Genomic DNA, 230,686 nt, shown 5'->3' with positions numbered 1-230,686 from the left:
ATGGTGCAAGGCCAAACGTGTCGAGCTGCAGTTCATCCAGCCCGGCAAGCCCATGCAGAACGGATATATGGAACGCCTGAACAGGTTTTACAGGGAGGATGTGCTCGATGCCTATTGGTTCAACGACCTCCACCAAGTAAGGGCACTGACCCAAAAATGGATGGAGGATTACAATACAAGGCATCCCCATTCATCCATCGGGGATATGCCGCCCAGGGAATACAAGAAACGTTTCGGGGAAGAATTCTTCCCCGAAACAGACAACATTAATGATAATTTTATGAATTTAGCGATGTCCTAAAAGGGGTAAGGCTACAATCCAACTCCTAAAAACTTAACAACAACAAAGGCATAAGGAATTGCAAAAAATATCGCAGTCAATCCAAATGAAACCATAAGTATGTGAAATAAAAACCCACACATTACACCAAGAAGCGAGATGATTCCAGCATTTTTTCCTTGTGATAGAGACCTTGAAATCAGATAAATCATATTGGGACCTGGTGAAAGCACCATTATTAATGCTGCTAATCCAAATAAAAGTAAGTCGTTAACTGGTATCATATTTTCTGTTTTATTTTCCTAATGTTGCACAACGGCCCTGGGTATGCCTCCGTTCCGACTGCTTGTTTTGCGCCTCTGGGGGTGCCGACCCGACGGCGGTATGAGTAAGGAGGCACCGCTTAGGCCGGCGAGCAAAACAAGCCTGGAGAGAGGGGTTTCCAGGTGTTAATTAGGGATTAATTTAGGAAAATTCTTTCAGTTGGGGATGGGGCCGGAATGGGGCATACCCGATGTTGTGCAACGTTTTAATTGAAAACAGCATCATAATCTACACCATAGTAATAGCCTCCTATTTCTTCGCATTTCTTAAGATAGTTATTCAATATTTCTTCTTGCTCATCAAGGTAACCTGAGCCACCATAAAAGGTAATATTTGGTAAGTCTTTATGAACCAAAATTATAGCTGGTTGCCCTTCTAATGCTATAAATGGGTTATCTTCTTCATACCCAATATCGGGAACCTCTTTATCAAGATTATAAATGTAGGTCACGTCGATTTTCCGCGACTGATAAGCGAATTCCTGCTCAACTCTAATTACAATGCCTTGTACTTCTGTGAAGTCCTTCTCATTGTAATCTTCATATTGCTTTTTTGATTGTTCTTGGCAACCTATTGTGCTTACAATAACCAATATAATGGGTATGAAGATTTTATTCATCGAATGTTGCACAACGGTCTCGGCTATGGTTTCGTTGTGGAATTTCACGCAGTGAACATTCCGCCCGAAATCCGGCCTTGGCTTAAAGGTAAGGATTTCCCGTTTGGGAAATCCGACCACAATGAATTATAGCCAATGTTACCTGCAGATGTTTTTCTCCGCAGTTTTATATTCCGTACTGTTATATATTTTATTCAGTTCAGTATTCAATTCCGTTTTCACTTTTATCCAACTTCGAGTCGCTTTTTTTGATTTCCGCTTACCCTTTCCGATTTTCAGTTCAATTGTGTTGTCAGTCGGTTTTATTTCACGAAATATTTGGTCAAAACAGAATGGTAATTCGATAAAAACGGTTTTGTCTTGTGGAATTGTCAAACAAAAATTCCCGTCAAAATCTGTTGTTGTTCCTATTTCAGTTCCTTTAATCATTACGATTTGTCCAGGAAATGGTTGTCCGTTTTCTTCTACTAAATTTCCAGTCAGTTTGCGAAATTCAAATTCCGATTCCGCACTTTGTGAAAAAGTCAGATTAAAAGTCAGAATTAGTAATATGAGTGTCGTTTTTTGCATTTGCAGGTAACGGTTGTTTATCTAAAATAGTGGTTTTTAGTATTTATAATAATAAAATAACAAAGTTATTGCCCACTTTTTATTGTAAATTAACATACCCCAAATTTATCCAGTTATTTTCTACTTAATTATTTTGTTATGGAACCGCTGAACCAATTCAAGGCCATAATGGAACTTAAAAGATATAGTTCCAATACCATAGCCAAGTATATAGGCCTACTAAGGGCATTTTTCAAATCCAGCCATTTAAGCGGCCAAAGATTGGAAAGTGCATCCAACAAAGAAATGATTACCACAATGATCTCCCATATAAACAATCGCAACTATGGGTATACCTCACAAAAACAATTTATTTCCGCCTTACGATTGTTCTACAAGGAAGTCTTTAGAAAAGAGATGGATTTTCAATCCATTTACCCCACCCAAAAACCACATGCCCTACCCAATATACTGTCAAAACCCGAAGTTAGGGCATTACTGCAAAGCATATCCAACCTAAAACACCGAGCCATGCTCACCACCATTTATGGACTGGGACTGCGGTCTGGCGAACTCATAAGGCTAAAAATAGCGGATATGGACAGTGAAAGAATGCTCGTCTCCATAAAGGCGTCCAAAGGAAAGAAAGATCGTGTGGTTATGTTGTCTCCAAAATTGGTACAATTGCTCAGGGACTATTTTAGAAAATACCATCCTAAGGAATATTTGTTCGAAGGGCGAGACGGTAAACCCTATTCCAGTGCAAGTTTAAACAAGGTATTTGTTACCGCAAAATGCAAGGCCGGCATTAAAAAACAGGCAACCCTTCATACCTTAAGACATAGTTTTGCTACGCATCTGTTGGAGAACGGAACGGATATTCGGGTTATTCAAAAGCTATTGGGGCATAACAATATAAGTACCACCCTGCTCTACACCAAGGTCTCTTCCAATGTGATCGGAAAGGTAAGGAGTCCTCTTGATGATTTATAGGGATGAGCTTCCCTCTTCAGTTTTTACCCTTGCCCATAAACCCCTATCTTTGCAGCCTTAAAAATGGGATGTTGAATAATTGATCCATCCAATTAATCCAAAAAAGATGCAAGACGGAATCTACGCTAAATTCAATACCACCAAAGGTGAGATATTGGTAAAACTTACCCACGATAAAACACCGGGAACGGTCGGGAACTTTGTGGCCCTGGCCGAAGGCAATATGGAAAACTCCGTAAAACCACAGGGCAAGCCCTATTATGATGGGCTTAAATTTCATAGGGTCATTGCCGATTTTATGATTCAGGGAGGATGCCCCCAAGGAACCGGAACCGGAGACCCCGGCTATAAGTTTGATGATGAATTTCATCCAGACCTTACCCACGCGGGTCCTGGAGTACTTTCCATGGCCAATGCAGGACCTGGCACCAATGGAAGTCAATTTTTTATAACCCATGTGGCCACGCCTTGGTTGGACAATAAGCATACGGTTTTTGGGCACGTGGAACACGGGCAGGAAGTGGTGGATGCCATTGCCCAGGGTGATGCCATTGAAAGTTTGGAAATTGTACGCGTTGGCGATGAAGCAGAAAATTGGAATGCCATTGAAGCTTTCCGAACCTTTGAGGGTGCCCGTGAAAGACGAATCGCTGAGGCCCAGGCCCAGGCAGAGGCTGAAATGGAGGAACTTGCTGCGGGTTTTGAAAAGACCACTAGTGGGCTTCGCTACAAAATCATTCAAAAAGGAAGCGGTGCCAAGGCCGAAAAAGGAAAAACGGTTTCGGTGCATTACGAGGGAAGCTTGTCCAACGGACAGGTTTTCGACTCTTCCTATAAAAGAAACCAGCCCATTGACTTTACCATTGGTGTGGGGCAAGTGATTCCTGGATGGGATGAAGGGATTGGAATGCTACAAGTAGGGGACAAGGCCCGATTGGTGATTCCATCGCACTTGGCCTATGGCAGTGCTGGAGCCGGAGGGGTTATTCCACCAAATGCCACCTTAATTTTTGATGTGGAACTGATGGATGTGAAATAGCATCGTTTAAAGTTAAAAAGAAAAGAGGCGGTCCAAAATGTTGCTGTTCGTCAACCTGAAGTAAATTCAGAATGACATAGCTTCATGTTTTTTAGACAGCCTCTTTTTATTTAGTGCGATTCACACTTACCAAAAGCAAACAAAGATTTACAGCAAGTAAAAAGAATAAAACACTCAAAAAGGTATTCATGGGTATAGGTCTTTGTGTTGATAACAATTCAACGAAGAAAAACCCTACCTATTGCCCCAAAGGTAAAATGATGGGTTTCAGTTTTTCTCAAAAAAACTGCCCAAAAAGCTCTTTTTGGAACCGTTAACGCTTAAAACGAGCAATAGTACATTAATGATCAAAAGCAAAAGAAGAACTCCAAAGAAAGTGTTCATACTGTGGTTTGTTTAATGGTTATGGGGAACAGTTGTCTATGGGATAGATATTAAAAATGGGTAGTGGTTGCGTTGCGGCGAAAAAAAAATTACAAATAAAAAAACCCGGGCAATTGCCCGGGCCTGATCTATAAAAAAGTATACTGTTACCTTAATCTATAACTTGTACGTTTACGGCGTTCAATCCTTTTTTACCTTGCTGTAGTTCAAATTCTACGGCATCACCTTCCCTAATTTCATCGATTAAACCTGAAACGTGTACAAAGTGATCTGTTTGTGAACCTTCTTCTGTGATAAAGCCGTAGCCTTTAGAATCGTTGAAGAATTTTACTGTTCCTTTACTCATAATAAATATTAAAAAATTAAATAAAGGGCAAAGGTACATTTAATTTATTGGGAATTAGGGTTTTTACACTTTTTTCTCAAAAATAATTAAGCCGTTGGGTCTGGGGTCAAACGCAAATACGGTTTTACCTCTTCAACACCCTTGGTAAAGATTTTCTTGGCCTCTTCCGTAGGAATGGCTGGACTTACCACAACTTTTTCCCCATTTTTCCAATTGGCAGGTGTGGCCACTTTGTGGTTGGCCGTTAATTGTAGGGAGTCCACAACACGCAAAAGTTCATAAAAATTACGCCCCGTGGAAGCAGGATAGGTCAAAATCAGCTTAACCTTTTTGTCTGGACCAATGATAAACACCGAACGAACAGTAAGGGTATCATCCGCATTGGGGTGGATCATATCATACAAATCGGAAACCTTTCTGTCTTCATCCGCAATAATGGGGAAGTTAACGTTGGTCCCTTGCGTCTCGTTGATGTCTTTGATCCATTCCTTGTGCGATTCGGCACCGTCAACACTCAATGCCATCATTTTAACATTGCGCTTGGCAAACTCGTCCTTGAATTTGGCTGCAGTGCCCAATTCGGTGGTACAAACGGGTGTAAAGTCGGCAGGGTGTGAGAAAAGAATGCCCCATCCATCACCCAAATAGTCATAAAAATTCAGTGTTCCTTCTGAGGTGACCGCTGTAAAATCTGGAGCGGTATCGCCTAATCTAAGTGTAGCCATATATATTGTTTTTTTGGATTATAGAATGAATATCCTACAAAGTTAGTAGATAAATTAATCCCGCGATTTTATCACAGTTAAAAGTGTATTAAAATTACCTTCGCTTTCATGAATTTTGATGGAGGACAAACACAATTCAGCCTGAAGTTCATTACCTTTAAAAAATGGAAAAGGAAACTCTAGATCAACTTAAATACCCCATTGGCCATTACCAAATACCGGAGACCATTACAGAGAAACAGTTGGAGGAATGGATCTCTGTTTTGGAAGAATTACCCCATCGGTTGGAGACCATGGTAAGTCCACTTTCAGCAAAACAATTGGAAACCCCATACCGACCTGGCGGGTGGACGGTACGGCAATTGGTGCATCATATTTCAGATAGCCATCACCACAGCTATATCCGTTTTAAATGGGGTTTAACGGAGGATAATCCTCTAATAAAGCCATATGACGAAAAGGCATGGTCCGAACTTTTTGACGCCAAAACAGCACCCATTCAAATATCCCTAGATCATCTAAAAGTGGTGCATACCAAGTTGGTGTATCTGTTACGTGGATTAACAAAGGCACAATTACAGCGTAGGTTCACCCATCCCGAAGGAAATATTGAAACCACATTGGAGGAAAATATAGGGCGCTATGCTTGGCACGGAAGCCATCACTATGCCCATATCAAAAATCTTATACGGCGCGAAGGTTGGTGACCTAAAGCTGTTTGGTCAAAATCCACATGGCCTTTTCTGATGATTTTGCACCGGGCAGGACAAGTTCGCTCTCCCGTTTGATCACAAATCCATTTTTTTGGTAAAACTGAATGGGATTTCCTTTTTGCATGGTATCCAACCAAAGCACTTTCTTTTTTAGGCTTCTGGCATAATTTTCAATCCATTCGAGTACCTTTTTGCCCAGACCTTGCCCAGCGTAGGCTTTTAAAAGATAAATTTTCTCAGCCTTTAGGGATTCCTCCGGAGAAAGTTCGTCCACGCCACAATCCTTCACCAGTTTAACAATGCCCACAATGGCATTTCCCATTTTTACCAAATAATTTAGGCTATTGGGTTCCGATAGCTCCCGTTCCACGACGGATGCAGAGAGCCCATTGGAAATATAGGGCGTAGGGTCCTCATTTTCCCAAAGATGCAGGTAGTGCTCCCGATACGATTTTTGTCCTATGGAAACATAAGTGTCCAAAGTTGAGCGTTGCACTTCTTCCAGAATGATCTCTTGGCTCATGGATTGTTTTCACCTCCTTCCGGCCCGTAGAAAAATACCCAAGTGGCAAAATCCTCGGTAAAGTTTTCAAACCGATGCTCCACTCCTGCAGGAACAAACAGAAAATCCCCTTGGGAAAAAGTGGTGCGCTTGCCACCGTTCAAAAATTCGCCACTTCCCGAGACCACCACATAAATCTCATCTCTTGTATGGGGTTGCTGAAGGTCAACTTTTTCGGGTCGATAGATTTCAACCGCCAAAGAGCCATGTTCAAAAAGGGTCAAAAATGGGGAATCCACTTCCGAGAGTTTCCCCAGTGCTTCTTTTGGACATATTTTCATAGCCCCAGTATTAAATTAGTTCTCCTTCCATTTGATGTTGCAACCAATACTCGGTTTTTGATCGGGATCGATGGCCTTTCCTTCCAAAAGGGCATCCATGGCCTTTCTAAGGTCCAAACCCGTAAGAGGTAGCCCATTTCCAGGTCTAGAATCGTCCAATTGACCGCGGTACACCAATTTTGAGTCCCCATCAAAAAGGTAAAAATCAGGGGTGCAGGCGGCATCGTACGCCTTGGCCACTTCTTGGGTCTCATCGTACAAATAAGGGAAGGTATAGTCCATTTCTTGGGCTTTTTCCTTCATCAAGTGCGGGGCATCCTGCGGGTAATTTTCCACATCGTTGCTGGAAATGGCCACAAAGTTGATACCCTTGGCCTGATATTCCTTGCCCAATTTGGAAATCTCTGGATTTACATGGATCACAAAAGGGCAGTGGTTGCAAATAAATAGGACCACCGTTCCTTTTTCACCCTTTAATTTTTGAAAGGAAAGGGTTTCATCCGTAACGGTGTCCATTAGTTCAAAATCTGGGGCCTTGGTGCCCAGAGGTAGCATGTTGCTTGGGGTTCTGGCCATAGTTCTTATTTTTTGATTAAAACATTCTTAACAAAATTAGTGGATGCAAGTCAGAATCCCTTACATCATCTGTCCAAAGAAAATGGCGTTCATCAACAGTTTATTGGTACCGTACCAAAACGCCCTAAAATTGGTGTTATCGGTAAAGAGAATAGCTCTTCCCTTTCCCAACCGTTGCACCTTAAAGGGCACACTGTTTTTGATGAGCTCTGCATTTTCTTCAGAAATATACCCGCTCAGTAACGGATTGTTGGTATACTGAATGGGATTGTCATAGCTGTTTTTTTCCGGTTCCAAATAAATGTTGGTGTTTCGGAAAAGGGCCAGCTTATCATTTTTATAACCATAATTAATGGGGTGTGAGCGGTCCAGATTGGCCTCAAAAATGGCACCACCGGTTACTTGGGCCCCTTCAAAATCTTCTTTTTGGTCAAAGGCAATGTTTTTGGCAACCAACGTATCTTTTCGCATTTTCAAATCCATGAGTTCATTGCTTAAAAACCAATTGGCCGTTGTCCTATATCCAATAACGGAACCGCCATTCTTTACCCATTCCTTGATTTTTTCAGCCCCTTTTTTGTCGAGCATGGTGCCACCGCCCCAACCTGTTCCGGGCAAAATCAAATCGGTATACGAATCCAGATCCACACTATTGAAATACTTAGTGTCGATTTTGGTGATTTTTATGTCATAGCGCGTGTCAAATAGGTGCCAGATTTCCCCCGCATCGTAGGAGCGGGTGCCATCACCCACTAAAATGGCCACCTTCTGTTTTTTGAGCGGTTCAAAATCACCACTTCCTAGATCAATACCCTCGGTGAGGCCAGTGGAAACCCCATGGACGGTCACCCCACTTTCTTGGGCAATGCCATTTAAAAAATTGTAGAGTTCAGAGGCGTCCAATTTTTGATTTTGTACAGGAACCATAATGGAGCCATAATCATAACGAATACTTTCCAAAGTAAATGGGGTTCGTGCAGTTTTGGCGCGAAGACCTTTTTCCAAAATGGCATTCAATACTTTCGGCGTGTAGTATTCATGCCATTCAAACACATAGGCATAATTACTTTTTTTATCCACTCCACCAGTTGGACGTTGAAAATCTATCACCTCGGATCCGGCATTGGACAAGGAGGGGAGTTCAGCGTAATCCACATTAAAGGCCAACGGAAAGGTCCAGGCAGAAATATCATAAAAAAGGCTGTCGGCAAAAGTGGTCCGCTTCTCGAACATGGCATTGATCAGCCTAGGATTTTTTTGGTCCATGGGTACCACATAGCTGTATCCTTTTTTATAACTTTTACCACCAATGGTGGCGTCGGAAGCCAATTCATGAAACTTTATTTTATGCCTTTTCAGGATTTCGGCCAAATGCCAAGTCTTGGAAGCATCCTTGCTATCACCAAAAATTAGGGCTTTGGTCTTGCTCCGAGAACCTTCATTCCGTAAATCGGCGTAATAGTTTTTTTGATGATCCAACAGCTTTGTTCGCATATTCTTGGCTGCCTCTATGGTGGATAATGCTGTGGTCAACTGATTTCGGATGGTAAAAGGAAAGGTCAGTAATCCATTTTCACTTTCTTGGATGTGCCCTCGTGAGCTGGCCTGTTCAAACAAAATCCCAATGCTGCCGTTCACATCTGGAAAAGTGGACCCCTTTCCATAATAGTAGTCATCATAATTTTCTTCTGAAAAGTACAGCGACCCAATTTTGTCCAAGGCCTTTACGTGATAGGTGCCAATTTCCTTGGTAAGCTCTTGATTGCTTTTGGGGGTGAGCGGATGTACCCGTTTAGGTTCTCCGGGCTGAAAGAAAAAAGTGGAATTGGTACCCATTTCATGATGATCCGTTACAATGTTGGGCAACCACTTATGGAAGGATTCAACGCGGGCCCTACTTGCGGGCAATTGGGCAGGCAACCAGTCGCGATTAAGGTCAAACCAATAATGATTGGTGCGCCCTCCCGGCCAAACTTCATGGTATTCGCGCTCGTTGTTGTCAGGATTTAGGTTTTGACTTTTGTTGACATTGGCCCAGTAGGCAAAACGCTGCAAACCATCTGGATTGAAACTGGGATCCATAAGAATGACCATATTGTCCAACATAGCTTCAATTTCCGGACCTTGGGCAGCAGCCAGATAATAGGCATAGGCCAATCCGGCATTGGCACCACTGGGCTCATTCCCATGAATGGAAAAGCCTTGGTACACAATAACGGGCATTTCCGAAGTGCTCAGATTTGAATTTCCTTCGGAAAGTGCAATGTGCTGTTGCCGTATGGTCTCTAAATTTTGATGGCTTTCGGGCGTGGTTACCGTAAGTAGGAGTATGGGTCTACCCTCAAAAGTAGTTCCTCTATTTTCAATGGTGATCCTGTCACTGGACTCGGCCAGTTGGTACATGTAGGATACAAGCTTATCATGGGTAACATGCCATTCCCCAACCTCATGTCCGATCACATCTGCTGGTTTTGGAATATTGGGATCGTAGGAGATGTCATCCGGCAAATAATAATCCAAGGTCACTTGTTGTGCCGAGAGACCTAGGCCGATGAATAGGGCAAAGAATAGAAGGTTGTATTTTTTCATGGGTTGAATTGAGTTAGTTCGTAGGGGTAAAAATAAAAAACGACCCGCTGAATGCAGGTCGTTTTTCACTATTTTTTAAGGGAATCTTACTTAAATGTCATCAAAGTCAACATCGGTAAAACTGCCAGATGCGGTTCCGTTTTCACTGAAGCTTTCATTTTCTTCTTTTTTGAAATCCTTCTGGTGTCTTTCAGAGATTACTTCAACCCCTTTTTCATCAATGATGTAGTCCATCATTTCCTCCATAATCTCCCTAAAAGCTGCAAAATCTTCCTTGTAGAGGTAGATTTTATGCTTTTTGTAGTGAAAGGAGCCATCGTCGTGGGTAAACTTCTTGCTTTCTGTGATAGTAAGGTAGTAATCACCGGCCTTGGTGCTTCTTACGTCAAAAAAGTAAGTTCTTCTTCCTGCTCGTAAGACTTTCGAATAAATCTCTTCCTGATCCATTATATCTTTCTCGCCCATTTGGTCTAGTGTGTTTTAAACTTTGGTTGTATGTTCTCCCAAAAATGGAAAAAAAAAGCTAATCAAGCAACTTTTTTATCATTCTTTACCTGAGAGCTGGTTGAGATAGAGTTCTTTATAGTACCCATCAATGTTGTTCAACTGCTCATGGGTGCCCTCTTGGAGTATGGTTCCATTTTCCAATACAATGATCTTATCCGCGTTTTTGGCAGAAGAGACTCGATGGCTAACGATCAAGGTGGTTCTGTTTTGCGATTCGCGTTTTAAATTGTTTAGGATTTCTTCTTCGGTTTCGGTATCCACAGCGGACAAACAATCATCAAAAAGATATATTTTTGGGTCTTTGAGCAGGGCACGCGCAATGGATACCCGTTGCTTTTGACCGCCACTCAGCGTAATGCCACGTTCACCCAATATGGTATTGTACTTTTTGGCAAAACCTTGAATGTTCTTGTGGACCACCGCCTTTTTAGCTACGTCAACAATCTCGTCAAAGGAGGCGTTTTCATTACCAAATCTAATATTGTTCTCAATCGTATCAGAAAATAAGAAAGCATCTTGGGGTACGGCACCAATGGAACTCCGTAAACTGTTCAGGTTCAATTTTTTAAGGGGAACGCCATCAATCAATATTTCTCCGGAACTTACGTCGTAAAGTCGTGCCACCAAATCCAGGATGGTGGATTTTCCCGACCCTGTTTTCCCCAAAAAGGCCACTGTTTCCCCGGCCTTAATGGTAAAGGATACATCCCGTAGCGCTGTAATATTGGTGTCCTCATAGGTAAAGGTCACATTTTTAAATTCAATCTCTCCTTTTATGGGGGTCTCCTGCGCTACTTCATTTTTAATGGAAGGTTCTTCCTTTAAAAACTCATTGATTCGCTTTTGGGAAGCCTCGGCCCTTTGAATGATGGATGTGAGCCATCCAACAATGGCAACGGGCCACGTAAGCATATTTACATAAAGGATAAACTCCGCAATGATTCCGATGGATTCAATTTGACCGTTGATGTACTGTCTTCCCCCAATATAAATCACAAAAATGTTACTGATGCCAATTAGCAAAATCATCAATGGAAAAAACCAGGCATTTACCTTCGCCAGTGCCATACTGGTATCCTTTCCATCTTGCGCCAAACCCTGTAATTCTGAATTGATCTTGGGTTCAAGACTATAAGCTTTGATCACGGCCACGCCCGAAAATGATTCTTGGGTAAAGGTGGAGAGGGTGGACAAAAACTCCTGCACCTTGGTACTTCTTTTATGGATGACCTTACTGATCTGGTAGATCAAAACCGATAAAATGGGCAAGGGCAACAAGGTATACGCGGCTAGGGTGGGGGCTTTTATGAACATCAGCGGAATTAAACAGGCAAAAAGCGTGAGCGTCTGAATACCATACATAATGGCGGGACCAGCGTACAACCGTACTTGGTTGATATCCTCACTGATCCGGTTCATGAGGTCCCCGATCCTGTTTTTTTTGTAAAAATTTAGGCTGAGCAATTGGTAATGATCAAAGACCTCGTTTTTTAGGTCATATTCAATGTATCTGGACACATTAATGATGGTCTGTCGCATTAAAAAGGTAAAAAGACCCGACAATAGCGCAGCACCAATGATGATGAGAATATATTGGAACAGCATTCCTTTGGCTTCGGGCAGGGTAATGGTGTTTGACATAAAATCCTCCACGGCCTGTATGGATTTGTTCACATACGAAGGCATTATCAAGGAAAAAATACGGGCAACGATGGTGATCAAGACCCCCATCAACAGCTTAAACCAGTATTTTTTAAAGTATTTATTTAGGTGTTTTAGTTCCTTCATAAAAGGGAAAGGTGGTTTTTTGAGCGTCATTTTTTAATGACAATCCAGCAAATATATGCCATAGAATACAAAGTAAATGTTATAAAACTGATAAGAAAACAACTTTGGTAGGTAAGATTGAAATATAAGATTACTTTTGCGGAGTGAAAGCCAATCAATGACTTTAAAAGTTCTTTAAAAAATGCTTACCCGCAGGCATATCAGAGTAAAAGTGATGCAATGTATTTATGCATTGATCCAATCCAAGGACGATTCCCTGGAGAAACAGGAAAAGTTCCTAAAAGTGAGTATAGAGAACATGTATGTGCTTTATTTGCTCGTTTTAAGCCTTTTGGCCGAACTGCACCAAATGGCCAATAGGCATGTGAACCGTACTTCAAAAAAATACCTCGCCACTGAGGAAGACAACTATCCCGATCCTGAAAAGTTTGTAAAGAACAGATTGTTGTTGCAAATAGCCAACAATGAATCCCTAAAGGCTGCCTTGTCCAAACGAAAATTGAACAATTGGTACTTGAACGAGGAGTATGTGAAGATTATTTATAAAGAGGTGATTGGTAGCGATATTTACAAAACGTACATGACCAATGGTAAGGACAATTACGAAGATGATCGTGATGTAGTATTGCAACTTTTCAAGGAAATTGTAGCTCCAAACGACAAAATTTACGAGTATTTTGAGGATGATAAACTCACTTGGGTAGATGATATTCCCATTGTAAACACCTATTTGATGAAACGTTTGCGAAAGGCCAATGAAAACTCCAATGAGAAGTTTTTTCTCCCGACCCTGCTCAAGGACCAACAGGACATGGATTATGCCAATGACCTGCTGACGAAAACCTTGCTCAACGATGCCAAATGGGAAGAGGAAATAGAGGGAAAGACGCCCAATTGGGACAATGACCGTATTGCCGAGATTGATTCCATCATCCTTAAAATGGCCATTTGTGAGCTCCTCAACTTTCCATCCATCCCCGAAAAAGTGACCCTGAATGAGTATTTGGAGATAGCAAAGGAATACTCCACGCCCAAGAGCAGTATCTTTATCAACGGGGTTTTGGACAAGTTGGCCAAGGAATATAAATCTACCGGAAGACTGCAAAAAATAGGTAGAGGGTTACAATAAACAATATTTGCTTAATTTTGGGAAAACAAATTTTTATCATGAAAAGAATAACAACAATTTTAACTTTATTCCTAGCAGTGGGATTAGTGAGTGTTTCCTGCAAGGACAAAGCCTCAAAAAAAATAGTTGCTGACAATGTTGAAAGTGCTACCAGTAGAGATGAAGCACAAAAGCAACTTCCTGTGATGACCTTTGAAAAGGCAGAGCATGATTTTGGAACTATTGCTCAAGGAACCCCCCAAGAGACTTCCTTTAAATTTACCAACACCGGAGATGCTCCGCTGATTATTACTGATGCAAAAAGTAGCTGTGGATGTACCGTTCCTCAATATCCAAAAAACACACCTATTGCTCCAGGGGAGTCTGGTGAGTTGTTGGTGAAGTTCAACGGTTCTGGACAAAACCAGGTGACCAAGACCATCACCGTTACGGCCAATACCGAAAAAGGAACAGAAATGTTAAGGATCAAAGCTTTTGTCAACCCTGCGGGTGCGGCTCCAGCTGGTCCTGTTAAATAGATTTACAGCCTGAATGGAAAACATAGGACAGTTTTTACCGCTGATATTGATTTTTGCCGTGGCGTATTTTTTTATGATTCGTCCTCAAATGAAACGTCAGAAGGATGAGAAAAAATTTACTTCGGAGTTAAAAAAAGGGGATAAGATTATCACCAAAAGCGGACTTCACGGCAAGATTGTGGAATTGAACGACAAGGACTTCTCCTGTGTCATTGAAACCATGGCTGGTCGATTGAAATTTGACCGCTCTGCCATTTCCATGGAAATGAGCAAAAAGTTGAACACACCTTCCGAGAAAAAGTAAAGTAGATAGATATATCAATTTGTACGAACGTCCCTCGCAGATTCAATTGTGAGGGACGTTTTTTTGTATCTTACTCAAAATTTAAAAAAGATATGGATACCAGAAGACAGTTTGTAAAAAAAGGATCCTTGTTTATGGCCGGGATGGGGGCCACCGTGGTTTTTCCGATGGAATTATTGGGCGCTATTCGAAAGAATGTCAGCCCCAATGACAAAATCCAAGTGGGTCTTATTGGTTGTAAAGGAATGGGTTTTTCAGATTTGTCTTCCATGCTCAAGAATAGCGAAGTGGAAGTTGTGGCGCTTTGTGATGTGGATGAAAATGTGCTTCAGCAACGCACCGCCGATTTAGAAAAAGCGGGTATCAAGAAACCCAAATGGTATTCAGATTATAGAAAACTCTTGGAAGATAAGGATATAGATATTGCAATCATTGGCACACCAGACCATTGGCATTGTTTATTGCTGACAGATACCATTGATGCCGGAAAGGATGTCTATTGCGAAAAACCCATTGCCAACTCCATTGCAGAATGCGATATCATGCTGAGCAAAGTAGATGCTAGTGACCGCATGGTGCAAATTGGACAATGGCAGCGTAGTCAGCCCCATTTTGTGGATGCCATTAACTATGTGCATTCCGGAAAGTTGGGACAGATACGTTTGGCCAAGGCTTGGGCCTACCAAGGGTGGATGAAATCCATTCCCCCAGTTCCCGATAGTCCAGTACCAGCTGGTGTGGATTACAAAATGTGGTTGGGTCCTGCGCCAGATAGGCCCTTCAACAAAAACCGGTTCCATTTTGATTTTAGATGGTTTTGGGACTACGCTGGCGGATTGATGATCGATTGGGGTGTACACCTTATTGATTATGCCCTTTATGGAATGAAAGCCTCCACACCAAAGTCGGTTATGGCCATGGGTGGAAAGTTCGCCTATCCCGATGATGCCGCGGAAACCCCGGATACCCTACAAACGGTATATGAATTTGATGGTTTTTCCCTTTTATGGGAACACGCCACTGGAATTGACGGCGGCAACTATGGCCGAAACCATGGAATTGCCTTTATCGGAAACAATGGAACCTTGGTGTTGGATCGCGGCGGATGGGAAGTGATTCCGGAAAATGACCGCCCAAATTGGAGCCAAGACAATGGCCCTAAAATAGAGCCGGTTCCCTTACAACAAGTTGATGCCAATGGATTGGATTTGCACACTACAAACTTTTTGGATGCCGTTAAATCACGGGATAAAACTATGCTCAATGCGCCGATTAAAGTGGGGTATGATGCCGCCGTGGTAAGCCACATGGGCAATATTGCCTATAAAACGGGCGAGCGTTTGTTCTGGAATACCGACCAAAACCAATTTACAAATACGGAAGCCAATGCGCAATTAGCAAAGGCATACCATAATGGTTGGGAGTTGCCGAAGGTGGGATAGGATGTACAACCTATAAGAATCTTAGAATCTGCTTTAGGAATACTTTTTTTAAGATTGTCGCAGTTATTCTTTCTGGATGGATTTTCGCAGATTGCTAATATTAGCCATCATTGTAGAGTTCAAGTAAGGGCATTTCAATTTTTATTTAGGAGTTCAATTTCTATAATAGCTATTCTGTTGTTTCGTTTTTTTGAAATTGTTTAGCCAGTTTTACAATTGGTTCAATACTTGACTTGTTCATGTAGTCAAAGCCCAATCGTTCATCTTTGCTGGCTTCGGGATTTGAATTAATAAGAGACCCTATCCAGAGCATTAATCGTACTCCCCAGCTAACTTTGGAGTGATCCAATCTTCCGTGAAGGGCTATGTGCTCCATTTGCGATAATAATTCAGGTGGGAATGAATTGGAGACCCAACCTTCGAGTTTGTCGCTAGGCCCAGCTCCAGAAACAGAGAACAATACCTTTGACCTGTGTTTAAGAGTGGCTAGGTTCTTTTTTGCCCATTTTCTCATGGTCAACTTAAAATAGATTATTGAGCTGCCCAATATCAGAAAATCGTATTTGGACGGGTTGGCTTGGGAGTCTTTGATATCGAATACGGGTAGCCCTGTGGCTTCACTTATCCAGTTGGCGTACTGCTCTGTACTGCCATATTTGCCAGAGAAAAAAATTGCTCCTTTCATGATTTATTCCTTTTACTTTTTGTAGAAACTTTTTAACCCATAGGTCCCATTACCAAGGCTTCCTCTCCAATTTCGAGTCGTTTACAGTTCTTTGAAAAACCGTCATTTTCTTTGGGAATATGGAAAGTTATATTTGACTCATCTGCCGCGGATTGAATGGGCAACCAACGATAGGGCAAGTCCAACTCAAGAGCCTTTGGGTTACGTAGTTTAAAAATGACATGGTCTCCTTTCTGATGTTCAAAATTTGCTGACTTCGCAAATTTCAATTCAATCGTCTGGTCATTTATCGTATTCTTCGCTATGAGTTTTACAACTCTGTTGTCTAAATACATCTCTCCATCAGTTTCAGCCCAGATTTTATCCTTGCTCATTTGTAAGGCAGCTAAAAAACCTCCTGTAATGCTTCCCTCAAAACCGCCTCCTGGAAACGCCCATGCTGATGCAAAATACAAGTTTGGAATCAAGAAGTTGTTTCTCAATCGCTTGGTGCCAGATTGTTCCAAGGTTTGGGCGAAACCATAAACCGACCCACTTGGATTCGAGGTGTATTGTTGAACCGTTTTGGGTGTTGCCACTTCGTGGTATTCAATAAGATCACGGATTCCCGGAAATTGTTTTTCTAAACGCTGCAATAATACTTGGGCTACCTCTTCCTTTTTTGCCTTGTAATCTTCTTTATTTAAATTTTCCCAGTCTTTCAGATAGTCCACTGCACAGATGACACCTGCAGATTTGTTTGGTGGCGCCAGTTGGGCATCAATCTGACCATAATCCACAAAAATAAAGCTGCGTTTTGACCAATCACCCACGTGATTGGGTTTCACATCTTTTAAGGACTTCACGCCCTCGCCCGGAATATAATTTGAATAGTGTTTTACACCCAAGCTACCCAATTCTGCTTTAAAGCCAAGATATATGCACAGTAGGGAGCAAGAATGGGTTTTACTCTTTATTTTTTGTTGAAGGACAGTTGCATGGGGTTCATCCAACATTGATGGCACCAAAGGGATGGCGCAATTTGCCACGACATTATCGCATGTAATGGTTACAGGTTCCAAACTTTTATTAAAACTATCGCGGAAAGTAACCCCCGTTACCCGGCCATTTTGTGTAACGATTTTCTCTACTTTTTTCCCTAATAAAACTTGACCACCATTCTTCTCTATAAATGTGGCAAAATGGTTGGAAAGCTGTTGAGAACCACCTTTTACAAAGTGCCCACCATTTCCCACAAAGCCCGAGAGTGGTAAGCCAAAATAGAACATAGATAATGTATATGGATCATCGCCCCAGTAGACAATATGCGCTACGAGGTCCAGTTTGGCTTTTTCGTTGGTGATATACTTGTCCAGCCAAGTTCCAACTGTATGTTTCGAAGCCTCCACCAAATTTGGGTAAAGCAATGGTATCAAGGGGTAAATTAGCTTTCGTTTTAAAGGCGAACGGGGCAGACTGAGGGCGTCCTTTCGTATGCCGGCTATCAATTTCATAAACCGCTTGATACCTTTTTCCTCATCTGGATATTTGTTGATGAGTGCTTTAGTGGCTGTATCAAAACCATGCGGAAATACAAACGTATCTTTGTTTGAATGCACTGCATAGAATTCAGGTACTTTCAAAAACTGAACCTCTTTGTTAACATCCAGCATGTCAAATATTCGAAACATTGAACCATTTTCTACCAAGCCACTCATTTCATGCAGTCCGACTTCAATCATTAAGTCACCCCGTTTAAATGAGGTGGCACAGCCCCCCGGTTTGTAGTGTTGTTCCACCAAAAGGACTTTTTTACCGAATTTTGATAGGGTGGCTCCAGCGGTCAATCCAGCTAAGCCACCTCCAATAATAACCGTATTGTATCTCATTGTCAAAGAGTATATTGTATTGATAATTAAGTGATTAAAAATTGAAATTATCGAATTACAGTCAATTGTGCCATGATGATTATCATGATACGGGACTAATTTTGGAAAGCAGGAGTGTTGCGAAAAGAAAATCTAAGGGTAAAGAATAATTTATCTTAAACCAAAACTTGAAATAAAATTTCATTTTTCAGCTTTAAAGACTAAAATTATAGGTCTTGTATTAAGTACAATCAAAAAGGATATGAATCACTTCGGTTCTGCACCGTAAAAAGTGATTTATATTCAACAATATCTACTTGCGGGTAGACATTGGTGAAGTTAACCGTTTTTGGCTGAAAAATCCAGATAGCATTGATGGGATACTATCATTGTAAGCATATGGTGAGCGCCTATTCTGGGATGCCGGCCAAAATCAATTTACAAATACCGAAGCCAATGCGCATTTAGGGAATGAATACCATAATGGATGGGAGTTGCCGCAGGTGCGTTAAGCTTCGCATAGGTATTGCCAAAGTCATTTTTGCATAATAGCATCCACTTCTATCTCTATTAACCAATCCGGATTAATAAAGCGGGACACCTGCATAACGGTATCCACTGGTTTAATCGTCCTAAAATAGCGCGCTTTGACGTCCGCAGCAATTTTCCAATCCTCAATATTGGTCAGAAGCATACGGGTTCTTACCACGTCGTTTAAGCTGGAGCCCGCTTTTTCCAAAGCTATTTTAATGGTTTTCAGACATTGCTCTGTTTGCAAAGCTATATCGCCTACCCCAACAGTATTTCCATTAGTATCCAATGGAGCTGTACCCCCTATGGAAATATACGGACCAACCCGTACTGCACGACTAAACCCTATAATATCCTCATAGGGACTTCCACTGGATATCAATACTCTTTCCATAATTATACATTGTTAGAGAACTAAAGCTATTCACTTTTTATCTTTCGCATTTGTTCATTGGCTTTCTTGAAGATACCACGTATTACATTGCCATTGGAGGATTCTTCTTCAAGAGTTTCTGGGTTCCATTGACTTCGTTCTGTGGCAAAGAAATCCCCACCATAAATATGAAGTCCACCAGTAAATCTCTGAAGGGGGTTGGTAACGGAGTGAATGGCATTTGTATGAAGGGTGGCAACATCGCCTGCAAACAAACATCGTACATCATCGGCTTCCAGTTCATTGTTTTGACGTTCCCATAAAATATTGTCTTCCCGCCCTGTATAGATGCCTATGTTGGCCCACATTTTATGATTATGGGGCATAAGATTCATTTGAGGTGTCCATGTTGCGGCAAAAATGGTAAGTTCCTCGGAACGTAAGAACACCTTTAAACCCGCTTCTTTTGGTTCACCGATGGCTTTGAGCATGGCCGTAGGGTTGGAAACCCCTTTTTTTAAAACCTCCTTGACAGCTTCTTGTGGGTTGGAGTCTTTATTGGCTTCCACACAATCTTCAATGAATTTTTGCATTTCCGATAGCTCCTTTTCCTTGACCGGAATTATTCGCTCGCCATGATCTAGAGCATCTTGAGGCACTTCTGTAATGGCAGCGGACATAAAAGAAGGGAGTGTGGTAAAACTAAGACCCAACCCTATGGTCCTAATCATTCCGCGTCTTGATAACTCCAAAGCATTTGGTTTTTTATTGAGGCTTTTTTCATTTTTAATGTTGGACATAGTGGTAGTTTTTTACGGTTTGGTGTATTCATTATAAAAGCGTTCATTCAAAGGAATTTCCTTTAATGCTGTTTCAATGGCATCAAGATGGTTAAGTATTGAAAGATCTCCATTTAGCAGCTGGTGAATGGCATGTTCGCAGCTGGCCCATATTCGTTCCAATTCTGGGATAAGTTCCAAGGATTTTTGGGTGAGCTTAATGTTTTGTTTCCTTTTATCACTCGGGTCCTTTTCAGAAACCAGATATCCTTTTGCTGTCATCTTTTTGAGCATAACCACTGTGGATGGATGTGTATAGCCCAACTGTTCGGCTATTTCAACCATTGTTTGAGCTTGGTTCGTTCTCAACAGTTTAAAGACCAAATGCCAACTTGGTTCAAGGTCCATATCAATTTGTTTGAAAAATTTTCTTGTATCATGATGCATTCGTTCACTAATGCGTTTAAATCTGTTGTCCAGTGCTTTATAGCCAAGTTCTTTGATGAAATCTCTTGCCATTCTTTATAGTTTATGGTAAAAATATAAATAATAATTAGATAACTACATAGTTGACTACATAATTAAATGAAATTTTTCAAAATCTAGGACAAATTGATGCATATTCCCAAAGAGTTAATGGATGGGATTGCCCTATCGATACGCATCATTCAACCCCACACCTTTCTTGATCATGGGGAGGATTTTTTCCAATCGTCGTAGTTTGGTGGCCTCTTGTTTGGCTTCGGCAATATATTCGCAGAATTCTTTTTGTTTGTAGGGGGTAAAGGTTGCAAAAGCGGTTTTTAGCGCGGTGTTCTTTGCCAATTCAGCTCGCAATAATTCAGGAATGGCAACTTTTTTAGTTTTTTCAGCCTTTACTTCCAGCCCTCTTTTTTGGTTGTCCAAGGCTTCGTTCATGTAGGCCAACACCGCTTTGTCATCTATTTCTTCCAGCGATTGGAATTTCCAGTGACGCATGCCCTTAGTTTTGCCCTCCTGTGCATTTTCCAGCACTTTTTTGGGGTCTTTCAAAAACACGCCATTAAAAAACCACACGCCAAAATGATGTTTGAACTTACAAATCCCGAAAACATTCTTGCCATTTAGGGTGTACACGGGAATACTCCATTTAAAATCCTCTGCAGCTTCGGTTTTTAGGGCAATTTCTCGCAGATGGGCAATGCCTTCTTTAAAGGGATGTTGCTTTTGGTAGTAGGCCGCTAATTTTTCGGATTTTTCCACAACTACTTGATTTGACTGGCTGTAAGTTCGCAAATTTTAACGATTACCTTTACCGCTTTCTCCATACTTTCCAAAGGAACATATTCATATTTCCCATGAAAATTGTGGCCTCCCGCAAAAATATTGGGGCAGGGCAATCCCATAAAACTCAATTGGGAGCCATCCGTCCCTCCACGGATGGGTTTAATAATAGGTTCAATCCCGAGTCGTTTCATGGCCTCCTCCGCAATTTCAACTATATGGAAAACAGGTTCCACTTTTTCACGCATGTTCCGGTACTGATCTTCAATGTCAAGGGTAATGTGGTCCCCGTATTTTTTAATGAGTTTTTCCGTGATGTCTTCCAGCATTTCTTTTCGGGCCTTAAAATGAATGGCATCATGATCCCGGATAATGAGCTCAATTTCCGCTTTTTCAATTTCACCCTTGAGTTTGTGCACATGGAAAAAGCCTTCCATTCCAGAAGTGTGTTCCGGAACTTCCCTTGGTGGCATAAGGCTTAAAAATTCGTTGGCAATGCCAATGGCATTCACCATTTTGTTTTTGGCATAACCCGGGTGTACACTCTTGCCGGTAATGATAATTTTGGCCTTGGCGGCATTGAAATTCTCGAATTCCAGTTCGCCCACTTGGCTTCCGTCCATGGTGTAAGCCCAATCGGCCCCAAACTTTTTTACATCAAACTTATGTGCACCTCTTCCAATTTCTTCATCTGGGGTAAAGGCAATCCGAATTTTACCATGTTTGATCTCTGGGTGTTGCACCAAATATTCCATGGCCGTAACAATCTCGGCAACCCCTGCTTTATCATCGGCACCCAGTAGTGTATTGCCATCTGTGGTGATCAGGGTTTGCCCTTCATATTGGCGCAAATCCTCAAAATAATCCGGGGAAAGCACAATGTTCTTGTTCTTGTTCAGCACAATGTCCTTACCATCATAATTTTTTACAATCTGGGGTTTCACATTTCTTCCGCTGAAATCTGGCGACGTATCTATATGCGAAATAAAACCAATGGTGGGCACTTTTTTGTCCACCTTACTGGGCAAGGTGGCCATGATGTAGGCATTTTCATCAATGGAAACTTCCTGCATACCGATTTGGTGCAGTTCCATTACTAATTTTTTGGCAAGGTCCCATTGCTTTTCCGTACTCGGCGTGGTTTTGGAATACGGGTCGCTCTGGGTATCGGTGGTTACATAGTCTAGAAATCGGGGTAGTAGTTGCTCCATGTTAGATGTGCATTTTGTCAAAAATAATGCTTATTCAATAGCGATTTTAATGAAGAAAACACTTTTACTATTATCTTTCGTTGTTTTTGTAAACCCCATACGACTTGAAAGCGGCTGTTTTTTGTCTTTTTTTGATATTGAATTTTTCGATTTTTGCTCAACAGGAGTGCCTTCTTGGTGTTGGGGGAAGGGATGACGGAACCATTGCTGAAGTTTTTCAACTTAACGAAGAACAGTTGGAAAGCTTGAGAAATTGGAGTGCCGAGCTCAAAATCAGAAATGAGATTTTACAGAACCAAGCTGAATATCTACTAAAAAAGCATGAAGAAAGCTCTCCAGAGGAGCTTATGAGAGTCTCTATGGAGTATAAGGGTATTTTGGACAGCATGAAGCAAAACGTTCGGATGATGGACAAAAGATTGTTGTCCATCCTAAATCCCAAACAATACGAGTTCTATGTGGAATTGTGCAATAAGCTTACCTTGCGTCCTATCCATATAAACAGGTCTGTTGACGAAAAATGAATCTTTTCCCGAAAACTGTTTTAAGAGTTTTTATTTTTGTCCAAAATCTGTTGAATGTATAAAATTCTCATTCGTCCAATCCTTTTTTTATTAGACGCTGAAGCAGCACATCATTTTTCTTTTTGGGCCATTGGGGTGCTTTCAAAACTGGGGTTTGGTCCCTTGTTCCGAAAGGCATTTGAAGTAAAGGACCCCAAGTTGGAACGGGAGGTTTTTGGGTTGAAATTCAAAAATCCGGTTGGACTTGCCGCTGGATTTGACAAGGACGCCAAGCTGTACAACGAATTTTCAAATTTTGGTTTTGGTTTTGTTGAAATTGGAACATTAACCCCTAAACCACAAGCGGGGAATCCCAAAAAACGCTTGTTCCGATTGCGGGCAGATAAGGCCATCATCAACCGAATGGGATTCAACAACAAAGGTGTTTTTGAAGCTGTGGAGCAGTTGAAAAAGGAGCACCGGGTGATTATTGGGGGAAACATCGGAAAAAACAAGGTAACACCCAATGAGGAAGCCATAAAGGATTATCTTATTTGTTTTGAGGCGCTTTACGAGCATGTGGACTATTTTGTGGTAAATGTGAGCTCGCCCAACACGCCGGGACTTCGGGAGCTTCAGGACAGGAAACCATTGACCAATCTGCTCAAAAAGTTAAAACGACAGAATAGTAAACAGTCCAAAACACTTAAACTCAAGGAAAAACCTATTCTTTTAAAAATTGCTCCCGATCTTACCGATGCCCAACTCATGGATATTATTGGTATTGTAAAGGAGACTGAAATTGACGGGGTTATTGCAACCAACACCACCATATCCAGAACTGATCTAAAGACGCCGCTTTTTAAAACGGAGGAAAGGGGAGGTCTCAGCGGTAAACCTTTGGCAAAAAGAAGCACAGAGGTCATTCGGTTTTTGGCCGAAAAGAGCAACAAGGCATTTCCCATCATTGGAGTGGGGGGCATACATTCACCGGAAGATGCTTTGGAGAAATTGGAGGCGGGCGCGGATTTGGTCCAACTCTACACCGGGTTTATCTATGAAGGTCCAGGTCTCATTAAAAAAATCAACAAAGCCCTTTTGGAAGGTAAACCATAACTGCTATCAAAGTACTGGTCCAAGGGTAATTTTAGCTATTGCCATCAGATAAATAATGGTAATTTTACGGTCGGCCTATGTCAAAGATCAAACTCATAGAATGTCCACGGGATGCCATGCAAGGCATAAAAACCTTTATTCCCACTGCCGAAAAGGCGAGGTACATCCAATCGCTTTTGGGCTGTGGTTTTGATACCATCGATTTTGGCAGTTTTGTGTCTCCCAAGGCTATTCCACAAATGCAGGATACTGCAGAAGTTTTGGACCGGTTGGACCTTTCCAAGACCAAGAGCAAACTTTTGGCGATTGTGGCCAACATTAGGGGCGCTCAAGATGCCTGCCAGCATAAAGCTATTGACTATCTGGGGTTTCCTTTTTCCATTTCCGAGAACTTTCAGATGCGGAATACCCATAAGACCATTGCACAATCCGTGGAAACTTTGGAAGGAATATTGGAATTGGCCAATACCCACAACAAGGAAGTGGTTACCTATATTTCCATGGGATTTGGCAATCCGTATGGAGACCCTTGGGATGTTGAAATTGTAGGGGAGTGGACCGAAAAGTTGGCGGCCATGGGCACCACGATTTTATCGCTCTCAGACACCATTGGGAGCTCCACGCCAGAGGTTATTGATTATTTGTTCTCCAATCTTATTCCAAAATATCCAGAGATTGAATTTGGGGCCCATTTGCACACCACGCCCAGTAAATGGCATGAAAAAGTGGATGCCGCCTACAAGGCAGGATGCCGTCGGTTTGATGGGGCTGTACAGGGATTTGGCGGATGCCCCATGGCCAAGGATGAACTTACGGGCAACATGCCCACCGAGAAAATGTTGTCATACTTCACAACAACAAAAACCGATACGGGTGTAAACTGGATGGTTTTTGAAGCAGCTTACAACAAGGCCACTGAACTTTTTTCAGTGTATCACTAGTTTTTTATAAAAAGCAGGGGTATAAATGTTAAATATTAAAATTTATTTAAACTAAGTCTAAATAAATTTGGATGGTTTGGGAGGTGAAAATATATTTGCCGCACAATTACTCAAACAATCATGAAACAACTTACTATTCTATTGGCACTTTTGTGCTCCACTTTTGCCTTTGCACAGACAAAAACAGATTCCATTCAACTCGATCCTCAGAAACAAATCAACGCCGCACAGCGTTTACTTTCGGGTAATTATGCTTCGGCAGTGACCGTTGGGGCCTATGGCGAAATGCTGTACAATCAGCCAGAAGCTCAAAATGGGGAACTGGATGTACAGCGATTGGTTTTACTTTTTGGATACAGATTTGATGACCGTACCCAGTTTGTAACGGAAGTTGAATTTGAACACGTGGAGGAAGTCTTTGTGGAACAAGCTTTTGTAAACTATAATGCCGCTCCTAATTTAAACATACGAGGTGGTTTAATGTTGGTTCCCATGGGTATCATCAATGAATTCCACGAACCGACAACCTTTAATGGTACCGAGCGTCCAGCAATGGACAATGCCATTGTGCCCACTACCTGGCGGGAGCTTGGAGTAGGGGTAACGGGAAGATTCAACTCCATTTCTTTGGGCTATCAGGCCTATTTGTTCAACGGATTTAAATCCACAGAAGCTGATGGTGAAGGTGGTGTTGCCGGAAAATTGAGCGGTTCCAGTGGACTGCGGGGTGGTAGACAGAAAGGGATTCAATCTACGATTGACAGCCCAAACCTATCCACAAAATTGGATTATTATGGCATTCCAGGTCTTCGATTGGGCTTTTCAACCTACTTTGGTCGTACCCAAGCTGAGGACGATGTGGAACAGTTTGATGGTGCTGATATTGGTATCGCCATGTTTGGTTTGGATGCGCGTTATGCGTACCAAAAGTTTACTGCCCGTGGACAATTTATCCACGCTTCACTTTCAGATACGGATGACTACAACAATTTAACCGGAAGCAATCTTGGAAGTGCCTTGCAAGGCTGGTACCTGGAAGGGGCCTATAACGTACTTCCCGTAGGGAACCGCCAAAAATTGTTTGCCTTTTGTAGATATGAAACCTTTAACACTCATGCCGATACTGATGGCATCTTAACCGCAAACGAAGCCTATGATAGAACCGATGTCACTACCGGTTTAACCTACCATATTGCACCTGGGGTAGTTGTGAAGGGTGATTATCAGTTTAGAAGCAATGCAGCGGACGATGCTGATGTGGCAGACCGCCTAAATTTTGGTATAGGGGTTTGGTTCTAAAACCTTATAGCTAGGTCTCAATAGGATAAATCCCTCGGTTTTTATTCCTATTGAGTCTAAATTAATATATTTGGCGTATGAAACTGGGAAAATCAATATCTCTGGTACTTGGCTTGTTTGTGCTGTTTGCGTTTTCACTTCCGAAAGAGGTAAACAAAAGGGTCTTGAAAGAGGTTGAAAAAACCTTTGAAGTATCGGATTTTACCTTAGAGCCCATTACAGTTTCAAAAGAATTGAATGCCGAGCTCCCGGCTAAGGTTTCTGGGGAAAATTTATTCCGCATTCAGGCTGGTCAATCCGTTTTGGGCTATGCGTTTGCGGATCAGGCACCCAGCAAGACAGCCGTATTTGATTATTTGGTGTTGTTCAATGAGAATGTAGAGGTCATCCATACTAAAGTATTGATTTACCGCGAAGAATATGGCGGTGAGATTGGCAGCAAGCGCTGGTTAAAGCAATTTTTAGGAAAAACTGGAGGAGATCGTGTTGACAGCGACACCAATATCGACGTCATTTCCGGAGCCACCATTTCAGTAAACTCAATGACCAAGGCTATGGATAACCTTTTTCAGACTATCGGGGTACTTCAGCAAAACGGAAAACTGTAATGGAGTATAATGGACTGCTACCCCGTTTTCCTAGCGAAATCCGACTTTTTATCGCAACGTTTGTGATTATTCTTTCAGTTGGATTTTTTACTGGACTGCTGTTCATTAAAGAAACCGAATCCACCACCCCGGCAGGAATAGAGGAGAATTATTTGGGGAATGAAGAGGATGAGGAAGCGGAAGTGATGAAGTTCAAAAAGGGTGACCGGGAAATGCTTACCATTGTGCACACCCACATACTTTCCATGTCCCTAATTTTCTTTTTGTTGGGTGGATTGGTCTGGATGACCCACTGCTCCAAAAAATGGAAGCTTTTCTTGTCGATAGAACCTTTTCTGTCCGTTATTTTGACTTTTGGAGGAATTTACCTGATGTGGAAGGGCATTTCATGGTTCAAGTATATCGTCATCTTTTCCGGGGTTTTAATGACGCTCACATTTACAGGCTCTGCCGCTTTGGTAGTATGGCAGTGTCTGAAACCGATCAGAAAATAATAGCTTTAATTTTCTATAAATCGGTAATCGATATCCTGATATTCCAAAAATTTAATATGTGGTTTTTTGAAGGATAATAACTGCAGTATTTCATGGACTTCTTCCTTGTTCACCAAGATAATAAAGTGCTTTTTCCCAACTGAAATTGGAATTTTCCGTTGTTGTGTCCAATGTTTCAGTTGATTTTCCCAATAGGGGATATCAATTTCACCCACGTATTCTTTAAAAGCTTCCAACTCCCACTCATACAATTCAAAACAAAGATTGTTGAAGATCAGTTGAAAGAGTTTGGTTTTGTCACAAAAGGTCAATAAACCGTTCTTGGATTGACTCAAAATATGTAAGGAACTGCACATTAAATCAGAATTTGGAACAAATATATTAATTATTTATAATAAGTCTAAATAAAAATAAATTGATTGTGTTTCAATCGAAACAAAGGAAGGAATAGAAATCAATTAAAATAGTGGTATATTTGCACGCAATTAATCCGTAATTGCAATGGAAGCCCACCTAAATAAAATTGTTGGCGAAGGACTTACTTACGATGATGTCCTACTTGTGCCAGCGTATTCCGAAGTACTCCCAAGAGAAGTCAACATTCAGTCCAAATTTACACGGAACATTACCATTAATGTGCCCATCGTTTCAGCGGCCATGGACACGGTAACCGAATCGCGTATGGCCATAGCCATGGCGCGTGAAGGGGGTATTGGTGTACTGCACAAGAACATGACCATTGAGCAACAGGCCATGAAAGTACGTAAGGTAAAGCGAGCGGAAAGCGGTATGATCATGGACCCTGTGACCCTTCCATTGGAATCTGTGGTGGGCGATGCCAAGGCCAACATGCGTGAGCATAGTATTGGTGGGATTCCCATTATTGACAAAAACAAGAAGTTGTTGGGCATTGTCACCAATCGTGACCTTCGCTTTGAGAAAAATGATAGCCGACCTATTGCAGAGGTGATGACCTCAGAAAATTTGGTCACCGTTGCTGAAGGCACCTCATTACAACAAGCTGAAGTGATCCTTCAAAAAAATAAGATTGAAAAGCTTCCCGTGGTTAATGACAAAGATGAGTTGATCGGACTAATTACCTTTAGGGACATCACCAAATTGACCCAAAAGCCCATAGCCAACAAAGACCAATATGGACGTTTGCGGGTTGCTGCCGCAGTGGGCGTAACGGCGGATGCAGTGGATAGGGCAGGAGCTTTGGTAGCCGCTGGTGTGGATGCCGTTATCATTGACACGGCGCATGGGCACACCAAAGGTGTGATCAGTATTTTAAAGGAAGTCAAAAAGAATTATCCTGAGTTGGAAGTGGTTGTCGGTAACATTGCTACCGCCGAAGCTGCCAAGTATTTAGTGGAGGCCGGTGCAGATGCCGTCAAGGTGGGAATTGGACCAGGCTCCATTTGTACCACCCGTGTGGTTGCGGGAGTGGGTTTCCCACAGTTCTCCGCAGTGTTGGAAGTGGCCGCAGCCATAAAAGGTTCAGGAGTTCCCGTGATTGCCGATGGCGGAATACGATATACCGGGGATATCCCCAAAGCGCTAGCAGCCGGAGCCGATACCGTTATGCTGGGTTCATTGTTGGCCGGTACCAAGGAATCTCCCGGAGAGACCATCATTTATGAAGGGCGAAAGTTCAAATCCTATCGTGGAATGGGTTCAGTGGAAGCCATGAAGCAGGGAAGCAAGGACCGTTATTTCCAAGATGTGGAGGATGATATCAAAAAATTAGTACCTGAAGGGATTGTGGGGCGTGTGCCTTACAAAGGTGACCTTTACGAAAGTATGCACCAGTTTATTGGTGGACTCCGTGCCGGAATGGGTTATTGTGGCGCCAAAGATATTGAGGCCTTAAAGGAAAACGGTCGTTTTGTGAAGATTACCTCCAGCGGTATCCATGAAAGTCATCCGCACGATGTGACCATCACCAAAGAAAGCCCAAATTATAGTAGGTAAGTAAAGGGGAAATTATTTTCCAGCATACGTCTGCCAGTCCTTATCCTTGTAGATATTGTCTCCAAAATAACGGGCAATTTGTAGAAATGGTTCCACTTTTTGATACCCGGGAACAGGAGAGAGCATATTCAATTGTTCATCCAAGAAGACCACAGTAGGGTAGCTCATTTTACCCTGCAAAAGGGCAGCGGCCAGTTCATGATAGCCCCTTCTTCCAGAAGGTACAAACTTGAAGGTCTTTCCTTGGTATTCTATAGGGTCTTTGCCTTCGGCATCCAACTTCACCATATAGAAATTGTCCTGCATGTATTTGGAAACATCAGGATGTTGAAACGTATCCTTATCCATTTTTTTGCACCAGCCACACCAATCCGTGTATACATCAATGAACATTTTCTTGGGTTGAGCATCGGTTTGGGAAAGTTCCACGGCTTCTTCCCAAGAAATCCAAGTAATATCTTGGGCCTGGGATTGAAATCCTACGAGAAGTAGAAAAAATAAACTGATTTGGGTAAAAATTGCGCGCATAGTTCCTGTTTTTAGGACATTGGTCGTCCTATCCATACAAAAATAACGAAAATTGTGCCAGAAAAGTATCTATCCCAAAAACTCCAAAATAAAGATGACTGCTCCTAAAAGTAGACATAGCGGCGAATAATAACGCGTGTCCAGAGCCGAAAATTTACTGTTCTTGGCAGTTTTGAAAAAACCAATGTATTTAAAATCCCCAAAAGCCCGCAAAATAAAAATGATTCCGATGGCCAGAGGGACATAGCTTAGCCAAGGCCTGTCCACATAAAAAAGAATTTTGTTGATAAAGATAAACGCAAAAAACAGCAGTATGATACCTACCAAAACCGCCATTAGTTTTCCTGGGGATTTCACTTTACCACTGTCCGTTTTCGTAGGTAGTACCGCTTCTGGTTCCTTAATCCCAAAAATGGCCCAATAGAAATGAAGTCCGGCCAAAAAAATAAAAACAATGGAAAGTAATAGGGAAATGATTTCCATCCTATTTTACCGCCTCTTTTTGGGGCACCTCAAACAGTTCTTTTACATCAACTTGATTCCTCAAGATATCATCAAAAGTTTCCCGCTCGCGAATCAAATGGGCCTTACCATTGTACCAAAGTACCTCTGCTGGTCGGAATCTGGAGTTGTAATTGCTGGCCATGGTGAAGCAGTAAGCACCCGCATTTCGGAAACAAAGAATATCACCTTCCGAAATTTCATTGATCCTACGGTTACTACCAAACGTATCGGTTTCACAGATATACCCTACTACCGAGTAGTACCGCTCCCTTCCTTTAGGATTGGAGATATTGATGATCTCATGGTTGGAACCGTAGAGCATAGGGCGAATCAAATGGTTGAATCCGGAATCTATGCTGGCAAACACCGTGGAGGTGGTTTGTTTAACCACATTTACCTTGGCCAAAAAGTACCCTGCTTCACTCACCAAAAACTTACCGGGTTCAAATGCCAAGGTCAGGCTTTTGCCATATTCCTCACAGAATTGGTTGAAACGGGTGGTCAATTTTTTGCCCAGTTCTTCAATGTTGGTCTGAATATCGCCAGCTTTATAGGGAACCTTGAAGCCACTTCCAAAATCAATGAATTCCAAATCCTTGAAGTTTTTGGCGGTTTCAAACAATATTTCAGAAGCGTACAGGAACACATCAATGTCCAGAATATCGCTTCCAGTGTGCATGTGGATGCCATTGATGTTCATGTTGGTCAATTCCACAATACGCAACAAATGTGGAATTTGATGGATGCTGATTCCAAATTTAGAGTCAATATGCCCCACAGAAATTTTGGAATTCCCTCCAGCCATTACATGCGGATTAATGCGAATGCAAACAGGAATATCAGGATGCTTGCTGCCAAACTGTTCCAAAATGGAGAGGTTGTCAATATTAACCTGAACGCCAAGAGCTGCAGCTTCCTCTATCTCTTCCAAAGAAACTCCATTGGGCGTGTAAATGATGGACTCCGGTTTAAATCCGGCCATGAGCCCCAGTTTTACTTCTTGAATGGAAACCGTGTCCAGACCGCTGCCCAAATGGTTCATCAGCCTAAGAATGCTTATGTTTGACAGTGCTTTGGCGGCATAATTCAAGCGTAGTTGGGGTACACCTTCAAAAGCTTTCGTCAATCTTTGGTATTGCGAAGCGATTTTGTCGGCATCATATACGTAGAGCGGAGCACCAAACTGCTCCGTTAATTTTATCAGGTCTTTGGAGTTCATTGCGTTTAGTCTTTCGCGCAAATCTACTGGAAGTACGTGGGTTCTACAAGAATAAAAAACAAAATCATTTATTTGTAACAAATTGTTTTAAAACCAACAATCCAAAATAATGGTACTTGCTCCTTTGCATTTGGGATTGTACATTTAGGGAAACTTCAACAATGAAATTACCTCTATTTCCCTTGCAGTCGGTTTTTTATCCGGGAGAAACGGTCCCTCTTCATATTTTTGAGGAGCGCTATAAACAGTTGATCAATGACTGTAGAAGGGAGGCCATTACCTTCGGGATTCCAGTTTTTATCAACAATACCATGACCTATGGAACTGAAGTGCAGTTGGTTGAAGTGGTCAATACATACAAGAACGGTGAAATGGATGTCGTATGCGTGGGGAGACAAGTCTTTAAAGTGCTTTCCTTTGAACAACAGATGAACGGTAAATTGTATTCTGGTGGAGAAGTGGAGTTTATGGATGTTGAAAACGATGCAGACGAAGACCTTCGGGAAGAAGTGTTACAGAAAGTTGAGGTATTATACGACCTTATGGATGTGCCCTTTACCAAAACTTCACCAAAACAGTTCAACAGCTACGCCTTGGCCCACAAAATGGGACTTTCCTTTGAGCAGGAATACGAGTTGCTCCAGATTCCCAAGGAGAAAGACCGGTTATTGTACATCAAGGAACATTTAGATTCCACAACATCGTTGCTAAGCCAGGTGAACCGTACCAAGGCTGTCATTGAAATGAACGGTCACTTCAAAAATTTTGACCCTCTGGACTTTGAGGATTTTAAAATATAGCAGAAGATTTGTTGCGAAATAAGCCCTCGTTGCATAAGGTGGGTGTGTTGGGAGCAATTATTCCTTTTTCACCTTCTATTTGTCGATGGGGTTTTCTATTTTTGTCGGCAAACAAAAGTTAATTCACAGATGAATCTTCACGAATATCAAGGAAAAGAAATTTTGGCCAGCTTTGGGGTTAGGATCCAACGAGGAATCGTGGCCCGAAACGCAAAGGAAGCGGTAGATGCCGCTAAACAATTGACGCAGGAAACCGGAACCGGTTGGCATGTTATAAAAGCTCAGGTGCATGCCGGAGGCCGTGGTAAAGGTGGAGGTGTTAAGTTGGCCAAAAACTTGAAAGAAGTGGAAGAGTTGGCAGGGAACATCATAGGAATGAACCTGATTACGCCGCAAACATCTGCTGAAGGAAAAAAAGTACATCAAGTGTTGGTGGCCGAAGATGTCTACTATCCTGGAGATAGCGAAACCAATGAATTTTATATGTCCGTGTTGTTGAACAGGGGCACTGGAAGAAATATGGTGATGTACTCCACTGAAGGAGGGATGGACATTGAGGAAGTTGCCGAAAAGACCCCACATTTGATTTTTACCGAAGAAATTGACCCTGCGACTGGACTCTTACCGTTCCAAGCGAGACGAATCGCTTTTAATTTAGGACTGTCTGGCACCGCATTTAAGGAGATGGTGAAGTTTGTTTCAGCCTTGTACAAAGCTTATGAACAAAGTGATGCCAGTCTTTTTGAAATTAATCCAGTATTGAAGACATCAGACGATAAAATCATGGCTGTGGATGCCAAGGTTTCCATTGACGATAATGCCCTTTACCGCAGAAAGACCTATGCCGAAATGCGGGACCTTCGCGAGGAAAACCCCATTGAGGTTGAAGCCCGTGAGGTGGGATTGAACTATGTGGATTTGGACGGAAACGTAGGTTGCATGGTAAACGGAGCCGGATTGGCCATGGCCACCATGGATTTGATCAAGATGGCTGGAGGCGAACCTGCAAACTTCTTGGATGTAGGAGGTACCGCAGATGCCAAAAGGGTTGAAGAAGCGTTCCGCATTATTTTAAAAGATCCAAATGTGAAAGCGATATTGATTAATATATTCGGAGGTATTGTGCGTTGCGATCGTGTGGCGCAGGGTGTTGTGGATGCCTATAAGAATATGGGTGATGCCATTAAAGTACCAATTATTGTCCGACTTCAAGGTACCAATGCCGAATTGGCCAAAGAGATTATCGATAACTCTGGATTGGCAGTACACTCCGCAGTACAGTTCCAAGAAGCTGCAGATAAAGTAAAAGAGGTTTTGAGTTGATAATCAATTCCCTTGCCTCATAAAAAGGCAACGTTACTGTAACGTTGCCTTTTTTTATTCCAATACTTATGCGTAAAGACCTTATTTGGATGGGCCACACAAAAAATCAGGGTTCCTTAATGTACTAAAATGGGATGTTTTGGAGTTATCTATACTAAAGTTGCACCAAAACCAAACCTATGGGCACCTACGAGGAAAAATTGAGTATCCTTTCCGAAATGATTGCTTTTGCAAGGGTAGACCATTCCCTAAAGGATTCGGAATATGGTTTTTTACTCAAGGTAGCCTCAAATTTAGGTATAGATAGAGCAACTTTTGAGGGCCTTTTAAAGGAAAAGTCCCCCAAAGTAATTTTAAAATCCCAAGCCGAACGCATCGTTCAGTTTCATAGATTGTTATTGTTGATGAATGTGGACCAGCATCAACATAAAAAAGAAGTGGATACCTTGTATAATATTGGCCTTAGAATGGGGCTCCCACCCGCCGCGATAAGTCAGGTCTTGCAGGTCATGCACAACTATCCCGATAACGTCATTCCGCCAAATGTGCTGATTAACATCTTCAAGGCACATTACAATTAATGTCATTTTGACATAATATTTTGTTAAAAACATGTCATATCGACATGATTTTTGTATTGGTATATGATTTGCCCATACCATGGTGATTTAGAAGTTTAACCATATAAAAAATAAAAGCCATGAGTTTAGTAAAAAGAAACAACATGTTTTTTCCGTCCTTGATGAACGATTTTATGGGACCCGATTGGTTTGGTGGATCAGAAAAGTGGAATACTTCTGTTCCCGCCGTAAATATTAAGGATAATGAAAAGAATTTTGAATTGGAATTAGCTGTTCCTGGTGTAAAGAAAGATGATTTTTCCGTTGAAGTGGACAATGATGTTTTGACCATTTCCAGCGAGATGAAATCAGAAAACGAAGAAACAAAGGAAAACTATACCAGAAAGGAATTTTCGTATTCTTCCTTCAAAAGGGCCTTTACATTGCCGGACACCGTAGACGGTTCTAAAATCGATGCGAAGTACGAAGATGGAATATTGAAATTGACCTTGCCCAAAAAGCAAGAAGCATTGCCAAAACCAAAACGATTGATCTCAATCGGATAACACGAAATAAAGAAGACACCAACTTAGGTGTTTCATGATGGTTGATTAGTTGGTTAGTTTGATTGCGCGCTCCCGCAGTAATGCAGGAGCGCGCTTTCGTTTTGTTTAGTCCATAGGTTCTGTCAATACTGCCAAACAGGACATAATACCTTCCAAATAATTACCAATCCGTAGATTTTCATTTGGCGAATGAATACTGTTATCGGGATTGGGAATGCGCAAGGCGACTCCAGGGACCCCAAGCGTATTGATAAAAGGAGCAATGGGCTGGGACCCACCAGTAGTTCGCATGTTCACAAATTTATCATTAAAGAGACGGGTCATGGCACGGTTCAACATGCTGCCCATGGAAGAATCAAAGTCGGTACGGAAAGGTTTGGACCCCAGTTTGTAGGTGAACGATGCCAATTTAGGATATGTTGCACGCTCCTCATCCGTGGGAATGGAATCCACCAAGTGAAATCCGTAATCCACGATGTATTGTTTTAACGATTCCATTAACCGTTTTCCATCAGATTCAGGAACCAGTCGCATATCAATCTCCGCAACAACTTCTGATGGAATTATGGTCCGAACTTCTTTCTTCACCCACGCAGCTTTTAGGCCTCTAACATTCAAAGTGGGGTATTGCAAAGCTTCTTGGTAAGTCTCTCCGACTTTGTCGGGTTGAAAAATACCAAGTTCCATTTTTATATCGTCTAGGTCTTCTGGAACTTGATTGAGTTTTTCCTTTTCGCTTTCAGTAAGGTTGATACCCTCATAAAATCCTGGAATCTGCACAAGACCATGTTCATTTTTAAGGGAACCCAGCAATCGGGAGGCCTCAAAAACCGGATTGGGGGCGAAATTTCCATATTGCCCACTGTGTAGGGGGGTTTTTGCACCAAAAACAGTCAGAGTTGCTGTTGCAATACCGCGGGCCCCGTAGGTCAGTGTGGGCCAGTTGGAGAGATGACGTGTTCCGTCCATAATTAGGATACCATCGGCGGAAAGAAGGTCTCGAAATTTTTCAACTACTTCGGGAAGGTCCGGAGAACCCAATTCCTCCTGAAAATCCATAATGACTTTAAGGTTGTGTTCTGGGGTTTTGCCTAGATTTTCCAATATGCGCAATGCAGAAATAAAGGCCATGGCAGGTCCTTTAGAGTCTGAGGCTGATCGAGCAAAAATCCGCCAATCCATATTCAATGGTATTTTGTTGGGGGCATACGAAATGATTTCCCATTCGCCATCCGTGGTTTGTTGCTTCACGACGGGAAGGTAAGGGCTAGGTTGATGCCATTCCGTGGAATCCACAGGTTGGCCATCAATCTGCATGTAAAACAGTAGGGTCTTTGTATTCTTTGGATACTTCTTTTCAGCAAGGAGTAGGGGAGCTCCATTGGTCTCCAAACGCTGGGTTTCAAAACCGATTTCCGAAAAAATGGTGATGCAGCGTTCTAAATTGGCCTCAATTTGTTCAGGATAATTTCCATCATTCGGAATTTTTAGAAAATCCATTAGATTTTCTAAGGCATTGGGCAATGCTTTTTTTGAAGCAGTTTCAATCTGTTCCTTAGTTAGCTTTTGGGCATGTATGCCCATGACCAACAACAGATTGAACAAGGTGGTCAGAAAGAAGGTACGTTTTATGGCTGTCATGATTCTTGGAGTGATTTTATTTCATCACGTAATTTAGCAGCTTCCATAAAGTTGAGTTCCTTGGCTGCTTTTTCCATCGCCTTCCGTTTTTCCCGAATCAACTTTTCCCGTTGGTCTTCGGTAATATATGCTAAATCGGGTTCCGCAGCTCTAAGCTCTTCTTTTTGAAAGTGGTAAGTAGAAACCGAATTTTTGGCCAAGGCACTATCCAGACTTTTGTTCAATGCAGTTGGTGTAATATTATTTTCTTGGTTGTAGGCCAATTGCTTTTCCCGTCGATAATTGGTTTCATCAATGGTCTTTTGCATACTCTCCGTGATGGTATCGGCATACATAATCGCCTTTCCGTTCAAGTTTCGAGCTGCACGACCCACGGTTTGGGTCAAGGAACGGTTGCTTCGTAAAAACCCTTCTTTATCAGCATCCAAAATGGCAACTAGCGAAACTTCGGGCAAATCCAGTCCTTCCCGCAATAGGTTTACACCAATCAAGACATCAAATAATCCTTTTCGTAAATCTTGCATGATTTCCACCCGCTCCAAGGTATCCACATCACTGTGAATGTAACGGCATCGTACATCGATTCGGGCCAAATACTTTGCAAGTTCCTCTGCCATACGTTTGGTCAAGGTGGTCACCAATGTACGTTCATCCAGTTCCACTCGCTGTTGGATTTCCTCCACCAAATCATCAATTTGGTTGGCACTTGGCCGCACTTCAATAATAGGGTCCAAAAGACCAGTTGGTCGAATCACCTGCTCCACATAAACGCCTTGGCTCAATTCCAATTCGTAATCAGCTGGAGTGGCACTTACATAAATCACTTGATTTTGGAGCGTCTCAAACTCTTCAAACTTGAGCGGTCGGTTGTCCATGGCGGCTGGCAGTCGGAAACCATATTCCACCAAATTTTCTTTTCGCGAGCGGTCACCTCCGTACATAGCATGAACTTGGGGGATGGTTACGTGACTTTCATCAATGATCATCAAGTAATCATCTGGGAAATAATCCAGCAAACAGAAGGGTCTTGTTCCTGGCTCACGACCATCCAGATAACGGGAGTAGTTTTCAATCCCTGAGCAATAGCCCAATTCTCGAATCATCTCCAAATCAAAATTGGTACGTTCTTCCAGTCTTTTGGCTTCCAAGGGTCGACCTATCTCCTTAAAGTAGTCTATTTGTTTGACCAAATCATCCTGAATTTGATGAATGGCGTTTTGAAGTACATCTGGTGAGGTCACGAACATATTGGCAGGGTAAATGTTCAGCGAATCATAGATTTCGATGACTTTGTTGTTGAAGGGATCCAAGGCCTCTATTTCCTCAATCTCATCCCCAAAAAAGTGGATACGGAAGGCGTGATCTGCATAACCTGGAAACACATCCACCACATCTCCCTTTACCCTAAAATTTCCATTTCTGAAATCTGCTGTGGTTCTGGAATACAAACTTTGAACAAGTTGTTTCAGGAATTTTGTTCGAGAGATAACCTGATCTCTATGGATTGAAATCACATTCTTTTGAAACTCCACCGGGTTTCCTATACCATACAAGCAAGATACTGAAGCAACCACCAAGACATCCCTTCTGCCGGAAAGGAGAGAGGAGGTGGCACTCAACCGCAATTTTTCAATATCCTCATTGATGGAAAGGTCTTTTTCAATATATAATCCGCTGGAGGGAATATAGGCTTCAGGTTGGTAGTAATCGTAATAAGACACAAAGTATTCCACCGCATTTTTTGGAAAAAACTGCTTGAACTCGGAATACAACTGGGCAGCCAAGGTTTTGTTGTGGGCCAATACCAAAGTGGGTCGTTGTACAGATTCCATCACATTGGCCACGGTAAATGTTTTTCCTGAACCTGTGACTCCCAGAAGGGTTTGATGCCGGTCGCCCGCTTCTATACCTTCCACCAATTGTTTGATGGCCTGCGGCTGGTCGCCAGTCGGTTTGAACTCTGATACTACCTGAAATTTCATTTGATAAAAATAGTAAAGGCAAGCACCAAATTAAAGCAAAGCTTAAAGATTATCGTTTTAGGGTGAAATGCCCTTTTATTTCCCTGCCGTCCGGAAGAATGGTCCTAAACCAATAATCTGAAGCAGGCATTTTTTGTGAATTGAACATACCATTCCATCCGCTACTATCCAACCTAATATTGGAAACTAACTTTCCGTACTTGTCAAATATGGACACGGTACTGTTCAAATCGAGTTCTGCTTCGAGCCCTTGGATTTGCCAATAGTCGTTAACGTTGTCCCCATTGGGCGTAAAGAATTTGGGATAACCTATCACAGCTATCTTGCCGTGTGTGGTTCCACATCCTTTTTTATCCCTGATATAGATGTCTAAAAATCCTGGCGGCACATTTTCAAAAGTATTTGAATCTTGATATGGACCCATCGGGTCTTGCAAGGCGTACTCATACACTCCATCCCCCGTGACCGAGATTTGTACAGTGTTATTATCAGAAACATCGCTGACCATGGCCTCTTCTACAACTGCAAGGTTGGAAGGTTCTACCTGAAAATCAGTACGGCCATAACATACCCAATTATTGGCGACATCGTGTATTCTTCCCACTTCCAAAATGTAGTCACCTGGTGTTTGGAAATTGGCAATTGGTCCCGAAGCATGGAAGGTTTCATTTCCATTGACCGCTACGGAATACCAAGTGTAAACATCAAATACACTGGGGGCGGTTATGGATAAATTCGGATTGTCCGTACACACAACATAACCGTTTTCCAAGGAAACCATAGGACTTTCTTGAATTATCATGGTTATCTCACGAATCCCTTGACAGGCGTTGCTGTTCTCCAATCTTGCATAGATAGGGGCTCCATCAGAAATATAGCTTGCCTCTTCAATTTGGTTCTCTTCCACCAGGGCGTCCTCTGGACTGTTGAAGAAGGTGGTTTCAAAACTTGGAAAATGTGTTGCTCTTAGATAATCAAAATCTACTAAGCCATTGAGTTCACCATCATTTGGAGAGTCGTCGCAAGCAAAAAAAGAAATGGGATCATTGTCCGCATCCATTGGTGATGCCAAAAGTTGTATAGTCCCCGTATTTTCACAATGTCCGTCGGTTACTTTGTAATGAACAGTTTGATTGAATGGCATTGTATTTTGGAAACGGGTTGGGTTTTGGATGGAGATTTCATTTTGAAGATCCGTGCCGCTCAAATAAAAATAATATTGTAAATACGCAGTTGGGCTGTCACTTGTTGAAACTTCTGTTAGATTAAACAGAGCCAGTCCATCAGAGGTATCCCCATGGTAATCGCATTGAATTAGCTGAATGTCGCCAGCTTCAGGAATGGGATTAACATAAATCATGGCCTCTCCAATAGTGGGGCACAAACCAGGATCCAGCGGAATGACCTCTACACTGTAAGCACCTTCATCTTCCTCACTGGCATTGGTGATATCAAGCGTTGCCGTATTGTTGGAAATAGGAACACCATCTTTCTGCCAAAAGTACGTTGCATCGGCAATGTCGTCTGCCTGCAACGTAATAGTACCGGCTTCACAGAGTGTCATTTCACTGGATGTTGAACCATCTGGGTTTCTAATCAGGTCAATTTTGTTGAAGTAAGACTGTATAAAAGGAGGGAGTCCTTGGCGTGCCAGTCCACTGAGTTGAATGGCATTGTGTTGATAGTTGGCTGCGGTACCTTTGCGATTGGGATTATGAATAACCCCCAAATAGGGCGAGCCTATTTGGTATGTTTCGGAAATAGTCCTGTAGATTTTTCCGTTTAGACCCAATTGAAGGGCTCCGCGAAAGATGTCACTTTCATCCAAAACGACCACTGAACTGGTAATATTAGGGGCATCCAAATCGTATTGTAGTAAAGCGGCATGATTATCTTCCTCGAATTGTGCCCCATCATCATTATAGGTGTGTGCATAGAGGAACCGGTTGTTGCTGGAAAACTCTATTCCGTATGCGTAGGGGCTTTGAACTGTGGGAACATACAACCGTTGTTGATTGGACAAGCTTCCAGTGGTGGTGTCAAAATCGTACAGGAACAACCCGTTAAATACATTGGCATTGGCCATTTTAGTGCCATCAGGCGAAAATTTGAGGTAACCACGCCTGTCCGTAAAATTAGAATTGTTAAAAGTGGATTTTACCGAGTTAGTCATTAATCCGCTTGAGTTTATCTCAAAGGCGTGATAGGTATCAAAATAATCTCCTTCGTTACCATTTTTTGTTGAGAGGGTCACAACCCAAGCAGAGCGGTCGTTGCAATCCTTCAATACGGCGGTAATTTTTTCACTACAAAAGGACAATAACCGAATATTCTTTTGGACCACATCCCCCAAACCGTCATTTAGGGCCATATCCACAACAGAATAGTTAAAACCATGGTAAAGGTCATCTGGTCGGATTTTGGTATCTACGGTGAAGATATAAAATATGTCATCGTTCTCTGGCATGGGCACCACCAATGCCGACTGTGAACTAGAGGTGTCCCCATATAGGCCAAAGCCATTGGGCATTCGTGAATGGGTGCTGTTATATACATTAATACCATCGGTATAAAAAAGCAATTGACCCTCTTCATCTGAAATGGAAGCGCAGCCCTCAATGGTGTTAAGGTTGCCATCGTCCAATGGGGTCACCGAGCCATCATCATTAAAGGTCAATCCAGCCCTGCTCCCAAAATACCAATTGGAAGTTTGCTTTTGGGCGGAAGCCACGCAACATATGCCCAAAACAAATATGATTATAGTGTGCCTCAAAAGAAAATTCTAGACTACAATGTATCAAAAAATACAATCTTTCAAGGTAAATTTTGTTGAATCGTATATTTAAGCGGTTGGAAATCAAACTTTTTTTATTTCCGTTGTCTCGGTTATAAATCGCGCTTTTTCAATAATGCATAGGACAAGTAGATAAAAAGTGCGGTCCAAAAGATAACGATCAAAAACTCATACCAATAGGTGTGATAGTCAAACCGGAAGTTCTCCCCAATCTGATCACCGATATTTTGAACTGCAGATAGTCTGGAACCAGGTTCCTTAATCAAATTCATCATGGATTCCAATGGGAAGAAATCTTTCACTTTTTTTGCAGCGGGCCAACTCATGACCTTCCAGCCCAATAATCCAAATATGACCTGCTCTAGAATCGTCCATAAGATTAAAAAGCCCAATGCAAAGGCTGATCGCTTTACAAGAATGCCCAAAAAGAGACAGAAGGAGAAAAAACCGACCAGTTTTACAAAAAAGGCCAGTAAAAACTCTAAATCAGAAAGGATAATGGACAACTCGTTGTAATCAGAGTATACTAGCCCCAAAACCATGGAAACCACAAAGACAAATACCGTTGAAATCAGTGCAAATGAAATGACTGTCAGTACTTTGGAAAGAATGAATTCCTTTTTCGAGAGACCATCGATCAAATTTTGTTTAATCGTCTTGTTGCTGTATTCATTGGACATCATGGAGACAATAACAATAGCTAGGAACAATTTAAAAATTGCGGCGACCCAGGTATTGAAATGCCAGATGTACGGAAAGTTGAATATTCCTTGATCGGCCAAATGAAATTGAACTGGACCAATGTCGAACTTTATGGCGGCGATCAATGCAATTGAGGTCAACAGGGCAAAATAGGATATGATCAATATCTTGCTGGCCCTATTGTTCCAAAGTTTTATGAATTCTATTTGTAGTAGACGTACCATGCGTTGTTTGATTAGTTGTTTTTGGTCAGGGTTAAAAATTGCTCTTCCAGACTTTCCTTACGTTTGACCAAATGAGAGAGGACGATGCCTTTTTCAAATAGCATTTTGTTCAACGCTTCGGCATCCATTTCTTCCTTCAAATAAGCGGTGAGCGTTCCATTGAAGTTCTCAATCTTTCCAAAACGGGCGCTTTTTTCCAAAAGGGATTTAAGTTGTTCCATGTCAGCGGCGCGAAGTTCAAAAAAGCCATGACTGGCCATCATACTGTCCACAGGACCGGAATAGAGTTTTTCACCCTTTCGAAGAATGACCACATGGGAACATACTTTCTCAACTTCGTCCAATAAGTGCGAAGCCAACAAAATGGTAGTACCTTGATTTGCAATTTTCTTGATGATTTCCCTGATTTGATGGATACCCTGTGGGTCCAATCCATTGGTGGGCTCGTCCAGAATCAGAATTTCTGGGTCGTTGAGTAGGGCAGAGGCAATGGCCAAGCGTTGTTTCATACCCAGGGAATACGTCTTGAACTTACTGTTTCTGCGGTCCCACAACCCTACCAATTCCAACTTTTCCTGAATACGGGTATTGGGAACTTCCTTGATTTTACAGACCAACTTCAAGTTTTGAATGGCGGTCATGTAGGGGTAAAAATTGGGACGTTCTATGATGGCTCCTACTTTTTTCAAAGCCTCATGGGTTGAGGTGTTGCCATCAAACCAGCTAAAATCACCGGAAGTACGATTAACGACGTTCAAAATAATGCCCAACGTGGTCGATTTTCCACTGCCGTTAGGTCCCAAAATGCCATACACATTGCCCTTTTCTATGGTAAAGGACAAATCTTTAACGGCAGTGAGGTACCCAAACTTTTTGGTCAGATGGTTAACGGTAAGTATAGTTTCCAAGACGGAATCGTTTTTTGATTTGTTTATATTAACTTGACGAGGTATTATGCAATTTGTTACAAAATAGGGAAAGAATGGCTGAGGAAAAATTGATGTCCAAGAAAAAACCGGCGTATCCAGTACAAAAAAAATTGGATGCGTATTTGGACCGGTACAATCGAAAAATAGAGATTCCCATTTTCTATGAGGATTTGCTCCGTTTTGCCGGGTCTGTTGTGGTTTATGACAACGATGGGGAGGATACCCTATGGGTTAGGGTCTATTATTCGGATGCTGATCGTAAGGAAATCGACATGAGCCTCAAGCAGGTCTATTCCATCTTACATTCAGATGGGAGCAATCGTATTTTGGAATATTTAAATGTAGATGCGGTTGATTTTTGCACTTTTGGTAACTCCAAACCCTTTCGCATTAAAGTGCGGAACATCCTGAATGACAACTACACCTATTTCTATGTAAAAAAGACCGATGCCTCCCGTATCTACGGATTGGAACTGGAACACATGCTCTCACCTTACAATCTTAACTTTTTGGTGTACAAGGATACCCTCATTGAGGAGCATATCGCCGGTATTCCCGGGGATATGTTCATCAAGGATATATTGCCCAAATGTTCGGAATCCGAAAAAGCCCAGTTGGCCAAGGAATTTGTAAAGTTCAATGAGCGATGCATGATACGTCTGTTGGGCGATATGCGATCGTATAACTACGTTATTGTTCCCGTCCACGATTTTGATCATGTGGTGTACCGCATCCGGGCCATAGACTTTGACCAGCAATGTTATGAAGGCAAGTTCAAGGTGTATTTGCCGCAGTTCTTTAAGGAAAACATAAAAATGGTGGAGTTGGTCACCAACAAGCTTCAGGAATATTCGGTAGATCAATATAAGATTGAGGAACGTTCCATAGTGGCCAAACGAATCATCAGTTCAGGAAACCGGATAAAGCGATTGATAAATAGTGTGAAAATCGATGAAATCTCGGTCCCCGAAAATGTGGAACGCCTGAAAACAGAGCTACAGGAGTTTACCCATGACATGGAGTTCAAGAAATGCGAAAACATGGGCCAAGTGTTGGCCACTGCCCTTGACTTTGTGAAACGAAATTACGAGGATGTGAGTATGAAACAGATTATTGAGAAGAAATTCTAACTCTTCTGTTCCTTGTTGAAATACACCAAATAATAGTACATCTGGCGCTCCTCGTCCCAGCCCTTTTCCACAAATTTTTGTGCAGAATCGGGGTTGATGAAATCCAATTTTATCTGGATGTTGGTGTCTAGGTTAATGACATTCTTGATTTTTTTTCGGGCATCGGAAACCGCCTTATTGGCGATGTCAAAATTGGAAACGTCCTCAATACTGTATTTGGGCCCTTTTTCAACCTTGTAGTGCTTAAACTCGGGAATCAATTCAGGGTTTTCCATCACCTCATTCAAAAAAGAGGTTTCTTCAAAATTGTCGTTTTTCGCAAAATGGTTCACCGCGCGGTTCATAAATAGCACCTCTTGTTGTTTGTCCTCAGCAGGTAAAACGACATCCTTAGCGAAATTTTGACAGAATTTCAGGTAGTTTTTGGTGTAGAAGTTCTCATCGGTCAATGGAATGAGACCCAAAAAGTTCTCCAACCAGTATTTGGCATCGTATCTATTACTATCCACCGACAACACTTTATACCCTTCCTCTTTCTGCGTATTGAAAACGATACAGCCCTTATCCAATTTGTTGATGTTGATCCCTTGCCGAATCAAAATCTCCAAGTTTTGTTCTTTTTCCTTGAACTGAAGGAAATCGTGCTTCAACTCACTTTTAAAAATCCCAACGGCATCCAATTTTTGATTATCGATGACCATATCGGAAAAATGCACCACGTACACCTCCCCACTTTTAATGTGCGGGTGGTTGGATTGTTCAAAAAGGTGCGAAGTTATTTTTTTGGAAACCTCGTGGGTTTTGGAGCTGTCCCCGAAAATCTCGGTAACGGCGTTGTAGATTTCATTGAACTCCAAATCCACATCATTGTAAAACTTGTAATAGTTTTCTTCCTTCTCCCGAAAAGGCTTAAAGAAATACTCCTTGAGCAATCCCGCCATTTCATCATTTAGTGTGAAGGGCTCCGCGGACAAAAATGCACTCTCGTTCTTGCTCTTGTTGCCTACACGATGAAGCGAAATACTTTCAATCTGGGCGTGATATAGATTTAGCATAAAGGTGAAGGGTTTTGGGTGAAAGGTAAAGGGTTTATGGGTGAAAGGTTAGGTTTTTAATTCCAGTTTTCGTCAAAATCCATGTCGTCATAACTGTCCAGATAGTCATCGTCAAACTCGGTTGAAGGTTTGGATTCGAAATTTTTCTCAGGCGGGGCATCAGGCAATTCGCCAAAACTGAACAACACATTTGGATAACTTCTTCCATCTTCTTTGTCCACAATGTCGGCCAATTCCACAAAAAAGGTCCACATGCTGAAAAAATCATACACATAGATCATTTTTGGGGTTTTCTCCGTGAGGACATCATCAAGAACGGTTTCGTTCATCAAACGAATATCAGAACCATTTTCGCTCATATCAAACAGCGCAATTTCTTCATCTTGGTTCCATTCTTCATCACACGTATAAAAGGAAGCCATTTCAGAACCTTCAAAGCCAAAGGCTTGGGTAATGGCATTGTGAAATTCTTCCAAAGTATTGTTATCCTCAATCTCAACATCCCTAAAGATATCTTCTTCAGCATCAAGTATTATCCTGATTTTATAAATCATCCAACAATTTTTAGAGTGGGCACAAATTTACGACAATTCAATCTTATTTGGAGAATCGATGCAGGGTAAACGTCATGGCGGCCAACAAGAAAAATGCCCCAATTTGGTGGGCAACACCCAACCATAGAGGTACGGCATAAATCAGGGTCAAAACGCCCAACACAAATTGCACAAAGACCAAAACGACCAAGGATTGCAGTCCTTTTTCCTGTAATGAGGTTCTTTTAATTTTTCGGGTACGGACCCAAATTAAGGCAATCAAACCTACCACAATATAGGCGATATAGCGATGTATAAACTGAACGCCGCTTTTTCCTTCAAAAAAGTTTTTTAGTACCGGCTGTTGTTCAATGTACACGGTTTCATGAATCAATTTTCCCTCGCTCATCAAGGGCCAGTGGTTGTGAATAAAGCCTGCATCCAGTCCAGCCACAAAAGCGCCCCAGATTATTTGGATCAATAAAACAGCGTAGGTAAACCGAATTAGGTTTCGAACGGGTTTTATATTTTCCTTTTTGGATGGATAAATCAGGTCCAATGCCACCCAAAGACTGTAGGCGAAGGTGATGAATGCGGTGGTCAAATGTGCAGCCAATCTAAAATGCGACACATCGGGACGGTCCACCAAGCCGCTTTTTACCATATACCAGCCCAAAAAGCCTTGAAATCCACCCAGCAAAAGCAATACGAGACATTTTTTTACGGTGGGTCTGTCCAATTTCTTGGTAAACAGGAAGTAGAGGAAGGGCAGAATGAAAACGATTCCAATGAAACGACCAATGAACCGATGTAGCCATTCCCAAAAATAAATTTCCTTAAAATCCTCTAAATCAAAATGGGAGTTGAGTTTTTGGTATTCTGGGTATTGTTTATAGAGCTCAAAGGCTTCTTCCCAGGCTTGCTCATTCATGGGAGGAAGGGTTCCATGAATCAACTTATAATCCGATATGGAAAGCCCAGAATGCGTGAGTCGGGTAATTCCTCCGACCAACACCATGATAAAAATGAGGGCACAGCCGGTCAACAGCCAATACACTACATATTTGTTCTTTTTCATTATGAATGGACTTTTAGGTTCATTTGTTTGCCTTTTTCCAACATAAACTGATAAGCAGCTTTGTATTCATTTGGAATTTCACCCTCCAAAATGGCTTCTTTAATGGCATCTTTAATGATTCCAATTTCCTTGGAAGGTTTTAAGTTGAAGGTCTGCATGATTTCCTCACCGGAAACTGGGGGCTGAAAGTTGCGGATGTGGTCCCGTTCCTCAACTTCCACTATTTTTTGACGCACCATTTGAAAGTTGTTCTTGTACTTTCGCTGTTTTTTCGGGTTTTTGGTGGTAATGTCGGCTTCGCACAAGGTCATGAGGTCATCCACATAATCTCCTGCATCAAAAACCAACCGTCGTACCGCGGAATCGGTCACATGGTCTTCGGCCAAGATGATGGGCCGGGAGCTCATCAGGACCATTTTTTGAACGAACTTCATCTTGTCGTTCAAAGGCATCCGCAAGCGTTTAAACAGCTTGTATACCATTTTGGAGCCCACAAATTCATGTCCATGAAAGGTCCAACCAATTCTTTTGTGGAATTTCTTGGTAGGGGCCTTGCCAATATCATGTAACAAAGCCGCCCAACGCAACCAAAGGTTATCCGTGGCCTCCGAAATATTATCGACCACCTCCAGGGTATGCCAAAAATTGTCCTTATGGCGTTGCCCTTCAATTTCCTCGATGCCTTGAAGTGCCGTTAACTCTGGCAGAATTAGGGACAATAATCCCGTTTGATGCATTAATTTGAAACCCAACGAAGGCTTGGGACTCATCAATATTTTGTGAAGTTCGTCCACAATGCGTTCTTTGGAAATGATCTTGATACGGTCCTTATTTTCTGTAATGGCCTGAAGCGACTTCAGTTCGATGTTAAAATGCAATTGCGTGGCAAAACGGATGGCACGCATCATCCGCAAAGGATCATCGGAATAGGTGATGCCCGGTTCCAAAGGGGTTCGGATGATTTTTTTGTCCAAGTCGGTCAGTCCATCAAAAGGGTCCAAAAGCTGACCAAAATTGGATTGGTTCAGGGCCAAGGCCATGGCATTGATGGTAAAATCGCGTCGATTTTGGTCGTCTTCCAAGGTGCCATCTTCTACAACCGGTTTTCGGCTGTCATGGTGGTAACTTTCTTTTCGGGCACCCACAAATTCCAATTCCAGACCGTTGTGTTTGATCATAGCCGTTCCAAAATTCTTGAAAATTGAAACCTCTGGTTTTCCCTTCAGTTTGGAAGCTACTTTTTTGGCCAATTGAATGCCACTGCCTACGGCTACCACATCAATATCTTTTGGTGTGCCCCTTTTTAAAAAATAATCCCGTACAAATCCTCCTATGACATAGGCATCCACCCCCAATTCATCGGCCGTTTCTCCGATAAGTTGAAAAACAGGATGTTGAATGGCTTTTTTATGGAATTCCTCCGTCATTATTCCCGAATTACCTTCACCTGTCCGTCATTGGCCAATTTAATGATGGACGATGGGGAAGGAGCTTTGTTTACATCCGGCAAATTTACCACATAGTCCACTCCTTTTAAAATTTCAGGCTGGATATCCTTAAAGTGTTTTGGGGTGGGCTGTCCAGAGATGTTTGCCGAAGTGGATACGATGGGTTTTCCAAACTTATTGATGAGGTACTGGCAGAATTTATCCGAAGCCACCCGAATGGCCAATGTATTGTCGTCAGCGATGAGGTTTTTGGCCACTCCCACAGGTTCATCAAAAACAATGGTGGTGGGCTTGGTAGCCAAATCCATAATGTCGTAGGCTACTTCTGGCACCTCCTTCACGTGACGTTCCAACATGGCTTGGTTAGCCACAAGGCATATGAGTGCTTTGGAATCCTCCCTTTTTTTTAGGGCATACACTTTTTTTACGGCATCTGGATTGGTGGCATCGCAGCCAATGCCCCAAACGGTGTCAGTGGGGTAGAGAATAAGATTCCCGGCCTTAAGTTCTTTGATGCAATTGTTGATTTGTTCGGTCAAGGGCTAAAATTTAAGTTTAAAATAATCGGTAAGAGCTTGCCATTGGATTCTATTTTTGTCCCCTTCAATATTGGATTTCTTCAGGGAAACTTTTTGTGAACCCCAGATAGGTATCGGTTCTTTTGTTGGGTAGGTTGATTTAACCGACATGGTTCCTTGTAACAAACTCATGGCCTTAAACCAAAGATCATCTGCTTTTGGAGCTAATTTTGAAAAAAGTTCTTGATTTAAGACCCTGTTGTCCAACGAATTTGGTGGATAAAGGGTACCACCTGCGCCTATGGGAAGGACGGTCTTGGGATTTGGGCATGATTCAACCCCTGAACTCCAATTTTTGTAAGGAAGTAATTCGTTCTTTTCATCATAGCTGATACACCGGGTTTGGTTGCCGATTATACAATTAGGCTTTTCTAAATGAGCTTTGTATAAATTGAATAGCCAATTTTGCCGGTACATCATATCATCATCGCAGGTAATAATGACCTTGTTGGGATACACTTGAAGTGGCTCAACAAGTTTCCTGTGGGAACTGGAATGACTGGTAAACCGGATGGAAAAGTGTTCTCCGGTTAATTCTGACAGTTTTTTTGGAATGCTTTCTTTTAAATTCTCGTGAAGCCATAGGACTATATGTTCGGGAAGCACACTTTGGTCAAAAATGCTTCTTATAGTGATATGAACAATTCCCAATCTAGATGGGATTGAAGCCAAAGAGACCACAACAGGAATAATTTCTTTACCCATCTCCATCTTTTTTGGAGATTGCCACGTAAGTCGAGCCTGATTGAATATGGAAACTGGGATTTCTTTGACTTTCATTCTAGGATTTTGGATAAGCTAAAGTAAGGATATGTGATAACATTTAATATTTCTATTTTTGCCAAGATGAACCAGAATGAAGGGGAGGCCCCCAAGATATCCGTAATTGTAAGTACCTATAATGCCGAGGAATGGCTAAAAAAGGTGCTTTGGGGATTTAATTGTCAGATTTTCAAGGATTTTGAGGTCATTGTAGCTGATGATGGCTCCGGCCCCAAAACCAAGGCACTCTTGGAAGAACTATCCAGCCAAGTGTTCTATCCCATTATCCATATATGGCAGGAGGATGATGGTTTTCAAAAATCACGGATTCTTAATAAAGCCGTTGAAGCCTGCAATGCAGAGTATATTATCATGACCGATGGCGATTGCATTCCCCGTGAAGATTTTGTAGAAGTTCATTATATCAACAAGGAAAATGGGTATTTCATTTCTGGAGGATATTATATGCTTCCCATGAACATTTCCAAAATGATAACCTTAGAGGATATTGAAAACCAAAACTGTTTCAATATCCACTGGCTCAAAGAAAAGGGGATTCCAAAAACGTTTAAGAACAATAAGCTTACCGCCAGTGGGGTCATATCCAAACTGCTGAATACATTTACGCCCACCAACGCCAGTTGGAACGGACATAATTCTTCAGGGTGGAAAAAGGACATTTTAAATGTTAACGGGTTTGATGAACGGATGCAATATGGGGGTCAGGATCGTGAGTTGGGCGAGCGATTGTTTAACTTTGGGATTAAGTCCAAGCAATTGCGCTACAGTGCTGTTTGTGTGCATTTAGATCATAAAAGAGGGTATAAGACTCCTGAATCAATTGCTAAAAATCAATCGATACGTAAAGAGACACGATCCAACAAAGTGGTTTGGACCCACTACGGCATCACCAAATAATAAGCAAGTTCATTTTTCTTCTCCAGTCGCTTTAGTTCCCTATATCGTTCCAAAACACCTAAAGCGTTAAGATAACAAATGGTAATTCCTTTTTTGCCATCTAAAAAACCGAGCCGCAGTACAAAGTGGTTAAAGAATTTCCAAGCTGGCTTGACCAACATCAGTAGGTAATTGAAGTGCTTTTCTTTGTAGAAATCCTCTTTTGCCTTTAACTGACCGTAGCGGAGCATTTTTCCTTTGTAATCCTCGTAATTTTTGTAGCAGTAGTGGGTAAGCTTTTCCTTTAAAATGCAAGATGTACCATCTACCTCCAAGGTTTCGTGAACAATCTTTTTATCGGTGAAATACGCTTTGCTTTTTCGGAACAGTCTATGGTTTTTATCGGTTTGCCATCCACTATAATTCAACGGACTGTTTTGAAACATGAACTTACGGTAAAACCAGTATGCCTCACAGGCATTGGGATTGTTCACTGTATCCAGAATTTCCTTTTGAAGTTCTTTACTGACCACTTCATCCGCATCCAAAAAAAGTATCCAATCATTGGAAGCTTGTTTCAGCGTAAAGGATTTTTGGGCGGTAAAATTATCAAAGGGATTTTGGATTGCCTTTACTTTTGGATGGTTTACCAGATATTCATAGGTGCCATCCGTACTAAAGGAATCAACTACAATAATCTCATCGGCAAATGAAACGGAATCGATACATCTTTCAATATATCCTATTTCGTTGTAGGTGATGATGAGTGCTGATATTTTTTGCTTTGGGGTGCTCAATCCAGCCATAATATTATTTTGGTACGAGGTTTGGTTCTACAAAACTATAACAAAAAAACAGGGCAAAAATTGTTCGGCTGTTTATTTTTCTTACAACAACTAAAAATCTGAAAACCCTACTTTTTACCTCCTAAAATTGATCTGTTATTGTTATTTCTAAGAGATAGATAAGAAAAAGGAGGATGGTTGCTTTATATTTGAAAAATTTTGAAAAAGCATCAATGAAGATAGCAATCACCATACTTCTCTTGGGAATAGCCAGTTTTTTAATAGGAAAATGGGTCAAACATAAATCCCTTTACCCGTTTATGCCCTTTAGATACGATTTTAGAAAACGAAGAAACACCTTTTTAAAAATGATGGAGTTGATGAAAAGGACCAAGGCCAAAACCATTGTGGAAACAGGGACGTCTCGCGAAGGTCTTCGGGGGGCCAAGAGCAATGGGGCGGCCACTATCGTATTTGGGAAATGGGCAAAGGAAAATGCAGCATTTGTACATTCCGTGGACATTAGTGAAGATTCCGTAAAAAACGCGCAGGCAGAAGTAGACAGACAGAACCTTCAGGATTTTGTCAAAATCTATCATTCCGATTCACTGGCTTTTTTGGAGAATTTTGATAAAACTGTAGATGTACTATATCTGGACAGCTATGATTATAGCAATGATCCAGAGGTTCAGAAAAAAAGCCAGCAACACCACTTGGAAGAGTTTCAAAGAATTGAAGACCAACTCCACGACAACTCAATTGTTTTGATTGACGATTGCGATCTGCCCAACGGTGGCAAAGGCAAACTTGTCATTGCCTATATGCTGGATCGTGGATGGAAAATCTTGGAAGAATCCTACCAAGTGTTATTGGTCAGGGAAAACTTCACGCTCGATGAAGCGATCTAACTGTTCCTTAAAAAACTTAGGTTTAAAAGTTTTATATAATTGTTCAGCGCTCTTTTTGCGTTCTTTTTTGGGTAGATTGAGAATTGCCGGTTTAAAATCTGCCAGATGCACTGCTTGGTTCTTGCTATTCTCATTGAAGGTAAGCCATGCGGTCTTGGAAATCCAAGGAGAAAAAATGGAAAAATTGGGAATGCCAAGTGCTTTGGATATATTGCTGCAACCACCTTCATTTCCATAATATACATTACATTGCCCCATGAGCCCAATAAACGAGCGCAAAGAAGTACAGAAAACATCCTCTCGAATATAACCTCTGGTTTTTGGAGTGCAGTGCGAAAGAAATTCAGCTACCTTGTCTTTCTGGTTGGGTATATAGTTCAGCAAAAACGTGACCTGATGTTTTTTCGATATAACTTCCAGGGTTTCGGCCAAATAGTGCAAAGGATAACTTTTACAGTGTTCACTGCCCAATAATCCCACCATAATAATAGGATTGGAAGTATCAACATCGTATTCTTGGAGGACTTGTCTCGCTTCCTCGTTTTCAGACTCTGACAAATGGATTTTTGGTGCTAAATCCGGTTTTTCCAATTCTTGAATTAGAGAAGAAAGTAACAAAAGGCGATTTTCAATGGCATGGCCCAGTTTGGTTTTCTCATTGTGGGAATAGGAGAACAAATGGGTGTAAATGAACTTGGAATACCATTTTTTATAGGAAATCTTTAAATCTGCCCTTGAAAAATAGCTGATGAGATTACTTTCCAATTTGCAGTACACATCTATGGTGGCAAAATAGTGTTCCTTTTTTATCGATTTTAGAAATCTATAAAAAGCAAGCTTGTTTTCCCGATAGTCGTTCTTAAAAAGAATGATTTTGTCCACAAATGGATTTCCCTCAACAACAGCCAAAGTGGATTCATTGATCACATAATGGACCTCCGAACCGGGAAAATGGATTTTGAGATGTTCACAAAGAATGGTGCTGGCGAGTACATCGCCGACCATCTTTTGTTGTATGACCAAGAATTTCTTCAAACTAAATGCTTAGACCGCTACATCATGTTCCCGTAAGGCATTGTTCAACGAGGTCTTTTTGTCCGTGCTTTCCTTTCGTTTTCCAATAATCAATGCACAAGGCACTTGGTACTCCCCTGCGGGGAACTTTTTGGTATAGCTTCCGGGAATCACAACCGATCTTGCGGGAACCCTGCCTTTGAGCTCAACAGGCTCATCACCTGTAACATCAATTATTTTGGTAGAACCGGTAAGCACCACATTGGCCCCAAGAACCGCTTCTTTTTCAACCCGAACCCCTTCAACAACAATACAACGGGAACCGATAAAGGCATTGTCTTCAATAATGACAGGTGCAGCCTGCAAGGGCTCCAAAACACCGCCAATGCCCACACCACCACTTAAATGAACGTTTTTTCCAATTTGTGCACAGCTTCCCACCGTGGCCCAAGTGTCTACCATGGAGCCTTCATCCACATAGGCCCCGATATTTACGTAACTGGGCATAAGAATGGTTCCTTTGGAAATATAGGCGCCGTGTCTTGCTACAGCATGAGGAACTACGCGAACCCCTTTTTCTTTATATCCTTTTTTCAATGGAATTTTATCATGGTATTCAAAAATGCCAGCTTCAAGCACCTCCATTTTTTGGATGGGGAAATATAATACCACCGCTTTTTTGACCCATTCATTGATTTGCCAACCATCGGCAGTGGGTTGTGCGCAGCGCAATTCCCCCATATCAATTAAATCAATTACTTCCCTGATGGCAATTTGGGTTTTCTCTTCCTTCAACAATTCCCGGTTGTCCCAGGCTTCTTCAATAAGTCCCCTTAAGTCTGTCATTTTTCTTAAAATTTTGACAAAGATAGTACCCTCATCAGAATAATGGGGCTTATTTTAAGGGCATAACATTTTTAAGGTTATTTTTGCCAAAAATTTTGGTTTGGCTAGAATCTTGGCGTTGGATTATGGAAAGGTGAGAACAGGGATTGCGGTTACCGATGAGCTTCAGTTGATTGCTTCCGGATTGACCACGGTTGAAACCAAGGATTTGATTCCCTTTCTTGCAGATTATATTGAAAAGGAATCCGTGGAACGATTTGTGGTAGGATTGCCCAAACAAATGGACAATTCACCCTCTGAATCGGAAGCACTGATCCAACCCTTTTTGAAAAAACTGACAGGAAGGTTTCCAAAAATTCCTGTGGAGCGCCAAGACGAAAGGTTTACCTCCAAAATGGCATTCCAGTCCATGTTGGACAGTGGAATGAAAAAGAAAAAACGCCGAGACAAAGGCTTGGTGGATGAAATAAGTGCCACGCTGATTTTGCAGGCATATCTTAACAGAATTTAATTTATGATTTTACCCATTATTGCATACGGAGACCCCGTTTTACGTAAAATGGCCAAGGATATCACTTCAAAATATCCAAAACTTGATGAACTGATCACTAACATGTGGGAAACCATGTATAATGCCCACGGGGTTGGATTGGCGGCCCCACAAGTTGGATTGCCCATTCGTCTGTTTGTGGTGGATACTACCCCTTTTGCGGATGATGAAGAATTGAGCAAGGAGGACCAAGAAGCTTTAAATGGCTTCAAAAAAGTCTTTATCAACGCAAAAATTGAAGAGGAAGTGGGGAAGGAATGGGATTTCAATGAAGGTTGTTTGAGTATTCCCGATATCCGTGAGGATGTCAAAAGAAAGCCTGAAATTACCATCAGCTACTTGGATGAAAATTTTAAACCCCACACCGAAACCTATGACGGACTGTTGGCAAGGGTGATTCAACATGAATACGACCATATTCAAGGGGTTTTGTTCACCGACAAGCTCTCTTCTTTGAAGAAACGCCTCCTAAAAAGTAGGTTGGAGAAAATTTCAAAAGGAAAAATCGCTGTAGACTACAAAATGCGGTTCCCCAATATCAAAAAAGGACGTTAAAAAAATTGACGTTTCAGAGAATACTATATTTTTGCGCGCATAAATCTATTTTGAATGGCATTGGACAAAATTTTATCGATTGGCGGTAAGCCCGGACTTTACAAATTATTGACCCAGACACGAAGTGGTTTTGTTGGGGAATCCCTTTTGGATGGAAAACGAGTTACCGTTGGGATGAGAAGTAATGTCAGTGTCCTTTCTGAAATAGCGATTTATACCTTGGAGGAAGAAGTGCCCCTTCGTGAAGTTTTCCAAAAAATCAAGGAAAAGGAAGACGGTAAAAAAACCGGAATCAGCCACAAGGCCGAGAAAATTGAGTTGGAAGAATACTTCTTCGAAATTCTTCCCAATTATGACGAGGACCGCGTGTATGCCAGTGATATCAAAAAAATTATCCAGTGGTACAACATCCTCATCGATAACAACATTTCAGATTTTGTTACAGAGGAGGATGCTGAGGAAGAGCCAACTTCCGTAGCTTCTAGCGAAGAGGAATAATCAGTCTTTCTTCCAGTCCACCAACGGACTTGGATAATAATTGACTTCCATTTGATTCAAATAGGGAACCTGTTGGGCCAAGCGCTCCTTGTAATCTTCCCAATTACAATGTTCTGCTGGGGACCAACCCAATTCGGCAATCCCAATGACCCTTGGAAAAGCCAGATATTCCAATTCGGCACTATTGCTGATGGTTTCGGACCATAAGGGTGCCTCAATACCCAGAATGCTTTTTCGCGGAAGGCCCTCCACATACGTTTCTGGGTTCCAGTTGTAGGCCACATCAACAGGAATATACCCAGCCCAAGTAAGACCATATTCGGAAATGGAATCATATTTCATGTCCACATAGGTTCGTTCCGATGGAGAAAGAATAACCTTTAAGCCATTCTCAGCGGCTTTTATGGCACTATGCGATTCATTCCAAAGTTGGGCAACAGAAGATTGGTCAAGATTGGCTTGGGCAATCTCGTTCCATCCTATCATTTGTTTTCCGTGCTTTTGAACCAGTTTTTCCACTTTTTCCACAAAATGGATGTAATCGCTCTTTTTGGTCGCATGACTTTCATCCCCACCTGCATGAAAATATGGACCAGGCGTAATGGCAGCGATTTCACCAATGACATCATCCAAAAAGCTATAAACCGTATCTTTTCTGGTATCAAAAGTGCTAAAACCAACTCGGGTGCCTGTGTAAGGCTTTAGTGGTTTTCCATTCCCGTTAAGGAACGGGTAGCTCAACGAAGCCGCATTGCTATGCCCTGGCATATCAATTTCAGGAATTAAGGTCATGTGTCTATCCGTAGCATATTGCACTAGATCTTTGTATTCTTCTTGGGTGTAGAATCCGCCTTCACCGCCGCCTACTTCGGTTTTGGAACCAACCTCGGTGAGTTTGGGCCACGATTTGATTTCAATACGCCAGCCTTGGTCATCGGAAAGGTGCAAATGAATGGTATTGTACTTGTAGTATGCCAGGATATCGATGTATTTTTTCACCTCTTCCACGGTGAAGAAATGTCGCGCTACATCCAACATCGCACCGCGATATTCAAACTTGGGGGCATCCACAATTTTTCCTGATGGAATCAACCAAATGGGATGATCGGTGAGGGTATCATTACTTTTCTCAGGAATCAATTGTCGTAAGGTCTGGATTCCCCTAAAAGCACCCGCGGCCGTTTTGGCGTTGACTAAAATGGAGTCCTTTTTAATGTACAACTGATAGGATTCAGGAGTTTCCAAATCCGTACTATCCGATTGATTAATGTAAATCAACCGCTCTAGTTTTTCTGAATGGGCATCATTTACTGCTATGTTCAGCCCAATCTTCCCCTTTATCTTTTCCGAAAGAAATTGCCCCACTTTTTCAAATGCTGGGTCTTGTGTTGTGGTATAGATGACCGTATTGGAGTCCAAGCCAAAAGCACTGTGGGTTGCTATGGTTTTAACGGGTTTTGGAATTAGTGGAACAGCTGCTAGGTCAGTTTTGGGATAAAGGATTTCTTTTTTTTCAGATTGGCAAGCCGCTAAACAAATAATAGCGGAAAAGAGCAGTAATGACTTTTTTATCACAGTAGTTTGATTAGTTAATTAACATGGTTTTTCAATACCTCGTACCAGATATCATAGCCCTTGGTATTCATATGGAGGCCATCTTCAATGAAAATGTCCTGTTTTACTTTTCGTTTGTCAAGCATGGGGTACCACACATCCACAAAATCAACCCCATCGGTTTTTTCGGCCAGCCTGCTCAGTTTTCGGTTCAATCGCCTGTACTTTCTTCGTAATTTCCATCTGGAAATACTGGGTTTTGGGGAGATTAAGATAATTTCCATTCCCTGTTTTCTTTGCTGAAGTGTGTTTAAAATCCGTGCTGAGGTGTTCACGATATCCTTGAGCCTTTTTTTGGCACTTACATCATTATCTCCCTCATAAATAAAGATTTTTGTTGGGTTGTAGTTGAGAATCAATTCGTCCAAATAGAGTTCCAAATCCGAGAATTGCGAGCCGCCAAATCCGGTATTTAGCACTTGCTGCTCTGGAAACCTGTCTTGAAGGTCTTTCCACATTCTAATACTGGAACTCCCCGTAAAAACGAGCGTAGGTTTTGAAGCGTCCCAAAGCGAATCGTTCTTTTTTTGGATTTCCATGACCTCGTTATCAAAACGATTGGGTGCTTGTGGGTATGCAAAAATTGGAAGTAACAGTAGAAGAATCAAGAATTTTTTCATGTCGAAGGTTTTTGTGTGATAGAAATTAATTTTCATTGACTAATTTCTGGGTTTTACTCCAATCATAAAAACGTTCTATCCACGTATCTGAAGGTAATCCTTGTTTGCGCATTCCAAAACCGTGTCCGCCCTTACTGTACATTTGTAATGCCACACTTTTTCCGGCTTCCAGCCATGAAGAATATAATTCGATGGTTCCCGGTGCAAGACCCAAGGGGTCATCCGAGGCACATACCAAGAACATGGGAGGTGCATCTTCCTTAGGTTTTTCCAACGGGACCACGCTGGACCAATAGTAAACCGGAACCAAAAAATTGGGTTTGCTTTCCTCGGTGTAGTTGTAGGCTACGCCTACCGTCACGGCTCCTCCTGCAGAGAAGCCCATAAAGCCTATCTTATTTGGGTCTATACCATACGTATCTGCATTTTCACGAACGTGTTTTACCGCATTGAGTCCGTCTTTGATGGAATAGGGGAGCACAGTATTGACGCGTTCCATAAATTTTTCGGGTTCCTTGGGAGCATCATTTTCAATTTCAGCAACACCATCTTTTCCCGTTGGGACCAATCGATATTTAAGAACAAAGGCGGTAATGCCCTTTTCGTTCAGCCATTTGGCCACATCATTGCCCTCACTGTTGATGCTCAGGGCAAACAATCCACCCCCGGGAGCAACAATTACGGAAGTGCCGGTGTTGAGTTCTTCTTTCGGCCGAAAAACTTGCATGCTGGGTTCGGATACATTGGTGACCACTTGCGTGTTCCAAATATTTGAGAAATATTCATTTCCCGGGGTTTCCCACGTTATGGGTGGGCCTTCGGTGTTAGGCAGTTTCACAATTTCTTGAGCATTCAAGAAAAGCCCACAGCATAAAATTGCCAAGGATAATAGCGCTTTCATATTATTGGTGTTTTCTCAAATGTACAATTTTCAATAGAGCACTAAGACCAAATGCCGTGACCCCTCATTTCTTCCTTTTACCAATCCATGGTCTTTATAACTATGGATAAAAAATCAACTTATGCTATTTACGGTCTTTGTACTTTTAAATAAAATTTTATAGATGAACGCAAGATCTGAGCAGCTGAAGGCAGTGGAACGACTTCTAAACATCATGGACGAATTACGGGAGCAATGCCCCTGGGACAAAAAACAGACCATGCAGACGCTCCGCCATTTGACCATCGAAGAAACCTACGAACTGGGTGATGCTATTTTAGATAATGATTTGGAGGAAGTGAAAAAGGAATTGGGGGATTTGCTCCTGCATATTGTCTTCTACGCAAAAATAGGTTCGGAGACCCAAGATTTTGATATTGCCGATGTTGCCCATGGCATCTGTGAGAAATTAATCAATAGACACCCTCATATTTATGGTGACGTCAAGGTACAGGACGAGAACGAAGTGAAGCAAAACTGGGAAAACATCAAGCTCAAGGAAGGCAAAAAAAGTGTTTTGGAAGGCGTTCCCAACAGTTTGCCCGCCTTGGTCAAGGCCAATCGAATCCAGGAAAAAGTAGCAGGTGTGGGGTTCGATTGGGAACATCCAGAGCAGGTTTTTGAAAAATTAAAGGAAGAATTGGGAGAGCTGCAGGTCGAAGTCGAATCCAACAATGCCGATAAAATTGAATCGGAATTTGGCGATGTGCTCTTTTCCATGGTCAATTATGCCCGATTTTTAAATGTAAATCCAGAAAATGCGCTGGAACGCACCAACAAAAAGTTCATAAAACGGTTTCAATATTTGGAAGGAAAAGCCAAGGAATCTGGTAAAACCCTCAAGGAAATGACGTTGGCCGAAATGGACATTTTTTGGGAAGAGGCCAAGAAATTGCCTTCAGCATAATTGCCTATGTATGTGGTTTTCAGATTACTTTGGTGTTGCCACTTTCTCCTCTGATTTCCACAGATTTAAAAGTAAAGAAGAACGTATCTTTTTTCGCTTGGACAATATGAATTTCCTTGACCATTGCTCCATATTTGCTCTGCAGCCAGGTATCGTAAAACAGTTCAATGGTCTGCGTGGTGTCTTTTGGATTTCGCGATTCAATCTTTGAAATCAATTTTTCAGCAGAACTGTATAAAAGTCGAACAGGATTTCCTAACCTATCTTCGCCCGTATACAGTTCATGGTCTTTTTCTTGGTGGATAACCTTGCTTTTGAATTGAAGTTTTGAATAAAAATGGTTGGGATCAATACTCATTTTATGGATTTCATGACCACGGATCATTTCCACATCCTCTTGTGATAAGGTATCAATGACACTGTTGTTTTCACTTATTAAATAACCTTGGTGAGTAGAATCCACTCTAACCCTAAAAGCAGTCTCAGCTTCATTGAATTTTTGAATGAAATAGCAGCTTCCATCCGAAAGCGAATGAACCTCTGTGGTATAGGTACCAAATGGACTGTTGCAATCTGCGATTGAAATAATGTCCTGAATTTGCCCATAGTTTTCATGAAGCGTTAGAATCCCTTTTTTGGTTTCCTGCTCTGCGCAAGACCCCATGATTAGAACAGCAAACATCAAAAAAAAGTGTGGAGCTGAAATTTTCATTCTCTAATTGAGATTGGCACTCAAAATTTACGCATTCTAAGCATATGCTCCAAGGAATTAACTGGCTTAAAGTCTGTTACTTATAATTTTAACATGATATCAAAAAATTAACAGGATAAGGTTGGTTAAAAAACTGCGACTCTGTACTGAATAGGATTAGGTCCAAAGGTTCTATATTTGTTTGCTTCTAAGATGCATTATAATGCTTCAACAATACACCAAAGAATTTTCATATAATCTTAGATTGGCCTACCCCGTAATTTTGGGGATGTTGGGGCACACTTTTGTAGCTTTTGCTGATAACATTATGGTGGGGCAATTGGGTACTGCGGAACTGGCCGCAGTCTCACTGGGGAACAGTTTTGTGTTCATAGCCATGTCGCTTGGTATTGGATTTTCCACAGCAATCACCCCTTTAGTGGCTGAGGCCGATGGAGCAAGAAACCCCGCTGACGCAAAAAAGGCCCTAAAACATGGACTGGTACTCTGTACCCTTTTGGGGCTTTCTCTGTTTGGGGCAATAATGTTATGCAAGCCGTTGCTGTACCACATGGAGCAACCCCCTGAAGTGGTGGAATTGGCCATTCCCTATTTGGAACTCGTTGCTTTTTCATTGGTGCCCTTGGTCATGTTTCAGGCTTTTAAGCAGTTCTCAGAAGGATTGTCCCAGACCAAATATCCCATGTATGCCACTATTTTGGCCAATGTAGTGAACATTTCCATCAATTATTTGCTCATTTTTGGTTCCTTCGGATTTCCTAAGTTGGGCATTGTAGGTGCAGCCATTGGTACGTTGGCCTCACGTTTCATCATGGTAGGCTATATCTGGTTTTTGTTGAAGCGCAAAGAGAAATTTAAAACCTACGTAACCCATTTCAATTTTAGGGAAATCGAGAAAAAAGTGATGAAAAAGATCATTAGCTTAGGTTTCCCTTCCGCAATGCAGATGTTTTTTGAAGTAGCCATTTTTACGGCGGCCATTTGGTTGAGTGGGGTACTGGGAAAAAATGCACAAGCTGCAAATCAAATAGCGTTAAACCTGAGCAGTATGACCTTTATGGTAGGTATGGGGCTCAGTGTTGCGGCCATGGTACGTGTTGGTAATCAAAAAGGGTTGCAAAATTTTAGAGAGTTACGACGGATTGCGGAGTCCATTTTCTTCCTGACATTTATTTTGGAAGTGGCCTTTGCCATACTGTTCCTTTTGGGAAGACATTGGTTCCCCACAATTTATTTGGATGTGGATGACATTGCCAATCAGGCAGATAATACCGAAGTGATTATTATTGCAGCCAAATTACTATTGGTTGCTGCATTTTTTCAAATCTCCGATGGTTTGCAGGTAGTGGTCCTAGGAGCACTCCGGGGATTACAGGATGTAAAAATCCCTACGTTTATCACCTTTGTGGCTTATTGGCTCATTGGGTTTCCGGTATGTTTTTATCTTGGCTTGTATACCAGCTTTTCAAGCACTGGAATTTGGATAGGATTGCTGTTGGGATTGACAGCATCAGCCGTAATGTTGTATATTCGATTCAATTATTTGACCAAAAAACTGATTCGAACTAAACATGATTCCAAACTATTGGAGTCCAACGCATAATTTATGGAACTACCCAAATTTCTATTGGCTGATAATACCGATTATCCAGATGCTATTTTTATTGTCCATACCGAATATCCACGATTCATCATCAATCTGGAAAATGATGATGTGGAATGGATGGAGGAGTTTTCCAAAGAAGATGAGGCGGATTTAATGGAGGAAGCGGAGAGTTTGATTGAGGCCGCAAACGCATTTTATGATAGGGAAGTTTCAAGATATGATTCGTAATGCTTGAACAGCTCCTACAATACGATCAAGACCTCTTTTTGTTTCTCAACGGACTGGGAACCCCAACCTGGGACGGCTTCTGGATGTTCATGACCAACACAAAAAGCTCGTTTCCCTTATACGTGCTATTACTCTACCTCTCCTACAAGAACTTCGGGTGGAAAAAAACGGGAATCATTTTGGTGGCTGTTGCTCTCTTGATTACCTGCACTGACCAGCTCTCCAACTTTTTTAAATATGGGGTAGGTCGACTCCGACCCTGCCACGACCCGGAAATCAGTGGCATGATGCGTTTGGTCAAGAGCTATTGCGGTGGGCAGTACGGGTATTTTTCGGCGCATGCCGCCAATTCTTTTGGTCCCGCTATCTTTTTTTTGATTTTATTTAGAGGGAAAGTGAAGTTTATCGGAGTGGCTTTGATTCTTTGGGCCTGTGTGGTGGCCTATAGCCGGATTTATATCGGAGTTCATTATCCTTTGGATGTACTGACGGGTGCCTTGGTGGGTACTTTGTTCGGATGGTTGTTTGCCAAGTTGGCTATATTTGCATTCCAAAAACTGGGTACATGATTTCACCGGCCAGATACTGGTTTTTACTCTCCTTGATTGTTCTGGTATACATCGCTGGAATGTTTGTGACCCTTTTTGAAAACGACTCTGCACAGTTTGCGGTGATGGCCATGCGGATGGTCCAAGAGAACGATTGGCTCACGTTGATCAAGGGAACCGAAGAATATCTGGACAAACCCCACATGCATTATTGGTTGGCCGCCCTGTCATACAAGATTTTTGGTATCCACGATTGGGCCTACCGGATTCCCGGCATTTTGGCGACCCTGTTAGGTGCCTATAGCTGTTATGGACTTGGAAAATTGCTCTACAACCAAGAAGTTGGACGTTTGGCATCCTTGATTTTTATGACTGCCCAGACCATTGTATTGGCCAATATCGACGTCCGTACCGATGCCGTTTTAACCGGATTTACCATTTTTTCCATTTGGCAATTGGCAACCTACGTTGAGAAAAGTACCCTGAAAAGTATTGCCCTGGGAGCTTTTGGTGCCGGAATGGCCTTTTCCACCAAAGGTCAGATTGCCTTGGTGGTCATTGGTGTTTCCTTGCTCTGCCATTTGGCCTATACCCGAAAATGGATGCGATTGCTCAGTTGGAAGGTGTTGGTGGCCCTTTTGGTCTTTGCTATTACCATTTCGCCGATGTTGTATGCCTATTACCACCAATTTGATTTGCATCCGGAGAAAGTAATTCGGGGTAAAGACCATAGAAGTGGCATCTTTTTTATTTTCTGGGAGCAGAGTTTTGAACGAATGAGTGGTGAGGGCATAGGAAAGAACAGCAGCGATTTCTTCTTCTTTTTCCACACCTTTTTATGGGTCTTCTTGCCGTGGACCGTTTTGGCATTGATTGCCTATTGGACAAGACTAAAGACTTTTTGGCAACAGAAATTTGTGTATAATCCGAAAATGGAGTTTCTGACTTTGGGAGGGATTACCATTCTATTTGGCTTAATCAGCTTTGCCCAATTCAAGCTACCCCATTACATGAATATTCTAATTCCGTTGTACGCCCTACTTTCCGCCTCTTACTTATATACTTTAAGGGAAAAGGAAAAGCTGGGAGTAACCAAGGTAATTTTGGTTTTTCAATATTTCATATTGAGTCTGGTCTTTATTTTTACCGTCCTGGTATGCTTTTATGTGTTCAAGTTCAAGTATTACCATGGCTATTTTGTGTTACTGCCCATATTGGGGATAATTACCTATTTCTGCTTAAAACGAGAATCATCCTATTTGAGAATTATTACCATTTCAGTTTGTGGTTCCTTATTGTTGAATGGATTGTTGAACACCCATTTTTATCCAAGATTACTTCGATACCAAGCGGGGTCTACCATGGCTGAAAAAGTAGCGGAACATCAAATTCCCGTGGATAAAATCTTCAAAATTTCCAAAAGACTTACTTGGGGGCTGGATTTTTATAACAAGAAACCTGTAGAAATTGTTTCAATTTCGGATGTGGAAGAAAAGACGGACATTTGGATATATGCCACCGACCAAGAGTTGGAAAAATTATTGAATGAGGGGTATCACTGGCATGAACAAATCACCGTAGATCAATTTAGGATAACCCGATTGCAGCTCAAATTTTTAAACCCCAACACCCGTCAGAAGCAATTGGAACAAATGCATTTGGTGCATTTGGATTAGGAAACCGTTTCCAGTTTGGGTTTCTTAAAGTGATAGATAATTCCCAAAAGCGAAATTAAGGCCGTAATCAAGAAGAAGGTAAAACTGATTCCCACGGAGGTGCTGGCATCCAACCCCAACCATTGGGCCCCATATAAAAAGGTGACTTCCCTGCTACCAATCCCACCAATGGTTAAGGGAATAACTGACACAATTGAGGAAACCAAAAACACAAAGAGGTATTCAATTACATCTAAGCTAATGGAAAGTGATTGCAGTATGAATAGCACACATATCAGCTGCGCCAATTGAACCAAAGCTGAATATCCAATGGATTTCCAAAAAATGGGCAAAGTATAGGAAAAGAATTTCCAGTTCATCCACCAGAAAACCACAATACTCAATGGAATTAAGGCAATGGTCACCCCCATGAATCCATTGAAGAATACATTATCGGATACCAAGGCCAAAAAACAGGCATAAAGAAAGAGCAATAGCATGCCACTTAATCGGTCCAAAAGCAAAACGGAGACCACTTTTTTGGTCCCGGTTTCGTATTTTTTTTGGATGACATATCCTTTGTACGCGTCACCCCCGATTCCTCCTGGGAGAAAAAGATTGTAAAACATGCCCTGTAAGTACAGCTTCAAGTTGCTCTTTTGGGTGATTTTGGCCCCAATTTGATGCAAATACAGATTCAATCGAAGCGCGGCGAGCATTTTTGAAAGTACAAAGAACACAATGGCAAGCAGTAGATAAAGTGGATTGCTTTTCTTTAAAGTCTGCAAGACATCCTTAAGATCTATTTTGGTGAATATAAAGTAGATCAGGGCTGCACTGATGATAAACTTCAGTGCTGTGATGAGCTTTTTACGCAGCTTTTCCGTCACCTACAGTAATTTTTTTGATGCGATAAGGCCTTTTTTGCTGGGATTCGTAGTAGGTTCGGATGAGCAGTTCCATCACAATACCGATAGTGAACAATTGAATGCCCCCTAAAATGAACATCATCCCAAAAATAAGTAGAGGTCGACTTCCAATATCCTCGCCAAAACCAAGCTTCACGATCAACAAATAGATATTGATGAAGACACCCAAAATAATCAACAGCACTCCAAAAATACCAAACAGGTGAATGGGACGTTGAAAATACTTTCGAATAAAGAGCAACAACATCATATCGGCCACCACCTTAAAAACCCGTTCCAAGCCGTATTTGGAGACCCCGGCATGGCGGGCATGGTGCTTTACGGGCACTTGCTTTATTTGTCCCCCTTCCAAAAAGGCCAAAAGTGTAATAAAACGGTGCATTTCGCCGTACAGGTTTAAACCCTTGGCAATATCCTTGGTAAATACTTTCAGGGCACAGCCGTTGTCCTTGATATCCAATTTGGTCACCCTGCGGACCAAAAAATTGGCAATTTTGGACGGTATTTTTTTGACCAAGGAATCCTTTCTTTTTTGACGGATTCCTGTAACAACATCGTATTCACCGCCCACGGCGTATTCCAACATTTGCGGAATATCCGAAGGATCATTTTGCAAATCCCCATCCATGGTGATGATATATTCCCCTTCGGCATAATCAAGTCCGGCAGCCAGGGCCAAACTTTGGCCATAATTTTTTTTCAGTTCAATCAAATGGACTTTGTCATCGTCCATCTCCTTGACCCTTTGGCGTGTTTTATCCGTGGAAAAGTCATCCACATATACGATTTGATAGCTGTATCCCTCAAGACTTTCATGAATCTTTTGGGTCAACAGGACCACATTGTCCTCTTCATTGTACAAAGGAACCACTATGGATAGGAGGGAGTCGGTGACGGTGCTCATTCAATTTTTGATCTGTGCAAATTTATTGCTTTTATTTAAAGTTCCTTGGTGATTTTGTCCAAGAGGAGTTTAGCGGCATAAAAAGGGGAAATTTCGTTGTTTTCGATGGCGGTCAACATCTTGTTCAGTTCCTTTTTAAAGGACCCTCGTTGATGGAAAAACTGTTTGATGTGTTCATCCACGGTCTGAAGGAACCAATTTTTGTTCTGGATCTTTCTATTTTTTTCAAAATGGCCATTTTCCTTGTTTTGTTTGACGAATTGCTCCACCAATTCCCAAATCTCCTTGATGCCGGTATTCTCGGTCGCGGAACAGCGCATAACCTTGGGCACCCAACCATTCTTTTTTGGTGGATAGAGGTGAAGCGCACGGGAAAATTCGGTTTCCGCAAGTTTGGCGCGTTCCAGATTGGAACCATCGGCCTTGTTGATGGCAATAGCGTCGGCCATTTCCATGATACCCCGTTTAATGCCTTGTAGCTCATCGCCAGCACCGGAAAGTTTCAGTAATAAAAAAAAGTCCACCATGCTGTGTACGGCAATCTCACTTTGGCCCACGCCCACGGTTTCCACTAAAATGACATCATATCCCGCTGCCTCGCAAAGCATAATGCTCTCTCGGGTCTTTTGGGCCACTCCGCCCAAGGAATTCCCGGAAGGGGAAGGTCTAATAAATGCATTTGGATCTTTGGAAAGGGCTTGCATGCGGGTTTTATCACCAAGAATACTGCCCTTGCTCAAAGAACTGGTGGGATCTACCGCCAAGACGGCCACTTTTTTCCCCATATGGGTCAATGTGGTGCCCAATGTCTCGATGAACGAACTTTTTCCCACTCCGGGAACCCCGGTGATTCCCAATCGGATACTGGAATTGGGTATGGACAAACATTTTTCGATTACCAAGTTGGCTTTTTCAGAATGTTCGGGTTTGGTACTTTCCAAAAGCGTAATGGCCTTGGCCAACATAGCTTTGTCACTTTTAAAGATACCCTCGGTTAAGGCTTCAACGGAAATTTCCTGTTTACGAAGTGCCTTGATTTTGGAAATGGTGCTGGGTGGTGTGTTTTTTTTGGTTGCCAAAGGTAACAGTCATCGGATTTTATACTAAGGTATAAAGTTTTTATGGGTTATGGCTCACGTATGGCTCGTGCGGTAGTGCCATGTTTTTCCATTTCACAAAAATTTAATAGCAGATTTGATGGTGTTACAGAATCAAAATGGTATTTTTCATGATATGTACCGTTGATTTCGGTCAATGGGTACATTTGAACCCAATAAACATTTAGATGATGAAGACAATTTTTGAAGCTAAGGCCACAAATACAGGAGGTAGATCTGGACATGTAGAAAGTGAGGACGGTGTTCTTGATTTTGACATCAGTATGCCAAATTCCAAAGGAAAGCCCGATCCAAAATCCACTAATCCGGAGGAGCTTTTTGCTGCTGCATATTCCACTTGTTTTGCCGGAGCCTTGGAGGTTGTGGCCAAAGAACATGGCGTTGACGACCTTGGTGATTTTAATGTAACAGCCACCATTGCATTTAATCAGGAGGAAGAAGGTTTCTTTTTGGAGGCCACTCTGGACACCTATTTACCCACTGTTGATAAGGAGATGGGTGAAAAAATAATCAATGCAGCCCATGAAATATGCCCATATAGCAAAGCTACGCGAGACAATATTACGGTGCATCTCAATCTATTGTTGGACGAATAAAAGCCCCATAAATCGTATGAAAAATGAAATCCCGTTGATGCATCAACGGGATTTTTTGTTAAAAGTCAACAAAAAGAGAACAATTCTGAAACGTTCCATTTTTTTCATCGTCTTTATAGAGAACCACTAAGAACCAAACAGCAAACTGACCGTGTTTCAAATTGAACTGGTAGAAAAATGTAAGCGCAACGACCGTGGGGCGCAGCTAAAACTGTATCGTCAATATTGTGATGGTATGTTTGGCGTGGCCATGCGCTTCTTGAAAAATTCGAGTGATGCAGAAGATGTGGTTCAGGAATCTTTTATAAAGGCGTTCCAGCGGATTGACCAATTTAAAGGGGAGGTTACGTTCGGAGCTTGGCTGAAACGGATTGTGGTAAACGGGAGCATCGATTTTTTAAAATCGAAAAACCAACGAACAGTGGAGTTGAATGAAGGGTATCTTCATATCACGGATGAGGCGGACTGGCATGTTGAAGAAGGGATTTCCCTGGAAGAGGTAAAAAAGACCATAGAGGAATTACCGGATAAATATAGGTACGTGGTGCAATTGTTTTTGGTGGAAGGCTATGACCATAGCGAGATAAGCCAAATATTGAACATTACAGAAGCTGCCTCTCGGACCAGATTGTTACGGGGCAAATTACAACTAAAGGAATCATTAAAGGACAAAGCGTATGGCACGGGATCTTAGAAAGTTGTTCGCAAAGGAACGGGAAGAGAAAACCTACTCTATGAAAAAGGGACATGAGGCCCGGTTCCTGACCAAATTGGATGAAAAAATGCCAATAGAGAAGCCTCCGAAGGAAAAGAAAGGATATGCCGTTTGGTGGCAGATGGTAGCCTCTGTTGTAGTGGCCTTGGGCTTAACGTTCTATTATTTTTCCAGCAACGAGGAGGATGGTAATGTTTCAGGCACCCAGATTGTTGAAACTGAAAATGACAAGGAAGGGCAGCAGGCCATCTCGTTGGGGGATCTTTCGCCAGATTTAAAAAAGGTGGAAAATTATTACCTCACCAATATCAATCTTGAATTGTCCGACTTGGAAGTTGATGCCAACAATAAGGAGGTCATGGACAGCTATATGGATCGATTGGCCGAATTGGACGAGGAGTACCATCAATTGAACAAGGAACTCAACCAAATAGGACCCAATGATCAAACTATTGGTGCCTTGGTAAAGAATCTACAGTTGCGGTTGCAATTGTTACAAAAACTGAAATCAAAATTAAATCAATTAAAATCATCAAAAAATGAGCAGGAGACATCAAATATTATGTAGTGGGCTTCTTTTTGTGCTGACGGGCTTGGTCTGTCATGCACAAGAGAAATCCAAGACCTACAAAGAAACGTTCAATGTGGACCAAGATGCCATTATCAACATCAATACCAGTTATGCGGATATTGAATTTGAAACATGGGACAAGAACCAAGTGGAGATTACCGCTGTGGTGGAATTGGAGGGAGCCACTGATGAGGAAGCACAATCCTACTTTGAAAAAGATCAGGTTACCATTAAGGGAAACAGCAAGGAAATAGAAATTCGTACAACGGGCAGTGGTTTTTGGGCCAATTCATCCTTTGTATATGACTTTGATATTCCGGAAATCCCAAATATTGAGTTTGTAATGCCCGAGATTCCAGAAATCCCAGAGATTCCGGAAGTTATTGTAATGCCCAATTTACCTCCAATGCCGCCCATGCCGCCTATGCCTCACATGGATTTTGATTATGAAGCTTACAAAAAAGACGGGGACAAGTACATGAAAGAGTGGAAAAAGAACTTTGACAAGAATTTTGATAAGGAGTACAAAGAGCGTTTTAAAGAGTGGAGCGAGGAGATGGGAGAAATGGCCAAGGAAATGGCAGAGGAAATGGCCGAGAACAGAAAGCAAATAGAGGAAGATCGGAAGCACCTTTTGGAAGAACGCAAGGAATTGAAGGAGGAGCAAATGGAACTTCATAAAGAGGCCCAGGAAGAGATGAGAAAACAACATGAGGAAGCCAGAAAGCAGCAACATGAGGTTAGGCACCAACGTGTCATCAGCATCAATAACGGTGAGCCCAATGTGTTTTATTTTTCATCGGATGACGGTAAGCACAAAAAATATAAGGTCAAAAAACGTATCAAGATCAAAATGCCCAAGAGCGTTAAACTTAAAATGGACGTGAGGCATGGCGAGGTAAAATTGGCCGCCAATACAAAGAACATCAATGCAAGCTTGTCATACGCAAGCTTGCATGCCTCTACCATTGATGGGGACAAGACCAACATTAGGGCTTCCTATTCCCCTGTTGAGGTGCAACAATGGAACTATGGACAGTTAAAAACGGATTATTCGGATAGGGTAAACCTTAAGGAGGTTAAAGAACTGAGATTGAATTCGGTTTCTTCCAATGTAATTATTGGAAGATTGGTAAACAATGCCTTTGTTACCAGTAGTTTGGGGGTATTGAACATTGATTCCGTTTCCGATGGATTTTCAAACATTGACATTACCGTGGAAAATGGAGCGGTGGACTGTGTGTTGCCTTCGGTACCTTTTAAAATTTATGTAAATGAAACCGCTTCTGAATTCAGTTATCCGAAAAGTATGTCCCTGGGTACTTCAAAAAATTACCAGACCAATGTGCATAAAGGGTATCATATTGCCAATCAAGACGGAAAATCCATTACCATCAACTCCAAGTACAGCGAAGTGGTCCTTAAAGAATAGCACACTGCATTTCTTAATTTCCTACTAACCACCTACCACCTCCCAAGACCAAATCCTAGGTCAAAAACAGCAACAATTACTTCTTAATGTGCATCCTCTTTTAAATACGATTGAAAATTGGCCTTGAACCGATTCAATCTGGGAATAGAGACATTCCTGATATACGAATTGTTCGGGTGGTTTCTTTCGTAATCCTGATGGTAGTCCTCCGCCATATAAAATTTGTCAAATTTCTTTACCTCCGTTACAATAGGTCTGTCATACACATGCTCGGCCTCCAATTTGGCCATATAATCGGTAATGATTTTTTGTTGTGCCTCATTCTTATAAAATGCTATGGAACGGTATTGTGCCCCCCTGTCCGGACCTTGTCTATTAAGGGTGGTGGGGTCGTGCGATCCGAAGAACACCTGTACCAATTGTGTGAACGAAATAACTTTTGGGTCGTAATATACCTCAACAGCTTCTGCATGGGTGGTCTTGCCATAAGAAACTTGTTCATACGTAGGATTTTTTTCAGTACCGCCCGAGTAGCCTGAGTAAACTTCCTTTACTCCTTTTACACTTTCAAAAATGGCCTCTACGCACCAAAAGCATCCACTTGCAAAATAAGCGGTTTCATATTCCTGCAGTTCAGCAGCAGTAAGTGATTCTTTTTTTGGAGCCTCTAATTGTTCTTCTTGGGCAAGCTCTTGTTTTTCTGATTTGTTTTTGGATTGACAACCAACGGAAGTCAAAAGTAATAGCAGTAAAAAGGGAATTCCCACAGTTTTCATTTTAGTGTTTTTTGTTTAGTGGGAATAAGTTAGGAACTATTACTTGGAAAGGTGTTAAAATTTGTTAATCGTGAGTTATTGAGACGCAAAAACCACAGAGCTCCTAAAGAGGCACTAATGGGATAATCCATCGAAATGCTTACGCTTATTCTTACAATACGTATTCTTTTTCTTACAAATAATCTGTTTTATATCAGTGGTTTACAGATGAACGGTCTTTTGGATGATCGATGAAATGCATATGTCGTCGCCATGCTGTTTTAGGATCCAAAAACGTTCGTCGACGATAAAAAACACTTTATCCAAGAAAAGTTTTTACACCGAAAAAAAGGGTGGGTTGAGCGACATAAATCGGAGCTAGGGGGCATGTGAAGGTAGCTTTACATTGTAATTAAAACCCAAGTCATGAAAACAATTTTAACCATCATCGCAGTAACTTTTTTCGGAACAATGGCCATGGCCCAAGATATTTCTAAAGAGGTAAAGGTTGAAACCAAGTCTGTAGATGTAGAGTTGAACGTTGCAATTCAGAATGAGATCAAGAAAGACAGAAAGATGACAAGATTGTACAAATTCAAAAACTCTAGGGTTAAAAAAGAACTTTCTTTCAGCACTAAAAGAAACAAAGCAAAATTGGCTTAATTATGATAGTAGGGCTTTTAATTCCATTTACACTTTTCTTGAGCGTGGCTTTTGTTGTTGCCTCAATAGTATTTTCTTTCCGAACCAAAAAATTCAGTTAAACCTTTTACATCGTTTCTAAAATCGTTGCGATTTCCGGCTATTAGTCCACAGAATTAAAGTCTTCAATGACTTCTTCAAACTCAATGCGGTAATAGGTGCCTTTTTTTTCGTAATCCCTTGTTATGGTGCCCCGAAGTTGCCGTGCCAAGTTATATATCAGCTTTAGCCCTAAGGAATTGGAAGTCCTTGGGTTAATATCCTCCGAATACCCAATGCCATTGTCTCCCAAGTACATTTCATAGCGGTTATTGGAAATTTTGTGCAATGAAACATGGATTTCGCCTTCACGACCCTCTGAAATTCCATATTTGAGCGCATTGGTGATGGTTTCATTTATGATAAGTCCAAGGGGGATTACGGTATCGATACTGAGCTTATTGTCATCGATGTCCAAGTCCACTTTAACATTGTTGGTATTTCCTTTTACGGAACGTACCAAATAATCACAAAGCTCTTTCACATAAGGTTTTAGTTCGACCTTGGAGAGGTAGTCGTCACGTTTGTAGAGCATTTCGTGCACCATGGCCATGGAAACCACCCTATTTTGACTGCTTTTAATGATATTGCTGATTTTTTCATCGGCAATGGCCCTGGATTGCAGGCTCAGAAGACTTGAAACGGTCTGAAGGTTGTTCTTGACCCTATGGTGGACTTCCTTCAACAAAATTTCTTTTTCCTCAATACGTTCCTGTATCTCATTTCGGGATTTATAAAGCTTGTGGTGCGCCCTCAATAGATTTTTCCCAAAAACGCCTCCCAATAGGTACACCGCAAAAACTGCACTTAAAAAGGCAAACCAGCTTCTGGATTCCAAGGGAACGGTGTTTTCAGAAATCTGAAAATCTCCTGTGTCATATAAAAATAAGATGGCGAGCACGGATAAGTTGACGATGAGGTAGAGTTGGCCAAAAACCTTGGTGGTCACATATCCGGCAAAGACCACAATGGCCAAAACAAATATAAAAGGACTTTGTATTCCCCCACTATATATGGTAACAACGGTGGCCCCGATCATGGATAGGATAGAAGTGATATTGTACGTAAGAATCAACCTTTTGTGTTGCTTGTAAAGGAGCGTGTTCACAAGGTTTAAAAACGCATAAATGAAACATGCATAGGGTATAATGCCTTCAATATTTAAAAAATAGAGGCAAATTAGGCCCAAAATGAACGCAAATAACGAAGAACTATAGTTAACCTTAAGTATCAAATCGGCTTTGTCTTGCAAAAGTTGTTTATCCTTGACAGGAGTCTTCATATACTGCGCTTGGTTGTTCTTCTCTACTACGTAAAGGTTGAAAGGAGTAGTAAAAGTAGCTTGTTACGGGGTGTTTTGGTTGTAAATCTAAATATGTTTTTTGATATAATCAAAAGCGGCAGCTATAATTAGCTGCCGCATGACTGTTGTATTTTATTTGGAATTAGTCCTCAACGAGTACCCACTCACCTTTGTCAATAAGGGGTTCGGCCTGCTTGTACTTACAGGTTTTACTCTCTCCGGACATGACATTTTTAATGGTGACACGGTCATTTCTGCCAATTTTGGGTTTTTCCCGAACAATGGTCTCGGTCACTTGTGGTCTTTGCCGTTGCGTCTGACCTGCGGCCCTGTTCTGGGCGGCCAGTTCGTCACTGTTGGGAATTTCCTCTTTTGAAGTTTGAATATTCTCCTTGGGCCTACGTACATTTCGGGCTTCTTGGATTTGATTGGTGTTCTCTGAAGGCAATTCTCCCTTGAACAGGAATGAGATTACCTCTTTGTTCACTTTATCCATCATCTCTCTGAAGAGTTCAAAAGCCTCAAATTTATAGATCAATAAAGGATCTTTTTGTTCGTGAACTGCCAATTGCACGGATTGCTTCAACTCATCCATTTTGCGCAAATGGGTTTTCCATGAGTCATCAATAATGGCCAAGGTGATGTTTTTCTCAAAGTCGGTGATCAGCTGTTTGCCATCCGTATTGTAGGCTTTTTCCAAATTGGTGACCACATTTAAGGTCTTGATACCGTCGGTAAAGGGCACTACAATTCGTTCAAACTTATTGGCTTGATCCTCGTACACTTTTTTAATGACTTGGAAAGCCACCGTGGCACTGCGTTCCATTTTCTGCCTGTAGAAATCATAAGAAGCTTTATAAATGGTATTGGCAATGTCTTGGAAGCTCATTTTTTTGAACTCCTCCTCGCTAATGGGCGAGGTAATGGAGAAGAATTTAATGAGCTCAAACTCAAAATTCTTGAAGTCATCTGCCATTTTATTGGTCTCCGCAACGGCCTCACAGGTATCGTAGATCATGTTGGCAATGTCCACTTTAAGACGTTCCCCCTGCAGTGCGTGTCTTCTTCTTTTATAGATCACTTCACGTTGGGCGTTCATCACATCATCATACTCCAACAAACGTTTACGGATACCAAAGTTGTTTTCCTCTACTTTTTTCTGGGCGCGTTCTATGGATTTGGTCATCATGGAATGCTGAATGACCTCGCCATCTTCCAAGCCCATACGATCCATCATTTTGGCCACACGGTCCGAGCCGAACAAACGCATCAGGTTGTCTTCCAAGGAAACATAGAACTGGGAACTACCTGGGTCCCCTTGTCGTCCAGAACGACCCCGTAACTGTCGGTCCACACGGCGGGAATCATGTCTTTCCGTACCCACAATGGCCAGACCACCAGCTTTCTTGACTTCTGGACTTAACTTAATGTCGGTACCCCTACCGGCCATGTTGGTGGCGATGGTAACAATACCGGATTTACCAGCTTCGGCAACAATGTCGGCCTCTTTTTTGTGCAACTTCGCATTCAATACATTGTGCGGTATTTTCCGAACACTCAATAATTTGGATAATAATTCGGAAATTTCCACAGAAGTGGTACCGATCAGCACAGGTCTTCCCGCTCTTGAAAGCTCGGTTACCTCGTCAATGATGGCGTTGTATTTTTCACGTTTGGTCTTGTAGATTAAATCGTTTCTGTCATCGCGGGCAATGGGCCTGTTGGTTGGAATTTCCATAACATCCAACTTGTAAATTTCCCAGAACTCTCCAGCTTCGGTGACTGCTGTACCCGTCATCCCCGCAAGTTTGTTGTACATTCTAAAGTAGTTCTGCAGGGTGATGGTGGCAAAGGTCTGGGTCATGGCCTCAATCTTCACGTTTTCCTTGGCCTCAATGGCTTGGTGCAATCCATCGGAATATCTTCTACCGTCCATAATACGACCGGTCTGCTCGTCCACGATCATCACCTTGTTGTCCATCACCACATATTCCACGTCTTTTTCAAAGAGGGTATAGGCTTTCAACAATTGGGTCATAGTATGGATTCGCTCACTCTTTACAGCAAAATCCTTGAAGAGGTCTTCCTTGAGTTCGGCCTCTTTTTCAATGTCAAGGTCCTGGTTTTCAATTTTGGCGATTTCACTGCCAATATCTGGCATCACAAAGAAGTCCTTGTCTTGATCTCCGGAAATATAGTCAACCCCTTTATCGGTGAGTTCTATTTGGTTGTTCTTCTCATCAATCACAAACAACAGGTCCGCGTCCACTTTGGGCATTTCCCGGTTGTTGTCTTGCATGTAGAAGTTCTCGGTCTTCTGCAACAACTGTTTAACACCCTCTTCACTTAAAAACTTGATAAGTGCTTTGTTCTTGGGGAGTCCGCGGTGTACGCGAAGCAACAGGAATCCTCCTTCTTTGGTGTCGCCTGCTGCGATGAGTTTTTTGGCTTCGGCCAAAACGCCGGTTAAATGCTGTCTCTGTTTTTGAACAATGTCAGCAACCTTTGGTTTCAGCTCATTGAATTCGTGTCGGTCACCTTCCGGAACGGGACCGGATATGATCAAAGGGGTACGGGCATCATCGATCAATACGGAATCCACCTCATCCACAATGGCATAATGGTGTGGGCGTTGCACCAAATCCCCAGGTGTATGCGCCATGTTGTCACGCAGATAATCAAAACCAAACTCGTTGTTGGTACCGTAGGTAATATCAGCGTTGTAAGCAGCCCTTCTGCCATCAGAATTGGGTTGGTGCTTATCAATACAATCCACTGAAAGCCCATGGAATTCAAAAATAGGTGCCATCCAAGCGCTGTCCCTTTTGGCCAAATAATCGTTCACGGTTACCAAATGGGCACCTTTCCCAGCTAAAGCGTTAAGATAGAGTGGGAGGGTGGCCACCAGTGTTTTACCTTCACCAGTCTGCATCTCAGCAATTTTCCCTTGGTGCAGGGCAATACCACCAATCAATTGTACATCGTAGTGAACCATGTCCCAAGTAACCTCTTTACCTGCGGCATCCCAGGAATTGCTCCAAACGGCTTTGTCACCTTCCAAGGTGACATAGTCTTTGGTCCCAGAGATTGACCGGTCAAATTCTGTGGCGGTAACCGTAAGGGTGTCATTGGCCGCAAAGCGTTTGGCGGTTTCCTTTACTACAGCAAAGGCTTCGGGGAGTATATCGTTGAGCGTCTTTTCCGAAATTTCGTAAGCCTCTTCGTTGAGCTTATCAATTTCGGCATAGATTTCTTCGTTCCGGTCTATGTCATTGGAGTTTTCCACTTCTGCTTCCAAAGCTGCTATCTTGTCGTTGATTTCTTTACAATCCTCGGCAATCTGAGCTTTAAAGGAAGCGGTTTTTTGTCTCAGTTCATCGTGGGTCAATCCCTCGAGCTCTTGCTCAAAGGATTTTATTTCTTTTACCAAAGGTTGCAGGGCCTTAACGTCCTTTTCCGATTTATCTCCTACAAAAACCTTAAGTACGGAATTAATAAAACTCATGAAATAATTTTTCGTTAGAATGGCAAAAGCTGTTCCATTGATGAGAATACGGTGGAATTCTTTTGCTGGGCTGTCAAAATTACATAAAAAAAAGCCTCTAATGAGACTTTTTAACGTGCTTTGTGTTTTCCGAAATTAATATTCATCCTCATTCCAAAGATAGTCTTCTTCGGTAGGATAGTCGGGCCATATTTCCTCAATGGACTCATATATCTCACCGCCCTCTTCTTCCATGGATTGTAGATTCTCTACAACTTCCAATGGCGCTCCGGTACGGATCGCGTAGTCTATCAGTTCGTCTTTGGTGGCTGGCCAAGGCGCATCACTTAAATATGAGGCTAGTTCTAGTGTCCAGTACATAGTAACGGTTTGATTTTAAATTTTTTGCAAAAATAATTTTTAAACTCAATTAGTCAAGTAAAAACAGTAATAATTAAAGATTATTTTGGAGTTGACAAAACTATTGCGTTAAAAAAACGATTTTTTTAGTCCTTCTCCTTTGGAATCCACTTTACTTCTTGGGCTTTTAAGTCGTTTGACAACTTTCGTGCCAGCACGAACAAATAATCGGAAAGACGGTTGATATAGCACAGCAACTGGGCTGGAACAGGTTCATTTTCATGCAAATATGAAATCATTCGCTCTGCTCGGCGGCAAATGGTTCTGGCAATATGACAGTATGACACGGTGGTATGCCCACCAGGGAGGATGAAATGTGTCATTTCTGGAAGATTTTCGTTCATCCGGTCCATTTCTTTTTCCAAAAGTTGAATGTCTTCTTCACTGATCCTTGGAATTTTAAGTCGACTGTCTTTTTTAGGCTCGGTGGCCAAGATGGAACCAACTGTGAACAGTTTTTCCTGAATCAGCATTAGGATTTCTTTGGAATGGGCATCCATTTCCTGATCACGTAGCAGTCCCAAAAACGAATTGAGTTCGTCAATGGTGCCATAACTCTCTATACGGATATGGTGTTTGGGTACCCGAGTGCCGGTAAACAGTGCGGTGGTGCCTTTATCTCCAGTCTTGGTATAAATCTTCATTCAGGTATTGGGAGTTAGGTTTTAGGGGTTAAAATGTATTGGTAATTGTTCATTGTTCATTCTCGCGTTCACGTTTTCGTTTCCCTTCCATAAACCTTCGGGATTTTCTGCGTTTAGTGGCTCTTTTGTTTCGGTACAGAATGATTAAATAGATCAGCCCCAAAACTACGAGCACATACCAAATGGTGTTATCTGTTGCTGCACTTTCCATACTTAAAGTTACTTTTTTAAATCCGAATAGTGAAATGTTCCTTAACCTGTTCCTTTCGGATGAAAATGGCACCGCAGTGGAACATATCCATGCTCACCGTGATATTTGGAAGAGCAATCAAACTTTCCCAATCTTTTTGCTTTTGTTCATTCTGATGAATGCCTGCTACCAAAACCATACTGTCATTATGCAATTTTCCTTCGGAAAGCAGTGCAACGAACCTGGAAACATTCAGTGCCTCTGTATATAGAATATCAATGGTTGAATTGTCAAAAGAAATAGCTGGAACAGTAGACTTTACAAGTTTTTCAATATCTGGTGAACAATCAATTTGGATATTTTTAAACTTGAAGTAACGGATGCTCTTCACTAACAAATTAATGGTCTTGTTGCTGCTCAATTTTTCTTTGGAATACAAACATTTTGTTACAAAATTGAAGACGAAGGGGGAGTGCACCCCATGTTCGTTAGTGGATTTAAGCAGAAATTTGAGATAGGAAACGAATTTGAAATACATAAGAACACCCTATAGCTCCTCTGGGGAACAATTTATTCCTCTAAAATGGCAGAAAGTTCAAACCAGCGCTCCGTTTTCTCCTCAATAGCATCCGAAACTTCTTTGAGTTCTATGGAGAGTTGGTCAATCTCATCGCCACTCAGTTCTGGATTGGAAAATTTGTTCTGGAGCACCTCTTTTTGTTCCTCCAATTTCTGAATATCCTTTTCCAATTGTTTGTACTCTTTTTGTTCTGAATAGGATAGTTTGCCACCGCTGGTGTCGCGCCATTTATTTTCTGTTTTTTCTGAAGAGCTCGTTTTATTTTCCCGTTCTTCAATGACCTTACTGTTCTCATACACCCTATAATCGGTATAGTTACCAGGAAAATCTTCTATGACGCCATCTCCTTTGAAGACAAACAGGTGGTCCACAATTTTGTCCATGAAATAGCGGTCGTGCGATACCACGATCAAGCATCCGGGAAAATCCAACAAAAAGCTCTCCAACACATTTAGGGTAACAATATCCAAATCGTTGGTGGGCTCATCTAGAATTAAAAAATTGGGGTTTTGAATGAGAACGGTGCAGAGGTAGAGTCGTTTTCGTTCCCCCCCACTGAGTTTTTCAACAAAGTCGTACTGCTTTTTCCGGTCAAAGAGAAACCGTTCCAATAGTTGTTGGGCCGAAATCTGTCGGCCTTTTTTTAAAGGAATGTAATCTCCAAACTCGCGGATGACATCAATAACCTTTTGGCCTTGCTTGACCACAATTCCCTTTTGGGTGTAGTAGCCAAACTTTAGGGTGTCGCCCACCACCACCTTTCCGCCATCAACGGATTCTTGCTGGGTGAGGATATTCAAAAAAGTGGATTTTCCCGTGCCATTTTTTCCAATGATACCAACGCGTTCCCCTTTGTTGAAGTTATAATCGAACTTGTTGAGAATGACTTTGTCATCGTAGGATTTGGAAACGTTGTGGAGCTCCAAAATTTTGCTCCCCAAACGCTCCATGTTCAGCTCCAGTTCCACTTCATGTTCCTTTCTTCGTTGGTGCGCCCTTTTTTTGATTTCAGAGAAATCGTCAATTCGGGATTTGGATTTGGTGGTACGTGCCTTGGGCTGCCTTCGCATCCAATCCAGTTCCTTTTTGTATAACTGTTTGGATTTGTGTTGCTCCACAGCTTCGCGCTCCATTCGGGCATCTTTCTCCTGCAAATAATACGAATAGTTCCCTTTATATGTATAAAGTTCGTTGTTGTCCAGTTCTATGATTTCATTGCAGACCCGGTCCAGAAAATAACGGTCGTGTGTCACCATAAAAAGGGTAATGTTCTCCTTGGAGAAATACGCCTCAAGCCACTCGATCATTTCTAAATCCAAATGGTTGGTGGGCTCATCCATAATGAGCAAATCGGGTTTGTTGAGCAAAACATTGGCCAAGGCCAGACGCTTTTTTTGTCCTCCTGAAAGGGTATTTACCTTAGCATCCAGCTTTGTTAATTGCAATTTGAACAGAATTTGCTTGTATTGGGTCTCAAAATCCCACGCATTGTGCCGTTCCATGGCCTCAAAGGCTTTTTGGTAACGAGCAGTGTCCTCAGGATTTTCCATAGCCTTTTCATAGGCAGCAATGACCTTTAAGATTTCATTGTCTGTGGTAAAAATGGTCTCTTCAATGGTCAAGTTGGGGTTCAGGTTGGGTTCTTGTTCCAAAAATGCAACCTTGGTATCCTTTCTAACAGTTACCTGGCCAGTTTCTGAAGTATCCTTGCCAGACATGATATTAAGAATGGAGGTCTTTCCACTCCCATTTTTGGCAATCAATGCAATCTTTTGGTCCTTGTTTATTCCGAAGGAAATACCGGAAAATAGGACCAATTCCCCATAAGATTTAGATATGTTCTCTACCGTAAGTAAGTTCATGGGTATGGATTATAAGCCGATCCTAAAGTTTGGAATATCGAATAAGATAACCATATCGGATAGCCAAGGTCAAAAGTAAGGGAATCAAAACGGGTGAAAAAATCTGTACGTGGAATATCCAAAGCACCAACATAAGTCCCATGAGTCCCAGCATTGCGTACATATATTTAGAGGACCACTCGGGTAGTTTGTCCTCAAATACCAAAATAAAGGCTACAATGGCATTAAGCGGAAAAGCCCATAGAATGTTGAAGTTATTTGGGGTGGAGGTATGGTCGGTGGCAAACCACAGGAAAAATAAAAATATTCCGATTAAACCTGTTATGAGGAACAAGGAAAAGTCCAACCAACGGCTTCTGGCCTTGTGCTGGTGATCAAGATACGTAACAATACCCGTGAACACCAACAACAAAATAAACCAAAATAGCGGTGTGAGCGGGAAAAAGTTCTGTCCTTCATGTTCAGTATAATCCAAGATGGTTCGCTCTCGTTTCAAAAGGGGTTTCCCGTCTTTGGTAGTATGGCGTACTTGGATCATGGCATAATAGGGCAGGAACATGTGTTCCTGAACGGTTGCCGTTCTATCCACTCTAGAACCAAAAGCAAGGTCGATACCAAACATGGACCACGAATTGGTGTCCAAAAATTGCCGTACCAACTGCCTAAAACTATAACGCTCTTCCAAATAGGAGCCATCAAATTCAATGGCATCGCCAAATTGCTCTTTTAAAATCTTTCCGGTAATACTTGAGCAATTGTTTAAAAGTGGGTCATACAGGTAGTCTCGGTTTTGAGGCATGTAATTTTCCTCAAAAAAAGCGAGCAGTTGGTTTCTTTCCTCCAAAGTAAGGTCTAAAATCTGTTCTTTGACCCATCTTTTTTCCAGTTCATATTCATACAGGAAGGCTTCGAAGCTTCGCCTGGATAGGGAATAAATCATCCTTCCCTTTACAAAATTGAGATAGAAATTGGGCTGATTGAAATCAAAAGTACCATAGTTATAGACCACATCAATGCCCAAAACAGGATCCTGAACACGGAACGCACTATGGCCAAAGGCATAGTATAGCTCATCCCCGGCTGCGCAAGTGAGCAAGCTTATTTGGGACTTCTCAGAGAGTTGGGGCGCTTGCGAAAATAGCTTGAACCCAACCAAGAGCAGCAGTGAAAAAAAGAAAAACCGTTGTTTCATTTTCAAGATTGTCACGGCAAATATCAGAATAAATACGACTTGGCCGAACATCAAAATCCAACAGTTTGTTTTTTCCCTTATTTTTACGGAAACCGAACTGTATGAAGTCCTATATTCCCAATTTGCTAACCCTCCTTAATGTTTTTAGTGGTTGTGTGGCCACTGTTTTTGCTGTACTCAACCATTTGGAATTGGCGGCCCTTTTTGTTTTTATTGGCATTTTTTTCGATTTTTTTGATGGATTGGCCGCTCGAGCCCTGGATGTGAAAAGTGAGGTAGGGGTGCAGTTGGACTCCTTGGCCGATGTGATAACCAGCGGATTGGTGCCAGGCATTATCATGTTTCAATTGCTTAACATGGCCGAGCGCGGAGGGTGGAACCTCGGGTTTTTTGGACATGATGATGAAATGACCGTAATGCCGTTTTTTGGATTTGTAATTACCTTGGCATCTGCCTATCGTTTGGCCAAATTCAATGTGGATGAGAATCAGGTTTCTTCCTTTAAGGGATTGCCCACTCCGGCGAATGCCTTGCTGATTCTTTCGCTTCCTTTAATTCTGTTGTACCATAACAACGAAGTGCTCAGTGGCATTATTCTTAACCAATGGTTTTTGATAGGATTGACTGTGGTAAGTGCTTATTTGTTGAATTCTCCGATTGAACTTTTTGCCCTAAAATTTGATAATTGGAGTTTTAAGGACAATGGGGTTAAATATTTGTTCTTGATCGGAAGCTTGGTGATGCTTTTGACCTTGAAATTTTTGGCCATACCCTTGATTATTCTATCTTATATTTTGGCCTCCTTGCTGATGCCCCAAAAAAACCAAGATTAAAAATCCAGTTTCTTTTTACGAAGTTCAAAGTTTTGGCCCAAATACACTTTACGGACCATTTCGTCCACGGCCAATTCTTCAGGGACACCTGCTTTAAGGATACCACCTTCAAACATCAAATAGGAGCGTTCGGTAATGGCCAAGGTTTCCTGTACGTTGTGGTCGGTAATGAGAATACCAATGTTTTTGTTCTTCAATTGGGCCACAATTCGTTGAATATCCTCCACTGCAACGGGGTCAACTCCAGCAAAAGGCTCATCCAACAGAATAAACTTAGGGTCAGTGGCAAGTGCCCGTGCAATTTCGGTACGGCGACGTTCCCCACCGGATAATAAATCCCCTCGGTTTTTGCGGATATGCCCAAGACCAAATTCATCAATGAGCGATTCCATTTTCATGTGTTGCTCCTTTTTGCTCAAATTGGTCAATTGCAAGACGCTGAGAATATTTTTCTCAATGCTCAACTTACGAAAAACAGAGGCCTCCTGCGCCAAATACCCGATACCGTTCTGGGCTCTTTTGTACATGGGGAAAGCGGTGATGTCCATGCTATCCAGAAAGATTTTGCCCCCATTGGGCTTGATCAGTCCCACAATCATGTAGAACGAGGTGGTTTTTCCAGCTCCATTTGGACCCAAAAGCCCTACAATCTCACCTTGGTTTACCTCAAGGGATATACCCTTAACAACTTTTCGGCCGCGGTAGGCCTTCATGATATTTTCTGCGCGTAGCTTCATAGGAATTTGCCAAAACTAAACATATTCTCCTTCAAGGAAAGGGTCTTTGGCATTTTTTTAAGCTTCGTTTTCTTCCAAGGCTTCCCAAAATTCATAGGCTCTGCGCAGGTGCGGTACCACTATGGTGCCGCCCACCAAAGTGGCAATGCCCAAGGTCTCCATGACCTCTTCTTTGTTGGCTCCAGCTTTTTTGCAGCTTTCCAGGTGGTATTTTACACAGTCATCGCAACGGAGCACTGCTGAGGCCACCAACCCCAAAAGTTCTTTGGTCTTCACATCAAGCGACCCAGCCATATAGGCATTGGTGTCCAGATTGAAGATTCGTTTAATAAGCTTGTTGTTGTCCGCCAAGAGCTTTTCGTTCATCTTGGAACGATAGGCATTGAACTCGTCTACTTTATGATTTGGCATTTTTCCTTTCTTTTTCTTTTTTAGCCTCTCGTTTCACCACAATTTTGGAAATGTAGATACTTATTTGATATAAAATCAAGACAGGGATGGCCACCACAATTTGACTAGTGATGTCTGGTGGGGTAATGATGGCGGAAAGAATCAATACTACTACCAATGCAATTTTTCTATATTTCCTGAGAATTTCTGGGGTCACTAGTCCCACTTTCGTTAAAAAGAAAATAATGATGGGCAGTTCAAACATAATTCCACAGGCGATCACCGCAGCACGAACAGTTCCTATATATGAGGCTAGGTCAATGTCATTGTGTACCTCATCGTACACGCGATACGTCCCTAAAAAGTTAATGGACAGTGGGGCGACAACATAGTAGCCAAAAAGAACCCCAAGGAAAAACAGTAAAGAGGCAGTAAAAATGAAACCTCTGGAATATTTCCGTTCCTTTTCATATAGCCCTGGGCTGATAAATCGCCATATTTCCCAGAGAATATAGGGAAACCCAATGATGACACCCGCCCAGATTGAGGTCCAGATGTGTGCGGAGAATTGACCGGCCATCAATCTACTTTGAATGGTAAACGGAAGTTCATCCCCACAAAACTCGGAATCAATGCCAAATGAGGTCGCAATATTGCAGAAAAACCGATAGGTGGGGAAATCCATGCTCTTTGGACCAAAAATGATTCCAAAGACAAAGTCTTTCATCACAAACGCCACACAGGCTACAATAACTACCGCCAAGGTAGATCTGATCAAATGCCACCGCAGTTCCTCCAAATGGTCCAAAAAGGACATTTCATCCGGATTTTTCTTGTCTCTTTTTGCCATTATAGGATTCCCTCGTTTATAAGGTTATGGATATGGACCACACCGGCGTAATCGCCATTTTCAAAGGCCAGAAGTTGGGAAATTCCACTTTCTTGGAGCATTTTCAACGCTTTTACTGCCAAGGTATCCACCTCTACTGTTTTTGGATTGGAGGTCATGATGTCCTGTGCCGTCAATCCGCTAATATTATCATACTTGCTCAGCATCCTACGGATGTCCCCATCAGTAACCACACCGACAACCTTTCCTTCCTTCATCACAGCGGTCACCCCCAGCATTTTTTCAGAAATCTCCACAATCACCTCTTTTACACTTGAATTGATGTCGACCTGTGGTTTCTGATTGTTTACCACAATGTCTGCCACCCGCAAATATAGTTTTTTGCCCAATGCTCCACCAGGATGGTATTTGGCAAAATCCGAACTGCTAAACCCTCGCAACTCCAAAAGGCAAATGGCAAGCGCATCGCCCATGGCCATTTGTGCCGAAGTACTGGTGGTAGGGGCCAAATTGTTGGGGCAGGCCTCTTTTTCCACGTAGGTGCTCAAGACAAAATCGGCCTGCTTGGCCAAAATGGAATCCATGTTTCCGGTTATGCCTATTAATTTGTTCTTGGCAATTTTTATGAGTGGAAGCAAAGCTTTGATCTCCGGAGTGTTACCGCTTTTGGAGAGGCAAACCACCACATCGTTTTCCTGAATGGTTCCCAAATCGCCATGAATGGCGTCCGCAGCATGCATAAAAGAGGCTGGGGTACCCGTGGAATTGAGTGTTGCCACAATTTTGGAAGCCACAATGGCACTTTTGCCAACGCCCGAGACCACAACCCGTCCCTTGGATTTCAATATATATTGTACCGCATGGGCAAATTGGTCATCAAGTTGGTCAATCAAGTTAAAGATAGCCTTGCTCTCTGTCTCAAGGGTTCTTTTGGCGATGGATAAAATAGACTTAGCGTCGTTCAAGGTAATATTAAGATTATCTAATTGTATTCCTAAAAGAATGTGTTATATTTAAGATTACAAAACTAATCAAACTATCTTTTATGTACCATTATGGAAGATAGAATACTTCCTACTTTTGTTCGATGTGAAAAATAAAAGCTTCAACACCTTTTTTAGGTTGCTTGCAATAAATTGAAAAATGCGGAAATGAGCCTAACGGATACTGACTTACACGCTTCCCTGAAAAAATATTTTGGTTTCTCAAAGTTTAAAGGGCTACAGGAAAAAGTAATACAGAACATTCTTGAAAATAAAGATACATTTGTGATAATGCCCACGGGAGGTGGAAAATCACTTTGCTACCAACTCCCGGCCATTATGAAGGAAGGTACGGCCATCGTGGTCTCACCTTTGATCGCTTTGATGAAAAACCAGGTGGATGCCATTCGGGGCATATCCGAACAGACAGGGATTGCCCATGTGTTGAATTCTTCCCTTACCAAGACTGAGATTAAACAGGTAAAGGAAGATGTCTCCAATGGTGTCACAAAACTGTTGTATGTGGCACCTGAATCCCTCACCAAAGAAGAGAATGTGGAGTTTTTACGGAATGTGACGCTTTCCTTTGTAGCTGTGGACGAAGCGCACTGTATCTCGGAATGGGGACATGATTTTAGGCCGGAATACCGAAACCTTAAAGGAATTATCAACAGGCTGGGTGATGACATTCCCATTATTGGCCTAACGGCTACGGCGACCCCAAAAGTGCAGGAAGATATCATCAAGAACTTGGGAATGACGGATGCCAAGGTGTTTAAGGCGTCCTTCAACAGGCCCAATTTGTTTTACGAGGTTCGACCCAAAACACAAAATGTTGATGCAGATATTATCCGGTTTGTAAAGCAAAACCAAGGTAAATCAGGGATCATTTATTGTTTAAGCCGTAAGCGGGTAGAGGAATTGGCCCAGGTACTTCAGGTCAATGGGGTCAGTGCGGTGCCGTACCATGCCGGGTTCGATGCCAAGACCCGATCAAAATATCAGGACATGTTCTTGATGGAGGAAGTGGATGTAGTGGTTGCAACCATTGCATTTGGAATGGGTATTGATAAACCCGATGTTCGCTTTGTCATCCATCATGATATTCCCAAAAGTATCGAAAGCTATTATCAAGAAACAGGTCGCGCTGGAAGAGACGGTGGTGAGGGACATTGTTTGGCCTTCTATGCCTATAAAGATGTGGAAAAGCTTGAAAAGTTCATGTCCGGTAAACCTGTGGCCGAACAAGAAATTGGAAATGCACTGTTGCAGGAAATTGTGGCGTATGCCGAAACTTCCATATCCCGAAGAAAATTCATTCTCCATTATTTTGGGGAAGAATTTGACGAAGTCAATGGCGAAGGTGCGGATATGGATGATAATGCCCGAAATCCCAAGCCCAAAGAAGAGGCCAAGGACGAGGTGGTGAAACTCCTCAGTGTGGTGCGCGATACCAATGAAAAATTCAAGACCAAAGAAGTTGTGCGTATATTGGTAGGCAAGACCAATGCCATGATATCGTCCCATAAAACCGATGAAAAGGAATTTTTTGGTATTGGCGCCGATAAGGATAAAATGTACTGGATGGCCCTGACCAGACAGGTGTTGGTGGCTGGGTTACTGAAAAAGGAGATTGAACGATATGGCATTTTGCACTTGACCAAAGCTGGAGGGGACTTCCTCAATAAACCAGAATCTTTCCAGATGACGAAGGATCACCAGTACAATGAAGAAGGCAACGACGCTGTGGTAACCGCAGGCAAGTCTGGCGGGGCAGTGGCAGACGAAAACTTGCTCAAATTGCTCAAAGACCTGCGCAAAAGAGAAGCGCAAAAAATGGAGGTGCCACCTTTTGTCGTGTTTCAAGACCCTTCGTTGGAGGATATGTCCCTTAAATATCCCATTACCATGGATGAATTGCTCAACATTCAGGGTGTTGGGGAAGGCAAGGCCAAAAAATATGGAAAACCCTTTATAAGCCTCATTGCAAAGTATGTGGATGAAAATGATATCATCCGTCCGGATGACCTTGTGGTTAAGAGTACCGGGGCCAATTCAGCACTGAAATTGTACGTGATCCAAAGCGTGGATCGAAAATTGCCCTTGGATGACATCGCTTCGGCAAAAGGACTGGAACTGCCCGAACTCATCAAAGAAATGGAACAGATTGTGTTCAGTGGCACAAAACTCAATATAGGCTATTGGATCGATGAAATTTTGGATGAGGACCAACAAGAGGAAATCCACGACTATTTTTTGGAAGCAGACACCGATTCAATTTCAGATGCCGTTGAAGAGTTTGAAGGCGATTACGAGGACGAAGAACTCAGGCTATACCGCTTAAAATTCATCAGTGAAGTGGCCAATTAAGGAGCCAAATACGCAAACGGATATATGGTAAGATTCCGAAGGAACATGAAGAGCAGCACCATGATCAATACAATGATGGGTGCATATCTGTAATTCAAAAAACTTTTGGTTTTAAGCACCCTAGCCTTTACAAGACCATGCTGTGCAAGCACAAATAGGGCAGGTAGCAAAAGCATATTATGGCTTAAGGCATCCCCAATACGTAAGTGGAGCAAATCGTGTATGGCCCTTTGGCTTCCACAACCCGAACAATAAATTCCTAAATATTGATAGGAAGGGCATTTTGGAAAAAACAATCCCTTCTCAGGATTGAAGGAAAAGTAAAGGAGTATTGCCAAAACTGACAATACTCCCAAACCTATGAGTAATACCGATTTTCTAATAGTTGGCATTTGCAAGACCACCTAAGAGTGCAAAGCCAAAGATGGCAAAATAGACGATCCATATCAGTGCAGCTGCAGCTAAGCCGATAAGAGCCCACATCTTGGCGTTTTTTGATGCACTCTCTGCTTCTGCGTACTCACCCCTTGCATAATGCTCATTTACTTTGGATGCATAAATAATACTTGCAATTCCGGTTGCGATACAGCAAAAAATAGTGCTTAAAATGGCCAAAACCATATAATTGTTTGGCTTTGGCGGCATGTTTTGGTTGTTTTCCATTGGTTGTTGTGATTATTGGTGTTGTTTTAAAAGTGAATTCAATTTTCTCCTGGATTCAGCAAAGTTTTCCTTTCCGGCCGTAACCAAGTAGGTCCGTCAAGCAAGTGATTAACACAGAAATGAATCAATTATTGCCCAAATAAATCTTCCATTGCTTCACGAAGAGCGTCCGGGTCTTGCATGGTATCCCACCCAAACGTTGAATAGATCCAAACAATGTACGCCACAAACAGGAGATTAAGGACTATTCCGATAATGGCCAATATTCTACCGGTCTTCACATTTTGTACACCATCATACATTTCTGGGTTAGCTGCGTAAAGTTTTAGGGCTTGGTTGGCCAAAACCAAAGCGATTATACCGAATATGAGCCCAAGGATACCATAACAACAGCAGGTTACAATGGAAACAATACCAAATATTAGAATCAGCGTTGCATTAGGGAGTTTTTGTCGTTCCATAATTTTATTTTTTTGGTTAAAAAAGGATATTCATTTTTATCAAGTAGCTTACCAATATGGCGCCAGCCGTAGTAAGCATTAAGATTAACTTTATTTGGTCTGCAAATTTGAATTTTATAAATAGGGTGGAAACTAAAAAGGCCAATAATAAAATAATGGGATAAATGGCAGGGTACATTTTGAATGCTTCCACAAAATCACCCTGAAAAAGCAATTGTACCGAGCGTTGCATACCACAACCGGGACACTCCACCCCAAACAATTTTTTGTTGAGACAGGGCAGCATATACTCCTTTAGGCTGATTAAATAAATGGTTGGTTGTAGGTACATCATCACTGTAACTGTCAAGAAAAATACTATTATTTTTGCTTATGGGATTAACTTTTCAAGATTTTTTTAGCTGGGATTTATGAGCAGGATTGCTGTAGGGGATAAGGTTGAGGTATTGGATGAGGCCATTTCAGGACGGGTGGAATCCATTGAGGGTGATGTAGTCACTTTGATGACTTCCGAGGGCTTTCCCTTAAAATATCAGCTCAAGGAACTGGTGAAAGTTGAAAGAGGCATTAAAGTCTCCAATTTCGAAGTGGTTCAAGTTAAAAAAGAGAAGGAACAGCCCAAGAAAAGGAAAACTTCAAGCATTAAACCCAAAGAACGGAACGCCCCCAAAATGGAGGTGGACCTACATATTCACCAATTGGTGAAATCCAGCAAGGGACTCAGTAATTTTGATATTCTCAATATTCAGATGGAAACCGCAAAACGACAATTGGACTTTGCCATTGAAAAACGAATTCAAAAAGTGGTTTTTATCCATGGGGTGGGAGAAGGTATCCTAAAAGAAGAACTCTATTACCTTTTCAAAAAGTACGACAACCTAAAGTATTATGATGCCGAATACCAAAAATATGGGTTGGGTGCCACGGAGGTCTATATTTTTCAAAACAACTGAGGTAGTTACTGGGGAACGGCAGTGGTAACCTCTCCAAACTCATTGATGGTAAGGTCGGTAATTCGTTCATCGGTGCCGGTAACAAAAGAAATACCGCTCAAACGTATGGTGTGTACAAACTCCGTATTGTCTTCGTTTGCGGTTGTTTCAACGGTCACGGTGCCGTCCTGGGCCTCGATTTCTTCCACAACCGTAGGTTCAGTGGTGGGGATATCGTCGCAAAAATAATTTTTGGTGACACCATCAGAAAAGATACGATACGTAACCTGGGATTGATTGGGGATAGCACTTTCAGTGGTTACGGTTTCTCCCACAACACCTTTGTTCAACACACCGCTCTGGAGTTCCAAGATCAAGGCCTCATCGTCATTGATCTTGAACATGATGTTCTTGGTGTTTCGTATCGGTGCAGTGCAATACTGAATGGCAACACTATCAAAATCTATGGTCTCAATCTGTAGATCACCATCACTACAAGAAAGGAACATCCCCATGTAGAGGACCAAAAAGAAATATTTTCCCATGCACCAAATTTAAAGCAATTCCATTTTAATACCCCAATCCTTCGGAATACTTTAAAAGAAATTAACTTTATTTCCTGTATTTTTGAGGGCTCAAAAAACTACTCAAGTCCATGCAAAAAGTGTATTTGGATAATGCGGCGACAACCCAGGTGAGGGATGAGGTCATTGCAAAAATGCAAGAAGCCTTGGCCGTATACTACGGAAATCCATCGTCTACCCACAGCTTTGGAAGATCGGCAAAGACTGCTGTTGAAAAAGCACGAAAAACAATAGCCAAAACCTTGAATGCGCAACCGTCGGAAATTATTTTCACTTCTGGCGGAACAGAGGCGGATAATATGATTTTACGTTGTGCTGTCCGTGATCTTGGGGTGAAAACGCTGATAACTTCCAAAATTGAACACCATGCCGTGCTGCATACCGCGGAAGAATTGGAAAAAGAATATGGTATTTCCGTAAAATATGTTGATTTGGATGAAAACGGCAATCCTAAATTAGATCATTTGGAAGCCTTATTGATCCAGGATGACTCCAAAAAGTTGGTCAGTTTAATGCACGTGAACAACGAGATTGGAAACATCACTGATATTGAGTCCATTGGAAAACTGTGCCGGGAACACGGAGCGCTTTTTCATTCAGATACCGTACAATCCATTGGGCATTACCCTTGGGATGTGCAAGGCGTCCCCATTGATTTTATGACCGCGGCCGCCCATAAATTCCATGGACCAAAAGGCATTGGCTTTGCGTTTATCCGTAAAAACTCTGGATTAAAGCCCCTAATTTTTGGAGGGTCGCAAGAACGTGGTTATAGAGCAGGTACGGAGGCCTTCCATAATATAGTGGGGTTGGAAGAAGCTTTCGTGAAAGCATACGAGCGTTTGGAGGAAGAGACCAAAACCGTAAAAGAACTGAAACAGTATTTTATCGATAAGGTAAAACATGAAATCCCAGACGCTATTTTTAATGGTTTGTCTGCAGATTTGGAAAAAAGCACCTATACATTGGTGAATGTGCGATTGCCCTTTGATAAACAGAAAGGGTTGATGCTGCTGTTCCATTTGGATATGAAAGGGATAGCCTGTTCCAAAGGAAGTGCTTGTCAATCCGGGAGTAATCTGGGCTCGCATGTGCTTACAGAAATCCTTTCGGACAAGGAATTGGAAAAACCTTCCTTGCGTTTTTCGTTTTCCATGTACAATACCAAGGATGAATTGGATTATACGGTTCAGGTACTCAAGGAATTTGCAGAGAGCTGATCAGTTTTTGTTCCTTCGTTTCTTTTCTTTGTCGTAGGGAAACTTACGAGAAGCGGTCTTCATCATTTTATCGATGAGTTCTGTGGTGTTCTTTCCTGTCTTTTTGGAGATTTCGTTTTCGTACTTCCAAAGCAATTTTCCCGTTTCCCCATCACTGATTTTCACCCCGATTCGTCCATAGTTGGCATCACCGCTGAAATAATCCAAAAGATTGAAGTCGGTAGGAACTCCTTCGGAAAGTAGAATGTTCAGGTTGAGGTTCCCGCTGATGATTCCGTCCACATCCAGAATCTTGCAGAGTTCTTGGGTGGTGTGAATATCAATATTGTCATAATCAATGTCATTTTGCGCTAGAATGGCGTTGGTGTTCAAGATATTCTGAAAGTCCACATTAAACTTTTTGCGTTCCTTCCGTTTGGAAAAATAAGTTTCCAGTGCATTCTGTACCGCGTACCCTTCGCGTTCCGCCAACACTTTCAGTTCGTTGCGGTCTACCACCTCTTTTAGTTCCAGATGAGCAATAAAGGGCATAATGGCCAGTACTTGATGGTCCTCCGTTAGTTCATCAAACTTTCTGTTCTCATAAATGTTTTTCTGGGCCGAAACCAAGGCAACGGTCAAAAACAACATCATGGAAACGATTTTTTTCATCGGTATCATTTAAAAACGCACCCCAAATTTTATATTGAGAATACGACCCGTCAAATAATTGGGCACGGCAAATTGTCTTTGAGTGTCCACGTCCCTGACCCATGTATTGGTAATGGAGTTTTGGTTGTTGAACATGTTGAAAATTTCAAAGCCAACACTAAACTCCTTGAACTTATGGAGCCAATGCCCTTGGGGGTGTTTGTTTTTTTCGTCAGCAAAAATATAGGAAATTCCCATATCGGCCCTTCTATAATCTCTTAATCTATTCTGAAAATTATAAGGATCGGCATAATTGGGACTTCCACCGGGAACTCCGGTGTTGTAAACAAGGTTCAAGTATAGCTTAACGTTGGGAATATTAGGTACGTAATCTTGAAATAAGACGGCAAGTTTAAGGCGTTGATCTGTTGGTCTTGAGATATAACCGCGATCATTCCAATTTTCTTCGGTTTTCAGATAGCCCAGGCTCACCCATGATTGCGTACCCGGGACAAAGGCCCCGGTAAGCCGAAAATCGAAGCCAAGCGAATAGGCGGTAGCGTTGTTTTGGGCTGCATACCGAATACGAACGTCTTCCACAGTGTAAGGGTTAACATGGGTCATATCTTTAAAATAGGCTTCACTGATCAGGGTAAAAGGCCTATTCCAGAGGATAAAACTGTACTCGCTTCCCAAAACATAATGAATGGATTTCTGCGCCTTCACATTGGGATTGATATTTCCCTCACTATCCCTAAGCTCTCGATAAAAGGGTGGCTGTTGGTAACTTCCAATGGCCATGCGGAACAGCATGTCCTTTTTCCAGTTGGGTTTGATGGAGAACTGACCCCTTGGACTGAAAACAGTTTGAGCATTTTTACTGAAACCATCTCCTTTTAACACCCAATGTTGGGTCCTAACTCCCAAATTAAAATAAATATCATGCTCATTCCATTGGGTATGGCTTGCATATTGCACAAAACCTGAGAGTCGGTTTGTTTGGGTATTATTAATGGCCTGGACGCTTTGGTAGGGAATAATGTCACCGGTAAAGGGTTCTTCCGGTTGGTTGTTCACTAATTCAGAATTGGGCGGACGAATGATGTATCCTGCAGAATCAATAAATTCGGATTCCCTGATGTGATCCTTGATGTCTTCATGGGCAAACTTTATGCCCCACTCCAGGATTTTCCCATTTTTGGAAATCTTGCCTCGATGCGAAACAGTAAAAATCAAAGCGTCCAATTGGTTTCTAGCCCTATTGAATTGGGAACCAATACCTCGTGGGTTGACTACTTCCCCCAAGGTTTCACTGCCAAGATTGGTATCCACATCGCCCAGTTCATAAGATGCGATTACATCAGAGAATTCTTCTTCTTGGGTATGATAGGATGAGGTGATGAATTCAAGTTTTGTTTGGTCGTTGGGGAACAAATCGGCCTTTAAAGCACCCAGCGTGTTGGTGTATTTATTGCGTTCCCTACCCTGATAAAAGACCAATAGTGCACGTGGATCGTTCAAAGTTCCAAAATTGGTCTGTCTGGTAAGAGGTTCGTTGGTATAGTCGTTAATAGAAAACGTCCTCAAAAAATTAAGATGGAACTTTTTCGAAAATCGGTAGGTAAGATGACTCTGGATATCCAAAAATCTTGGATTGAAATTTCCCTGTGTTTGCAGACTGTTCAAGAAAAGTCCATTATTTCGATAACGGATTCCAGAAATACTGGTGAACTTTTTGTTCTTGGAGATGGTTTCCAAGCTTCCACTGGCGCCAAGCAAACTGCCATCCGCCCGTATCTCGAAAGAAGTTGGGGTTTTATAGGTAATGTCCAGCACAGAGGATAATTTGTCCCCGTACTTGGCTTGGAACCCTCCCGGAGAAAATTGCAAATTGGAAATTAAATCGCTGTTCACAAAGCTCAGCCCTTCCTGCTGTGCAGAACGTATCAAAAAGGAGCGATACACCTCAATCCCGTTCACATAGACCAAGTTTTCATCAAAATTGCCACCGCGTACATTGTACTGGGTGCTCAATTCATTGTTGAACGACACCCCTGGCAACAACTTTAGGATATTTTCCACTCCCGCATTGGTCCCTGGTATCTTTCGCGCTACCTCAGGAGAAATTGTGGTAATGCCCTCAACATTTTTGTTTCCTGTGGCAGAAACATCAACTCCTGCAATCTGTATGGCATCCAACTTCATCACTGGATTAAACTCAAAAGTCTCATTGGTGGTAAGGATGAGGTTTTGCAAAACCACATTTCCATGCCCTATATGGGAAAACGTAATGGTGTTGGGAGTTTCAGCCACCAGTTCAAGAACATAATTTCCGTTTTCGTCGGAAACCGTGCCCCAATTCCCAGAACCAACGTTGACGTTGGGAATAGGTTCGTTGTTTTCGTTCAATACTGTCCCCAGCACAGTGGCGGTCTGTCCTTGGAGAACAATGGCCCAAAGCATTGGTAAGAATAAGGTTATGGGCTTTGATGGGATCAATAGGTTATTTTCTGAAAAAAGTACTGGTGAACGTACTGCTGTTGCCTACATTATCCGTAACGATGACTTTGAGTTCGCATTGTGTTTCATCTACTATTTTGTCGTCAAAACTATAGGTGATGGTATTGGTCTTGGGCTCAAATTCCATAAGGATCCATTTCCCATTCAAGGTAGCCCTGTAGGTATCAATGCCACTTAAATCATCAGTTATGGTCAAGCTCAAATAGCTGTAGTTGCTCAGCCACTGTTTTTCTTTGAAATTTTTGGGAGTGATGGTAGGGGCCACACTGTCCCGAACCAGTGTATAGGTCCCCAAGTCCCGTGTTCGAGTGGTGAAAGAACCGTCCCGTTTGTAGGTTGTGGCATAGGAAGGTCTTAAATCTTCATCCAATCGGGCTATGAACAGTTGTTTTCTTTCTGATAGTGGGTACTGTGACGGATCAAAGCTTATGGTGAAGTTTCGATGTGCCGCAACGCTGTTATCGTGGATGGTAACGGTGTCCTTACCCTTTTTTAGGTTGATGTAGAAATCCTTGTAAAAGGTATTGGCGGGGAAATACACTTTGGCAACCCCCAAGTCAAAGTTGTTGGGTTTGTTGGCAAGGATGAAGTTTTCGGTGACTTCTTCATCTTTTACAATTTTTGGGATTTCCCTTTTGCCTTCAACTGGAATGACCAATTTGGTTTCATTTCCCTGAATATCGGAGATAAGGATTTCAACAGTATAGGACAAACCTTCCTCAATGTCAATTTTTCCATCATTATAGAGCGTTTTGTATATACCGAGGTGGTTATAGGGCTCCTTGAAACATTTCTGGATACGCTGTCTGAATTTACCAAAATGCTCATAATCAATCAAAGTGTTGATATAGCGGGTTTCGCCAAAGGAAAAGGTTTCAAAATCATATTCGGAGTGTACCCTGCCATTCACGGTTTGCTTTACGGCGTACACTCCATTTTGGTTGGCGGCCATATCGAGCCGATCAAAACTGTTGATGCCAAACCCAATGGTGCCAATGGCGGTTACCTTATCGGCCATAAAGGAACCATCCGCTTGACGGGTAAAATTGAGCTGTATTTTTTTGGCACTCTGGTTTATCAAGGCATCATCGGACAAAGGATATCCATAGAGCCCAAGTAGGGTAGGATCAGTAGCATCTCTAACGTCATAGCCATAAAGCAGGGGGTTGGTAGGTTTTTCGGTTACGCTGCTACGGATTTCAAAATGGAGATGGGGGCCTGCGGAGCCACCCGTATTTCCGGAATAGGCAATGACACTGCCCTTTGTGACTTTTAGCTCGCCATAATCGGGAAAGGCCTCAACTTCATAAGACTGTTTGTTGTACTGTATTTTTTTGATGTATTCCTCTATTTCTGGACCAAATTTTCTAAGGTGGGCATAGACAGAGGTGTAGCCATTGGGATGTGCCACATAAAGTGCCTTGCCATAGCCCCAATGTGAGATTTTTATCCGGGTGACGGTGCCATCACCAATGGCAAAAACAGGCAAACCTTCCCGTTGTTGGGTCTTGATATCCATTCCCGAATGGAAATGGTTGGATCGGAGCTCACCAAAGGTGCCGGCAAGGATCAGCGGAATATCCATTGGAGGCTGAAAAACACCTTGGGGGTATTTTTCTTGCGCGGCAAGTGACAAGATCACTAAAAAAAGGACTCCAAAAAGATTGAGGCGCATATTGCTTTTTGTTATTGCTTACGAAAGTAACCAATGTTTTCTTTTGTAAAAAGAGATTTAAGATACCTTACGAAACTTAAACCAACACTTTAAGAATATCTACAAAAACTATTGCGAGGTTATCCAAGGATAGTTAACTTTGTGTCATACGCATTGATGTTTGCAATTATGGGCGAACTAGTTGAGATTGTTGATTCTTTGGAGAACAAGGTTAGCAAACTGTTGCACAAAATGGAACTGATGCATCAGGCCAATGCCAAGTTGAAAGAAGAATTGAACCTCGCCAGAGAGGAGAACAGAATACAACAGAACGCCGTTTTGGAATGGGAAGAAAAGTACAATTCCTTAAAAATGGCAAGCTCAATGTTGGGTGGTAATACTAGCAAAACAGAAGCTAAGCTCAAAATAAATACATTGATTCGCGAATTGGATATATGCATAGCCAAACTTGCGGATTAGTTTGAACTGAAATTATGGATGAGAAGCTGAAAATAAAGCTTTCCATAGCCGATAGGGTGTATCCGTTAACGATAGACCCAAAGCAAGAGGAAGGATTGCGCAAAGCGGCCAAGAACATTGAGAATTTGGCCAAAAAATTTGAGCAAAACTATGCGGTAAGGGATAAACAGGACGTTTTGGCCATGTGTGCCCTTCAGTTCGCCTCAAAAATAGAGCAAAGTGGAATAGACCGTACGGAAAGTACCGAAGCAGCGTTTGAACGCCTTAAGGCGTTGGATGACTTGGTACATTCCAAACTCGGTGAATAAGTTCTTTTAAATAAAATATTGTTACTGCCCACATTGGTAATTATTTTTTGACAAACTCAACACTATAACAATTAGAAAGGGTGAGTTTAGGTTGTAAAAGCAGGCCCTACCTGTATAGGGATCCTTGAGCAGCTTGTTAGCCCTAAACCTGTAATTAGGAGTTTGTACAAAACTTCCACCAATGTGGGCTTTTTTTATAACCAAACATAATTCAACATGGATAATATCATAGTAGTTGTCGTAGCAGCTGTTGTTGGATTGGCGATAGGATTTGCAATTGCCAAGATGATGGAGAAGGGAAAAGCGACCAAGACCATTGCAAACGCCAAGAAGGAAGCAGCGAGCATCATAAATGAAGCAAAGAAAGAAGGGGAGAGCATTAAGAAAGACAAGATATTCCAAGCCAAGGAAAAATTCTTGGAATTGAAAGCGGAACATGAAAAGGTCATCAACAACAAGGATAAAAAAATTGGTGAGGCCGAAAAACGGACCAGGGACAAAGAATCCCAAGTAAGTAGTGAACTGGCCAAGAACAAAAAATTGAATGAACAGCTAGAGCAGCAGATTAGGGAGATCGACCATAAAAGCGAAATTCTTGACAAGAAACAATCCGAAGTAGAAAAACTGCACAAGAGCCAAGTCCAGCAGTTGGAAGTCATTTCTGGACTTTCTGCTGAAGATGCCAAGAGCCAGTTGCTGGAATCTTTAAAGGAAACGGCAAAATCTGATGCCATGGCCTATATGCAGAGCACTTTGGAAGAGGCCAAGCTTACCGCTCAACAGGAGGCTCGAAAAATTGTAATCAATACCATTCAGCGTATTGGAACAGAAGAAGCTGTTGAAAACTGTGTGTCCGTCTTCAATTTGGAATCTGATGACGTAAAAGGCCGTATCATTGGTCGTGAAGGTCGAAATATTCGAGCCCTTGAATCTGCCACGGGGGTTGAAATCATTGTGGACGATACACCCGAAGCCATTATTCTTTCGTGTTTTGATTCGGTTCGAAGAGAGGTTGCTCGATTGTCGTTGCACCGATTGGTCACTGATGGTCGAATCCACCCAGCCCGAATAGAGGAAGTGGTTAAAAAGACCGAAAAGCAAATCAATGAAGAAATTGCCGAAATAGGGAAGCGTACCGTCATCGATTTGGGAATCCATGGCTTGCATCCTGAACTGATCAAAGCCGTAGGACGAATGAAATATCGCTCTTCTTACGGACAAAACCTGCTGCAGCACTCAAGAGAGGTTGCCAAGCTTTGTGGCGTAATGGCCGCTGAGTTGGGACTTAACCCGAAACTGGCCAAACGGGCTGGACTTCTCCATGACATTGGAAAGGTTCCCATGGCTGAAGTGGAGGTGGAGACCCCCCATGCCATTTTAGGGATGCAATGGGCACAAAAATATGGGGAGAACAAAGAAGTTTGCAATGCCATTGGCGCCCACCACGACGAAATTGAAATGACTACTTTGATTTCGCCCATTGTCCAAGTTTGTGATGCCATCAGTGGTGCCCGACCTGGGGCAAGAAGACAGGTATTGGACTCCTACATTCAGCGATTGAAGGATTTGGAGGATATTGCATTTGGCTTCAATGGGGTGCAAAAGGCCTATGCCATTCAAGCTGGTAGGGAGCTTCGTGTGATTGTGGAAAGCGAAAAAGTGAGCGACGACAAAGCCGCTGAACTTTCTTTTGAGATTTCACAAAAAATACAAACGGACATGACCTATCCCGGACAGGTAAAAGTGACCGTTATCAGGGAAACCCGCTCCGTGAATGTGGCTAAGTAGATTTCTGGTAAACTCCGCTTTCCAGCATCAATAGCCCTTTTTGTAAATGGGCCAATAAGTTGGTGAGTTTGGAAACCGTGGAATCCCCCATGAGGACATTTAATCCCAATTTGGGTGGCCCCTGCTGTTTTACTTTAGCTAAAAGTGATGTAAAAAACGCTATCCCGGCTTGGGTCTGATCAGTTTTAGAAATGGATTTTAATCCCAAATCTTCAACAATATGGGCCATTTCATTGTTTTTAATGAGAAAACTTAAGTTTTCTTGTGACGCCCAGGGCATAGGATATTGAATATTCCCATCTTCCTTTCTGAAGATATCGTAATACAAAAAATACCCTCCGGGTTTAAGCACTCTGTGAGCTTCGCTGTAAAAATTTTCCTTGTCAGGAATATTCATTTGCACATGCTGCGTCCAGACCACATCAAATGAATTAGCTTCAAAAGGAAGTCGGGTGGCACTTCCTTGAATGAAAAACGTTCTGTCTTCCAATCCCACCAATTTGGAAAGTGCATTGGCCGTCCGTACAAACTCCGGGCTTAAGTCAATTCCGGTGGCCGTGCAGTTGAACTCATCGGCAAGCATTCTACAAGGGCCTCCAAGCCCACTTCCCATGTCAAGAACCTTTTTGTCATTCAGGTCGATGGATGCTGCCAATTCTTTGGAAACTGCAGCACCCCGCACATGAAATTCATCCACACCGGCAATATCACTTCGTTGTACGCTGTTTAAATCGATATTTTGATTTTCCAGACGGGCCAAAACTTCTTCAAACAGGCCTTCTTTGTGGTAATGTGCTTCTATTTTTTGGTCAAGGGGATTCATTTCTGTGACATTGGTCTATACGTATTGGTAGCGAAAGTTTTCTTTTGCTTACTCACAGCCGCAATATTTGTCACTATTCGCTTTTTCAAAACATTCCTTTCCTTCATTAAAGGCAAAATAGGCAAGACCCAAGGTTCCAAGGCTATCAATATATCCAATACCCCAAAGTTCATAGATTCCACTGCTGATCAGCAATATTATGGACATGTACACACAGACCAAGGTGCAATTGGCATCGGCCAAAATAGGAGCGGAGTCCAGTTTTTTCCCCACACTTCTTTTCCCCATGACCAAAGCCCACATTACCAAAATGGAAATTATGGAAATCACCACGCCCCAGAATGTAGTCAAAGGTTTGTGGCCTGTATACATGTTGTAGATGCTGGTTGCGACAAGAGCCATGACCAAAGCATAAAATGCAAAACCGGTGATTTTTAGTGCGGTACGTTCAAAATTGTCCCTATTACTGTTGGGCCGCCTTTGAATGCGAACAATCATGTGTGCAATTCCCAATCCAGAGATAACCTCTATAAAGCTATCTGCACCAAAACCGAACAGGGCCAAACTTTCATCTTCAAATCCAAGGTAGGTGGAAATAAGCCCTTCCAATACATTGTAAACAATAGTAAATATGGCAAGTACGAAGGCAATTCTATACTGTTTTCCTGTATCTACCATTTTGAAGTTGCTTGTTTTAGTGCCAAGTAGCGTCAACAAACATCATTTTGAAAAAAAATCAAAAAAAGGGGCTCTATTCTTCCTCAGAACCATCCTCATCTTCCTCCGCTTCACGATTCAGTTTATTTTCAAGGATGTTCAGTTTTTTGAGCTTTTCTTTCCAGGTTTGCAGCGTCTCTTTCTGCTTATTGATGTTGTTGATGACTTCTTTTACCAATGGATTGTCTTCAGAGTCATCCGAGAAGAACTGCAAATTGTTTTCCAACTGGCGTATCTCCGATTTGCTATCATTGATTTTCCTTCTGATGAAGACCCTTTCATTACCAATGGCGTGGTTATCTTCTGTCTTGGCCAGCTCTTGCACTTTGTTACCGTACTTGAGCAATTCAGATTCCTGTTTGCTTACGCCTACTTTTTTGAAAAGAGCATCAATGATCTTATTAAACTTACCATTGATATGTTTTTTGTTGTAGGGAATGCGACCGTATTGCTTCCATTCATCCAAAAATGCTTTAATGGAGGCCAAATCTTTTTTCTTGTCGCCCCTCAACTGGAAGGCCTTTAAACGATTCAGGCAATCATTTTTCTTCTCGAAGTTTTCGTATTCCTCCTTGTGTGCTTCGTTCTTTTCGGCATGTAAACGGTCAAAGTAGTGGTTGCAGGCATTCTTGAACTCATTCCAAATTTTGTCGGAATATTTACGGGGCACATGGCCAATCTTTTTCCAATCGCTTTGTATGCGTTTCATTTGGGGGGTTACCGCAGCCCAATCATCACTATCTTTCAAAGAAATTGCCAACTCCAATAATTCCCTTTTCTTCTCTAGGTTTTTATGCTGTTCCTTTTTTTGATCCTTATAGAAGGCATTTTTGTTCCTATTGAATTTCCGAACCACCTCCTTAAAGGCACCCCAAGTTTCTTCGTTTACTTTTTGGGGCACTTTTCCCGCTTTAAAAAAGGCGTCTCTCAGTGCTTCCACCTCTCGGATCTGTTGTTGGATTCCTCTGTGGTTATCTGCAACACTACCTGCAATCTTGGCAATGTCTTCAATGATTTCCTGTTTTTTCTCCAGATTTTTCTCGTAGACCTTTTCCAACTCCTGAAAATGTTCCTGTCTACGTTGGTGCATGGCTTTGGTGGCGTTGCTAAAACGCTCCCAAATTTCCTCGCGTTTTTCTTTGGCCACGGGGCCTATATCTTCTTTCCAAATTTTGTGCAGGGTTTGGAGTTCCCGGAATGCTTTGCCCAGATCGGGTTCATCGGCAAGTGCTTCGGCCTTCTCTACCAATTTTTCTTTTTCCTCAAGATTGTGCTTAAAGTCCAGGTCACGAAGCTCACGGTTTAAGTGAAGAAAATCGTAAAAGATTTCCATGTGATGGTGGTAGGTACGCCATACATCGTTGTAATTGGCTCGTGGAACAGGTCCTGCATTCTTCCAATTTTCTTGGAGTTCCTTAAAGTTTTTATAGGTGGTGTTGATATCCTCTTCCACATCAATCAGCCCTTTGAGCTGCTCAATGATTTCAAGTCGTTTTTGGAGATTACTCTTTAAGTTTTGCTCCAGTTGCTTGTAGTATTGGTCACGTTTTTCACGATATTCTCCATATACCTCATTGAACTGTCTTTTGGCAACCGAATTGTACCTAAAATCTATCTCATTGCCACCTTTGGAAACAAATTCTTCTTTTTTATGCTCTAAAAACTCCTGAAATTTTTGGTCAAACTCGTATTTAATGGAACTTACATGCTTGTGTATGGCCTGTACTTTTTCATTTTTGACCAAACGCTGTAATTCACCCACAAGGTTTTCCATGGACATGGCATGGTAATCCAACATGGGAATGTAATGCCGCTTTTCATTATCTGCATCTTCAGCATCCTCGGCATTGGACTCATCTATTTCGTCAATGGCTTCGTCGGAGTCTTCTTTAGGTGAAGCTTTTTCGGTTTCCTCATTGGATTCGGGGGGTGAACCATTTTCAGATTTGGTTTCTTCAGCTTGTTCAGCTACAGCGGTATCGGACTCTTTTGGTTCAGAAATGGGGCTTTCTTCCAATGGAGTCTTTGTATTGTCCGATATTTGTTCAGTACCACCTTCAGCTTGCTGAAGTTTACGCTCATTTTCCTGCATTAGTAGTCTCCTTTCCTTTGGATTGATGATAATTATAGCCAATTTAACAACTAAATTACCTAATAACAAAAGTATTGAATCTTCTTTTGCACAAGATTTTTATTGTATGGATTGACCGGAAAGCTATATTGGCCGTCTTTTTTTAGGGTGTGTTCCAGATTTCCCAAGCCTTTTCGGCTTGCCCTAGCAACATTTCCAATCCATTGGAAATGGTGGCGCCATTTGCTTCCCCCAAAGCCAAAAAAGTAGTTTTTTCAGGGTTGTAGATCAAATCGAACAGAAGGTGCTTGTTTCCAATATGTTGGTAAGGCAGGTCCGGTTTGTTTTCTACATTGGGGTGGGTGCCCAGCGGGGTACAGTTGATAATCACCTTGTATGCTTCTACAATATCTTTGGTGAGTTCTTCGTAGGTGAACTGGTTTTTCTTTTTGCTTCGGGATACATAGGCATGATCAATGCCCAGTTCATCCAACACAAAACAGATGGCCTTTGATGCCCCTCCGGTTCCCAAAACCAAGGCTTTTTTATGATGGGGCTTCAGCAATTTTTGTAGTGATTGCTGGAAACCATACGCATCTGTATTAAAACCCTTTAGGCCATTTTCCGTAAACTTTATGGTATTCACCGCGCCTATTGAGGCTGCTTTTTTGTCCAGTTCATCCAAAAAGGGGATAACGTCCTGTTTGTAGGGAATGGTTACATTGAGCCCTTTAAGATTGGGTTCGGCCAATACCGATTTAAATTCAGAAATGTCCGGGATATCAAAGTTTTCATAGCTATGGTCGTTCAGCCCCAACTCTTGGAATTTTTTGGTAAAATAGCCTTGTGAGAAAGAATAGGAGATGTTTCTACCGAGCAGTCCGTACCTGTTTTCTTTCTTTTCTGTTTTTCCCATACCAATCCAATAACAATAATACCAAAATTCCCAAAATCACAAAAAGAACGGCCCACCAAGTTTCTGCATGTCCAAAATTGGGAAAGTAGCGTTCATAGTTGCGAACAATTTTATCTCCGTTGGAATCCAAAATTAGATTGCCCATAGCATCCATTTTGTACATGGTGCGTTTCCAAGGCCAAACCACGCCCAAAGAACCGATAATAAATCCTAAAATTACAGCGGTGGCCGTAGCTTTGTAATGTTTTAGTACATAGCTCAGCAAGTGGGAGAAGGTCACCAATCCCGTTGCGGAGCCCAAGGTAAAAACAGCCAATATTTTCAGGGTTTCCATACGTTCAGGATTTTTCATAAACCCAAAATCGCCTGAAAAGATTTCTGAAAAAGTATCGTACAACGCATTCACCGAATCAACCAGCAGTAAAACGTAATTTCCCAAAAGAATCAGAATAAATGAACCTGAAAGTCCCGGTAACGTCATCCCCGAAACACTTATGATACCACAGAAAAAAATAAAGAACAGGTTGTCGTTTTCCCGGGCGGGACTCAAAAAACTAATGGAGACACCGATGATGAGCCCCAAAATCCCAAAGGGAATGGTCCTTCGGTTCCAAGAGTCATAATCTTTGGCGATGTAATAAATGGAGCCCAAAATCATTCCGAAGAAAGTGGCCCACACAAAGAGCTCGTTGTGGTCCAAAAAATAATCCAGGATTCGGGAAACGCTAAAATAGCTCACCAACATCCCAAAAATGAGCAACCCCAAAAATTGGGCGTTCGTATATTGGTAAAAACTCTTGAACCTGCCATTGAAGAGCAGTTTTACCGCCTTGGAATTAAGTTTTTGCAAGGAATAGATGAATTCTTCATAAAAACCGCCCACAAAAGCAACAATACCTCCTGAAACACCGGGCACCTTGTTGGCAGCACCCATGCAGAGGCCTTTTATGACCAAAAAGAAATTATCCAGAAATGATCTAGGTTGATGCATGTGGCCAATAGGTTTTCTTATTTTTTGGAAGCAACTTTTTCCAAGATAAAAATAAGTGAAAAACCTATCATAGCTAGGATAATGGCAAGGATTAACTGATTGTCGCCCTCAAAAGCGGATGGCCACACATTCATATCATCGACCACGATGGTTTTCTCTCCAAATGTTTTGGTCTGCAATACTTTTTTCCAAGGCCATATTTTGTTCAAGGAGCCGAGGATGAAGCCAGTAAGCAACGCTAGGGTTATGTTTTTGTAGTGGTTGAACATCCATTTCAATAGTCGGGCGAAACTCAAAAGTCCAAATATGGCCCCTACCGCCACCGTGAGCACTATTGTGATGTCTCGTTCATGAACCGCATCCAAGATGGTTTTATAGGACCCTAGAAGCACCAAAATAAAGGCCCCGGAAATTCCCGGAAGAATCATGGCACAAACCGCCAAAGCTCCAGATAGAAATAGATATGGAAGACTTTCCGCATTGTCACTGGGTGGCAGTTCGGTGATGAAGAAGGCCACTGCGGCACCAAGAATAAATACAACAACGGTGGCCATGGTCCATTTTGTGATTTCCTTCCCTACGAAAAAGATACTGGCCAATACAAGCCCGAAGAAAAAGGACCACAATAAAATGGGCTCATTTTCAAGCAGCCAACTCAAAAATTTGGCCAATGAAAGCACACTGATGAATATTCCGAGGAAGAGTGCCAGCAAAAAGTTTCCGTTGACCTTGTTCCATGCTGCTTTGAACCCCTCTTTTTTTAAGGTTGTAAAAAGGGACAGGTTTATATTGTTGATGGAGGTGATGAGCTCTTCATAGATTCCCGAGATAAAGGCAATGGTACCTCCCGAGACACCTGGGACCACATCGGCCGCCCCCATGGCCATTCCTTTTAGGGTAATAAAGATATAGTCAACTAATCGACGTGCTTTCATGAATTTGGTTACGTATGGAAACGCAAAGTTAGGTAGAAGTCTTTTTAATTTGGGAAACCAATGTTTGCAACCACTTTACTTCGCTGAACTCTGGAAACTCCTCATCAAAGAGTTGCAATTTTTTTATATCCAATTGCATGGCTTCCTTCAATTTTTCCTTTGCTTCTTTGGTGTCTTTGGCTTTTAGGTAGATGCCGGCCAGTTTATAGGTCAGTGCTGCATTATCTGGATAGAATTCCAACCCTTGGATCAAGACTTGTATGGTGGAGTCAAAATCCCCGATTCTTTTTAGCACCTCGGCCCAGTTTCGCCAGGTATCCAATTCATAGTTGCCCAAATCAACAGTTTGCTTAAAGGCAAAATCGGCCTCATCCAAATTGTCCATGGCCAGATAGATTTTGGCGGCTTTTTTCCAATACAACGGATTTTCCCCATCAATATTTATGGCCTTGTTGATATAGTACAATGCCTTGTCGTAGTCTTTTAGTTTGTAATGAAAATTAGTGATGGCCAGCCAGCCTTTGTCCAATAAAGGGTCTTCGTGTACCGTGTTGTAATAATAGTATTTGGCCAAGTCATAATTGCCCAATTTTTCATGACACTTACCTATACGAAGAAAGGCATGTGAAGTGGGATCGTCTATAGAAATGGTGGTTTCGTAATTTTCTATGGCTTCGTTATATCTGCCCAATTTTTCAAGCACTTTTCCTTTTTCAAAATAAGCACCAATGAAGGAGTCATCCGAAATAATGGCAAAATCATAAGCGGTAAGCGCTTCTGGAAACAAATCCATGGCATAGTACATTTTACCCAACTGGTGCCATGCCACTTCGCAATAGGGATTGCGTTCCAAATAGTCGTTCAGGTAAAAAATGGCCCCATCAAAATCTTCCAAAAACTCAAAGCAATATACCACATTGTATAGAGAGGAATAGTCCCTGTCGTCAAATTCAACGCAGCGCATAAAGCTGCGCTTGGCCTTTTCATAATCATCCATGAACAGGTATTCCATTCCCAACAAGGAATGGATATCAAAGCTATCTTCGCTGATGTGCAGAGCTTCCAAAAGTAGATTCACGGCCTCTTGGTGATTGTCCTTTTTGGATTGGATATTGGCCCGTTGAATATAGATTTCCTCGTTGTGGGCATCTATATTCTGAATTTCATCCAATAATCGCTCTGCAGCTTCATATTTATCCTCAAAGGTCAATACCTCCACCTGCAAAAGCTTTAATTCCAAAGAATTGGGATGTTGTTCCAAACCAATCTGAATGGCTTTTTTGCCCAAGGAGATTTTGCCGTTGTTCAGGTAATGGTGTATGATTTCCTCAAAGTCCTCTGCATCAAAGAAATAGACGTCATCCGTCTTCAGCATGGACTCAAATTTGCTTATGGATTTGTCAGGATACTCGTTAGAATCTAACGCCATAGGAACGTGTTTGGTTTAACTATGGACTTAAAATTAACCCTTTGCTTAGGTGTTTAAGTCCCATTTTGGGGTATGTTATCAACAAATTAGTTAACAGTTGCAGGTTTATACCGATTTAAAATAGCAATGATTTGGTCGCAACCTTGCGCAATTTCTTTCATGGAAAGGGTCAATGGTGGTGAAATTCGAACGGCTCTTGGCTCAAAAAGCAACCAAAAAAGAACTAGCCCTTCCCTGGCCGCAGTAAGTATGAGATGGTCCGTAATTTCTTTGTTCCTCATCAACAACGCCAACATTAATCCCTTGCCTCGTATTTCATCAATCAAAGGATGTACCAAAAGCTTACGGAACAGTTTTTCCTTTTCCAAGGTTTCTGCAATGAGCTGTGATTCAGTGATTTCCTGAAACGTTGCCAGACTGGCAGCCGCTATGACTGGATTTCCACCAAAAGTGGTTATGTGGCCCAATTTTGGACTGTCTTGTAAGGTAGCCATCATTTCCTTGGAAGCCACAAATGCACCAACGGGCAGTCCGGACGCCATGCCTTTTCCAATGACCAAAATATCGGGAACGCAATTAAAGTGTTCAAAGGCGAAAAGTTTTCCAGTTCTACCAAATCCGGGTTGAATTTCATCTAAAATAAGAACAGCTCCGACCTCATTGCAACGTTTCCGTACTTTTTCCAGATACCCATCTTTGGGTAGGATAAAACCAGCGCCGCCCTGAATGGTTTCCAAGACCACAGCCGCAGTTCTCTCTGTAATCTTGGTCAAATCAGCCTCTAAATTGAAGGAAATAAATCGAATATCTGGAATCAAGGGTCTAAAAGCACTTTTACGTTCTTCAAACCCCATAATGCTCAGACTGCCCATGGTATTTCCGTGGTAGGCATTTTTAGCGGCAATAATTTCTGAACGACCGGTGTAGCGCCTCGCCAGCTTTAGTGCACCTTCCATGGCTTCCGTACCGGAATTGACCAAATAAGTTGTCTCCAGATTTTCAGGGAGATGGGAAGCCAGCAGTTTGGTAAATTCCACGGCAGGTTGTTGCACATATTCGCCGTAGACCATTACGTGCATGTACTTATCCACCTGCTCCTTAATGGCATTGATCACCCTTGGGTGACAATGGCCCAACCCACAAGCGGAAACGCCTGCCACAAAATCCAGATGGGCATTTCCTGCAGTATCGTAAATGTAACTTCCCTTAGCATGGGATATCTCCATGCCTAAGGGATGTGGGGTAGTTTGGGCCTGATATGTAAAAAAGTCGTTTTTTGACATTTAAGGGCTCTGGGCTTTCTTTATTTGGGTCTTTTTGGGCTTTACGGCTTTGTTGTTTACTGCATTGACGGGGTCATTTTCATTTTTTTGGCGCTCTTCTTCTTCTGCATCTATATCGATGGGATTGTCAATGCCCCGAATTTTTACCAGTTGGATGTTGTTGTCGTCCTCATCAAAAATTTCGTCCTTACTCATGATGCGTTCCTCACCCCGCCACACAAAACCTTTTAATTTTCTGCTCTCCACCGGAAGATCTGTCTCAGGGAAAATATCCCCATCCGGATTCACAAAAAAGGTAATGTCCTCAATATCACTATCGGCCATCAACAGCCGTATTTTACTGCAGATGGTCTTATCAATGCCAACCAACTCGTTATCATCATTATATACGTAGTATATGACCTCGGTGTTTTGGATCAGGTCTATGATTTTCAGCTCGTTTTCGATGAATTTTCCCAGGAGGTTTTTTCCTTTGGCTTGATTGTACCCTGTCTTGCTGATGGTGTCCAATGAAATGATAAAGGCGTTTTCAATAACTTTAAGTGAATCCAGCTTTTCTGTTTCCATATCCGAGATTAAGTGGATGCTGTCTCCTGTAATTTGGTTATCCACATTCCAGAGGATTGGGTCCGTAATCAATTGGGTGACACCTGTTTTTTCACTGAAGTGGATGGAATCGCACTTTCCGCTTAAATCCGTTTTATAAAACTTGGCATTTCGGAAGGCACGTAGAATTCGTTCCTCTTCTTTGCCCGTGACCATAAGGGTATCGCCATGCATATAGAGTGAATCTTGTTGCACCAAGCTTATGGAAACGGCGCGTTTTGTGGCAAAAACGGAATCCTTCGCTTTAAATACCTCTGCATAATGGGCCTTGATGACTCCGTTATTGATGGTGTCCGTAATCTTTATGTTGTTGGTGGCCGATGCAAATTCGGTAAGCTTGTCAAAATAAAGGCTATCGCCTTCTATGATTTTGTTGTCGTAGTCGATACGTGTGTTTTTGATGCCGTAGCCTTGTTCAATCTTGGTATCGTAAAACCCACGTTCGCAGTAGATCTTATAATCTTCCCCTATTATGGTGGAGGGACCGTACATATAGGCATTTTTGGAGGTACGGTAATAATCCAGTTGTTCCGAGTCGATAATATACTCGGGATTGTCAATATGAACCTTATTTTTGAACTGTACTTTTTTGAGCTCTGTGAAATAGGTGCCTATTTTACTGGTGAGCACATTTACAGAATCCACTACCTTACCTCCGGAATTGTAGTAGGAAATCTGTTTTTCCCGATCAAAATAAAGAGTGTCGGTGGTCAAGGTCATTTTTCCGTCGGATAAATCCACATTCTCCCAAGCTTTGGCCAGACTGGTGTTACCGTTCCAATCCAGTTTTGCACTGTTCATTTCGATGGAATCTCCCTGTTGGAGCCTAACATTGCCTATGGCTCTCAATCTATTTTCTTGATTGTAAAAAATGGCAATATCGCACCATAAGTCTGCGCCTTGATGTTCAAACTGTACTTGGCGCTCATCATCCTTACTGAAAATGGACGCCCCTGGAAATTGTTCCTCATCCTTGGTGAAATTGGCGCCATAGACAATGTTTATTTGCCTGCCCTGGGTTTCTTCTTGGGCCGGGGCCATGAAACAGGTAAGGAACAGAATGAAAAAAGAAATCCTTTTCAAATCCATAGAATTTTGCCCAAAAGTAGGGTTTTTAAGTAAAGTGGCATATAGCCTTTAGAAAGCTTTGGGAATTGAGCTCCTCACTATATTTTCCTAACCAATTTATCCATTGGAGGCAAGAATTACCTCGTTCATTGGAAACGTATGGGGTTGTTTCTACTTTTTCTGCATCAAACTAATGGCAAAACCGCCCCCTTCCGCCACGGGTATGGAGAGGGAAGTTCCCTTGTTGATTTCCATATTTTCAATGGTAATGGCCGTTGGATTTGTCTTATAATGGGCATCTTCAGCATCTTTGTAGATAACGGCATCGTATGTAACACCTTCGTCCAAGAAATCAAAATCAATACTGATTTTCCTTTTGTTTTCATCGGTGATTCCTCCCACAAACCAATTGCCCGTCTCCCTTTCTTTTCGTGCAATGGTGACAAAATCGCCCACTTCGCCATTCAAGACCACGGTTTGGTCCCAATCCACCCCTACATCCCTAATAAACTGCAGTGCGGGTTGACCTTCATAATTTTCAGGGAGGTCACACGCCATTTGTACAGGGCTGTAAATGACCACATAGAGGGCCAATTGCTGGGCGATTGTGGTGCTTACGCGATTGTTTTCTTTGGTGGGAAGCGTAATGTCAAACACCCCGGGAGTAAAATCTATGGGGCCTGCCAACATCCTGGTAAAAGCCACAATGGGCAAATGTTCGGGGGGATTGCCCCCATCTGCTGACCAAGCATTGAATTCCTGCCCTCTCAAACCTTCCCTGGCAATGGCATTGGGGTAGGTTCGTCGGATTCCAGTGGCCTTAATGGGTTCATGGGCATTGATGGCCACTTGATATTTGGCTCCGGTTTCCAAAACTTTTCGGTAATGGTTTACCATCCATTGCCCATGATGGTATTCCCCTTTTGGAATTATTTTGCCCACATATCCCGTTTTTACGGAATGGATGCCCAGCTTGTGCATGAGTTGGTAAGCGGTGTCCAATTGTTGTTCGTAGGTGCGTGGTGCTGCCGAAGTCTCGTGGTGCATAATGATTTCCACCCCTTTGTCCTTGGCATATTGGTTGAGTTCTTCCAAATCGTAATCCGGATAGGGGGTTACAAAATCAAAAACCCCTTCGCGGTCCTCAAAGCCAATCCAGTGTTCCCAACCGGTGTTCCAGCCTTCCACCAAAACTCCGGTGATGTTGTTCTCTGCTGCAAAATCGATATACTTTTTGGTATTCTCAGTGGTAGCTCCATGTTTTCCTGTAGGCTTTAAATTTTTGCTGAAGGTATTCATGTCTTGGGAACCAGCATAGTCCCAAGTGGATTTTCCAATGTGCATTTCCCACCAAATACCGACATATTTTTTGGGTTTGAACCAACTTACATCTCCAATTTTGTTGGGTTCGTTCAGGTTGACGATGAGTTTGGAATCTATCAACTCGGTAGCTTTTTCTGCAACTTGAATGGTACGCCATGGTGTTTTGAAGGGCAGTGCCCTCTTCACTTTATACCCCAATCTGTCCGATCCTACCAATTCGCTTGTCAATTTTAACGATTCGGTATCCACTTTCAAGGTCATGCCTGCATAATCGGTAAGATTGGCCTCATGAAAGCTCAGGTGAATGCTATCACTTCCTCGCATGGTTACGGGGGTGTTCACGGCATTTTCGGGAATGTAGGTCTGGGCCAGATCGGGATTGTCCCTTTTTGAAATGGCATCAATTTCCGAAACCTTTGTGGTGTTGTACAAATGCTCATAAATATCCCAATCTCCCGGAATCCACCATGTTGTATAGTCTTCAGTGAGTTGGAACTCGGTGTTTTCATCCATGATCACCAGACTGTCCAAACCTTGTTGGGGCAAAAATTCATATCGAAATCCAATACCATCATCATACGCCCGAAAATAAATATTGATTTTGCGATGCGGTGCATTGTCTTCTTCCAACTCAACCAGCATTTCATTGTATGCGTTAACGACTTCTTTTTGCTCCCCCCAGGGCATTTCCCAAGTTTTGTGAACGGCCTTTTTTTCTGAACTTATAAGTTTCAGATTGTTCTTGAGTGGTTTTTGATCTTTAAAATCAAAACCCATTGAAGAAGCGTCAATGATAATTTTCTCGTTGTGGCTTACAAGGTATGCGGGTTCTCCCGAGGCTGAGAGTTGAAAATCAATAGTATTGATTTTTCCGGGAGATGTTACCGAAAGCGTTACGGCTTCTTGTTTGCTACAGGATATGAGAATCCCTGCAAAGCATAGGAGTGCTAGTAGTTTGTTCATTGCAGCGTTGTTTAGTTAGTTAGTGCGGAAGAAACTTCACTGAGTGATTTTCTTCTTTTTAAAATTACTAAAAAAAGAAACAATGCCGAATGGGATTACCGAAGTATGGTCTGCAATCGGTCTGGTCCTACAGAAACAATTTTAATGGGTACATTGAGTTGTTCTTCCAAGAAAGCGATATAATCATTGAGTGCGGGAGGTAATTCCTCGGCCTTGGCCATTTGGGTAAGGTCTTTGGCCCAACCTTTCATTTCTGTGTAGACCGGGGTTACGTGTTTGCTTTCAATATTATAGGGGAGGTGCTGTATTTCTTGGCCTTTGTACTTATAGGCGGTACAGACTTTGATGGTTTTGAATCCACTCAATACGTCGGCTTTCATCATCATAAGTTCGGTTACACCGTTGATTTGGACTGCATATTTAAGAGCAACCAGATCCAACCAACCACATCGTCTGGGCCTACCAGTGGTGGCACCAAATTCGTTTCCAACACGCCCCATGGTCTCACCGTCCTTGTCAAAAAGTTCAGTTGGAAATGGGCCGCTGCCCACACGGGTAGTGTATGCCTTGAAGATTCCCAAGACCCTTTCAATTTTATTGGGAGCCACACCCAAACCGGTACAAGCCCCGGCGGCGGTTGTGTTTGAAGAAGTTACAAACGGATACGTTCCAAAATCAATGTCAAGTAAAGAACCTTGGGCACCTTCGGCGAGAATTTTTTTCCCTTCAGTCTGCGCCTTAAAAATATATTCTTCACTATCAATAAAGGTCAATTTTTTGAGTGTTTCCACACCTTCGCAGAATTCTGCTTCCAGTTCTGCCAGATTGTACTCTATGTCAACATTATAGAAATTGATCATGGACTCGTGCTTGTTGGCAAGGGCCCTGTATTTTTTCTTCCAGTTGTCAAACTCCAAATCACCTACGCGCATTCCGTTACGGCCAGTTTTGTCCATATAGGTGGGTCCAATACCCTTAAGGGTAGAGCCGATTTTGGCCTTTCCTTTGGAGGCCTCAGAAGCAGCATCCAACAAACGGTGGGTGGGTAAAATAAGGTGTGCTTTTCGAGAAATAAGTAGTTTGGATACAAAGTCGATATTGAATTTGCCCAAATTGTCCAGCTCCTTTTTAAAGATTACCGGGTCTATGACCACACCGTTACCCACAATATTGATGGCATTTTCATGGAAAATTCCAGATGGGATGGTGTGTAGAACGTGCTTTATGCCATCAAACTCCAGGGTATGTCCTGCGTTGGGACCTCCTTGAAATCGGGCTATGATATCGTATTCCTTGGTTAATACATCAACAATTTTTCCTTTTCCTTCGTCCCCCCATTGGAGTCCAAGCAATAAATCTACCATGAAATGTTTCGGTTATTCAGTTAGGTTTTCTTCTTTGTTTCGGGTCCCGTAGAAATACAATGAGTGAGTGTTGATCTTGATGTCAAAAACCTCTTCAATAGTCTTTTTGATGGATTGGATACGGGGATCGCAGAATTCAACAACTTCACCAGTGTCTGTTAAAATAACATGGTCGTGTTGGCGATCAAAATAGGATTTTTCGTATTGTGCCTGATTTTTACCAAATTGGTGCTTACGAACCAGCTTGCATTCCAGTAAAAGCTCAATGGTGTTGTACAAGGTGGCACGACTGACGCGGTAATTTTTGGTTTTCATCTTGATGTAGAGGGATTCCACGTCAAAATGATCATCACTGTCATAAATTTCCTGTAAAATGGCGTAGCGTTCAGGGGTTTTGCGGTGTCCCTTTTCCTCAAGAAAGGTGGTGAACACGTTTTTTACAATTTCCTGATTTTTGTTGTTTCCCATGGCTTTCTACCTATGCTAATGCACAAAGGTACAGCTAAAAATTAAATTCTGGTCACTTTGTCAATTCCCTCTACCTGCTTTAAGTTGTCCATCAACTTTTTAATGATGTTGTTGTTTTTTACGACAAGAGTTATTTTTCCTTTAAAGGTACCACCATCGGCCGTAAAATTCAGGTTTCTCATATTCACGTGCATGTTGTCCGAAATGATATTGGTAATATCATTGACCAATCCCAGGTTGTCAATTCCTGTAAGTTGAATGTCCACAGAAAACTCTTCCTGGGTGGAATCAATCCATTTGGCACTGATGATTCGATAGGCATAATTGGATTGGAGCGAAATGGCATTGGGACAGTTCTTTTTGTGCACTTTTATGCCATCGGTCACACTCACAAAGCCAAAAACATCATCACCCGGAATGGGATTACAGCATTGGGAAAGCTTGTAATTCAGTTTTTCTTCCTCTTTCCCAAATACGAGCATGTCGTACTTTGTGGTGATCTCATCCTTATCCACATCCTTGGGAGCAGGTGTCCTTCGGATACGGTTTTTAAAGAAATTAAGGAAAGCATTATGGTATGAGGATGCGAAGTCCTTCAACTTTTCATTGTCAATGACCCCAATACCCACACGATAGAACAAATCCAGACTGGTCTTCAATTTAAAATAAGTGACCAATTTGTTGACCGTATCCTCGTTAAGGTTGATTTTCTGGGATTTGAGTTTTCGGCGAAGAATTTCCTTGCCCTCTTCGGCAACGCTCTTTTTCTCTTCTTTTAGTGAAGATTTAATCTTAGATCTAGCCCTTGCCGTCTGTGCGTAATCCAGCCAGCTTTGGGTAGGTTTGGCCGTTTCCGAAGTAATAATCTCTACCTGATCACCGCTCTGCAGCTCTGAACCTAAGGGCACCAATTTACCGTTCACCTTGGCACCGCGGGTTTTCATACCGATTTCAGTATGGATATGAAAGGCAAAATCAAGTGCTGTCGCTCCTTTGGGCATGGACTTTAATTCGCCTTTGGGGGTAAAGACAAAAATTTCCTTGGAGTATAAGTTAAGCTTGAACTCTTCCACAAAATCCACCGCATTGCCATTGGCACCTTCCAATGCCTCCTGAAGTCGGTTCAACCATTCCTCAATTCCCTGTTCTTTTTGGTCGCCATGCTTGTATTTGAAGTGGGCCGCGTAACCTTTTTCGGCAATTTCATGCATCCGCTCACTTCGTATTTGTACTTCTACCCATTTTCCCTTGGGTCCCATTACGGTAATGTGCAGGGCTTCGTACCCAGTGGATTTTGGAGAGGTAATCCAGTCTCTCAAGCGAATGGGATTGGGGGTAAAATGGTCCGTTACGATGGAATAGATTTTCCAAGCCAGGAACTTTTCGTTCTTTCTGTCTGATTTATAGATGATTCGAATGGCAAATTTGTCATATACCTCATCAAAAGGAATGTTCTGAGCCTTCATTTTCCTTCGGATGGAAAAAATAGACTTCATTCGCCCTTTGATTTGGTAATTGAGCCCTTCCTTGTCCAATGAATTTCGGATGACATCAGAAAACGCTTCAATATAAGCTAGGTTTGCTTCTTCGGTGTCCTCAATTTTAGCCTGAATATCATAGTAGACATCGGGCTCTGTATATTTTAAAGCAAGGTCCTCTAAATGCGTTTTTATATTGTAAAGGCCAATCCTATGGGCCAAAGGCGCATAGATATAAAGCGTTTCGGAGGCGATTTTTACCTGCTTGTGCTCCGGCATGGAATCCATGGTGAGCATATTGTGGTAGCGGTCTGCAATCTTAATAATGATTACCCGTACATCATCATGGAGCGTCAACAGCATTTTCCGGAAATTTTCCGCTTGCTGACTAATATCTTTATCCTTCTTTAGGTGTGCTATCTTGGTAAGGCCATCCACAATTCGAGCTACGGTCTCTCCGAACATGCGCTCGATATCGTCCAGGGTGTAGGGCGTGTCTTCAACTACATCGTGGAGTAGGGCGGAGGCAATGGAAACAGCATCCAAACCAATTTTCGAGGCCACGATCTTGGCCACGGCAATGGGATGGAAAATATATGCTTCCCCCGATTTTCGCCTTTGGTCCTTGTGGGCATCCACGGCCACATCAAAGGCAGAGCGTATCAACTTCTTGTCCTCGTCGGTCAAGGTTTGATAGCTGATGCGAAGCAATTCTTTGTACTGCTTTGCAATCTCCTTGTTCTCTTTTTCAATGGCAGCCTCTGTCATAGCATATTAAATTTACCACAATCTTTATTGGTAAACAACAAAAATTATGCCTTTAGGTTCCTTATGCGTTCTATAAGTGGCGGATGGGAGTAATGCACGAACACATAAGCCGGGTGCGGGGTTAGGTTGCTCAAACTGTTCTTTGATAACTTTTTCAACGAGGTGACCAACGGAGTGGCTGCAAAGGTGGTTTTGGCGAAGTCATCCGCCTGAAACTCAAATTTCCGGGACAAATAGTTCATGGCAAGTCCCGTGATTTCAGAAATGGGGCTATACAAAAGTGCAAATCCTATCAGCCCTGCATGAAAACTGGGTGTGGAGACCCCTATGGCCCTTGAAATCTCCGGATGGTTGATGAACAACGATAGGATGTAGAGCGTAAAACCGGTCAAAGCGAGAGAAACCGTAAGGTTAAAAATAATATGTTTCCGTTTGTAATGTCCCACTTCGTGGGCTAAAACGGCCACAATTTCTTCTTCACTAAGATCATGAATCAAAGTGTCGTACAATGTAATCCGTTTTTCTTTTCCAAAACCTGAAAAATAGGCATTGGCTTTTGTGGAACGCTTGGAGCCATCGATCACAAAAATGTTTTTCAGCTCGAACCCCACCTTTTGGGCGTAATTTTCAATGGCGTTCTTTAAGCTTCCTTCATCCAAAGGAGTTTGTTTATTGAAAAGGGGAACAATGAGCCGACTGTAAAACAGGTTGGTAAAAAGGATGACCACACCGACCATTATCCAGGTATAAATCCAAAAATGGGGTCCCGTCCACTGGTAAAATAAGATAAACAGGGACAAAATGCCTCCGGCAAGAATAGCGGTAAGCACACCTGATTTAATCTTGTCCAAAAGGAACAATTTCTTAGTGGTTTTGTTGAATCCGTAGCGATCCTCTATTACAAAAGTTTTGTAGTAGGAAAAAGGAATGCCCAATAGTCCGCTTCCCAATGTTATGATACCAAAGAACAGCAGAGTCATGGGAATGGTGTCCGCGGTGATGGAACGGGTGATCTGATCAACCCATTCAAACCCGCCAAACCACAAAAAACAAATGGTGAGGATAAGTGAAAAACCATCGGAAACCAAGCCAAAACGATAGTTGGTCAGCTTGTATTCCTGGGATTTTTGGTACTCTTCATCATCAAAAACGTCATTAAGTTCTGAGGGAACGGTGGATTTGAATCGTTTCGCATTCAAATATTCCAGCACTTGATGGATTAAGTACTGCACCACCAAAATAATTAGGATAATATAGAACAAGTAGTTTTTTTCCATAGCTTAAAATCCGCGTTGCCGCTTCGCCTCAAATATAAGTATTGCCGCCGATACGGAAACGTTCATGGAGTCGATTTCACCCTGCATCGGTATAATTAGGTTCTGGTCGGAATTCTGGAGCCAATCCTCCGTAAGCCCGACTGACTCAGTACCCACAACAATAGCGGTGGCACCTTTAAAATCGCATTCAGTGTAATTTTTTGAGGCCGTAAGCGCGGCACAATTGATTTTGATCTGATGTTGCTTCAAGAAACCGATGATTTCGTCAGAACTACCCATTCCTATTTGATTGGTGAACACGCAGCCCACACTGGATCGAATGATATTTGGGTTGTATAGGTCCGACTTTGGGTTGGCAATCAAGACGGCATCAACAGCCGCAGCATCGGCAGTTCTTAGCAAAGCGCCTACATTCCCGGGCTTTTCTGGGGCTTCCGCGACCAAAACCAAAGGGTTTTCAGTTGTGAACCGGATATTTTCCAAAGCGTGGTTTTTTCCTTTGACGATGGCTAAAATACCTTCGGTAGTTTCCCGATAGGCTACTTTTTCATAAACCTGTTTTGAAACCTGAATGATTTCAGCATTGAAATTTTTTGAAATTGGATTAAAGTCCTGCTGGGGTAATATCTCAGGACAATAGAGCAGGACATCAAAGGTATACCCACCTTTTTGAGCCAATTCCAGTTCGCGTTGCCCTTCTAAAACAAAGAGCCCGGTCTTTCTTCGCTCCCTGGATTTTTCCTTAAGCTGTAATAATTTTTTGACCAATGGATTTTGGACACTGCTTATGATTTTGGCTTCCATACAAATCAAAAATAGAGATTCCTGTAATTTAAAAAAGGAGTTTTCGACCAAGTGACAAATTTGATTTCATGAAAAAAATAACCATCATTTTATTGACATTGGCCATTGGGGCCTGTAAACCTAATCCTAAAAAAGAAGAAACCCAACAAGCTGTCCAAGAGAAAGCCGAAGAAACTAAACCACCATATCCTGAAGCTTTGTCCAAAGTTTTTGATGCCCATGGCGGATTAGAGCAATGGAGGAAGCAACGTACTTTGAGTTTTGTGCTGCCCAATCCTGAGAACCCTGAAACCCACACGGTGGACCTTTGGTCCAGAAAGGACAGGGTTGACACCAAGCAATATACGATGGGGTATGATGGCAAAGAAATTTGGCTTTTGGATCCCGATGAAAACTATAAAGGAAATGCGGCCTTTTACCATAACGTAATGTACTATTTTTACGGAATGCCCTTTTTGCTTTCAGACAATGGTATTACATACAGTGAAACGCAAGACTTAATTTTTGAGGGGAAAAGTTACCCTGGTATACATATAAGCTTTAAAACTGGAGTGGGTGCTTCCTCCAAGGACGAGTATATACTTCATTTTGACCCAGAGACTCATCAAATGGCTTGGTTGGGTTATACAGTGACCTATGGAAGTGGTGAAAAATCCGATAATGTGAGGTGGGTTCGATATAACGATTGGCAAACCTTAAATGGGGTTGTGCTACCAAAGTCCATCACATGGTATAATTACCAGGGTCGTGATATTTTAGACCCAAGGGAAACGGCTTCATTTGAAGAAGCTGCTGTAAGTACCACACCAAAACCTAATGGTTTTTATACCAAACCTGAAGGTGGATTGGTTGTGGAACCAAAAGCAAATTAATTGAAAAAGGAAATTTTATTAAGAGCGGCGTTCCAAAGAACGCCGCTCACTTTTTTATTTGCCCTCTCTTTCGTATTTGCCCATATACCGTTTCCACAATTCGGTTTGATGGGTTTCCAAGGAAATGTCCCGTCCATCAATAAAGGCTTTGGAGAGCCGGTTGGTACGCATATCCAAGGCATCCCCCTCTGAAATGAACAAGGTGGCACTTTTACCAATTTCCAGTGTGCCGTAGTTGGAGTCGATACCCAAAATTTTGGCGGTGTTTCCCGTGATTAGTTGCAAAGCTGTTTCTTTATCCATTCCTTGACCAACCACCTGACCGGCGTAAAAAGCCAAGTTTCGCGTTTGAAAATTGGCCATGGACTCGTTTTGCAATCCGACCAATAAACCAGCATCTACCAGTAGCTTTGGCAATTTATACGGAAAATCATAGTCATCGTCATCAAATTTGGGCAAAGCATGGGTTTCACTTACCAAGACAGCAATGTTGTGCCCTTTTAGGAAATCTGTGATTTTATGGGCACGGTACCCGCCCACAATGACAATATGTTGAATTCCTGCTTTCTCAGCCAGGGTTACCGCATCAATCATTTCCTTTTCACCATTGGTATGAATATACAACCGTTGGGAACCATCAAACAAACCTTGCATGGCCGCAAAGGGCAAATTCAGCTCTTTGGAAGCTGTCTTACCATATGCTTTGGCATTTTCCACAAAGGTTTTAACTTCATCTACCTGCTCCTTATATTTTTTATTGGGGATAAAGGCATTAGGTTCGCCCTGCCAAGTGTTCCCCTTTCTAAAAAGTGCAGGCCAATTCATATGGATGCCGTCATCGGTTTTAACGGCTGCATCCTCCCAATTCCAAGCATCAAACTGGACAATGGATGAGGTTCCTGAGATTCTTCCGCCCTGCGGCGTGGCCTGTCCCAATAGCACGCCATTGGGACGCATGCTTTCCACAACCTTCGATTCTGCATTGTATGCAATAAGACTGCGTACATTTGGAATCATATCACCAATTTCATCTTGGTCATCACTGGCCCTAACGGCATCAACTTCTACCAATCCCAATGATTTTGAAGGAGCTATAAAACCTGGATATACGTGTTTTCCTTCTGCATTGATCATAGTGCCTATGGTGGGTGACATAAGGTCTGCTCCAATCGCAGTTATTTTTCCATCCACAAAAATGATGGTGCAATTTTCTATGACTTCTCCATTCCCAATGTGGGCCGTTGCCCCAAAAATGGCAACTTGTTCTGTTTGGGGTGGAGCAGGGGTCTGTTGCGCTTGAACTGAAACCCCAAATACGAGTAGTATGATTAAAAATATTTTTTTCATGACTTGTTTTTTAAAGGGTTTCACATTCAAATCGTTCTTTTTTGTTCTGGACCGGGGTTTGGGTCTTTGCCCCGTTTTCCTTTTCACTCAACATCATGTTGATGAGTTTATTTCGCTCATTCTGAACAGATTCACGTAGCATTTTATCCTTTTCCAAATCAAAATAAACGGCGCCTTCAATTAGGGTCTTCTCGGCTTTGGCATATACCGAGAGCGGATGGTCGCTCCACAACACCAAATCGGCATCCTTGCCTTCTTCTACGGTTCCTACCCGGTCATCGATATGCAACAGTTTAGCCGGATTCAGGGTTACCATTTTCCAGGCTTCCAATTCGGACATGCCTCCGTATTTCACGGTTTTTCCAGCCTCTTGGTTCAATCTACGGGACATTTCGGCATCGTCACTGTTGATGGCCACGGTAACCCCTTGACTGCTCATAATGGCTGCGTTGTAGGGAATGGCATCGTTGACTTCAAACTTATAAGCCCACCAATCGCTGAAGGTGGAACCGCCCACACCGTGCTCTGCCATTTTATCGGCCACTTTGTAACCTTCCAAAATGTGGGTAAAGGTATTTACAGTAAAATTGAATTTCTCCGCCACCTTCATCATCATGTTGATTTCACTTTGCACGTAGGAGTGACAGCTGATAAAGCGTTCACCATTCAAAATTTCTGCCAAAACTTCCATTTCCTCATCATAGCGATAGGGTTGTCCACTTTTCTTTTTGGCATCGTATTCCTTGGCACGCTGGAAATAATTTGTGTAGACCTGTTCTACACCCATTCGGGTTTGTGGAAAACGGGAAACACTGCCCCAATTGGACTGCTTTACATTCTCACCCAGAGCGAATTTTATGAACTTGGGTGAACTGGGGAAAATCAACCCATCAGAATTTTCACCCCATTTCAATCGTAAGATGGCAGAACGACCACCAATGGGGTTGGCCGAACCATGCAAAAGTTGAATGGTGGTAACGCCACCTGCCAAGTTTCGGTAGATGTTCATATCCTCTGGGTCAATGGCGTCCTTCATCCGAACTTCTGCGGAGGAGTTATGACCTGCTTCGTTGATGGTGACCGCGGCAATGTGAGAATGTTCATCAATGATACCAGCGGTAAGATGCTTTCCAGTAGCATCTACTGTAGTAGCTCCACTGGCATTGAGTCCTTTCCCCACTTTTGAAATTTTTCCATTTTTCACAAGTACATCCGTGTTTTCCAAAATGCTAGTACCTGTCCAAACAGTGGCATTTTTAAAGAGGATGTTTTCCTGCTTGGGTTTGGTTTTATAGCCATAACCCACATTCGGATAAGAGAGTGCCATCAACTTTGGTTTCCCGGAAGTGCTCTGTTTTGATTTTTCTTCAAACGGGGCTGTTTTGGTCAGATTTGCAGTAGCTTCGGTTCCATTAGAAAGTACCACCTTGGCCACAATATTTTCAGAAGTGGGAAGCACTTGGGCAATTAGACGATAAGAAGTGGTCTCATTTTCTGAAAAGGCCAAATTCAACCAATCTGCACTATAATCAATTTTGGATTCCAGTTTTTCGTTTCCTTTTTTGACTTCAAGCTTTGGTTTGTTGACCTCACCGGTAATGGAAACCACAAAGGTTTGACCGTTAACCGAGAGATTGTAGTCGCCACGGATGTCTTTCTGGTCTTTGGACTGAATTACATTTTTGGAACCTTGCACCCAGTTTTCGTAAAGTGTGGTTTCTTTATCAAAAATATCCCCAGATGCAATCAAGAAGTTAGCTTGACTACCGGGCTTTAAGGAACCAATTTCGGAAGATTTACCTAAGATTGACGCAGGAGTGGTGGTAAGCGCTTCCAATGCTTTGCTTTTGGAAAGTCCATACGAAATAGCCTTTTGTAATTTTGATGTAAGGTCGGAAGGTGACTTTAAATCATGCAGGGTGAATGAAAACTCAACACCATTGTCTTCCAAGACCTTTGGATTGGATGGAGCCAAATTCCAATGTCTCATGTCTTTTAGGGAGACATATTGGGCTTCATACGGATTGGACACATCGTAAGCATCGGGGAAATTTACGGGCACAATCAATTTGGCATTGGTTGCTTTAATATCCTGAATGCGTTCGTATTCGTCACCTCCGGCCAAAATAGCATATTGTATTCCAAATTGGTCGCCAATTTTATCGGCACGTAGGACATTTCCATTTTCGCCAGCGGCAAAAATTTGAGTAAGCCCTTTGTTGGCAATTAAAGCTTCCAGAGAAAGGTCTTTGGTGTCCACATTGCCCTTGCTGTACCAATCCATATCATAATACAATTGACGCATTAAGGCGATGGCTCCCATAATGGAAGTTGGATAGGATTGGGTTTTTGCGATGCTCTTATCAAAAGAAAAGTACTGGGCAGATTTATCCTCTAGGATACGTTGGGCCTCGCTGCCCTCATCGTTCAAGGCAACCAATACTCCGGTTCCGCGAGCTATCCCATCCTGGATATGTGCATTCATCACACCGAAACCAGCCTTTCTAAGTTCTTCGGCCTTCTTGGCATCATAGGAAAAATTGGCCAGCGCATTGTTTTCGGGCATGATGTGGTCATTCCAATAATACCCTTCCCGAGTGGGTTCATATTGCGAAGATCTACCTTGAGCGTCTGCTTTTTCAGGCTTTTTTACCCCAAAATCAGAAAACACGTCAATAAAAGAAGGGTATATGAACTTTCCTTCCAAGTCTTCAACAACAGCATTTTTAGGAATGGTAACCGATTTTCCAGCCTGAACCACTTTTCCATTTTGAATGAGTAGCGCTCCATTTTGTATGACCTCAGTAGGAGTTACGTAAATTTTGGCATTGGTGAATGCCCGGTAATTGTTGTTTTTGGCTTTTACCCCATCGTTTTTTGGAAAATACTCCTGCGCGAACAGGGAAGCACTTCCTAAAAATAGGATCAGAGCCGTTAGTTTAAGTTTCATATATCCAGTATTGAATTAGTCGGACTAAAGGTAACGGAAGTGTGAGTTTTGCACAAGTTGGATTTACCCTCCTTTTTTATGGTGGTTGATCATAAGTCCAACCACGGAGTGATAGCTTTGAATCCCCTCTTTTTGATTGTTCACTTTTAAAAAGGTGTTGAAGATGGCTTTGAACAATGGCTCCATGGGATTTTGATAACTTTCCCAGAAACTTCGCAATTCTTGGTAGTTTTTTTTGACCCCGGGATGCAATTGGGCAATGATTTCCTTTGATTTGGCTTCATCTTTTCTTGCTAAGTCAGAAAGGCAATATCCCAAGGCATGATTGTAGGCTGAATATTTAAAAAAGATGTCGTCACTGTTGGAAGTCACTAAAAATCCTATAAAATTGGTGGCATCTTCAGCAGAATAGCCCAATTGGTGACCCACCTCATGCCCACTCACGGCAGGCAATCTAAAAAAAGGCATAATACCGTTCACTTGGGCTTCGTTGGTAAACGGATTCAAATATCCTCCATAGCCCATATAGGTTAGGGGAATACTGTAAATGGATGATTTTAGACTATGGTTTTGGTATTGAAAATCAGGATAATCCTTTTGTAGTTTCAGATAACCCTCTTCTGTTTTTTGAAAAATTTCCCTTCGAATATAGGGTGCTTCCACAGCCACTAAACTATCGCCGGTAATTTGCATTTGATAGGTATTGGTTCTTTCGGTAAGGTATTCAGAAAAGTCAATCAGTTCCTCCAACGTATACTCTTTTTCAATACCCAATTTCCAAGTTATGGGCTGGCGGTAATAGTTCATGCCCCATAACAGATGAAAGGCAAAATAGGCGATTGAAAGAACCACAACAATATCCTTTAAAAAAAACAAGGGTCTTACTTTGATGGATTTCCAATGCTTGTACAAATGTCGAATTGTAAGAATGACCAAGACGGTATAGAGCAAATCCCCAACTGAAAATGGAATCCAACCCAACAGAAATCGCAATGTCTTTGAAATAATAGGGTAAAGGCCATTGCTATAGTAGTTCTCCACAACATTGGGATAGCTCCCCACCCATTTCACCAATAGGATTTGTAAGGGTAGGGCAAGCGCAATGCTAGTTTTGGTTTTCTGTCCCATTGTTCAGCGGTTCAGCCATAAAAAAAGCCGCACGGAAAAGTACGGCTTTTTCTATGTTTACTCAATTAGGATTATTCTTGGATTCCTGTAATTTCCAAATCAAAAGTAAGATTAGCATTAGGAGGAATTGGCCCACTGCCTTGTGCACCGTAGCCCAAATGTGGTGGGATGAACAACCTTACTTTGTCACCCACTTTCATGCTTTGAAGACCTTCCTTAAAACCAGGAATTAAGTTGGCCTGGGGACCATATAACATGGGAACTGGAGTATAGCCTCCTCGGTCTCTTAGTCCTGGATTCAATTGGTTGAACTTTTCCGCAACCTCTTGAATGTTACTTTCAAGCAATTCGCCACTGGGTAAATAAACGGCATAATTGACCAATACTTGTTGTCCTTCTATAGGTTGTTCGCCTTCGCCTTTAACTAATGAAAAAATTCTCAAACCTGTTGATGTTTCTTCGGCTTCTTCCTTTTGCTGGGCAAATTCGGCAAGCAAGTCCTCTTTCATTTTTTTGAACGCTGCTTCCGCTAACTTGGCCTCTTCAAAATAATCACTCATCACCTGAACGGCATCAAAGTTTTTAGCCTCTTTGCCATTACGAACAATTTCTACTTTGTTCATGACCACAGGAACTTTGGGTTTGTCACCCGGTACTGTTTCCACATTGGCGATTGAATCGACCACATCCATTCCTTGAACCACTTCACCAAAGACAGTATGCTTGCCGTTAAGCCAAGGTGTTGCCTTGTGGGTGATAAAGAATTGACTGGTGTTGGTCTTTGGGCCCCGGTTGGCCATGGAAAGGATTCCTTTTTTGGAGTGCAACAAAGAATCGTTGAATTCGTCTTTGAAGGTGTACCCAATATTTCCGCTTCCTGTGCCTGATGGGTCTCCCCCTTGGATCATAAAGTCTTTGATGACCCGGTGAAAGGCTACCCCATCGTAGAACTTCTTTTCTTTGTATTCATCGCTCACAAACGGGCTGTTGCCTTCGGCCAGCGATACAAAATTGGCGACGGTCACAGGGGTTTTTTCATATTCCAATTTCACAATAATGTCTCCTTTGGTGGTTTGGATATCGGCAAAGATACCATCGCCCAATTCGGCATACTTGCTGGATTTACATCCAAAAAGAACCATGGAAAACAATGTGATCAGTAATAGGGATTGTTTCATTTGTCTATGCGTTTTAATTTATACTGTCTTTATTAATAATGATTGTGTGGAGTTCCACTGATGATTTTATGGGAGTCCGCGGCGCTATGGCATTATTGTCCCCTTGATAACCGTATGCTTGCAATGAAGGGAACACAAAAGTGGCCTTTTCGCTTATTTTAAGCAATTTCACCGCATTTTGCAGCCCTGGAAATAGTTGCTGTTTGTCCACCACATGCGATGTTGGTCCAATTTCCTCCGCACTGTAAATGGTATCATTGTTCAATGACATAACATTGTACGAGAACAAAATTTGGTCATTTGTTTGCGGCAAATAGGTGGCCGTATCGTTTTTGGTTTCAAAATAGTACCAAAACCCATTGGGACTCGTCAAATACGCGTGAATTGTATCCTTGGCAATCAATTCCTGAATTAATTTCTCCTCTTTGGCCAACAACGCTTTGTTCCTTTCCACGGATTCCTTAAAAAAGCTTCCGGATTTTACCTCCACGGGTCTGCGGGGTTCTGGGCCTCCACAGCTCAAGTAAAACAATGCCAATAAAAGAATCAGGACTGGTCTCATGGATTCAATTCACTTTTATAGTTTTTCAAGATGGTATTGAAACGTTCCACCGTTTCCGTCATGGATAGGTCACTTTTTCCACCGGCAGCGTTGTCATGTCCACCGCCATCAAAATGTTCACGTGCAAACTTGTTTACGGAGAAATCTCCAACGGAACGCAATGAAATCTTGATGATGCCCTCTTCCTTGTTTTCAATAAAAATCAAGGCAAAAATAATGCCTTCCAGTGTTAAACCATAGTTTACGAACCCCTCCGTGTCCCCTTTTTTAAAATCGTGCTGGTCCAATTCCTCTTGGGTCAAGGTGATATAAGCCGTTCTGTATTCTGGTAGAATCACCATATTGCTGAGTGCAACGCCCAACAAGTGCAGGCGTGAAGGCGAATTGGTATCAAAAACCTGACGGTGGATTTCCATGTTATCCGCTCCTTTGTCAATTAGGTCGGCCACCACCCGATGGGTCTGACTTGAAGTGGAGCGATACTTAAATGAACCTGTATCCGTCATAATGCCCGCGTACAGGTTGGTGGCAATGTCGGCCGTAATGGTATCGTTATGCCCTAAATACCCAATGAAATTATAGACCATTTCACAGGTGGAACTCATGGATACATCAGAATAGGTCACCTTGGCATAATCATGCGGTTGTTGATGATGGTCGATCATAATAAAATCTGCTTGTTTTTCTTTCAAAACAGATTCCATTTGGCCAGTTCGGGACAAATCATTGAAATCCAATGTAAAAATTACCGATGCTTCGTCCAGAAGTTTTTTTGCCTCTTGGTTCTCCCATTCAAAATTGATGACCTCTTGGTTTCCGGGCATCCACTTTAAAAATTTTGGATAATCATTAGGGGAGACCACATGGGCCGTTTGCCCAATTCCCTTTAAAAAACCACAAAGGCCCAAGCAAGCGCCCATGGCATCACCATCGGGGTTTTTATGGGGTACAATTACGATTTTTTGAGGCTGGGAAAGAATCGACTTAACTGTCGTGATATCCGCTAAATTCATGCGGCCAAATATACAATAATATAATATAGAGGTAACTTGTCGTGCCCTATTTTTGTTTTTCGAAAAATCATGGGAATGAGACTTTTTTCCTTTTTATTGTGCACGATTGTGCTCTTTTTGGGATGCAAACCGAAAAATAGTCCAACGAATGCCACTTTTGTAGTGGCCTTTGGTTCTTGTAATATGTCTCAGGAGCCGAACCCATTTTGGGATGATATTTTGGCGGCAAAACCGGATGTTTGGATTTGGGGTGGCGATATCGTCTATGCGGATACGGATAATATTGAAAGATTAAGGGCCATATATGCCCAACAGGATACGGTTAAGGGCTATGCGGCATTGAAGGCAGAGGTTCCTATTATAGGTACTTGGGATGATCACGATTTTGGGGTCAATGATGGCGGTGCTGAGTTTGCTGTGAAAAAGGAAAGCCTGCAGGTGTTTTTGGATTTTATGGGGGCGCCCAAAGATAGTGAGCGAAGGAGTCAAGAAGGGGTTTATACTTCGCATGACTATGAAACCCCCGAGGGAAAAGTTAAAATCTTGATTTTGGACACGCGTTATTTTAGAAGCGAATTGGTGAGGGACGAAAACCCTGACCGAAGATACAAACCCAACAGGGATGAAGAGGCTACGGTTCTTGGTGAAGGGCAGTGGAAGTGGTTGCAAACAGAATTGAACAATTCTGATGCCGATTTTAATCTGATTATGTCCAGTATCCAGTTTTTATCAGGAGAGCATGGATTTGAAACTTGGGGCAATTTTCCCAAGGAAGTGGAAAAGCTTGAAAATATGATTGTGGACTCCAAAGCAAAGGGGGTGATGGTCTTATCGGGAGACCGACATATCTCCGAGTTTTCTAAAAAAGTACTTCCCGGTATGCCCTATCCATTGATTGACTTCACCAGTAGTGGCCTCACCCATTCGTATTTTAGTTTTAGTGGAGAACCGAATCGGTATCGGGTAGGGGAGGTGGTTTCCAGTAAAAGCTATGGAACCATTACCATAAATTTTAAAAATAAAAAAGTCGATTTTAAGATAATGGGTGATGATGGGGTGGTCTTACAGGGATTAAAACAGACCTATTAAGCCTTGCCCGTTATGTGAAAAAGCGTACTTTTGCGCAAAATTTAAAGTAAATGACTGGAAATAGAACGTTTACCATGATCAAGCCCGATGCCGTTGAGAATGGGTACATTGGTGCGATTTTGGAAAAAATAACGGCTGCTGGATTCAAGATTGTAGCCATGAAGTACACACAGTTGAGCAAAAGGGATGCCGAGGAATTCTATGCCATCCACAAAGAGCGTCCATTTTTTGGGGAGTTGGTAGAATTTATGACCCGTGGCCCCATTGTAGCTGCCATTTTGGAAAAAGACAACGCCGTTGATGATTTTAGAGCATTGATCGGTGCTACCAACCCAGCCGAAGCTGCTGAAGGTACCATCCGTAAATTATACGCAAATGACATCGCAGAGAATGCTGTTCACGGTTCTGACAGCGATGATAATGCAGCCATAGAAGGTGCTTTCCATTTTTCAGGAAGGGAAGTATTTTAATTGAAAATGAAAATTATAGGGAAAGCCACTCAATTTGAGTGGCTTTTTTTATCCCATACCTCCTGCCTGTCTAGAAGGTAGGAAGTGTGGAATTTTACACTAATAAATGGTCATACTATTACTATCAATTGCAAATGTTGGTTCCCCCCGCGTCCTCAATGGTCCATCCATAATCATTGACCAATAAATCGCGAGCATCTTGGGTCATTTGTGAACTACAATATTGAATTCCTTGGGCACCCAAAGCAATATTATAAGGTCCATTATTATTGCTCACAAATGTAACCCACCCTTCCAGCGTAGCTGCATAGTTGTTTGGCGACATCCCCGAATTTTTAAAAAAATCAGTCATTCCATTGTTAATTTGTGTTACACTACCAATATCCCAACCACCTAGATTTTGATTAAAGGAATCTGCAGAATTAAATATTCTATACATGTCGATAACGTTGCCAGTATCCCAATGACTAATATCTTGATTAAAGGAATCCGCATCCAAGAACATACCGGACATGTCGATAACATTCACAGTATTCCATTCACTTATATCTTGATTAAAGGAAGAAGCTACTGCAAACATCAAGCCCATTGTTTCCACATTGCCAACATTCCAATTCCCGATATCTTGATTGAATGATGTGGCTAATTGAAACATACCGGTCATATCAATTACACTTGAAACATCCCAACCCTCAATATTTTGGTTGAAGGATGTTGCATAGGCAAACATGCCGCTCATATCGAGTACGTTAGAGACATTCCAACTCCCAATATTATGATTGAACATGGTGCTACGGAACATGTTTTCCATATTAGTTACATTACCCACATTCCAATTTCCAATGTCTTGATTAAACATACTTGCTGAATAAAACATATGGGACATATCGGTGACGTTACCAACATTCCACCCGCTGATATTGCTGTTAAAGGTTCTTGCATTATAGAACATATATGACATATCGGTGACGTTGCTTACGTTCCACTCACTAAGATCACTATTTAAGTAATAAGCATGATGAAACATGTATGACATATCGGTGACATTACTCACATCCCATTGACTTAAATCCCCATTAATCTTATTATTTGTGGCAACTGGAGAATAAAACATATAGGACATATCTGCTACTTGTGAAAGATTGGGAGCATCTTCAGCATTGATTTGTAGGTTTAAACAGAACTCAAAAGATCGCTGCATGCTCTCCCACTCAATAAATCCCCATTGTTCTACAGATTTAATGCTGGTATTTGAAGCATCATCTTGATACATGGCAATAGTAGGGAAATCACCCAGTATAGCTACAGTATGAATTCCTTGGTTGACATAGGTATGTTGAATATATGTATTGTCAGTAATGTTTTCTACCGTACCATCTCCCCAATTGATATTAAAATTATAATTGTAACCTGGATTCAGCCCAATTCTGATAGATTCGTTGGCGATAGTAGTTTCCCAAGTGGTCACGAAAGAGGCAGGGTCATTCGGGTTAGCTTCGACCACCTCAGTTACATTGACCATTACAGGAACTGTAACCGCTTCATTGGTGCCATCATCTACCGCTACCGTAATTTCATGAAACTGCGCCGCCTCAAAGTCTAGATTTTGCCCATCTGCGAGACTCAGTTCGCCTGATTCAGTTATTTCGAACAGGTTGTTCTCGTCCTCGGTAATGGAGAAGACTAGTTGATTGTTCTCAGGATCACTGGCCACTACAGTTCCTATCACATGGGTATCATCTATATCCTCGGGCACTTCAAATTCGAGTCCTGTAACAAATTCTGGGGCCTCATTGACATTTTGAACCATTATGGTTATTGTGGTGTCAGTGCTGTTATTTCCGTCTGATACATTTACTGTAATGGTATGTTCTTCTTTTTCCTCAAAGTCTAACATCTGACCCTCCATCAAGCTGAGGTCACCGCTCTCGGTAATTTCAAACAGGTCACTGTCATTTTCAGAAATGGTAAAAATGAGATTATCTCCTTCCGGGTCGGTTGCATCTACGGCACCTATTACAGTGGTATGGAGAATATCTTCGGTCGCGTCAAAGGTCTGATTCTCAATTTCTGGGGCTAGGTTTTCTGTATCAACTTTTACCACATTGATGGTGATGTCGGCTTCTGCACTAACCGTCCCATCCGAGACACTTACCTTGAGGTTGCGCCGGGAGGCTGTGGCAAAGTCCAAGCTCCTGCCCTGGACAAGGCTGAGGGCACCTTCATCGGTAATCTCAAAAAAATCATCACTGTTCTTGGCTATGCTAAAGCTGAGCGCATCGTCATCTTCATCAGTAGCTTTTACCATTCCAATAGTTTTAGTATCACTTATGGACTCGCTGGCACTAAAGTTCTGTGCCTTGATTACTGGTGGGTTGTTTTCCGATAGTTCTGCACTTTCTTCCTTGTCACAAGCTAGAATTGCTAGTGAAAGAAGAATCAAATAAAGTAGGTTTTTCATTTTCATCCTTTTTGGTTTTTAATTACACGATTGTAATAAACACCTATTTAGATGAGGTTTTAAGGAAGGATTGACGGATGGTCTATATGAATTGATACTTTATGTAAGCTGATTACAAAACAGGAACTACGATTGGGATTGACAGATACCCGTTATGACTTGATAGATGGATTTTTTTTGTTGGAGAAAAGTAGCATTTCCTGACTTCCTGTTTTTGGTGTAATGGTTCCAACGTTTTGCAAGCCAATTTTTTCAAGTAATCTGCATGATTTTCCATTGGTTGGCAATACAATGGCAAAAACACATTCGAGTTTTAGTGCAGACTCAGCATGGTTCATTAAGGCATTGCAGGCTTCCAACATCAATCCTTGACCTTCAAATTCCTGAAGTAGTGCAAAACCAATGTCAGGATGGTCCAAATAATCACGCTGCAAAAATCCGCAGAGTCCTATGGGAGAAAGAGTAGGTTTTAAACAAATTTTATAGAGTCCAAAGCCATTCTTTTCATAAGAACCGATTAGACTATCGTCAATATAGGTCAAGGCCTGTTTCTTTGTTTTTACGCCTTTGTCACCAATAAATTTTAGCCAGGTAGCACTGTTCAGTAACTGGAAGATAAAATCAGCATCGTCGCGGTCTGCTTTCGCAATATGCAGCCGCTCGGTCTTTAGGATGGTTTTCACAGCATTTTGGAATACAAAGATTTAACGGAGCACCAATTTCTTCACCAATTCCCGGCCCAATTCTTCATTGATCATGGAAATGATTTTGGTCTTGCCCAAACTCAATTCTTCCCGGAGTACCGAAGACGAGAGGGAAACAAATAATGTCTCATTTTTAAGCTCAACGCCAGTGGTGTAGTTGTTCACCCCATTCCCCATCAAATTGGCCCACGCTTCCCGCGCATCTACCTTGTCCATACCTTTTTGGAGCTTATTTTCTTTGATGAATTCGTTCAACGCTTCGCTTAAAGGTAAATTGGAATTTTGTCGTTTGGCCATTATTTTGGGATTTTAATGGGTTCAAATCGCTTGTAGAAATAGGTGATTCCTTCTTGGTTGATAACAGCAAACGAAGTGGAATCCAACTTAACCAAAGTCTCTTCCCAATCGCTAAAATCGTTCTGATAGTGCATAGCAAAACCATTGCTCACCTCAGTGACCGAAAATTTCTCGGTATCGTTGGAAGTGGTGTAACTGCCATCAAACTTGGGCTGCATTTTTTTCCGATAACCTTCGTTTCCCTTCAGTTGAATAAAATCAATGCTGGGGTTAATCCCATATTCTTTTACACTGCCATCGGGGAACACCACCTCATCAATTTCCCAATAACCGTTCAAACAATGAAGGTCTGCTTCGGCTACCGAGGTTTTCTTGCAGCCCATAACCATCAAAATCAGCAAAAAGGGAAGAATTCGAGACATATTACAAGGTAAAGATTTTATAGCTCTGGTGAATGGTTTTAACAACATTTTCCGTGCGTTCAGCATGGGTATCACTAATAAAAATTTGTCCAAAATTCTCATTTTTCACCAACCCAACAATATGAGAGACCCGGTTCTCATCAAGCTTATCAAAAATATCATCCAACAACAAAATGGGAGTGGTACTTGCCAATTCTTTGATAAAGTGGAACTGCGCCAGTTTCAGCGCGATCAAAAACGACTTTTGCTGTCCCTGGCTTCCAAATTTTTTAATGGGATGTCCCGCAATGGTAAAGTTCAAATCGTCTTTATGGATACCCGCCGAAGTATATTGCAAAGCCCTGTCCTTATCCACATTGCTTTCCAATAGCTTTAAAAGGTTTCCTTCGGAAAGTTGGCTGTCGTAGGATAGCATGATTTCCTCGTTTTTGTCCGAAATATGGGCATACTGCTCTTGGAAAATCGGGACAAAAGAGGCAATGAAGGCTGTTCGTTTTTTATGGATTTCCGTTCCCAGAAGGTGCAACTGCTCATTGTAAATGGCCAAGGTGTTCGGGTCGAAGGTATGGTTGGCCACAAAATACTTCAGTAACGAATTGCGCTGCACCAGCACTTTGTTGTATTTGATAAGGGCCTGCAAATAGGCTTTGTCTGACTGCGAAATGACCCCATCCATGAATTTTCGTCGCGTATCGCTTCCCTCAAGGATAAGGTCACGATCCGAAGGTGAGATGATGACCAAAGGTAAAAATCCAATGTGTTCGGAGAACTTTTCATAGGCCTTTCCGTTGCGTTTAATGACCTTTTTGGTGCCTTTTTTAAAGCTGCAGAGTATTTTTTCGGTCCGTTCTTCCTTTTCAAATTCCCCTTCCACCACAAAAAAATCGGTATCGTGTTTTATGTTTTGGGTAGATACCGGATTAAAATAGCTCTTGCCAAAACAAAGGTGGTAAATGGCGTCCAAAATGTTGGTCTTTCCCACACCATTATCGCCCACAAGACAGTTGATCACAGGGTCAAAATCCAGCGACTTGGAATCAAAATTTTTGTAATTGACTAAAGATAAATGCCTTAAAAACATAAAAAGTTGATGGAACTACGTGATTTTTAGGGTTTGGCAATCGATTAAAGATTCCAAAAATAACGAATAAATTGCCTTTTGGTTTTGGATAAAAACTTTATTTTTGCGCGACCAATTAAATGACGCATGGCAACATACAAGAAGAGAGGCTTTAAGCCAAAAAATAAGGCTGAAGAGGCTCAAGTTGAAGAACATGACAGTACAACCGCCGAGGTTTTCCATACCTTGGACGAGAGTGCTTCCAAGACTGAAGCGTGGGTTCAGAAGAACCAAAATTATATTTTGGGAGTAATTGGGGCCGTAGCCATTGGGGTGTTGGCCTACTTGGCGTACCACCAATTCATTCAGAAACCAAAAGAGGCCTCTGCGGCCAACGAGCTTTTCTATCCACAACAATATTTTGACCAAGCTTTGGCCAGTGAGACCGCCAAGGATTCCTTGTTTACTTTGGCATTGAATGGCGCTGAAGGGAAATATGGATTTTTGGACATTATTGAGGAATACAGCGGTACCAAAGCAGCCAATTTGGCGGAATATTCTGCGGGAATGACCTATTTGAACCTTCAGCAGTATGGTGAAGCAATTTCCCATTTGGAGAATTTTTCATCGGATGATGCCATTATGGGCGCCATGGCCAAAGGAGGAATCGGTGATGCATTCTCACAGTTAAACCAGCCTGAAGATGCTTTGGACTACTACGAAAAAGCAATTGCCCATAGCGATAATGAATTCACTACGCCCAGATTTTTGTACAAAGCAGGGGTGGTTGCCATGGAAATGGACCAGAAAGAAAAGGCATTGGGGTATTTTGAACGTATCAAGGAAGAATATCCAAAATCCCCTGAGGGCATCGGTATCGATGGTCTTATTGGATTGGCCCAAAACTAAACTATGGCCACCGAGAACAAGAATTTATCTGTTTACGATAAGACTAAAATCCCAAATGCGAAGGACCTTCGGTTTGGGATTGTTGTTTCTGAATGGAATGGCGAGATTACTTCAGCGCTTGCACAAGGTGCTTACGATACTTTAATTGATTGTGGAGCCAGGGCAGAAAATATCCTTAAATGGGATGTTCCGGGCAGTTTTGAACTCATCTTCGGAAGCAAAAAAATGATCAAGACCCAAAAAGTGGATGCAATCATTGCCATTGGAAGCGTAATCCGAGGAGAGACCAGTCATTTCGATTTTGTCTGCAGTGCCGCCGCCCAAGGCATCAAAGATTTGAATGTCGCCTACGACGTCCCTGTAATTTTCTGTGTTTTGACCGACGATACCATGCAGCAGGCCAAAGACCGTAGTGGTGGTAAACATGGCAACAAAGGAACGGAAGCCGCTATTGCGGCGATACAGATGGCGGTATTGGGTAAGTAAACGTAAACCCAAGATTAAGTTCAAGTACAAGTTCAATAACCAAGAACAAACATCTGGCTATTTCTTACTTTTGGACACTTGAATTAGTTGGAATATTGGATTGTTGATTTTTTTGAGCTTGAGCTTTTTCCTTGTACTTGAACTTGTCTCATTCTGTTAACATTTTTTGGGAGCCGTCCCCAACGCCTTTTTTCTATTTTGAGTACCTTTGAAGTTACACGGAAAAGGATACCATGCGAAACCCTTTAAAGCTCAGAAAAAATAAGTCGTTCAATTATTCACCACGTTATTACAAGGGCGATGGCAATCCTTTTAAAATAGAACACAAACTAGATAAATTTCGGAGTACTGCAAATACAAAAAGGGGACTAAAAAATAAAGTTAACTCTGCGATGGATGACCTAAAGGTGGAAGGGGATAAAAACTTAAAACTTCGTTTTGTCATCATCGTGGCCATTTTGGTGTTACTGTTTCTCTTTGTAATTGACTTTGATTTATCGATATTCCTAAATCCATAATGGCCGACATCATTAAACTTTTACCGGACCATGTTGCCAATCAAATTGCAGCAGGGGAGGTGGTTCAACGGCCAGCTTCTGTGGTGAAGGAATTGTTGGAAAATGCCATTGACGCAGGATCTACTGTCATTAAATTGATTGTAAAAGATGGTGGAAAAGCATTGATTCAGGTGGTGGATGATGGGATTGGGATGAGCGAAACGGACGCCCGATTATCTTTTGAACGACATGCTACATCGAAAATATCCTCCGCACAAGATTTGTTCAATTTACAGACCAAAGGTTTTCGCGGAGAAGCTTTGGCTTCCATTGCGGCCATTGCCCATGTGGATATGCAGACCCGAACCGAATCCAAAGAAGTGGGTACCCATATCAAGATTGAAGGAAGCAAGATTGTTTTGCAGGATGTGGTAGCCACACCCGTGGGAACCTCCCTATCGGTGAAAAATCTCTTTTTCAATATTCCAGCGCGACGTAATTTTTTGAAATCAAATCAGGTGGAGTTGCGGCATATTACCGACGAGTTCCATCGTGTGGCCCTGGTGCATCCGAATATAGAGTTTCATTTTTACAACAATGGCTCTGAAATTTTCAACCTTCCGAAGACAAGGCATCGCCAACGTATTGCCCATATTTTTGGAAGCAAGATGGAAAGCCGTTTGGTGCCTGTTAACGAGGAGACCGAAGTGGTGAAAATATCGGGATTCATCTGCAAGCCCGAATTCGCCAAAAAGAGCAGGGGAGAACAGTTTTTCTTTGCCAACAATCGATTTATCAAGAGTCCGTATTTGCACCACGCTGTGGTGGCTGCTTTTGAGGGACTCATCAAGCAAGATATGTACCCGGGCTACTTTTTGTATTTAGATGTGGATCCGTCCTCCATCGATATCAACATTCACCCCACAAAGACCGAAGTAAAGTTTGATGATGAGAATACGCTGTATGCCATTCTTCGTTCTACCATAAAACACAGTTTGGGTCAGTTTAATGTGGCCCCGGTCTTGGATTTTGACCATGACCCCAATTTGGATACACCGTATGCATACAAGGAAAGGGGCGCAACATTGCCCAAAGTTACTGTGGACCCTACCTTCAATCCGTTTCAAGAAGGTTTGGGACAACGAGGTGGTGGCGGAGGTAGTTTTCAAAAAAAGAGCAGCAAAGGATGGGAAGGATTGTATGAAGGTCTTGAAAAGGATGTGGACATTGAAGAGTTCAGTAGTATTGCCATTGAATCAGAAGGAGCTGTGCAAGGAAGCATCTATACCGATGACCATCAGGAAGGGCATTTGGCCGCAACCTTTCAATTACGGCGAAAATATGTGGTGAGTACGGTTAAATCGGGAATGTTGGTGATTCACCAGAAAAGGGCCCATGAGCGTATCCTTTTTGAAAAATTTTTGGGTGAAATCACCGTAAAGGAGGGGGTGAGCCAGCAACTTTTATTTCCATTGGAACTTACCTTTAGCAAACAGGAATTGGCCATATTGAAAGAAATCAAGGATAGCCTGACAAACATTGGCTTTGCCTTTGAAAGTTTGGAAGAGGAAACTGTAAAAGTGACAGGCGTTCCACTGGTGGTCCCAGAAAGTGGGATTGGCACGGTATTGGATCGCTTGATAGCGGATTATAAGGAGGGGTACGCGGATGGTTCCCTCTCACAGGCCGAAGTGCTGGCAAAGGTCCTGTCCAAAAACTTGGCCGTACGGACCGGGGAATTTCTGGATCAAGAATCACAGCAAGCATTGGTGAACAATTTGTTTGCCTGCAAGGAACCCACGTTGAGTCCGTTTCAAAAATTGACATACACCATTATTTCCGAAGGAGATATCGATAAAAAATTTAGCTAATGGGTAGAATGACCGAGGCAGTAAAGCACCTATTGATCATTAATGTGATCCTGTTTTTTGCCACACAATTGTATGGAGAGCAAATGTTCCAATGGCTGGCACTTTGGTTTCCCAAGAACGGTAATTTTGAATGGTGGCAGGTGGTGAGTCATATGTTCATGCATGGTGGACTGATGCATATTTTGTTCAATATGTATGCTTTGTGGGCTTTTGGGACCCCTTTGGAGCGAATGTGGGGCAGGAACAAGTTCCTTTTCTTTTATTTTTCGGCCGGATTGGGTTCTGCAATGCTTCATACCGGGGTAAACTATTATTTTTTCAGTGAAGGCTTGAATGCCTTGGAAAGTGCAGGAATAGCCAAAGCGCAAGTGATGGACATCATCTCTAGCGGGCAATACAGCCCAGATTGGTACAATGTTGTGCCAAGAAGTACTGTGGATACCATGCTCACTGCCTTCAATACCCCGGCAGTTGGAGCATCGGGGGCTATTTATGGGGTGTTGGTAGCTTTCGCTTTTGTATATTCCGAAGCAAAACTGATGTTGATATTTCTACCTGTACCCATTAAAGCCAAATATTTTGTACCCTTATTGATTGCGGGGGATTTAATTTTTGGTATCAGTAATGTGAATACCGGAGTGGCGCACTTTGCACATATTGGAGGCGCACTGATTGGATTTATTATGATGTGGTACTGGAAAAAGAACCAGTTTAACAATAACCGTTGGAATTGACCTATGGCGAGTAGAGGAATACAGTATTATATGGCACGGATGAATGTCGCTGAAAAGCTGATAGCCATTAATGTGCTGATTTTTATTTTGGATGGACTGTCCATGGCACTTTTGGGTTATTCCGTGTCGCAATGGTTCCATTTGCCCAAGGGTTTTATGGATTTCTTCGGTCAGCCATGGTCTTTGGTGACCTATTCCTTTTTTCACGGGGGACTGGGGCATATTTTTTGGAATATGCTCATGTTGTACTTTACCGGAAGAATCTTTCTCAATCTTTTTGATGCCCAACGATTTATCAATGTCTATTTTTTAGGGGTTATCGTTGGTGGGCTGGTATTTCTGCTTAGCTATAATGTATTTCCAACGCTATTAAATGCAAATACCGCCTTGATTGGCGCCTCGGCAGGGGTTACAGCAGTATTGATTTTTATTTGTGCCTATATCCCCAATCAAGAGGTTAGAATCATATTCTTTAACGTGAAGCTTTGGTATGTGGGTGCATTTTTTGTGTTGGTAGATTTGATACAGATTCCCTATGGCGGAAATATAGGAGGTAGATTGGCCCATTTGGGCGGTGCCTTTTTGGGCTATATGTATGCTAGGCAATTGCTGAATGGGAGGGACATTGGTTCAGGGTTTACCAAATTATGGAATGCCATCGCCCAACTCTTTAAGCCCAAAGAGAAGAAGGCGCCCATGAAAACGGTGTATAGAAAAAATGCAACCAAAAAGAGTGCTGCGGAATACGACAAGGAAGCCCGTCAGCGCAAAATAGATACCATTTTGGATAAGATTAGTAAATCGGGCTATGAAAGTCTGTCCAAGCAAGAAAAAGATTTTTTGTTCAAAGCAGGTAAGGAAGATTGATTTGTGGCAAAAACAACATCCATAGTAGACGGAATCGTATTTGCAATCAACATATTGATTGCTTTTTTCTTGTTGATTACCTCTGTATCATCGTATTTGACGTTTCAGGTGATTCCAATGTTTTCTGTACTGAGCTTGTTTGTGCCCCTACTTTTTGCCCTTAATCTTTTGTTTGCAGGATACTGGATCTATAAAAGAAAAAAGAAATTCTTGTTGTCATTGGTTACTTTGATCATTGGTTACTTTGTTTTTGGTTCATTTTATGGGATGGGAAATGAAGCAGGTGAAGTGGCGTCGTCAGACCTAAGAATTATGACCTACAATGTACGGGGATTTGACAAATATGGTTGGAGCAAAGATCCGAATACCGGGGATCGAATTATAGAGTTTATAAAAAATGAGGATCCCGATATCATCTGTGTACAAGAACACGATAGTAGGCGGTACAAACAATTGGAGCAATACCCGTATGGAAGGGAAATTCAATATTCTACCGAGGGTAAATCCGTTCAGACTATCCTCTCAAAATATCCCATAGTGGACCATGGTTCGTTAGATCTTCCCTATACGGCAAATAATATTGTGTTTGCGGATATTCTTTACAGGGAGGATACTATAAGGGTGTATAATCTGCATCTACAATCTTTTAAGATTATTCCATCAAAAAGGACATTTGCAGATGGAGCACAATCAGAGAAAAACTATAAACGATTGGTCAGTACATTTAATAAACAGTTGGAGCAGGCCAAAATTTTTGATGAACACTTGAAACAAAGCACCCATACCAATATTGTTTGTGGGGATTTTAACAACACCCAATTTTCCAACGTATACAAGATTGTAAAAGGGGATTTAAACGATACATTTTTGGAAAAAGGAGCCGGTTTTGGACGAACATACGATTTATGGAAAATTCCACTTCGAATTGATTACATCTTAACCGACCCTGTTTTTGAGGTTGTTTCCCATGTAAATTTCAACGAAGAATTATCCGATCATTACCCAGTCATGGCCACGTTACGATTTTCACCGGAGCAATAGGCAATCCACCAAATCGGCTATGATGTGGATTATGAGTGCCAACCCAATAATTCGGGTGATTTTAAAGAAGGGAAGGATACAATATACCAAAATGGCCCAGTACGAATGCAGGAGATGAAAACCAATACTACAGCGATTGGGATCGAACAGGGGTTCTGCCCAAAGGTGGTCCACATCTATTAAAATGCCGGCCAAAAGAATAAGCGCAACTTTTATTCTCTGCTCCTTAAAAAAGAAATAAGCAATGAGAATGGGCACTAAAAAATGGATGCCGTAGTGTATGATATGCCTATACATCCAAAAATTCCAAAGATTGATTTTTTAGAAAGAAAACTGTATTGGTCCCTTCATTGAACAAAAGGTCCAAGATACTTAGATTGGGGATAAATCCATGGCGTTCCCCAAAAACCTGTATGTAGGGTTTCATTTTTATGGGAAGCTCCTTTTTGGCCTCTACCAAAAAACGGGCATTAAAATAGTCCTTTGGTTGAAGTTCATAAGATGAAGTCTTGTTCATGGAAAATTCCAGTCCCAAGCAATTGGATATAGCCTGTATGGTCTTAAGGTTAAATTCGTACAATGATGTTTCATTTCCCTTGTATAACGGTCTTATATCATCTTCATAAAACTCAAAGAAAGGGGAGGTTCTATAGGCCGTTTCCAAGGTTCGCCAATGTACCTTTTTCCAATCGTAGGTGTTGTCTAGTTCAACGTCGATATATTTCTGGCGACCTTCATGTCCTCCCACATGTTTTATGGGAATGTTGAGCATGTGTTTTCCCTTATCGGTACAGATATAGCATCGATTCCGATAGGTTTGCTTCTGAAAATTATCATGAGCCTCCCAAATCACATCCTTTTGCACCAATGCAGCAAAAGTGGCGATACTTGGAAAATAGGTGGGATGGATTACTATTTGTTGACTTGTTGATTCGATAATCGTATAGGTTAGCCATTTTCTTTTTTCTTCTTACGTTTTCTAAAGAAGTCAAATATAAACCAACCCACAATCAAAGCAACAAAGTACCATCGGTACGATACGGGCTCACCACTTCCGCCCACGGTAGTGAAAACTCGCTCCCAACGGGGTCTCCAATTGGCAATGCCTTCTGTAAAGTTGTCAAAGCTCATCCAAAGGAAAACCGGTTTACCCACAATATGGTCGGCGGGCACGTAGCCCCAGGTCCTACTATCTTCTGAGTGGTCCCTGTTGTCGCCCATCATCCAATAATAGTCCTGTTTAAAAGTGTAGGAGTTGGCTTCCTTACCATTAATGAAAACTTTTTGCCCAGTTACTTTTACATCATTGTGCTCGTAATCCCGGATAATTTTCTTGTATAGGGGGATTGTTTTAGCGTTGATTTCGACCGTTGCACCTGCTTCCGGAATATAAATCGGCCCAAAATTATCATTGTTCCAAGGGTAAAGGTTTGGTTTTTGAGGGAAGGCTCCACCATACATGCCTTTGGGCTCTTCGGTTTTTACCACCGAATCAATTGCGGAGTTTTCCCGAAGTTTTGCTACCATTTCATCGGTCATGTTGGCAATTCTGGAACGTGGCTTTTCCTCGGTCAGGGAGAGTCTTAGCTGTCGGATGACATCAATGGTGATACCATCCTCATCCGCAAGAAGTTCTATTTTGCCATCTTGGGTCCTGTTGGCCCCAAGCACAAAAGGCATAAGGGCATTATATTGGCTTTGATTGAGTGTTCCGGATATGTAGGTTCTCAAATAGTCCGATGCATCAACCTCCTCCAACAATCGACTTGAGACTCCATTTTTGGCATAAATCTCATAGTCGTACATGGGCTTTGCCCTGTCGGACAATTTCAGTCGAGTTCCATTAATATGGACATAACCATCAATCACCGCAAGTGAATCGCCTGGAGTACCCACACAACGTTTAACGTAGTTAGATTTTTTGTCGATGGGTTTTATTACCGCTTTTTGCGCCTTGAAGAACTGGTACAGCGTATCAGATGGAAGACTGAACACCACAATGTCGTTTTTCTTTACCCTTTCGAAACCGGGTAATCGCATGTAGGGCAACTGCAGTTTGTTGATCCAAGAAGTTTTATAGGTCTCTGGACTAACATCGGCCAAATAGGACCTTGTCTTAAAGATGGGGAGTGTATCATGCACCATGGGAGCGGCCAAGGTGGTCAAGGGTACACGGGCTCCGTAATGGAACTTGCTCACAAAGAGAAAATCCCCAACCCTGAGGGTACGTTCCAAAGAGCCGGTGGGTATCACATACGGCTGAATGAAATAAGTATGCACAAGTGTCGCCGCCACAATGGCAAAGACAATGGAGCTTACCCATTCCCCCAATCCCGTGCGGGGCTTAAGGCTTCGGTCTTCAATATAGGTGACATCTTCAACATAGTTTATATAGAAGATGTAAAGGCCGAGGGTAAGAATCACCAACCAAGTATCCAAAAGGGTGTTCTTGCCGAAGCTTCGGATAGTTTCCACCCACACTACGGGAATCATCAACAAATTGATGATGGGAATGAACATCAATATCACCCACCACCAAGGGCGGTTTATGATTTTCATTAAAACAATACCGTTATAGATTGGAATTGCAGCTTCCCATGCTTTTCGCCCTGCTTTGATGTAGAGCTTCCAAGTTCCCAAAAAATGGATGACCTGGATGATCAAAATAAAAATGATCCACTGTGTGCCGTTCATGTGAAAATTTCTTAGTTAGACTGTTTGTCTAAGTTGTTGTTACGTTTTTTAGCTTAGGTTTAACACATCTTTCATGGAGAAAACCCCTGTTTTTCCTTGAATCCATTCCGCGGCAATGACAGCTCCCAAGGCAAATCCCTCACGATTGTGTGCCGTATGTTTTATTTCAATACTGTCAACATCGCTGTCATACGAAATGCTATGCGTTCCCGGAACCATACCTTCCCGTTTTGATATAATGGGTATGATTTTGTCACCAGACTCCTCCAACTGCCATTGGGTATACGCCGTGTTCTTGATAATGCCTTCGGCCAAGGTAATGGCGGTCCCACTGGGGGCGTCCAATTTTTGGGTATGATGGATTTCTTCCATGGACACTTTATACTGTTGTAAACTGGACATCATTTTGGCCAAATGCGCGTTCAATTCAAAAAAGATGTTCACACCCAAACTAAAGTTTGATGCATAGATAAAGGCACTCTTGTTTTTTTGGCACAGATCCACGGCTTCATTGTATTGGGACAACCAACCCGTTGTGCCACAAATCACCGGAACCCCATTCTCAAAACAACCGGTAATGTTATCAAAAGCTGCATCCGGGGTGCTAAAGTCGATGGCAACATCCATAGCGGCGTAATCTATGTCGGTGGTATCCAAATCTACCTTGGCAACAATGTCATGGCCTCTACCTTGGGCAATTTCGGCAATCATCTTGCCCATTTTGCCATAACCGAACAAACCTATCCTCATATTTTAAAATTTTACGACCAGTGCCATCCCATAGTTGGGTTGGTTGGTAACCGGGTTCAAATCCAAGTAGGGTTTAAAATCCATCGATAGATTATCATCCACATTGTATTGTTTTAAATGCGCATCCACGTTGGCATCAATAATGTTCAAAGCATACATGGCTATGGTGATCACCAAGGCCAAATCCCTGTCCCGCTGCCGGGCTTCCTGAGCATCTTGCAAGGCCTCATCCGATACGTCTGGGCCACTTCCATCCCCATTTATATCAAAAAACTCATCATCTTCAAATCCGGCAAGCCTTCTTTTAAAAGCGTCCCTTGCTCTTTTGTATTCGGTGTTATTAAAGGAATAGACATAGATGCCCGTTCCTATGGCACCATATACAATGGGCACTTTCCAATAACGCTTGTTGTAAATCTGACCCAATCCGGGAAGTATGGCGGAATAAAATGCGGCCTTGCTGGGGGCCAATGGATTAATTCGTTTTTTTTCATAGGTGACCTCCTGAATGGTAATTCCCTCACCTTCCAGATTTTGGGCCAAAGAATCCACAGCAGTGGGTTGTGGCTGCGCCTCTACTTCTTTTTCTTCATCTTCTTGGGAAAATCCAACGTGAAGAAACAGTAAAAAAAAGAACAACAAAAGGAGGTTTTTATTCACCTGTCATTATTTTTTTGATACGCTGGAATTCTTCTTCGGAGTGGAATGGAATCACAATTTTACCTTTTCCGTTTGCGGAAGCGGTAATGTCCACTTTTGTGGAAAGATGTTCTTTTAGGACATCGGCACCCTTGGTCACAAAGCTGGGTACTTTTTTAGCCTCTTTTTTTCCAGAACCGGATTCAATTTTAGGCTCTTTCAGGGATTTTACCAATCGTTCCGTTTCACGTACAGAAAGACCATCGGAAACCACTTTTTCGTAAACAGAAATTTGTTCTTTCTTCTTTTCTATGTTGATTAGGGCCCGTCCATGTCCCATGCTGATGAAGCCGTCCCGCATTCCAGTTTGGATAATGGGGTGCAATTTCAAAAGTCGCAGGTAATTGGTAATGGTGGAGCGTTTTTTTCCGACACGGTCACTCAATTTTTCTTGGGTGATTTGGATTTCATCAATAAGCCGTTGATAGGAAAGGGCAATTTCGATGGGGTCTAAATCCTGCCGTTGGATGTTTTCCACCAAAGCCATTTCCAAGGACTCTTGGTCATTGGCAATTCGAATGTAGGCGGGAATGGTCTCCAAGCCCACCAATTTGGAGGCACGGAACCTTCGTTCTCCGGATACCAGTTGAAACTTGTTGAAATCGAGCTTACGAACGGTTATGGGTTGAATGATGCCCAATTCCCGAATGGAACTGGCCAATTCTTCCAAAGCTTCATCATTAAAGTTGGAACGGGGCTGAAAGGGATTCGTCTCAATGGAATCGATATCCAATTCCACCACATTTCCTATGACCTGGTCCGCATTTTTGTCCGAAACGGATTGAATATCGTTCTCGGGGTCTTTCAATAGAGCGGACAGGCCTCTTCCCAAAGCCTGTTTTTTGGTTGCTTTCGCCATCTAAACTTTCTCCTTGTTTTTCTTTAAAATTTCATTGGCCAAGTTAAGGTAATTGGAGGCCCCTTTACTACTGGCATCATATTTTATGATGCTTTCTCCATAACTTGGTGCTTCACTCAGCCTAACATTTCGTTGAATGATGGTGTCGAACACCATATCGGCAAAGTGTTTCTTTACTTCTTCAACAACTTGGTTGGATAAACGCAATCTAGAATCGTACATGGTCAGCAGCATGCCTTCAATGTCCAAATCGTTGTTGTGTATTTTTTGTACGCTTTTTACGGTGTTCAACAATTTGCCGAGACCTTCTAGCGCAAAATATTCGCACTGAATGGGAATCATCACAGAATCTGCCGCAGTAAGTGCGTTCAAGGTGAGCAATCCCAAAGATGGGGCACAGTCAATTAGTACATAATCGTAGCGGTCCCCCAAATTTTTAAGAGCTTCCTTAAGCATGTATTCCCGGTTATCCTTGTCCACCAATTCAATCTCGATGGCCACAAGGTCTATGTGCGCCGGGACCAAATCAACGTTGGGGGAATCGGTCTGGATGATGACATCTTCCACACGCATGGTGTGTTCCAAAAGCTGATAGGTTCCGTGTTCCACAGAATCCACATCAATACCTAAACCGGATGTGGCATTTGCCTGGGGGTCGGCGTCAATCAGCAACACTTTCTTTTCCAAAACTCCAAGGGAGGCAGCCAAGTTTACCGTAGTGGTTGTTTTGCCCACACCGCCCTTTTGGTTTGCAATAGCAATAATCTTGCCCATTTCATAGTAAGTTAGGTGCTAAAAATACGATTATTTAGGATGCCAAAAAATGTATTTTGTTAACAGAGGGTGAATAACTGGGGCATTCTGCGTTAAAGAAAGTTAAAGTTATATTTATTAGATCGTTATGGGGCTCAATCCATCAAAATCGTTAAGATTTCGATGGCGGCATCACTGATTTTTGTACCTGGTCCAAAAACGGCCACCGCGCCCTTGTCCAATAAATGTTTATAATCCTGTTTTGGAATAACGCCGCCTACAATGACCATAATATCCTCCCGGCCTTGTTTTTTCAACTCCTGGATCACCTCAGGAACCAAGGTTTTATGGCCCCCGGCCAAGGATGAAATACCTAGAATGTGTACATCGTTTTCCACGGCTTGTTTGGCCACTTCGGATGGGGTTTGGAACAAAGGACCGATATCCACGTCAAAACCAAGGTCAGCATAGCCTGTTGCCACCACTTTTGCCCCACGGTCATGTCCGTCCTGTCCCATTTTAGCCACCATGATGCGTGGTCTCCGACCTTCTTGCAAAGCGAATTCATCGGCCATTTTTCGGGCCTTTTCAAAACTCTTGTCGTCTTTGATTTCTTTGGAATACACTCCGGTAAACGATTGAATTTTTGCTTTATAACGTCCAAACGCACTTTCCATGGCATCGCTGATTTCGCCTAAGGTGGCACGTGCTTTGGCTGCTTGTACCGCTAAAGCTAACAAATTTCCACGGTCAGATTCGTTTTGGGTGGCTTTTTTGGCGGCGATTCGGATGGCTTCCAAGGTTTTTTCAACTTCGGATGCATTCCGCGAGGATTTTATACGTTGCAAACGCTCCATTTGTTGTTTGCGGACCTTTGCGTTGTCCACCTCCAAAATTTGAAGGTCATCCTCATTCTCCAATCGGTATTTGTTCACCCCAACAATCACATCTTGGTTGCTATCAATTCGGGCTTGTTTTTTTGCGGCTGCTTCCTCAATCCGCATTTTGGGGATACCCTCCTCAATCGCCTTGGTCATTCCTCCCAGTTTTTCAACCTCCTCAATCAATTTCCAAGCTTCTTCTGCAATTTCCTGGGTTAATTTTTCCACTACGTGGCTTCCGGCCCAAGGGTCAACGGTGCGAGTGATATTCGTTTCTTGCTGTAAATAAATCTGGGTATTTCGGGCAATTCGGGCTGAGAAATCGGTGGGTAGGGCAATGGCTTCATCCAACGCATTGGTATGCAAACTCTGCGTACCACCAAAAGCAGCTGCCATGGCCTCGATGGTGGTTCGGGCTACATTGTTGAATGGATCTTGCTCGGTTAAACTCCAACCACTGGTCTGACTGTGGGTACGGAGCATGAGTGATTTTTCATTTTTGGGATTGAACTGCTTTACCAACTTGGCCCAAAGCATCCGACCGGCCCGCATTTTGGCAATTTCTGTAAAATGATTCATCCCAATGCCCCAGAAAAACGAAAGTCGGGGGGCAAATTCATCGATTTTCAATCCCGCTTTGATTCCCGTGCGAATGTATTCAATCCCATCGGCCAAGGTATAGGCCAATTCCATGGCGGCCGGGGCACCTGCTTCGTGCATGTGGTATCCCGAAATGCTGATGCTGTTGAATCGCGGCATATGTTGACTGGCAAACTCAAAAATATCGGCTACAATTTGCATGGAAGGAGTAGGCGGGTAGATGTAGGTGTTCCGAACCATGAACTCCTTTAAAATATCATTTTGAATGGTCCCTGAAAGTTGCTCCATGGGTACGCCTTGCTCCTCAGCAGCAACAATATAAAAAGCCATGATGGGAATAACGGCGCCGTTCATGGTCATAGATACTGACATCTGGTCCAGGGGGATGCCATCGAACAAAATTTTCATATCCTCAACCGAATCGATAGCGACCCCAGCTTTTCCAACATCACCTACAACACGCCCATTATCAGAATCATAACCGCGATGTGTGGGAAGGTCAAATGCCACTGAAAGTCCCTTTTGGCCTGCCTCCAAATTTCTTCGGTAGAAAGCGTTACTTTCTTCGGCAGTTGAGAATCCCGCATATTGACGGATGGTCCAAGGTCTACGCACGTACATGGTGGAGTAGGGGCCACGTAAGAATGGGGAGATTCCAGCAGCAAAATCAGAGTGACTGAAGTTTTGAGTTTTGAGTTTTGAGTTTTGAATATTGCTGAACTCTGAACTCAACTCCAACTGTTGAAGGTCTTTTCTACTCATCATCCAATCTTTTTTGTTCGAGAGTTTCTGCCAATCGTTTTTCGATGATAGGCTCGATTAAGGTTTTTCTGGGCTGGGTTTTTACAAAAGGATACAACTCCAGATTTTCCTTCATGCGGTCCTGCTTGTTTTGGAATTTGTTGGTCCCGACGAGAACGAGTTGGGCTTCATCAAACCATTGTTGTTCCTTGGCAGCACTTTCCTTGATTTTTTGCTGGATGGTTCCCTTTTTCATGGCATCCAAAAAGCCTCCTGATTTCTCAATCTGTTTAAAAAGTGCGAGCGCCTTTTCAGCCAATTGCTGTGTTAACGATTCAATATAATAGGCTCCTTCGGAAATTTGGGAAGCTTCTTTAAGATAACTTTCCTCCTTTAGCAACAATAATTGATTTCGTGCAATGCGCTCTCCAAATTCATTGTCCTTGTGATAGATGGCATCGTACGGAAGATTGCAGACCGTATCGGCTCCACCTAAAATCGCGGACATGCTCTCCGATGTAGTGCGGAGCAGATTTACATTATAATCGTAGAGTGTTTTGTTCCGTTTGGAAGGTACGGCCATAATGTGGCAATCATTCCCAATGCCATATTCCGCTGCCAAACTGTTCCATAACCAACGCAGTGCCCTTAGTTTGGCTATTTCAAAGAAATAATTGCCGCCAACGGCTGCTTTAAAGGTGATTGGAAAATGTCCCTCGACTCCGCTCGGGATACTTTTACTAAAATGATTTAGGTATTCGTTGGCATGGGCCAAACCATAGGCCAATTGTTGCACCATATTGGCTCCCGCATTCTGGTAGAGTGAAATATCAACACCAATGGCATTGACACCCTCTATTTTTGAAGTGATGGTGTGGATTTCTTTCAAAATGGCATGGTCTTTCCGCATGTCATGGAACCAATTTCCGCTTCGGGCGAGATTTCCAATAAGGTCTAAACTCAGATGAACTTGGGTCGTTTTGGTCCCAATATAGGCCATCAGTTTTTTGATGGGCTGCACGGCCAAAAACTGAAAATTGAAATGAAGTGGTGTGGTTTTCAAATCAATTCCATTCAGTAAGGTGGCAAAGTCGATATCCGTATTTGGAACGGTAAAAATCAAACTTTCCACCCCTTTTTTCAGGATTTCCAAAGCTTTGGTGTTAGCTTTATTGGCATCTCCCGTATAAATGGTCTGGGCAATGCTCCAACTATGATTTTCAGGAAGATTAAAGGTTTTTAGTCCATCTATATCTTCAGAATTATAAAACGGCTTTGTTTTGATGCCCTCCAAGGATTCCCATACCAAGGTGTCATTGTAATCCGCACCCTTGAGGTCAAATTGAATCTTTTGTTTCCACTGTTTTGCGGAAATTGGGGGAAACTCGTCAAACAAACCGATATTACTCATCTTTTTTGTTTTTTAAGCTGTCTTCATATTCAATAAGGAAAATCTCTTCGCCTTCTTTTTTCATATAATATTTTTCTCGGGCGAATTTTTCAAGCTCTTCTTTATCCGATAGGGTTTCAAGAACCTTTTTATCCTTTTCAATCTCGCCTTTCAAAAATTCTTTTTGTTCTTCCAGTTTTTTGATTTCCCTACGGAGTTCTAAATGGATCAACAGCGAATTCGTATCAAAAAAGGCCATCCAAATCACAAAGATGGTCAATACCAAAATATACATATTGGTCATGATCTTGAACCATTTTTTCTTTCGCAATTCCTTTAGTCCCATGCCTATACCAATTTGTTATTGATAATGGTCCTGACCATATCCACCGCAACGGTGTTGTAATGGTTATTGGGGATGATGATGTCCGCAAACTCCTTGGACGGTTCAATGAACTGTTGGTGCATGGGTTTTACCGCGGTCTGGTAGCGGGTCAATACTTTTTCAAGGTCATGGCCCCTTTCGCGAATGTCACGCTGCAACCTCCGTATCAATCGTTCATCCGAATCCGCATGCACGTATATTTTAATATCGAACATATCCCGTAATTGCGGATTGCTCAGCACCAAAATACCCTCCACGATCATCACCTTTCTTGGAGGCGTGGAAAGGGTTTCATCCAATCGGGTTTCTTCCACAAAGGAATATAAGGGAACATCCACTGTTTTTCCTTGTCGGAGTTCTTCCAAATGCGAAATCATAAGGTCAAAATCTATTGAATTGGGGTGGTCAAAATTGATTTTTCCCCGCTCCTCCCTGGTCAAATGTGAAAGATCGTTGTAATAGGAATCTTGGGAGATCACGCCTACTTCGTTCTCCGGCAATTGGTCCACAATTTGGTTGACAACCGTGGTTTTTCCACATCCTGTGCCCCCCGCTATCCCTAGGATCAGCATACAGATTATTTTAATCCCAAAAGTAAGCATTTGATAAGATTTGCGATCAACCAATGCTTTTGCATAGGTAGCACTGATTTTCTACAAATTGAATGACGGTTATCATAATCCCTAAAAGTTAATGGCAGTAGCTTTGTGAGGGTTTGATCATTAATCTTATATTTATCTAGTAACCCATGGCAACTTTTTTTATGGATAATTCATATTCGGTCAAGGTTGATGGCGATTTTGACTTTCCAATGTCTAAGGACGACATTTCCAATTTGGACATCGTCAAATCCGGCAATGACAGTTTTCATATTTTGAAAGATAGTACATCCTATCATGTTGAGATTATTTCAAGAGACTTTAACAAAGGATTGTATACGGTCAGTATCAATGGAAATGAACACGAGGTTTCCATTCAAACGCCCTTGGATGACCTTATCGAAAAAATGGGTTTTGCCACCAATGGTGCAAAGAACATCGATTCCATTTCCGCTCCCATGCCGGGATTGATTTTGGACATTTCCGTGGAAGAAGGTCAAGAGGTGAAGGAAGACGAGCAGCTTTTGGTTTTGGAAGCCATGAAAATGGAAAATATTATTACCTCCCCCCGAAATGGTATCATCAAAAAAATTGCCGTGAAGCAAGGTGACGCCGTGGACAAAAAACAGCTTTTGATTGAATTTCAATAAAACATCATGAAAAAAATATTGATAGCCAACCGAGGCGAAATTGCGGTTCGCGTCATGAAAACCGCTAAAAAAATGGGTATCCGAACCGTTGCGGTTTTTTCCGAAGTGGACAGAAATGCCCCTCATGTATTATTTGCAGATGAGGCCGTGTGCATAGGACCTGCGCCTTCCAACCAGTCCTATTTAAAAGGAGACAAAATCATTGAAGTGGCCAAAAAGCTCCATGTGGATGGAATTCACCCAGGCTACGGGTTTTTGAGTGAAAATGCTGACTTTGCAGAGGCTGTTGAAAAAAATGGATTGACATTCATCGGACCAAAATCCAAGGCCATCCGTATAATGGGAAGCAAATTGGCCGCCAAGGAAGCGGTGAAAAAATACAATATTCCAATGGTGCCTGGTATTGATGAAGCCATAACCGATGTGGCCAAGGCCCATGAGATTGCCAACGAAATTGGATATCCCATCCTGATTAAGGCCTCTGCAGGTGGCGGTGGAAAGGGTATGCGAATCGTGGAAAAAGAACAGGATCTCGAATCTGGAATGAAACGAGCCATTAGCGAGGCCACTTCCGCCTTTGGCGACGGTTCCGTTTTTGTGGAAAAATACGTGACCTCTCCGCGACACATCGAGGTACAGGTCATGGCTGATACCCACGGCAACGTGATCCATTTTTTTGAACGCGAGTGCAGCATACAGCGACGTCATCAAAAAGTGGTGGAGGAAGCACCTTCATCTATCCTTACCCCAGCACTTCGGGAAGAAATGGGCATTGCGGCCACCAAAGTGGCCAAAGCCTGTGATTATGTGGGTGCTGGTACGGTGGAATTTTTAATGGATGCTGACCACAACTTCTATTTTCTGGAAATGAATACCCGCCTGCAGGTGGAACATCCCGTTACGGAGCTGATCACTGGGGTTGATTTGGTGGAATTGCAAATAAAGGTGGCGCGAGGTGAAGCACTTCCCATAAAACAAGAGGACTTAAAAATTCATGGGCATGCATTGGAATTGCGCGTGTACGCGGAAGACCCCTTAAATGATTTTCTGCCCAGTGTAGGCAATTTGGAGACTTATCAATTGCCAATTGGGGAAGGCGTTCGGGTGGACAACGGTTTTCGGGAGGGTATGGACATTCCGATTTATTACGACCCCATGCTTTCCAAATTGATTACCTACGGTAAAACACGGGAAGAGGCCATGGAATTGATGTTGGAAGCAATTCAGAATTACAAGGTAAAGGGCGTACAGACCACTTTGCCCTTTGGAAGTTTTGTTTTTGCGCATGAAGCCTTTCGGTCTGGAAATTTTGACACCCATTTTGTAAAAGACCATTATTTTCCGGAAAAAATCCATCAAAAGAATGCCAAGGAAGCAGAAATAGCAGCTTTGGTTGCTATGCATCAATATCTTGAAGACAAAAAAATAATTCAAATCCCAATAAATTGAGTTCAATGGACCCCAAAATAAAAGCACTGGAAGAGAAAATGGCCCAGGCCCGTTTGGGTGGTGGGGAAAAGCGGATAGAAAAACAGCACCAAAAGAAAAAGCTTACCGCAAGGGAGCGCATTCATTATTTGTTGGATGAAGGCTCTTTTGAGGAAATGGGTATTTTGGTGACCCACCGTACCACAGATTTTGGTATGGACAAGGAAGTGTATTATGGAGATGGAGTGGTCACTGGTTATGGCACCATTAACGGTAGGTTGGTATATGTGTATGCGCAGGATTTTACCGTTTTCGGTGGAGCTCTGTCAGAAACCCATGCCGAAAAAATCTGCAAGGTGATGGATTTGGCCATGAAGGTAAGGGCACCTATCATCGGGTTGAATGATTCAGGTGGTGCACGAATTCAGGAAGGAGTGAAATCCCTTGGCGGCTATGCCGATATCTTTTACCGAAACGTTCAGGCCTCAGGAGTAATTCCGCAAATATCCGCGGTAATGGGACCATGTGCCGGGGGAGCCGTGTATTCCCCGGCCATGACGGATTTTATCATTATGGTGGAAGAGACAAGCTATATGTTCGTGACCGGTCCCAATGTGGTCAAAACGGTGACCAATGAGGAGGTGACTTCGGAAGAATTGGGGGGAGCCAGTGCGCATGCTGTTAAATCGGGGGTGGCCCATAAGACCTCTCCCAACGATGCCGCTTGTTTGGATGATATCAAAAAACTCATGGAATATTTGCCTCAAAATAATACCGAGCTTCCCCCGCATCAAGAGTATCAGTTGGGTGAGGAACTTCGCGAAGAACTGTCGAGCATCGTTCCTGAGAATCCCAATAAACCGTATGATATGCACGATGTCATTAATGGGGTTATCGATTCGGAATCGTTCTACGAAATCCACAAAGACTACGCAGAAAATATCATTGTGGGCTTCGCTCGATTAGGAGGTCGCAGTATTGGAATCATTGCCAACCAACCGATGTTTTTGGCCGGGGTGTTGGGTGTGAAAAGCTCCCGAAAAGCGGCCCGTTTTACCCGTTTTTGTGATGCATTTAATATTCCACTATTGGTTTTGGTGGATGTACCCGGATTTTTGCCAGGCACGGACCAAGAATGGAGTGGCATCATCATGCACGGAGCTAAATTGTTGTATGCCCTGAGTGAAGCCACAGTGCCAAGGGTTACCGTCATTACCAGAAAAGCCTATGGTGGTGCCTATGATGTGATGAATTCCAAACACATTGGGGCCGATTTCAACTTTGCATGGCCTACAGCTGAGATTGCGGTAATGGGGGCCAAGGGGGCCAGTGAGATTATTTTCAGGCGGGAAATTGCTGCGGCTGATGACCCCGAGGCCAAATTGAAAGAGAAGGAAACCGAATATGCCGAAAAGTTTGCCAATCCCTATCGTGCTGCCCAACGTGGATTTATCGATGAGGTGATTCTGCCCAAAGAAACCAGGCGAAAATTGCTTAAAGCATTTGCAATGTTGGAAAAGAAACAGGTAGAACCACCCAAACGGAAGCACGGGAATATTCCGTTGTAAGCTTTTTGTAGCTCCGATTTAAAAATGTCATTCTGAACGGAGTGAAGAATCTATTGTTTGGATAAAGGGTAAAAGGGTTGACACGAATTACACCAATTTTCACCAATGTAGCTGACATCTAAATTACTGGGAAGGCATTAAAACATAACACTAATACTTTCTTAAAAGCTTCACCATTCCATGGGGTATTTCTAATTTTGCGGCATGCAAAAAGAAAATCAGAAACCCAACTTCGAATTTATTGCACTTATGGCCGCTTTGATGTCTATCGTAGCATTGGCCATTGATGCCATTTTACCTGCGATTTCCAATATCGGCGTGGCCATAAACAGTTTGGATTCCACGGATAATCAGATGCTCGTCACCATGATTTTCTTGGGGCTCGGTCTGGGACAGTTGTTTTTTGGCCCACTTTCCGATTGCTATGGACGAAAACCCATTGTTTACGCAGGTTTTGGACTGTTTTTGATAGGAAGTGTAATCTGCTTATTTGCTCCATCATTGGTTGTAATGATTGTTGGAAGAATCTTGCAGGGAATTGGGCTTTCTGCTCCTAGGACCATGGCAATTTCCATTATTCGTGATACGTATGTTGGCGATTACATGGCCAAAGTGATGTCCTTCGTAGTGGCGTTCTTTATCCTGGTTCCGGTGGTGGCCCCCGCTATAGGGAAAGTCATTTTAGATGCTTTTGGATGGCAGGCCATTTTTTATACGCAACTCATTTTTGCATTGATTGTTGCGGTTTGGTTTTGGAAAAGACAACCTGAAACCCTACATCCCGAATATAAAATTCCTTTTTCAAGTCACGTGTTCATAGATGGACTAAAGGAATTTATGAAGTACAGGGAAACGGTAGCTTTCACTATAATTTCTGGTCTGGTGACCGGCGCTTTTTTGGTGTATCTTAGTTCGGCCCAGCATATTTTTGAAGATATCTATAGTTTGAAAGACGTCTTCCCATACATTTTTGCGGGATTAGCTGTTTCCATTGGTCTGTCCACATTCTTAAATGGTACTTTGGTCATGCGTTTTGGTATGCGAAAGTTATCCTGGATGGCTACTTTGGCCTTTACCATCATAGGTTTGATGTATAGCATTTTCTTTCTGAATTCTCCAAACCCTAGCATTTTTGTATTGGTGCCATTCTTATCGGCGCAGTTCTTTTGCTTGGGCTTTATGTGGGGGAATTTCCGTTCCATAGCCATGGAACCCATCGGTCATATTGCGGGAATTGGAGCGGCCATTAACGGATGTGTTTCAACCATAGTGGCTATTCCTATTGCCACCTTTATCGGCGAGTTTGTAGAACACAGCGTGTGGCCTCTTTTTGTAGGGTTGGGTATTTGTGGCTTGCTTTCCCTCATCATTTTTATGATGGTAAAAAGGCCTAAACGACTGGTGACGGCCTAAGAATTTTCGGGAAAGTGAACTTCACCACTGCATGAATCTTTACGAGCCCCGGTTACGGATTTTAGTACATTGTTGATACCTTTTAGCCGCAGCACACCCATCAAGGCAAAAACCAGGGCTTCTTTATAAGAAACCAAGGTGGTATTGGGAATGATTACCTCGACTTTTGACCCTAGTTTTTCTTGAAGGGTATCCATGAAGAACAGGTTAAGGGCTCCGCCACCTGTGATCAGTAACCTGCTTTTAGATGAGTTGGCGTATTTGTGTACTTGTGCGGCTATTTGCTCACAATTATGATGGATAAAAGTGTGTAAAAGGTCAGCTTCGGGACTTTCGGAAGCTACAATCAAAGGGACGACCTTTCCCGTAAACCATTCATAACCTGTGGATTTAGGGTAGGGTAGGCGGTAGTAGTCCAGATTGTTTAGTTTTTTGAGTAAGGTTTCATCCAATTTTCCACTTCGCGCCAAGGCTCCATTTTTATCATAATCCATTCCCATTTTGTGGGTAATGTAATTCAAGGGCATGTTGGCCATTCCAATATCATAGGCAATCCGCCCTCCATCTTTTTCAAAAGAAATATTGCTGATGCCCCCTAAATTCAGGCAAAAGTCATATTCATGGAACAAAAGGCGGTCTCCAATCGGGACCAAAGGCGCCCCTTGTCCACCCAAATCAACATCTTTTGTCCTGAAATCGCATACTACCTGTTTCTCACTAAAATTGGCCAAAAGTTGTCCATCACCCAATTGGAAGGTGATTCCATCCTCAGGTCTATGATGCGAAGTATGACCATGACTGGCAATAAAATCAACCTCAATACCACTTTCCTCAATAAAAACTTTGGCTTGTTCGCCCAACCACTTGCCATAATCTTTATGGAGTTGGGCATGGTCTGCTTCGGATAAATAAATGGCATTCTTGAGGTATTCCCGCCTAGCATCGGAATAGGGAACCTCCTTGGTATGCTTTATTGAAAATTTCCAATGACCGTTCTCTTCCCACAGATGGCAATAGGCCATATCCAGCCCATCCAATGAGGTACCGGACATCAATCCCAAGACTTTATAAACTGTATTCATGCCCAAAAAGTTTTTAGTTGAATGGGAAGTTTTCCCTTAACCATGATCTCTCCTTTAAAATGACTCGCCGCCTCTTCCTGAAATTCTTCAAAATCCTGATACACCAAAACCGTGTTGGAATCAGTTTGCAGTTTTAAAATATCCAACACATACGGATTGCCAAAAAGATAAACCAAAACAGTTTTCTTCGCTATCAATTTTCGAATGAAATTCAATAGCCCAGAATCAAAACCAAACTGATTTTTAGGCTTCACTGTTTGTGGAAAAATTGACAGGACCACATTTTGATGTTTGTCCAGTTCCTTTTTTATTTCAAGCAATTGTGAGGACAGTTCCCAAGATTTTTGATTGAATTCCTCTTCCAATTTTTTAGAAAAAGCATTGTATTTGTTGGGAGCAAAAGAAAGGTTCAAAAAAGTAGCTTTTTTGATTTCCACTACTTTTTCAGGATTGCCAAAAAGCTCGGTCAGCACGTTCTGAGCAATGATTTTGTTCAGTTCGCTAGGTTTTTTAGCTTCAGGAACATTCACTCCTTGTTTTAAAAGCACCTTTTCTTTAAGCTGCCACATTCTTTTAAAACTCTCTTCAATACGAGGCTCCGTTGCATCTTTTAGTATGTTTTTGATGCCCTCCACAGGGTTTTCACTAAAACAAAGTACATCCATTCCTGCGGCAAAAGCAGCAGCTTCCAATTGGCCCGCTTCTGGATATTTTTTGGAAACAGCATGCATGTTCAATGCATCGGAAATAATCACACCGTCATAACACATTTCATTTCGAAGTAAGCCCGTAATAATTTTTGACGAGGTGGTCGAAGGTTCCTTTGCATCCAACTGGGGTAGGGATAGGTGTCCCACCATCACAGAATCAACTCCTTTTTCAATCAACTTTTGAAATGGATAGAGTTCATTATCCTTTAAATCTTCTAGGGATTTATCAATGACAGGAAGGTCTAAATGGGAATCGGTGGCCGTATCCCCGTGTCCAGGAAAGTGCTTGATAGAATTGAGTGTTCCTGTGCTTTCCATGCCTTTTACATAAGCTTCTGCCTTGGTATAAACCTGTTCTTTGTCATCCCCGAAGGAACGATAGCCAACCACTGGATTTTCAGGATTACTGTTAATGTCTACCACAGGTGCAAGGTTCCAATGGATGCCGACTTCCCTGCAATCCAAACCAATGCGTTGCCCCACCTCAAAAATGAGTTCATTGTTATTTTGGAGGGCTCCCAACGTAACGGCATAGGGATATTGGGGTGTGTTTTCAATACGCATGGCAAGGCCCCATTCCGCATCCATGGCTATTAAAAGTGGATGTTTTGCGGCGTTTTGATAACGTGCGATGAGTTCTTTTAACCGGTCATAACTGTTTTCATTGTGAACAACTGCTTTCTTGCCTTCAAAATTCGTAGCCGCACTGGCCCGACTATGAAAAAAGCAGAGTGCTCCAATATGATGTTTCTGAATCAATCGCTCCATTTCTTGAATCGCCTCTTCAGTGTCATTGATGAAAGCGGCCAACATGAACAATTGCCCCACTTTTTCTTGAAGGCTCAGTTCGTACTGTGCAATGGAATATGGAACGATTTTTTTAGGCATTGGATTCATTCGTCTTTTTGCCATAATCGGCGGGATACTTTAAGAATTTGAGTACCAAAAAGGCTGGGATGGCAGCTATCACCACCCAGATAAAGAAACCATCATAACCCAACCATTCCTGAATGTATCCACTGACCATTCCGGGGAGCATCATGCCGAGGGCCATAAACCCTGTGGCAATGGCATAGTGAGAGGTTTTTGAAACACCTTCAGCCATGAAGATGAGGTACATCATAAAAGCAGTGAATCCAAATCCATACCCAAATTGTTCCAATACTACGGTCCCTACCACTGCGAAAATGCTAGTGGTTTGGGTTACCGCTAGAATCGCATAGAGGGCATTCGGCAGATTAAGCGCTAGGAGCATGGGCAACATCCACTTTTTTAATCCATCTCGCGAAATCAAGATGCCGCCAAGTATTCCGCCAAGGGATAGCATGATTATGCCCACCGTTCCGTATATGGTTCCCACAGCTTCGGTGGAGTAGGCCAAGCCGCCCACCTCCAATTTGTCCAATAGAAATGGAGAGGTCATTTTCACCAATTGCGATTCGCCTAAACGATAGGTGAGGATGAACAGGAGAGCAATTCCTATTTGGTTTTTCTTAAAGAATGAGGCAAAAACTTGCAAAAAACCTTCAGGTTTCTCGGTAGGTTCAATTTTAGCGTTTTCAAATTTAGGAGCGCTAAAAAAATTGGCAAAGGTCAATACCAACATGAGAGCCGCGGCACTTATCATCGTCAGGGACCATGCTTTGGTGTTGTCCCCATATTTGTTTTCCAAAAAGCCAGCAAAAATGACCAACAATCCTTGTCCAGTAACCATGGCCAATCGGTAAAAGGTACTTCGCACACCTATAAAAAAGGACTGTTTCTTTTGGGTGAGCCCCAACATGTAGTAGCCATCTGAGGCAATATCATTTGTTGCCGATGCAAAGGCGGCCATCCAAAAGAAGGCCAAGGTGATGATAAAGAATGAATTGGAAGGAACAAAGAGGCCTATGCCCAGAAACGCCAAAGAAATTACGAGTTGCATGAGCAAGAACCAGTTTCTTTTGGTACCGTTCAAATCAACAATGGGGCTCCAAAGGGGTTTTAGTACCCAAGGTAGGTAAAGCCAACTGGTATAGAGTCCTATTTCAGCATTTCCGATACCGAGCCGCTTGTACATGATCACGGAAACGGTCACTACCAAGATATAGGGAATCCCTTGGGTGAAATAGAGGAATGGAATCCATAACCAAGCATTTTTGTCTTTTGGTGCGACACTCATTTTCATGATCTTAAAAATTCAACGGTAGTACAGCACTTTCATTACCGTATGCATCGGAAATAGAAATGCCCACTTCGTTTCTTTGTTGTTTTTTAGTCAATTTAAGCTGAAAACAGCCTGAATTTTGACTTTCGGAAAGATACTCCTTTCCTATGAGTTGTTTTTCGTCGGCATTCAGTTGATAGTAATTCAGGAATCTGGGTACCGAATCGGTATGCGAGATACAGATATTCAAAGTTTCATTTTGCTTTTGAGTGGATTCAATACCGGGAAGCTGGATTTCTCTTGAAGTTCTTTGTGGTGTTGCAGGATTTTCAGCTGGGAACCGGTAGAATTTCCTTTTTAGGGTCTTTACTACTTTTTTGTGCTGGCCAATCAAAGATTTGGCGCTAAAAAAGATGTTACCGTTAATATTTTTTTGGTCTCTGGCAAAGGTCAACTGTTTTGGAATCTCATTCTTTTTATCCCAAGCTTTGTCACTGTTGTTTTTGATCTTGTAGGTACCGTTGCCAAGATACAGATTGGTGCTAGGTGTGGCGTTGGACCACCAAGAACCTACAGCTCTGTGGGAAGCGGGTGGGTAGTCCATACTCCAATAGGCTTGTGGTGCCAAATAGTCCAACCAGCCTTCTTTGACCCAAAGTACAGGGTCCGCGTACAAATCTTCAAAGGTGGTTTGTCCCGCACGGGTATCAGAACCCATGGGGTCGGTACTTTTGTTTTTCCAAACTCCAAACGGACTAATACCGAATTGTACCCAGGGCTTATTTTTCTTGATGGTGCGGTAGACATTTTTCACCAAAGAATCCACGTTGCTGCGCCGCCAATCTTCCAAAGACTGATTGGGCAAACCGTAGGTTTGAAATGCAAGGGAGTCATTGAAGACTTCACCTTCTATTTTATAGGGATAGAAATAATCATCAAAATGAATGGCGTCCAATTCATACTTCACAACCAATTCCTCCACGACTTTGACAAATTTTTCCCGAACCTTGGGCAATCCGGGATTGTAGTAGTATTTTTTGCCGTATTTCACCATCCTATCGGGATGCTGGTAAAAATCGTGGTCTCGGGAAAGCTTCATGGTATCCAAATCAAATGTGGCACGATAGGGATTGAGCCATGCATGGAATTCCATACCTCTTTTATGGGTTTCCTTAATCATCCACGGTAAAGGGTCATCCAAACCTTGGGGAGCTTCACCTTCTTTTCCCGAAAGATATTTGGACCAAGGCGCCAAATCAGTTTGGTAAAAGGCATCACCCGCGGTTCGCACCTGAACAATGGCCGCATTGAAATTCAACTCTTGATAAAAATCCAGAATGGTGATAAAATCCTTCTTTTTCTTTTCAGAAGAATCGTTGGGATTTTTGGGCCAGTCAATATTGGCCACAGTGGCAATCCATACGCCCCGAAACTCCTTTTCTGGAGTTTTGGTAACCGCACAGGATGCTAAAAAAATGAGGAAAATCGAAAAGAATAAAATGGTACGCATAAAAGCTGAAAAGGCCTACTTTAAAAATAAATGTAGGCCTTTTTGATTGAATTAAACAATTAAAACTACTTAATGGAAATTTTCAATACATGTGTTATTTGGAATCAAATCGATAGCGAACAAAACCTTCCATGGCCTCATATTCTGCCATGCCCAGTGCATTGTATCGGTTTGCGGTATCCTTGTTTCGTTGCTCGGCACGTTGCCAGAACTCCCTCTCATCGTTTCCAGGGAACATGGCACTGTCTTTTTGGGATTGGTGTTTAAAGATGGCGTTGATTTTTCGCGCCATATCCTTGGGCCCGATGGGCACCGCCATTTCCATATCTGCAATATCCCATTCTTGCCATGCACCTCGATACAACCATACATAACAATTCCGAATCCAGTCTGAACCTTCATCCAGCAAGCGTTGGATTGCCCTGAAAATGACATCTAGACAAACCCTGTGGGTGCCGTGAGGGTCAGAAAGGTCGCCTGCAGCAAAGATTTGATGGGGTTTGACTTCGTTGAGCAGTTTATAGGTAATTTCAACATCTTCTTCTGAGATTGGTTTCTTCCGAACTGCCCCGGTTTCATAGAAGGGCAGGTTTAAAAAGTGTGCGTTTTCTTCGGAAACACCGCAATAACGGCATGCCGAAAGTGCCTCACCTTTTCGAATCAATCCTTTAAAGTTTTGGACTTCTGCACTATCAATTTCGCCAGGTTTTTTTGAAGCCAAAAACTCCCGAACCTGCTTGAATTGTTTTTTAAGTTCTTTGTTTTCTTTTTGCACATCGGTGGCAAAATCCAAGAAACGGATGACTTCATCGTCAAAAACAGCAATGTTTCCTGAAGTTTGATACGCTACATGGACATTATGTCCTTGATCAACCAAACGCAATAAAGTGCCGCCCATGGAAATTACGTCATCATCAGGGTGTGGACTGAATATCAAGGATGTTTTGGGATGGGGTTGTGCTCTTTCAGGACGTTGGCTGTCATCTGCATTGGGTTTTCCACCTGGCCATCCAGTTATGGTTCGTTGTAACTGATTAAATACAGAGAGGTTGATTTGTTCTGCGGAACCAACCTCGGCTATTAAATTTCCCATCCCGTATTCGTTGTAATCCTCATTGGTCAACTTTAGGATGGCTTTGCCCAATTTTTCGGACAACCAAATAGCAGCGGTTTTTATAAGTTTCTCATCCCATTCGCATTCTGTGACCAACCATGGTGTCTTAACGCGGGTTAAAAAGGAAGAAGCTGCGTCATCCAAAACAAAGTCGCAATTGTCGTGGTGTTGCAAGAACGTAGCAGGTACCGACTCTTTTATTTCCCCTTCAACGGCTTGTTGTATAATTGGGGCTTTTCCTTCTCCCCAGGCCATCAAAATAATCCTTCGGGCATTCATTATGGTGCCGACCCCCATGGTGACAGCTCTTCGGGGAACGTTTTCCTCTCCAAAAAAGTCGCTGGCTGCATCCAATCGAGTAACTCTATCCAAACGAACCAAACGGGTCTTACTGCTCAATGAGGAACCAGGCTCGTTGAATCCGATGTGTCCGGTTCTACCAATTCCGAGAACCTGTATATCGATGCCCCCGACATTTTGGATTTTCTCCTCATAATCCAAACAGTATTTTTTGATGTCTTCCTTGGAAAGACTTCCATCAGGGATATGAACGTTGTAAGGCTCAATATCGATGTGGTCAAAAAGGTGTTCGTTCATGAAACGCACATAGCTATGGATGGAATCGGGTTCCATGGGAAAGTACTCGTCCAAATTAAAGGTGACCACGTTTTTGAAGCTCAACCTTCCTTCTTTATGGAATTGGACCAAGTAATCATAAACTTTGGTGGGAGTGGAGCCAGTGGCCAAACCAAGAACCGCTTTTTCGCCCTGTTCTTCTTTTTGTTTGATAAGACTTGCAATCTCGTTGGCAACATACCAAGATGCGCTGTCGGAATCTTGGTAGATATGCGTGTTGATTTTTTCAAACTTCACGGTTTCCGAATCCAAAACTTTTGGTTTTGCCGGATTTTTGACCAATTCTTGCATGATTTGTCAGGATTAAGAGTTTAAACACCACAAATATAGCTTATATTTGCAGTATTTTGCAATATGTATGCAGTTTTATGCTTTTTTATCGACAGACAACATAACTCCGTATATGAACAGCATAATCTGGAATAGTTTTCTACTTTTGAATTTGAATTATAATGGCGGCTTTAATGCTCAAAGAAGAACGACAACATGCCATCCTTAATGAAGTTGAGCTCCATAATCGGGTATTATTGACTGATTTGGCAGAGAAACTGGATGTTTCCATTGATACTGTCCGGCGCGATGTTAAAGAACTGGATGCGGAAAGTCTCTTGATTAAGGTGCATGGGGGCGCCGTTTCACTTGGTTTTGCCAATCACAGTCCAACACGCAGCAATGTATACGCACTGGACAAAAAAATAGCCATTGCCAATAAAGCCAAAGCTCTGATTCGGGAGAACAGCGTAGTTCTTATAGATGGAGGAACGACCTGCTTGGAACTCGCTCGCTTGCTTCCGGCCAACTTAAAGCTTACATGTTTTACCTTAAGTCTACCAGTGGCCATGGAATTATTGAACAAACCCAACATTGAGACCATATTTATTGGTGGGACCCTTTCTCCAGACTCACAAATAGCCATGGGTTCCAGCGCCATTCATGCATTGTCTGAAATAAAAGTGGACTATAGTTTTATAGGAACCGGTTACGTGGATTCCCAATATGGACTGACGGAATTTGATTGGGATGTGGTGCAGACCAAAAAGGCGGTGATCAATGCTTCCAAGAAAACGGTGCTGTTGTGCATTTCGGAGAAATTGAATTCCCAACATCGATTTAAAACCTGCGATTTAAATGTAATCAACACCATGGTGACCGAGTTGGAACCTTGGGACGAAAAACTCGCTGCATTCAAGAATATGAACCTACAATTATTGTAATCTCTGTGAAAAAACACATCAAAATAACAGAAGAAGCTTCCCTTTACGACCAGTTGGAAGAAATGTCGAGCTTGGACATTGTGAGCCATATCAACAATGAAGACAAGAAAGTTGCAAATGCCGTAGAAGAAGTATTGCCCAAAGTGGCAAAATTAGTGGATGAGACTGCTAAACGATTTGAAAAAGGAGGTCGATTGTTTTATATCGGTGCCGGTACCAGCGGACGTTTGGGCATTTTGGATGCTTCGGAAATTCCACCAACCTTTGGAATGCCTTACGATAGGGTCATTGGGTTGATTGCAGGTGGTGATACAGCCATCCGAAAAGCGGTGGAGTTTGCCGAGGATGATTTAGACCAAGCGTGGAAAGACCTTCAGGAGTTTGATATCAATTCCAACGATGTGTTGGTTGGGATTGCTGCTTCAGGGACGACACCCTATGTTTTGGGAGGAATCACAAAGGCTAAAGAGAATGGTATTTTAACCGCGGGCATCACCAATAACCCAGGGTCACCTTTGGCCACAGGATCTGATATCGCTATAGAAGTGAATGTTGGTCCTGAGTTTTTAACCGGAAGCACCCGTATGAAAAGCGGTACCAGCCAAAAAATGGTGCTCAACATGATTACCACGGCTCTCATGATCCGTATTGGTCGGGTAAAAGGCAACAAAATGGTGAACATGCAATTGAGCAACACTAAGTTGGTAGACAGAGGTACTCGATATATCATGGAAGAACTCGGCCTGAATTACGAAGAGGCAGAAAAGGCTTTAAAAAAATATGGCTCGGTCAAACGGGCGGTTGATGCCCTACGGTAATCCTACTTTGGAACCAACCGTACAATTCCCTTACCTTCGATACCTACATAGATATAGCCATCGGGTCCTTGGCGGACATTGCGTACCCGTCCCATACCATCCAACAGTTTTTCGCGGTAAGTAACTTTGTCATTTTGTAGTTCTAGACGTTCCAAATATTGAAATGACAATGAACCTACCAGCAAATTTCCTTTCCATTTGGGGTATTTGTCCGAAGTCACGAAGGTCATTCCCGAGGGAGCAATGGAAGGTGTCCATTGATACAAAGGTTGCTCCATGCCCGGCCTTGAGGTCTCATCCGTAATCTTGGTGCCGCTGTAATTTATGCCATAGGTAATGACGGGCCAACCGTAATTTTTACCTTTCTCGATGATATTGATTTCGTCCCCACCCCTGGGGCCATGTTCATGCTCCCATAGTTGACCCGTTTCGGGATGTTTGGCCAGCCCTTGCGGATTTCTATGCCCATAACTAAAAATGGCCGTCTTTGCTCCAGATTTTCCCACAAAGGGATTATCATCAGGAATACGCCCATCATCATGGATTCGGTATATTTTGCCACCATCCCGTGTAATGTCCTGCGGATTAACGTCCCTGTTGCCGCGTTCTCCCACTGAAAAATAGAGGTATCCTTCATTGTCAAATTCAAGTCGGGAGCCAAAATGCTGTCCTCGGGTGGAATTGGGTTCCGCTTTGTAGAGTAATTGTTTTTGTGTCAGTCTGTTATTGGAGAGTTTAGCTCGCATAATGGCCGTATTTCCTCCTTTTCCATCACCATCCGAAGAAGCAAAGGATAAGTAGAGCCATCCGTTTTCCTTGTAATTGGGATGTAGTTCAATGTCCATCAACCCACCCTGACCACGAACATAAACCTCAGGGACATTACTGATTTTAGTTGTCTTTCCAGAACTATAATGTATGAGTTCCCCTGTTTTCTCCGTTATGAGCATACTCCCATCCGGAAGGAATACCATGCCCCAAGGGGTCTGTAAACCGGATACAACGGATTCTACAGTAAAATCAACGGTTTTGGGAAGATTTATGCTTTTATCAGGGGTTTGGGCGCAAGATGTACTTAGCAGTACAACGAAAAAATACTGAAATATGATACTTTTTTTCATAATTTCACGTTGAAATAACAGATTTCATAGATAAACGGCTACTTTTTGGTAGTTGAGTGTGTTGAAGATAAAGAGATTTTTATAAGTATAGACAATTACGATGTAAGAATATTAAGGTCCCAAATCTGAGTATTCTGCCCTAACAAGACTTAACCTATGCTCCCTCAAAAAACAAGGCATTTGCTATATGTCGTGTTGATGGTGTTCATATCCATATTTTGTTCCACGGTATTAGCAAAGACAGAGGTCAACCGGATACTTACCAAAATAGTATCCACTGTTTCCGAAAAAAGTGCTGATGAAAAGACGGAGATTTCTTCCGAAAGGGCATCGGCAACTCAAGCGGATGCATCTTTTGCTGCAAGTAGTAGCATGTTCATGACCATTATCCAAGGGGCCAATGAAGAAGTGGTTTGCCCCAACGATGGTAGCACACTTGCCAAATTCTTTTTGTGCGGTACCAGTGACATCCGAACCATATCACTAAGTCTATCCGGTAGCAGTTACCAGTGGCAAAAACTGGACCCCAACACCTGTGCGCCCACTGTAGTGGATGACTGTCCTACCATTAACGGGGCCTGTACTTGGAATACAGTTGGAACAGGTGCTACCTATGACCTTTCCACTGCGGGTGAGTTTCGGGTGCGTGTAAATTCCGGGCAATACTACTATTTCAAGTCCTCGTTGAACCCTTTGAACCCACAATTGATCAAGGAAGATATTGTATGTGGAAACCCAGGTAGGGTAGAGGTGACCAATGTTCCTGCTGGCTACGAGTACAGTTTGAACAGTGCTGCGGGACCCTATCAGGACGCTCCATTCTTTGATATTACTTCTTCAGGTGACTACAGAGTTTATGTGCGTTTAAAAAATGTGTCTGCTACGGCCTGTGTGTTTCCATCGAATGTGGTGACCATTGATGATTTGGACATCAATGTGGATGTTACCGCCAATGATATTCTGTGCAGCAGTGAGTTGGGAAGTATTGATGTGCAAGTATCCGGTGTTCCTGGCTTTTATACGTATAGATTGGTTAAAAATGGAGTTACGGTGGATACTTTCGGACCAAACGGAGCCGACTCCTACACCTTTGCCAATGTAAGCCCAGGTACTTATAGTATTCGAGTGGAAACCAACAATTGTTCTGAGACCATAACTACAGATGTTGATGGTGACCCCATAGTCATCGGAAATGGAATCAGTCCACTAGCGGTTTCTGCAACGGCTTCTGACAGTTTTGGTTGTGGGGCTACATCGGTGGATGTAAACCTGACCACCTCCGGGGGAACTGCCCCGTACCGTTTTAGTGTGGATGGAGGACCCTTTGGTTCCACCTATAATGGGTCTACCACTTTTACCGTTACTTCTGCGGGAACCTACAATATATTGGTAGAAGATGCCAATGGATGTCAACGAAGCGGATCTGTAGATGTTCCAGACATTCCACCACCAATTTTCAATTTTACCGAAGAAGATGCCAATTGTGGAGGAGCCAATGACGGCAGAATCACCATTAATGTGACCAACGGATTTGGTTATGAGATTGAGTACAGTATCAACAATGGTTCAAGTTTTCAAATCAGTAATACCTTTTCCAACTTGGCACCTGGAACCTATAATGTGGTATTACGCTATGAGCAGGATTCCTTTACCTGTACCACAACGCCACAAACGGCAAGCATAGGAACGCCATCAACAATAACAGCTACGGCTACACCAGATACAGCGCCCAGCTGCGGAAATGAAAATGGAGGGCAAATCACCATTTCAGGAGTTTCCGGAGGAACAGTGCCTTATGAATACAGCGTAGGAGCTGGATTCAGTAGTAATCCAGTTTTCACGAATTTAGGTGTGGGGACCTATACCCCAATGATTCGAGATGCCAATGGGTGCGTTCAGTCTCTTTCCGATATTGTCTTTAATGCCCTGAACAAGCCGACTAATTTGGATTTTACCATTTCCAGTCTGGATTGTATCACTACCACAGCTTCAGTGGGGTTGACTGTTACTGGTGGCTCTGGTCCATATACCTATGAAATTATTGCTCCAGCCGGAAGTGCTGTGAATAATGGAACCAATAATACCTTTAGTGGATTAGGATTGGGGACCTATACGTTTAGGGTTACGGACAATGCAGGCTGTTCTTATGATGAAAACTACGCCATAACCGATATCAGTTCCATTGGAGTACGAGGTCAACAGACCAAAGTGGTCACCTGTGTAGGCGATTCTGATGGGGAAGGACGCTATTTGGTGGATGGTTTTAATTCTACCTATAGCTATAGCATTGACGGTGGACCAGTTTCAACAGGACAAAGTGGAAGCGTTATTCCATTGACAGGCTTGACCGCCGGAAGCTATGTGATTTCCGTGACCGATGAGGAAACCAATTGTGTTGATACAGCCACTTTGGTGATTGAAGAACCTTCAACCGCTTTTGCTATTTCCAGTTTAGATGTTACTGCAATGAGCTGTCAGAATGGAAATACGGGAGCCGTTCGTATCAATACCGTAGGTGGATGGGGCGGTAACCGATATACCTTGACCCAGCCCAATGGTTCCACAAGAGGCCCTAAAAATGGAAGTACCTTCTCCAACCTGTCCCAAGATGGTTCCTATCAAGTGAGCGTTACCGATGCCAATGGATGTACCGTAACAGATAGCTTCACCTTGACCAGCTTGGATGCCCCCAGCTTGACTTTGGACAACGGAGCTTCAGATTTTTGCTATGATAACTTTGGTGCTGCCACTTTGGTAGTTAACGCTTCAGGAGGTCTGGCTCCCTATCAATATCGCATCAATGGCGGTGCTTTGGGCGCCAGTAACACTTTTGCTGGACTTACCCCTGGGACCTATACCATTCAAGTGGTGGATGCCAATGACTGTCGCGATACCGTTACGGCCACCATTGAGCCACAAGTCATGGCCAATGCCACTACCATTCAGGAATTGGATTGTGCAGGTCCTCCAGGGCAGATTCGGGTGAATATCAGTAATGGGTACACCTCTGGAGGTGACTATGATATTTATGAAGTAAGTATCAACGGTGCACCCTATACTTCAGACAATAACAATATTACAGGAAACTCATTTGTGTACAGTGTGCCCAATGATGGTTCCATTATTTCGGATACCACTTTTCAGTTCCAGATTACGGACAGCCGAGGCTGTACCACGGAATCCAATGTGGTGACCATTTCTCCTCCAGAGACTATTGCTGGCTCGGCAGTTGCTACGGATACGCAATGTGGTGATAATACCAGTGGAATTGTGACATTGATTCCAGATACCACCCAAGGGATACCGCCGTATGAATTCAGTAATGACAATGGAGCGACCTTTGGTTCACAAAATATTTTCTCGGGATACGGGCCTGGTACCCACGGTGGATTCGTAATCCGTGACAGTAGAGGATGTGTAAGCCCTGCGTATGACGTAACAATAGCCGCAAGCACCCCATTGGATGCAACAGCTACCCCTACTGACGCAGTTTGTTCATCAGGAACGGTTAATGGTTCCATTTCAACCACAATAAATAATGGAACGGCGCCTTTTGATTATATCCTATTGGATGTGGTAGGGAATTTGGTGGCTTCCTCAACAGGTACAGCAAGTACAACCGTGAATTTCCCCAACCTTCCCGTTGGGAATTATACCGTAGTCACTACGGATGCTTCAGGTTGTGAAGATCGGGACGAGGTGGTCATTGACCAAAACACGTTGGATTTAATTCCTTTGGATCTGGACCCAACAGTGTGCTCAGATACAACTTTCCCATATCGTGTTAGGGCTACAGGAGGAACGGCGCCCTATGAATTTAGATTGGTGGGCGACCCAATTTTTCAACTAGGAACCGGTGCTGGCAATGACATTTTTGATGTAACGGGACTAGTCGTGCCAGGTGTGACCTATTTTGTGGAGGTCAGGGATGCCAATGGATGTACATATATTGAGGAGATTGACACGATAGGTCCCTCTAATCCTGTTACGGTAACTGCCACAGCTACATCGGCATCCTGCAACGTTTCCGGTAGCGGAAGTATTGATTATGATGTGTCAGGGGTGTCTGCCCCCGGCGACTTTACCGTCACCCTTCAAAATACCGATACGGGTGCTATTGAATCAGGACCAACAGCATTCACGGGACAAACTATTCCCTATAGCGGAACGTTCACAGGCTTGGCACCAGCGAACTACCAAATCATAGTAGAGGACGATTCAACGGGATGTAGCTCAAGCACCTTGGTCTTTATCAGTTTCAGTTCTCCGTCTATTACTATCGACAATTTTGTGGAAGCTACCTGTAATGCAGGTGCCCTTGTAACCGTAAGAGGTTTTGGTGGAAGTGGTGGGCCCTTTGCGTATGCCTATGTGCCCACAGGTGATCCTGTGCCAACGGTATTTTCAGCAGAAACTACCTTTGAAATCCCAGGGCCATACCCTACAACTTATGATTTCTACGTGCAAGACGCTAATGGATGTACTGCGCTGACCACCTTACCAGTAACTCAGGAGGCTGGTGTACCTAATCCTGTCATAGATGTAGTGAATCAGTGTACCGCCACTAGTGGTTATCAAATTGATATTGTTTCACCGCTTACGTCAGGTCCAGAACCTGAAAATACATTCCAATATGATATAGGAAGTGGTTTTCAGACAGGAACAACATTTATTGTTCCCAATCCAGGTAGCTATGTCATTACGGTTCGAGATGGTAACGGGTGTATCAATACGGTGACAGCAGATGTATTCAACTTCTTTGCCATAACTGCAGATGCCACCTCATTGCCAACCTGTAATGCTGGGGATGGAACCATTACCGTAAACACTACCGGAGGTAGTGGAAACTTTGAGTACCAGCTTCGTGATGCAGGCACCTTGGCCAATATTGGTCCAGCACAGAGCACCAATGTTTTCAATAACGTATTGCCTGGGGATTATAACATTTTGGTAACCGATTTGGATTCTAATACCTCACCTTTGTGTTCAGACGAGGCCATTGTAAATGTGTCTACGGTAAACACACCAGTGATTACAGCGACTCCAAGTAGTGATGTTACCTGTAATGGAGCTGACAATGGAACCATATCTGTGGAACTTCAACCCGGAACCGATACGGATACACCATTGAGTTATATCCTGTATGATAGTAGCTCCGCTATTTTTGCAGGACCACAAGGCTCTCCTGTATTTGATGATTTGCCACCGGACACCTATCAAGTGGAAGTGGTTTCGGATAGGGGATGTACCGACCAAGTGGGAGGTATTGTTATTGCTGAACCTTCGGTATTGCAGGTCAATGCAGTGAATACAGAATTCAGTTGTAATCCATCCAGCAACCAGTTTAGTACAGCCACAATTACCATCTATACTGATGATAATGGCGATGGCACCGGAACTGCAACGGGAACCGGACCTTACACCTATAGCATGAACGATGGCACCCCTCAGTTTGATGGCACCAACTTTCAGACCAGCAACACCTTTGAGGTGATTGATAATGGAACCAACCAAACCATCACTTTGACAGCGCGAGATCAAAATGGTTGTGAGGAAACATCAACCGTGACCATTAACAGTCCAACCGATATTACCTTTAGCTATGCGGTGAACCAAATCACATGTGATGCTCCGGGAACCATCGATATTATTGTAAACGAAGGCCCAGGAAATTACCAAGTGGAAATCTTGCCTTTGGGATCAGAACCTGCCCGAACTTCTGGAGGTAGCGATAGGGTAAGCTGGGATATTGCCACTCCGGGGGATTACATTTTTGCGGTGACCGATATTGGCAATGGGGGTTGTTCGTATCTAACGACCACCATCACCATGCCGGAATACAATACTATTGAGGCCCTGATTGCCGAAGTACAGCCCGTAACCTGCTTTAATGGCAATGATGGTGCAATCAGTTTGGAAATCAACAATTACAGTGGAACCTATAATTATGAAGTGTTCTCAAGAGATAATAGTGGGGTTGAGACATCTACAGGGGTAACAGGAAGCTTTGATACCAACGCACCTGTAAACTCCCCAGAAATTATCGGAGGCTTACCCGCAGGTAATCTTGTGGTTCATATAGAAGCATTGGATGCACCTTTCTGTGACGTGGTCAGTAATGTTACCACGGTTCGCTCACCAGATAGGGAATTGACGATTGATGCCATCCAAACCTCTCCAGTGACCTGTAATGTGCCAGGATATGGTGAAATTACAGTAGCTGGAGATGGTGGTTGGGGCACATATGAGTACCAATTGATTGCCCCAGATGGTACTACAGTATTGGTGGACTATCCCAATACCAACCCCATTTTTGAAAATCTTTCCACAGGAACGTATACCGTGAATGTGAGAGATATTCGAGGTTGTGAAGCTACTAACACCATTAATTTACCATTGCCAATACCCATTTCTGCAGATATTCAGGTGGTGCAACCCTTGGCATGTAACAATGACAACAACGGAATTATTGAAGCTTACAATGTGGGAGGCGGCCAAGGCCCAGGAAACTATCTGTATCAATTGAACCGAATTACAGACGGTACCAACAGTGGACTTCAGACCACACCAACTTTCGCAAACTTATCTGCTGGGGATTATACCATCACCATTTTTGATGGATGGAACTGTAGTTTTACCACAATTCCAATTACAGTTCAAGACCCTGAAATTGTGGTGGCCGAATTGGTAGAATTGCAACCACCGGGTTGTGGAGATTTGGGTAGGATGGAGTTGAGTGTTACCAATCCAGAGCCAGGAGTCGACTATTTTTATCGTAGATCGGGAAGTTCGGATCCATTCACTCCTTTTGGGACTGGAATGACCAGTGTTGAAATCGCTGCGGACATCACTTTGGACCCCGGACCCTTCCAATATGATGTACAGAACTCAAACGGGTGTCCCTTTGAAAAATCGAACCAAATTTCATTGGATCCTGCAGCTCCTTTGGTTATTGCCTTGGATTTGACCAACGCTACCATCAACTGTGCGGGTGAGGCAACTGGTATCATCCGTTCTGAGGCCTTTGGAGGTATTGGAAGTTATATGTACACCTTGGTGAATTCAGATACGTTGCCTGTAACTTCGGCAAGCATCATTCGTCCCGCACAAAGCTCAGGAATTTTTAGAGAACTGAATCCCGGAACCTATTATGTGTATGCCCAGAGTGGAGGATGTGAGGCCATTTCAGACCCCATTGTCATTGAACCTAAACCACCATTGGTTTTGGAATACTTGGAAGCAGTACCGGTAATGTGTGCTGGGGATACCAACGGACAAATTATTATTGAAGCAAGCGGAGGTACCGGAGCTATCCGATATTCCATTTCAGATACGTTGAGTGAGTTCTTTGAAGGTGATGACCCTGATAATCCAAATCGGAAAACATTTACGGATTTGTCACCCAGAACATACGACATTATCATTCAAGATGATTTAGGATGTACCATTACAAGAACTGTTGAGATTACCCAACCCCTGGAATTGGTAGCTGGAATTGCATCCACTACCCCAGAAGTATGTTTGGGAGACGGGGATGGTACCCTTACCTTGGAGGTTTCAGGAGGCACAGCACCCTATTACACCAGTGTAAACTCCGCAGATGATGCTGACTTTGTTCAAAATGATGACATGTTCTTTGATAACCTTCAGGGGGGAGAAACCTACGTCATCTTTATTCGGGATGCCAATGGATGTCAGACCAATGTAGTTGCGGAAATAGGAGTGGGAGTGGAACTTATGGCCGAACCCATCGTAGAGTACGGTTGTGAAGGCATATTCCCAAACAGTACGTCCACGGTTTCCATAACAGATACTTCATTATTGCCCCAGCTATTGTTCGCATTGGATGTTGAGGATATTCAATTGGCAACAGAGCAGCGAACTTTTGGTAATCTTACGCCAGGAGAACATACTGTGTACATTTACCATGAAAATGGCTGTGTCACCTTTGTTGAGTTTGAGATTGATGCATATGAGCCCCTCACCTTGGAAGCTATGAAAACAGGCCCCAATGAGGTCACCGCGGTAGCCACGGGAGGATTTGGAGGATACGAATACTTCTTCCAAGGAGAATCCTATGGTGAGACCAATACGTTCAATATCAATGTGGATGCCAATGTAAATATTATGGTAAGGGACCGAAACGGTTGTGTGGCCAATTTGGTAATGCCCTTTAATTTTGAGGGAATGCCAGAAATGCCCAATTTCTTCACCCCAGATGGAGACAATCTAAATGATTATTGGTACCCAGGAAACAGAGAATTTTTCCCTGATATTGAGGTAATCATCTATGACCGATATGGAAGGGTGATTGCCCATTTAGATCAAGTTAAGAAATGGGACGGTACGTACGAAGGAAATCCATTGCCCACTGGCGATTATTGGTATGTGGTCAATGTCCATGATCGTGAAAAGCAACGATATGTAGGGCATTTTACACTGTATCGGTAGTATTTAAGGCTTTTTTATCTATATTTACTTTGACAACGTATTGGCATATACCCTATTTGAATTCAACCTTCTTCCCCCCACCAAGGAATTTCAAATAAGAGGTCAATATGTGGCAAAGGAATTGGATTTGGCTTAGGTGAAAGGCAATGGTAGTCAATTCCCTTGAAGGTTCGAATAGAAAGGATTAATCACCAAGTCTTAAACAAACTACCTAAATGGATAACATAAAACCTACTGCAGGCGCATCATCATTTTTGGCGCCCGAAAATGAAAATCTTGACTACTCCATTTTTCAACTGAATCTCTTCCTCAATGCGTACAGCGAGGGGCAAAAGCCGTATAAGATAGACTACAACGTATTGTTGATGAGCTATCGTCAGTGGAACGGCAGTGATATTGATGAATTTTGCCAAGATCAGACCATAGGCTATTTTTTATTGAATCCATCCAATGATTCTGCAGAGGCTCGAGAAGCTTTTTGTATGGAAATCAGGGAGTTCCTTCTGGGAGCTTAGAAAGGCATTCTGCCCTTTTCAAGTCTAGTAGCTATATTTATTGAAAATGGAGATGAAGTTCTCCTAAAATTTATATTTTTGCAGTCCGTTTTCGGGATGTGGCGCAGTCTGGTAGCGTACACGCATGGGGTGCGTGTGGTCGCTGGTTCGAATCCAGTCATCCCGACGAACCATGGTTTTATGACACTAAGTAAAACCTTAATTAATTGAAAACCAGAAAATTAATTTTTTCTGGTTTTTTTTATTTCCATCTGAAACCATCGGTGAGGATGTCCTATAGAGTGTCCTATTTTTGTCGGGAAAAATTCCCTAAATTGTACTTCCATTATTGATTTTTCGTGTGATTTGACTTTCGCTTCAACCAATGTTTCACTTAAAGCGAGAACACATGAATACCTCTAACTCCTTCAGTATCAGTTTTTGGCTGAAAAAATCAGGAAGAAAAAAAGATGGACGGTTTCCAATTTATGTCCGGATCAGATGTAAAGGAAAAAATGCAGATCTCAGTGTCCATAGATCAACTTTTGAAGAACGATGGTGTCCTATTTTGGGAAAAATGGACCATAGGGCCAGTGAATCCGTTGTTGTAAACAAATATCTGGACGACGTCCGTGCAAAGTTGCTGGAATGCCATCGGCAACTTAGTGCCGAGAGTAACTTTATAACGGCACAATCCATCAAGCTTCGATATCTGGGAAAGGACAAGGTGATGCTCACCCTATTGGACCTTTTGGAGTACAACCGAACCTATGAGTTGCCCAAACTGGCCAAAGGGACGGTCAAGAACTATTCCTCCACAGAGACCTACCTGAAACGCTTCATTGCCAAAAAATATCGGGTACCCGATATTGGGCTGGCCTCGATAGACTATGCCTTTTTGATCGAGTTTGAAAACTTCCTGCGGAACTGCGAACCCATCAAATCGTTCCAGACATTGAACAACAACGGTATCATGAAACATATGCTGCGGTTCAAGAAATTGGTGACCATGGCCTATAAATTTGATTGTATCCCCAAGAATCCCTTCAATCTGTATAAAGTGAAAATGGAGGATTATGACAGTGCTTTCTTGGAAGAGGAGGAAATTCTGGCGCTGGACCAATTGGAATTCGAGGAAAAGGGCATGGAACTGGTCCGGGATATTTTCCTTTTTGCCTGTTATACCGGACTCAGCTACATAGAGATCAAACTTCTCAATCCCAATGGTATCGTATCCGGCATCGACGGGGAACTCTGGATCGATGTAAAACGCCAAAAGACCAAGACCGAAGTGAAGGTTCCCCTATTGCCCAAAGCCAAGAAAATCTTGGAGAAGTATGTGGATTTTCCCAAAAATGAAAATACCGTTCTTCCAGTGTATTCCAATCAAAAGGTGAACCAATACCTAAAGATCATTGCACAAAGGGCAAATATTGATAAGCACCTAACCTTCCATGTGGCCAGACATACCTTTGCAACGACAATCACCTTAATGAACGACGTGCCCATTGAGACCGTTTCCAAACTCCTCGGGCATACCAAGCTTTCAACGACCCAAAAGTATGCTAGGGTCGTGGAAAAGAAAATCAGCAAGGACATGGCCCAGTTGAAGGAGAAATTGGGAAGCGGGCAAAGTAAAGCGAACGACAATTCGGAATATCCGACCCTAAAGATTATCAGGTAATGTGACCCAGGGCTTGATATTGTTCTTTTGCCACCCATTTATTTTAGAGTTTGCTAAAATAATAAATTACTGTAACTTCGTAGTATGGATAAGAACATATGCATACGTTTGGAGGCGGATGCCAAACAGATAATGGAATGCAGGGAAACTATGCAAAATTTGGAAAATTCCATGGACTCCCTTTCAGGGATAATGAATTTAATGGGCAATCCGGTTCGGCTTAAGATTCTCTACCTTTTGAACCAAGAGCAACGCTTATGTGTCTGTGACCTTAGTGATATACTGGAAATGAATGTATCCGCAATTTCACAACATTTGCGCAAGCTCAAGGACAGAAATTTGATCACATCCCAAAAGGAAGGCCAGATGATCCATTATTCCTTGGTGACCGATCATTCGCCGTTACTTTTTCCAATTTTTGACCTGCTCGATAAAAAAGAACAAATAAAACCAGTAAACCATGAATAACAAGAAAACCTTAATGGGATCTTCCATTATTTTGGCCATGGCCACCTCCCTTTGTTGCATAGGACCACTTTTGGCCATTGTGGCCGGAACATCTGGCCTGGCGTCCAATTTTAAGTTTTTGGAACCGTTCAGACCGTATTTGATCGGAATTACGGGTTTGGTTTTGGTAGTGGCGTGGTACCAACAGTTAAGGACAGTCGCCAAAAAGGAAATAGACTGTGCATGCGATACGGACGAAAAGCCGGCCTTTTGGAAGGGTAAAATTTGGTTGATGACCATCACGGTCTTTGCCTTAGCGATGCTTGCCTTTCCCTATTATGCCCAATCTTTGTACCCGAAACAGGAAGCCAAGGGTCAAACGAACTTTTTTGCGAGCCAAGATGTCAAGGAAATCAATATTCCGGTCGTGGGAATGACATGCAGTGGGTGCGAGGCACATATTGAACACGAGGTCAATGGACTTGATGGGATCATCATGGTCAAGGCAGATTACCAAAAAGCCAATGCACAGATAATGTACGATCCCGCCAAAACCACCAGGGATGCTATCGTGAACGCCATTTTGAAAACCGGATACACCATAAAGGACCAGTGATAATGGATATCAATCTGTACTCTACAATTACCTGTCCGCATTGTGGCAATTCCAAAGAGGAAAAGATGCCTACGGATTCTTGTCAGTTCTTTTATGAATGTGAAAATTGCGGCTCCATTCTAAGGCCCAAAAATGGCGATTGTTGCGTGTATTGTTCCTTTGGTTCGGTGGCCTGTCCCCCCATTCAGGCAACATCCGGATGTTGTGGTACATGACCAAGTGACCCTGAAAATTTGTAAAGCCTTGGTTTGAACCTAAGTATTTTTATCGAAAATCTTTTTATGTTGAATCAATATATTGTAATATTGCGATAAAATAATGATATGGGACTGGCAAAGACCGAAATATTTACCGAAAACCAGAATGAGCTCGCCCTCATCGGTAAGGTATTTGCCCATCCCGCCCGGATTGCCATATTGCAGCACCTCTTCAAGGTCAAGGCCTGTGTCTGTGGTGACCTTGTGGACGAGATAGGACTGGCACAGCCTACGGTTTCACAACACTTGAAGGAACTCCGGAACATGGGACTCATCAAGGGCGATGTGGAGGGCACCAGTGTCTGTTACTGTGTCAATGTGGCAAATTGGAACGAAATGAAGGATAAGTTCAAGGCATTCCTCGATCAGGGGATTGAACTGGACCAAGAGTGCTGTTAGTATTTTTTTGAACCCATTAATCGTTTTATTGCGATTAACTAATAAACTGAAACCATAAAATAGAAACCATGAAAACAAAAATGATCCTAACCATGGCACTGCTGCTGTTGTGCCTCCCATTGACCACACATTCCCAGGAACTGAGGGGAAAGATCCAACGCTCCGTAAAGGAACTGAAGACCGTTTTTCCCCAGATACCCAAAGAAAAGATCCAGCTTTTGGACCAACTCGCCGCCAGAATGGTGTCCAATATGGGGGAGACCCCTTATACCGTTGTATTTGTGGACCAGGACAATGACGATATGGGCCAATTGGCCATGATCTGGCTCAGGACGGGCCTTATGTACTACGGATTATATGACAGGTTCAAGGTGGAATCCGCTGGTCTGGATACCGCCAATGAGACCCTTCCCGGTCTGGCCCTGCTGAAGAACGATGGGTTCAGGGTCTCCAATGCGCAGGGCGAATCCCTGTTCACGTATTCGGTCCGCTATGGCTCCGATAGTTGGACCATCAACAGAGAGACCCTCGAATCCTTACATTTGGACGAGGACAGCAGTGTCAAGGTATATGTACAGGATGGGCTGACGGACCGAAATGCAGAGGTCCTTTTTGAAAACAAGGCCGTCATCGCGGGGGAAATGATCTATGTCGCCACCCAGGTCGATGCTATTATCAAAGCTAAAATGAACAATCCATGAAATTATCAGAAGTAAAAGAAGTACTGTCCCGATTGGAAACCCTTGGCTTCCAATTGCCCACCGGGGAAATGGTCCCCGGACATTTCCATGTCACCGAAGTGGGGAAGATTCACAAACACTTTATAGACTGCGGGGGAACCGTGCGCCATGAGGAAGTGGTCAGTTTCCAACTGTGGGAGGCCAACGACTATGACCACAGGTTGCATCCCGAAAAGTTGGTTCATATCATCGAACTGTCCCAAAAGGTATTGGAAATAGAGGACTCACTGGAAGTCGAAGTGGAATACCAGGGCACCACTATCGGAAAATATGGCCTTGCCTTTGATGAAGGGCATTTTCTGTTGACCACCAAGATGACCGACTGCCTTGCCAAGGACCAGTGTGGGGTCCCCGAAAAGAAACCAAAGGTAAGACTGTCCCAATTGAAAAGTGAGCCCTGCTGTTCCCCGGACGGCAATTGTTGCTAAATCTTAATTCTATATAATGACTACGACCACAACTAGCCTGTTCCCTGAAATAGCGGGATTCATCACAACCTTGAAACTGGATGCCGTTTCCCCGGAGCGTAGGGAAATCCTTGATCCCCTTGCCGGGTTCATACAGTCGAAAGTTTCCGAAAATCAGGAAATACGCCTGAATTTCATTTGCACCCACAATTCCAGGAGGAGCCACCTGTCACAGATATGGGCACAGGCCATGGCTTTCCATTTCAACATCAAGAACGTATTTTGCTATTCGGGGGGGACCGAAGCCACGGCCCTGTTCCCGATGGTGGCGGAAACCTTGGGGAAACAAGGGTTCCAGATCCAACAGCTTTCACAGGGACAAAATCCTGTCTATGCCATCAAATATGCGGAAAATGCCCATCCGGTGATCGGGTTCTCCAAGAAAATGGACGATGCCTTCAACCCCAGTTCCGGCTTTGGGGCCATCATGACCTGTGATTCGGCCAATGAGGCCTGTCCCTTTGTGCCCGGTGCGGAAAAGCGCATCCCCATCACCTTTGAGGATCCCAAGGCCTTTGACAATACCCCGCAACAGGCCGAGAAATACCTTGAAAGGAGCATACAGATAGCAACGGAACTTTGGTATGTATTTTCACAGATCAAATCATAACACATGGCAGTAAAAAAATTGAGCTTTTTGGACAGGAACCTTACCCTTTGGATCTTTATCGCCATGGCGGTAGGGGTCGGTATCGGTTACTTCTTCCCGTCCTTCCCCGACATCATCAATTCGTTCAACAGCGGCACCACTAACATCCCCATTGCCATAGGTCTCATCCTGATGATGTACCCACCTTTGGCAAAAGTGGATTATAAACTGTTGCCCAAGGTGTTCAAGAACACCAGGATCTTGACCATTTCCCTGGTGCTCAACTGGATCATCGGCCCCGTGTTGATGTTCGTCCTGGCCATCCTCTTTTTGAGGGACTATCCCGAGTATATGGTCGGATTGATATTGATAGGTTTGGCCCGTTGCATTGCCATGGTGCTGGTCTGGAATGACCTGGCCGAGGGCAGTGCGGAATATGGTGCGGGACTGGTGGCCCTGAACAGTATCTTCCAAGTGTTTGCCTACAGTTTCTATGCGTGGATCTTTATCACCGTTTTGCCCCCATATTTTGGCTTTGAAGGGGCCATTGTGGACATCTCCATAGGGACCATAGCGGAGAGTGTGGCCATTTATTTGGGCATCCCCTTCCTTATGGGCATCCTTAGCCGAACGATATTGGTCCGGATCAAAGGGGAACAGTGGTATGCCCAAAAGTTTGTTCCCGCCATTTCTCCCATGACCTTGATCGCCCTGTTGTTCACCATTGTGATCATGTTCTCCCTCAAAGGGGAACTTATCGTGGAGATTCCCATGGACGTGGTGGTGATCGCCATACCCCTCTTGGTGTACTTTACCCTGATGTTCATCATTGGGTTCTTTTTCACCAAGGCGATGGGTGCCGAATATGACAAGACCGCTTCGGTGGCCTTTACAGCAGCCGGGAACAACTTTGAGCTCGCCATTGCCGTGGCCATTGCCGTCTTCGGACTGGATTCCGGCCAGGCCTTTGCAGGGGTCATCGGGCCCTTGGTGGAAGTTCCTGCCCTGATTCTGTTGGTAAGGGTCGCCTTTTGGTTGCGCAAAAAGTATTTTAAACCGCAAACCGCATAAGGATGAAAATTGCACTCTTCTCGGACATCCACGCCAACCTTCCTGCCCTTGAGGCCTTTTTTGTGGATGTGGAAAAACATAGGCCGGACGCCATCTATTGCCTTGGGGACCTTGTGGGCTATAACATCTGGCCCAACGAGGTGGTCCATGAGATCAGAAAACGCCGGATACCCACCATTGCGGGCAACTATGATTTTGGCATCGGACGCAACAGTGATGATTGTGGCTGTGCCTACAAGAGCGATGAGGAAAAGGCGAACGGGGCAATTTCCATATCCTATACCAACTCCATTATGGGGGATGATGAAAGGGCCTACCTGAAAAACCTTCCATCCCATATCAATGTGGAGTTCAAAAGGAACGATGAAACAGTGAACCTACTCCTGGTGCATGGAAGCCCAAGACGAATCAACGAGTATCTTTTCGAGGACCGGAAGGAGAAGAGCCTGGTACGCATCCTGCGGGATGCAAATGCCGATATCCTCTGTTTTGGACATACACACCAACCCTATCACAAGGCCCTTTTGGATTATGATGGAGGCACCATATACCGCCATGCGATAAATATCGGATCCATCGGAAAGCCCAAGGATGGCGACAATAGGGGATGCTATGTGCTGTTGAACATGGATGGGAACTTCCGTAGGCCGGACAAGAATAGCATCCATGTGGAGTTTGTACGCTTCGAATATGATGTCGAAAAGGCGGCCAAAGCCGTTGAGGGCAGCATATTGCCCAACGCTTACGCTGGAGCATTGAGAAAGGCCCATTGATTATTTTTTAAGGCCTTAGTCTAAATATTTTCTTGTAAGACAATCCAAATCTGTGATGAATTTTGTAAGGAACAATGTAAGTACAAGAATATAACAGGCAACTTGGTGGAAATATTTTCCATTGTAAATCTACCCTTGATCAGCATTTAAGGGAATTGAAAACCATGGTCAGTTACAGGGAAATTTTACCACTACTAAAGCTTCATCCTTAATTGACAAAGGAAATAGGAAGAGTGAAAAATAAAAGTTTCACCAACCTCTTTGTATACATATCCTGTGTAGGCTGGCACACCATTAAACCGAAAGCCATAAAAGCAAAGCCATGAAAAAGAAATGTTGCGATATTAATGAACAGATCGAAAGTTTCTACAGTTATTTAAAATACTTTACCTTAAAAAAGGTTCGGGATGAAACCATTGCGGAAGATATTGTGCAAGAGGTAATGCTGAAACTGGTCGAGTCCTATCAAAAAAATAGGGAAATTGAAAACATCAAGGCCTGGCTGTTTCAAGTTGCCAGAAATACCATTTATGACCATTTCAAAAAGAGTGCCCCAATTGTTGAACTTAGTGATGTAAAGATACTTGAGGCAACTGAACCAACCAATCTGGAGCTATCCGTGTATGATCATATGATACCCATGATCCAGTTCCTTCCCAAAAAATATGCCGAGCCTTTACAATGGAGTGACATCGACAAACTATCCCAAAAAGATGTAGCTGAAAAGCTGAACTTGGGGTATTCGGCTGCAAAAATGCGGGTGCAAAGGGCAAGAACAAAGCTAAGGGAATTATTTGTGGAATGCTGTGATATCGTATATGATGCCAATGGCAACTTCGTCAATTGCTCTGTTAAGGAATCGTGTATCCCGTTAATAAACCACTTGGTTGATTTTCAGGCATCCACAAAGTACAAATAGGTAGAATCATTTTTTTATTGAGAATTGTGTCTTTTGACACGCCATTTTAGACTACATAGTAAAGTTTATTTAAAATTACTGAACTATGAGTACTGAAGTCAAAATTTTACATTCATCCTGCTGCGCCACTGCATCCCCCATAAGGGCACAAATCGAAAAAATTGCCAGTGAAAACCATCTGGACGTAAACATCACCGAGTTTTCTGACCTCAAGGACACCATGCCCTACGGGGTCCTTACCTTTCCTGCATTGGTCATTGACGGGAAGGTTTATGACTATAAAAAAGTCAGCAACGACAAGGTGTTATTAGCAATTCTTTAAAACGTTTTTAAGATGGAAATCTTTACAAAACTGCTTACCCGACTGGCAGACTATGTTGTCCATGTCCTTTTGGGTATTCCTGATACGGATACATTCGGCTCAGCATTACACTATTTCATCATTGCCTTTGGCTCTATTTCCATTCTGGTTGTGCTGGTGACCTATGTAATGGGAGTGGTAACAAGCTATTTGCCCATGGAAAAAATCCGGGATTATTTGGAGAAACACAAAAAATCAGGTCTTGGGAATGTTGTGGCCTCCTCTTTGGGTGCCTTGACACCTTTTTGCTCGTGTTCTTCCATTCCTTTGTTCGTGGGAATGATGCAGGTCAGGATCCCACTGGGAATTTCACTTTCCTTCCTCATAACCTCACCCTTGGTGAACGAAATCGCTATTGCCATTTTCTGGTTGGGCTATGGTTGGAAAGTTACAATAGTGTACCTACTTTCAGGAATCGTCTTGGGGGTGATCGGTGGAATTATCCTGGAAAAGATGGGTATGGCCAAATATGTGGCAGAATGGCTCAAGGACAATGAATGGAAAGCGCATTCGAGGGAAAAGGATAGCAGAAATTTGCTGAAACGATTTCCTGGAATTCATCGGGAGGCCATTCGGACCCTTAAAAACCTTGTCCCCTATATTTTTATAGGAATTGCAATAGGGTCATTTATCCACGGCTATGTCCCCGAGTCATTTTTTGGCACCTATATTTCAAAATCCAACCCTTTTGCGATTCCCATTGCCGTATTGGTATCGATTCCATTGTACATTGATGCGGTTGGAATCCTGCCCATATTGGATTCGCTCGTTGACAAAGGGGTTCCGTTAGGGACGGCCATGGCCTTTATGATGGGTTCGATCGGACTTTCCATCCCCGAAGGCCTGCTGCTCCAAAAAGTGATGCAAAGGCAGTTGATCATTGCCTTCTTTTCAACTATTGCCATTGGAATGATCATTTCCGGTTATTTGTTCAACCTCCTTTTTTAACAACCTATACTTATGAAATGTGATATATTCAATATTTGGGAAGACCTTCGGACTGATTTAAGGAACTATGTGGGCAAGCGTGTTTACAATGAGCATGATGTTGATGATATAATGCAAACGATTCTTATCAAGGTCATAACATATTGTGAGAAAAAAAATGACGTAAGATATATAAAGGCTTGGTTATACAGGATTGCACAACATACAATTTTTGACTTTTACAAGAAGCCAAGAAAGACCACACTTGTTGACCTGGAACAGTTGCACCTGTTTGTTCCGGATGAATATGATGAAAACGTCTTTGTTTGGCTCGATAAGTTTATAAATGGTCTCCCTATCGACTATTCAACTCCCTTGAGACTTTCGGATATAGAAGGCCTTCCGCAGAAAAGTATTGCCGCGCATCTGGGCTTGACATTATCGGCAACAAAGTCAAGGATCTTAAGGGCAAGGAAAAAGGTTAGGGCAAAGTTTGATGAATGTGGTGAAGTTGAATATTCTGAAAACCAAATGTGGAGATTTACCATTACAAAATCCTGTTGCCTATCATAATTTTGTATAAACCTGCATCCTTTGTCCATTTTCCATGTCTTAGGGGTAAACTTTAATCTTAAAAACGTATGAACATGGAAGTAAAGACAAAAAATGCATTGAGAGTGACCCTTTTTCAAGTGGGAATGCCAACAACTGGGGAAGGTACTTGCTCAGCCTGTGATTCTGTTCAAGGTGTATTGCTATCGGCGATTCAAGAAGTTCAAGAACTCTTTGATCATTTGAACTGCGAAATCTTGTTCAGTTCAACCATGATTAAAACGATAGAGGAAGCCGAAAAAGCCCATATTGTTGCTTCCCCTACCATAAGGGTCGGCAACCTCGATTTCCATCCTGAACATTTGGAAGACAGTCCGGAAGCCAGGGAATGGGTTTGGAATGGAGCTACAATGGGAGAACCCAATAAAGAAATCTTAATCGAGGTATTGCTCAAAGGCTATTTTGAACCCAAAAATGACCATGGGGAAATAACCTTGTCCCCTTACATTCTAAAACACTTAAAAGGAGAAGTGACCGCGGATTCCAACTGCGGATGCCATTGATGAATGATTGGGTGAACCGCCTTAGGTTCTGTTAGATGAGATTTACCTCATACAAGAAAAGACCTTATTAAGCTCATCGGAAACGATGGGCTTTTGTTTTACCTATTTTTTGAATTTGGCAATCTTCCCAGTAGTATTTCATTACCGTTCAATACCCCAATGCCGTATCGTCCCCTCGTTTGTCCGCCCCGCCCTCAAATAAGTCATTTTCAGGACTAGGACGGCGGATACGCTTCCCATAACCTAGGTTCGTGCCTGATTGATATTGTAGCCTTTGGTTTTTAGGGTTCTATGGGTTTTCAAAGAAAAACCTTCGGTTTCAAACATGCGTACAAGGGATATCCATCTAAGGTTTGGAACTATAATACCCTTATGGGCCTTCTGGAGGGGTAGATTTCTTTTTTATCTTCCAATAGTTTTCGAAAGATAAGCCCGCAAATGGTTTGTCGGACAAGGGACGGCATAAAGCCGTTCCCCTGTCACTTTTTATTCCGTTTCCTTGCCACTCCAAAAATTTGTCTTCCGCTTGGTTTCCGCTCAAATATTGTTTAACCAAAATCCAAAGATCATGGAAGCACAAACAAAGAAGAGAGCGACACGTAAAGCAGGTAACAACCAAGGTTCAAAGTCGGAACAAACCAAAACTGTGGAGAAGGTGGAAAACGTTCCACAGATCCAGTTGTTGGGAATCGATTCGGTTTTCCCGGACCCAGACCAACCCCGAAAAACCTTTGATGAGCAAAGTCTCAATCATTTGGAACAGAGCATTGCCGAACATGGGGTGCTGCAGCCGATCACCGTACGAAAATCCGACGAAGGTTTTATCATCGTCATGGGTGAGCGAAGGTATCGTGCCAGTAAATTGGCAGGATTGACCACTATCCCTGCCATGGTAAGGGACTATAGGGACACTGAGATTCTGGAGGTCCAGATCATCGAGAACCTACAGCGCAAGGATGTGGAACCCACGGAGGAGGCCGAGGCCATCCAATTTTTGTTGGATCGTTACGAACCCGGGGAGATTGCAAAACGTCTGGGCCGATCTGAGAACTATATCCGGCAACGCATCAAGTTGGCAGGATTGATCGAGGGATTCAAGGCCTTTATCCGCAGTGGGGAAATGACCCTCTCCCTAGGGGTGGCCGTGGCCCTTTTTGAACCCGGAGAACAACTGATGCTGTTGGAAAGCCTAGAAGACGAATTCCAGGAACATCGGATCAAACGGATGATCGAAAGCCGCACCTTCGATCTGTCCAAAGCCCCTTTTGGGTTGTCGGATAAGACGTTGCTTCCCAAAGCCGGGGCTTGCCATACCTGTCCCTTCAATGCTGCCAATCAGGGCAATTTGTTCGGTGATGGGAAGATGGTCTGTACCCGGACCTCCTGTTTTGAGAACAAAAAGACCAAGACCTTTATGCAGCTATTGAAAAGCGTGAAAAAGGAAGGATTGAAACTGGTGCCCAACATCAACAAATACCGGGTGGACGAGGAACGCAACCAATGGGTCATGGCCCAAATGGAAAAGGAGGGCCTAGCGGTGCATTTGACCAATGGGCTGGACATTTTAAAGGAGCCCATAGAACCTACCATGAATCACATTAGGGAGGAGCACCGACACTATGAATATACCGAGGAAGAGTTGGGTGAATTCCTGAAAGAGGCCCTGGAATCCTTCACGGAGGAAAAGGAGGCATGGGACAAGGCCGTGGACCTTGGATTTGAAAAGGGTATCCTGCTGGAAACGGACACCTATTTGACCCGGCCGGTATTTGTGAAGGTCAGGGAAGAAACCCATAGTGGAAGTTCAGGTACCAAGGCCTTGGAGCAACGCAAAATGTCCGAGTGTACCCCGGAGGAGCAGATCATCAAGATCAATACACGGGAATTGCGGAAAAAACAGATCGAGAACAACAACCAGTTCAAGGAAGTCGTGGACATGATACGTGAGACCGATTATATCAACCTGAAAAAGCCTTTGTCCACGGATGAAATGGTGGCCATTGCCATTTCCCTGTTCGAGAACAACATCGGGTATTATAGCCAAAGGGAACATTTTGGGGAATTCTTCGGCGAGGATTCCAAGTTATCCGATGGGGAACGGGTGGCCCGGTTCAAACAGGGTTTCAAAAAGGAGACCTTGTATAAACTGCTCCGGTTCCTGTTGACCCGACAGGTACACCTTGGGGAAAGCAACCACTCCAATGATTTGACCAACCGATCCTTTTATGTGGCAATGCAATCCTTTTACAAGGAGAAGATTTTGGGAATCGAAAAATCCTATACTGAAAAGCGTCAAAAACGGGAGGAACGGATCAAGGAAAGGGTGGCCAGTTTAGAACGGCAGGCCAAAATATTGGAGGGATAGGGCTTCCAAATGGTACAAAAGAAGGGTTCGGGAAAGCGAACCCTTTTTATTTTGGTCGAACCATGCCGGTGTCCTACCACAGATAGGGATTTGAATAGTTAGGGAACCCAAACTGGGTCAGGTTACCCATCAACCTTGGAAAATACTTTGGAATGAATCTTCAATTTCCTGGATTTCAGCATCTGTCAATTCCGCAAATTCCTTTTCCCTTCTTTTTTTGGACAATATACCTTCATTCTGGTTCAGAAACTTGATCAAAAGATCGACTTTGGTATCCGGTAAGGTCACACGGGCATTGATAAGGTTTGTCATCCGATCGTATTTTTCCAAATAGTCCAATTCTTCCGGTATGATCCTTTCAATGGTCTCTTCCACACAGGTATACAGGAATTCCGCTTGTTTGGTCAAATCAAAGTACCGGTATAGATCAATGGTTTCGTTCAGGATATCGATGTTATGGTCTTGTGTTTCCTCCCATTCGATCAAATCGACCCTTGGCGAGGAAAAATGCTCCAGAATATCCTGATATTCATCAATCCGTTCCAGAATGGCAGAGGATATGGGGAATATCATACCTCTCTTGGTATACCCCATCCGGGTAAGCAAATGGTGGATGATATAGCGATGTATCCTCCCGTTGCCATCGGATAGGGGATGGATAAAAACAAAGCCAAATGCGATGGTGGCCGCGGCCAATACAGGATTGTACCGAGACTTCTGCAACAGCTCGTTCGTGCCGAACAACCCTTGCATCAAAAGAGGAAGGTCCTTGGCCTTGGCAGAGATGTGGTCGGGCAAGGGGGAGAGGGTCTCCCTATCGTGCTCCCCAATAAAGCCTTCCCCGGTCCTGATGCCCATATGCCTCAGTTTTTTGTTGCCGATGACAATATGCTGTAACCGTTCGATCTCCTGTATGCCCAAAGGGGACTTGCCCGATTGGCCTATGGCTTTTCCCCAATTCCTTGCCCGCATGCTCGGGGGATGTTCCCCTTCTATGGCAAAGGATGCCTTCGAGTCCTTCAACAATAAAAAAGCAGCGGTCCTTCGAATAAGATCCTTGTCCCGTTTGCCCAATCCCTTTTCGATGGTTTCAGATAGGTCCTTGGCAATATACCCATCCAGTTTTGCCGTCCGTCGGATCATCGGGCAGTACCCCGGGACCCCGGGCAGGTTGTTCTTGACGCGATGCCGTGTGGAATTCTCGGGCTCGGCCGTATATTGTAGGTTGGGGTCCACCACCGTTACATAAGTGCCCTTGTTCAGGTTCGGTACGTCAAGGGTTATTCCGGTCAGCCATTCGTATAGAAACCACGCCCTTCTAGTGTATTGCCCCGTGGGCTCCTCTTCCAACATTTGGTGTATGATGGCATCCCCGGTCAACTCGAAAAACCTTTTGAGGAGATATAGGTCCAAGGGCTCGTATTTAAGGGCAAAGACCAAATGGCTTTTCAGGTCGTCCTTGGGTTTGTGCCTTATGGTGAACACTTGCCATTGGTCCGTATCGTAGCGTTGGTGCTTCTCCGTTGCCATGGCCAATATATCAGGCAGGGGAACCGCTACATCAAATTGATTCTCCATTGTGGCAATCAAAAGGGACTGACCTACCAAGAAACCTTCCTCAGGTAAGGTGCGGCCATGAAAAACCGTTATTTTCTGTGAAAAATCATTATTTTTCATATGATGACGTGAAATATAATGACAAATATACCATGAAAAACAATTACTTGGCGTGAAAAACGATGATTTTTATATATTTTTCATGAAATATAAGTACATCTGTCTGGGTTGACCGTTGAAGATCTTGCACTTCCGGGGCTAGCGAACCCTTAATGGGGGATATTCCCTGTCCGTACCCATGAACATGGTCAAAAGGAAAGGTCAATAGGGTATGGACACCTCTTCGTAGTCCACTTTTTCAATGATGCCCGGATAGTTGGAATCCACACTTCTACTATAGAGGTCCTTGGTGACGGGATAGGCTTCCAGATCACCTTCCCATAGATCGTCATCGATAAGATCTTGAACATCTGATTTATTGTTGCCGTTATGTAACCAAGCATCCAAGTTTTCATCATCAATGATGACGGGTCGCCTTTTCTTTTCATTGTGGATTTCCTCGAACATGGGGGTGGCGTCCTTGGTGAGTACGGCAAAGGTCCTCCGTCCATCGGCCGTGTTGGTATAGATGCCCGCTAGGTATATGGGGTCGCCGTTCTTTCTATGGAAATAAAACGGAACTTTAAAATCCTTTCCCTTGACTTTCACTTTCGTATTGTGTGGTTCGAAGAATCCGTCCACGGGAATGATACAGCGTTGGTGCTCCCAACAGTACCGGTACACGAAGTGGTCAAAGAGCTTTTCGGATTTGGCATTCAGTCCCCCAAAGGTTTTTGGGTTCTTGAAATACTCCGTGTAATTTTCCTGCTTTTCCTTTGGGGGCATGATGCCCCACATCGCAGGGAGCATATTGTAGGGCTCTTCCTGGCCCAAAGTCCACATCACAGGATGGCTCCAGCCGTTGGCGTGGAAATAAATGAGTTCCAGGTCGGTGTCCAGGTCACCGTACATGGCCTTGACAGAAAGGAGTTTTTCCAGCTCCTTCCGTTCCCGGGTCTGTCTGGTCGAGTAACACATGTTGAGGTTGAATTATGCCGTATTAAGATAGGCAAAATTGTTAAAGTTTTGAAACGGGTTATTTCTTTCCGTACATTTGGATATTTTCCAAATTATAGGAATAAATCCAACATTTTATGAAACCCACCATTCTCCATATCGATCTGGATACCTTCTTCGTCTCCTGTGAACGACTACTGGACAGCCGTCTGATGAAGCGGCCCCTCTTGGTCGGTGGGTTGGGGGACAGAGGGGTGGTCGCGGCCTGTAGCTATGAGACCCGGCGTTTTGGGGTGCATTCAGGGATGCCCATGAAAGTGGCCCGGAGGTTGTGTCCGGAGGCCACTGTGATTAAGGGCAATGCAGGGACCTATATGAAGTTCTCGGACAATGTGACCGAGATTATCAAGGAGAGTGTCCCGGTCTTTGAAAAGGCCAGTGTGGACGAGTTCTATGCCGACCTTTCCGGGATGGACCGTTTCTTTGGCTGTTACAAATACGCCTCGGAAATTCGACAACGGATCTTGAGGGAAACGGGATTGCCTATTTCCTTTGGACTCTCCCAGAACAAGGTGGTCTCCAAAGTGGCCACCGGGGAGGCCAAGCCCAACAACCAGATGAAGATCGATCTTGGACTGGAGAAAGAGTTCCTGGCGCCTTTACACATTCGTAAACTGCCCTCCGTGGGGGAGAAAACCTATGGGCTTTTGTCCAATATGGGGGTGACTACCATACAGACCGTACAGCAACTGCCCTTGGAGATGCTGGAAAGCGCCTTTGGGTTGCATGGACGGACCATCTGGATGCGGGCCCAGGGGCTGGACAATTCCCCCTTGCTCCCGTTTCATGAACGGAAGTCCATTTCTACGGAACGTACCTATGGAAAGGATACCACCGATATGGTCAAACTGGAGACCACCTTGTTCGCCATGGCCGAGAACCTGGCCTACCAACTCCGAAGGGCCAATAAGATGACGGGCTGTGTGAGTGTGAAGATCCGGTACAGTGATTTCAAGACCTACACCAAGCAGAAACGGGTTCCCTATACTTCTGCGGACCATGTGTTGGTACCCTTGGTGAAGGAACTCTTTACCTCCCTTTATGACCGAAGGATGCTCATCCGACTCGTGGGTGTCAACTACAGTCATATCGTAGGGGGGCATTACCAGATCGACCTGTTCGCGGATGACGAAAAACTGCTCAACCTCTATCAGGCCATGGATCGTGTACGGAATCGATTTGGGGAATCCAGTTTGATGCGGGCCTCGGCCATGGGGGCCCATAGTATAGGAAGAGGCGGAAACCCCTTTGACGGACAACCACCCATCTTATTGGCCCATAGACAACAATAGCATGTACTTGAACTGCCATACCTATTATTCCTTGAACTACGGGGTGCTTTCCGAAACGGAGCTCTTGGAGTTGGCCTGTTCCCATGGGGTGGAAACCTTGGCCCTGACCGATATCAACAACAGTTCGGCAGGGATGAACTTTGTGCGACTGGCCCATGAGCAGGGAATACGTCCCATTCTGGGCATCGATTTTCGGAACGGGAACGTACAGGAGTTTGTGGGCCTGGCACAAAACAATGAAGGGTTTCGGGAGATCAATGCCTTTCTATCCGAACATTTGCATAAGGGAACATCCATTCCCTCCGTGGCTCCAATATTCGAACATGTCCATGTCATCTATCCCTTCGAGAAGATCCAGGAGGAGGAACGGACAGACTTCCGAGCTTATGAGTACATTGGGGTATCCGTCGAAGAGCTCCGGAAATTACGGTTCTCCCGGTACCGGGATTATACCGATAGATTGGTGTTGTTACAGCCCGTGAGCTTTCGTAACAAAAAGGATTTCAATACCCATCGGTTGCTTCGGGCCATAGGATTGAACACACTGTTGAGTAAACTTCCCCAGTCCGAGGAGGCCAGACCCTCTGATACCCTTCGGTCCATGGAGGAACTAAAAAAAGCCTTGGTTGATTTTCCGCATATCTGGGAGAATACGCAGCGGTTGATGGACTCCTGTACCATTGCCTTTGGGTTTGGAAGTGAGCGGGTTTCCCAGAACCAGTCCCGTTTTTTGGCGTCCAAGGCCTTGGATGTGGAGCGGTTGCGGGAACTGGCATTGGATGGGCTGCCTCGACGCTATGCCCATCCCACGGAAAAGGTCAAGGAGCGGATGTTCCGGGAACTGCGTACCATTCAGGAACTGGACTTCGTGTCCTATTTTTTGATCAACCATGATATCGTCTCCTATGCCAAGTCCAAAGGGTATCCCTATGTGGGCAGGGGGAGTGGGGCCAACAGTCTGGTGGCCTACCTAATTGGGATCACCGATGTGGATCCCATTGAACTGGACCTGTATTTTGAACGGTTCATCAATCCCTTTAGGGCCTCCCCTCCGGATTTTGACATTGATTTTTCCACCTGGGACCGGGACGATGTCACGGCCTATATTTTTGAACGTTTCGAGCATGTGGCCCTATTGGGAACCTACAACACCTTTAAATACCGGGCCGCTGTTCGGGAACTGGGCAAGGTGTTCGGTCTGCCCACCGAGGAAATCGATAAGCTCAGTGCAGGTCGGTATGAGCAAGGAAGCTTGGACGAACTGGCCCGATTGGTGCTGAAATACGCCACCTATATCCATGGGATGCCCAATTACATCAGTGTGCATTCCTCGGGGATCTTGATTCTGGACCGTTCCGAGCATTACTATTCGGCCACGACCCTGCCGCCCAAAGGGTTTCCGACGGTGCAGTTCGATATGATCATTGCCGAGGATGTAGGCCTGTTCAAGTTCGATATCCTTGGGCAACGGGGATTGGCCAAGATCAAGGAGGCGGTTGAGGTGATCAAGGACAACCGACCCGATGCCATGCTTTGGGACATCAAGAGCGTGGAGGCCATGAAACAGGATGCCAATATCAATCGGCTGTTGAGCCAAGGAAGGGCGATAGGGGCCTATTATGTGGAATCCCCAGCCATGCGGGGGCTGATGAAAAAGCTACGGACCCATGACTACTTGGGACTGGTGGCGGCCAGCTCCGTGATCCGTCCAGGGGTATCCTCCTCGGGGATGAAGGATGAATATATCCGCAGGGAGCGGGAACCGGAACGCCGCAAGGAGGCCAATCCCATCCTGTTGGAGATCATGCCGGAGACCCATGGGATCATGGTCTATCAAGAGGATGTGCTCAAGGTGGCCCATCTCTTTGCAGGACTCGACCTAGGGGAGGCCGATGTGTTGCGACGGGGGATGAGCGGAAAGTTCCGTTCCCGGGAGGAATTCCAAGCAGTGAAACTCAAGTTTTTTGAAAACTGCAAACAAAGGGGGCACGATGCTGCCTTGACCCAAATGGTCTGGGAACAGATCGAGAGTTTTGCGGGCTATGCCTTTGCCAAGGGACATTCCGCTTCCTATGCGGTGGAGAGCTACCAGAGCCTGTATCTGAAATGCTACTTTCCCCTGGAATTTATGGTAGCCGTGCTCAACAATGGGGGAGGGTTCTATGATACAGAGCTCTATGTCCATGAGGCTAAGATGTGGGGAGGAATTATCCATCCGCCCTGTATCAACCGCAGTGATCATGTCAATGTCATCTATGGGAAGCACATCTATTTGGGGCTGGGGCAGCTTCGGAGTTTGGAACGTTTGGTCATCCAACGCATCCTGAACGAAAGGCAGCTCCATGGGAAGTTCCGGGATTTTGATGATTTTATCGACCGTGTCCCGATTGCCATCGAACAGTTGACCATCTTGGTACGTATCGATGCCTTTCGTGTGTTTGGGGTACCCAAGAAACAAGTGCTTTGGCAGGCCGTGTTCAAGACCAGGGCCCATCGAAAGGATACGGTCCAGAAATTGCTCTTTAAACCCAACCACCGGCATTTTACATTACCAAACTTACCTTCCCATCCTATTGAGGATGCCTATGACCAAATAGAACTCTTGGGATTTCCGCTATGTGGGTATTATGAATTGATGGACGGCAAGGTAAGGAGCCGATTGACCGCCGGTGATTTTGAGGCCCATGTCAACCAAAGGATATGGATCTATGGTTCCCTAGTGCATACCCGACTGAACACCACATCCAAAGGGGACACGATGCGCTTTACCACCATGCTCGATCTGGAAGGGCATTTTTTTGACTGTGTCCACTTTCCCCAAACAATGGCATCCACACCCATTCATGGAAAGGGGACCTATCTATGCCATGGAACGGTGACCGAAGAGTTCGGGCATTTCAGTCTGGAGGTGATCTCGACCATCAAACAACCCTTGAAACCTGACCCAAGGCAGGTAGGTACAGGTGCACTGATGGCCAAATAAAAGGCGTGTAGAACCTATTCCGATCAATACTGCCCAAAGATAAACCCGGAAAATATTTCTCGGACAAGGGACGGCATAAAGCCGTTGCCGTTGTCACTTTTTTCATACTCTAGTAATGACCTGATATTTTAGGGGGAAAACTCCAATAATGAAGTTTGGAACTACTTTTTATTGGTCCAAAAAGAGTTCCTTTTAAGAACCATTCTTTGCAATAGAGTTGCACTTGGATTTTTTTATCTTTGCCCCGTGAAATTTTTGACAATCATATTAACAATATACTTCTTGGCGCTCAACGTGGTGCCTTGTAGTGATTCAGGGAATGCCTCTGACGATTGCCAAACTGTTTCGGTAGTCGATTCTGACGGCGACCAAGGTGACGATTGTGAACTTTGCTCGCCTTTCTGTCAATGTCATTGTTGCCACGTTCACACCATAGATTTTGGGCTTGTCGCATTTGAACCGTACCAGCCAGAAATCCCAGACGAATTCTTTGCCCATTTTGATGACCTCGGCAAGGATATTCCACCTTCTCTTTTACAGCCCCCTCGGGCATGATCCAGTTTTTATAGGATAAAACTATCCTGTTTTGACGTGACTTTTTCATGGTTACGTCAATATCGTGCGTTGCTTTTCATCAATGCGCCCAGTAAGAATATAAACTGAATCAATACCCTTGTCCATGATCAACAGAATCATTGATTTTTCAATCAATAATAAATTTATTATTGGTCTGCTGACCCTCGCATTGATTGGTGCGGGCGTTTATAGCATGACCCAAGTTCCCATCGATGCCGTACCGGATATCACCAATAATCAAGTGCAGGTCATCACTCAATCACCTAATCTGGGAACAGAGGATATTGAGCAATTCGTGACCTATCCCGTGGAAGTTGCGATGAGCAACCTACCCAATGTCAAGGAAATCCGCTCTGTTTCCCGATTTGGTCTTTCTGTAGTGACCATTGTATTTGATGACGAGGTGGGCACTTATCTGCCGAGACAACTTGTAGCTGAAAAACTGCCCGAGGTTCAAGAACAGATCCCTTCGGGTTTTGGCAAACCCGTTATGGGTCCAATTTCAACGGGATTGGGCGAAATCTATCAATATACCCTTGAAGTAGATGATGAACATCAAGGTGAATATTCGGCAACCGAACTGCGTACGATCCAGGACTGGATTGTACGGAGACAGATGGCCATGGTGCCCGGCGTGGTGGAGGTAAACGCCTTTGGCGGAAACAAAAAGCAATACGAAGTGGCGGTTGACCCGGACGAACTTCGCGCCATTGGTATAACCATTACAGAAGTGTTCTCGGCCCTTGAAAAGAACAACCAGAATACAGGTGGGGCCTACATCGAGCGTAACCACCAAGCCAACTTCATTCGTGGTGAAGGGCTGGCCAGGACCATATCGGATATTGAAAATATGGTGGTCAAGGCCGTTAATGGCATTCCCATCAAAGTGAAGGATATAGGTAAGGTAAGCATGGGAAGTGCGGTACGCTATGGTGCGCTTACCAAAGATGGAAAGGGCGAAGCCGTGGGCGGAATGATCTTGATGCTCAAAGGGGCAAATTCCAACGAGGTGATCGAAAACGTGACCCGACGTGTGGAACAGATACAACGGTCCCTTCCTGAAGGAGTGTCCATCAAACCTTTCCTGGACCGCAGCGAATTGATCGCCGAGACAACAGGCACGGTAACGGGGAACCTTTTGGAAGGTGGGCTTATCGTGATCTTCGTGTTGGTCTTGTTGTTGGGAAATTGGCGTGGCGGACTCATTGTGGCTTCGACCATACCCTTATCCCTATTGTTTGCCTTTATTCTGATGAATGTTTTTGACGTATGGGCAAACTTGATGAGCTTGGGGGCAATCGATTTTGGAATCATTGTGGATGGTGCGGTGATCATCGTAGAGGGCACCGTTTTTTTAATGTACTCCTATGTGGTCAAAAAGAATGGCGTTAGTGCAGAAACACGGGATGACATCGCCGCTAAGGCCTCCAAAAAAATGATGAACGCCGCTTTCTTTGGCCAGCTGATCATTCTGATCGTGTTCCTGCCCATTTTAGCCTTGGAGGGCGTCGAAGGGAAAATGTTCCGGCCCATGGCCCTCACCTTCATTTTCGCCATGATCGGGGCCATGCTATTGTGCCTTACCTATGTGCCCATGGTTTCGGCATTGTTCCTACGGCCGCCAAAATCCAAAAAACAATCCTATGGCGATAGGTTCGTGCATTGGATTGAGCAGAAATATGAACCGTTGTTGACCAAATCACTTTCCAAGGCCAAAATGGTCGTAAGCATTGCCCTTGGCCTTTTTGCCATTGCCATTTTCGCCTTTACGAGAATGGGCGGTGAGTTTATCCCGCAATTGGACGAAGGTGATATTGCCTTTCACGCGATTTTGAAACCCGGCAGTTCCCTGTCGGAAACCATCGAAACCACGACAAAGATTGAACGTATCGTGAAGGCCGAATTTCCCGAAGCGGAAACCGTTCTCAGCCGTATCGGTGTCGCCGATGTACCAACGGACCCGATGCCCATGGATATCGCCGATGTCTTCGTTATCCTCAAACCAACGGATGAATGGACATCTGCAGAAAGCAAGGATGAATTGGTGGAAAAAATGAAGGAGGCCATCAGTATCGTTCCCGGTGTGAATTTTGAGTTTACCCAACCTATCGAAATGCGCTTCAACGAACTACTTACGGGTGTTCGTGAGGATGTGGCCATTAAATTGTTCGGGGAAGACCTCGGCATATTGGCAAGCAAGGCTGAGGAAATGGGGGAAATCATTGCCACCGTTCCCGGTGTTGCAGATATGAAAGTTGAGGCCACGGACGGCCTGCCACAAATCACCATTGACTATAACCGCAATAAATTGGCACAGTACGGTCTAAAGATCGAACAGCTCAATAAAGTGGTACAGGCCGCCTTTGCAGGAGGAAAGGCAGGCGTAATCTTCGAGGGTGAAAAACGGTTTGACCTGGTCGTAAGACTTCAAAAGGAAAACCGGCAAGGCATCGAGGACATCCAGAACCTGTTCATCAACCTGCCCAATGGTTCGCAAATCCCATTACGTGAAATTGCCGAGGTAAGTTATGAACCAGGCCCGATGCAGATAAGCCGTGACAATACCAATAGGCGGACCTATGTGGGCATCAATATTCGCGACCGTGACGTAAAATCGGTGGTAGAGGATATCCAAGAAAAATTGGATGCCCAGTTTGACCTGCCCACAGGATATTACATTCGGTATGGTGGAGCTTTCGAAAATCTGGAACGCGCCAGCAATAGATTGCAAACTGTGGTCCCTATTGCCTTGTTCCTGATTTTCATATTGATTTATTTTGCGCTAAAGTCCTTTCCACAGACCTTGATGATCTACCTCGCCATCCCGATGGCCACCATTGGCGGTGTGTTCGCCCTCTGGTTAAGGGATATGCCCTTTAGTATTTCCGCGGGGGTCGGCTTTATCGTGCTTTTTGGCGTGGCCGTTCTGAACGGACTCGTCATGATAAGTGGTCTCAATGAACTGAAGGAAGAAGGTGTGACCAATCTTAAAGGTAGAATTATAGAAGGCACCAAAAGACGGATTCGTCCCATTATGCTCACGGCCTTTACGGATATTTTAGGGTTTCTTCCCATGGCCGTTTCGGCTTCGGCCGGGGCAGAGGTACAGCGACCTTTGGCCACCGTGGTCATTGGTGGCTTGATAACTTCGACCCTCTTGACCCTCTTTATCCTACCCATCTTTTACCAATGGGTCGAGGGACATTCGAAACGGATGAGGAAACCCGACCCGAAATGGGGTACCCCTGTGGTCATGGTCCTTCTTTTGTTCGCCACCGCACTGCCTGCCAAAATGCATGCGCAAAAAGGTTTTGAAAATGCACGACAGATCCAACCTAAAGATTCACTGCCCGCTATTTCATTGGAAGAGGCGGTGGAAGTTTCCAGGAAAAACTACCCGCTGTTGAAAGCGAAACAATGGGAGGTCCAAAAACAAACCGCCCTAAAAGGAATGGCTTACGACCTTGGCAATACCCAAGTCTTCACAGGTGGCGAAGAAATTGTGGACGGACAAGGAATTTATACCTTGGTTGGGGTTGGACAACAGAATATCGACCTGTTGGGCATCAGTGCAAAAAGGCGTTTGCAGAGACAACGCATCGCTTTGGCCGAGACAGCTCTTGACCTTTCCGAACTGCAAGTGGAACAGGAGGTCAAAAAGGCTTGGTCAGAAGCCTATCGACAACGACAGAAATTTGAACTGTACCGTGAACTGGATTCCATTTATTCACAGTTTAAAAAAGCAATAGAACTCAACTTCAAGGTAGAGGCCATTTCCCGGCTGGAATATTCATCGGCCATGAATCAGGCCTTACAAATCAACAATCAACTGCAACAGGCCGAAAGTGATTATGCCATTGCCCTACAAAAGCTCAATCTTTGGTTGGTTTCGGACATCTACTATTCCGTTCCAGAAAAACTTGATGAAAGTGCGGTAACGGTTTTGGGATGGGACGGGGATTTGGGAAAACACCCAGCGCTGGAACTTTCACAAAGGCGCATCGAGGAGGCCGAGGCGACATACGATGCGGCACGGGCTGACTTGCTGCCTAAGTTCAACCTTCAGGGCGGTCTGCAACAGGTCAATGGCAATAGCGGGTTCTACACCTATCAAGCCGGCATTTCGGTTCCTTTGTTTTCAGGTGGACAGCGTAGTCAAGCCAAGGCCGCCAAAATTGAAAGTGAAATCGCAAAGACCAATGCGGATTATACCAAACGCCAGCTGCAATCCGAATATCGGCAGGCGGTGCAAGCCTATCGGAAATGGAGCGCATCGTGGCAATTTTATAGGGACAAGGCCTTGCCACTTGCCCAAGAGCAGCGCAGGGGAGCGTTGTTGGCCTACGCGGAGGGTGCGGTGGACTATGCAGCGTTCACACAGATTATTCGGGATGCCATAAACACGGAAATGGATGCCCTTGACGCTCTTGACAACTATCTAGAATCAGTATTTGAATTACAATATTTTAAACAATAGACAAATGAACAATCTTTTTAAATATAGCGTTATCGGGCTCGTGACGATGCTCTTGGTTCTTACTTCCTGTGGGAATTCCAAAGCCGATACTGAGGAAGCAAAGCAAAAAAATCCTGAAGTGGGTGAAATGCACAAAGAAGGTGAAGTCAAGGAAGCCATGCTAACGGAAACGCAATTCCGCAACCTTAACATGAAAATCGATACCGTTGCCCCACGTGTTATGAAGCAGTATGTGGAAGCCAATGGCCAACTGGAGGTCCCACCTCAGAATGAAGCGACCATTACGACGGTCGTGGGTGCCAATGTGGTGTCCATAGAGGTCATTGAAGGCGACAAAGTAAAAAAGGGACAAACGGTCGCCTATTTGTCCCACCCCAATATCATCCAGAAACAGACCGATTTCCTGAACTCCTACAGTAACAGCCAGTTTCTTAAGAAGGAATTTGAAAGACAAAAAAACTTGTATGATGCCGGGGTGGGCAGCGGGTCCAACTTTCAAAAGGCCGAAGCGGAATACCGGGCCTCCCAAAGCCTGGCAAAAGGATTGGAAGCACAGTTGGAACAATTGAACATTAGTGCATCCGGGGTCAGAAACGGTACGATTTACCAACGGGTGGCATTGCGAAGTCCCATTGAGGGATTTGTCCAAAAAGTAGCCGTCAAAACCGGGCAGTACGTAGAACCGCAGACCGACCTATTTGAAATCGTTGACACCCATCACGTCCATGCCGATTTAATGGTGTTTGAAAAGGATGTGTACAAAGTAAAGGTAGGCCAGCAAGTATCCTTCAATGTGCAATCCATTCCCGGAAAGGAACTTACTGCGAAAATTTATTCCGTAGGGAAAACTTTCGAGCAAAATCCCAAAGCGATACACGTCCATGCCGAAATCGAGAACAAGGAAGGGCAGCTGATTCCAGGGATGTATGTTGAAGGACGGATTGAAATCCAAAAATCCGAGACCGTTGCGGTGCCTGACAGTGCAATAAGTTCGAACGAGGGAAAGAAGTATATATTTAAAGCGGAGCGCGAAGGCAATGACTGGAGCTTCAAACCTGTCGAAATTACCACAGGCCCAAATGACGGGGATTGGGTCGCCATCGATTTTGTAGACTCTATTGGACCAAACACTACATTTGCATACAACAATGCCTACTATTTAATGGCCCAAATGAAAAAAGGGGATGCGGGACATGATCATTGATAAAATCACAATACGATGACAGACATTGAAAAAACATTGGAAAATAAAGGTGTACGCCCCACGGCGATGCGTATTTTGATCTATAAATATTTGGCTGAAAAGGAAGTGGCCATTGCCCTGACCGATATGGAGAACGCTTTCTCAAAAGCGGACAGAACCACATTGTACCGGACCCTGAAGACCTTTGAGGAAAAACGCATTGTGCACCAAATAGATGATGGCACCAATATTTCAAAGTATGCCCTGTGCGAACCAGGTTGCAATTGTGAAATGGAACAAGATCTGCACCTGCACTTTCATTGCGATAGCTGTGATGAAACGGTCTGTCTCACTGAGCATAAGATTCCCCATATCAATCTGCCCGATGGATTTGTGGCAGAAAATGCCAATTTGGTCATTAAGGGAATTTGCGACAAGTGCAGCGGGCAATAAATGCACTTCCGTTGCACGAAACAAATAACGACCTTACAGTCCATGAAAAAGAAAAAAGTAAAACTACGTGATCTGGGGTCAAAGGAACGCCAGGGCAAACACGGACACGGAAGTGGCCATAACCATGGTGGTCCTGAAGGTGTATCTAAATTCAAGACCTATTTACCGGCCATTTTCAGCTTTGCGATGCTCATCATCGGCATTGCAGTGGACTATTTTGATGCTTTCCCGTTTTTCAAGGGCTGGATAAGGATTATATGGTACACCCTTGCCTATTTGCCTGTTGGTTTTCCTGTCATCAAGGAGGGTTGGAACAGTATAAAGCATGGTGATTTCTTTACTGAATTTTTCCTGATGTCCATTGCCACTCTAGGGGCCTTTGCCATAGGCGAATACCCAGAGGGCGTGGCCGTAATGTTGTTTTACGCCGTGGGCGAACTGTTCCAAAATGCAGCAGTCAATCGGGCAAAGGGAAATATTAAGGCCCTTTTGGATGCGCGACCGGACGAAGCTTTGGTGCTTCGTAACGGGAATTTCGTTACCGTAAATCCCGAAACCGTCGAAATTGGCGAAAAGATACAAGTGCGTGTGGGGGAGAAAATTCCCCTGGACGGTATTCTCTTATCCGAAAAAGCTTCCCTCAATACGGCGGCAATTACAGGCGAAAGTAGGCCCGACACCATAAACAAGGGTGAAAAGGTCTTCGCCGGAAGTATAAATCTCGATGGTGTTATCGATGTAGAAACATCCAAAGAATTCAAGGACAGTTCCATCACTCGAATCTTGGATATGGTACAAAACGCTACAGCCAGAAAATCAAAGACAGAACTGTTCATTAGAAGATTTGCAAGAATTTATACACCCATTGTGGTTTTCCTTGCCATCGGTTTAACGTTCTTGCCCTACTTTTTTTTAAATGACTATGTTTTTAGGGATTGGCTCTATCGCGCTTTAATATTCCTTGTGGTTTCCTGTCCCTGTGCCTTGGTTATTTCCATTCCGCTCGGCTATTTTGGTGGTCTGGGAGCGGCATCCCGAAACGGGATCCTCTTCAAAGGTGCATCTTTTTTGGAAGCAATCACCAAAGTGAACACGGTAGTAATGGACAAAACAGGAACCGTTACGAAAGGAGTTTTTAAAATCAAGGAAATCAAGGCTGTCAAATTTGAGGAAGTCGAGCTTATGAAATACTTGATGGCCATGGAGGAACAATCTACCCATCCCATAGCAAAGGCTATTTTGGAATATAAAGCCGAAGGCACGGATATGAAGGCAACCGATGTAACGGAAGTTGCGGGAAAGGGATTAAAGGGAACGGTCAATGGGAATACAGTGCTGGTGGGCAATAAAGCCCTAATGGCCTCAAACAACATTGATGTGCCTCCAGAAACCGATGATATTGTAAATTCAATTGTAATGTTGGCCATTGATGAAAAATTTGTCGGCTATGTTACCATTGCGGACGAACTCAAGGAAGATGCCCATCAAGCCATCAAACAAATCAGGGATGCTGGGATTTCGAAAATCATAATGCTTTCGGGTGACAAAGATTCCATAACGCAACATGTCTCGAAAAAGTTGAACATTGATTGGGCAAAGGGCGGCCTGTTACCAGAAGATAAGCTCAGCGAAGTTGAAGAACTCAAAAAACAATCCGACACAAAAGTGGCTTTTATGGGCGATGGCATTAATGATGCGCCCGTTCTGGCCATCAGCGATGTGGGCATTGCCATGGGAGGCTTGGGTAGTGATGTGGCCATTGAAACAGCAGATGTCATCATTCAGACCGACCAACCGAGCAAGATGGCACGAGCCATTAAAATAGGACGCTCCACCCGAAAGATAGTTTGGCAAAATATTGGGCTCGCTTTTGGCGTGAAGGCATTTGTGCTCATCCTTGGAGCGGGAGGCCTAGCCACGATGTGGGAAGCAGTTTTTGCTGATGTGGGGGTTGCCTTATTGGCAATATTGAATGCTGTTCGACTTCAGCGGATGAAGTGGAACACTTAGTTTCAAAGAGGAACCATTTTTTGGGCTAACTTATATTTCAGCCGTTGTTGGCAGCCCCATGGTTCGCCAAGACCTTCAATAAAATTGTACATGAGAGGCTTCGCAGGTTGTGTCACCCAAACAACTGTCCGTGTATTGGAGGGGACTTCAGGAAGGTTAGGGGTCTGATTCTTCGAGAAACGGCGACAGGACTTATGAGACAATATGAAAGCTTCCGGGCATAAAAAACCGTATCCGAACAATTACGAAATGCTTATCACTGTAGATGAAAAATAATCCGGTCGTAGGGTAACTCCAATACGTTTGTTCCCTTATTGTCGTAATGTTTGATGAAACTTCATTTGGTCAAAACGGAAGCCGTCCAAACGGATCTTTGGTGCGCCCTTCCTTAGCAAACCCTTCTTGGGGCTTTGCCGGGAAAGGCCGCAAATCCGTCCGTCCGCCCAACAAATTTTAAGGGGTCCATAATAAAAGAAGCCCTCGTTGTTTTTCGGGGCATCGAAAAACAGGGCAGTGCCCAAGGACTTCCTATCAGGACACCATCGCCTGCACTCGCTTAACTTCCCGTACGCTCCCTTGCCAATGGGTCGGATGGAATTCCTAAGGCCCTTATCGAACCTGTCAAGGCCAAGGCAGGTTTTGTCCATAAATAGGGTTTCCACTTCCTTGAAAACCTTAAGGTTTTGCTACGTCGCGGAGCCTCCCGATTTCTGTCCAAAAGCCTTGACAGAACCCCCTTCTTTTATTGTGCTACGCACGTAAGAAGCAAACAAACGCCCCTTAAAATTTGGGAAACAATGACCAAAAAAATAGAGGGGAAATTTTTAACCCTGTTTGCTGATTTATCCATACTGGAAGATAGCAGGCCTTTAAAACTTTTTATCATGAGTACATTGAGAAACAAAGTGCAACTTATCGGAAATGTGGGGCAGGACCCCACCATCACAGACCTTGACAAAGGCAAACGTGTGGCACGGTTCACCATGGCCACCAATGAACATTACAAAAACTCCGAAGGGGAACGGGTGACCAACACCGAATGGCATACCATCATCGCATGGGGAAAACTGGCGGACATCATCGAAGGCTTCGTGACCAAGGGCAAGGAAGTTGCCATCGAAGGGAAATTGACCTCCCGATCCTATGAGGACAAAGAGGGCAATAAAAAATATGTGACCGAAGTGGTGGCCAGTGAGATTCTGCTTTTGGGTGGTGGTGATAACAATACCACCGAATAGAATGGATAGGGGGTGTCCAACTTTTGGGCATCCCTTTCTTTTTCATCCTTAACACATTTGAAATGGAACACCGTGTCAATGAAATACAGATCAGTTATCGGGAAAAGCTCAGTACCCTGAAATCCCTGTCCGTGACGAACTCCAATGAGGTGGCGAATCTATTGTTCCAAAATTGGGACAACAAGACCATAGGCCTGCACGAGACCTTTAAGATCGTGCTGCTCAACCAGTCCAACAAGGTAAAGGGCATTTATCCACTATCCCATGGGGGCATCACAGGTACCTTGGTAGATCTGCGCATCCTTTTTGCCATTACCCTAAAGACCCTTTCCGTGGGGATCATCCTCGCCCATAACCATCCTTCTGGACAACTCAAGGCAAGTTATCAGGACAAACAATTGACCCAAAAGATCAAAAAGGCGGCACAGCTTTTTGACGTCAAGATTTTGGATCATCTTATCCTAGCGCCCGATGGTAGGTATTACAGTTTTGCCGATAATGGAATTCTTTAATCCAATGGTCATGGAAGCGAATACAGCGAATACAGAAATGACGGAATTTGAAAAATGGTTGGAAGAACAATATGACCCAAGGTATTACCCCGATGGGTTCGATCCAAGCCTATATGATCTGTGAGCAATGAACTATCAAAGTTTTGAATAATGGTCTATTTGAACGTTACCAACCTTGATAGCGAGACCCAGGAACGTTTGCTTTCCGTATCCAAAGAAGATGTGGAAAGCCGTTCCGGGACCGAATTGCTCCAATTTGCAGAAACGCATGATAAGGACTATGATACCCTCTTGGAAGATGCCTGCCCTGAGCGGAGTCGAAGGGAAGCTTTGCGAAACCTATACCATTATGATTTCGTATTCAATATGTGAATGCCAAAACACACCATCGAAGCCCATCCATCACGATGGGCTTTTTTTATGGGTTCATGGTTGGTTTTTAGGTGGGTCGAACACCCAAAAACCAATTTGGGAAATTCTTGTTTGCAAAGTACTGGGCAACCCCAAAGAATACCTATCCCTTATTTGACCGCAAGTTCGCCCTTCAAAAATGTTCCCATCAAAAGACTACGGCATAAACCGTTCGTACCTCACTCCTTATTCCGTTTCCTTTTGAGCTGAAATTTTTGGGAAGTGCGGGGATGCCCTCAAATAATTAATAATCTAAAATCATGTATTATGAAAGCAATTGTAAAAAAGTCATTGGAGATCCCTGCAAAGAAACATCCAAAGAAAAGCGTTGTCAAAAAGACAGCGGATGCCACGGTGGACAAAACCTACTCCTTAGTGGTCAATCTCTGGATATTCAGGTATGAATACTACAGGGAACAGACCACTACTGTCCCATCGGAGGACTGACTGGAACAAGACCCTTGAAAAAGGGTCTTTTTTTTGGCGTTCCGTAGCGCATCTGACGCTGGGGAAAACGAAAAATGCCCGTTTCATATATGTTGCGGGCAAATGATGCCATTTGCCCGCAGAACGCATTTTTGTGCCTGAAGGAATGTGGGTATATTTAAGATGCTACATCGTAGCAAAGTTTGCACGGCAACCCAACTTGATCTGACTTTCCAAAAGTCCGTGCTCCATAGGGTAAAATAGGATAAGGGACAACGGTCTTTTTAAGATGGTTCGTGCGATGCTTTTTGGGCCCCTGGCGCAAAAAGGAGAAGCAAGAGGATAGCGTGCTGGCGCAGCGCTAGCGATCATGATTGCTCCGCAAGGCCCTGTTTATGGGGGTTTTGGGCATTCAAGTAAACTTTGGGCATTCGGTTTTTGTTGAAAAAATGGGCCGGGCCCAGTAAAACCAAGGAATTTTTGTTGAAAAAATGGATAAAGGATACGAAAAAGAGACGTTTGCGGGACTGAGGATCAAAATCTCGGTGGCCCTGAAATTTCGGAGCTTTTCCAAACGGCAAGGAAAGTCCCATTCCATGACCTTGTTGGCCATGGTGGAGTTCTTTGACCATAATGGTATATCGCCCGATGAACGGATGCACGAGACCATTGCAAGCCTTAAATATTTGATCAAACGGCGATTCAATGCCATGGTGGCCATTATGCGCAGTATCGAAAAAGAGCAGACCCTGCCCACGGTCAGTATGATACAGGCCCTCTTTCAGCAGGAACTGGAGTCTGAAGATGGCGAGGAATGGGAAGGGGACTTTGAGTTTTTTGAAAAGCAACTGACCGAGATCAATGCCCCCACCAATCCTGAACTGTTGGACAAGGAGACCACGGTGCCCAAGATCGTGCATGAAAGACTAAAAGAGCAATTGGTGGAACTGAAGGAGGATTTTGCGCATGTTCTGGATCATGTGTCCGTGACCAAGAACCGCTTTGGAAAGGACCACCTAAAAGTGGACCTCAAACCCGGAGCCATTGAACAGTACCGCACCAAACTCAAAAATCTATAAGCATGTACATCGCCATCACAAGACAACACTTGGGAGATAACTATCACGGCAGTGCCAGTGATTTTGTCAAGTATCTCGAAAAGGAGAACGAAGGTAAGGCCCCCGAAGAACAAGAGCTTTTTTTCAACCAGACCGAAAATGATATCGATGCGCAAAGGGTCATTGCCGAGATCGATGCCAATACGGCCAAACTTTCGAAACGGGATCCCAAGTTCTATTCCATCATGGTCAGTCCATCCCAAGTGGAGCTCAACCATATCGGGAACGACCCTGAAAAGCTGAAAGAGTACACCCGGGAAATCATGAAGACCTATGCGGCCTCCTTTTATAGGGACAAAGAGGTGACGGTCAATGAGGTATTGTATTTCGCGAAACTGGAAAGGGAACGTACCTATTCCGAAAGGGACAAGAAAGTCAAGGAGAATCAAGCCTATGCCAGCAAGATTTTGGAATTGCAACACCAGGTCAGGGCCATCAAGGAGGGTAGGGAGCAAGGGGACATGGCCAAACTTCAAGAAAAAATCAATGCCTTGGAAATGGAGGCACCCCATAAACAGAATGGGAAACGTATTGTTCCAGGCATGGCCAAGGAAGGCCACCAGAGCCATATCCATATCATTGTGAGCCGAAAGGATATCACGAATTCCCATAGCCTCTCCCCGGGATCCAAGTTCCGCACCTCGGAAACTACCCTTAATGGGGAAAAGGTCAAACAGGGGTTTGATCGGGACAAATTCTATAGGGCCTCTGAAAAAACATTCGATAGGCAGTTTGGATATAGAAGGAACTTTGTGGAGACCTACCATGCCCGAAACCTTCTGGATAAGAATCCCAAACAGTTCTTTGCTGCCCTTTTGGGACTACCAAGCAATGAAAAACAGGCAGCCAATCAATTGTTGTTCAAGGCCGGAATCAAAGTGCCGAGCATCCCCACCAATAAAGCGCAGTTGGCCTATAAAGCGATGATGCAGCTCAAAAAAGGCATCGGAAAGGCCATGGAATCGGGATCCATTGGAATTTAAATAGTGTAGATATGGAAAATTTAGGATGGATTGAAATAGTATCTGGGATCGTATTCGGGGGAGGAATCTCGGTTGCAGTAAATCGATTTCTCAAATATGGGTTTGTGATTTGGGTTTTGGGAATTGTTCTTTTAGCGGTGGCCAATGGTTTAGTAGGAGGATGGGATGGTATCATAAAGGGATCATTGACCCTTTGGTTGCCATTGTTTTTTGTCCATGTGGTGATCTATGGTCTGGTGGATTACTACAAGGACAATAAGAAACCCTCCAAAGTCTTTGAGGTGAAAATGAGGGTAAAGGGGAGGCCATTGGTACTGGGAAACATCCGAAGGGGGGTCTCAGTGATGGCTTCTGCAGGAAGCGGTAAGACGGAGAGTGTCATCTATAATTTTTTAAAGCATTTTCAAAAGGAGCATTTCTCCGGGGTCATCCATGATTACAAGGATTTTGAGATAACCGAAATGGCCTATCCCTTGTGGAATGGTGAAGAGATCCCCTTTAAGATTGTTTCTTTTGGACCTATTTATAATCGGGTCAATCCAATAGCTCCCCGATACCTGCCCGATGAGGAAAGTGTGCATGAGGTGTCAAGGGTGCTATTGGAGAATTTGATGGAACATAGGGACTCGGACGAGAACAGTACCTCCCGCTTTTTTAAGGATGCAGCCGAGGGCTTGATCAGTGGATTGATTTGGCGATTAAAGACCGATTATCCACACTATTGCACCTTGCCCCATCTCATGGCTGTTTTCCAACAATTGGCCACCAAGAGCTTGATCAAGTTCCTAAAGGGAAACATCACCTCCCGTGCCATGGCGGATGCCTTTATCAGTGGCATAGGATCGGAACGACAGACAGCAGGGGTGCTCAGTACCCTGGCCAATGGATTTAAAAAGATCAGTACACGAAAGATCTTTATGGTGCTTTCCAAGGATGAGATCTCCTTGGATATCAATAATGAAGACCATCCATCCATCATTGCCTTGGTGAACAACCCCCAAAAGGATGCTTCCCTTTCCCCGGTGATTGCTACCATTATCCATACCATTTCCAAGCAGATGAGCCAACGCAACCGTAAACCTTCCTTTATGTTGTTGGAAGAGGCTTCTACTTTGCGATTGTTGAACATGCATCGGATTCCAGCCACTTTGCGGAGTTATGACATTGTTAGTGTCTATGTGTTGCAGGACAAGATCCAGAACGATATGATGTACGGGGAGAAGGCCAGTAAAGCGATTCTCTCAAATTTATCTTATCAGTTTTTCGGGAAAGTCAATGACCCAGACACCGCTCGATACTATGAACGTTTTTTTGAACTGGTCAAGATACCGACCCGTAGTGTGAGCAAGAGTTCAGGGTTGAACCTGGAACGACGCATCACGGAAGGGGAAAAGGAAGTGTCCAAGCGTAGGGCCGAGGTGTTTTTTCGGTTAAAGCAGGGGGAGTTTGTGGTTTTTGCAGATGGGAAGGACAGAAAGGTGCAGTTTCAAAAGCCAGAAATTGAAAGAGGATTGTCCAAGCCTTTGCTGGTTTCAGAATCGGAACTGGAGCAGCATTATCTAAAAGTGCACCATGATATTGGGATGATTTTTAAATGAAATGAAAGGATTGTTTTAAATTGTTCTTATTATCTCTCCCATCCTATTATTGCACAAATTTGAGTAATTTACTTAATATAGACGTAAGGCATTGCTAAGAAGGTTATACCGATATCAAAACTATCCCAAATAAATATAATTATGAAAATGAACAATGGGGTTGGACCTGTAAAAAGAGTGGACTTGAATTTGAGAACGCTGTTTCCCGAATTGGCAACAACCATTTATAAAATTGAGCTAAATAAATATCTCATCTATGTGACCAACTTTAGTGGGGATTTTAAAGTTCTAACAGAACGATTCGAAAATGAAATAAGGCCTTTGCTCACTCCAGTAAAACTTGTCAATACAAAGCCAGAACATTTTCAGGAGATTATCCCGGGATTATCGGATTTAGAAATCTCCAAGGGATTTCAAGGAATGCTCATGAACAAGGTAGAATGGATTTTTCTTCTAGCCGCTAAATTTCCAAAAATCAATTTTTACAAGATTTCCGATGACGACGGGGTCGTTGGCATACATATCGCCAATTATAAAATAAAAAGTGGAAAGGAGACCAAGTATGTGTATGCAGATATATTTTCTATTGCAGAATTGGAAGCTTTTATATCAAGTCACCAAAGTCCAATCACATTCAACATTATAATTGATGAGTTTGAGGAAAAACCGGAATTGACCCAAGGATTTGATGAACGTGGTGGAACCTTTACCTATGTGAGAGAAAAAAACCAGAAACCTCTGTTTGTTCAAAGGGACGAATCCTTGTGGTTCGACAACATCGACGCCATTTTTGAATCAAAGTACACCAAGGAACATCTTTATTTCTATGACAAAGAAGAGTATTCCTGTTATGCTGATTTTAGTGCTTTTCCCAATATTGACTTGCGATATTTTTTAATGCTTTATCAAACGATGTATTTGTCACCTCCCTTGGATACGAAGATTTCTGAATGGTTAAAGGGTTTTGATGTAACAGTACGGGAATTACTGACCTTGATTGAAAGAGGGCGCGTAAAGCTGATTCTTATAAATGATACTTCAAGATATGACCTGGGTTTCTTAAATGAGGTTTATGAATTGAGACCCAACGCCATAATCTCTAAAAGGGGTGTTTCTTGTCTGCAACAATGTGATATCGTAGAAATGTCAAATCGATACATCTTTAATGAAATGAAATTGGTTCAAGAACTGAAACTAATAAGTGAATTCTTGGCCAAAGAATTAAAAAAGGATACAAAGATGCTCTATAATGCATTAGTTTGGCCTATCAAGGCCCGACGTAAAAGCTTTGAGGTCTTACACCGGGGAGGTGTTCTCAGTGCTTCCCTCTACGGGGTGGACCAAATTATAGATAATCCTCCCAGTAGTGATATTAGTGAAGATACAAGCTTTTTATTGAAGATGTTTTCTTATGCCACCCATCTGTCACATTCTTTAAATGCTACCTATTTTCCAGTCAGGGGAGAAGAAGGGTATACTGATGAAAGTTATGCAGAAGTTATGGGGAAGCTTCTGAATTTTTACAGGAATGCAACAATAAGTAACCTTAAGGATTTTACGGATTGTGAGTCCTTTTTGGCCAATGGAAATACTTTTGTTTTACCCATTGAGCTGATTAAAATCAATCCCTACCCTTCCATTCTCGAATTCGAAGAGGTCTTGAGCAAGGAAATTGTATTTCCCAATAGCGAACGTTTAATCAAGACCCTTTCCCATCTCTCATTGGATGAGCAAAAGAAGAAAATTGCCTTCTATAATCGGGAGGTAACCAGATATCTTGGTAAAACACAAAAAACGGAACGCTTATTGGATTTAGGGGTCCAAACGTTATTCGAGATTATAGGGAGTCCCATGGGACTTCCAATAGGTTCGATTTTCAACTTTTCACAGTGGGCTACGAACAAGTACATGAAAAAAATTTCGCCAGCACAAAGAATCCAGGAAAAGATTGACCTTGCCCTAAATCAAAGTACCGATAGGAAGAATATTCATTTTTTATCCAAAATCAACCGAGTTGCGATGTTAAGAGAGGCATAACCTTTCTGGTAAAATCAAAAAGTTCGGACAGCAGCTAACACCATTTCATTGCAATTATTTTCACAACCCATCCAAATTGAACATATCCAACAACTTTGAACGGAAACCGGCCTGTCTTAAAATAAGGACATGGTGTCTTGCCCTTGTCACCCCTACCAACAATAGTCTTCTAGACCTGTCCATTCCAGCATTGTCATCCCGCAATTCGATAGGGGAAATGTGTTCATTTTGAAAAATGATGACACCATCAAATTCCTTCCCTTTGGACTTATAGGTGGTCATAACGTGTATGCCCTCCTCTTTGACCACATCTGATGACATTTGGGATTCCAAAACTGCCCTGTGTAGGATTCCACGTGCATCCACATATCCAGAATGTTCCAACCATGCATTTCCCAAGTCTCTCATGATGATTCTCCCTCGGTTGTATGCTACTAAAAATTCCGATTGTCGTGCGAATTTTTGTATTGGCCCCATTTCACAAGTAAACAGAAGTTCTTGTACATATTTCCAATCCTGTGCTGGATTGCCTGAAAATTGATGTTGACTAATTTTCTCAATCACTCCTTGAAAATAGGGTATGGTCTTACCACTAACTTTTCCGTCCTCCATTACTTTAGCTATCCAACCATCATATTTTGTACTTTCCTTTCTGTTTCCTTTTGCACTTTGGTAGTCCCTTAGGATTACCAAAACCCAAACCAAATGTTGCTTTTTGTCCAAAATGGGTTCCATCAGGCAGGCTACCAATCTACTGGAAAAGTTAGTGGCGGTCTCATCAAATTGAACCCTATGTGGTATTTTTCGGGCCTTAAGTGCACTTGAAACCATTTTAACTCCTTTCCACCAGGGGGTAAGGATGGCAATGTTCTTTGGTTTTTCTCCAGTTGCTTCTTCGATTTTGGAATTTAATATACCTACGCTTTGGCAAATACTACGGTCACGATATTTCGCAATTACAGCATACTTCATGGATGTCATACCTTTATATCCCCTATCTCTGGGACTATTATCGCGTAAGTCCCTTGCAAAATCTAGAATCTCTGTATTGGGATTCCGGAAATTATCCGATGCCAATGTTATTTCCAATGGATTGATTTGCTCCTTTATTTCCAAAAGCCGTCTCGGATCAATATCTGGTCTGTAATCAAAAATCTGTTGATCCAAATCGCCTAACAACAACAATTGGGAAATCCCGTGAAAAGCTTGTACAATTTGCCATTGTTCCGTGTCAGTATCTTGAGCTTCATCCACAATGATTAGGGGGAAGGCGCTCCCAATGGAATCCCGAATACGCTCACTCCTGGTGATGAGTTCCAATACAATTGCTGCAAAACGGTCAAAGGTTATCTTTCCTTCTTGATTGAAAAGGTCTTGTTTTTCCACTAGCCAAGCTGGGTCATCGTCCTTCCTGTCCCCTTTCAAAGCAGCTTCATCATGGGGTGGTATGATGGATATTTTTTTGGGACAACCCAAAAGATAGCCGTGGGTCTTTATAATTTCCAAAAAAAAGGCATGGAATGTCTGAACATACAACTTGGCACCAAGTTCCTTGAAATCAGGAAAGTTTTCCGCAGATTCTAAAATTCTGGCCCTGGCATTTCTGGAGAAACTGAGAAAAAGGATTTTCTCGCCTCGGTTCAATGATTGTTCCCGAATATAGGAGAATGCTTTGGCCAGGGCAATGGTGGTTTTGCCACACCCCGGGCCTCCTATGACCAACAAGTTTCTTTTACAGTCAAGGATGGCACGTCTATTTTCATCAATCTCAAGTGCCATGGGCTATTCCTCATCTGGTTCTGTGGCTCCATTCCCCTCCTCTTCAAATTCCATGAGTGGCACTTCCTCAGGTTGTTTGAACTTACGGTAGATTTCTTCCAGGAAAGTCTTAATTGTAATGGGGAGTTCTTCCATGGTACACTTTTCCACTAAAGAAGCCGAGCGCCTTTCCCCTTTCTTTTGTCTCAATGCCTCATCCAATAACTTTCCCACTGTGACATCATCCGGTTGCATTTCAGGGAGATGTGGTCCATTTGCAATCTCTCCATTTTCTTTGAGCTCTTGTAGAAATGCCCATTGAATGCTTACCGGCACCTCGTCCGCCAATAATTTCTCGATGGCCTTATGGTCAATTTCCTTGTAGAAGTCAAAAGCTTCATTCAGTTCTTGGATCTGGTCGGCGGAGCGCTGCATCTTATCAAAAAAAGCAAAGGTTGAAAGTCCTATTGATTTGAAAAACTTCCCCCAATCCGTAATATTTCCATCACCTTCAGCTTCAAAAATGGTCACTCCTGATAAATCGAATGGAAAATTGTCCCGATCCTGCTCCAGTATTTTTGCAGCAGCTGACAAGACTTCCAATTCAGTCAGACCTTCACCAACGATGACAGCATTTCCCAAGATTACCTCAGCTATGGAATGCCGTATTTTTCTCCGATAGTTCTTTGGTTTTAAACCGGCATAGGTAATATCCACACCAGTCACCTTGGAGCCTTCTTCCTTTTTCAGTATTTTGATGTTCTCCGGGTCGAACATTTCTATTACATATGGGGAATGGGAGGTCACAAATGCCTGAGTGGTCTGTTCCAACAAGTACTCAATGATTCGTCGTTGTGTATGGGGAGGCACCGCTATTTCCGGTTCTTCCATAGCGAATATGATGTTTTCCTTCTTTAGTTCTGCTATCGCGGAAAGCATTGCAAAGACCATAGTGCTGAGTGTTCCCGTGCCCAATCTCTGGAATGGAACCGGTTTCTGCTCCCCCGAAGATTTCATAAAAAAAGATAGAGTACTTCGAAGATGGTCCCTGGTCAATTGGGACACATGAAGAGTGGAAGCCTTTTCGTCGTTGGGAAGGGGAATATATTGTCCTATACGCAGCTCCAAGTTATCGAGTACTTTCCTAAGAACTCCGATGCTCTCCTCCAAAGGGGGGTCTAGCTCTTCAAGTCTGGTCCTTGTTTTCTCCCAAAATTTTGGCCGAATTTCACCAATTCGAAGTAGGATATCCAAAAGGGTTCCCCGCTCCAGACTCAACGCCCTTCTTCCAGTTCTTAATGCCCTGAGGTAGAGAAACCCTATTTCTCTTTTTCTGCGTTTTGGGACTTCTCTAAACTCTCCTTCATCTTCATCGGGGGAATGCGAGAAGTAGGTTTTTGCCGAAAACTCGTCCTCATCCCGATCATACTGACCAATGAATTGTAACCGCAGGCACATTTCAACGAATTCTTCATCGGTTGCTTCAATCTCCCCCTGATCAAGGATTTCTTGCCGTTTTTGATGCCAAAATTCCATATGATTTCGAAAGACGCCCTGCATCTCTATTGAAATGTCGGTGAGAATAACCTCTATATGGATTTGTTTTGGAGCTTCACCTTCCTCATAATAATAATCCCCATTGTAGAAATCATATTCATCGATGGCATCCATCCGGTTGAGACGGTCTGGACCCAAAACTAGATCAAGGGCTTCGCATATGGTGGATTTGCCAATATTATTTTTCCCCACCAATAAGGTATGGTCCTTAAAGAAAAGGGTGGCCTCCTGGATTCCCCTGAAATGGGTAATCTGCAATTTGCTTATTTTCATTTTGGTCAGTTCAGCTATTAAATGTAGTTCTTAACTTACAAATTTTCCCTTAGTATAGCTGGCTTTCACTTTAATTGTAGCGGAATCCTCGAGGAAATACACCTTTTAGGAATTGGAATGCTCGTTTACATCGGCATCAAGCAGGAAAAGCCTCTTGTTCTAAATAAGATATTTGGAGGCATCAATTCTTTCAGCTATTTCAGCAAATGCCATTGGTCTGGACCGCATTTTGAAATAGGCATCCCTGGCTTCATTGATAATGTCGTGAATATAAAACAGATCTAATCCTGATATTTGGGCCAATCGGTGTTTGCTGTTTTCCAATCCCGTAAGGAGTTTGGTGAAATCTTTCTGGTTGGCATTTTCATAGAACGATTTCAGGATTTCATACACGGTGCGAATGGGGTCAAAAAAATCATCCCCTTTGATCTCCTTAGACACCGATAGTTCAATTAATTCCAATAGTGCATTGATGGCTCCAGGTGCATAAAAATCGCCAAAGTCCACAGTGCTGAAAAACCGATGTTCCTTGCGATTGTACCTATTGCCAGCTCTAAGCCACTTGTTGAAAAAGGCAAGAGCCTTGGGATGACCTGCCCTAATAAGATACTTTATGGCGGTCAACCCTTCCATGCCCCCCTTATTTTTCTTTAATACCTCCATGGTCTTTTTGATTACGATTTCCTTCTGGCCTAAATTGATTAAGTGACCAGTGGCATCCCAATAAAGACTGTTATCGTCCTCTACAGGGGCTTCATTTTCCAAAATGTGCCGAAGCAACTGCACATCTCCTGTGGTCTCAACATATGACCCCAGCAATTTCCAACGACGATATCTGTTTTGGCTTTGGTCCAACAGATAGTCCCCAATCAGTGAATAAACTTCGCTCAACCCATGAGATAGCGCGAACTCTGCATGATTGATGAAAACAATGAACTCTTCCAAACCATTATGTAAATTTTTGATAACCCTGGCCTTGATCTTATCGATATCCACTTGCTCCAAAATATAGTCGTACCCTACCACGCCACCTTTTTCCAAATGATAATCGACCCAGAGCATGTCCAAATAGGTAGACTCTTGGTATTTGAAATCATAGCGTCTTCCAAAGAACCACAGGTACTCACAGATTAGGTAATTTTTGGATTGGTACCGTCCCAAAGCATGTTCGAAATCTCCATTTTTCTCATTCTTTAGGCACCACTTCTTAAGGTACGCAATATGCTCAGGTCGTTCAACAATATTCTTTTTTGATTGATTGGTCAATTCCCTTTTTATCTTGAACAGGATATAAAGCTCGTCATCGACGTATTTATGCACATCTGCTAATGTTATACTTTTACCTATCTGTCGCCTGGCATCATTGACAATTTCCAAGAAGGTGGGTAAGAACCGTTTTTGCAATTCTAGATCATCCCAGAAATTTTCCTTGTGGTCCCTCATGTCCTCCCAATCCAATTTGGACTTGCCAATTAAATCAAAATAGTCTTCTGCAAGTCTTTTGAGCCCTTTTCGATCAAACAAAAGGTCAAAGGAGCTTTGCTCTTTGGTTTCATGGTAATCCGCCCATAGTTTTCTTAGCTCGACATCTATGAAATCCTCCCTCAGTCGATACTCTGTACTTTCCAAAATCCTTTTTTCAAACTTGAGTGCAAGGTCTACATCCACTCGGCTCAAAACGTTTCTGAAAAAATACAATTCATTAGCTTCAAGTGTTCCTTTTTGGTAATCTTCAACGAGGACGGGAAGTGTGTTATCCGAAATCAGATAGGCCAAAAAGTATCTTTTGTTCTCCATGGTCGGAGGGGATTGGTAAATATCCATGAAGGCTTTGTCATTTGTTCCCGTTTTTTTGAAAAATGCTGCCAAATCTTCCTCATTTCTATAAGTTGTCAGCCTATTCTCCAAGGCTTTTGTCAACCACTCCATAGTATAACCATACATTTCCTTGGTATTCGCATAGGATTCGGCCATTTTTTGGGTCAACTTCGCTAAATCGTTATTTTCCAATCGTATGTCATCCCCATGTTCCAAAAACACCTGCAATGCATATACTTGGTTACGTGCTTGTCCAAGATTTATAAGGGCACTTCTGAAGTACCCTTTTTCGCTCGTCATATAGTTCTCCCTTGTTTGGTGTTTCCGCTGTTTCTCGCCGGCCACAATAGCAGTGATTGACCTTATATATTCAATGTGCTTGTCAACATCCGATTCCAAAATCAGCTTGAGCAACATACTGGTAATACGTTCATGATCAATGTGGGAAACCGTGGAAATCAATTTGGAAAGATATTCCTCTGACCTGTGGTAGCCCTTTTCATGGATAAGATGGAGGATTTCCGCTTTGAAGTCAATATCAACCTCTTCTAATGAAGCTTGCAGACAACAAAACAGAACCTTTTTGAATCGCTCATCCATTAAGGCAGTATCCATTTGAGAGAGCAGAAACATTGCTGAAATACGAGTTCGCCTATGATTGTCTTTATCACTAAGTTCCTTTATTAGAAAATTCCTGTTAACATCGGAATCTGCGAACCTGGCCACGTCTTTGGTTTCTTGGTCATATTTTCTCACCCAAAGCGTCTGTTCCTTGCAACGCTTGATAAAGTAATCTTGAAATACCTCTTTGCGTATACCATCATTGATCCTTGAACGGTCCGCTTGGAACAAAACAATGGCATCATTTTCCTGCAACCACTTGACCAGGCTGGCCATTTTATCTGATTTAGAGTCTAAAAGGTTGAGCAAAAAGGAAATCGAATTCAACCAGGAAGGATGAGTCTTTGGTTTGGCATCGTCCAAGGCTATGAATTCTATTATCTTGTCCACTTCAAAATTACTGAGCGTTTTCGCCACAAAAAACTCTTGGAGATTGCGGTGTTCAAACTCCCATTTGTCCGCATTGACCACCCTTTGTGCAAATCCTGAGTTGACGAAAATGGGTTTGGTCTCCTGTAATAACATGGTTAATTGCTCCCCCGAAATATTACGGGTTTGCATGGCTTCCAATGAAAAAGCCACCTTTTTACATGCTCGTAGTATTTTCCCTGGATCAAAATCTTGTGTCTTTCCCTTGGATTTTTCATCATCATGTAGCCTTTTCGCTATATAACGTTCCATTAACTCCGACTTGTTGCTGGGCAACTTTTGGCTTTCTTGGTAATAATCCCCCAATAGGTTCAGATAATAGGGGTTTTCGAAAAATTCCTTTTGTACACCTGCAATTTCGTGGTAATAATCGCTCTCTGAGGGCATTTGATATTTGTCGACCAAGTATTTAAGGGCATGCTTAAAATCCAGGCTGTTCAAGGTACAGCATCTAAAATTGGTGATGTCCCTGATTGTTGATTCATATATATTGGTGCGGCAACTGATGACAAATTTGACGGTGGTCTCACCGTCATGGTTTTGAATGAAATTTTCAATCATGGTGCGGAAGGTCTGCCCATATGAAATTTCGTCCAGACCGTCCAAAATGACCAACAATTGTGGGATGTCCTTCCAATTCGGTGGTAAATGATTTTCAAGGGTATCTTGTTTCCCGAAACTATTGATGGACCGGTAAAATGGAATCCACAGGTTTTCTTCCCTATGTTCCCAATAATCCATGGCCAGTTCCTTGAGTTCAATGGACTTTCCCATACCTGGATTGCCCAATAATACCAATCCTGGACAAACCGCATCGGTTAAAATGTTGTGTAGCACATCGTTTATTCCAAACAGTGCGACTTCTTTGTTAAGGATATTGAATAGGTGTCTGTCATCAGTCTCAGGATCTTGGATAAGCGTAACCCCTCTCTGGATGTAGTGTGCCTCCTTGACCAGATGGGTAATGAATCTGGTTTTTCTGACAGCAGCTATCGTGAATTCTTCATTGGTCTTATAAAAAAGGAGTGTTTTGAACCTGTCCAGTTCTTTTTCTTCGTCAATTTCAAAAGACAGAGAATGGCCATACACGGCTTCATAGATTTCAGGTTCCAATGCAAAAAGCTTATCAATACCATGGGCCTTTTCGAACAGACAAACCCTGAAGGGATACTTGCTCCGATTAAAGGTGCGCTCTGATTTTTCTGGATTTCTGTGATTCCCAAAATTGGATCTTGGACTAATGAATATTGCAATATCATTTTCTTTGAGCAAATAGCCCGAGGTCTCCAAGTCATGGAGCTTTGCATAGATATTCCCGAAAGCTGGGTCGGTAGTGTAATCCTTGCATTCCACATAGATATTGCGCACGGTCATGCCATCTGTGACCATAAACTGTATGTCGAACCCATCCTGTGTACCACTAAATTGAGGGCGTTCTTTTAATATGGTGTATCCCAATCGCTGGAAAATCCTTGAAAAGAACACTTTGGCCTGTTCCTCAAATAATTTTCCACTGTTGCCTCCTTTCGTCATTTTCTGTACACCAAATGAAGGCTTAATCCTCCACTTCCCGAGTCATATAGTCCAACACTTTTATTCCACCTACAATCGCCAAGCCATTTCGCACCATTCTCCAAAAGGATTTCTGGTCTTCGGTTTCCTTGGCTTTCCGTATCTGCTCAACGGCATTCTTTAATAATTGGCTGATTTGGTGCCCTTGCTCTTGAAGGTTTCTGACAGTACCATCCAAGGTGATGTATTGTGTGACATTGGGCAAAAAACTACCTACGGCCGTCCCTTGCTTGACAAAAACAACAACAGGTTTGCCTAACATATAGGCCATTCCCGCCTCCACATGGATCATTTCGGAGAGTCCATATAGGGATTTTGAGCTATTGGCCATGTCCCTTTGTACATATCGTGGGGTGGCTACCACAACGAGAAAATCCGCCAGTGGAATGTTTTTCTTCATTTGTTCCACGATAGGAACTGGTGCAATGGAGTGACGCCCCACAGTGCCCATAGGCTTTATCTGGCAATGCAGTAATATTCGTTCCACAAATTCAACAAACGGCTCGTCCTCTTTTCGCAGACTACAACTGACAAAAGCTTTAGCTGCGTATTGGGCATCCTCTATATGAGGATTTTGATACTTGGCATCCATAGGGTTATTATACAATTACTTAAAGAACAACTAAAATACTTCTTTTGACTTTGGAGCCGTAAAATTGTTAATATTTATTCAAAACTCATGCCTAAATAGTTGACTGATAGATGTATACTAAATTTTTCCTTTATCATGTAAGTTTTAGAAGAGAACCAACTAAAGCAAAGTGTTATTTTGAAAGTAATTTGTGTGGATGATCTTTCAGGATAGACCCTTATAATTTTCCTTCCATTTTGGAACATGTAACACATCCAAAGGAGTTTCTTATTTTTTAAAAATTAGGCCCCATAGTACTTTTTCATTTCGTTTTTGACTTTAGTCATGTCTATTCCTTTTTTTTCGGAATACTCAATTAAATCGAGCTCAATTGAAACCTGCAATTTGTGAGCTTTTATTGTTGTCGCTTTTATTCTTTCATAAAGTTTTTCAAAGTATGAATCTGATTTTAAATCATCTTTATTCTCTGTAGTGCTCTTATGAATAAGCCAGTTTCTTTCTGTTAAAAGTTTTGACAACTCCAACTCCAAGGGTTTAGAGAATAGAGATTCTTTTTTGATAATGTTTATCGCCATGCCAAGTGTATACTTCTGTTGTTTTTTTAAAAGATCGTCTGCTTCTTTCCTTTGGTCAGGCTCTGTTTTTTTTAAGACAATGGAGTGACTTAGAGCATCCTCCAATATTTGAACGGCACATAAAGATTCACCCAAAAGGGTGTAGAGAGTTATTTCTCTTTTCGAGGCTTCTTTAAATTTAATGTTTTCAATCATTGGTATTTTGAGGAAGAACTAAATATTAATTATTAAAGGCAAAACTATGATACGCAGAATTCGATTATATTTGACTTTATTGGCTATATTTATTAGTTTGGCTGCTTGTAAAACTTTACCAATTTTATGCAGACATTTCCCCTTTCAAATTCTCAATCAAACATTGTTCGATTAAGTTGCCATCTTATTTCCATTTTTTTTGTTACCAAAAAAGTAATTTAGATTTATTCTTCAATTATAGTCATGTATTCTAATTCACCGTTTTCCCATTGAAGAATTTCATGGTTGGTTAAACTTTTGATTGAGAGAACTTCAAAGCGTTTTTTTACATTTCCGTTTTCATCAACCTCATGTTTTTTGGTGTCCATTTTAAGCAATTTAAGTCTGATTTTTACTAAATCGTTTTTTAAAATCTCCTTGGGAAAAATATCTTGATATGACCTTAAATTCAGCGCTTTTGCAGCTCTAGCCATCATTCTCATATTGTATTTAGCTCTACTCTTCGGGTTTTCTATTTGCCCAACATAACCTTCAGATACCCCTATGCGTTGTGCCAGTTCTACTTGATCTATATATGGGTTTGATTTTACCCTCAATTCTCTTATACTTTCAATCACATGGAAGTCTATATGTGACATTATTATTTCTATTCTCATTTTGCATATATATAAGTATGTGAATCACGGGACTTGAAAAACATTATTCACATATACATGACTACGTGAACATTTTTTTATATATTAGCCTTGATTATTTATTTTTGCGATTCTTCGTATTGATAATATTTGAAGCTATCGCTTTGAATCTCTCGCTAGAAAACTGGTAACTTTTTGCAGAAGGGATGATAAGTAGATTTGCTCACGACCCGGGCGTGAGCTCACTTATCTCTGCAAGGTATACCAGTACCACTAGCGGTTAAGTTGAGTTTTCACGCCCAACTTTTTCTTAGCGTTTGGTTTCTTTAAATTTTCGAAGCATCGCCCAACCTTCTAGGTTATGGGAAACAATTGGCAACTTTTTTATGTGGGGTTCACTCTGTGTGATTGTCCTGTTTTTGGGACATCTCACTCAGTGTTCGATATCTTGTTTAAGAAAAAGCCAAAAAACCCCGTATAATCCCAAGGCTAGGGTTGTGGGATACCCGTTACACTGATTTTTCGGTTCACGAGATCTTTTAGTCCCGCAACCAACGACTACACTTTTTGGGTAACCGACCCAGCACGAAATCATGGTCTTTTTTTGGTTAAGGAATCCATTTCCACGGGCTTTTGCCCTTTGGACAGGACGGCCTTTGCCCGAACCTTGATGCCCTTCTGGAAGTTACGACTTTCCCGTGGCTTTTTTGGGTAGTGTGATGAACAATTAACAAAGAAATCAAACGAACTCAATTTATGAAAAAATCAATATCACGCATGTACAGGGTTTCCCTGTTCATGCCACTATATGTCTTTTTAATGCCCTTTTTTACAAACACAATGCAGGCGGGCAAAGTCTTGGAACCAACACAGGCCACTGTTTCCGGCACCGTGACCGATACTTCAGGGAATCCCTTGGCCGGGGTGAACCTTGTGGTGGAATCCAAGAATATTGGAACTATTTCAGATTTAGATGGTTCCTTTTCTATCAATGCGGGTCCTACCGATGTGCTTATCTTTTCCATGGTGGGCTACAAAACCCTTTCAGTGGCCATTGGGGATAGGGAAGAGCTTATTGTTTCCTTGGAGGAGGATGTTACCGTATTGGGTGAAGTGGTGCTCAATGCAGGGTACTATAAAGTTTCCGAAAAGGAACGCACCGGAAATATTGCCACCATTAAGGCAGAGGTCATCGATAAACAGCCCGTGGGCAATCCCTTGGCCGCCATGCAGGGACACATGTCAGGAGTCAATATTGTTCAGGATACAGGGGTGCCCGGAGGTGGGTTCTCCATTGAGGTCCGGGGCAGGAATTTCATCAACGGGGCATCCGATCCGTTGTTCATTGTGGATGGTGTACCCTTTAGTTCCCAATCGATGGGGTCGGCCCGTCTGTCAACCGCGATCGTTGGCGGAAACATTAGTCCCCTCAATGCCATCAATCCCAATGATATTGAGAGCATAGAGGTGCTGAAAGATGCTGATGCAACGGCCATCTATGGGTCCCGTGGCGCCAATGGTGTGGTGCTCATTACCACCAAGAAGGGCAGGGCGGGCAAGACCCGCTTCGATGCCCGGTTGAGTACTTCCCTTGGACAGGTATCCCATTTTATGGACTTGATGAAAACAAAGGAATACTTGGAATTGCGCAGGGAGGGGATCATCAATGATGGGGTTGATAACCTTTTGGGCAATCCAGGGTTGGATTTCTTTTGGCCTGATGTGACCCTTTGGGACCAAAATCGATATACCGATTGGCAAAAGGTACTTATCGGGGGCACGGCATACCGAAACAATGCGCAACTCTCTTTCTCCGGTGGCAGTGAACAAACCCAATTTTTGATCAGTGGAGCCTATCAAAAGGAGACCACGGTCTTTCCAGGGGATTTTAGATACAAAAGGGCAAATTTGAATACCTCCCTGAACCATCGTTCCGAGGATGGCAAGTTTGGGGTCAGCCTTTCGACCTCTTACGCCAAAGAGGATAATTATTTGCCCAGCACGGATTTTAGTACCATGGCATATACCTTGGAACCCAATGCCCCTGCACTCTATGATGCAGAAGGGAATATCAACTGGGAAGGCAATACATGGGAAAACCCTATGGCTGCATTGGAGGAAAAATATATGGTCGTTTCCAATACCCTCATCACCAATGCAGTGGTCTCCTATAAGATCTTGGACAATCTTGAAGTGAAGTCCAGCATGGGCTTTACCAACTATCGATTGGATGCCCAAAGGGCCATGCCCTCCTCGTCAAGAAACCCACAATATGGACTGACACCCCAAAATTACTCCTACCTGATGACCAATGTGTCCAAAAGGGAATCATGGATTGTGGAACCCCAATTGAATTGGATGAAACAATGGGACCAATTTTCGTTGGACGTCCTTTTGGGTACCACCTTTCAGCAGGAGACCACGGAACAGCTCGCTCTGCGGGGTCGGGGCTTCCCCAACAATGAACTGATCCTTAACATGGCCGCTGCGGACAATCTGGATATCCTTTCCAATACAGACAATGTATATAACTATAATGCTGTGTTTGGGCGTATCAACCTTAAATTCTTGGATAGGTATTTCATTAACCTGACCGGACGAAGGGATGGATCTTCCCGATTTGGACCGGGCAAACAGTTTGGAAACTTTGGTGCGGTCGGATTGGCCTGGCTTTTCTCCGAGGAGGGTCTTTGGTGTGAAAATTCTGTTCTGAGCTATGGAAAGTTAAGGTCGAGTTATGGCACTACGGGAAGTGATAATGTCGGTGATTATCGATTCTTGGATACCTATTCCGTTACCGGGGACCATTATGATGGGGTAACGGTCATTGAACCTACGGGACTGTTCAATCCCTTGTTCGGTTGGGAGGAGAACAGGAAATTGGAGGCTGCCCTGGAATTGGGTTTCTTCAAGGACCGAATATTGCTCAATGCATCATGGTACCGTAACCGATCATCCAATCAGTTGGTCGGGATTCCATTGGCGGCCACTACGGGATTTTCGGAACTGACGGGAAATTTTGATGCCATAGTTGAGAATACCGGGATTGAATTGGACATACGGACTGTAAATGTCCAATCGCGGAAATTCAATTGGTCCACCACCCTGAACCTGACCCTTCCGAAAAATAGGTTGGTGGAATTTGATGGACTTGAAAACTCAACCTTTGCCAATAGGTATATCATAGGGGAGCCCCTGACCATACTGAAACTGTACCATTCCCTAGGGGTGGACCCTGAAACTGGGATGTATGGTTTCGAAGACTTTAATGGGGATGGGATCATCAGCAGGCTGGAGGACCGGGAATGGGTCGAGGACTTGGCCCCCAAGTTTTATGGGGGGTTGGGAAATACCTTAAGCATGGGGAACTTTACCTTGGATGTCTTCTTTCAGTTCAAAAAGCAAAAGGCGTTGAATAATCTACTGTTTGGGACCGTCCCGGGCCTAAAGGGTAATGCCCCCAAGGAAATGTACGATCGTTGGCAGCAGCCTGGAGACCTGGTGCCCTTTTCTAGGGCCTATAGTGGCTTGGTGCCTATCGGGGATCTGGACCAGTACCAACAGCAAAGCAATGCTGCAGTTTCGGATGCTTCATTCATCCGTTTGAGGAATATTTCATTGAATTACAAGATTCCCGACATAAAGGAGGGGCTTGACATCAACGTATACCTCCAAGGCCAGAATCTCTGGACCATTACGGGGTATAAGGGACCGGATCCCGAACAGCCGACCAATACACGTTTGCCCGCCTTACGCCAGATGACCCTTGGACTCCAACTTAGTTTTTAACCTTAAACCCTTAATATGAAACGTTTGAACGATACAGCATTTGAGAATATAGGCCAGGGAATATCCGCGATTGGAGCGCCATTTGGAACTCCATGGACGTTCCTATTGATCTTGGTTATGAACATGATGGGTTGTGCCGATTTTGTAGAAGTAGATCCACCAAGGAACACCTTGGTATGGGAGACCGTGTTCGATGACCCGTCCACAGTGGAATCCGCCCTTGCCAATCTTTATTTTGGGATGCGGGAACAGGGAATGGTTTCGGGAACCACAGGGGTGACCCCAGTACTGGGCATATACGCTGATGAATTGGACTACTATGGTTTTGGAGCCGATTTGATCCAATTCTACCAGGGTGAAGTAGCTGCGGCCAATGGTATTATTGCCAATTGGTGGCGCCATACTTACCACTTGATCTATAGTGCTAATGATATAATCAATGGGGTGGATGCATCCAATGGACTGACCAAGGATGAAAAGAATGAATTCAAGGGGCAAGCTTTGTTCATCCGTGCCTACTTGCATAGTCAATTGGTACTTGCCTTTGGGGATGTGCCGTATATCACTTCCACGGACTATCTGGAAAACGGTAGGGTGTCCCGAATCCCAACAACCGAGGTCTATGCTTATATCATTCGGGATCTCTCCGAAGCACTGGATGCCTTGGAAAGTGTTGATTTTGTGTCAAGTGAAAGGGTAGTCCCGGATGGGGATGTGGTCAAGGCTTTGTTGGCTCGGATGTACCTCCATGAAGAAAATTGGGAAATGGCGGCATCCTTGGCCACGGAACTTATCGATTCCTATTCCTTGGAAAATGATCTTGACCGAGTGTTCCTTAAGGATTCCCAAGAAACCATATGGCAACTCAAGGCCGATACCGAATTCCCGTTGAACACAAGGGAAGGGGAGCAGTTGATCATTCGGTCCATTCCCGGACAGTCCTATGCCTTGACAGCGGATTTTTTGATGGCCTTTGAAGCGGATGATTTGAGAAGGGACCATTGGATGGGTAGTATGTCAGATGTGGACAACACCATTACCCTTTACTTTGCACACAAGTACAAAGCCGATATCAATGAGATGGAATCCCTAGAATATTCCATACTTATGCGATTGGCGGAGCAGGTATTGATCAGGGCAGAGGCCCGGGCACATATGGGGGATATGGTCGGGTCGCGAGCGGACCTCAATGCAATACGGAACCGGGCCGGTTTACCCGATGTGAATATCAGTACAACTGACGATTTACTGGATGCCATTGTCCTAGAACGAAGACGGGAACTGTTCACTGAACAGGGTTTGCGTTGGTTTGATCTTGGACGGACCGGGTTGACCGAAGAAGTTATGGGTGCCCTCAAACCCAATTGGCAGTCAACGGATGTGCTGCTGCCCCTTCCCGAGTCTGAGCTGGAGGCCAATCCCAATTTATTGCCGCAGAATGATGGCTATTGATGTTACCTGCAAAGATCGTTTGGGTGTTCCGCAGCTGCGAAAACGAAACTATCCCTATATGATCATGAGGATGGTACAACTTATTGTTTGGATTTTTGTTTCAACACTCCCAAGTATGGCTTTGGTAAAGCATTGCGATACAGTTCAGGTATCTGGGATTCGGAACGCAGGACCAAAAATGAACCATCCTTTTCTGACCACTTCAGTGGTTGACGGCGAACTTTTTCTGGATGTGCCAAAAGAAGTCTTGGGTAGACGACTTCTTTTCGTCCGGTACGATCAAGGAAGCCATCGGAGGTTTTTACAGGTTATCTGGTCCTTGCAAGGGGATCGGATGTTGTTGAAGGTTCCGAGTGTCCGCTCAACAACAGGTATTACCTTGCCCGTCGCACCAAATCTCACCATTACGGATAATATCCTGGCCATTTTTCCTTTGAAAAAGGACAAGGGAGAACCAGGGTCGTATAGGGTAAACATCACATCCTTGGTGTTGCAGCAAAGAATAGAATGGGAACCTGGATTTGCCGAGGAACTGGTGCCGGAGATTACCATGCTGATGGGGGCAAAGGATTTGGACGACGAAGTGATCATCAAGACCCGTAGGGGACTGGTCAAGGGAGGTTTCAAAGTATCGGTGCCCATATTCTTCGGATTTACCGTTTTACCTGACCCGATGAAGGCCAGAAGGTTCGACTATCGGATGGGGTTTTACAATGAGGAGTCCTCGGGCATGCATCTCCAATTAAGAAATGGATTGGCCAATATTTCCAGATGGCGTTTGGAGAAAAGGTTTCAAGACCAAGAGGTCAGTGTGCCCATCAATCCAATTAACTTTTTATTGTCACCTGACATTCCCAAAAAATGGAGGCCCTATATCAAGGCGGGTATTGAAGAATGGTTGCCTGCTTTTGAGTCGGCAGGATTCAAGGATGCATTGGTGGTCAAGGAATTGGATACTTTGGATGAATGGACGGCACATAGCATCCATTCCAATATCGTGTACTGGTCCGGGATCAATGATATAAGGGGTTCGGAATACGGGGACTATGGGGGTACGGCTGCCAAAATCGTCGATCTCAGGACAGGTGAGATTTTGCGGGGGGATATCTTTATAAGTGCCTCGGAACGGACCGTAATGGAACGCTATTTTGTCCGTTCAGTGCCTTTGGATCAAAGGGCCCGACAATTCCCATTTCCCGATGAACTTGTCGGCTCCCTCTTCCAAGTGATAGTGGCACATGAGGCGGGCCATGTTTTCGGACTCAAGGATGCCAATTATGGAGAGTTCAGTTATCCATGGGAGAAAATGAAAGATAGTGTGTGGTTACGGAATATGGGTCACACACCAAGCATTATGAACTATGCCAGATCTTCGAACCTTCCCCAACCAGAGGACAGTGTTCCACCTGACCTTTTGGTCCAAAGGGTAGGTCCGACGGATAGGTACAATATCCAATGGGCCTATACGGAGTTTCCCAAGGACATTTCAGGGAAAGGGGAAAGTATGGCCTTGGAGAAAATGATACGGTGGCAGGATTCCGTTCCTTGGTACCGGTTCAACAATGCCATTTTTGAATCCATTGGCCCCGCGACTTCCAGTGAGGTGGTCGAAACCAATGATCCCGTTCGTAGTACCGGATTGGCCTTGAAAAACTTGGAAAGGGTGATCTCCCTATTGCCCAAAGTAACCCTAGATCAGAAAGACAATGCACGATTGGGTCGTTTGCATGAAAAAACGTTGGAACTATGGTACAACCATATGGTCCATGTTTCGACACTGATCGGGGGATATGATATCCAGTATAAACCCTTGGGTCAACAAGGGCAAATGTACACGCCGATACCTTGGGAAAAACAATCAGAAGCAATGGAGTTTCTACTTGCCAATGCTTTTGATCCACCTAAATGGTTGACCCAACCAAGCTTTTATTCAAAGACAATGTACTCTACTTTTCCTGATTATATCTTGGGCTATCAACAAAGGCTCTTGTCTGAATTGGTCATGGCTCCCCGATTGAGGCGTTTAGAATTCATGGAAAGCAGTTCTGCTTCTGAAAATATGGTCCAAAATTACTTGGACCAACTACAATCCGGCCTGTTCAGGGAACTGCAATATAACCATGCCCCTGTAGAAAGTCAAAGGCAAACGATACAGATATTATATATTGACCTTTTGGTCAGATTTGTGCAACAGAAGGGACATGGGCCAAATTCCGAGGAGCGTTTTTTTTTCCATTCTGATTATGTAGTGGCTCAGTTTAGGATGCAATTGAAAGGGTTGAAAAAGACTATCCAAAATGGAATGAAAAGAAATTGGGATGATGTCAGTATGGCCCATTGGGAAAGATGTCTGGAAAAAATATATGGGATGTAGCTAAGGTCTGAAGGAATTTCATGAACTGGGAGAATTGCCCTAATGTTTGTGGAAGTTTGTTGAATTAGTGAAAAAGGTGCCTTGGAAAAGGCACCTTTTAATTGAATCAGAAAACCGATTATGGCACATTTTTGCGCAAAGGCGTGCTGCCAAAGCTTGGCATGGAATACAATTGATAACCAAGATGTTTACAAAGGGTATTCCCGGTTTCACCACAGCCTTCGGCGGGAATGGATCGCCATTCCTGCTCAGCGGTGTCATAATAGTGACCATCTTGAAAGACAGCCCTATCCTCAGTTGCAAATGCCAGGCCGACCGCCAAAAGGATGGCGAAGGCCGGTAAAACAAGTTTTAAAAAATTAGATTTCATAATACTAAGTATAAACGTTAATGCCTACTCTTTTCTAGGTTTTCGGCTTCCCCTACTGCACAGTATTTTGATGCGATTGCATGATATTCTGTTTGTTGTTACAAATGATTCCCAACAAGGCCATGAACATAAAAGTGATATTGAACAAAATATGGTCCGTCCACCCCAAGGTTGAAATGACCCCGCCACAGGAGCAAGGGATGGACTCACTGTATTTTAGAACTATACTGATATAGATGGTGAATGAACCCAATAAGACCAAGCTGGCATACAGGGCAAGTGTGCGGTATCTTGCGAACCACAATAGGCCTGCGATCACCAGCTCCACAAAGGGCACGGCCCATGAGATCACTGTGGCATAGGATGCAATGTAGGGCATACGCTCCACCCTCAATTGAAAGGTATCCAAATGCATCAATTTGCTGACCGCAGTATAAACGAACAGTAGGGTCAACAAAAGGCTGAACAGGGTAATAAGTTTGGAGTAGATTCCTTTGTGAGACATATCCTTTGATTTGATATGACAAAGTTCGGGAGTCTGATGTATCCCTAAGGGAGTATTTGTTATCTGAAACGGAGTAAATGCATGATATTAAGGATTTTATGACCTTAAATCAGTAGGGGATAGTCCATATTTGTCCTTGAATGCCCTTGAAAA

At 43.0% G+C, this 230,686-nt stretch carries 211 protein-coding genes, 1 tRNA gene, 1 other RNA gene and 1 pseudogene (2 of these 214 only partly in view); 96 read left to right on the top strand and 118 right to left on the bottom strand.

The features are described from left to right. The gene (locus tag FG28_RS01375; protein WP_231562584.1) for an IS3 family transposase occupies positions 1-301 on the top strand; it begins 838 nt to the left of the window's first position. Within the gene, positions 1-301 belong to an annotated coding region that runs on past the window's edge; the region does not span the whole gene. 23 nt (positions 302-324) lie between these two features. Here the strand turns inward: FG28_RS01375 and FG28_RS01370 are convergent. The 3 genes and pseudogenes from FG28_RS01370 to FG28_RS01360 all read right to left on the bottom strand — a co-directional run. Next, positions 325-564, bottom strand: a pseudogene (locus tag FG28_RS01370) (LysE family translocator); the annotation flags it as partial. 245 nt (positions 565-809) lie between these two features. After that, complete coding sequence (locus FG28_RS01365; protein ID WP_156102172.1) at positions 810-1,223, bottom strand: hypothetical protein; 414 nt, start codon at positions 1,221-1,223, stop codon at positions 810-812. Positions 1,224-1,361: 138 nt separating this feature from the next. Continuing rightward, positions 1,362-1,793 carry a carboxypeptidase-like regulatory domain-containing protein gene (locus tag FG28_RS01360; protein ID WP_036379296.1) on the bottom strand — a complete coding sequence of 144 codons (432 nt, stop codon included), beginning with the start codon at positions 1,791-1,793 and terminating at the stop codon, positions 1,362-1,364. Between the two features lie 138 nt (positions 1,794-1,931). On the opposite strand from FG28_RS01360, the gene FG28_RS01355 reads away from it, so the two are divergent. Both FG28_RS01355 and FG28_RS01350 read left to right on the top strand, forming a co-directional pair. Continuing rightward, complete coding sequence (locus FG28_RS01355; protein WP_036379294.1) at positions 1,932-2,765, top strand: tyrosine-type recombinase/integrase; 834 nt, start codon at positions 1,932-1,934, stop codon at positions 2,763-2,765. A 106-nt stretch (positions 2,766-2,871) separates the two neighbouring features. After that, positions 2,872-3,804: a peptidylprolyl isomerase gene (locus tag FG28_RS01350; RefSeq protein WP_036379292.1), complete on the top strand. Its 933-nt coding sequence runs from the start codon at positions 2,872-2,874 to the stop codon at positions 3,802-3,804. A 535-nt stretch (positions 3,805-4,339) separates the two neighbouring features. On the opposite strand, the gene FG28_RS01345 is transcribed toward FG28_RS01350, so the two are convergent. Continuing rightward, positions 4,340-4,534 carry a cold-shock protein gene (locus FG28_RS01345; protein WP_036379291.1) on the bottom strand — a complete coding sequence of 65 codons (195 nt, stop codon included), beginning with the start codon at positions 4,532-4,534 and terminating at the stop codon, positions 4,340-4,342. Between the two features lie 86 nt (positions 4,535-4,620). Next, complete coding sequence (locus FG28_RS01340; RefSeq protein WP_036379288.1) at positions 4,621-5,259, bottom strand: peroxiredoxin; 639 nt, start codon at positions 5,257-5,259, stop codon at positions 4,621-4,623. A 164-nt stretch (positions 5,260-5,423) separates the two neighbouring features. On the opposite strand from FG28_RS01340, the gene FG28_RS01335 reads away from it, so the two are divergent. Beyond that, positions 5,424-5,966 (top strand): YfiT family bacillithiol transferase, encoded by a 543-nt coding sequence (locus tag FG28_RS01335; RefSeq protein ID WP_036379285.1) that lies wholly within the window; start codon positions 5,424-5,426, stop codon positions 5,964-5,966. Position 5,967: 1 nt separating this feature from the next. On the opposite strand, the gene FG28_RS01330 is transcribed toward FG28_RS01335, so the two are convergent. The 6 genes from FG28_RS01330 to FG28_RS01305 form a co-directional block, all read right to left on the bottom strand. Next, on the bottom strand, positions 5,968-6,495 hold the full coding sequence (locus FG28_RS01330) for a GNAT family N-acetyltransferase (protein WP_036379284.1): 528 nt from the start codon (positions 6,493-6,495) through the stop codon (positions 5,968-5,970). Then, positions 6,492-6,815 carry a cupin domain-containing protein gene (locus tag FG28_RS01325; protein WP_036379283.1) on the bottom strand — a complete coding sequence of 108 codons (324 nt, stop codon included), beginning with the start codon at positions 6,813-6,815 and terminating at the stop codon, positions 6,492-6,494. Before FG28_RS01325 ends, FG28_RS01330 begins: the two co-directional genes overlap by 4 nt. Positions 6,816-6,830: 15 nt before the next feature. Next, positions 6,831-7,391: a thioredoxin family protein gene (locus FG28_RS01320; protein WP_036379282.1), complete on the bottom strand. Its 561-nt coding sequence runs from the start codon at positions 7,389-7,391 to the stop codon at positions 6,831-6,833. A gap of 60 nt (positions 7,392-7,451) precedes the next feature. Continuing rightward, positions 7,452-9,980, bottom strand: coding sequence for a M14 family metallopeptidase (locus FG28_RS01315; protein WP_036379280.1), 2,529 nt, complete (start codon positions 9,978-9,980; stop codon positions 7,452-7,454). A 90-nt stretch (positions 9,981-10,070) separates the two neighbouring features. Beyond that, positions 10,071-10,445 carry a PUR family DNA/RNA-binding protein gene (locus tag FG28_RS01310; RefSeq protein ID WP_036379277.1) on the bottom strand — a complete coding sequence of 125 codons (375 nt, stop codon included), beginning with the start codon at positions 10,443-10,445 and terminating at the stop codon, positions 10,071-10,073. A 78-nt stretch (positions 10,446-10,523) separates the two neighbouring features. Continuing rightward, the gene (locus FG28_RS01305) at positions 10,524-12,275 is read right to left on the bottom strand and encodes an ABC transporter ATP-binding protein (RefSeq protein WP_036385976.1); all 1,752 of its coding nucleotides are present in this window, start codon (positions 12,273-12,275) and stop codon (positions 10,524-10,526) included. 181 nt (positions 12,276-12,456) lie between these two features. On the opposite strand from FG28_RS01305, the gene nusB reads away from it, so the two are divergent. From nusB to FG28_RS01285, 4 genes are all read left to right on the top strand, one after another. Further along, complete coding sequence (gene nusB, locus FG28_RS01300) at positions 12,457-13,404, top strand: transcription antitermination factor NusB (RefSeq protein WP_036379275.1); 948 nt, start codon at positions 12,457-12,459, stop codon at positions 13,402-13,404. A 38-nt stretch (positions 13,405-13,442) separates the two neighbouring features. Beyond that, the gene (locus tag FG28_RS01295) at positions 13,443-13,922 is read left to right on the top strand and encodes a DUF1573 domain-containing protein (protein ID WP_036385973.1); all 480 of its coding nucleotides are present in this window, start codon (positions 13,443-13,445) and stop codon (positions 13,920-13,922) included. Positions 13,923-13,935: 13 nt separating this feature from the next. After that, positions 13,936-14,226: a preprotein translocase subunit YajC gene (gene yajC, locus FG28_RS01290; RefSeq protein WP_036379272.1), complete on the top strand. Its 291-nt coding sequence runs from the start codon at positions 13,936-13,938 to the stop codon at positions 14,224-14,226. 92 nt (positions 14,227-14,318) lie between these two features. Further along, positions 14,319-15,668: a Gfo/Idh/MocA family protein gene (locus tag FG28_RS01285; RefSeq protein ID WP_036379269.1), complete on the top strand. Its 1,350-nt coding sequence runs from the start codon at positions 14,319-14,321 to the stop codon at positions 15,666-15,668. Positions 15,669-15,837: 169 nt separating this feature from the next. On the opposite strand, the gene FG28_RS01280 is transcribed toward FG28_RS01285, so the two are convergent. The 7 genes from FG28_RS01280 to pepT form a co-directional block, all read right to left on the bottom strand. Continuing rightward, on the bottom strand, positions 15,838-16,353 hold the full coding sequence (locus FG28_RS01280; RefSeq protein WP_036379267.1) for a flavodoxin domain-containing protein: 516 nt from the start codon (positions 16,351-16,353) through the stop codon (positions 15,838-15,840). Positions 16,354-16,385: 32 nt separating this feature from the next. Continuing rightward, positions 16,386-18,221: an FAD-dependent oxidoreductase gene (locus tag FG28_RS01275; protein ID WP_036379266.1), complete on the bottom strand. Its 1,836-nt coding sequence runs from the start codon at positions 18,219-18,221 to the stop codon at positions 16,386-16,388. Between the two features lie 514 nt (positions 18,222-18,735). Beyond that, the gene (locus tag FG28_RS01270; RefSeq protein WP_036379263.1) at positions 18,736-19,125 is read right to left on the bottom strand and encodes a RidA family protein; all 390 of its coding nucleotides are present in this window, start codon (positions 19,123-19,125) and stop codon (positions 18,736-18,738) included. Between the two features lie 26 nt (positions 19,126-19,151). Then, positions 19,152-19,904, bottom strand: coding sequence for a hypothetical protein (locus tag FG28_RS01265; protein WP_051947135.1), 753 nt, complete (start codon positions 19,902-19,904; stop codon positions 19,152-19,154). A 12-nt stretch (positions 19,905-19,916) separates the two neighbouring features. Next, positions 19,917-20,402 carry a MarR family winged helix-turn-helix transcriptional regulator gene (locus FG28_RS01260; protein ID WP_036379261.1) on the bottom strand — a complete coding sequence of 162 codons (486 nt, stop codon included), beginning with the start codon at positions 20,400-20,402 and terminating at the stop codon, positions 19,917-19,919. 132 nt (positions 20,403-20,534) lie between these two features. Further along, on the bottom strand, positions 20,535-21,125 hold the full coding sequence (locus FG28_RS01255) for a YdeI family protein (protein ID WP_036379259.1): 591 nt from the start codon (positions 21,123-21,125) through the stop codon (positions 20,535-20,537). Positions 21,126-21,127: 2 nt separating this feature from the next. After that, positions 21,128-22,357 (bottom strand): peptidase T, encoded by a 1,230-nt coding sequence (gene pepT / locus FG28_RS01250; protein ID WP_036379257.1) that lies wholly within the window; start codon positions 22,355-22,357, stop codon positions 21,128-21,130. A gap of 137 nt (positions 22,358-22,494) precedes the next feature. Here pepT and FG28_RS01245 point away from each other — a divergent pair, with 137 nt between their 5' ends. From FG28_RS01245 to FG28_RS01220, 6 genes are all read left to right on the top strand, one after another. Beyond that, the gene (locus FG28_RS01245) at positions 22,495-22,881 is read left to right on the top strand and encodes a hypothetical protein (RefSeq protein ID WP_197062534.1); all 387 of its coding nucleotides are present in this window, start codon (positions 22,495-22,497) and stop codon (positions 22,879-22,881) included. A gap of 54 nt (positions 22,882-22,935) precedes the next feature. Beyond that, positions 22,936-23,976 carry a quinone-dependent dihydroorotate dehydrogenase gene (locus tag FG28_RS01240; RefSeq protein ID WP_036379255.1) on the top strand — a complete coding sequence of 347 codons (1,041 nt, stop codon included), beginning with the start codon at positions 22,936-22,938 and terminating at the stop codon, positions 23,974-23,976. A gap of 77 nt (positions 23,977-24,053) precedes the next feature. Beyond that, positions 24,054-24,917 (top strand): hydroxymethylglutaryl-CoA lyase, encoded by an 864-nt coding sequence (locus tag FG28_RS01235; RefSeq protein WP_036379252.1) that lies wholly within the window; start codon positions 24,054-24,056, stop codon positions 24,915-24,917. A gap of 120 nt (positions 24,918-25,037) precedes the next feature. After that, positions 25,038-26,216: a hypothetical protein gene (locus FG28_RS01230; protein WP_036379250.1), complete on the top strand. Its 1,179-nt coding sequence runs from the start codon at positions 25,038-25,040 to the stop codon at positions 26,214-26,216. Between the two features lie 77 nt (positions 26,217-26,293). Next, the gene (locus FG28_RS01225) at positions 26,294-26,824 is read left to right on the top strand and encodes an FMN-binding protein (protein ID WP_036379248.1); all 531 of its coding nucleotides are present in this window, start codon (positions 26,294-26,296) and stop codon (positions 26,822-26,824) included. After that, positions 26,824-27,318 (top strand): hypothetical protein, encoded by a 495-nt coding sequence (locus tag FG28_RS01220; RefSeq protein ID WP_036379247.1) that lies wholly within the window; start codon positions 26,824-26,826, stop codon positions 27,316-27,318. The genes FG28_RS01225 and FG28_RS01220 overlap by 1 nt, the downstream gene beginning before the upstream one ends. A gap of 5 nt (positions 27,319-27,323) precedes the next feature. Here FG28_RS01220 and FG28_RS01215 read toward each other — a convergent pair whose 3' ends face one another. Then, a complete protein-coding gene (locus FG28_RS01215; protein ID WP_036379246.1) occupies positions 27,324-27,674 on the bottom strand; it encodes a DUF6686 family protein in 351 nt (116 codons plus the stop codon). Positions 27,675-27,819: 145 nt separating this feature from the next. On the opposite strand from FG28_RS01215, the gene guaB reads away from it, so the two are divergent. Next, positions 27,820-29,292: an IMP dehydrogenase gene (guaB, locus tag FG28_RS01210; protein ID WP_036379243.1), complete on the top strand. Its 1,473-nt coding sequence runs from the start codon at positions 27,820-27,822 to the stop codon at positions 29,290-29,292. A gap of 12 nt (positions 29,293-29,304) precedes the next feature. Here guaB and FG28_RS01205 read toward each other — a convergent pair whose 3' ends face one another. The 3 genes from FG28_RS01205 to lysA all read right to left on the bottom strand — a co-directional run bounded on the left by FG28_RS01205 (position 29,305) and on the right by lysA (position 31,543). Next, positions 29,305-29,820 carry a thioredoxin family protein gene (locus FG28_RS01205; RefSeq protein WP_036385969.1) on the bottom strand — a complete coding sequence of 172 codons (516 nt, stop codon included), beginning with the start codon at positions 29,818-29,820 and terminating at the stop codon, positions 29,305-29,307. Positions 29,821-29,889: 69 nt separating this feature from the next. After that, positions 29,890-30,303, bottom strand: a complete 414-nt coding sequence (locus FG28_RS01200; protein WP_036379240.1) for a DUF3995 domain-containing protein — start codon at positions 30,301-30,303, stop codon at positions 29,890-29,892. A 1-nt stretch (position 30,304) separates the two neighbouring features. Next, positions 30,305-31,543, bottom strand: a complete 1,239-nt coding sequence (gene lysA, locus FG28_RS01195; RefSeq protein ID WP_036379239.1) for a diaminopimelate decarboxylase — start codon at positions 31,541-31,543, stop codon at positions 30,305-30,307. Positions 31,544-31,704: 161 nt separating this feature from the next. On the opposite strand from lysA, the gene FG28_RS01190 reads away from it, so the two are divergent. The 4 genes from FG28_RS01190 (at position 31,705) to FG28_RS01175 (ending at position 34,792) form a co-directional block, all read left to right on the top strand. Then, a complete protein-coding gene (locus FG28_RS01190; protein ID WP_036379238.1) occupies positions 31,705-32,343 on the top strand; it encodes an LON peptidase substrate-binding domain-containing protein in 639 nt (212 codons plus the stop codon). Positions 32,344-32,472: 129 nt separating this feature from the next. After that, positions 32,473-33,666: an ADP-forming succinate--CoA ligase subunit beta gene (gene sucC / locus FG28_RS01185; protein ID WP_036379236.1), complete on the top strand. Its 1,194-nt coding sequence runs from the start codon at positions 32,473-32,475 to the stop codon at positions 33,664-33,666. 179 nt (positions 33,667-33,845) lie between these two features. Continuing rightward, positions 33,846-34,247, top strand: a complete 402-nt coding sequence (locus FG28_RS01180; protein ID WP_036379233.1) for a hypothetical protein — start codon at positions 33,846-33,848, stop codon at positions 34,245-34,247. A 119-nt stretch (positions 34,248-34,366) separates the two neighbouring features. Further along, positions 34,367-34,792 carry an Hsp20/alpha crystallin family protein gene (locus FG28_RS01175; protein WP_036379231.1) on the top strand — a complete coding sequence of 142 codons (426 nt, stop codon included), beginning with the start codon at positions 34,367-34,369 and terminating at the stop codon, positions 34,790-34,792. 105 nt (positions 34,793-34,897) lie between these two features. Here FG28_RS01175 and FG28_RS01170 read toward each other — a convergent pair whose 3' ends face one another. The 5 genes from FG28_RS01170 to FG28_RS01150 form a co-directional block, all read right to left on the bottom strand. After that, entirely contained in the window at positions 34,898-36,433 is a 1,536-nt protein-coding gene (locus tag FG28_RS01170; protein WP_051947134.1) for a M20/M25/M40 family metallo-hydrolase, read from the bottom strand. Further along, positions 36,430-38,415 carry an excinuclease ABC subunit UvrB gene (uvrB, locus tag FG28_RS01165; RefSeq protein ID WP_036379229.1) on the bottom strand — a complete coding sequence of 662 codons (1,986 nt, stop codon included), beginning with the start codon at positions 38,413-38,415 and terminating at the stop codon, positions 36,430-36,432. Before uvrB ends, FG28_RS01170 begins: the two co-directional genes overlap by 4 nt. Before the next feature lie 49 nt (positions 38,416-38,464). Continuing rightward, positions 38,465-41,161, bottom strand: coding sequence for a T9SS type B sorting domain-containing protein (locus tag FG28_RS01160; protein WP_231562582.1), 2,697 nt, complete (start codon positions 41,159-41,161; stop codon positions 38,465-38,467). Positions 41,162-41,301: 140 nt separating this feature from the next. Next, complete coding sequence (locus FG28_RS01155) at positions 41,302-42,135, bottom strand: ABC transporter permease (protein ID WP_036379227.1); 834 nt, start codon at positions 42,133-42,135, stop codon at positions 41,302-41,304. Positions 42,136-42,146: 11 nt separating this feature from the next. Further along, the gene (locus FG28_RS01150) at positions 42,147-43,043 is read right to left on the bottom strand and encodes an ABC transporter ATP-binding protein (protein ID WP_036379225.1); all 897 of its coding nucleotides are present in this window, start codon (positions 43,041-43,043) and stop codon (positions 42,147-42,149) included. 74 nt (positions 43,044-43,117) lie between these two features. Here FG28_RS01150 and FG28_RS01145 point away from each other — a divergent pair, with 74 nt between their 5' ends. Continuing rightward, a complete protein-coding gene (locus tag FG28_RS01145; protein WP_036379223.1) occupies positions 43,118-44,194 on the top strand; it encodes a hypothetical protein in 1,077 nt (358 codons plus the stop codon). Here the strand turns inward: FG28_RS01145 and FG28_RS01140 are convergent. The 6 genes from FG28_RS01140 to FG28_RS01115 are packed head-to-tail and all read right to left on the bottom strand — an operon-like array spanning position 44,191 to position 49,666. Next, a complete protein-coding gene (locus tag FG28_RS01140) occupies positions 44,191-45,249 on the bottom strand; it encodes a nucleoid-associated protein (RefSeq protein WP_036379221.1) in 1,059 nt (352 codons plus the stop codon). The genes FG28_RS01145 and FG28_RS01140 overlap by 4 nt on opposite strands. A 56-nt stretch (positions 45,250-45,305) precedes the next feature. Next, positions 45,306-45,803 (bottom strand): hypothetical protein, encoded by a 498-nt coding sequence (locus tag FG28_RS01135; RefSeq protein ID WP_036379219.1) that lies wholly within the window; start codon positions 45,801-45,803, stop codon positions 45,306-45,308. A 43-nt stretch (positions 45,804-45,846) separates the two neighbouring features. Continuing rightward, positions 45,847-46,860 (bottom strand): COX15/CtaA family protein, encoded by a 1,014-nt coding sequence (locus tag FG28_RS01130; protein ID WP_036379217.1) that lies wholly within the window; start codon positions 46,858-46,860, stop codon positions 45,847-45,849. Beyond that, the gene (locus FG28_RS01125) at positions 46,860-48,287 is read right to left on the bottom strand and encodes a CCA tRNA nucleotidyltransferase (RefSeq protein ID WP_036379215.1); all 1,428 of its coding nucleotides are present in this window, start codon (positions 48,285-48,287) and stop codon (positions 46,860-46,862) included. Before FG28_RS01125 ends, FG28_RS01130 begins: the two co-directional genes overlap by 1 nt. Further along, entirely contained in the window at positions 48,287-48,847 is a 561-nt protein-coding gene (locus tag FG28_RS01120; protein ID WP_036379213.1) for an L-threonylcarbamoyladenylate synthase, read from the bottom strand. Before FG28_RS01120 ends, FG28_RS01125 begins: the two co-directional genes overlap by 1 nt. A gap of 3 nt (positions 48,848-48,850) precedes the next feature. Then, entirely contained in the window at positions 48,851-49,666 is an 816-nt protein-coding gene (locus tag FG28_RS01115; RefSeq protein WP_036379211.1) for a zinc-dependent alcohol dehydrogenase, read from the bottom strand. 66 nt (positions 49,667-49,732) lie between these two features. Between FG28_RS01115 and FG28_RS01110 the strand changes: the two genes are divergently transcribed. Next, positions 49,733-50,566 (top strand): glycosyltransferase family 2 protein, encoded by an 834-nt coding sequence (locus tag FG28_RS01110; protein WP_036379209.1) that lies wholly within the window; start codon positions 49,733-49,735, stop codon positions 50,564-50,566. Here FG28_RS01110 and FG28_RS01105 read toward each other — a convergent pair. Further along, positions 50,548-51,351 carry a glycosyltransferase family 2 protein gene (locus FG28_RS01105; protein WP_036379207.1) on the bottom strand — a complete coding sequence of 268 codons (804 nt, stop codon included), beginning with the start codon at positions 51,349-51,351 and terminating at the stop codon, positions 50,548-50,550. The two genes, FG28_RS01110 and FG28_RS01105, sit on opposite strands and share 19 nt — an antisense overlap. Before the next feature lie 212 nt (positions 51,352-51,563). On the opposite strand from FG28_RS01105, the gene FG28_RS01100 reads away from it, so the two are divergent. After that, positions 51,564-52,238: a class I SAM-dependent methyltransferase gene (locus tag FG28_RS01100; protein ID WP_197062533.1), complete on the top strand. Its 675-nt coding sequence runs from the start codon at positions 51,564-51,566 to the stop codon at positions 52,236-52,238. On the opposite strand, the gene FG28_RS01095 is transcribed toward FG28_RS01100, so the two are convergent. Next, positions 52,197-53,273 carry a glycosyltransferase family 9 protein gene (locus FG28_RS01095; protein ID WP_156102171.1) on the bottom strand — a complete coding sequence of 359 codons (1,077 nt, stop codon included), beginning with the start codon at positions 53,271-53,273 and terminating at the stop codon, positions 52,197-52,199. The genes FG28_RS01100 and FG28_RS01095 overlap by 42 nt on opposite strands. 9 nt (positions 53,274-53,282) lie before the next feature. Next, positions 53,283-54,098 (bottom strand): 2,3,4,5-tetrahydropyridine-2,6-dicarboxylate N-succinyltransferase, encoded by an 816-nt coding sequence (locus tag FG28_RS01090; RefSeq protein ID WP_036379201.1) that lies wholly within the window; start codon positions 54,096-54,098, stop codon positions 53,283-53,285. Between the two features lie 100 nt (positions 54,099-54,198). Between FG28_RS01090 and ruvX the strand changes: the two genes are divergently transcribed. Genes ruvX through FG28_RS01075 form a run of 3 tightly spaced genes read left to right on the top strand, consistent with a single transcriptional unit; the run spans position 54,199 to position 55,701 of the window. Continuing rightward, complete coding sequence (ruvX, locus tag FG28_RS01085; RefSeq protein ID WP_036379199.1) at positions 54,199-54,609, top strand: Holliday junction resolvase RuvX; 411 nt, start codon at positions 54,199-54,201, stop codon at positions 54,607-54,609. A gap of 3 nt (positions 54,610-54,612) precedes the next feature. Next, a complete protein-coding gene (gene def, locus FG28_RS01080) occupies positions 54,613-55,203 on the top strand; it encodes a peptide deformylase (protein ID WP_036379197.1) in 591 nt (196 codons plus the stop codon). Between the two features lie 54 nt (positions 55,204-55,257). Next, the gene (locus FG28_RS01075; protein WP_036379195.1) at positions 55,258-55,701 is read left to right on the top strand and encodes a DUF5606 domain-containing protein; all 444 of its coding nucleotides are present in this window, start codon (positions 55,258-55,260) and stop codon (positions 55,699-55,701) included. Here FG28_RS01075 and FG28_RS01070 read toward each other — a convergent pair whose 3' ends face one another. From FG28_RS01070 to FG28_RS01060, 3 genes are read right to left on the bottom strand one after another with little or no spacing between them, the layout of a single operon-like run. After that, a complete protein-coding gene (locus tag FG28_RS01070; protein WP_036379194.1) occupies positions 55,702-57,276 on the bottom strand; it encodes a family 20 glycosylhydrolase in 1,575 nt (524 codons plus the stop codon). 14 nt (positions 57,277-57,290) lie between these two features. After that, positions 57,291-57,935: a GDSL-type esterase/lipase family protein gene (locus FG28_RS01065; RefSeq protein ID WP_036385965.1), complete on the bottom strand. Its 645-nt coding sequence runs from the start codon at positions 57,933-57,935 to the stop codon at positions 57,291-57,293. A 25-nt stretch (positions 57,936-57,960) separates the two neighbouring features. Further along, positions 57,961-58,836: an alpha/beta hydrolase gene (locus FG28_RS01060; protein ID WP_036379193.1), complete on the bottom strand. Its 876-nt coding sequence runs from the start codon at positions 58,834-58,836 to the stop codon at positions 57,961-57,963. A 163-nt stretch (positions 58,837-58,999) separates the two neighbouring features. Here FG28_RS01060 and mazG point away from each other — a divergent pair, with 163 nt between their 5' ends. Beyond that, positions 59,000-59,782, top strand: coding sequence for a nucleoside triphosphate pyrophosphohydrolase (mazG, locus tag FG28_RS01055; protein ID WP_036379192.1), 783 nt, complete (start codon positions 59,000-59,002; stop codon positions 59,780-59,782). Between the two features lie 19 nt (positions 59,783-59,801). On the opposite strand, the gene FG28_RS01050 is transcribed toward mazG, so the two are convergent. Further along, positions 59,802-60,464, bottom strand: a complete 663-nt coding sequence (locus FG28_RS01050) for a hypothetical protein (protein ID WP_156102170.1) — start codon at positions 60,462-60,464, stop codon at positions 59,802-59,804. 232 nt (positions 60,465-60,696) lie between these two features. Here FG28_RS01050 and FG28_RS01045 point away from each other — a divergent pair, with 232 nt between their 5' ends. From FG28_RS01045 to FG28_RS01030, 4 genes are read left to right on the top strand one after another with little or no spacing between them, the layout of a single operon-like run. Continuing rightward, positions 60,697-62,097, top strand: coding sequence for an MATE family efflux transporter (locus tag FG28_RS01045; protein WP_036379190.1), 1,401 nt, complete (start codon positions 60,697-60,699; stop codon positions 62,095-62,097). Between the two features lie 3 nt (positions 62,098-62,100). Continuing rightward, complete coding sequence (locus tag FG28_RS01040) at positions 62,101-62,328, top strand: hypothetical protein (RefSeq protein WP_036379188.1); 228 nt, start codon at positions 62,101-62,103, stop codon at positions 62,326-62,328. Further along, positions 62,328-62,897, top strand: a complete 570-nt coding sequence (locus tag FG28_RS01035) for a phosphatase PAP2 family protein (protein WP_036379186.1) — start codon at positions 62,328-62,330, stop codon at positions 62,895-62,897. Before FG28_RS01040 ends, FG28_RS01035 begins: the two co-directional genes overlap by 1 nt. Then, positions 62,894-64,552, top strand: coding sequence for a glycosyltransferase family 39 protein (locus FG28_RS01030; RefSeq protein ID WP_036379184.1), 1,659 nt, complete (start codon positions 62,894-62,896; stop codon positions 64,550-64,552). The genes FG28_RS01035 and FG28_RS01030 overlap by 4 nt, the downstream gene beginning before the upstream one ends. Here FG28_RS01030 and FG28_RS01025 read toward each other — a convergent pair. From FG28_RS01025 to meaB, 3 genes are read right to left on the bottom strand one after another with little or no spacing between them, the layout of a single operon-like run. Beyond that, the gene (locus tag FG28_RS01025) at positions 64,549-65,421 is read right to left on the bottom strand and encodes a lysylphosphatidylglycerol synthase transmembrane domain-containing protein (protein ID WP_036379183.1); all 873 of its coding nucleotides are present in this window, start codon (positions 65,419-65,421) and stop codon (positions 64,549-64,551) included. The genes FG28_RS01030 and FG28_RS01025 overlap by 4 nt on opposite strands. Next, complete coding sequence (locus FG28_RS01020) at positions 65,402-66,364, bottom strand: glycosyltransferase family 2 protein (protein ID WP_036379182.1); 963 nt, start codon at positions 66,362-66,364, stop codon at positions 65,402-65,404. Before FG28_RS01020 ends, FG28_RS01025 begins: the two co-directional genes overlap by 20 nt. A gap of 35 nt (positions 66,365-66,399) precedes the next feature. Continuing rightward, positions 66,400-67,443: a methylmalonyl Co-A mutase-associated GTPase MeaB gene (meaB, locus tag FG28_RS01015; RefSeq protein ID WP_036379181.1), complete on the bottom strand. Its 1,044-nt coding sequence runs from the start codon at positions 67,441-67,443 to the stop codon at positions 66,400-66,402. 209 nt (positions 67,444-67,652) lie between these two features. Between meaB and FG28_RS01010 the strand changes: the two genes are divergently transcribed. The 4 genes from FG28_RS01010 to FG28_RS00995 all read left to right on the top strand — a co-directional run bounded on the left by FG28_RS01010 (position 67,653) and on the right by FG28_RS00995 (position 70,796). Then, positions 67,653-68,078 (top strand): organic hydroperoxide resistance protein, encoded by a 426-nt coding sequence (locus FG28_RS01010; RefSeq protein WP_036379179.1) that lies wholly within the window; start codon positions 67,653-67,655, stop codon positions 68,076-68,078. Positions 68,079-68,229: 151 nt separating this feature from the next. After that, positions 68,230-68,772 carry an RNA polymerase sigma factor gene (locus FG28_RS01005; RefSeq protein ID WP_036379178.1) on the top strand — a complete coding sequence of 181 codons (543 nt, stop codon included), beginning with the start codon at positions 68,230-68,232 and terminating at the stop codon, positions 68,770-68,772. After that, positions 68,756-69,361: a hypothetical protein gene (locus tag FG28_RS01000; protein WP_036379176.1), complete on the top strand. Its 606-nt coding sequence runs from the start codon at positions 68,756-68,758 to the stop codon at positions 69,359-69,361. Before FG28_RS01005 ends, FG28_RS01000 begins: the two co-directional genes overlap by 17 nt. After that, positions 69,333-70,796 (top strand): hypothetical protein, encoded by a 1,464-nt coding sequence (locus FG28_RS00995; protein ID WP_156102169.1) that lies wholly within the window; start codon positions 69,333-69,335, stop codon positions 70,794-70,796. The genes FG28_RS01000 and FG28_RS00995 overlap by 29 nt, the downstream gene beginning before the upstream one ends. A gap of 83 nt (positions 70,797-70,879) precedes the next feature. Here FG28_RS00995 and msrA read toward each other — a convergent pair whose 3' ends face one another. Continuing rightward, the gene (gene msrA / locus FG28_RS00990) at positions 70,880-71,572 is read right to left on the bottom strand and encodes a peptide-methionine (S)-S-oxide reductase MsrA (RefSeq protein ID WP_036379173.1); all 693 of its coding nucleotides are present in this window, start codon (positions 71,570-71,572) and stop codon (positions 70,880-70,882) included. 405 nt (positions 71,573-71,977) lie between these two features. Here msrA and FG28_RS00985 point away from each other — a divergent pair, with 405 nt between their 5' ends. Next, positions 71,978-72,214, top strand: coding sequence for a hypothetical protein (locus tag FG28_RS00985; protein WP_036379172.1), 237 nt, complete (start codon positions 71,978-71,980; stop codon positions 72,212-72,214). Between the two features lie 142 nt (positions 72,215-72,356). Here FG28_RS00985 and FG28_RS00980 read toward each other — a convergent pair whose 3' ends face one another. The 8 genes from FG28_RS00980 to FG28_RS00950 form a co-directional block, all read right to left on the bottom strand. Next, a complete protein-coding gene (locus FG28_RS00980; protein ID WP_036379171.1) occupies positions 72,357-73,574 on the bottom strand; it encodes a sensor histidine kinase in 1,218 nt (405 codons plus the stop codon). 163 nt (positions 73,575-73,737) lie between these two features. Beyond that, a complete protein-coding gene (gene secA / locus FG28_RS00975) occupies positions 73,738-77,100 on the bottom strand; it encodes a preprotein translocase subunit SecA (RefSeq protein ID WP_036379169.1) in 3,363 nt (1,120 codons plus the stop codon). A 135-nt stretch (positions 77,101-77,235) separates the two neighbouring features. Next, entirely contained in the window at positions 77,236-77,460 is a 225-nt protein-coding gene (locus FG28_RS00970) for a DUF2795 domain-containing protein (RefSeq protein WP_013551418.1), read from the bottom strand. Positions 77,461-77,585: 125 nt separating this feature from the next. Continuing rightward, entirely contained in the window at positions 77,586-78,143 is a 558-nt protein-coding gene (locus FG28_RS00965) for a cob(I)yrinic acid a,c-diamide adenosyltransferase (RefSeq protein ID WP_036379164.1), read from the bottom strand. A gap of 49 nt (positions 78,144-78,192) precedes the next feature. Continuing rightward, positions 78,193-78,354: a hypothetical protein gene (locus FG28_RS20750; RefSeq protein WP_197062532.1), complete on the bottom strand. Its 162-nt coding sequence runs from the start codon at positions 78,352-78,354 to the stop codon at positions 78,193-78,195. A 16-nt stretch (positions 78,355-78,370) separates the two neighbouring features. After that, a complete protein-coding gene (locus FG28_RS00960; protein WP_036379163.1) occupies positions 78,371-78,871 on the bottom strand; it encodes a hypothetical protein in 501 nt (166 codons plus the stop codon). A 32-nt stretch (positions 78,872-78,903) separates the two neighbouring features. Next, positions 78,904-80,775, bottom strand: coding sequence for an ABC-F family ATP-binding cassette domain-containing protein (locus FG28_RS00955; protein WP_036379161.1), 1,872 nt, complete (start codon positions 80,773-80,775; stop codon positions 78,904-78,906). A 22-nt stretch (positions 80,776-80,797) separates the two neighbouring features. After that, positions 80,798-81,967 carry a DUF4105 domain-containing protein gene (locus FG28_RS00950; protein ID WP_036379160.1) on the bottom strand — a complete coding sequence of 390 codons (1,170 nt, stop codon included), beginning with the start codon at positions 81,965-81,967 and terminating at the stop codon, positions 80,798-80,800. A 101-nt stretch (positions 81,968-82,068) separates the two neighbouring features. Here FG28_RS00950 and FG28_RS00945 point away from each other — a divergent pair, with 101 nt between their 5' ends. Next, a complete protein-coding gene (locus tag FG28_RS00945) occupies positions 82,069-82,800 on the top strand; it encodes a phosphatidylcholine/phosphatidylserine synthase (protein ID WP_036379159.1) in 732 nt (243 codons plus the stop codon). On the opposite strand, the gene lptB is transcribed toward FG28_RS00945, so the two are convergent. The 4 genes from lptB to FG28_RS00925 are packed head-to-tail and all read right to left on the bottom strand — an operon-like array spanning position 82,797 to position 85,742. Beyond that, on the bottom strand, positions 82,797-83,537 hold the full coding sequence (gene lptB / locus FG28_RS00940) for an LPS export ABC transporter ATP-binding protein (RefSeq protein ID WP_036379158.1): 741 nt from the start codon (positions 83,535-83,537) through the stop codon (positions 82,797-82,799). The two genes, FG28_RS00945 and lptB, sit on opposite strands and share 4 nt — an antisense overlap. A 57-nt stretch (positions 83,538-83,594) precedes the next feature. After that, on the bottom strand, positions 83,595-83,948 hold the full coding sequence (locus tag FG28_RS00935; protein ID WP_036379157.1) for a carboxymuconolactone decarboxylase family protein: 354 nt from the start codon (positions 83,946-83,948) through the stop codon (positions 83,595-83,597). Continuing rightward, positions 83,935-84,777: a twin-arginine translocase subunit TatC gene (gene tatC / locus FG28_RS00930; RefSeq protein ID WP_036379156.1), complete on the bottom strand. Its 843-nt coding sequence runs from the start codon at positions 84,775-84,777 to the stop codon at positions 83,935-83,937. The genes FG28_RS00935 and tatC overlap by 14 nt, the downstream gene beginning before the upstream one ends. Then, positions 84,777-85,742, bottom strand: a complete 966-nt coding sequence (locus FG28_RS00925) for an SIS domain-containing protein (protein WP_036379154.1) — start codon at positions 85,740-85,742, stop codon at positions 84,777-84,779. Before FG28_RS00925 ends, tatC begins: the two co-directional genes overlap by 1 nt. Positions 85,743-85,928: 186 nt before the next feature. On the opposite strand from FG28_RS00925, the gene FG28_RS00920 reads away from it, so the two are divergent. After that, complete coding sequence (locus tag FG28_RS00920) at positions 85,929-88,130, top strand: ATP-dependent DNA helicase RecQ (protein ID WP_036385963.1); 2,202 nt, start codon at positions 85,929-85,931, stop codon at positions 88,128-88,130. Here FG28_RS00920 and FG28_RS21025 read toward each other — a convergent pair. From FG28_RS21025 to FG28_RS00900, 4 genes are all read right to left on the bottom strand, one after another. Next, on the bottom strand, positions 88,127-88,522 hold the full coding sequence (locus FG28_RS21025; protein WP_036379153.1) for a DUF2752 domain-containing protein: 396 nt from the start codon (positions 88,520-88,522) through the stop codon (positions 88,127-88,129). The two genes, FG28_RS00920 and FG28_RS21025, sit on opposite strands and share 4 nt — an antisense overlap. Further along, positions 88,509-88,793, bottom strand: coding sequence for a CD225/dispanin family protein (locus FG28_RS00910; RefSeq protein WP_036379152.1), 285 nt, complete (start codon positions 88,791-88,793; stop codon positions 88,509-88,511). The genes FG28_RS21025 and FG28_RS00910 overlap by 14 nt, the downstream gene beginning before the upstream one ends. A 128-nt stretch (positions 88,794-88,921) precedes the next feature. Beyond that, complete coding sequence (locus FG28_RS00905; RefSeq protein ID WP_036379151.1) at positions 88,922-89,254, bottom strand: CCC motif membrane protein; 333 nt, start codon at positions 89,252-89,254, stop codon at positions 88,922-88,924. Positions 89,255-89,270: 16 nt separating this feature from the next. Further along, positions 89,271-89,588 carry a DUF2752 domain-containing protein gene (locus tag FG28_RS00900; protein WP_316930836.1) on the bottom strand — a complete coding sequence of 106 codons (318 nt, stop codon included), beginning with the start codon at positions 89,586-89,588 and terminating at the stop codon, positions 89,271-89,273. Between the two features lie 76 nt (positions 89,589-89,664). On the opposite strand from FG28_RS00900, the gene FG28_RS00895 reads away from it, so the two are divergent. Then, on the top strand, positions 89,665-90,207 hold the full coding sequence (locus FG28_RS00895; protein WP_036379149.1) for a Smr/MutS family protein: 543 nt from the start codon (positions 89,665-89,667) through the stop codon (positions 90,205-90,207). Positions 90,208-90,212: 5 nt separating this feature from the next. On the opposite strand, the gene FG28_RS00890 is transcribed toward FG28_RS00895, so the two are convergent. Then, on the bottom strand, positions 90,213-90,731 hold the full coding sequence (locus FG28_RS00890) for a hypothetical protein (RefSeq protein ID WP_036379147.1): 519 nt from the start codon (positions 90,729-90,731) through the stop codon (positions 90,213-90,215). A 110-nt stretch (positions 90,732-90,841) separates the two neighbouring features. On the opposite strand from FG28_RS00890, the gene FG28_RS00885 reads away from it, so the two are divergent. After that, entirely contained in the window at positions 90,842-91,990 is a 1,149-nt protein-coding gene (locus FG28_RS00885) for a cysteine desulfurase family protein (protein WP_036379146.1), read from the top strand. On the opposite strand, the gene FG28_RS00880 is transcribed toward FG28_RS00885, so the two are convergent. Genes FG28_RS00880 through FG28_RS00870 form a run of 3 tightly spaced genes read right to left on the bottom strand, consistent with a single transcriptional unit; the run spans position 91,991 to position 96,815 of the window. Then, positions 91,991-92,641, bottom strand: coding sequence for a hypothetical protein (locus FG28_RS00880; RefSeq protein ID WP_036379145.1), 651 nt, complete (start codon positions 92,639-92,641; stop codon positions 91,991-91,993). 9 nt (positions 92,642-92,650) lie between these two features. Beyond that, the gene (locus FG28_RS00875) at positions 92,651-95,083 is read right to left on the bottom strand and encodes a carboxypeptidase-like regulatory domain-containing protein (RefSeq protein ID WP_036379144.1); all 2,433 of its coding nucleotides are present in this window, start codon (positions 95,081-95,083) and stop codon (positions 92,651-92,653) included. Between the two features lie 40 nt (positions 95,084-95,123). Further along, on the bottom strand, positions 95,124-96,815 hold the full coding sequence (locus FG28_RS00870) for a M23 family metallopeptidase (RefSeq protein WP_036379143.1): 1,692 nt from the start codon (positions 96,813-96,815) through the stop codon (positions 95,124-95,126). A 168-nt stretch (positions 96,816-96,983) separates the two neighbouring features. Between FG28_RS00870 and FG28_RS00865 the strand changes: the two genes are divergently transcribed. The 4 genes from FG28_RS00865 (at position 96,984) to rny (ending at position 99,370) form a co-directional block, all read left to right on the top strand. Continuing rightward, positions 96,984-97,274 (top strand): hypothetical protein, encoded by a 291-nt coding sequence (locus tag FG28_RS00865; protein WP_036385962.1) that lies wholly within the window; start codon positions 96,984-96,986, stop codon positions 97,272-97,274. 14 nt (positions 97,275-97,288) lie between these two features. After that, entirely contained in the window at positions 97,289-97,582 is a 294-nt protein-coding gene (locus FG28_RS00860; protein WP_036379142.1) for a cell division protein ZapA, read from the top strand. Between the two features lie 54 nt (positions 97,583-97,636). Then, positions 97,637-97,746, top strand: a non-coding RNA gene (gene ssrS / locus FG28_RS20370) — 6S RNA. Positions 97,747-97,798: 52 nt separating this feature from the next. Continuing rightward, the gene (rny, locus tag FG28_RS00855; protein ID WP_036379141.1) at positions 97,799-99,370 is read left to right on the top strand and encodes a ribonuclease Y; all 1,572 of its coding nucleotides are present in this window, start codon (positions 97,799-97,801) and stop codon (positions 99,368-99,370) included. Here the strand turns inward: rny and FG28_RS00850 are convergent. The 15 genes from FG28_RS00850 to FG28_RS00780 all read right to left on the bottom strand — a co-directional run bounded on the left by FG28_RS00850 (position 99,363) and on the right by FG28_RS00780 (position 118,654). Continuing rightward, positions 99,363-100,193, bottom strand: a complete 831-nt coding sequence (locus tag FG28_RS00850) for a class I SAM-dependent methyltransferase (protein ID WP_036379140.1) — start codon at positions 100,191-100,193, stop codon at positions 99,363-99,365. The genes rny and FG28_RS00850 overlap by 8 nt on opposite strands. Before the next feature lie 48 nt (positions 100,194-100,241). Continuing rightward, complete coding sequence (locus FG28_RS00845; protein WP_036385960.1) at positions 100,242-100,871, bottom strand: cation transporter; 630 nt, start codon at positions 100,869-100,871, stop codon at positions 100,242-100,244. Between the two features lie 73 nt (positions 100,872-100,944). Beyond that, positions 100,945-103,002, bottom strand: coding sequence for a DUF349 domain-containing protein (locus FG28_RS00840; RefSeq protein ID WP_036385958.1), 2,058 nt, complete (start codon positions 103,000-103,002; stop codon positions 100,945-100,947). Positions 103,003-103,144: 142 nt separating this feature from the next. Then, positions 103,145-103,897, bottom strand: coding sequence for a shikimate dehydrogenase (locus FG28_RS00835; protein ID WP_036379138.1), 753 nt, complete (start codon positions 103,895-103,897; stop codon positions 103,145-103,147). Beyond that, the gene (locus tag FG28_RS00830; protein WP_036379136.1) at positions 103,851-104,888 is read right to left on the bottom strand and encodes a DUF368 domain-containing protein; all 1,038 of its coding nucleotides are present in this window, start codon (positions 104,886-104,888) and stop codon (positions 103,851-103,853) included. The genes FG28_RS00835 and FG28_RS00830 overlap by 47 nt, the downstream gene beginning before the upstream one ends. 17 nt (positions 104,889-104,905) lie before the next feature. Beyond that, positions 104,906-105,823 carry a DUF368 domain-containing protein gene (locus tag FG28_RS00825; protein ID WP_036379135.1) on the bottom strand — a complete coding sequence of 306 codons (918 nt, stop codon included), beginning with the start codon at positions 105,821-105,823 and terminating at the stop codon, positions 104,906-104,908. A gap of 28 nt (positions 105,824-105,851) precedes the next feature. Then, positions 105,852-107,252, bottom strand: coding sequence for a tetratricopeptide repeat protein (locus FG28_RS00820; protein WP_036379134.1), 1,401 nt, complete (start codon positions 107,250-107,252; stop codon positions 105,852-105,854). Between the two features lie 86 nt (positions 107,253-107,338). Then, positions 107,339-108,535, bottom strand: coding sequence for an aspartate aminotransferase family protein (locus FG28_RS00815; protein WP_036379133.1), 1,197 nt, complete (start codon positions 108,533-108,535; stop codon positions 107,339-107,341). Next, a complete protein-coding gene (locus tag FG28_RS00810) occupies positions 108,536-110,230 on the bottom strand; it encodes an OstA-like protein (RefSeq protein WP_036379131.1) in 1,695 nt (564 codons plus the stop codon). A gap of 150 nt (positions 110,231-110,380) precedes the next feature. After that, positions 110,381-112,495 (bottom strand): glycoside hydrolase family 97 protein, encoded by a 2,115-nt coding sequence (locus FG28_RS00805; protein ID WP_036379130.1) that lies wholly within the window; start codon positions 112,493-112,495, stop codon positions 110,381-110,383. A 95-nt stretch (positions 112,496-112,590) separates the two neighbouring features. Continuing rightward, entirely contained in the window at positions 112,591-113,859 is a 1,269-nt protein-coding gene (locus FG28_RS00800) for an adenylosuccinate synthase (protein WP_036379129.1), read from the bottom strand. Between the two features lie 12 nt (positions 113,860-113,871). Next, positions 113,872-114,327 carry a Fur family transcriptional regulator gene (locus tag FG28_RS00795; RefSeq protein ID WP_036379127.1) on the bottom strand — a complete coding sequence of 152 codons (456 nt, stop codon included), beginning with the start codon at positions 114,325-114,327 and terminating at the stop codon, positions 113,872-113,874. 41 nt (positions 114,328-114,368) lie between these two features. Beyond that, entirely contained in the window at positions 114,369-116,573 is a 2,205-nt protein-coding gene (locus FG28_RS00790) for a bifunctional (p)ppGpp synthetase/guanosine-3',5'-bis(diphosphate) 3'-pyrophosphohydrolase (RefSeq protein ID WP_036379125.1), read from the bottom strand. A gap of 44 nt (positions 116,574-116,617) precedes the next feature. Beyond that, on the bottom strand, positions 116,618-117,850 hold the full coding sequence (locus tag FG28_RS00785) for a M48 family metallopeptidase (RefSeq protein ID WP_036379124.1): 1,233 nt from the start codon (positions 117,848-117,850) through the stop codon (positions 116,618-116,620). A 3-nt stretch (positions 117,851-117,853) separates the two neighbouring features. Then, a complete protein-coding gene (locus FG28_RS00780; protein ID WP_036379123.1) occupies positions 117,854-118,654 on the bottom strand; it encodes an RNA methyltransferase in 801 nt (266 codons plus the stop codon). A 68-nt stretch (positions 118,655-118,722) separates the two neighbouring features. Here FG28_RS00780 and FG28_RS00775 point away from each other — a divergent pair, with 68 nt between their 5' ends. Then, on the top strand, positions 118,723-119,526 hold the full coding sequence (locus FG28_RS00775; protein ID WP_036379122.1) for a DUF6503 family protein: 804 nt from the start codon (positions 118,723-118,725) through the stop codon (positions 119,524-119,526). A 54-nt stretch (positions 119,527-119,580) separates the two neighbouring features. On the opposite strand, the gene FG28_RS00770 is transcribed toward FG28_RS00775, so the two are convergent. The 6 genes from FG28_RS00770 to FG28_RS00745 all read right to left on the bottom strand — a co-directional run bounded on the left by FG28_RS00770 (position 119,581) and on the right by FG28_RS00745 (position 127,704). Continuing rightward, on the bottom strand, positions 119,581-120,873 hold the full coding sequence (locus FG28_RS00770; RefSeq protein WP_036385956.1) for an amidohydrolase family protein: 1,293 nt from the start codon (positions 120,871-120,873) through the stop codon (positions 119,581-119,583). A 10-nt stretch (positions 120,874-120,883) separates the two neighbouring features. Next, the gene (locus FG28_RS00765; protein WP_036379120.1) at positions 120,884-123,823 is read right to left on the bottom strand and encodes an amidohydrolase family protein; all 2,940 of its coding nucleotides are present in this window, start codon (positions 123,821-123,823) and stop codon (positions 120,884-120,886) included. 63 nt (positions 123,824-123,886) lie between these two features. Then, positions 123,887-124,951 (bottom strand): DUF3810 domain-containing protein, encoded by a 1,065-nt coding sequence (locus tag FG28_RS00760; RefSeq protein ID WP_036379118.1) that lies wholly within the window; start codon positions 124,949-124,951, stop codon positions 123,887-123,889. A gap of 71 nt (positions 124,952-125,022) precedes the next feature. Continuing rightward, a complete protein-coding gene (locus tag FG28_RS00755) occupies positions 125,023-126,129 on the bottom strand; it encodes a peptidylprolyl isomerase (RefSeq protein WP_036379117.1) in 1,107 nt (368 codons plus the stop codon). A 13-nt stretch (positions 126,130-126,142) separates the two neighbouring features. Further along, positions 126,143-126,691, bottom strand: coding sequence for a gliding motility-associated peptidyl-prolyl isomerase GldI (gldI, locus tag FG28_RS00750; protein ID WP_036379116.1), 549 nt, complete (start codon positions 126,689-126,691; stop codon positions 126,143-126,145). Beyond that, positions 126,688-127,704: a bifunctional oligoribonuclease/PAP phosphatase NrnA gene (locus tag FG28_RS00745; RefSeq protein WP_036379115.1), complete on the bottom strand. Its 1,017-nt coding sequence runs from the start codon at positions 127,702-127,704 to the stop codon at positions 126,688-126,690. Before FG28_RS00745 ends, gldI begins: the two co-directional genes overlap by 4 nt. 75 nt (positions 127,705-127,779) lie before the next feature. Here FG28_RS00745 and FG28_RS00740 point away from each other — a divergent pair, with 75 nt between their 5' ends. Both FG28_RS00740 and FG28_RS00735 read left to right on the top strand, forming a co-directional pair. Further along, on the top strand, positions 127,780-128,793 hold the full coding sequence (locus tag FG28_RS00740; protein ID WP_036385954.1) for an alkaline phosphatase D family protein: 1,014 nt from the start codon (positions 127,780-127,782) through the stop codon (positions 128,791-128,793). Between the two features lie 50 nt (positions 128,794-128,843). Beyond that, entirely contained in the window at positions 128,844-129,263 is a 420-nt protein-coding gene (locus tag FG28_RS00735) for a nucleoside-diphosphate kinase (RefSeq protein ID WP_036379113.1), read from the top strand. Positions 129,264-129,387: 124 nt separating this feature from the next. Here FG28_RS00735 and FG28_RS19960 read toward each other — a convergent pair whose 3' ends face one another. The 5 genes from FG28_RS19960 to recF all read right to left on the bottom strand — a co-directional run bounded on the left by FG28_RS19960 (position 129,388) and on the right by recF (position 134,228). Next, entirely contained in the window at positions 129,388-131,724 is a 2,337-nt protein-coding gene (locus tag FG28_RS19960; RefSeq protein WP_197062529.1) for a BspA family leucine-rich repeat surface protein, read from the bottom strand. Between the two features lie 152 nt (positions 131,725-131,876). Then, the gene (locus FG28_RS00725; protein WP_036379112.1) at positions 131,877-132,407 is read right to left on the bottom strand and encodes a GNAT family N-acetyltransferase; all 531 of its coding nucleotides are present in this window, start codon (positions 132,405-132,407) and stop codon (positions 131,877-131,879) included. A 21-nt stretch (positions 132,408-132,428) separates the two neighbouring features. After that, positions 132,429-132,725 carry a DUF721 domain-containing protein gene (locus tag FG28_RS00720; protein WP_036379111.1) on the bottom strand — a complete coding sequence of 99 codons (297 nt, stop codon included), beginning with the start codon at positions 132,723-132,725 and terminating at the stop codon, positions 132,429-132,431. Further along, positions 132,725-133,147 (bottom strand): hypothetical protein, encoded by a 423-nt coding sequence (locus tag FG28_RS00715; protein ID WP_036379110.1) that lies wholly within the window; start codon positions 133,145-133,147, stop codon positions 132,725-132,727. The genes FG28_RS00720 and FG28_RS00715 overlap by 1 nt, the downstream gene beginning before the upstream one ends. Position 133,148: 1 nt before the next feature. Next, entirely contained in the window at positions 133,149-134,228 is a 1,080-nt protein-coding gene (recF, locus tag FG28_RS00710; protein WP_036379108.1) for a DNA replication/repair protein RecF, read from the bottom strand. Between the two features lie 126 nt (positions 134,229-134,354). Between recF and FG28_RS00705 the strand changes: the two genes are divergently transcribed. From FG28_RS00705 to FG28_RS00675, 7 genes are all read left to right on the top strand, one after another. After that, the gene (locus tag FG28_RS00705) at positions 134,355-135,116 is read left to right on the top strand and encodes a tetratricopeptide repeat protein (protein ID WP_036379107.1); all 762 of its coding nucleotides are present in this window, start codon (positions 134,355-134,357) and stop codon (positions 135,114-135,116) included. A 3-nt stretch (positions 135,117-135,119) separates the two neighbouring features. Further along, on the top strand, positions 135,120-135,602 hold the full coding sequence (gene ribH, locus FG28_RS00700; protein WP_036379106.1) for a 6,7-dimethyl-8-ribityllumazine synthase: 483 nt from the start codon (positions 135,120-135,122) through the stop codon (positions 135,600-135,602). Between the two features lie 392 nt (positions 135,603-135,994). Further along, complete coding sequence (locus tag FG28_RS21075) at positions 135,995-136,120, top strand: hypothetical protein (RefSeq protein ID WP_316930835.1); 126 nt, start codon at positions 135,995-135,997, stop codon at positions 136,118-136,120. Beyond that, positions 136,120-137,970 (top strand): DNA mismatch repair endonuclease MutL, encoded by a 1,851-nt coding sequence (mutL, locus tag FG28_RS00690; RefSeq protein ID WP_036379104.1) that lies wholly within the window; start codon positions 136,120-136,122, stop codon positions 137,968-137,970. Before FG28_RS21075 ends, mutL begins: the two co-directional genes overlap by 1 nt. After that, positions 137,970-138,704, top strand: a complete 735-nt coding sequence (locus tag FG28_RS00685; protein WP_036379103.1) for a rhomboid family intramembrane serine protease — start codon at positions 137,970-137,972, stop codon at positions 138,702-138,704. Before mutL ends, FG28_RS00685 begins: the two co-directional genes overlap by 1 nt. A gap of 3 nt (positions 138,705-138,707) precedes the next feature. Continuing rightward, on the top strand, positions 138,708-139,571 hold the full coding sequence (locus FG28_RS00680; protein WP_036379101.1) for a rhomboid family intramembrane serine protease: 864 nt from the start codon (positions 138,708-138,710) through the stop codon (positions 139,569-139,571). A gap of 3 nt (positions 139,572-139,574) precedes the next feature. Next, a complete protein-coding gene (locus FG28_RS00675; protein WP_051947132.1) occupies positions 139,575-140,612 on the top strand; it encodes an endonuclease/exonuclease/phosphatase family protein in 1,038 nt (345 codons plus the stop codon). Here FG28_RS00675 and FG28_RS00670 read toward each other — a convergent pair. The 11 genes from FG28_RS00670 to udk all read right to left on the bottom strand — a co-directional run bounded on the left by FG28_RS00670 (position 140,598) and on the right by udk (position 150,936). Then, a complete protein-coding gene (locus FG28_RS00670) occupies positions 140,598-140,909 on the bottom strand; it encodes a DUF6122 family protein (protein ID WP_036379100.1) in 312 nt (103 codons plus the stop codon). The genes FG28_RS00675 and FG28_RS00670 overlap by 15 nt on opposite strands. After that, entirely contained in the window at positions 140,902-141,549 is a 648-nt protein-coding gene (locus tag FG28_RS00665) for a WbqC family protein (protein WP_036379099.1), read from the bottom strand. Before FG28_RS00665 ends, FG28_RS00670 begins: the two co-directional genes overlap by 8 nt. A gap of 11 nt (positions 141,550-141,560) precedes the next feature. Continuing rightward, positions 141,561-143,306 (bottom strand): signal peptidase I, encoded by a 1,746-nt coding sequence (gene lepB / locus FG28_RS00660; protein WP_036379098.1) that lies wholly within the window; start codon positions 143,304-143,306, stop codon positions 141,561-141,563. Positions 143,307-143,354: 48 nt separating this feature from the next. Beyond that, complete coding sequence (dapB, locus tag FG28_RS00655; protein ID WP_036379097.1) at positions 143,355-144,056, bottom strand: 4-hydroxy-tetrahydrodipicolinate reductase; 702 nt, start codon at positions 144,054-144,056, stop codon at positions 143,355-143,357. A 3-nt stretch (positions 144,057-144,059) separates the two neighbouring features. After that, entirely contained in the window at positions 144,060-144,716 is a 657-nt protein-coding gene (locus FG28_RS00650; protein ID WP_036379096.1) for a DUF5683 domain-containing protein, read from the bottom strand. Continuing rightward, positions 144,709-145,614, bottom strand: coding sequence for a ParB/RepB/Spo0J family partition protein (locus FG28_RS00645; RefSeq protein ID WP_036379094.1), 906 nt, complete (start codon positions 145,612-145,614; stop codon positions 144,709-144,711). Before FG28_RS00645 ends, FG28_RS00650 begins: the two co-directional genes overlap by 8 nt. Beyond that, complete coding sequence (locus tag FG28_RS00640; RefSeq protein WP_036379093.1) at positions 145,615-146,388, bottom strand: ParA family protein; 774 nt, start codon at positions 146,386-146,388, stop codon at positions 145,615-145,617. A gap of 134 nt (positions 146,389-146,522) precedes the next feature. Next, entirely contained in the window at positions 146,523-148,610 is a 2,088-nt protein-coding gene (gene scpA, locus FG28_RS00635) for a methylmalonyl-CoA mutase (RefSeq protein ID WP_036379092.1), read from the bottom strand. Further along, positions 148,603-150,000, bottom strand: a complete 1,398-nt coding sequence (locus FG28_RS00630) for a methylmalonyl-CoA mutase subunit beta (protein ID WP_036379091.1) — start codon at positions 149,998-150,000, stop codon at positions 148,603-148,605. Before FG28_RS00630 ends, scpA begins: the two co-directional genes overlap by 8 nt. Next, positions 149,993-150,325, bottom strand: coding sequence for a septum formation initiator family protein (locus FG28_RS00625; protein WP_036379090.1), 333 nt, complete (start codon positions 150,323-150,325; stop codon positions 149,993-149,995). The genes FG28_RS00630 and FG28_RS00625 overlap by 8 nt, the downstream gene beginning before the upstream one ends. Before the next feature lie 2 nt (positions 150,326-150,327). Next, positions 150,328-150,936: a uridine kinase gene (gene udk, locus FG28_RS00620; protein ID WP_036379088.1), complete on the bottom strand. Its 609-nt coding sequence runs from the start codon at positions 150,934-150,936 to the stop codon at positions 150,328-150,330. Positions 150,937-151,112: 176 nt separating this feature from the next. Between udk and FG28_RS00615 the strand changes: the two genes are divergently transcribed. The 4 genes from FG28_RS00615 to FG28_RS00600 all read left to right on the top strand — a co-directional run bounded on the left by FG28_RS00615 (position 151,113) and on the right by FG28_RS00600 (position 156,022). Further along, on the top strand, positions 151,113-151,613 hold the full coding sequence (locus tag FG28_RS00615; protein WP_081894162.1) for an acetyl-CoA carboxylase biotin carboxyl carrier protein subunit: 501 nt from the start codon (positions 151,113-151,115) through the stop codon (positions 151,611-151,613). Positions 151,614-151,619: 6 nt separating this feature from the next. After that, entirely contained in the window at positions 151,620-153,062 is a 1,443-nt protein-coding gene (gene accC / locus FG28_RS00610) for an acetyl-CoA carboxylase biotin carboxylase subunit (RefSeq protein WP_036379086.1), read from the top strand. Between the two features lie 5 nt (positions 153,063-153,067). After that, positions 153,068-154,609 carry an acyl-CoA carboxylase subunit beta gene (locus FG28_RS00605; RefSeq protein WP_036379085.1) on the top strand — a complete coding sequence of 514 codons (1,542 nt, stop codon included), beginning with the start codon at positions 153,068-153,070 and terminating at the stop codon, positions 154,607-154,609. Positions 154,610-154,813: 204 nt separating this feature from the next. Then, positions 154,814-156,022 carry a multidrug effflux MFS transporter gene (locus tag FG28_RS00600; protein ID WP_036379084.1) on the top strand — a complete coding sequence of 403 codons (1,209 nt, stop codon included), beginning with the start codon at positions 154,814-154,816 and terminating at the stop codon, positions 156,020-156,022. Here the strand turns inward: FG28_RS00600 and FG28_RS00595 are convergent. From FG28_RS00595 to nagB, 5 genes are all read right to left on the bottom strand, one after another. Then, complete coding sequence (locus FG28_RS00595) at positions 156,019-157,104, bottom strand: anhydro-N-acetylmuramic acid kinase (protein ID WP_036379083.1); 1,086 nt, start codon at positions 157,102-157,104, stop codon at positions 156,019-156,021. The two genes, FG28_RS00600 and FG28_RS00595, sit on opposite strands and share 4 nt — an antisense overlap. After that, positions 157,101-158,702 (bottom strand): glycoside hydrolase family 3 protein, encoded by a 1,602-nt coding sequence (locus FG28_RS00590; protein WP_051947542.1) that lies wholly within the window; start codon positions 158,700-158,702, stop codon positions 157,101-157,103. The genes FG28_RS00595 and FG28_RS00590 overlap by 4 nt, the downstream gene beginning before the upstream one ends. Next, the gene (locus FG28_RS00585; protein WP_036385946.1) at positions 158,695-159,975 is read right to left on the bottom strand and encodes an MFS transporter; all 1,281 of its coding nucleotides are present in this window, start codon (positions 159,973-159,975) and stop codon (positions 158,695-158,697) included. The genes FG28_RS00590 and FG28_RS00585 overlap by 8 nt, the downstream gene beginning before the upstream one ends. Positions 159,976-159,985: 10 nt before the next feature. Beyond that, positions 159,986-161,470, bottom strand: a complete 1,485-nt coding sequence (locus tag FG28_RS00580) for a glycoside hydrolase family 10 protein (RefSeq protein ID WP_036379082.1) — start codon at positions 161,468-161,470, stop codon at positions 159,986-159,988. 94 nt (positions 161,471-161,564) lie between these two features. Beyond that, entirely contained in the window at positions 161,565-163,511 is a 1,947-nt protein-coding gene (gene nagB, locus FG28_RS00575) for a glucosamine-6-phosphate deaminase (protein ID WP_036379081.1), read from the bottom strand. Between the two features lie 173 nt (positions 163,512-163,684). On the opposite strand from nagB, the gene FG28_RS00570 reads away from it, so the two are divergent. Continuing rightward, positions 163,685-164,434 carry a DeoR/GlpR family DNA-binding transcription regulator gene (locus FG28_RS00570; protein ID WP_036385945.1) on the top strand — a complete coding sequence of 250 codons (750 nt, stop codon included), beginning with the start codon at positions 163,685-163,687 and terminating at the stop codon, positions 164,432-164,434. A gap of 5 nt (positions 164,435-164,439) precedes the next feature. Beyond that, the gene (gene murQ / locus FG28_RS00565) at positions 164,440-165,252 is read left to right on the top strand and encodes an N-acetylmuramic acid 6-phosphate etherase (protein WP_036379080.1); all 813 of its coding nucleotides are present in this window, start codon (positions 164,440-164,442) and stop codon (positions 165,250-165,252) included. 2 nt (positions 165,253-165,254) lie between these two features. Here murQ and FG28_RS00560 read toward each other — a convergent pair whose 3' ends face one another. After that, positions 165,255-166,373: a PQQ-dependent sugar dehydrogenase gene (locus FG28_RS00560; RefSeq protein ID WP_036379079.1), complete on the bottom strand. Its 1,119-nt coding sequence runs from the start codon at positions 166,371-166,373 to the stop codon at positions 165,255-165,257. A gap of 156 nt (positions 166,374-166,529) precedes the next feature. Between FG28_RS00560 and FG28_RS00555 the strand changes: the two genes are divergently transcribed. The 19 genes from FG28_RS00555 (at position 166,530) to FG28_RS00470 (ending at position 188,048) form a co-directional block, all read left to right on the top strand. After that, the gene (locus FG28_RS00555) at positions 166,530-174,824 is read left to right on the top strand and encodes a T9SS type B sorting domain-containing protein (RefSeq protein ID WP_036379078.1); all 8,295 of its coding nucleotides are present in this window, start codon (positions 166,530-166,532) and stop codon (positions 174,822-174,824) included. A gap of 215 nt (positions 174,825-175,039) precedes the next feature. After that, complete coding sequence (locus FG28_RS00550) at positions 175,040-175,339, top strand: hypothetical protein (RefSeq protein ID WP_036379077.1); 300 nt, start codon at positions 175,040-175,042, stop codon at positions 175,337-175,339. A 92-nt stretch (positions 175,340-175,431) separates the two neighbouring features. Continuing rightward, a tRNA-Pro gene (locus FG28_RS00545) sits at positions 175,432-175,505 on the top strand. A gap of 222 nt (positions 175,506-175,727) precedes the next feature. Further along, positions 175,728-177,002 carry a site-specific integrase gene (locus tag FG28_RS00540; RefSeq protein ID WP_036385944.1) on the top strand — a complete coding sequence of 425 codons (1,275 nt, stop codon included), beginning with the start codon at positions 175,728-175,730 and terminating at the stop codon, positions 177,000-177,002. An 84-nt stretch (positions 177,003-177,086) separates the two neighbouring features. Then, positions 177,087-177,470: a metalloregulator ArsR/SmtB family transcription factor gene (locus FG28_RS00535; protein ID WP_036379075.1), complete on the top strand. Its 384-nt coding sequence runs from the start codon at positions 177,087-177,089 to the stop codon at positions 177,468-177,470. After that, positions 177,463-178,065, top strand: coding sequence for a mercuric transport protein MerTP (merTP, locus tag FG28_RS00530; RefSeq protein WP_036379073.1), 603 nt, complete (start codon positions 177,463-177,465; stop codon positions 178,063-178,065). The genes FG28_RS00535 and merTP overlap by 8 nt, the downstream gene beginning before the upstream one ends. Before the next feature lie 2 nt (positions 178,066-178,067). After that, a complete protein-coding gene (locus FG28_RS20900; RefSeq protein WP_081894160.1) occupies positions 178,068-178,280 on the top strand; it encodes a GDCCVxC domain-containing (seleno)protein in 213 nt (70 codons plus the stop codon). 108 nt (positions 178,281-178,388) lie between these two features. Continuing rightward, on the top strand, positions 178,389-178,721 hold the full coding sequence (locus tag FG28_RS00525) for a helix-turn-helix transcriptional regulator (protein WP_036379071.1): 333 nt from the start codon (positions 178,389-178,391) through the stop codon (positions 178,719-178,721). 68 nt (positions 178,722-178,789) lie between these two features. Continuing rightward, the gene (locus FG28_RS00520) at positions 178,790-179,422 is read left to right on the top strand and encodes a hypothetical protein (RefSeq protein WP_036379070.1); all 633 of its coding nucleotides are present in this window, start codon (positions 178,790-178,792) and stop codon (positions 179,420-179,422) included. Beyond that, positions 179,419-179,889, top strand: a complete 471-nt coding sequence (locus FG28_RS00515; RefSeq protein WP_036379069.1) for a DUF6428 family protein — start codon at positions 179,419-179,421, stop codon at positions 179,887-179,889. The genes FG28_RS00520 and FG28_RS00515 overlap by 4 nt, the downstream gene beginning before the upstream one ends. A gap of 16 nt (positions 179,890-179,905) precedes the next feature. Further along, a complete protein-coding gene (locus tag FG28_RS00510) occupies positions 179,906-180,538 on the top strand; it encodes a protein-tyrosine-phosphatase (protein ID WP_036379068.1) in 633 nt (210 codons plus the stop codon). 3 nt (positions 180,539-180,541) lie between these two features. Further along, entirely contained in the window at positions 180,542-181,588 is a 1,047-nt protein-coding gene (gene arsB / locus FG28_RS00505; protein WP_036379066.1) for an ACR3 family arsenite efflux transporter, read from the top strand. Between the two features lie 2 nt (positions 181,589-181,590). Beyond that, complete coding sequence (locus FG28_RS00500; protein WP_036379065.1) at positions 181,591-182,361, top strand: metallophosphoesterase; 771 nt, start codon at positions 181,591-181,593, stop codon at positions 182,359-182,361. Between the two features lie 322 nt (positions 182,362-182,683). Beyond that, positions 182,684-183,280 carry a sigma-70 family RNA polymerase sigma factor gene (locus FG28_RS00495; RefSeq protein WP_051947131.1) on the top strand — a complete coding sequence of 199 codons (597 nt, stop codon included), beginning with the start codon at positions 182,684-182,686 and terminating at the stop codon, positions 183,278-183,280. An 85-nt stretch (positions 183,281-183,365) separates the two neighbouring features. Next, the gene (locus FG28_RS00490; RefSeq protein ID WP_051947130.1) at positions 183,366-183,602 is read left to right on the top strand and encodes a thioredoxin family protein; all 237 of its coding nucleotides are present in this window, start codon (positions 183,366-183,368) and stop codon (positions 183,600-183,602) included. Between the two features lie 12 nt (positions 183,603-183,614). Continuing rightward, complete coding sequence (locus FG28_RS00485; RefSeq protein WP_051947129.1) at positions 183,615-184,589, top strand: permease; 975 nt, start codon at positions 183,615-183,617, stop codon at positions 184,587-184,589. Between the two features lie 12 nt (positions 184,590-184,601). Next, positions 184,602-185,141: a sigma-70 family RNA polymerase sigma factor gene (locus FG28_RS00480; RefSeq protein ID WP_051947128.1), complete on the top strand. Its 540-nt coding sequence runs from the start codon at positions 184,602-184,604 to the stop codon at positions 185,139-185,141. 74 nt (positions 185,142-185,215) lie between these two features. Beyond that, positions 185,216-185,683 carry a DUF2703 domain-containing protein gene (locus FG28_RS00475; RefSeq protein ID WP_161594391.1) on the top strand — a complete coding sequence of 156 codons (468 nt, stop codon included), beginning with the start codon at positions 185,216-185,218 and terminating at the stop codon, positions 185,681-185,683. Positions 185,684-186,251: 568 nt separating this feature from the next. Then, positions 186,252-188,048: a ParB/RepB/Spo0J family partition protein gene (locus tag FG28_RS00470; protein WP_036385939.1), complete on the top strand. Its 1,797-nt coding sequence runs from the start codon at positions 186,252-186,254 to the stop codon at positions 188,046-188,048. A gap of 129 nt (positions 188,049-188,177) precedes the next feature. Here FG28_RS00470 and FG28_RS00465 read toward each other — a convergent pair whose 3' ends face one another. Both FG28_RS00465 and FG28_RS00460 read right to left on the bottom strand, forming a co-directional pair. Then, positions 188,178-189,725 (bottom strand): Fic family protein, encoded by a 1,548-nt coding sequence (locus FG28_RS00465; protein ID WP_036379063.1) that lies wholly within the window; start codon positions 189,723-189,725, stop codon positions 188,178-188,180. A gap of 201 nt (positions 189,726-189,926) precedes the next feature. Beyond that, the gene (locus FG28_RS00460; RefSeq protein WP_036379062.1) at positions 189,927-190,682 is read right to left on the bottom strand and encodes an SOS response-associated peptidase; all 756 of its coding nucleotides are present in this window, start codon (positions 190,680-190,682) and stop codon (positions 189,927-189,929) included. Between the two features lie 116 nt (positions 190,683-190,798). Here FG28_RS00460 and dinB point away from each other — a divergent pair, with 116 nt between their 5' ends. The 15 genes from dinB (at position 190,799) to FG28_RS00375 (ending at position 212,018) form a co-directional block, all read left to right on the top strand. Then, positions 190,799-192,013: a DNA polymerase IV gene (dinB, locus tag FG28_RS00455; protein WP_036379060.1), complete on the top strand. Its 1,215-nt coding sequence runs from the start codon at positions 190,799-190,801 to the stop codon at positions 192,011-192,013. Position 192,014: 1 nt separating this feature from the next. Continuing rightward, complete coding sequence (locus FG28_RS00450) at positions 192,015-194,996, top strand: DNA polymerase III subunit alpha (protein WP_036379058.1); 2,982 nt, start codon at positions 192,015-192,017, stop codon at positions 194,994-194,996. Between the two features lie 246 nt (positions 194,997-195,242). Then, the gene (locus FG28_RS21070) at positions 195,243-195,551 is read left to right on the top strand and encodes a DUF6660 family protein (RefSeq protein WP_081894468.1); all 309 of its coding nucleotides are present in this window, start codon (positions 195,243-195,245) and stop codon (positions 195,549-195,551) included. A 124-nt stretch (positions 195,552-195,675) separates the two neighbouring features. Next, positions 195,676-200,049 carry a CusA/CzcA family heavy metal efflux RND transporter gene (locus FG28_RS00440; protein ID WP_036379056.1) on the top strand — a complete coding sequence of 1,458 codons (4,374 nt, stop codon included), beginning with the start codon at positions 195,676-195,678 and terminating at the stop codon, positions 200,047-200,049. Between the two features lie 4 nt (positions 200,050-200,053). After that, positions 200,054-201,253, top strand: coding sequence for an efflux RND transporter periplasmic adaptor subunit (locus FG28_RS00435; RefSeq protein WP_036379054.1), 1,200 nt, complete (start codon positions 200,054-200,056; stop codon positions 201,251-201,253). 15 nt (positions 201,254-201,268) lie between these two features. Next, positions 201,269-201,685 carry a Fur family transcriptional regulator gene (locus FG28_RS00430; protein WP_036379052.1) on the top strand — a complete coding sequence of 139 codons (417 nt, stop codon included), beginning with the start codon at positions 201,269-201,271 and terminating at the stop codon, positions 201,683-201,685. A 42-nt stretch (positions 201,686-201,727) separates the two neighbouring features. Further along, the gene (locus FG28_RS00425; RefSeq protein ID WP_036379051.1) at positions 201,728-203,695 is read left to right on the top strand and encodes a heavy metal translocating P-type ATPase; all 1,968 of its coding nucleotides are present in this window, start codon (positions 201,728-201,730) and stop codon (positions 203,693-203,695) included. A gap of 884 nt (positions 203,696-204,579) precedes the next feature. Then, positions 204,580-204,933, top strand: coding sequence for a single-stranded DNA-binding protein (locus FG28_RS00415; RefSeq protein ID WP_036385938.1), 354 nt, complete (start codon positions 204,580-204,582; stop codon positions 204,931-204,933). A 62-nt stretch (positions 204,934-204,995) separates the two neighbouring features. Further along, positions 204,996-205,445 carry a JAB domain-containing protein gene (locus FG28_RS00410; RefSeq protein ID WP_036379048.1) on the top strand — a complete coding sequence of 150 codons (450 nt, stop codon included), beginning with the start codon at positions 204,996-204,998 and terminating at the stop codon, positions 205,443-205,445. Between the two features lie 150 nt (positions 205,446-205,595). Continuing rightward, positions 205,596-205,817, top strand: coding sequence for a hypothetical protein (locus tag FG28_RS00405; RefSeq protein WP_036379046.1), 222 nt, complete (start codon positions 205,596-205,598; stop codon positions 205,815-205,817). Between the two features lie 306 nt (positions 205,818-206,123). Continuing rightward, the gene (locus FG28_RS00395) at positions 206,124-206,303 is read left to right on the top strand and encodes a hypothetical protein (protein ID WP_036379042.1); all 180 of its coding nucleotides are present in this window, start codon (positions 206,124-206,126) and stop codon (positions 206,301-206,303) included. A 470-nt stretch (positions 206,304-206,773) separates the two neighbouring features. Further along, the gene (locus tag FG28_RS19955) at positions 206,774-207,361 is read left to right on the top strand and encodes a BfmA/BtgA family mobilization protein (protein WP_051947127.1); all 588 of its coding nucleotides are present in this window, start codon (positions 206,774-206,776) and stop codon (positions 207,359-207,361) included. Between the two features lie 2 nt (positions 207,362-207,363). Then, positions 207,364-208,383, top strand: coding sequence for a MobB family relaxase (gene mobB, locus FG28_RS00385; protein ID WP_036379041.1), 1,020 nt, complete (start codon positions 207,364-207,366; stop codon positions 208,381-208,383). Positions 208,384-208,394: 11 nt separating this feature from the next. Then, on the top strand, positions 208,395-209,981 hold the full coding sequence (locus tag FG28_RS00380; RefSeq protein ID WP_081894158.1) for a type IV secretory system conjugative DNA transfer family protein: 1,587 nt from the start codon (positions 208,395-208,397) through the stop codon (positions 209,979-209,981). A gap of 141 nt (positions 209,982-210,122) precedes the next feature. Further along, entirely contained in the window at positions 210,123-212,018 is a 1,896-nt protein-coding gene (locus tag FG28_RS00375) for a hypothetical protein (RefSeq protein WP_156102167.1), read from the top strand. A 60-nt stretch (positions 212,019-212,078) separates the two neighbouring features. Here FG28_RS00375 and FG28_RS00370 read toward each other — a convergent pair whose 3' ends face one another. The 6 genes from FG28_RS00370 to FG28_RS19950 form a co-directional block, all read right to left on the bottom strand. Then, complete coding sequence (locus FG28_RS00370; RefSeq protein WP_051947126.1) at positions 212,079-213,797, bottom strand: UvrD-helicase domain-containing protein; 1,719 nt, start codon at positions 213,795-213,797, stop codon at positions 212,079-212,081. Between the two features lie 3 nt (positions 213,798-213,800). Next, complete coding sequence (locus tag FG28_RS00365; protein ID WP_036379038.1) at positions 213,801-215,606, bottom strand: ATP-dependent endonuclease; 1,806 nt, start codon at positions 215,604-215,606, stop codon at positions 213,801-213,803. A gap of 159 nt (positions 215,607-215,765) precedes the next feature. Beyond that, entirely contained in the window at positions 215,766-220,007 is a 4,242-nt protein-coding gene (locus FG28_RS00360) for an NACHT domain-containing NTPase (protein ID WP_036379037.1), read from the bottom strand. Positions 220,008-220,029: 22 nt separating this feature from the next. Beyond that, the gene (locus tag FG28_RS00355) at positions 220,030-220,638 is read right to left on the bottom strand and encodes a hypothetical protein (protein ID WP_036379035.1); all 609 of its coding nucleotides are present in this window, start codon (positions 220,636-220,638) and stop codon (positions 220,030-220,032) included. 281 nt (positions 220,639-220,919) lie between these two features. Continuing rightward, positions 220,920-221,408 (bottom strand): hypothetical protein, encoded by a 489-nt coding sequence (locus FG28_RS00350; protein WP_036379034.1) that lies wholly within the window; start codon positions 221,406-221,408, stop codon positions 220,920-220,922. Between the two features lie 224 nt (positions 221,409-221,632). Next, positions 221,633-222,064 carry a helix-turn-helix domain-containing protein gene (locus FG28_RS19950; protein WP_051947125.1) on the bottom strand — a complete coding sequence of 144 codons (432 nt, stop codon included), beginning with the start codon at positions 222,062-222,064 and terminating at the stop codon, positions 221,633-221,635. A 735-nt stretch (positions 222,065-222,799) separates the two neighbouring features. Between FG28_RS19950 and FG28_RS00340 the strand changes: the two genes are divergently transcribed. From FG28_RS00340 to FG28_RS00330, 3 genes are read left to right on the top strand one after another with little or no spacing between them, the layout of a single operon-like run. Next, the gene (locus tag FG28_RS00340; protein WP_036379033.1) at positions 222,800-225,832 is read left to right on the top strand and encodes a SusC/RagA family TonB-linked outer membrane protein; all 3,033 of its coding nucleotides are present in this window, start codon (positions 222,800-222,802) and stop codon (positions 225,830-225,832) included. A gap of 15 nt (positions 225,833-225,847) precedes the next feature. Then, a complete protein-coding gene (locus FG28_RS00335) occupies positions 225,848-227,284 on the top strand; it encodes a RagB/SusD family nutrient uptake outer membrane protein (protein WP_051947124.1) in 1,437 nt (478 codons plus the stop codon). Then, positions 227,271-229,658, top strand: a complete 2,388-nt coding sequence (locus FG28_RS00330; protein WP_036379031.1) for a zinc-dependent metalloprotease — start codon at positions 227,271-227,273, stop codon at positions 229,656-229,658. The genes FG28_RS00335 and FG28_RS00330 overlap by 14 nt, the downstream gene beginning before the upstream one ends. A gap of 118 nt (positions 229,659-229,776) precedes the next feature. Here the strand turns inward: FG28_RS00330 and FG28_RS00325 are convergent, their stop codons facing one another. The 3 genes from FG28_RS00325 to FG28_RS19945 all read right to left on the bottom strand — a co-directional run. Next, positions 229,777-230,028, bottom strand: coding sequence for a DUF6520 family protein (locus FG28_RS00325; RefSeq protein ID WP_036379030.1), 252 nt, complete (start codon positions 230,026-230,028; stop codon positions 229,777-229,779). A 52-nt stretch (positions 230,029-230,080) separates the two neighbouring features. Continuing rightward, on the bottom strand, positions 230,081-230,533 hold the full coding sequence (locus FG28_RS00320; RefSeq protein ID WP_036379029.1) for a MauE/DoxX family redox-associated membrane protein: 453 nt from the start codon (positions 230,531-230,533) through the stop codon (positions 230,081-230,083). Between the two features lie 96 nt (positions 230,534-230,629). Continuing rightward, a protein-coding gene (locus FG28_RS19945; protein WP_081894154.1) for a helix-turn-helix domain-containing protein crosses the window boundary here: on the bottom strand, positions 230,630-230,686 show its 3' end. 870 nt of this gene lie beyond the right edge of the window; only the last 57 of its 927 coding nucleotides appear in the window; the start codon falls outside the window, past its right edge; it ends in the stop codon at positions 230,630-230,632.

The sequence above is a fragment of the Muricauda sp. MAR_2010_75 genome (assembly GCF_000745185.1).
In the GTDB taxonomy this organism is placed as follows: domain Bacteria; phylum Bacteroidota; class Bacteroidia; order Flavobacteriales; family Flavobacteriaceae; genus Flagellimonas.
Note: the sequence above shows the minus strand (reverse complement) of the source record. Positions and strands in the feature narration are given on the sequence as shown.

Excerpts from the sequence above, each read along its gene's own strand:
- FG28_RS01365 (WP_156102172.1), bottom strand. The coding sequence starts at position 1,223 with ATGAATAAAATCTTCATACCCATTATATTGGTTATTGTAAGCACAATA.
- FG28_RS01360 (WP_036379296.1), bottom strand. The coding sequence starts at position 1,793 with ATGCAAAAAACGACACTCATATTACTAATTCTGACTTTTAATCTGACT.
- FG28_RS01355 (WP_036379294.1), top strand. The coding sequence starts at position 1,932 with ATGGAACCGCTGAACCAATTCAAGGCCATAATGGAACTTAAAAGATAT.
- FG28_RS01350 (WP_036379292.1), top strand. The coding sequence starts at position 2,872 with ATGCAAGACGGAATCTACGCTAAATTCAATACCACCAAAGGTGAGATA.
- FG28_RS01345 (WP_036379291.1), bottom strand. The coding sequence starts at position 4,534 with ATGAGTAAAGGAACAGTAAAATTCTTCAACGATTCTAAAGGCTACGGC.
- FG28_RS01340 (WP_036379288.1), bottom strand. The coding sequence starts at position 5,259 with ATGGCTACACTTAGATTAGGCGATACCGCTCCAGATTTTACAGCGGTC.
- FG28_RS01335 (WP_036379285.1), top strand. The coding sequence starts at position 5,424 with ATGGAAAAGGAAACTCTAGATCAACTTAAATACCCCATTGGCCATTAC.
- FG28_RS01330 (WP_036379284.1), bottom strand. The coding sequence starts at position 6,495 with ATGAGCCAAGAGATCATTCTGGAAGAAGTGCAACGCTCAACTTTGGAC.
- FG28_RS01325 (WP_036379283.1), bottom strand. The coding sequence starts at position 6,815 with ATGAAAATATGTCCAAAAGAAGCACTGGGGAAACTCTCGGAAGTGGAT.
- FG28_RS01320 (WP_036379282.1), bottom strand. The coding sequence starts at position 7,391 with ATGGCCAGAACCCCAAGCAACATGCTACCTCTGGGCACCAAGGCCCCA.
- FG28_RS01315 (WP_036379280.1), bottom strand. The coding sequence starts at position 9,980 with ATGAAAAAATACAACCTTCTATTCTTTGCCCTATTCATCGGCCTAGGT.
- FG28_RS01310 (WP_036379277.1), bottom strand. The coding sequence starts at position 10,445 with ATGGGCGAGAAAGATATAATGGATCAGGAAGAGATTTATTCGAAAGTC.
- FG28_RS01305 (WP_036385976.1), bottom strand. The coding sequence starts at position 12,275 with ATGAAGGAACTAAAACACCTAAATAAATACTTTAAAAAATACTGGTTT.
- nusB (WP_036379275.1), top strand. The coding sequence starts at position 12,457 with ATGCTTACCCGCAGGCATATCAGAGTAAAAGTGATGCAATGTATTTAT.
- FG28_RS01295 (WP_036385973.1), top strand. The coding sequence starts at position 13,443 with ATGAAAAGAATAACAACAATTTTAACTTTATTCCTAGCAGTGGGATTA.
- yajC (WP_036379272.1), top strand. The coding sequence starts at position 13,936 with ATGGAAAACATAGGACAGTTTTTACCGCTGATATTGATTTTTGCCGTG.
- FG28_RS01285 (WP_036379269.1), top strand. The coding sequence starts at position 14,319 with ATGGATACCAGAAGACAGTTTGTAAAAAAAGGATCCTTGTTTATGGCC.
- FG28_RS01280 (WP_036379267.1), bottom strand. The coding sequence starts at position 16,353 with ATGAAAGGAGCAATTTTTTTCTCTGGCAAATATGGCAGTACAGAGCAG.
- FG28_RS01275 (WP_036379266.1), bottom strand. The coding sequence starts at position 18,221 with ATGAGATACAATACGGTTATTATTGGAGGTGGCTTAGCTGGATTGACC.
- FG28_RS01270 (WP_036379263.1), bottom strand. The coding sequence starts at position 19,125 with ATGGAAAGAGTATTGATATCCAGTGGAAGTCCCTATGAGGATATTATA.
- FG28_RS01265 (WP_051947135.1), bottom strand. The coding sequence starts at position 19,904 with ATGTCCAACATTAAAAATGAAAAAAGCCTCAATAAAAAACCAAATGCT.
- FG28_RS01260 (WP_036379261.1), bottom strand. The coding sequence starts at position 20,402 with ATGGCAAGAGATTTCATCAAAGAACTTGGCTATAAAGCACTGGACAAC.
- pepT (WP_036379257.1), bottom strand. The coding sequence starts at position 22,357 with ATGGAGCAACTACTACCCCGATTTCTAGACTATGTAACCACCGATACC.
- FG28_RS01240 (WP_036379255.1), top strand. The coding sequence starts at position 22,936 with ATGTATAAAATTCTCATTCGTCCAATCCTTTTTTTATTAGACGCTGAA.
- FG28_RS01235 (WP_036379252.1), top strand. The coding sequence starts at position 24,054 with ATGTCAAAGATCAAACTCATAGAATGTCCACGGGATGCCATGCAAGGC.
- FG28_RS01230 (WP_036379250.1), top strand. The coding sequence starts at position 25,038 with ATGAAACAACTTACTATTCTATTGGCACTTTTGTGCTCCACTTTTGCC.
- FG28_RS01225 (WP_036379248.1), top strand. The coding sequence starts at position 26,294 with ATGAAACTGGGAAAATCAATATCTCTGGTACTTGGCTTGTTTGTGCTG.
- FG28_RS01220 (WP_036379247.1), top strand. The coding sequence starts at position 26,824 with ATGGAGTATAATGGACTGCTACCCCGTTTTCCTAGCGAAATCCGACTT.
- FG28_RS01215 (WP_036379246.1), bottom strand. The coding sequence starts at position 27,674 with ATGTGCAGTTCCTTACATATTTTGAGTCAATCCAAGAACGGTTTATTG.
- guaB (WP_036379243.1), top strand. The coding sequence starts at position 27,820 with ATGGAAGCCCACCTAAATAAAATTGTTGGCGAAGGACTTACTTACGAT.
- FG28_RS01205 (WP_036385969.1), bottom strand. The coding sequence starts at position 29,820 with ATGCGCGCAATTTTTACCCAAATCAGTTTATTTTTTCTACTTCTCGTA.
- FG28_RS01200 (WP_036379240.1), bottom strand. The coding sequence starts at position 30,303 with ATGGAAATCATTTCCCTATTACTTTCCATTGTTTTTATTTTTTTGGCC.
- lysA (WP_036379239.1), bottom strand. The coding sequence starts at position 31,543 with ATGAACTCCAAAGACCTGATAAAATTAACGGAGCAGTTTGGTGCTCCG.
- FG28_RS01190 (WP_036379238.1), top strand. The coding sequence starts at position 31,705 with ATGAAATTACCTCTATTTCCCTTGCAGTCGGTTTTTTATCCGGGAGAA.
- sucC (WP_036379236.1), top strand. The coding sequence starts at position 32,473 with ATGAATCTTCACGAATATCAAGGAAAAGAAATTTTGGCCAGCTTTGGG.
- FG28_RS01180 (WP_036379233.1), top strand. The coding sequence starts at position 33,846 with ATGGGCACCTACGAGGAAAAATTGAGTATCCTTTCCGAAATGATTGCT.
- FG28_RS01175 (WP_036379231.1), top strand. The coding sequence starts at position 34,367 with ATGAGTTTAGTAAAAAGAAACAACATGTTTTTTCCGTCCTTGATGAAC.
- FG28_RS01170 (WP_051947134.1), bottom strand. The coding sequence starts at position 36,433 with ATGACAGCCATAAAACGTACCTTCTTTCTGACCACCTTGTTCAATCTG.
- uvrB (WP_036379229.1), bottom strand. The coding sequence starts at position 38,415 with ATGAAATTTCAGGTAGTATCAGAGTTCAAACCGACTGGCGACCAGCCG.
- FG28_RS01155 (WP_036379227.1), bottom strand. The coding sequence starts at position 42,135 with ATGGTACGTCTACTACAAATAGAATTCATAAAACTTTGGAACAATAGG.
- FG28_RS01145 (WP_036379223.1), top strand. The coding sequence starts at position 43,118 with ATGGCTGAGGAAAAATTGATGTCCAAGAAAAAACCGGCGTATCCAGTA.
- FG28_RS01140 (WP_036379221.1), bottom strand. The coding sequence starts at position 45,249 with ATGCTAAATCTATATCACGCCCAGATTGAAAGTATTTCGCTTCATCGT.
- FG28_RS01135 (WP_036379219.1), bottom strand. The coding sequence starts at position 45,803 with ATGATTTATAAAATCAGGATAATACTTGATGCTGAAGAAGATATCTTT.
- FG28_RS01130 (WP_036379217.1), bottom strand. The coding sequence starts at position 46,860 with ATGAAAAAGAACAAATATGTAGTGTATTGGCTGTTGACCGGCTGTGCC.
- FG28_RS01125 (WP_036379215.1), bottom strand. The coding sequence starts at position 48,287 with ATGACGGAGGAATTCCATAAAAAAGCCATTCAACATCCTGTTTTTCAA.
- FG28_RS01115 (WP_036379211.1), bottom strand. The coding sequence starts at position 49,666 with ATGAAAGTCAAAGAAATCCCAGTTTCCATATTCAATCAGGCTCGACTT.
- FG28_RS01110 (WP_036379209.1), top strand. The coding sequence starts at position 49,733 with ATGAACCAGAATGAAGGGGAGGCCCCCAAGATATCCGTAATTGTAAGT.
- FG28_RS01105 (WP_036379207.1), bottom strand. The coding sequence starts at position 51,351 with ATGGCTGGATTGAGCACCCCAAAGCAAAAAATATCAGCACTCATCATC.
- FG28_RS01100 (WP_197062533.1), top strand. The coding sequence starts at position 51,564 with ATGAAGATAGCAATCACCATACTTCTCTTGGGAATAGCCAGTTTTTTA.
- FG28_RS01090 (WP_036379201.1), bottom strand. The coding sequence starts at position 54,098 with ATGACAGACTTAAGGGGACTTATTGAAGAAGCCTGGGACAACCGGGAA.
- def (WP_036379197.1), top strand. The coding sequence starts at position 54,613 with ATGATTTTACCCATTATTGCATACGGAGACCCCGTTTTACGTAAAATG.
- FG28_RS01075 (WP_036379195.1), top strand. The coding sequence starts at position 55,258 with ATGGCATTGGACAAAATTTTATCGATTGGCGGTAAGCCCGGACTTTAC.
- FG28_RS01065 (WP_036385965.1), bottom strand. The coding sequence starts at position 57,935 with ATGAAAAAATTCTTGATTCTTCTACTGTTACTTCCAATTTTTGCATAC.
- FG28_RS01060 (WP_036379193.1), bottom strand. The coding sequence starts at position 58,836 with ATGAAAGCGCTATTATCCTTGGCAATTTTATGCTGTGGGCTTTTCTTG.
- mazG (WP_036379192.1), top strand. The coding sequence starts at position 59,000 with ATGAACGCAAGATCTGAGCAGCTGAAGGCAGTGGAACGACTTCTAAAC.
- FG28_RS01050 (WP_156102170.1), bottom strand. The coding sequence starts at position 60,464 with ATGTTTGCTGTTCTAATCATGGGGTCTTGCGCAGAGCAGGAAACCAAA.
- FG28_RS01045 (WP_036379190.1), top strand. The coding sequence starts at position 60,697 with ATGCTTCAACAATACACCAAAGAATTTTCATATAATCTTAGATTGGCC.
- FG28_RS01040 (WP_036379188.1), top strand. The coding sequence starts at position 62,101 with ATGGAACTACCCAAATTTCTATTGGCTGATAATACCGATTATCCAGAT.
- FG28_RS01035 (WP_036379186.1), top strand. The coding sequence starts at position 62,328 with ATGCTTGAACAGCTCCTACAATACGATCAAGACCTCTTTTTGTTTCTC.
- FG28_RS01030 (WP_036379184.1), top strand. The coding sequence starts at position 62,894 with ATGATTTCACCGGCCAGATACTGGTTTTTACTCTCCTTGATTGTTCTG.
- FG28_RS01020 (WP_036379182.1), bottom strand. The coding sequence starts at position 66,364 with ATGAGCACCGTCACCGACTCCCTCCTATCCATAGTGGTTCCTTTGTAC.
- FG28_RS01010 (WP_036379179.1), top strand. The coding sequence starts at position 67,653 with ATGAAGACAATTTTTGAAGCTAAGGCCACAAATACAGGAGGTAGATCT.
- FG28_RS01000 (WP_036379176.1), top strand. The coding sequence starts at position 68,756 with ATGGCACGGGATCTTAGAAAGTTGTTCGCAAAGGAACGGGAAGAGAAA.
- FG28_RS00995 (WP_156102169.1), top strand. The coding sequence starts at position 69,333 with ATGAGCAGGAGACATCAAATATTATGTAGTGGGCTTCTTTTTGTGCTG.
- msrA (WP_036379173.1), bottom strand. The coding sequence starts at position 71,572 with ATGAAAACTGTGGGAATTCCCTTTTTACTGCTATTACTTTTGACTTCC.
- FG28_RS00985 (WP_036379172.1), top strand. The coding sequence starts at position 71,978 with ATGAAAACAATTTTAACCATCATCGCAGTAACTTTTTTCGGAACAATG.
- FG28_RS00980 (WP_036379171.1), bottom strand. The coding sequence starts at position 73,574 with ATGAAGACTCCTGTCAAGGATAAACAACTTTTGCAAGACAAAGCCGAT.
- secA (WP_036379169.1), bottom strand. The coding sequence starts at position 77,100 with ATGAGTTTTATTAATTCCGTACTTAAGGTTTTTGTAGGAGATAAATCG.
- FG28_RS00970 (WP_013551418.1), bottom strand. The coding sequence starts at position 77,460 with ATGTACTGGACACTAGAACTAGCCTCATATTTAAGTGATGCGCCTTGG.
- FG28_RS00965 (WP_036379164.1), bottom strand. The coding sequence starts at position 78,143 with ATGAAGATTTATACCAAGACTGGAGATAAAGGCACCACCGCACTGTTT.
- FG28_RS20750 (WP_197062532.1), bottom strand. The coding sequence starts at position 78,354 with ATGGAAAGTGCAGCAACAGATAACACCATTTGGTATGTGCTCGTAGTT.
- FG28_RS00960 (WP_036379163.1), bottom strand. The coding sequence starts at position 78,871 with ATGTATTTCAAATTCGTTTCCTATCTCAAATTTCTGCTTAAATCCACT.
- FG28_RS00955 (WP_036379161.1), bottom strand. The coding sequence starts at position 80,775 with ATGAACTTACTTACGGTAGAGAACATATCTAAATCTTATGGGGAATTG.
- FG28_RS00950 (WP_036379160.1), bottom strand. The coding sequence starts at position 81,967 with ATGAAACAACGGTTTTTCTTTTTTTCACTGCTGCTCTTGGTTGGGTTC.
- FG28_RS00945 (WP_036379159.1), top strand. The coding sequence starts at position 82,069 with ATGAAGTCCTATATTCCCAATTTGCTAACCCTCCTTAATGTTTTTAGT.
- lptB (WP_036379158.1), bottom strand. The coding sequence starts at position 83,537 with ATGAAGCTACGCGCAGAAAATATCATGAAGGCCTACCGCGGCCGAAAA.
- FG28_RS00935 (WP_036379157.1), bottom strand. The coding sequence starts at position 83,948 with ATGCCAAATCATAAAGTAGACGAGTTCAATGCCTATCGTTCCAAGATG.
- tatC (WP_036379156.1), bottom strand. The coding sequence starts at position 84,777 with ATGGCAAAAAGAGACAAGAAAAATCCGGATGAAATGTCCTTTTTGGAC.
- FG28_RS00920 (WP_036385963.1), top strand. The coding sequence starts at position 85,929 with ATGAGCCTAACGGATACTGACTTACACGCTTCCCTGAAAAAATATTTT.
- FG28_RS21025 (WP_036379153.1), bottom strand. The coding sequence starts at position 88,522 with ATGCCAACTATTAGAAAATCGGTATTACTCATAGGTTTGGGAGTATTG.
- FG28_RS00910 (WP_036379152.1), bottom strand. The coding sequence starts at position 88,793 with ATGGAAAACAACCAAAACATGCCGCCAAAGCCAAACAATTATATGGTT.
- FG28_RS00905 (WP_036379151.1), bottom strand. The coding sequence starts at position 89,254 with ATGGAACGACAAAAACTCCCTAATGCAACGCTGATTCTAATATTTGGT.
- FG28_RS00900 (WP_316930836.1), bottom strand. The coding sequence starts at position 89,588 with ATGATGTACCTACAACCAACCATTTATTTAATCAGCCTAAAGGAGTAT.
- FG28_RS00895 (WP_036379149.1), top strand. The coding sequence starts at position 89,665 with ATGAGCAGGATTGCTGTAGGGGATAAGGTTGAGGTATTGGATGAGGCC.
- FG28_RS00890 (WP_036379147.1), bottom strand. The coding sequence starts at position 90,731 with ATGGGAAAATATTTCTTTTTGGTCCTCTACATGGGGATGTTCCTTTCT.
- FG28_RS00885 (WP_036379146.1), top strand. The coding sequence starts at position 90,842 with ATGCAAAAAGTGTATTTGGATAATGCGGCGACAACCCAGGTGAGGGAT.
- FG28_RS00880 (WP_036379145.1), bottom strand. The coding sequence starts at position 92,641 with ATGAAAAAAATCGTTTCCATGATGTTGTTTTTGACCGTTGCCTTGGTT.
- FG28_RS00875 (WP_036379144.1), bottom strand. The coding sequence starts at position 95,083 with ATGCTTTGGGCCATTGTTCTCCAAGGACAGACCGCCACTGTGCTGGGG.
- FG28_RS00870 (WP_036379143.1), bottom strand. The coding sequence starts at position 96,815 with ATGCGCCTCAATCTTTTTGGAGTCCTTTTTTTAGTGATCTTGTCACTT.
- FG28_RS00865 (WP_036385962.1), top strand. The coding sequence starts at position 96,984 with ATGGGCGAACTAGTTGAGATTGTTGATTCTTTGGAGAACAAGGTTAGC.
- FG28_RS00860 (WP_036379142.1), top strand. The coding sequence starts at position 97,289 with ATGGATGAGAAGCTGAAAATAAAGCTTTCCATAGCCGATAGGGTGTAT.
- rny (WP_036379141.1), top strand. The coding sequence starts at position 97,799 with ATGGATAATATCATAGTAGTTGTCGTAGCAGCTGTTGTTGGATTGGCG.
- FG28_RS00850 (WP_036379140.1), bottom strand. The coding sequence starts at position 100,193 with ATGAATCCCCTTGACCAAAAAATAGAAGCACATTACCACAAAGAAGGC.
- FG28_RS00845 (WP_036385960.1), bottom strand. The coding sequence starts at position 100,871 with ATGGTAGATACAGGAAAACAGTATAGAATTGCCTTCGTACTTGCCATA.
- FG28_RS00840 (WP_036385958.1), bottom strand. The coding sequence starts at position 103,002 with ATGCAGGAAAATGAGCGTAAACTTCAGCAAGCTGAAGGTGGTACTGAA.
- FG28_RS00835 (WP_036379138.1), bottom strand. The coding sequence starts at position 103,897 with ATGGGAAAAACAGAAAAGAAAGAAAACAGGTACGGACTGCTCGGTAGA.
- FG28_RS00830 (WP_036379136.1), bottom strand. The coding sequence starts at position 104,888 with ATGCATCAACCTAGATCATTTCTGGATAATTTCTTTTTGGTCATAAAA.
- FG28_RS00825 (WP_036379135.1), bottom strand. The coding sequence starts at position 105,823 with ATGAAAGCACGTCGATTAGTTGACTATATCTTTATTACCCTAAAAGGA.
- FG28_RS00820 (WP_036379134.1), bottom strand. The coding sequence starts at position 107,252 with ATGGCGTTAGATTCTAACGAGTATCCTGACAAATCCATAAGCAAATTT.
- FG28_RS00815 (WP_036379133.1), bottom strand. The coding sequence starts at position 108,535 with ATGTCAAAAAACGACTTTTTTACATATCAGGCCCAAACTACCCCACAT.
- FG28_RS00810 (WP_036379131.1), bottom strand. The coding sequence starts at position 110,230 with ATGGATTTGAAAAGGATTTCTTTTTTCATTCTGTTCCTTACCTGTTTC.
- FG28_RS00805 (WP_036379130.1), bottom strand. The coding sequence starts at position 112,495 with ATGAACAAACTACTAGCACTCCTATGCTTTGCAGGGATTCTCATATCC.
- FG28_RS00800 (WP_036379129.1), bottom strand. The coding sequence starts at position 113,859 with ATGGTAGATTTATTGCTTGGACTCCAATGGGGGGACGAAGGAAAAGGA.
- FG28_RS00795 (WP_036379127.1), bottom strand. The coding sequence starts at position 114,327 with ATGGGAAACAACAAAAATCAGGAAATTGTAAAAAACGTGTTCACCACC.
- FG28_RS00790 (WP_036379125.1), bottom strand. The coding sequence starts at position 116,573 with ATGACAGAGGCTGCCATTGAAAAAGAGAACAAGGAGATTGCAAAGCAG.
- FG28_RS00785 (WP_036379124.1), bottom strand. The coding sequence starts at position 117,850 with ATGGAAAAAAACTACTTGTTCTATATTATCCTAATTATTTTGGTGGTG.
- FG28_RS00780 (WP_036379123.1), bottom strand. The coding sequence starts at position 118,654 with ATGGAAGCCAAAATCATAAGCAGTGTCCAAAATCCATTGGTCAAAAAA.
- FG28_RS00775 (WP_036379122.1), top strand. The coding sequence starts at position 118,723 with ATGAAAAAAATAACCATCATTTTATTGACATTGGCCATTGGGGCCTGT.
- FG28_RS00770 (WP_036385956.1), bottom strand. The coding sequence starts at position 120,873 with ATGAAAAAAATATTTTTAATCATACTACTCGTATTTGGGGTTTCAGTT.
- FG28_RS00765 (WP_036379120.1), bottom strand. The coding sequence starts at position 123,823 with ATGAAACTTAAACTAACGGCTCTGATCCTATTTTTAGGAAGTGCTTCC.
- FG28_RS00760 (WP_036379118.1), bottom strand. The coding sequence starts at position 124,951 with ATGGGACAGAAAACCAAAACTAGCATTGCGCTTGCCCTACCCTTACAA.
- FG28_RS00755 (WP_036379117.1), bottom strand. The coding sequence starts at position 126,129 with ATGAAACAATCCCTATTACTGATCACATTGTTTTCCATGGTTCTTTTT.
- gldI (WP_036379116.1), bottom strand. The coding sequence starts at position 126,691 with ATGAGACCAGTCCTGATTCTTTTATTGGCATTGTTTTACTTGAGCTGT.
- FG28_RS00745 (WP_036379115.1), bottom strand. The coding sequence starts at position 127,704 with ATGAATTTAGCGGATATCACGACAGTTAAGTCGATTCTTTCCCAGCCT.
- FG28_RS00740 (WP_036385954.1), top strand. The coding sequence starts at position 127,780 with ATGAGACTTTTTTCCTTTTTATTGTGCACGATTGTGCTCTTTTTGGGA.
- FG28_RS00735 (WP_036379113.1), top strand. The coding sequence starts at position 128,844 with ATGACTGGAAATAGAACGTTTACCATGATCAAGCCCGATGCCGTTGAG.
- FG28_RS19960 (WP_197062529.1), bottom strand. The coding sequence starts at position 131,724 with ATGAAAAACCTACTTTATTTGATTCTTCTTTCACTAGCAATTCTAGCT.
- FG28_RS00720 (WP_036379111.1), bottom strand. The coding sequence starts at position 132,725 with ATGGCCAAACGACAAAATTCCAATTTACCTTTAAGCGAAGCGTTGAAC.
- FG28_RS00715 (WP_036379110.1), bottom strand. The coding sequence starts at position 133,147 with ATGTCTCGAATTCTTCCCTTTTTGCTGATTTTGATGGTTATGGGCTGC.
- recF (WP_036379108.1), bottom strand. The coding sequence starts at position 134,228 with ATGTTTTTAAGGCATTTATCTTTAGTCAATTACAAAAATTTTGATTCC.
- FG28_RS00705 (WP_036379107.1), top strand. The coding sequence starts at position 134,355 with ATGGCAACATACAAGAAGAGAGGCTTTAAGCCAAAAAATAAGGCTGAA.
- ribH (WP_036379106.1), top strand. The coding sequence starts at position 135,120 with ATGGCCACCGAGAACAAGAATTTATCTGTTTACGATAAGACTAAAATC.
- FG28_RS21075 (WP_316930835.1), top strand. The coding sequence starts at position 135,995 with ATGGATGACCTAAAGGTGGAAGGGGATAAAAACTTAAAACTTCGTTTT.
- mutL (WP_036379104.1), top strand. The coding sequence starts at position 136,120 with ATGGCCGACATCATTAAACTTTTACCGGACCATGTTGCCAATCAAATT.
- FG28_RS00685 (WP_036379103.1), top strand. The coding sequence starts at position 137,970 with ATGGGTAGAATGACCGAGGCAGTAAAGCACCTATTGATCATTAATGTG.
- FG28_RS00680 (WP_036379101.1), top strand. The coding sequence starts at position 138,708 with ATGGCGAGTAGAGGAATACAGTATTATATGGCACGGATGAATGTCGCT.
- FG28_RS00670 (WP_036379100.1), bottom strand. The coding sequence starts at position 140,909 with ATGTATAGGCATATCATACACTACGGCATCCATTTTTTAGTGCCCATT.
- lepB (WP_036379098.1), bottom strand. The coding sequence starts at position 143,306 with ATGAACGGCACACAGTGGATCATTTTTATTTTGATCATCCAGGTCATC.
- dapB (WP_036379097.1), bottom strand. The coding sequence starts at position 144,056 with ATGAGGATAGGTTTGTTCGGTTATGGCAAAATGGGCAAGATGATTGCC.
- FG28_RS00645 (WP_036379094.1), bottom strand. The coding sequence starts at position 145,614 with ATGGCGAAAGCAACCAAAAAACAGGCTTTGGGAAGAGGCCTGTCCGCT.
- FG28_RS00640 (WP_036379093.1), bottom strand. The coding sequence starts at position 146,388 with ATGGGCAAGATTATTGCTATTGCAAACCAAAAGGGCGGTGTGGGCAAA.
- scpA (WP_036379092.1), bottom strand. The coding sequence starts at position 148,610 with ATGAGTAGAAAAGACCTTCAACAGTTGGAGTTGAGTTCAGAGTTCAGC.
- FG28_RS00630 (WP_036379091.1), bottom strand. The coding sequence starts at position 150,000 with ATGAGTAATATCGGTTTGTTTGACGAGTTTCCCCCAATTTCCGCAAAA.
- FG28_RS00625 (WP_036379090.1), bottom strand. The coding sequence starts at position 150,325 with ATGGGACTAAAGGAATTGCGAAAGAAAAAATGGTTCAAGATCATGACC.
- udk (WP_036379088.1), bottom strand. The coding sequence starts at position 150,936 with ATGCTGATCCTAGGGATAGCGGGGGGCACAGGATGTGGAAAAACCACG.
- FG28_RS00615 (WP_081894162.1), top strand. The coding sequence starts at position 151,113 with ATGGCAACTTTTTTTATGGATAATTCATATTCGGTCAAGGTTGATGGC.
- accC (WP_036379086.1), top strand. The coding sequence starts at position 151,620 with ATGAAAAAAATATTGATAGCCAACCGAGGCGAAATTGCGGTTCGCGTC.
- FG28_RS00605 (WP_036379085.1), top strand. The coding sequence starts at position 153,068 with ATGGACCCCAAAATAAAAGCACTGGAAGAGAAAATGGCCCAGGCCCGT.
- FG28_RS00600 (WP_036379084.1), top strand. The coding sequence starts at position 154,814 with ATGCAAAAAGAAAATCAGAAACCCAACTTCGAATTTATTGCACTTATG.
- FG28_RS00595 (WP_036379083.1), bottom strand. The coding sequence starts at position 157,104 with ATGAATACAGTTTATAAAGTCTTGGGATTGATGTCCGGTACCTCATTG.
- FG28_RS00590 (WP_051947542.1), bottom strand. The coding sequence starts at position 158,702 with ATGCCTAAAAAAATCGTTCCATATTCCATTGCACAGTACGAACTGAGC.
- FG28_RS00585 (WP_036385946.1), bottom strand. The coding sequence starts at position 159,975 with ATGAGTGTCGCACCAAAAGACAAAAATGCTTGGTTATGGATTCCATTC.
- FG28_RS00580 (WP_036379082.1), bottom strand. The coding sequence starts at position 161,470 with ATGCGTACCATTTTATTCTTTTCGATTTTCCTCATTTTTTTAGCATCC.
- nagB (WP_036379081.1), bottom strand. The coding sequence starts at position 163,511 with ATGCAAGAATTGGTCAAAAATCCGGCAAAACCAAAAGTTTTGGATTCG.
- FG28_RS00570 (WP_036385945.1), top strand. The coding sequence starts at position 163,685 with ATGCTCAAAGAAGAACGACAACATGCCATCCTTAATGAAGTTGAGCTC.
- FG28_RS00560 (WP_036379079.1), bottom strand. The coding sequence starts at position 166,373 with ATGAAAAAAAGTATCATATTTCAGTATTTTTTCGTTGTACTGCTAAGT.
- FG28_RS00555 (WP_036379078.1), top strand. The coding sequence starts at position 166,530 with ATGCTCCCTCAAAAAACAAGGCATTTGCTATATGTCGTGTTGATGGTG.
- FG28_RS00550 (WP_036379077.1), top strand. The coding sequence starts at position 175,040 with ATGGATAACATAAAACCTACTGCAGGCGCATCATCATTTTTGGCGCCC.
- FG28_RS00540 (WP_036385944.1), top strand. The coding sequence starts at position 175,728 with ATGAATACCTCTAACTCCTTCAGTATCAGTTTTTGGCTGAAAAAATCA.
- FG28_RS00535 (WP_036379075.1), top strand. The coding sequence starts at position 177,087 with ATGGATAAGAACATATGCATACGTTTGGAGGCGGATGCCAAACAGATA.
- merTP (WP_036379073.1), top strand. The coding sequence starts at position 177,463 with ATGAATAACAAGAAAACCTTAATGGGATCTTCCATTATTTTGGCCATG.
- FG28_RS20900 (WP_081894160.1), top strand. The coding sequence starts at position 178,068 with ATGGATATCAATCTGTACTCTACAATTACCTGTCCGCATTGTGGCAAT.
- FG28_RS00525 (WP_036379071.1), top strand. The coding sequence starts at position 178,389 with ATGGGACTGGCAAAGACCGAAATATTTACCGAAAACCAGAATGAGCTC.
- FG28_RS00520 (WP_036379070.1), top strand. The coding sequence starts at position 178,790 with ATGAAAACAAAAATGATCCTAACCATGGCACTGCTGCTGTTGTGCCTC.
- FG28_RS00515 (WP_036379069.1), top strand. The coding sequence starts at position 179,419 with ATGAAATTATCAGAAGTAAAAGAAGTACTGTCCCGATTGGAAACCCTT.
- FG28_RS00510 (WP_036379068.1), top strand. The coding sequence starts at position 179,906 with ATGACTACGACCACAACTAGCCTGTTCCCTGAAATAGCGGGATTCATC.
- arsB (WP_036379066.1), top strand. The coding sequence starts at position 180,542 with ATGGCAGTAAAAAAATTGAGCTTTTTGGACAGGAACCTTACCCTTTGG.
- FG28_RS00500 (WP_036379065.1), top strand. The coding sequence starts at position 181,591 with ATGAAAATTGCACTCTTCTCGGACATCCACGCCAACCTTCCTGCCCTT.
- FG28_RS00495 (WP_051947131.1), top strand. The coding sequence starts at position 182,684 with ATGAAAAAGAAATGTTGCGATATTAATGAACAGATCGAAAGTTTCTAC.
- FG28_RS00490 (WP_051947130.1), top strand. The coding sequence starts at position 183,366 with ATGAGTACTGAAGTCAAAATTTTACATTCATCCTGCTGCGCCACTGCA.
- FG28_RS00485 (WP_051947129.1), top strand. The coding sequence starts at position 183,615 with ATGGAAATCTTTACAAAACTGCTTACCCGACTGGCAGACTATGTTGTC.
- FG28_RS00480 (WP_051947128.1), top strand. The coding sequence starts at position 184,602 with ATGAAATGTGATATATTCAATATTTGGGAAGACCTTCGGACTGATTTA.
- FG28_RS00475 (WP_161594391.1), top strand. The coding sequence starts at position 185,216 with ATGGAAGTAAAGACAAAAAATGCATTGAGAGTGACCCTTTTTCAAGTG.
- FG28_RS00470 (WP_036385939.1), top strand. The coding sequence starts at position 186,252 with ATGGAAGCACAAACAAAGAAGAGAGCGACACGTAAAGCAGGTAACAAC.
- FG28_RS00465 (WP_036379063.1), bottom strand. The coding sequence starts at position 189,725 with ATGAAAAATAATGATTTTTCACAGAAAATAACGGTTTTTCATGGCCGC.
- FG28_RS00460 (WP_036379062.1), bottom strand. The coding sequence starts at position 190,682 with ATGTGTTACTCGACCAGACAGACCCGGGAACGGAAGGAGCTGGAAAAA.
- dinB (WP_036379060.1), top strand. The coding sequence starts at position 190,799 with ATGAAACCCACCATTCTCCATATCGATCTGGATACCTTCTTCGTCTCC.
- FG28_RS00450 (WP_036379058.1), top strand. The coding sequence starts at position 192,015 with ATGTACTTGAACTGCCATACCTATTATTCCTTGAACTACGGGGTGCTT.
- FG28_RS00440 (WP_036379056.1), top strand. The coding sequence starts at position 195,676 with ATGATCAACAGAATCATTGATTTTTCAATCAATAATAAATTTATTATT.
- FG28_RS00435 (WP_036379054.1), top strand. The coding sequence starts at position 200,054 with ATGAACAATCTTTTTAAATATAGCGTTATCGGGCTCGTGACGATGCTC.
- FG28_RS00430 (WP_036379052.1), top strand. The coding sequence starts at position 201,269 with ATGACAGACATTGAAAAAACATTGGAAAATAAAGGTGTACGCCCCACG.
- FG28_RS00425 (WP_036379051.1), top strand. The coding sequence starts at position 201,728 with ATGAAAAAGAAAAAAGTAAAACTACGTGATCTGGGGTCAAAGGAACGC.
- FG28_RS00415 (WP_036385938.1), top strand. The coding sequence starts at position 204,580 with ATGAGTACATTGAGAAACAAAGTGCAACTTATCGGAAATGTGGGGCAG.
- FG28_RS00410 (WP_036379048.1), top strand. The coding sequence starts at position 204,996 with ATGGAACACCGTGTCAATGAAATACAGATCAGTTATCGGGAAAAGCTC.
- FG28_RS00405 (WP_036379046.1), top strand. The coding sequence starts at position 205,596 with ATGGTCTATTTGAACGTTACCAACCTTGATAGCGAGACCCAGGAACGT.
- FG28_RS00395 (WP_036379042.1), top strand. The coding sequence starts at position 206,124 with ATGAAAGCAATTGTAAAAAAGTCATTGGAGATCCCTGCAAAGAAACAT.
- FG28_RS19955 (WP_051947127.1), top strand. The coding sequence starts at position 206,774 with ATGGATAAAGGATACGAAAAAGAGACGTTTGCGGGACTGAGGATCAAA.
- mobB (WP_036379041.1), top strand. The coding sequence starts at position 207,364 with ATGTACATCGCCATCACAAGACAACACTTGGGAGATAACTATCACGGC.
- FG28_RS00380 (WP_081894158.1), top strand. The coding sequence starts at position 208,395 with ATGGAAAATTTAGGATGGATTGAAATAGTATCTGGGATCGTATTCGGG.
- FG28_RS00375 (WP_156102167.1), top strand. The coding sequence starts at position 210,123 with ATGAAAATGAACAATGGGGTTGGACCTGTAAAAAGAGTGGACTTGAAT.
- FG28_RS00370 (WP_051947126.1), bottom strand. The coding sequence starts at position 213,797 with ATGGCACTTGAGATTGATGAAAATAGACGTGCCATCCTTGACTGTAAA.
- FG28_RS00365 (WP_036379038.1), bottom strand. The coding sequence starts at position 215,606 with ATGAAAATAAGCAAATTGCAGATTACCCATTTCAGGGGAATCCAGGAG.
- FG28_RS00360 (WP_036379037.1), bottom strand. The coding sequence starts at position 220,007 with ATGACGAAAGGAGGCAACAGTGGAAAATTATTTGAGGAACAGGCCAAA.
- FG28_RS00355 (WP_036379035.1), bottom strand. The coding sequence starts at position 220,638 with ATGGATGCCAAGTATCAAAATCCTCATATAGAGGATGCCCAATACGCA.
- FG28_RS00350 (WP_036379034.1), bottom strand. The coding sequence starts at position 221,408 with ATGATTGAAAACATTAAATTTAAAGAAGCCTCGAAAAGAGAAATAACT.
- FG28_RS19950 (WP_051947125.1), bottom strand. The coding sequence starts at position 222,064 with ATGAGAATAGAAATAATAATGTCACATATAGACTTCCATGTGATTGAA.
- FG28_RS00340 (WP_036379033.1), top strand. The coding sequence starts at position 222,800 with ATGAAAAAATCAATATCACGCATGTACAGGGTTTCCCTGTTCATGCCA.
- FG28_RS00335 (WP_051947124.1), top strand. The coding sequence starts at position 225,848 with ATGAAACGTTTGAACGATACAGCATTTGAGAATATAGGCCAGGGAATA.
- FG28_RS00330 (WP_036379031.1), top strand. The coding sequence starts at position 227,271 with ATGATGGCTATTGATGTTACCTGCAAAGATCGTTTGGGTGTTCCGCAG.
- FG28_RS00325 (WP_036379030.1), bottom strand. The coding sequence starts at position 230,028 with ATGAAATCTAATTTTTTAAAACTTGTTTTACCGGCCTTCGCCATCCTT.
- FG28_RS00320 (WP_036379029.1), bottom strand. The coding sequence starts at position 230,533 with ATGTCTCACAAAGGAATCTACTCCAAACTTATTACCCTGTTCAGCCTT.